Genomic DNA, 178,537 nt, shown 5'->3' with positions numbered 1-178,537 from the left:
GGTCCACGCCGTAGGCAACGGCGAGATAACGGAATCTGTTGCAGGACCCACAAACCGCATTCCCAACCGTGACGCGGCTCATGCCCACTCCCGGGAACTACTCCACTGACCTGGGGAAACGCTCGACGCTCGGATCAGGGCCGGAAACCCAGCGCGGAGCGGACGAGGTCGTCGTTACCGGTCGCGAGCCACCCGTCGGGCCGCACCAGCACGTCCTCGAAACCGATCCGCGTGTCCTTGCCCATCCGCAACGCGTACTCCAGGACCGGCCACGCCCCGTCCTCCTCGCCGTGCAGCATCACCGGAACCGGCAACGACCCCAGCGCCCGCAGGATCCGCACCGCCTCCGCCACCGCCGTCGCCGGGTCCGAGACCGTCGACTCCGCCAGCACCCGCACCGTCGACGGCGGGACCCCGTTCTGGCGCAGCGTCACCGCGTCACCCATCGTCCAGACCCCGAGCTCCACGCCGATCCCCACCGACGCCGCCGCCTTGCAGACGTCCACCCAGCCCTTCTCGTGGACGTTCACCGAACAGACGTCCGGCCGGCCGTGGTCGAGCCGGCCCCAGGCCAGGACCGCGTCGATCCGCTTGCGGGGGTCGGGCTGGATCCAGCGGCCCGTCGTCACCCCGATCTCCATGTTCGGGACCTCGTGGCGGATCAGGGCCACCGCATCGCCGACGTGCACCGGGTCGAGGGTCTCCTCGCCGTCCGGGTCACGCGGGTGCACGTGCACCGCGGTGAGGCCGAGGCGGGCCACCGCGCGGGCGTCGCGCGCGAGGTGACGGGCCTGGATGGGCAGCGCGGGGTGCGCGTCGGCCGGACGCGAGCCGTTGAGAACCGCCTGCAGCACCCTGGGACCCTCCCTCGTCAGCGCGAGCCTAGCGAGTGCCGGGCCGCCTGCGACTCGATCGAGCCGCGGCCCGACAGTCGATCACATCCCGGCGCCGCCGTCGCCGGGCCGCGCCGGGCGGAACCTGGACGTGACCGAACCGGTTCAGTCGCTGCGCCCGTTCGGCTCCGCGCCCTGCCGGCACGGGCACCCGCCCCGTTCCCGGCGCCACCGGGACCCGCCGCCGACGCCTGTCCTCCCGGACGGCCCGGCGCGCACCCCAGTGCTGCCCGGCGGCCGTCGGCGGACCGTGAGGTTGCGCGCGAGGAGCCGTCCGCAACCTGGCCGTTCTCCCGCGGCCGTCGACGGACCGTCAGGTTGCGCGCGAAGAGCCGTCCGCAACCTGGCCGCTCTCCCGCGGCCGTCGACGGACCGTCAGGTTGCGCGAAGAGCCGTCCGCAACCTGGCTGCTCTCCCGCGGCCGTCGACGGACCGTCAGGTTGCGCGCGAGGAGCCGGGCGCAACCTGACGGTCGTCAGCAGCGCTGCCGGCAGCAGTGGGGTTGCGTACGGTCAGTCGGTGGCGTCCGCCCGGGTGGCGACCTTCTCCGCCTCCTCCGGCCCCGAGGCCAGGAGAACGCCGAGACCGGCCTCGTCGAGGATCGGGACGCCGAGCTCCAGTGCCTTGTCGTACTTCGACCCGGGCGCGTCGCCGGCGACGAGGAAGGCGGTCTTCTTCGACACCGACCCCGCGGCCCGCCCACCGCGCGCGGCGATGGCCTCCTTCGCCTCGTCACGCGACCAGCCCGCCATCGACCCCGTGATGACGATCGACAGCCCTTCGAGCGTGCGCGGGATCGACTCGTCGACCTCGTCGACGGTGCGCACCCCGGCCGCCCGCCACTTGGCGACGACGTCGCGGTGCCAGTCGACGGTGAACCAGTCGCGCAGGGCGGCGGCGATGGTCGGGCCGACGCCCTCGCCCCCGGCGATGGGGGCCAGCGCCGCGGCGACGGCCTTGGCCTTGGCGCGGGCGGCGTCGCGGTCGGCCCTGGCGGCGGCGACGGCCGCGTCCTCCGCCGCGTCGGCCTCGGCCTCGGGAGCCACGTCGGCCTGGCCCTCGGGAGCCGAGTCGGCCTCCCCCTCCGGAGCCGCGTCGGCCTCGGCCGCCGGCGCCCCGGGGGCCGCGTCAGGGGCTGCGTCGGGTTCGTCGGCCGACCCGTCCGAGGTGATCTCGACGCCGGCCGCGGCCGTCGCCTCGGCGGCCCGGGCGGCGGCCTCCTCGATGGCCTCGAGCGACCCGAACTCGCGGGCAAGGGCCTGCGCGGCGGTCGGCCCGACGTGCCGGATCGACAGGCCCACCAGCACCCGCCACAGCGGCTGGTCCTTGGCCTTCTCCAGGTTCTCCAGCAGCTTGCGGCCGTTGGCGCTGAGTACACCTGCCTTGGTGCGGAAGAGGTCGACCTGCAGCAGGTCCTCCTCCGTCAGCGAGAAGACGTCGCCCTCGTCGACGACCACCCCCGCCTCGAGCAGCGCGGTCGCCGCCTTGTAGCCGAGCGCCTCGATGTCGAACGCGCCACGGCCCGCGATGTGGAACAGGCGCTCCCGCAGCTGGGCGGGGCAGGAGCGGGCGTTGGGGCACCGGATGTCGACGTCGCCGGCCTTCTGCCGGGCCAGTTCGGTGCCGCACTCGGGGCAGTGCGTGGGCATCACGAACTCGCGCTCGGTGCCGTCGCGGACGTCGATGATCGGGCCGAGGACCTCGGGGATGACGTCGCCGGCCTTGCGGATGACGACGCGGTCGCCGATGAGCACGCCCTTGCGGCGTACCTCGTCGGCGTTGTGCAACGTCGCGAGCGACACGGTGGAGCCCGCGACGGTGACCGGCTCCATGAACGCGAACGGGGTGACCCGCCCGGTGCGGCCGACGTTGACCTGGATGTCGAGGAGTTTCGTGGTGACCTCCTCGGGCGGGTACTTGAACGCGATCGCCCAGCGCGGCGCCCGCGACGTCGACCCGAGCCTGCGCTGCAGGGCCACCTCGTCGACCTTGACGACGACGCCGTCGATCTCGTGCTCGATGTCGTGACGGTGCTCGCCCCAGTACTCGACGTGGGCGATGACCTGGTCGATCCCCTGCACGATCGTCGTGCGCTCCGAGACCGGCAGCCCCCAGGCGCGCAACGCGTCGTAGGCGTGGGAGAGGCGGTCGGGGGCGAAGCCCTCACGCTTGCCGAGGCCGTGGCAGATCAGCCGCAGGTTGCGCGAGGCGGTGACCCGCGGGTCCTTCTGCCGCAACGACCCCGCCGCGGTGTTGCGCGGGTTGGCGAACGGCGGCTTGCCGGCCTCGACGAGGGAGGCGTTGAGCGCCTGGAAGTCCGCGAGCCGGAAGTACACCTCGCCGCGGACCTCGATCAGCTCCGGAACCGGGAACTCGGCCGTGCCGGTGAGCTGCTCGGGGACCTCGACGAGCGTGCGCATGTTGAGCGTGACGTCCTCGCCGGTGCGGCCGTCGCCGCGGGTGAGCGCGCGCACGAGCTTGCCGTTCTCGTACAACAGGTTCACCGCGAGCCCGTCGATCTTGAGCTCGCACAGGTAGTGGACGCCGTCGCCGACCTCGCGCCCGACCCGCTCGGCCCACGTGCGCAGGTCCTCGTCGCTGAACGCGTTGTCGAGGCTCTGCATGCGTTCGAGGTGGTCGTGCGCGGCGAACTCGGTGGCGAAGCGGCTGCCGACCTTCTGCGTCGGCGAGTCGGGCGTCACCAGGTCGGGGTGGCGCTCCTCCAGCGCCACCAGCTCACGCCACAGCTCGTCGAACTGGCCGTCGGACACCACCGGTGTGTCGAGCACGTAGTACCGGAACTGGTGGTCGGCGACCTCGGTGGCGAGTGCCGAGTGCCGCTCCCGGGCCGCGTCGGGCGCCGGCTCGGGAGCGGTACCGGCGGGGCTGTCGGTGCTCACGTCGGAGAGGTTAGTGGCGGGCACCGACAGTGGCGCGCATCAGAGCCGCCGGTCCGCGAGGCGATCCACCTGATCGGGGTCGGCGGCCCCGCAGCAGCAGGCGTCGCAGGACGTCGTCGAGCCGTCGACGGTCGGTGGCCGACGAGGCCGAGAGCAACCCGTGTGCGTCCGCCGTCGGTGCGGGTGACGCGCGCGGTCAGGCCAGCAGCTCGCGGACGGCGCCGATCAGCGTGACGACCGACCGCTCCGTGGCGGCGTGGCCCATCATGCCGATGCGCCAGGCCCGGCCCGCGAAGGCACCCAGCCCGCCGCCGACCTCGATGCCGTACTCGGCCAGCAGCCGCTTGCGCAGCGACCCCTCGTCGAGACCGCTGGGCAGGGTCGTCGCCGTGAGCTGCGGCAGCCGGTTCGCCTCGGGCGCGATCAGCCCGAAACCCAGCTCCGGCAGCGCCGACTGCAGCAGCCGGCCGATGCGCTCGTGGCGCGCCCACACCTGCTCGACACCCTCTTCGAGCAGCCGGCCCAGACCCGCGTTGAGCGAGTAGGCCAACGTCGAGGACGCGGTGTGGTGGTAGGTGGGCGGGCTCGCGAGGAAGTACTCGTGCAGCAGGCCCAGGTCGAGGTAGAACGACCGGACCGGGGTCTTGCGGGCCTTCATCCGGGCCACCGCCCGGGCGCCCAGCGTGACCGGCGCGAGGCCGGGAGGGGCGCCGAGGCACTTCTGCGACGCCGAGTACGAGGCGTCGACCTGCCAGGCGTCGATCTCCAGCTGGGTGCCGCCGAGCGCCGTCACGGCGTCGACCAGCAGCAACGTGTCGGTCTGCGCCAGCGCGGCGCCGATGGGGGCGATGTCGTTGCGCACACCCGTCGACGTCTCGGCCGCGACGACCGCGAGCACCGCGGCGTGGGGGTTGGCCTGCTGGGCGGCGATGAGGTCGGCCGGGTCGATCGGGGTGCCCCACGGCGCCTCGACCCGCACGACCTCGGCGCCACCGCGGCGCGCGACCTCGCAGAGCCGCTCCCCGAAGTAGCCGTTGACGCCGACGATGATCGTGTCGCCGACCTCGAGCAACGAGGCGAGGCACGCCTCCATGCCCGAGGAGCCGGTGCCGCTGACCGGCAGCGTCAGCTCGTTCGTCGTGCGGAAGACCTGCTGGAGCCGCTCGCGGATCTCGCGGATCACCGCCAGGTACTCGGGGTCGAGATGACCGAGCACGGGGCGGGTGAGGGCTTCCATGGCCTCCGGGTACGGCTCGGAGGGACCCGGGCCGAGCAGCAACCGATCTTCGTGCATGCGGCGGACGATACTCTCCGGCCCCCGGGGGCCGACCCCCGGAGCGTGGGATTCGCAGGGGGGTCCGCATGGTCGTGAGCTGCGACGACGGGATCATCGTGACCGGTGAGCACCACGAGCGGCTGGTCGAGGCACTCCCCGTCGGGGTCGACGGGCTGGAGGGCGCGCTGGCCGACTGCCGGTCGGTCACCCACCTCGGCACGACCGTCTCCGCGACCCGCGAGCTGGCCTTCGACCTGCGCACCGCGATCCGCCTCTACGAACGCGTCCCGCTCGGCGACGACGACGTGGAGCTCACCCTCGACGACGCCACCCTGCTCGCGTGGCTGCACCGCCGGGGCGGGGCCGTCGAGGTCCTGGCCCCGTGAGGCCGTCCGCTCCGGGTCCGCACGTCGTGCGGGAACGGCACTTTCCCGCAACCGGGCTGCGGGACAGTGCCGTTCCTGCAATGCACATGCGCGGGCCCCGGCGGCCTCAGCGCTCCTCGACGTCCTTGTCCCCCGTGGGGTCCAGGAAGGCAGCGCCCAGCTGGCGGCACAGGCCCAGGGCGGTGCGGGCCCAGTCGGGGGTGGTGCCGGCGAGGCCGCAGGTGGGCGTCGGGACGGCCAGCTCCGCGAGGCGGTGGCGGGCGAACCCGAGGCGGTCGGCGAGGTCGAAGGCACGCTTGGCGAGTGCGGGGACCTCGGGTGTCCGTGCGGGCGCGGTGGTGCCGACGAGCCCCAGCATGATCGGGATGCCTGCGTCCCACACCTCGCCGACGGCGTCGAGGGCGGCGGGGATCGCGGTGTCGCCGGAGATGGCGCGGCGGGTGCCGTCGATGCCGATGGCTGCTGCGCCGACGCTCGTCAACACCCGGAGGGGCGGCTCGTCGGCGCAGCAGTGCAGGACCACCGGCGACCCGATGGCTGCGAAGGCGTCGACGAATTCGCGCAGGACGTCGGCGGCGTCGATCTTGTCGACGGACCGCACCGTGCCGTAGCCCGACGCGGTCGGCAGCGCGCCGCGCAGCACGGCGGGCAGGGTGGGTTCGTCGAGCTGGACGACGACGCGCGCCCCGGACCGGGCGGCGACCTCGGCGACGTGGGCGCGCAGCCCTTCGAGCAGGCTCGCGGCGAACTCGCGGACGGCGCCGCGGTCGGTGAGCACCCGGTGCCCGGCGTGGGTCTCGACGGCGGCGACGAGCGACCAGGGGCCGGTGGCCTGCACCTTGACCCAGCCCGGCCGGATCGGGTCGCAGGCCTCGTCGAAGGCGTCGAGGTCGCCGCGCAGGAGGTCGACGGCGCGGCGGTGGTCGCGGCCGGGGCGCTGGGTGACGCGGTACCCGGTGGGGACGACCTCGACGGCGATGTCGACGAGCAGGCCCGCGGTGCGTCCGATCATGTCGGCGCCGACCCCGCGCGCCGGCAGCTCGGGCAGGTACGGCATGGCCCCGACCTCGCCGGCGACGATCGCGGCGGACTCCCGGACGTCGGTGCCGGGCATGGAGCCGACACCGGTCGCGATGCCGGGCGGCCAGTGCGGCAGGGCCTCGGGTGCGTCGTCCTCCTCCGGGGTGGTGACGACGATCCCGCCCCCGACCTGCGGCGGGGCCGGTGCGCCGGGGACGGTGTCGGCCAGCCCGGCGGCGGCGAGGGCGGCGGAGAGCGGGTCGGCGGGTGCGGGCGGCGCGACGCCGCCCAGCCCGGCCTTCGCCAGTGCCTCGGCGAGCGCGTCGGCGGCGGGGTCGCTCTCGGATGTCATGGGCGTCGGTCTACCAGAGGGGTCGTGAGTGGCGCCGGTCGCCATGGCGTCCGTCGCCGCTCACAGGAGCCTCACCAGCGACGCCGCCACGTGGTCGGCCAGCTCTTCGGCGGTCAGGTTTCCGGAGGGGTCGTACCAGCGCCGTAGGTAGGCCAGGGAGCCCATCGCCAGGTACGTCGCGATCCGGGCGTCGCCGGACCCGCGGCCGGTCTCCGCGGCGACCTCCGCGGCGAGGTCGCGGAAGACCGCGGCGTGCTCGCGGGACAGCTCACGGACGCGGGCGTCGAGGACGGGGTCGGGCAGGTGCATGAGGAACAGGGGGGCGAAGGACGGGTAGTCGCGCAGCTCGACCAGCGCCTGCGACACGAACAGCCGCCGCAGCCGGTCGACCGCGGGCCCGCCGGACGACGCGACCTCGCGGAGCCGGGCGACGACCTCGGCCGTCGCGTTCTGCACGGCAGCGAGGAACAGGTCCTCCTTGGACGGGTAGTAGTGGTAGAGGCTGGCGCCGCGCATGTCGAGCCGGGCGGCGATGTCCTCCAGGCTCGCCCGCTCGTAGCCGCGTTCGGCGAACACCTCGGCGGCGACGCGCTCCATGAGCCGCTGCCGCTCGGCACGTTTGCGGGCCACCCGCCCGACGGGAGCAGCGGCTGTCACACCGGTAGCCCCAGGCCGCGCGCGATCAGCATCCGCTGCACCTCCGACGTCCCCTCGCCCACGGTGAGGATTCTCGCGTCCTGGTGGTGGCGTGTCGACGCGGTCTCCTCCATGAAGCCGTAGCCGCCCGCGAGCTGGGTCGCGGTGTAGCCGGCGGTGTTGGCGAGCTCGGACGCGACGAGCTTGGCGATGGCGGCTTCCCGTTCGATCGGCAGCCCGCGGTCGTACTTCCAGGCGCCGTCGTAGGTGAGGACGGTGGAGGTGGCGACGGCGGCGGCGACGTCGGCGACCTGGAACGCGACGCCCTGGTGCCCGCCCAGCGGCCTGCCCATCGAGGTGCGCTCCCCCACGAACCGCATGCTGTCGACGAGGCAGCCGCGGGCGACGCCGATGCTCATCGCGGCGATCGGCAGCCGCGCCCACGTGAGGAAGCGCAGCGCCTCCCGGTAGCCGCGGCCCTGCTCGCCGAGCAGGGCGTCGGCGGGCAGCCGGACGTCGTCGAAGTACAGGGGGTGGGTGTCCGACGAGCGCCACCCCTGCTTGGCGTAGGCGGGCCCGACGGTGACGCCGGGGGCGTCGAGCGGGACGAGGAACGCGGAGACGGGTGGGCGGCCGGTGCCGGGGTCGTCGTCGGTGGCGGCGAAGAGGATCACGTACTTCGAGAACCGGGTGCCGGAGTTGGTGATGAACTGCTTGGCGCCGTTGACGACCCAGTCGTCGCCGACGCGGCGGGCGCGGGTGCCGATGTTGCCGGCGTCGGAGCCGCCGGAGGGTTCGGTGAGCCCGAACGACACGAAGGTCCGGCCCGCGGCGGCGCCGGGGACGATCTCCTTGAGCAGGTCGGTGCGGTCGGCGGCGAGGTGCACGAGCAGCGCGACGCTGATCGCCTGGACGTGGACGGTGACGGCGAGGGAGGAGTCGACGGTCGCGATCTCCTCGGCGGCGAGGCAGGCCGAGCGCAGGTCGGCGCCCGCGCCGCCGTACTCCTCGGGGGCGAGCAGCCCGAACGCGCCGAGCTCCCCCGCGGCCTCGACCAGTTCGGGTTCGAACCGCGCTTGCACGTGGCGCGCCGCGGCGCCCGGTTCGACGACGTCGGCGCAGAACCGGCGGACCGTCTGCTGCCACTCGCGGTGCTCGTCGTCGAACGCCCAGGGCACGTCGTAGATCGCGCCGGTCCTCAGTTCGTCGGTCACTCAGAAACCCTCCCCTGACAGCACGTGCACGACGGCACACGCCACGTCCGTCCCGACGATCCCGCCGAGGTTCTGTGCCAGCGCGGTCCGGGCGCCGTCGACCTGCCGGGCCCCGCCGCGCCCGGTGAGCTGGGTGTGCAGCTCGACCAGCTGTGCGACGCCCGTCGCCCCGATCGGGTGCCCGCGGGCGAGCAGCCCGCCGCTGGTGTTGACGGGGCGCGCCCCGCCGAGCCGCGTCGTCCCGCCCTCGACCAGCGACTCCTCCGAACCCGGCGCACACAGCTGCAGCTGCGCGTACAGCTCCAGCTCGCCGACGGCGGTGGCGTCGTGCAGCTCGACGAGGTCGAGGTCGTCGGGTCCGAGCGCGGCGCGGTCATAGGCGGCCGCGGCAGCACGTGACACAGCGGTCGGGAGGGCTGCGTCGTCGCCGCGTCCACTGGTCATCGCGGACGCGAGGATTCGCACCGGGCCGTCGTCGGAGCTGAGCACGACGGCCGCCGCCCCGTCGCCCATCGGCGCGCACATCCGCAGCCGCAGCGGCCCGACGATCGGGCGCGACGCCAGCACCTCGGCCGCGTCCAGCGGGGTCCGGTACTGCGCCAACGGGTTGAGCGCGCCGTGGGTGTGGTTCTTGGCCGCGATCTCGGCCAACAGCAACTCGTCGAGATCGGAACGGTCGGCGTAGTGGTCCATGAAGATCGTGCGGTCCGTGGGCGGCGACGGGTGCAGGGCGTGCATCTCCGCGAGGTCCATCGAGGCGTCGAAGGCGCGGAAGGCCTTCTCGCGGTCGGGGTGCACGAGCTTCTCGTAGCCGACGACGAGCACGCGCCGGTACAGCCCGGCGACGACCGACTGCCACGCCAGGTGCGCGGCCACCGCCCCGGACGCGCAGGCGTTCTCGGTGTTGACGATCGGCACGCCGCGAATCCCGGTGCCGCGCAGCACGACCTGCCCGCGCACGGACTCCTGGCCGGTCATCAGCCCGTCGACGGCGTTGCCGACGACGACGGCGTCGACGTCACCGGGTTCGAGGCCGGCGTCGTCGAGGGCGGCGGCGACGGCCTCCTCGACGAGGTCGCGCGGGCTGCGGTCGAGGTGACGCCCGAAGCGCGTCATCCCCGTCCCCTGGACGGACACGGTCATGCGCCGTGCACCCGCCGGTCGTGGCCCGCCCAGTGCGGCTCGCGCAGCACCTTGCGCTGCACCTTGCCGACGGGGCTCTTGGGCAGCGGCTCCGTCGTGATCTCGACGCGGCCGGGCTTCTTGTAGGAGCCGAGCCGGTCGCGCACCAGCGACACGATCTCCTCGGGTTCCAGCGACGAGCCCGCCGCCACGACGCACACCGCCATCGGCGTCTCGCCCCACTTCTCGTGCGGCACACCGAAGACGGCGACCTCGACGACGTCGGGATGGTCGTTGATCGCGCTCTCCAGCTCGGCCGGCCAGATGTTGAACCCGCCGGAGACGATCATGTCGTCGGCGCGGTCGAGGACGTAGAGGTAGCCGTTGGTGTCGAGGCGGCCGATGTCGCCGGTGCGGATCCAGCCGTCGACGAGCCGGGTGCGGGTGTGGACGTGGCCGGGGTCGTCCCAGAACTCGCGCATCTGGCCCTCGCACTGGGCGTAGATCTCGCCCTCGGCACCGAGCGGGAGGACGGTCTCGCCGTCGGCGTCGCGGATCTCGATGCGCACGAACGGGAGCACCCGCCCGGCGGCGCGCAGCGGCGTCGAGCCGGGGACGTCGGAGAACCACTCGGCCGGCGTCATCTCGGTGAGCGGGACGGCCTCGGTCTGGCCGAACACCTGGTGCATGACCTCGCCGAACACCCGGCGACCGGCCTGGGCGGTGGCGTCGGTGATCGGGGCGCCGCCGACGAGCACGCACTGCAGCTTCGACCAGTCCCGCGCGGTGGCCGACGGTTCCGCGGTGAGCATCTGCACCATCGACGGCGGCGCGAACATGTGCGTGACGGCGTGGCGCTCGGTCATGTCGAGCACCTTGAGCGCGTCGAAGGCGCCGAAGAGCAGGTTGGCCGACCCGTGCAGCCACGCGGGCAGGAACAGGTAGCCCGAGGCGTGCGAGATCGGCCCGGCGTGCCCGACGACGCTGTCGAGCTGCAGGAGCGGGAGCCGGCAGTACCAGTTGCGGCAGTTCACGAGCCAGTCGTGCTGGGTGTAGCCGACGCCCTTGGGCCGGCCCGTCGTGCCCGCGGAGTGCCGGATGACGTACCAGTCGTCGTCGCCCACGACGACGTGCGGGTCCTCGGCCGACTGCGACGCGAGCCGGTCCTCGTACGACGCGTCGCGCACGACGATGCTGCGCAGGCAGTCCACCGAGGTGTCGAGGCCCTTGACGCTGTCCGCGTACGCGGCGTCGGTGAGCAGCACGACGGCACCGGTCTGGCCGATCATGTGCGCGTGCGCCTCGGGTGAGTTGCGCGCGTAGAGCGGCACCCGGACGGCCCCGGCGATCGCGGCGCCGATGAAGAGGTCGGCCGCGCCGAGGTTGTTGTCCTCCAGCCCGGCGACCCGGTCGCCGGGCTGCACGCCCAGCGCGATCAGGGCGTTGGCCAGCCGGACCCCACGCTCCCAGGCCTGGCCGTAGGTGAGCGTGCGGTGCTCGTCGATCAGCGCGGTGCGGTCGCGGTGGAACGCGACGGACTGCCGCATCATGTCGGCCACGTACACGGTGGACCTCCTCGCCGACGCCGGTGTCGGATCGTTCGAGCATGGCGCCGGTCACGGAGAAGTTCAAGGCATCAGCAGAACTTCTGTCGACGGATCGTCCGCATACGATCGGCGCACCATCACCTGAGGAAGGGACGAACGCGGTGGCAAAGGGGTACTGGGTCGTCACGTACAAGTGGGTCACGGACCCGGAGGCGCTCGCGCGGTACGGCGCGAAGGCGACGCCGGTCGTCCTCGGAGCCGGTGGCCGCTTCGTGGCGCGTGGCGGCAAGGTCACCGCACGCGAGCACGGCGTGGCCGAGCGGACCGTCGTCGTCGAGTTCGACGACTACGACGTGGCCGTCGCGACCTACGCCGACGAGGAGTACCAGGCCGCCGTGCGGATCCTCGACGGCGTCGCCGAGCGCGACTTCCGGATCGTGGAGGGCCCGGAGTAGGCGGTCATTTCTTGCGGCAACGGGCGTCGAACAGGCAGTACAGGCCGAACACGGCGACGCCGGCCGCGAGCACCAGCAGCAGCGCCGGACCGTAGGGCTGGGCGGCGAGCGTCTTGACGCCGGCGTCGAGTCCCACGGGCTGGGCCGGGTCGTAGCGCACCGCCGCGCGGACGGTCAGGACACCCGCGGTCAGGTACGCGCATCCCAGCGCGACCCAGCCGACGTGCCCGGCCAGCACGCCGATGCGGCCCAGGCGCGGGCCGCAGCGCGACATGTCCAGGTCGCGGCGGAACCCGCCCCGCACCCCGCGCCACACCGCGAACCCGGCGAGCACCGCGATCCCGACCCCGGCCGCGCCGACCAGCCACTGCCCGCCGGGCCGGCCCAGCACCGCCGTCAGCACCGAACCCTGCGACGACCCGCCCGCGGCGATCTTCGCGGCCGACACGGCGAGCGTCGCGAAGATGCCGGCCTCGGCGAGGTCGATCGCGCTGCGCAGCACCCGGCGCTTCGTGGGCAGCCGGCGATGGCCGAACACCACCTCGGCGAGCGTCCACAGCACGAGCGCGGCGAGACCGGCGACCGCCAGCCACAACGCGACCCGACCGAAACCGGTCTCGGCGACCGTCGCCAGCGCCCCGGTCTTGTCGGCACGCTCGGCGTCGCCGAACGCGACCTGCGCGGCCAACGACGCGATGACCAGGTTCACACCCCCGTAGGCGACCAGCCCGATGCGCCCGAGGATGCGCATCGGCTTCGACTCCGCGAGGTCCTCCGCGACGTCGGCGGCGTCCTCCCGGGACGAGACCTCCTCTCCGGCTCCGACGCGTGGCACGCCGCGCAGCATGTCCCTTTCAGCCGGTTCTCGCCACTCGACCGGGTGACGCCCTGCGCTGCGCCCACGACGGGCGCCGGGTCGACGTGGGACCGCCCGCGACCGCGGCCCGGACCAGCCTGACGTCGAACGCGGCCGGCCGGGGTCAGCGGGCGGCGGCGATGGTGGCGCTGCCCAGGACGACGTCGCCGTCGGGGTCGGGGCGGTAGAACGCCACCGACTGCCCCGGGGCGACCCCGCGCAGCGCCTCCCCCAGCTCGACGCGCAGCCCGCCTGCGACGGTCGGCCACGCCGTCGCGGGGGCGAGCCCGCCGTGGGCGCGGACCTGCACGACACAGCCCGTGGGGCCCTCCGGTGCCGAGCCGCTGCCCCACACCGGGTCCTCCGCGTCGATCTCGCGGACGTCGAGCGCCTCGGCAGGCCCGACCGTGACCGTGGCGGTGACCGGTTCGATCCCCAGGACGTAGCGGGGGCGGCCGTCAGCGGCCGGCCGATCGACGCCGATGCCCTTGCGCTGCCCGACGGTGAACCCGTGCACGCCGTCGTGACCGCCCAGGACCTCACCGGTGGCGGCGTCGACGATCGGGCCGGGCCGCACGCCGATGCGCTCGGCGAGGAACGCGCGGGTGTCGCCGGAGGGGATGAAGCAGATGTCGTGGCTGTCCGGCTTGTCGGCGACTCGCAGCCCGCGCTCGGCGGCCTCGGCCCTGACCTGCGCCTTCGGGGTGTCACCGATGGGGAACATCGCGTGCGCGAGCTGGAACGGCGTGAGGACGGCGAGGACGTAGGACTGGTCCTTGCCGTCGTCGACGGCCCGGCGCAGGACGCCGTCACGCAGGCGGGCGTAGTGGCCGGTGCACACCGCGTCGAAGCCCAGCGCGAGGGCCTTGTCGAGCAGCGCCGCGAACTTGATGCGCTCGTTGCAGCGCACGCACGGATTGGGGGTACGGCCCTCGGCGTAGGCGGCGACGAAGTCGTCGACCACCCCCGCGGAGAACGGCGCGGCGAAGTCCCACACGTAGAACGGGATGTCGAGGACGTCGCAGGCGCGGCGGGCGTCGTCGCCGTCCTCGCGCGAGCAGCAGCCCCGCGAGCCCGCGCGCAGCGCATCGGGCGTCTCGGACAGGGCGAGGTGCACCCCGACGACGTCGTGCCCCGCCTCGACCGCACGCGCGGCCGCGACGGCGGAGTCGACGCCGCCGCTCATCGCCGCGAGGACCCTCATCGGGCCACTGCCGCTCGGTCCGAGGCCCCGGGACGGCGGTGCGCGGCGGCGTTCTGCCCGGCGCGCCGCGCCCGCTCGACGACCGGGCCGATCGCGGTGGCCACGGCGTCGACGTCGCGTGCGGTGGAGGTGTGGCCGAGCGAGAAGCGCAGGGAGCCGCGTGCGGTGGCCGCGTCGGCGCCCATGGCGAGCAGGACGTGGCTGGGCTGCGGGACACCGGCCGTGCAGGCGGAGCCGGTGGCGCACTCGATGCCCTGGGCGTCGAGCAGCATGATCAGGCTGTCGCCCTCGCAGCCGGGGAACGACAGGTGCGCGTTGCCGGGCAGGCGCGACGGGCCGCCGTCGATCTCGGCGGTGCCGGGGTCGCCGTTGAGCACGGCGTCGGGCACGGCGGCCGTGACGCGGGCGACCAGCTCGTCGCGCAGGGCGCCGATCGTCGCGGCGCGCCGGGCGGTGTCGGCGACCGCGATCTCGACGGCGGTGGCCAGCCCGATCACCGACGGGGTGTCGAGGGTGCCGGAGCGGACGTCGCGTTCCTGCCCACCGCCGTGCAGCAGCGGCGTCACGGCCACCTCGCGGCCCAGCAGCAGCACACCGGCGCCGTAGGGGCCGCCGAGCTTGTGGCCGGTGAGGGTGAGCGCGTCGGCACCGGACGCGGCGAAGTCGACGGGGAGCACCCCGACGGCCTGCACGGCGTCGGTGTGGAACGGCACGCCGAACTCGTGGGCGACGGCGGCCAGCTCGCTGATCGGGTTGACGGTGCCGACCTCGTTGTTGGCCCACATCACCGACACCAGCGCGGCCGACCCGGGGTCGCGCTCGAGCGCGGCGCGCAGCGTGTCGGGCCGGACCCGGCCGAACCGGTCGACCTCCAGCAGCTCGACCTCGGCGCCCTCGTGGGCGGCCAGCCATTCCGCGGAGTCGACGACGGCGTGGTGCTCCACCGCCGAGACCAGAACGCGGGTGCGGCGGGCGTCGGCGTCGTTGCGCGACCAGTACAGGCCCTTCACCGCGAGGTTGTCGCTCTCGGTGCCGCCCGTGGTCAGCACGACCTCCGACGGCCGGGCGCCGACGGCGGCCGCGATCGCCTCGCGTGCCTCCTCGACACGGCGACGGGCGCGGCGGCCCGAGGAGTGCAGCGCCGAGGCGTTGCCCGTCGAGGCCATGGCCTCGGCCATCGCCGCCACGGCGGCGGGGAGCATCGGCGTCGTCGCCGCGTGATCCAGGTACGCCGCGGCGGCGTGGGTGCCGGCGGTGCCGGTCCCGTTCGCGTCGGTCACGGAGGTCACGAGGTCCTGCCCGTCCCTGTCGGTCGTCAGGGAGTCCAGGGTAATCGCCGTCCGCGCCAGGGTCCCGCGGGGCGGGTCACCCGGCGATCGGGTCCGTCGCCGTCGGCGCGGGCGTGCCCCGCAGCGGCGCGGCCCCGGTGACGACGCGCCGGGCGCGGTCGGCGAGCACGCGGCGGTCCTCCCCCGGCCCCGGGTGCAGCAGCGGGTGCAGCGTCAGCACGCAGACCAGCCCGTCGAGGGCCAGGACGCGGCGCAGCGAGCCGGCAAGGGTCTCGTCGCCGACGAACGACGCCGCAGTGGTCGGCCTGCCGTCGGCGAGGCGCAGTTCGAGGGTGACCGGGCGGACGGCGGCGCCGGCGTCGATGGCAGCCTGGAACGGGGCGCGGCGGAACGGGCCCGCGGCCGAGCCGCACCACGTGGTGCCCTCGGGGAAGACACCGACGACGGCACCGGCGCGCAGGGCAGCAGTGGCCTCGCCGACGACCGCGGGCAGCGCGCGCAGCCCGGCCCGGTCGACGAACAGCGCCCCGGTGCGGGCGGCGATCCGCCCGACGACGGGCCAGTCACCGACCTCGCGCTTCGCGATCATCCGAACGGGCTGGACGGCGCCGAGCGCGACGACGTCGATCCACGACAGGTGGTTGGCGACGACGAGCGCACCACCGTCGTCGGCGAACGAGGTGCCGCCGTCGACCTGCAGCCGGATCCCGGCCGCGCGCAGGACGGCGCGGAAGATGGCGCGCATCGCGACGTCGGTGGCGCGGCGGCCGAACGGCGCGACCAGCGGCGCCGCGAGCACCGCCGTCGCGACGACGGTGAGCAGCGCGGCGGCGCGGCGGCCACGACGCAGCCGTGCGGGCCGGGCGGCGGCCGGTAGACAGTCCGGCCCGCACGGCGAGTACGGGGACCACGGGCCGCCGTCGCGCTCGGTGGCGCGCGGCACCCCGGGGTGGGTCGGGTGCTCGACGACGTGCGGCGGCACGACGGCCGGTGCGGCCGCAGCCGCGCCGACCGGGACCCGGGCCGCGGTGTCGTCCGGGCGTGCGGGCGCGCTCACGCGACGTCGCCCAGGAAGTAGCGCAGGTAGCGCTGGTCGAGGCGGCGCATGTCGAGCAGGACGAAGAAGTCGGCGCAGTCGAAGTCCGGGTCGTGAGCCGGGGGGCCACCGACCCAGGTGCCCAGCCGCAGGTAGCCGCGCAGCAGCGGCGGCATCGCGAGCTTCCCCGACCGCGAGACCGGGCCGGCGCGCCACGGGATGCGCGGCGCGACGCGGTAGGGGTCCGGTGCGAGGTGCTCGGCCTTGACCCGGTCCCAGACGCCTGCAGCGAGCGCACCACCGCCGCCGTCCGGGCCGCCGAGCGGAACGCTGGCGCACCCGGCGAGCCAGCGGTTGCCCGACAGCAGCATGTACCGGGCCAGGCCCGCCCACACCAGGCTGACGACGGCGCCGTTGCGGTGGCCGGGGTGCACGCAGGAGCGACCCGTCTCGACCAGTTCCGGGCGCAGCGCGTCGAGGGAGGTGAGGTCGAACTCGCCGTCGGCGTAGAGCGCGCCCGCCTCGCGGGCCCGGGCCGGCGGCAGCATCCGGTAGGTGCCGACGATGCGGCCCGTCGAGTCCTCGCGGACGACGAGGTGGTCGCAGAACTCGTCGAAGCGGTCGACGTCCAGACCGGCGACCGGGCTGTGCAGGGTGGCGCCCAGCTCACCCGCGAACACGTCGTGGCGCAGCCTCTGGGCCGCGCGCACCTCGTCGGCGTCGGTGGTCAGCAGCAGGGAGTAGCGGCCGGCCGGGGCCCCGGGGGTGGTGCCCAGCACCCGAGGTGAGATCGAGGAGGTCACGGGTGCATTGGTACGGCTCGTGTGCGAACGGACGATCCGTGCTGCGACGTCCGTCGCATGGCGGTCCGGTGAACTCCCCCGGCCCCGGCCCCGGCCCCGCCGCAACCCGGTTGCAGGAACCCCGGCCGGCGCCTGGCAGCACGACGCCCCCGGTCCGCGGGGACCGGGGGCGTCGTGGGCGAGGCGTCAGGACTTGCGCTTGACGATCTCCTCCTGCAGCTGCGGCGCGACCTTGAACAGGTCGCCCACGACGCCGAAGTCGGCGATCTCGAAGATCGGCGCCTCGGCGTCCTTGTTCACGGCGATGATCGTCTTCGACGTCTGCATGCCGGCGCGGTGCTGGATCGCGCCGGAGATGCCCAGAGCGATGTAGAGCTGCGGCGACACGGTCTTGCCGGTCTGCCCGACCTGGAACTGGTGTGGGTAGTAGCCGGAGTCGACCGCGGCGCGCGAGGCGCCGACGGCGGCGCCGAGCGAGTCGGCCAGCTTCTCGACGAGCTCGAAGTTCTCCGCCGAGCCGACACCGCGGCCGCCGGAGACGACGACGCTGGCCTCGGTGAGCTCCGGGCGGTCGCCGCCGGTGAGCGGCTCGCGCGCGGTGACCGTGGCCGAGCGGCCGGACGACGAGGGGACCTCGACCGACTCCTCGGCACCGGCGCCGTCGGCCTGCTCGATCTCGATCGAGCCCGGGCGCAGCGTGATGACCGGGTGGTCGGTGTTCGCCTTCGCCTCGGCGATGTAGGCACCACCGAACACGGAGTGGGTCACGCCGTCGGGCGAGACGCCGACCGCGTCACCGAGCAGCGCGGAGTCGGTGCGGACGGCGAGCCGGCCCGCGATCTCCTTGCCGTCGGCCGACACCGAGATCAGCACGGCCGCCGGGTTCGCGGACTCGACCAGGGAGGCGAGCACCGCGACCTGCGGGGTGAGGAAGTCGGTGGAGTCGGTCTCGGCGACGTAGATCTTCGCCGCGCCGTGGGCCTTGAGCCCGTCGGCCAGCTTGCCCGCGGTGCCGGCGGGGCCGACGACGACCGCCGACGGCTCGCCGATGCCGCGCGCGGCCGTCAGCAGTTCGTAGGTGCTCTTCTTGATCTCACCCTCGACGTGGTCGACGAGGACCAGGACCTCAGCCATGGGTTTCTCCTGTTCCTTCGCGGGGTCAGACGAGCTTCTGGGAGACCAGGTACGCGGCGATCTTCGCGCCGCCGTCGCCCTCGTCCTCGACCTTCTCGCCCGCGCTCTTCGGCGGCTTGGGCTGCGAGCTGGTGACGGTGGACAGCGCGTTGGCGAGCCCGACCTGCGAGGCGTCGATCCCGGCGTCGGCCAGCGACAGCGTCGAGACGGGCTTCTTCTTGGCCGCCATGATCCCCTTGAACGACGGGTAGCGCGGCTCGTTGATCTTCTCGTTGACGGAGACGAGCGCGGGCAGCTCGGCGGTCAGCTTGGTCACGCCGTCGTCGGTCTCGCGGGTGACGCTGACGCTGCCACCCTCGACGGTGACCTCACGGGCGTGGGTCAGCGCGGGCAGGCCGAGCAGGTCGGCGACCATGGCGGGGACGGCGCCGGAGCGGCCGTCGGAGGCCTCGTTGCCGGCGAGGACGAGGTCGTAGCCGCCCTCGACGGACTCGATCAGCTTGGCCAGCGCCTTGGACGTCTGCACCGCGCAGGAGCCGTGCAGGGCCTCGTCGGAGAGGTGCACGGCCTTGTCGGCGCCCATCGACAGCGCCTTGCGGATGGCGTCGGTGGCCCGGTCGGGGCCCATGGCCACGACGGTGACCTCGGACCCGTCGTTGGCCTCCTTGAGCTGGAGGGCGGCTTCGACGGCGCGCTCGTTGATCTCGTCGAGCACGGCGTCGGTGGCCTCACGGTCCAGGGTGCCGTCCGAGCCGTCGAGCTTGCGTTCGGAGTAGGTGTCGGGCACCTGCTTGATCAGCACGACGATGTTCATCGGACCTCTTCGACCTCCTGCCGGTGCGAGAGCCGTGCCCGAGTGGTGCACGACCCGTACGTCGGTCTCCGCCGCCCGGAGCGACTCACGGAGCGCGGCACGTGCAGCCGCGGTTCGAGGTCACGGACGGCGTTCCCGCGTCGGTTGCCGAGCAGCCGTTGCGCGGGGGGTGAACTCTCCGTGGCCATTGTTACCGGCGGGTTCTGGCCGGGCAAACGGTCGTGGGGTGAGAGTCCTCACCAATCAGTAAGACATTTGAGCTTTCACAGCGGTTAGACGGCCGTCACGATCCGCCTCCGACCCGGGCGCGGCGGGCCTGTCGACGGTAGAACTGAGACCTCGCCGGGGCCGTTCCGGCGGACCGACGCAGGCGGGGGTGCCACGTGCTGGTGACCGGCTTCGACGACCGCACCGGCTGCGGATACGTGCTCCGGACGGGCCCGCACACCGTCGACGACGGGTCGGGCGGCACTCCGGTGGAGGACCGCGGCGTCACCGTGCTCGCCACCCCGGAGCTCGCCGTCGCGCTGCGCGACGCGCTCGCCCACCACCCCGTCGCGATGCTGGGCTGGTCAGGGCCCGAGGTCCCGCTCACGTTGGCCGACGACGTGCTGCTCGGCTGGCTCACCCACACCGTGGGCGGGGTCGTCACGGTCGAGGGCGCGCCGACCGGCTGACCACTGGAGGATCCTCCTAACCGGGGTCGCCGCAGCCGGTGCGCTTCGTCGTTTCGACGGCTGGTCGCCACGTCGGCCCGGCCGTCATCGTGGGTCGCGTCACAGCCGACCGACGACCCCCTGCGAGGTGCCTCGTGCGCGCCCGTCCCCCCACATCCCCGGCCGCGTCGAAACGGCGTCATCCCGTCGACGAGGTACTGCCCCCGGCGAAGCTCGCCGTGTACGGCTTCCAGCACGTGCTCGCCTTCTACGCCGGCGCGGTCATCGTGCCGATCCTGCTGGCCGGGGCCATCGGGCTGAACGAGCGCGAGCTCATCCACCTCATCAACGCCGACCTGTTCACCTGCGGCATCGCCTCGATCATCCAGTCCGTCGGGTTCTGGAAGATCGGGGTCCGGCTGCCGCTGCTGCAGGGCGTCACGTTCACCGCGGTGTCGCCGATGATCGCGATCGGTCTCGCCGCGGGTGGTGGCACCGACGGCCTGCTCGTCATCTACGGCTCGGTGATCGTCGCCGGCCTGTTCACGTTCCTGATCGCCCCGGTGTTCGGGAAGCTGATCCGGTTCTTCCCGCCGGTCGTCACCGGGACCGTCATCACCATCATCGGGCTCGCGCTGCTGCCGGTGGCCGCGGCCGACGCCGTCGGCGGGGCCGCCGACCCGCATCCGGAGGACTGGCGCAACCTGGCGTTCGCGCTCGGCACGCTCGCGCTGATCGTCGTCATCCAGCGGGTGTTCCGCGGGTTCATGGCCACGGTCGCCGTCCTCGTCGGACTGGTCGCCGGCACCCTGGTCGCCTGGGCCACCGGGTTCGCCACGTTCTCCGCGGTCGCCGAGTCGTCCTGGTTCGGGGTCACGACGCCGTTCTTCTTCGGCATTCCCAAGTTCGGTGCCGCCGCGATCGTCTCGATGATCGTCGTCATGCTGATCACCGCCGTCGAGACCACCGGTGACGTGTTCGCGACCGGTGAGATCGTCGACAAGCGCGTCGGGCGCAACGACGTGACCCGCGCCCTGCGCGCCGACGGCCTCGCCACCACCCTGGGCGGCGTCCTCAACTCGTTCCCGTACACCTGCTTCGCCGAGAACGTCGGCCTCGTCCGGCTGACCCGGGTGAAGAGCCGCTACGTCGTCGCCGCCGCCGGCGTGATCATGATCCTGATCGGGCTGGTGCCCAAGGCGGGCGCGGTCGTCGCGGGCATCCCGCACCCCGTGCTCGGCGGTGCCGCGCTGGCCATGTTCGCCACCGTCGCGGTCGTCGGCTTCCAGACGCTCTCGCGCGTCGACTTCCACGACCACCGCAACGTCGTCATCGTCGCGTCCAGCGTCGGCCTGGCCATGTTCGTGACGGCCCAGCCCGACGTGGCGAAGGCCCTGCCCGGCTGGGCGCAGATCATCTTCGGCTCCGGCATCACGCTGGGCAGCATCACCGCGATCGTGCTCAACATCGTGTTCCACCACGTCGGACGCGGCCGCGGACCGGCCGTGGCGGGCACGCCGAGCGAAGGCTCGATCCGGCTCGAGCAGGTCAACCGGATGAGCCGCGAGGAGTTCGTCGCGACGTTCGGGCGGCTGTTCCAGGGCGAGACCGCCGTCGTCGGACACGCGTTCGACCGCAGGCCCTTCGCCGACACCGACGCCCTGCGCACGGCGTTCCAGGAGGCGCTGTTCGCCGCTCCGCGCGAGGAGCAGCGCGCGCTGATGGCCGAGTACCCCGACCTGGGCGGTCTCGACATCGACGAGGACTCCGAGCGCGACCAGTCCAGCGCCGGGCTGACCCGCCTCGCCGACGAGGACCAGGAGGAGTTCGAGTCACTCGCCGCCACCTACCGCGAGCGGTTCGGCATCCCGCTGATCGTCTGCGTCCGCGACGCGCACAACCGCGACCACATCCTTCGCGACGGTGCCCTGCGCCTGACCAACTCGCCGGCCCAGGAGCACGCGGCCGCGCTCATCGAGATCGCGAAGGTGGCCAACCACCGGTTCGCCGACCTCGTGGCCGACGCCAACCCCATCCACAGCGCGCGGACGTCCTGGACGAAGAGCGCGCGATGACGGTGCAGCGGTTCAACGAACTGCCCTCCGCGGAGGCCGAGCGCGTGCTGCTGGCGTGCTGCTCGGCCCCGCGCTGGGCCCGGGTCGTCGCCGCCCGCCGGCCGTTCCCATCGGTCGACGCACTGCAGGCCGCGGCTGCGGACGCGTTGCGCGACAGCGACCTCGACGACGCCCTGGCCGGCCACCCCCGCATCGGGGACCACGTCGCCTCCGGTGTCTCGGCGCGGGAGCAGGCCGCGGTGACGGCAGCCGGGGACGAGGTGCGCGACGCGCTGGCCGAGGGCAACCGGGCCTACGAGCGCCGGTTCGGACACGTGTACCTGGTGTGTGCGAGCGGGCGCAGCGCCGAGGACCTGCTCGCGACGCTGCAGTCCCGGCTGGCCAACGACCCCGCCACCGAGCGCAAGGTCGCCCTCGGGGAGCTGGCCGAGATCAACCGCCTGCGGCTGCGGGAGCTGGTGGCGTCGTGAGCCTGTCGACGCACGTCCTCGACGCGGCTACCGGCGCTCCGGCGGCCGGTCTCCCGGTCGTCTTCGAAGGCCTGGAGCGGGTGACGGATGCCGACGGCCGGGCCCGCTTCGACGACCCGCTCGTCCCGGGGACCCGGCGGCTGGTGTTCGGCACCGGTGCCTGGTTCGGCGACCGGCCCCACTTCCATCCCGAGGTCGTCGTGACCTTCACCGTCACCGACCCGGCGGCACACCTGCACGTGCCGCTCCTGTTGTCCCCCTTCGCCTACTCCACCTACCGCGGGAGCTGAGACCATGACGATCACGCTGGGCGCCAACCAGTACGGCAAGGCCGAGAACCGCGTCGTGCGCATCTACCGCGACACCGCCCGCCACGAGATCCGCGACGTCACCGTGTCGACGTCGCTGCGCGGCGACTTCGCCGCCGCCCACCTCGACGGCGACCAGGCCCGGGTGCTGCCGACCGACACCCAGAAGAACACCTGTTACGCCTACGCCAAGGAGAAGGGCCTGCGCGAGATCGAGCGCTACGGCCTGGACCTGGCCCGCCACTTCGTCGGCGACGTCGAGCCGGTGACCGGGGCCCGGGTCGCGGTGGACGAGCTGTTCTGGGACCGGGTGGAGGTCGGCGGGCGGGGCCACGACCACACCTGGGTACGGCGTGGCCCCGAGGTGCGCACCACCGTCGTCACCGTGGACGGGACGGGCGAGCAGGTCGTGTCCGGGCTGAAGGACCTCGTCCTGCTGAAGTCGACGGGTTCGGAGTTCGCGGGCTTCCTCACCGACGGGTACACGACGCTCGCCGAGACCCACGACCGGATCATGTCGACGTCGCTCGTCGCCACCTGGCGGTACACCGGCACCGACCTGGACTGGGACAAGGTGTGGGGCGACGTGCGCCGCATCCTGCTCGAGCAGTTCGCGCTCGTGCACTCCAAGGCCCTGCAGCAGACGTTGTGGGAGATGGGCCGCGCCGCCCTGGAGGCGCACCCCGAGATCGCGGAGATCAGCCTGTCGGCCCCCAACAAGCACCACTTCGTCGTTGACCTGTCCCCGTTCGGCCTGGACAACCCCAACGAGGTGTTCCTGGCGGCCGACCGCCCCTACGGCCTGATCGAGGCCACGGTCACGCGCTCCTGACCCGGCGTCGAGACCAACGCCAGTGCTGTTCGTCGTGCCCGGAACAGCATTGGCGTTGGTCTCGACGATCGCATCCGCGGTCTCGGCGATCGCAGTCGCAACGCTTCGGCGCCGATCCGCCGCCGGCGGGGCGGATGGCGTTCCAGAGTGGCCCGCGTGGTGCTCGACGAGCCGTTCCGCGCGAGTGCGGCCGTCGCCGCAGGAGCGGTGACGCGCGCGCAGCTGCGGGGCCCGCGATTCCTGCGGCTGTTCCCCGACGTGTTCGTCCGCGTCGGTGACCAGCCGCCCGACCTGCTGCTGCGCTCGCTGGGAGCGGCGCAGCTGGTGGCGGGTCGGGGGGTGCTCGGTGGCTGGTCCGCGGCCCGGCTGCTCGGGGCCGACGCCGCGCCGCGGGACGCCCCCGCCGAGGTCGTCGTGCAGCAGGAACAGCGCACGCACCCGGGGCTCCTGGTCCGTCGGGAGGTCGTGTCGGCCGAGACCCGGACCGTCCGGGGCTGCCGGGTGACGTCGCCACTGCGCACCGCCTACGACCTCGCACGGAGGCTCCCGTTGGTCGAGGCGGTCGTCGCTCTGGACGCCATCGGTCGGCTCCCGCACGCCGGCTTCGTGCCCGACGACCTGTTGCTGCGCAGGGAGTTCGGCGCCCGCGGCGTCCGACGCATCGAGCAGGTCGTCGAGCTCGCCGACCCGCGGGCCGAGTCGCCGATGGAGACCCGGACCCGGGTCATGCTCGCACTGGCGGGGCTCCCGCCACCCGAGGTGCAGTACGAGCTGCGCGACGCGGACGGCCGACTGATCGCCCGTTTCGACCTCGCCTACCCGCAGGCCCGGCTCGCGATCGAGTACGACGGGGCCGGCCACGACGAGTTCGGGCCGCGTGGACCTGGACAGCGCGGCCTCGGCTACGACGACCGCCACCGCGACCTGCGCACCGGCGCCCTCGGCTGGCGCACGATCCGCCTGACCGCAGCAGACCTGACCACCCGCCGCACCGAGACCCTCGCGGCCATCCGCGCCCACCTCCGCGCGCCGAGACCAACGTGAGTGCGGTTCTCGGCTCCGCCGACGACACAGGCGTTGGTCTCGGCGCACGACCAACAGTCGGCGAGTGCCACCCGAGGACGGGCTCGTCGTCGTGGTCAATCGGGACTGCCCGACGTGTCAACTCGTCTCGCCCGTGCTCGCCGCGCTGCCCGGGCTGGCCGTCTGGTCGCAGGACGATCCCGCGTTCCCCGCTGGGCTAGACGTCGGCGACGACCGCGACCTCGACGTCAGCGTCGGGCTCGACATCGAGACCGTCCCGACCCTGATCCGCTACGCCGGCGGCGTCGAGACCGGGCGGACCGTCGGCTGGTCGCGGGCGGCGTGGCGGGAGCTCACCGGTGTCGACGACCTGGGGGCCGACCTCCCCGAGCACCGCCCCGGCTGCGGCTCCCGCACCCTCGACCCCGACGTGGTCGACGACCTGCTGGTGCGTCGGCGCGGGCACCTCCTGACGTCGCGCCACGTCGAGGTCGCCGCACTGGAGGACGAGGCCGAGGCCATGTTCGACCGCGGCCTCACCGACGGGCTGCCCGTCGTCACCCCGACGCCGGTGCGGGTGCTGCGGATGCTCGCGGGCACCTCCCACGCCCCCGACGAGATCGTCGCGACGGTGCCGCCCAACCTCGTGCCGGTGACCGTCGAGAAGATCGCGGTCAACGCCGTCATGGCCGGGTGCAGGCCGGAGTACCTGCCCGTCGTCCTCGCCGCCGTCGCCGCCGCGTGCAGCGAGACGTTCAACGCCCACGGCGTGCTCGCGACCATGTGGAACGCCGGGCCCGCGATCCTCGTCAACGGCCCGGTCGCCGCCGAGATCGGGATGAACTCCAAGGGCAACGTCCTCGGCCAGGGCAACCGCGCCAACTCCACGATCGGCCGCGCCCTGCAGCTGGTGATCCGCAACGTCGGCGGCGGCGTGCCGGGCGGGGTCGACCGGGCCACGTTCGGCAACCCCGGCAAGATCGGGCTCTGCTTCGCCGAGGACGAGGCCGGGTCGCCGTGGGAGCCGCTGTCGGTGAGCCGCGGGTTCGCGCCCGGCACGTCGACGGTGACGGTCTTCGCCGCCGAAGGGCCCGTCGGCATCCTCGAGCAGCTCTCCCGGACACCCGAGTCGATCACCCGCTCGCTGGCGTCGACGCTGCGGGTGGTGGGCCAGCCCAAGACCGCGCTGTTCTTCGACGCCACCCTGCTGGTCGGGCCCGAGCACGCCCGCATCTACGCCGAGGCCGGCTGGGACCGGACGCGCGTGCTGGCCGCGCTCGACGAGGCCCTGCTGCTCGACCGCGCCGACATCGAACGCGGCGCGCACGGCATCGAGGACGGGATGCCGCCCGGCCCCGAACCGCGGCTGCCGAAGTTCCGGCCCGGCGGGCTGCTCCTCGCGCACGCCGGTGCGAACGCCGGCCAGATCTCGACGATCCTCGGCGGCTGGGTCGGCGGCCCCGCCGGCAGCTCCCCCACGACCCTGGAGGTGGACCCGTGGCGCTGAACGGCTCCGTGGTGTTCCTGGACCCGACCGACGAGACCCGCCCCGCGGCGCGCACCGCGATCGGCCGGCCCGCAGGCCTCGACGGCCTGCGCATCGGGCTGCTCGACATCAACAAGGCCCGCGGCAACGTGTTCCTCGACCGGGTCGAGCAGCTGCTCACCGGCCGGGGCCTGGCCGTGGCGCGCTACGCGAAGCCCACCTTCACCCGGCCCATGCCGCCCGACCTGCGCCGCGAGATCACCGCCCGGTGCGACGTCGTGATCGAGGCCCTCGCCGATTGAGGCTCGTGCACGTCGTGCAGTGTGCACGACTTCGTGACGCTCGAGTCCGCGGGCGTGGTGGCGGCGTTCGTGGCCTCGGTGGAGTTCGTCGTGGCCGCCCGGACCCAGGCCGCCGCCCTGGGCTACGCCGCGGTGCCCTCGGTGTTCGTCCCGCACCCGATCCAGGACCGCACCGACGCCGAGCTCCACGCCCTCGCGGACGGGGCGCTACCGGACATCCTCGCCGCGGTCACCGCGCCCTGACGCCGCCTCCACCCGGGCGGCGGTGCCGCCGACGGATACCCACCCGTCCGGCGGAGCCGCGCCACGGACGGAGCAGGATCGTTCGGGGGCGAGCGGTGAACGGGTGACACATCGCGGTGTACCGGTAACGATGCGCATACGTCCCACCGAACCTCACAGCAGGCATACGGCGCGACGGTGCGCCGGTGAGCGGAGGAGACCGGCCGTGCGCGACCGAACGGCGACCGATGACCGGGCCCGACGGCTCCTGCCTGCCGCGGTCGCGGTGTCCGCGTTGGCGGGGCTGGTGGTCGGGCAGTCGTTCGGCAACGCCCGCGCCCACCGTGACCGCGCCCCGCTCGACGCGATGCTCGACCGCGCGGGCCGGCTCGACCTCGGCACCGGCCGGATCGTCGACCCCGCCGGGCACCCCTGCGGGATCGTCGATCCCGACGGGACGGTGCGCGACCGCACCGGCCGCCGGCTCGGCGACTACGACGACGCCTCGGCGACCTTCCGCGACACCGCGGGCCGGGTGGTGGGCACGGTCGACGAGCAGACGGGCCGGCTGCGACCGCCGTGAGTGCGGTGGTGCGCCCCGGCGACGCGACGCCCCCGACCACCCGCCGCACGCCGACGATCGTCGCCCTCCGCGCCACCTCCGCTCAGCGGGCCTCCGGCGCGGTGAGGGCCCCGTCGACCACGAGGCGGGTCAGCTGGGCGCGGTTGCCGACGCCGAGCTTGGTGAACACCCGGCCCAGGTGGTATTCGACCGTCTTGGGGCTCAGGAACAGCATCTCCGCCGTCTCGCGGTTGGTGGCTCCTTCGGCGACGGCCAGGCACACCCGCAGCTCCTGGGCCGTCAGGGTCGTCGTCGCGGCGGGCGCCTCGCTCGGGACGCGCCCACCTGCCGCCCGCAGCTCCGCCCGCGCCCGCTCCGCCCACGGCCGGGCACCCATCCGCGTCAGCTCCTCGACCGCGGGCGCCAGGACGTCACGGGCCGTGCGCAGCCGCCGGGCGCGGCGCAGGTGCGATCCGTAGAGCAGGGCCGTCCGCGCCCGTTCGACGGGCAGGTCGCGCTGCTCGTCCATCGCCGTCGTGTAGAGTTCCGGCCACGCCGCGTCGCCGAGCAGCGCCCGGCAGCGGGCCGCGACCGAACGCGCCCACCGCGACCCCGTACGCGCCGCGACGTCCTCGAGCGCGGCGAGCGCCTCGCGGGCCTCACGACCCCGGCCGGCGCCGTGCAGCGCCTCGATCCGGTCGCCCTGCCACGGGACGCTGACCGGGGCCACGAGCCCCGCCGCGGCTGCGGCCGACGCCGCCTGCGCCAGGTGCTCGGCCGCGACGGCGGGCCGGCCGAGCCCCAGCTCGAGCAGCCCGAGGGCGTGCGACCGGTACAGCGCGACGCTGCGCTGGCCGCCCTCGTCGACGGCCTTCGCCGCGGCGGCGGCCAGGGCGGTCGCGGACACCTGGTCGCCCTCGAACGCCGCGGCGCGCAGGCGCAGCGCGTGGGCGAACCCCCGTAGCAGCCCGAAGCCGAACTGCTCGTCGAGGTCGATGGCCTCGTCCAGGTCGGCTTTCGCGCGCTGCAGCTCACCGGTGTGGAAGCAGACGTCGGCGCGGACCATGAGCGGATACGGCACCAGGGTCGGCGAGCCGGAACGGCGCAGGTCCGACACGTGGCTGTCGGCATCGGCCCGGCACTGTGCGAACCGTTCCATGAGCATCAACGTCTGGGTCCAGGTGTGCGGGTGCATCGGGAACCGGGATCGTGCGGCGACGCCGTGGACCTCGTGCGGGTAGCGGCGGATCGCCTCGTTGTCGCCGGAGAGGTCGCCCATCATCGCGAGCCCCCAGGTGTGCCGCTCGGCGAGCAGGTAGCCGATGACCGGGTCCGAGACCCGCAGGTGCGTGGCCCGTTCACTGATCTCGGCGGCCTCGGCGAGCCGCCCGAACGACCCCAGGACGGTCGAGAGCTGCGACGCGACGAGCGCGGCCAGCTCCGGTGCGACCCCGGCGAGCTCGTCCATGGTGTCGCGCATCATCGGCACCGCGGCCAGGCCACCCATGGTCCACATCGCCGCGGAGGCACGCAGGGCCAGGGCGCGCCGGCGCTCCTCCGTCGACATCCCGGTCGCGAGTACGTCGAGGACCAGCCGCTCGGCGTCGTGGCGGCGGCCGGCGATCAGGCAGACCTCGGCGGCGGCGACCCGGCGCCGGTCGCGGGCGGGTCCCTCCGGGGAGAGCTCGGCGGCGCGGGTGCGGGCAGCGGCGCCGGCGGCGGGTCCGCCGCGGCGCTCGGCCTCCTCGGCGGCGCGGTCGAGCGCGGCGGCGACCTCCTCGTCGGGGACGGCGACGGCGGCGGCCAGGTGCAGTGCGTGGCGCTGGGCGTCGCCGTCGGCACCGGCGTGGGCGAGTGCGCGGTGCACCCGGCGGCGGGTGGCGGGTTCGAGGCTGCCGTAGGCGGCCGCGCGGACCAGCGGGTGCGGGAACGCCGGACCCGACCCGCCGACGACGAGCAGCCCGGACCGTTCGGCGGGGGCGAGCCGGTCGGCGGTGAGCCCGAGGTCGGCCAGCGCGGCGGGCAGCAGTGACGCGCCCCCGGGACCGGCGGCGGCGACGGCAGCGAGGGCGAGCCGGGTGTCGGGCGGCAGCCCGGCGAGACGAGCCCCGAACAGCGCGGTTCCCCGTTCGCCCAGTGGCAGCGGGTCGGGCAGCGGCACCCGGCCCGCGAGCTGCGCCGCGGTCAGGGTGCGGGCCAGCTCGGACAGCACCAGGGGGTTGCCGTCGGTGGCGGCCCGCAGCGCGCCGGCGACCGCCCGCGGTACCTGCGGCCCGAGCAGTGCGCCGACCGCGTCGACCGACAACCCGGGCAGCACGCGGCTCGGCCACGGCCCGGCGACCCGGCGCCGCCGCACCGGGCGGGTGGTGACGACGACGGCGACGGAGTCGGCCCCGAGGCGCCGGAAGGCGAAGGCCAGGACGGTGCCGGAGAGGTCGTCGACCCAGTGGGCGTCGTCGACCAGTACGAGGACGGTGCCGTCCTCGGCGGCCCGCGCGATCAGCGAGAGCGTGGCTCCACCGAGGACGAGGACGTCTCCGGCGGGGCCGGTGCCACCGTCGAGGAGGCCGACGACGGCGTCGCGTTGCGCGCGCGGCAGGTCGGGGACGAGCCCGCGTAGGGGGCGCAGCAACGCGTAGAGCGCGGCGAGCGGCAGGTCGGACTCGCCCTGGACGCCGAGCACGCGCAGCACGGTCACGCCGGACCGCGCGGCTGCGGCGGCGACCTCGTCGCACAGGGCGGTCTTGCCGATCCCGGGTTCGCCGACGATCTCGAGCACCCCCGCGCGGCCGTTCGCGGCATCGGCGAGGAGGGCGTCCACTGTTTCGCGTTCCTCGGCCCGGCCGCGCACGCGGCCACATTAGTTCGGGGCCGATCCCCGTCGGAACCACCTCGAACCGAATTCGCCCAGGCCCGTACGGATCCGGCGGTCCGGCCGGATCCTGTTGTGCGGCAATCATCCTGACCGAAGGTCCTGAACCGGACATGTTCCCTGGTGCCTTACTCCGAATGCGCCGGTCCGCATTCGGCGGACCGGGGAAAACCCCGATACCGCGCGTCGGCGGGAATTCGTAGGTTCGGCGGCGTCCACGACGGAGGGGGTGCCGTGCGGATGCGGCGACGGGAGGGCAGCGCCGGGCGCCGGACCACGACGTCGGAGGGACGGCACCGGTCCGGGGCGCGTGCGTGCGGTGACGCGTCCCGGGCCGGGGAGCAGCGCGCGGTGCGTCGCGCGCTGCCGCGCGTCGGCGCGGCGTGGCCCGCGGCCCGGACCCGGGTGTCGGCGGCGCTGGTCGACCTCGCCTGGGGTGACGCCGCGTTCCTGGCCGCCGTCGCGGCGTGGCACCGGATCGACGCGGCGGTCACGGCGGCGCAGGCGGCCCGGCCGGGCCCGGTGGGGCCGCGCGATCTGGTGTTCGTCTCCGTCGACCCGGCCGACGCGGCGCTCGTCGTCGACGCCCTCGATCCCGGGGTGCTGGGTCCGCTGCTGGGCCGGGCCCCTGCCGGGACGGCCGCGCTGCTCGGTGGGTTGCGCGCGGCGCTGGGCACCGACCTCGGCCCCGACGGCGACGTGCTGCGCGAGTGGGGGGCCGACGGCCCGGTGTTCGTCGTGCCCCCGGGTGCGGCGCGGGCGGCGCACCGGCGGATCGCGGCGCGGGTGCTGACCGCCTGGCCCTCGGCCTGACCGAGCCCCGACCCGCCGGTCCAGCCGCACCCGCACCGCTGTTTCGCGGCCCGTCGAGGACCGTCGGGTTGCGCCGGCCCGGTCAGCGCGCCCGCAGCGCCAGGTAGACGTCCACGCGGTCGGTGAGCGTCGACAGGTCGCGGGCCGTGAGCTCCTCCACCCGCCCGATCCGGTACCGCACGGTGTTGACGTGCAGGTGCAGCCGCTCGGCGGTCCGGCTCCACGATCCGGAGCAGTCGAGGAACGCCTCCAGCGTCTCGACGAGCCCGGCGCCGGTCCGCCCGTCGTAGGCGAGGACGGGGTCGAGGACGCTCGCGGCGAACGCCTGCCGCACCTCGTCGGGGACGGCGGCGAGCAGCGCGACGTGGGAGGTCACGTCGGCCGCGGCGACGACGTGCAGCAGGCCGGGGCGCCCGTGGGCGAGGTCTCGGGCGTGGTGGGCCTCGCGAAGGGCCCCGGCGAGCGCCCCGGCGTCGGCGGGCCGGCTCGTCCCGACCACGAGCGGTGCGGGCAACCCCGGTTCGAGGCGGCGCAGGGCGACGTCGTCGACGGGTCCCGGGACGACGGCGACGGCGGAGCCGTCGAGCACACCGACGACGCCGGGGCCGGTGGCGTCGAGCAGGATCGCCCGGGCCGTCTCGGCGAGGTCCGGGCGTCCGGGGAACCCGGCGACGACGACCGTCGACGGCCCGGTGGCGCGCAGGCCCGCCTGACGCAGCCGCACCGCCGTCTCGGGATGGTCGCCTGCACCGCCGGCGAGGAGGGCGACGGCGTCGTCGGCGATCCCGGACGCGACCCGTTGGCCCTCGCCGCGGCGGGCCCGGTCGAGCGCGGCGATCGCGACCAGCTCGCCGACGGCGTCGGCGACCTCGGACTCCCACGCGTCGAAGCGCCCCTCGGCGGCGACGAACCACGACGTCACCCGTGGCCCGGAGCCGACGGCCAGCACCGAGCAGCCCTGCGCGACGGCGGGCAGCCGGGGGGCGGTGAGGAACGTCGTGACCAGGGCGTCGACGGCGGGGACCGGCGGTCCGGCGACGAGCTGCCCGCTCGCCGACAGCACCCGGCACCCGACACCGGTCGCCCCCGAGACCTGGGCGACGAGCTCGTCGAGGCCCGCTCCCCCGGCGACGGCGGACAGCAGCTCGCGCTGGCGGCCGAGGGTGTGGGCGAGCCGGTCGCCCCGCGCGGCGGTGACCGCGCCGACGACGACCTCGGTGAGCGTCCCGAACGACGTCTCCTCGGGTACCGCGAGCAGCGGGACGTCGTGGCGGCGACAGGCCTCGACGAGGTCGTCGGGGACGGTGTGGAACACCGCCTCCCCCGCCGCGAGTGCGGCCACCCCGGCGGCGGCGATCGTCGCGACGAACCGCTCGCTGTCGCGCGCCTCGTTGCGCCACACCAGCCCGCTGATGACGAGCTCGCCCCCGGACAGGTAGCGGCCGGGGTCGATGAGGTCGGTCGTGTAGACCCACCGCACGCCACGGTCGAGCGCGGCCGTGGACCCGTGCAGCAGCCGCAGATGCAGACCGGAGTGCGCGAGCAGGTCACGCAGGAGCATTGGAGGAACGTACAAGACCCGGGCGTGACGCGGGCCACCGATTCGTGGCGACGGCGACTTATCCGCAGGTCGGCGCCGCGCTGTACTCGTCGTCATGGACTTCCTGGCACCGAGCACGTGGGCAGAGGCGCTCGCGGCGAAGGCGGAGCGGCCCGACGCGCTGCCGATCGCCGGTGGCACCGACGTGATGGTGGAGATGAACTTCGACCACCGGCGTCCGGGCGCGCTGCTGGACCTGACGCGCGTCGCCCCGCTTCGCGAGTGGTCGTTCGACGACGGCCGGGTCCGGCTCGGCGCCGGCGTCACCTACGCGCGGATCATCACCGAGCTGGGGTCGACGCTGCCCGGCCTGGCGATGGCCTCGCGCACCGTCGGGTCGCCGCAGATCCGCAACCGCGGCACCGTCGGCGGCAACCTCGGGGCGGCCTCGCCCGCCGGTGACTCGCACCCGGCGCTGCTGGCCGCCGACGCCGTCGTCGAGGTCGAGTCGGCCGCCCGCGGGGTGCGCCACGTACCGGTCGCGGACTTCTACACCGGGGTGAAGCGCAACGCCCTCTCACCGGACGAGCTCATCTCAGCGGTGCTGATCGCGCCGCCCGCCGGACCCCAGCAGTTCTGCAAGATCGGCACCCGCAACGCGATGGTGATCGCGGTGTCCGCGTTCGGGTTCGCGCTGCACCCCGACCGCCGATCGGTGGGAACCGGCATCGGTTCGGCCGCCCCCACACCGCGCCGGGCCACCGACGCCGCCGCGTTCCTCGCCGGTGAGCTGGAGGCCGCCGGGCTGTGGGAGTCGCGCGCCGCGCTGCCCGAGGGGCTGGCCGTGGAGTTCGGCCGCAGGGTCCGCGACGCCGCCGCCCCGATCGACGACGTGCGCGGCACCGCCGCGTACCGCCTGCACACGCTCTCGGTGATGGCGCGCCGCGCCGCCACCTGGGCCTGGGACGAGCACCGGAGGGCCGCCTGATGCGGATCGAACTGACGGTCAACGGCGAACGCCACGAGGCCGACGACGTGTGGGAGGGCGAGAGCCTGCTCTACGCGCTGCGCGAGCGGCTCGGCCTGCCCGGGTCGAAGAACGCCTGTGAGCAGGGCGAATGCGGGTCCTGCACCGTCTACATGGACGGCGTACCGGTGTGCTCCTGCCTGGTCGCGGCGGGGCAGGCCCACGGGCGCGACGTCACGACGGTCGAGGGGCTCGCCGGCGACGACGGCCTCGACCCGGTGCAGCAGGCATTCGTCGAGTGCGGCGCGGTGCAGTGCGGGTTCTGCACGCCCGGCTTCCTCGTCTCGACCCACGACCTGCTGGCGCGCAACCCGGCCCCGAGCGACCCCGAGATCCGGGAGGCGCTCGCGGGGAACCTGTGCCGGTGCACCGGCTACGAGAAGATCCTCGACGCGGTGCGAGCAGCGGCGGCGGTGCAGTCGTGATCATCGAAGGTGCGCACGTCGTCACGGTCACCGGGGACGAGTTCCCTTCCGGGTACGTCGTGATCGAGAACAACCGGATCACCGCCGTCGGCCCCGGGCCCGCACCTGTCGACGGCGAGAAGATCGATGCCCGCGGCTGCCTGCTCACCCCCGGCTTCGTCAACACCCACAACCACCTCTACCAGTGGGTCACCCGCGGCCTGGCCGTCGACGCGACGCTGTTCGAGTGGCTCACCACGCTCTACCCGGTGTGGGCGGGCATCGACGAGCACGCCGTGCACACCGGCGCCACCGGCGCGCTGGCCCAGCTCGCGCTGACCGGCTGCACCACCGCCGCCGACCACCACTACGTCTTCCCCCGCGAGGGCGGCGACGTGCTCGGCGCCGAGATCCGCGCCGCCGCCGACGTCGGCCTGCGCTTCCACGCCACCCGCGGCTCGATGGACCTGGGCCGCAAGGACGGCGGCCTGCCGCCCGACCATGTCGTCGAGGACCGCGACGCGATCCTCACCGCGTCGGCGGAGGCCGTGCGCCGCTGGCACGACCCGTCGCCGGACGCGATGCTGCGGATCGCGCTCGCGCCGTGCTCGCCGTTCTCGGTGACCGGCGGCCTGATGCGGGAGTCCGCGTCGTTGGCCCGTGAGCTGGGCGTGCTCCTGCACACCCACCTCGCCGAGACCGTCGACGAGGAGGACTTCTGCCGCGAGCGGTTCGGCTGCTCGCCGCTGGAGTACGTCGAGAGCCTCGGCTGGACCGGTGAGGACGTCTGGTTCGCCCACGGCATCCACTTCGACGACGCCGAGGTCAAGAAGGTCGGCGCGACCGGGACCGGGGTGGCGCACTGCCCGTCGTCCAACGCGCGGCTCGGCGCCGGCATCTGCCGCACCCGCGACCTGCGCGACGCCGGTGCCCGCGTCGGCCTGGGTGTCGACGGCGCCGCGTCCAACGAGGCCGGGAGCCTGCTGGAGGAAGCGCGCCACGCGCTGCTGTTCGCCCGCGCGGTCGGCGGGCCCACCGCGTTGACCGTCCGGGACTCGTTGGAGCTGGCGACGATCGGCGGCGCGTCCGTCCTGGGCCGCGCGGGCGAGATCGGCTCGATCGAACCCGGCAAGCTCGCCGACCTCGCGCTCTGGCGCATCGACGGCCTCGGCCACGCCGACGTCGCCGACCCCGTTGCGGCCCTGGTGCTCGGCACCCCGCCGCCGCTGGAGCTGCTGCTCGTCGACGGTCGCGCGGTCGTCGAGCGCGACCGTGTCGTCACCGTCGACACCGCCGCTGTCGCGCGCGAGTGCGCCGCGGTCCACCGCACCCTGTTGGAGAAGGCGTCATGACCTCGACCGAGACCCGCAGCACGGGAAAGATCGGCGACAGCCCGCTGCGTCCCGACGGGACGCTCAAGGTCACCGGCGAGTTCGCCTACTCGTCCGACCTGTGGCACGAGGACATGTGCTGGGGTGTGACGCTGCGCAGCCCGTACCCGCACGCCCGCATCCACGGCATCGACGTCTCCGCCGCTCTCGCCACGCCCGGCGTGTACGCGGTGCTCACCCACGAGGACGTGCCCGGGCTGAACCGGGTCGGGCTGGAGCATCTCGACCAGCCCGCGCTCGCCGAGGACGTCGTCCGCTACCAGGGCGAACCCGTTGCGCTCGTCGCCGCCGACCACCCGGAGACGGCCCGGCGCGCGGCCGGGCGGATCGTCGTCGACTACGAGGAGCTGCCCGCGCTGACCGACCCGCGCCGGGCGCTGCACGACGACGTGCCGCAGGTACAGCCCGGCGGGAACCTGGTGCGCGAGCTGAAGATCCGCCGCGGCGACCCGGCCCCGACCGCGCCGGTCGTCGTCGCGCTCGACTTCGAGGTCGGCATGCAGGACCAGGCCTTCCTCGGCCCGGAGTCCGGCCTCGCCGTCCCCGACGGTGAGGGCGGCCTCGACCTCTACGTCGCCACGCAGTGGCTCCACGTCGACCAGCAGCAGGTCTGCCGCGTCCTCGACCTGACACCCGACCGCGCGCGGCTGCACCTCGCCGGCGTCGGCGGCGCGTTCGGCGGCCGCGAGGACCTCTCGATCCACGTCCACGCCTGCCTGCTCGCGATGCACACCGGCAAGCCGGTGAAGATGAGCTACGCCCGCGACGAGTCGTTCTTCGGCCACGTCCACCGGCACCCGGCGTGGCTGCGCTACGAGTTCGGCGCCTCCGAGGAGGGAAAGCTCGTCTACGCCAAGGCCGACATCCTGTTCGACGGCGGCGCCTACGCCTCGTCGACCACGGCGGTCGTCGGCAACGGCGGCACGCTGGGCCTGGGCCCGTACAACATCCCGTCGGTGACGGTCGACGCCCGCGGCGTCTACACCAACAACCCGCCCTGCGGGGCCATGCGCGGCTTCGGCTGTGTGCAGGCCGCGTTCGCCCACGAGGCGCTGATGGACGAGCTGGCCGACCGCGTCGGCGTCGACCGCGTCGAGATCCGGGCGCTCAACGGCATGCGCGAGGGCGACCTCAACATCACCGGCCAGCTGATCGACTCGGCCGCGCCCGTCGCCGAGCTGATCCGCACCGTGCGCGACCTGCCGCTGCCCCCGTCGCCCCCCGAGGACCGGGACATCCGCGACCTGCCCGGCGGCGCGTCGAACACCACCCACGGCGAGGGCGTCGTCCGCGGCATCGGCTACGCCGTCACCTACAAGAACGTCGGCTTCTCCGAGGGTTTCGACGACTACTCCACCGCCCGGGTGCGGCTGGAGGTCACCGCGGGCGAGCCGATCGTGACCGTGCAGACCGCAGCGGCCGAGGTCGGGCAGGGCCTGATCACCGTCGAGCAGCAGATCTGCCGCACCGAGCTGGGTGTGGACCGGGTCGTGGTGCACCCCAAGGACACCAGCGTCGGCTCCGGCGGCTCGACGTCGGCGTCACGCCAGACCTACGTGACCGGCGGTGCGGTCAAGGCCGCGTGCGAGGCGGTGCGGGCATCGGTGCTCGCGCTTGCCGTGGAGCGGCTCGGCGTGAGCGGTCTCCGGCTCGACGGCGACAAGATCGTCTCCGGGTCGGGCGAGGTGCTCGCCTCGCTGGCCGACGTCCTCGGTGACGACGCGGTCGAGGAGACCGTCGAGTGGCACCACCGGCCGACGTTCCCGGTCGACCCGGACACCGGGCAGGGCATCGCGCACGTCCAGTACGCGTTCTCCGCCCACCGCGCGGTCGTCGACGTCGACGTCGAGCTGGGCCTGGTCAAGGTCGTGGCGCTCGACACGGCGCAGGACGTCGGCAGGGCGATCAACCCCGACGCCGTCGTCGGCCAGATCCAGGGCGGCAGCGCCCAGGGCATGGGCCTGGCGCTGATGGAGGAGATCGTCGTGACCGACGGGAAGGTCCGCAACCCGTCGTTCACCGACTACCTGATCCCGACGATCCTCGACATGCCGCCGATGCAGGTGAAGGTCCTGGAGTACGCCGATCCGCACGCCCCCTACGGCGTCCGCGGCGTGGGCGAGCCCCCGACGATCTCGTCGGGCCCGGCGGTCGCGGCGGCGATCCGCGCCGCGACGGGCAGGGCCCTGCGCCGCGTCCCCGTCCGCCCGGAGCACATCACCCTGTGAGTGGCGACGGTCGCCGGCGCGACCGTCGCCAGCCACGCCCCCCACCTGCGAAGGAGAGTCGGAGTGCCACGCATGTTCCTCAACGGCACCGCGATGGCGGGCGGCGCCGACCATCACCTGGTCGGCGGTGCCCCGCTCGTCACCGCGACGACGACGGCGAAGCGCTACCGGTTCCACGCCGTCGGCGGTGCCTACCCGGCGCTGGAGGACGTCGGCCCCGACCAGGGCGCAGCCGTGCAGGGCGAGGTCTACGAGCTGTCCTACGAGCAGCTGCGCGAGGTACTGCTGCCCGGCGAACCGGAGGGGCTGGAGCTCGGCGTCATCGAGCTGGCCGACGGGAGCGGGTCGCTCGCGATGATCCTGCGGCGGCCGTGGGACGGCGCGCCGGAGCTGACCGACATCTCCGGCCTCGCGAGCTGGCGCGCCTACCGGGACCGGTCGTGATCGTCCTGCGTTCGCGGCGTGTGCTGCTCGACGGGGTGCTGCGGCCTGCCGCCGTGCTCGTCGACGGGCAGCGCATCGTGGACGTCCTTCCCCACTCCGCTCAGGTGGCCGCGCAGGAGGTCGCCCTCGCCGACGACGAGGTGCTGCTGCCCGGGCTCGTCGACACCCATGTGCACGTCAACGAGCCCGGTCGCACCGAGTGGGAGGGCTTCGCCTCCGCGACCCGCGCGGCCGCGGCCGGTGGGGTGACGACGATCGTCGACATGCCGCTGAACTCGTTGCCGCCCACGGTGTCCGTCCCCTACCTGGAGACCAAGCGCGCCGCAGCGGACGGGCAGTGCGTCGTCGACGTCGCGTTCTGGGGCGGCGCGGTCCCCGGCAACACCTCCGACCTGCGCCCGCTCCACGACGCCGGCGTCGTCGGGTTCAAGGCGTTCCTCGTCGACTCCGGGGTGCCCGAGTTCCCGCCGCTGCCCGACCCGCGACCCGCCCTGCGGGAGCTCGCCGGGTTCGACGGGCTGCTCATCGCCCACGCCGAGGACGGCACGCTCATCACGCAAGCGACGGGCCGGCGCTACGCCGACTTCGTCGCCTCCCGGCCCCGCGCCTCGGAGACCTCCGCGATCGCGTCGTTGTTGACGGCGGCGCGCGAGACCGGGGCGCGGGTGCACGTCGTCCACCTCTCCTCGGCCGACGCCCTGCCGCTGCTGGCGGCGGCGCGTGCCGACGGGGTGCGCGTCACCGTCGAGACCTGCCCGCACTACCTCGCGCTCACCGCCGAGGAGGTGCCCGACGGCGACACCCGGTTCAAGTGCTGCCCGCCGGTCCGGGAGGCCGGCAACCGTGACGCTCTGTGGCAGGGGCTCGTCGACGGCACGATCGACATGGTCGTGTCCGACCACTCCCCCTGCACCCCCGACCTGAAGCGTCTCGACTCCGGCGACTTCGGCGACGCCTGGGGCGGCATCGCGTCCCTGCAGATCGGGCTGCCCGTCGTGTGGACCGAGGCCCGGGACCGCGGGATCGACCTCGCCGACGTCGTGACCTGGATGTCGCGGCGCCCCGCGAATCTCGTCGGTCTGACACACAAGGGACGTATCGAACCCGGCGCCGACGCCGACCTCACGATCTTCGCCCCCGACGCGACCGTCGACGTCGGGCCCCTGCACCACCGCAACCCGATCACCCCCTACGCGGGCCGGACGCTGCACGGCGCCGTCCGCGCGACCTGGCTGCGCGGCAACGTGATCACCGACGGTGACGCGCCGCGCGGCCGGCTCCTGAGCAGAGAGGACGCCCGTGTCTGACTTCCGGCTCCTGCCCGACCTGGCCCGGCGCGACGTCGGCGGCGCCGTCGTCTCCGCCAACGACGAGGCCTTCGCGACGCGCGAGAACCTGATCACCCCCGGCCCCGCGGTCTTCGACCCGTCGACGTTCGGGCCCAAGGGCAAGGTCTACGACGGCTGGGAGACCCGGCGGCGCCGCGAGCCCGGCCACGACGAGGCACTGATCCGGCTGGGGGCGCCCGGTGTGGTGCGCGGGATCGTCGTCGACACCGCGTGGTTCACCGGCAACTACCCGCCCGAGGTGGCCGTCGACGGGCTCACCGGCGAGAACTGGGTGCCGCTCGTAGCGCGCTCGCCGATCAAGGGCGACACCGAGAACGTCTTCGACGTGGCCTGCGACGAGCGCATCACCCACGTGCGGCTGCGGATCTTCCCCGACGGCGGGGTGGCGCGGCTGCGGGTGCACGGCGTCGCGAAGCCCGACCCGGCGCTGCTCGCGGCCCTCGGCTCGGTGGACCTCGCCGCGATCGAGAACGGCGGTCGCGTGACGGCCTGCTCGAACCTCTTCTACAGCTCGCCGCAGAACCTGCTGCTGCCCGGACCGGCGCGGAGCATGGGCGAGGGCTGGGAGACGGCGCGGCGGCGCGACGACGGCAACGACTGGGTCGAGCTCGCCCTGGCCGGGCCGGCTGTCGTGCGGGTGGCGGAGCTCGACACGAGCTGGTTCCTGCACAACGCACCGGGCTCGGCGTCCCTGCAGGGCCGCCGGACGGACTCCGACGCGTGGGAACCGCTGCTGCCGCGGACGCCGTTGGAGCCCGACACCCGGCACCGGTTCGTGCTGCCCTCCGGGCGGCCGGTCTCGCAGGTCCGGATGGACGTCTTCCCCGACGGGGGCATGGCCCGGGTGCGGCTGCACGGCTCGTTCATGCAGGCATAGCTGCGCGCAGCGCCGGTCACACGAAGGCCGGTCACAGGAAGTAGGTGCCCCCGGGACGTCGACGCCCCGGGTGTCCACCGGCAGCTCCGCGACGATCACCGCGGCGATCGCGGCCTCGACGGCGACGCGCTCGTCGAGCATCCCGAGCTCCGTGGCGCGGACGATCAGCTCGCGCAGCAGCGGCGGGACCGTGAGCGCCCGGCAGTCGCCGTAGCCGCCGATGCCGGGCCGCAGGTAGAGGGTCCGCAGGGTGGTGGCGCGGGGCGGCCGGGGCGCGGCGTTGCCCCGGGGGGGACGGGCGCCGGTGATCACCCATGACGCATTCGCCGCGACACGGCGGCCGCTGTCGCAGAAACGTCGAGCTCGCCGAGTTGGTCGTGTTCGACCGGCCGGCCTTCGGCCGCAATCGGCACGTGTGGGCCGACCTCGCCGGCCGGCCCTCCCGGCCGTCGGGACACCCCAGGCGGCCACACCCCGCGCGCAACCTCACGGTCGCGCCCAGCGCGCCGGGCAGCAGTGAGGTTGCGCGCGGTTCACGCCGCACAGCCACACGGCGGGCCGGACGGCGCTCCACCCGCCGAGATGCACGCGGGATACGGTCGGGCGGTGACCGGCCTGCCGCTCACCGGCGAGCGCACCGTGCCGGACGTCGCGTGCGAGAACTACTGGTTCCGCCGCCACGAGGCCGTCTACCTGGCGCTGGCGCCGCGGTGCCAGGGCGTCGTCGTCGACGCGGGGTGCGGCGAGGGCTACGGCGCCGACCTCCTCGCGTCAACAGCCGACCGCGTGCTCGCCCTGGACTACGACGAGCCCGCGCTGCGCCACATCGTCGGCCGGTACCCGCGCGTCGCCCCGGCGCGCGCGAACCTCGTCGCGCTGCCCGTCGCGTCGGGCTCGGCGGACGTCGTCATCTCGTTGCAGGTGATCGAACACCTGTGGGAGCAGGAGCGGTTCGTCGCCGAGTGCGCCCGGGTGCTGCGGCCCGGCGGCGCGTTCCTGGTCTCGACGCCCAACCGGCTCACCTTCTCCCCCGGCCGCGACACCCCGCTCAACCCGTTCCACAGCCGCGAGTTCGCCCCGGCCGAGCTGGCAGACCTGCTGGGCGGCAACGGGTTCGACGAGGTCGAGATGCTGGGCCTGCACCACGGGCCACGCCTGCGCGAGCTCGATGCGACGCACGAGGGCTCGATCGCCGACGCCCAGGTCGCAGCGGCGGTCTCGGGCGTGGACATGTCCCCGGCGCTCGCCGCGGACGTCGCGTCGGTCCGCACCGACGACTTCACGCTGCACGGCGCCGCGCTCGACGACTGCCTGGACCTCGTGGCCGTGGCGCGGTGACCGAACCGGTCGGCACGTTCTGCCTGGTCCTGCACTCGCACCTGCCGTGGCTCGCCCACCACGGGCGCTGGCCCGTCGGCGAGGAGTGGCTCTACCAGTCGTGGGCGCACGCCTACCTCCCCGTCGTCGACGTGCTGGAGCGCCTCGCCGCCGAGGGCCGCCGCGACCTGCTGACGCTCGGGGTGACGCCGGTCCTCGCCGCCCAGCTCGACGACCCGCACTGCCTGCGCGGCATGCACGACTGGCTCGGTGGCTGGCTGCTGCGCGCCCACGGTGCCGCGCCCCGGCTGCCCGGGCTCGCCGCCCGCGAGCACCGGGCCGCCACCCGGGCACTGGCGACGTTCGAGCGACGATGGCGCCACGGCGGGTCCCCGGTCCTGCGCGGTCTCGCCGACAGCGGCGCCGTCGAGCTGCTCGGCGGACCGGCGACGCACCCGTTCGCACCGCTGCTCGACGATCTCGTGCGCGCCTTCGCCCTCGACGCCGGGCTCACCGACCACACCCGCCGGCTCGGGCGCAGGCCCGCCGGAATCTGGGCGCCCGAGTGCGGCTACGCCCCCGGCATGGAGTCGGGGTACGCCGCGGCGGGCGTCGAGCGGTTCCTCGTCGACGGCCCGGCGCTGCACGGCGACACCGCCCTGCTCCGCCCGGTCGGCGGCTCGGGGGTACTGGTCGCGGGCCGCGACCTCGACGTCACCTACCGGGTCTGGTCGCCGCGCGCGGGCTATCCGGGCCACCCCGACTACCGCGACTTCCACACGTTCGACCATGCGTCGGGCCTGAAACCGGCCCGCGTGACGGGCCGGCACGTCCCGCCGCACGAGAAGCGCCCCTACGACCCCGACCGGGCCGCGGCGGCGGTCCAGCGGGACGCGACCGACTTCGCCGGGGTGGTCCGGGAGCGGTTGACCACCGTCCGCGCACGGCTGGGCAGGCCCGGGCTGACGGTCGCCGCGTTCGACACCGAGCTGTTCGGCCACTGGTGGCACGAGGGTCCGGCCTGGCTCGAGGCGGTGCTGCGCGCGCTGCCGGACGCGGGTGTGCAGGTCACGACGCTGGCCGGGGCCGTCGACGCGGGGCTCGTCGGCGCGCCCGTGGAGCTGCCGGCGTCGTCGTGGGGGCTGGGCAAGGACTGGCACGTCTGGGACGGCGAGCCGGTGGCGGACCTGGTGTCGCGGGGCGCGGCGGTGCAGCAGGACCTGCTGACTCTGCGCCGGACCGCCGGGGCGGCGCGCGACCCGCTGCGCGACGCGATGGCCGAGCAGGCGCTGCTGGCGTTGTCGAGCGACTGGGCGTTCATGGTCAGCCACGACTCCGCCGCCGACTACGCCCGGGCGCGCGCCCACGGCCACGCCGACCGGGTCACGACGCTGGCGCGGCTGCTCGCCGCGGGCGACCGGCAGGCCGCGCGGGCCGCGGTGGCGGGCTGGGAGCCGGGCCCGTTCGGCCACGTCGACGCCCGCCGGATCGGCGCCCCCGGTGGCGGGGTCAGGGCCCGGTCAGCGTCGCGAGCAGCGTGACGGTGTCCGCGTCGAGGTGGCTGGCGTAGGACACGTCCTGGCTCACGCCGCCCTCCTGGTAGCCGCCCGTCACGCCGACGATCCGGGTGCCGCCGCGCAGCCACGGGCCGCCGCTGGTGCCGCCGGGCAGGTCCGCGCCGACGAGCCGCAGCTGGGTCGGGCCGAACCGGGTCGCGAACCCGGTCGGGGCGACCGGGTCGTCGGCGCCCTCGGGATAGCCGACGACCTGCACCAGCCCGCCGTCGCCGGAGTCGGCCGAGAGCGCGTAGCCGCCGGTCAGGTCCTCGATCGGGCCGGCGCCGTCCCGGCCGACGGTGAGGAACGCGACGTCGAGATCGGGGTCGGCGTCGTCGAGCCAGCGCTGGTCGACGGCGCTGTCGCGGACGGTCCAGACCCCGAAGGGCGCGATGCCGTCGTGGTAGCCGGGGACGAACACGATGTCGGTGCGGGCGGGCGTGCCGTCACCGTCGGCGACGCAGTGCGCGGCGGTCACCACCGTGTCCCCGGCGGGGGTGTCGACGACGGCGCCGCTGCAGAAGTGCCCGTCGGCGGCCGGGCCGGCGGGCCCGACGTCGTCGGCGTCGAAGATCGCCCCGACGGCGGGCCAGGCCACGCCGGTGGGGGCGGCGGTCCGGTGTGCGGGGGCGGCGGCCGGGGGCTGGGGCCCGGCCGCGGCCGGTGAACCCGAGGCCGTCCCGGCCGCCGCGGCGACGGCGAGGCACACGACGACGCCTGCCGTCACCGCCCCTGCCAGCCGTCCCCGCACGCCGCTCCCCCGTCGTCCACACCAGGATCCAGGCTCCGGGTGCGGCGCGCACGGGCAGGGCGCCTGTTCACAGCGCAGCCACAGCTAGGCCGCGAAGTCCTCGAGGACGTTGAACAACTCGATCGTGGACGGCGCCTGCATTCCCGGGGCCTGCGCGTCGGAGTGCGCGGCCTTGAACGAGTCGGACCGCATCCAGGCGCGGAAGTCGTCGACCGAGTCGAACTCCATCGTGGACACGTAGGCGTCACCCGCCTTGGCCGGGCGCAGCAGCAGGCTGCGGCGCAGGCCGGGCACGCCGTTCAGGGTGGCGCGCATGCTCGCCGTGAAGGTCTCCTCGAACGCCGCGGCCTGCTCCGCGGTGACCTCGATGCGGTTGTGAACGACGTACATGATGTGCCTCCAGAGGCGTCGGTGAGCGACGCCCCCATCTTACCGACACGGTGTCGGCAAGATGCCAGGGGCGTGCGTCACGGACATGCGTCTCCGGCGGTCCCGCGACGACCCCTACGGGGCCTGCAGCGGCGTCAGCTCCGGCACGTTCACGACGATCCCCTCCTGCGTGCTGCGCGAGATCACGACGACGGCCGGCTCGTCGGGGTCCGGGTTCTCCTCGCGGTGCGGCACGAACGGCGGGACGAAGATGTAGTCGCCGGGCCCGGTCCGGATGCGGACCTCACCGACCCCGTCGTGGAACACGAACGCGGGCCGGCCACTCACGACGTAGATCGAGGTCTCCGCCTCACCGTGGTGGTGGTTGCCGGAGCTCGTGGCCGGGGCGACGTGGGTCTCGCCCGTCCAGATCCGTTCGGAGCCGACGGTCTTGCCGCTGACCGCCTCCAGCCGTGTCATGCCGGCGGTCTGCGCGGTGTCACCGACCAGCTCGCCCGCGCGGACGTGGTGGATGTGCGCGCGGGAGGGCGGCGCGCTCGCCGACAGGTCGGGGTGGAAGGTCATCGCAGGCCACCCGGCGTCTCGACGTGGACGACCGCCGGCAGCTCCGGTCCCAGCCGCAGGCGCTCCAGGAACAGCACGACCGACGCCGCGGCGACCCGGTGCGTGCTGTCGTTGAGCGCGTCGTGGCGGCCACCGGCGACGGTGACGAGCTCGGCCGTCACGACGTCCGCGTACCAGTCGCGGGCCGCGGACACCGGGCTGACGGTGTCCGCCGCGCCGTGCACCCCGAGCACGGGGACGCCGACGCCGGCGGGGTCGGCGGCGTCGAACCACGACCGCGGGATCGCGCCGGCGATCGCGCCCCGGCGCAGCGCGGGGTCGGCGCCGAGCCGGGCCAGGTGCGTCGGGCACGCCGTCCGGGCGGCGAGCTCGTCCTCCCAACCGCCGGGGGCACTGCCCCCGGTCGTGGGCAGCCCGGCCAGGACGAGACCGGCCACGCCACGCAGCCCGGCCGCCACGAGACCCGCGGCGAACAGCGCACCGGTGTCGGACCCGGCGAGCACGACCGGCCCGGGCTCGGCCGGGAGCAGCGCCCGGATCTGGCCCTCGGTCCGGTCCGCGTCGGCCGTGGGGTCGGCGACGGCCCAGACGCGGTAGCCGTCGGCGCTGATCCGGCGGCCGAACCGCTCGTAGACCCCGGCGTGCTCGCCCCGGCCCGGGACGACGACGACCGTGCCGCGCGGGGTGCTGCCGGTGGGCTCGCGCCAGGACGCGACCACCGGGGCGGCATCGGGCGTGGACGTGCGGACGGTGCCGGGGACGGCACTGGTGACGGTCACGGGACCACCTTTCCGAGCGGGGCGGCCCCGCTCGTGGACGAGCTCGTCGACAACAGGGCGCGCAGCTGCGCGCGCTCCGCCCGGCCCATGCCACCGCCGTCGACGGTCGGGGCGGAACCGATGAGCAGGCGTGTGTAGGGATGGTGTGGGGTGCGGACGACCTGCTCCGTCGTGCCCGACTCGACGACGTCGCCGTGGTGCAGGACGGCCAGCCGGTCGGTGACCCCGGCGACCGATCCCAGGTCGTGGGAGATGTAGAGCAGCCCGATGCGGTGCTCGGAGCACAGCGACACCAGCAGGTCGAGGACCTGCACACGGGTCGCGGCGTCGAGCGCGCTGACCGGCTCGTCGCAGATCAGCAGCCGCGGGCGGGCGACCATCGCGCGGGCGATCGCGGCCCGCTGGCGCTGCCCGCCGGAGACCTCACCGGGCAGCCGGGACGCGAGCGCCGGGTCGAGCCCGACCAGGCGCAGCGCCTCGGCGACGAGGTCGGCGCGAGCGGCCCGGTCCGCGGACCCGGAACCCCGACCGGGACCGGGACCGAGCGACTGACCGACCGACGCCCCCACCGTCAGGTCCGGGTCGAGACTGCGCAGGGGGTCCTGGAACACGTACTGCACGACACCGGTGCGGCGGAACGCCCGCAACCGCCTGCCACGCAACGACGACACCTCGGTGCCGGCGACCCGCACGCTCCCCCGCGCGGCGCGGTGCAGGCCGAGAACGGTCCGGGCCAGGGTGCTCTTGCCCGATCCGGTCTCGCCGATCAGCCCGACGCTCTCACCCGCGGCCACGCGCAGGTCGACACCGTGCAGGATCTCGCGGCGCCCGCGACCGCGCCCGAGCGACACGACCAGCCCGCGGACGTCGAGCAGTGGGGCGTCCCGCACGGCCTCAGCCACGACGTGCCTCCTCCAGCCGGAACCGCTCGATGCCGTAACGCGTGTGCGCCTCGACCAGCGAGCGGGTGTAGGGGTGCGACGGGGCGGCGAGGACGTCGGTCGCCCGCCCGCGCTCGACGACCGCACCGTCGCGCATGACGATCACCTCGTCGCACACCTGCGCGACGACGGCGAGGTCGTGCGAGACGAGCAGCAGCGCGAGCCCGGTGCGCATCCGCAGATCGGCGAGCAGGTCGAGGACCTCGGCCTGCACGGTGACGTCGAGGGCGGTGGTGGCCTCGTCGGCGACGAGCAGGTCGGGTTCGGCGCTGATCGCGACGGCGATCAGCACCCGCTGCAGCATCCCGCCGGACAGCTCGAACGGGTACTGCCGGTACACCAGGCCCGGGTCGCGCAGGCCCATGTCGGCGAGCAGTTCCAGCGCCCGGTCGCGGGCGGCGCGCCTGCCGAGGCCGACCCGGACCCGCAGCACCTCCGCGAGCTGGGCGCCCACGGTGATCGAGGGGTTGAGGTAGGACGCCGGATCCTGGAACACCGCCCCGATGCGGGTGCCGCGGTACCCGCGCCAGCCGCGCTCGTCGAGACCGCGCAGCTCGGTGCCGTCGAACTCGACGGACGTGCCGTCGCCGTTGTGCAGGCCCGGCGGCAGGATGCCCAGGATCGAGCGGCAGGTCAGCGACTTGCCGCTGCCCGACTCCCCGACGATGCCGAGGGTCGCGCCGCGGTCGAGGGCGAGGTCCACACCGGACACGAGGGTCGTGTCCCCGGTGTGGACGGACAGCTCACGCACCCGCAGCAACATCGGCCACCACCTTCCGACGGAGGGGGCGCCGGGACGGGCCGTCCCGCAGCGCGTCGGCGAGCCCGTTGCACGCCCCGACCGTCGCGACGATCAGCGCCGCGGGGACGAACGGGCCGAAGGGGCGCTGGTAGAGGTACTGCAGGTCGGTGGCGAGCATCCCGCCCCACGTCGGTGTCGGCGGGGTGATGCCGATGCCCAGGAACGTCAGGGACGAGACGATCACCAGGCTCGCCCCCAGCAGGCTCGCGGTGCTCACCGCGACCGCCGGGACGATCTTGGGCCACACGTGCCGGCGCAGCACCGTCCACGACGACGCCCCGGCGAGCACCGCGGCTTCGACGTACTGCGCGGTGGCGACGGGCAGCGCCGCGGCGCGCGCGACCCGGTAGAAGCCGGGCGCGATCAGGATGCCCACGGCGAGCATCGCCTGCTGCAACCCGTTGCCCAGCAACGCGGTCATCGCGACGGCGAACACCAGGAAGGGCAGCGTCACGAACGTCTCCATGACCCGCAGCGACACCCACTCGACGACCCGTCCGAGGTGGACCGACAGCAGCGCGGGGACGACGCCGAGCACCAGCCCGACCGCGACCGCCTCGACGGCCGCGACCACTGAGAGCGTCGACCCGGTGAGCAGCCGGCTGAGCACGTCCCTGCCCAGGTTGTCGGTGCCCAGCCAGTGCTGGGCCGACGGCCCGGCGAGGATGGCGCGGGGGTCCTGCAGCAACGGGTCGTGCGGGGCGAGCAGCGGCCCGAACGCGGCGAGCAGCGCGATCACGGCCAGCACCCCGACCGGGACGGTGCCCGCGCGGACGCGGCCCATCAGGTCCGCCGCCTCGCGGCCGGGCGCAGCCGCAGCAGCAGCGCGTCGACGACCGTGTTCGCGACGAGCACCAGCACGATCGCGACGACGAGGGTGCCCTGCACGACGGGCACGTCCCCGCGCAGCGCGCCGTCGGCGGCGAAGCGGCCGAAGCCCGACATCCCGAAGATGGACTCGGTGACGACGGCCCCGCCGACGAGCATCGGGATCCGCAGGCCGAGCACGCTCAGTGCGGGGCCGGCGCCGTTGCGCAGCACGTGGACCAGCAGGATCCGGCGGGGGCTGAGCCCGCGGACGACGGCGCCCAGGACGTAGTTCTCCCGGTAGGCGCCGGCGAGTCCGGTCCGCAGCTGGCGGGCGATGTCGGCGACGGCGTCGAGGCTCAACGCGATGGCGGGCAGCGTGATCAGCGCGAGCCACATCCCGGGGTCCTGGGCGAAGGGCACGTACCCGGCCGACGGGACCAGCGGCAGCAGCACGCTGAACACCACGATCAACGCGACCGCGACGACGAACGGCGGCAGCGCCGAGACGACCGAGCAGAAGCCCGTGACAGCCCGGTCGAACAGGGTGCCGCGCCACACCGCGGCGCCGACACCGAGCAGCGTGCCGACGACGACGGCGATGACCAGGGCGAACCCGGCGACCGACAGGCTGACGGCGAGCCGGTCACCGATCTGCGACGACACGCTGACCCCGTTGAGCCACGAGCTGCCGAGCTCGCCACGCACGACGTGGGAGAGCCAGTCGACGTACTGCACGAGAACGGGGCGGTCGAGCCCCAGCTCGGCGCGGACACGCGCCACGTCGGCGGGGGTGGCGGAGTCCCCGAGCAGCAGCCCGGCGGGGCTGAGCCCGCTGACGGCGCCGAGCAGGAAGGTCAGGAACGTCGCGAACAGGAACACCGGGACCGTCAGTGCGACGGTGCGCAGCAGCCACCGGGCGACACCGCCGAGCGCACCGGTCCGGCGGGGCCGCGCCGGGCGGGCCACGGCGGCGGCCGTGTCCCACCCGGTGCCGGCGACGGACACGGTCACGTCCTGCCTCCGACGGTCACGCCCTCCCAGCGGTACTGCGACAGGAAGTGCGGCAGCGGCGAGACCTTCTTGTTGCGCACGACGACGCGCGGCTGGGTGCCGAGGGAGAAGCTCGGCGACATCTCGACGCCGGTGCGGACCGCGGCCTGCAGCACGCGCGGGTAGTCGGGCGAGTCGAGCGGGGTGCGGCGCACGGCGTCGAGAGCCGCGAGGAACTCCGGCGTCGAGACCTTGCTGGTGTTCATGAGGCCTTCGGGCCCGTAGACGACGGTGAGGTTCTGCACCGGCGACTCCCGGCCGACGGTGCCGTCGAGGGCGAACTGGGCTTTGCGCCCCAGGTAGACCTCCTGCTGCCAGGTCGAGGAGCCGGGCGGCACGACCTTGATCGTCGCGTTGACGCCGACGGCCTGCAGCTGCTGCTGCACCAGCTCGGCGGTGGACTGCGAGATCGAGTTGACGGTGACGGTCAGCGCGAGCTGCCCCGGTGCGTAGCCGGCGTCGGCGAGCAACTGCTTCGCCTTGGCCGGGTCGTAGGCGAAGGCGGTGTCCAGCGACGGGTCGAAGGCGACGTAGCCCTTCGGGAACGGCTGGTAGACGACGTCGCCGACACCGGCGTTGACGACGTCGATGATCTGCTTGCGGTCGACGGCGTACTTGAGGGCCTCGACGACGCGGCGGTCGGTGAGCGGGGCGAGGCCGCTGTGCACGTCGACCTGGTTGACCTGCAGCGAGTCGATGACGTCGACCTCCAGCCCGGCGGCCTTCGCCTGCGCGACCTGGTTACCGGGGATGTAGGAGACGTCGAGCGCGCCGGACTGGACGGCGGCGATGACGGTGGCGGCGTCGGTGGCCGGGGTCAGCTCCAACCGGTCGATCTTGATGTCGGCGGCGTTCCAGTAGCCGGGGTTCTTGACCAGCACGGCCTTCGACTCCGGCACGAAACTCTCGAACTCGAAGGGGCCCGCCCCGACGGGCGCGGTCGGGATGGCGGCGGCGTCCTTGGTGAACGCCGCCGGGCTCACGATCGCGCCGGTCTTGCCCGCCAACAGGTTCGGCACCTGGTAGTCGGGGGCGGCGAGCTGCAGCGTGACGTCGCGTTCACCGGCGACGGTGATGTCCTTGATCGTCGCGAGCTGGTCCTTGAGCAGCGAGTTCTGCTGGGTCTTGCCGCGGAGCAGGCTCTGCTTCACCGCGTCGGCGTTCAGCGGGGTGCCGTCGGTGAAGGTCAGGTTCGGCCGCAGCGTGAAGGTGACGGCGGTGCCGTCGGCGTTGTACTTCCACGACTCGGCCAGGCCCGGGACCGCCGTCGCCTTCTCGTCGAGCTGGGTGAGGGAGGCGTAGACGAGGCTGATCGTGTTGATGTCGTTGCCGGTGCTCGACGTGACGGGGTCCCACGACGTGGGCAGCGAGAAGCCCCACCGCAGGGTCGCGCCGGACGCGGAGCCGGCACCGGTGCCGCAGGCCGCGAGGGCGACGGCGGCGGCCGCGACGAGCGCGGCGACTCTGAGGAAGGTGCGGGGGCGGGCCATGGGGGTGGTCCTCCAGGGACTCAGGATTCGGGATCAGCTGTGGACCGGCACGCGCGCGGACTCGCGCGCGACCGTGTGGACATTGCGCGGGATCGGCAGGCCGAGGTTGCCGCGCAGGGTCGTCGCCTCGTACTCCGAGCGGACGACACCGCGGTCGCGCAGGATCGGCAGCACCTCGTCGGTGAACCGGGCGAGCTCGCTGGGCACGGTGATGTGCACGTTGAGCCCGTCGAGGCCGCGGCCGGTGAACCAGCGCTCGATCTCCGCGGCGACGGTGGTGGCCGACCCGACGAAGGGCTGCGGTGTCGACGACATGAACCGTTCGACGGTCTGGCGCAGGGTGAGCCGTTCCTCGCGGGCGACCTCCTTGATGTGCTCGGCCTGGGTGCGGAACGAGTCGGCGCCCAGGTCACCGAGGTCGGGGAAGGGTGCGTCGAGGTCGTAGCCGGAGAAGTCGTGCCAGCCGAAGGGCCTGCCGAACTGGGCGAGGTTCTTGGCGAAGTCCGCGCCGAGCCGGTTGGCCCGCTCGATCTCGTGGGCCTCCTCGTCGGTGTCGGCGACGACCGGGGTCACCCCGGGCATGATCAGGACATGCTCCGGGTCGCGGCCCTTCGCCGCCGCCCGCGCCTTGAGGTCGCGGTAGAAGGCCTGCGCCTGCTCCAGCGTCGGTGAGTGGGTGAAGATCCCCTCACCGATGCTCGCGCCCAGGTCCCGGCCTTCGTCGGAGTCCCCCGCCTGGAAGATCACCGGCTGTCCCTGCGGCGACCGGGAGATGTTGAGCGGACCGCGGACGGAGAAGTGCTCGCCCACGTGGTCGAGGCGGTGCTGGCGGGTCGGGTCGAGGAACACGCCGGTCGCGACGTCGCGCGGGAACGCGTCGTCCTCGTAGGAGTCCCACAGCCCCTGGCAGACGCGCACCGACTCGAGTGCCCGGCCGTAGCGGGAGGCGTAGTCGAAGTGCTCGTCGCGGCTGTAGTTCGCGGCCGTGCCGCCGTCACCGGTGGCCACCACGTTCCAGCCCGCGCGGCCACCGGAGATCAGGTCCAGTGAGGCGAGCCTGCGAGCCAGGTTGAACGGGGTGTTGTACGACGTCGTGAGCGTGCCGACGAGCCCGATGTGGGTGGTCGACACCGCGAGCGCCGACAGCAGCGTCAGCGGTTCGAGGCGGTTGAGGTAGTGCGGGGGCGAGTCGGGGGTGATGAACTGGCTGTCGACGATGAAGACCAGGTCGAACAGGGCGGCCTCGGCCTGCCGGGCCCGTTCGACGTACCAGCGGATGTCGATGCTGGCATCGCCCGGGATCTCGGGGTGGGTCCAGGTGTCGTGCTGGCCGGGACCACCGACGCCCATCAGGACGGCGCCGAGCTTCAACTGCCGGACCATGGGTGCGGCCTTTCTCGCGCAGGGGTCACCGCCCCGGGCGCGGCGGCGCACGGGCACGGTGCAACGGATGCTGGGAACGGGGACCGGCCCGGTCGGGGCACACGGGTGCCCGGACGGCACTCAGCCGACGGGAGCGGTCAGGCGGTGTGGCGACGACACGTCGCGGTGGACGTCCGGCCGAGATCGACGGCACGGCGTCGGGTGAGCAGCACGGGTCCGGCCGCGCACCCCGGGGTGCGCACGGATGCCGGACGGTCTGCCATGCCCTGATCGTGTCACGGCGGTCTCCGGATGGTCCAACTCGGAGTTCCGATCACATCCGATAGGCAACGTTGATCGGTGTGTGCTTCGCTCCCGGGCGTGGCCGCAACCCTGGACCTGACGCAGCTGCGCAGCCTCGTCGCCGTCGCGGACTGTGGCGGCTTCCATCGCGCGGCCAACGCGCTGCACGTCAGCCAGCCCACCGTGAGCCACCACATCCGCAGGCTGGAGGCCGTCGTCGGGCAGCAGCTGATGGTGCGCGAGGGCCGCACCTCCCGCCTCACACCCGCCGGCGAGCTGCTCCTCGGCGAGGCCCGCCGGATGCTCGCCATCAACGACGAGACGCTGCGTCGCCTCGGCGCCACCCACGACGCCGACGAGGTCGTCGTCGGCTCCACCGAGCACGCCGCCGACCAGCTCCTGCCCGAGCTGGCGTCGGCCCTGCAGGACTCGCTCGGGGTGAGCCGGGTCCGGTTCCGCCTCGACCGCGGCGCGGTCCTGCGCTCGGCGCTGGACAAGGGCGACGTCGATCTCGCGCTGCTGTTCGGCGTCCCCGACGACGACCGCTCCACCGGCTCGGGCCGGCTCGCGCTGCGCTGGTACTCCGCGCCGGGATGGGCCCCGCCCGCCGACGGCACCGACATCCCGCTCGTCGCGTTCGACGAGCCCTGCGCGATCCGCAGCCGCGCGCTCGACACCCTTGCCGCGCACCGGCTCCCGGCTGCCGTGGTGTGCGACGCCGCCTACCTCGGCGGGGTGCTCGCCGCCGCGCGGGCCGGGCTCGGCGTCGCCCTGCTCGCCACCGTCGGGCGCACCCCGGAAGGTCTGGTCGCCCGCGACGACCTGCCCGCCGTCGACCCGATCCCGCTCGCCGTCCGCTCCCGGCGCGGGCTGCGCCCCGACCTCGCCGCGGAGGCGGCCCGCTCGATCAGGCAGGTCCTCGACGTCGACGCCTGACGGGCCTGCGACCATGTCGCGGATGCGTGTACTGGTGCTGAGCTGGGAGTACCCGCCGGTCGTCGTCGGCGGCCTCGGGCGGCACGTGCACGCGCTGGTGCGGGAGCTGGCCGCGGCCGGGCACGAGGTCGTCGTCGTCGCACGGCAGGAGACCGGCACCGACGCCGCGACCCACCCCACCACCGACGGCCCCGATCCCGACGACCCGCGGGTGCGGGTGCTGCACGTCGCCGAGGACCCCGCCCACCTGAGGTTCTCCGACGACATGGTCGCCTGGGTGCTCGCCATGGGGCACGCCCTGCTGCGGGCGGCGCTGACCCGGCTGGGCGGCTGGCGCCCCGACGTCGTGCACGCCCACGACTGGCTCGTCGCCCACCCGGCGATCGCGCTGGCCGACACCCTCGACGTCCCCCTGGTCGCGACGATCCACGCCACCGAGGCGGGCCGCCACGCCGGCTGGCTGACGACGCCGCTGAGCAGGCAGGTGCATTCGATCGAGTGGTGGCTCGCCCGCCGTGCCGACGCCGTCGTCACCTGTTCCCGCGCGATGCGCACCGAGGTGGCCACCCTGTTCGACCTCGACCCGGACACGATCGCGGTGGTGCACAACGGGATCGCCCCCCGGCGGTGGAGCGTGCCGCCCGCTGCCACCGACGCCGCGCGCAGGCGCTGGGCCCCCGGCGACGTGCCCCTGCTCGCCTACTTCGGACGCCTGGAGTACGAGAAGGGCGTCCAGGACCTGATCACGGCCCTGCCCCGGATCCGGCGCGCCCACCCGGGCACGCGGCTCGTCGTCGCCGGCACCGGCACGCAGCGGGACATGCTCGTCGACGAGGCGCGGCGGCACCGGGTGCGCCGGTCGGTGCGCTTCGCGGGCCACCTGGCCGACGACGACCTCGCCGCCCTGCTCACCGCCGCCTCGGCCGTGGTGCTGCCCAGCCGCTACGAACCGTTCGGCATCGTCGCGCTGGAGGCCGCGGCCGCGGGCGCACCGCTCGTGGCGTCGACGGCGGGCGGGCTCGGCGAGGTCGTCGTCGACGGCGTGAGCGGGCTGTCGTTCGAGCCGGGCGACGTCGCGGCGCTCGCCGACGCCGTCCGGCGCGTGCTCGACGACCCGGCCGCGGCCGACGAGCGGGCCCGCGCGGCGCGCGCCCGGCTCGTCCCCGACTTCGGCTGGCCGGTCATCGCGGTGCGGACCGCGGAGATCTACGCCGCCGCCCCGGCGGGCGGCGCGATCGACGCCGGGCGGCCGAAGATCCCGACGGGCAACGTCCTCGGCGGGCGCACCCACACGGGCGGTCTCAGCCGCCGGTGAGCACCGCGAGCGCGGCGTCGGGGTACTCCTCGACGAGCTGCGCGACGGTGTCGAGCCGGTCCTCGGCGACGGCCTCGTTCACGGCCGCGGTGTATTCGTCGGCGAGCGCCTGCAGTCGCTCGTCGGTCCTGGTGGGCATGGTTGCGCTCCCCTCGTGGTGGTCGGTCCTTCGTTCCTGCAACGCACGCCGGGCGCCAGGTGTTAGCGGCGCCGTCGCAGGTCACACCACATTTCTCGGCGCGACGACCGCGCTCAGGTCCCGTCGGCGACGCGGCGGCGCACGGCCGCCTCCGTCTTGCGGGCGATGTCGGCGATCGCGGCGCGGTGCGCGGCGGCGGCCTCGTGGTCGTCGACCCGGTTGCGCACGACCCGCGCCGGGGCGCCCACGGCGATCGAGAACTCCGGGATGTCACCCCGGGCCACGGCGTGCGCCCCGAGGACGGCACCCCGGCCGATCCTGGTGCCGCGCAACACCGTCGACTTCACCCCGAGCCAGCAGTCGGGCCCGATCCGCACCGGCGCCTTGACGATGCCCTGGTCCTTGATCGGGACCGTCACGTCCTCGACGCGGTGGTCGAAGTCGGTGACGTAGACCCAGTCGGCGACGATCGTCGCGGCCCCGATCTCGACGTCGAGGTAGCAGTTGACCGTGTTGTCCTTGCCGAGGACGACCTTGTCGCCGATCCGCAGCGAGCCCTCGTGGCAGCGGATCGAGTTGCCGTCGCCGATGTGCACCCAGCGGCCGATCTCGAGACGCCCGTAGCCGGGCCGGGCGTGCAGCTCGACGCGGCGGCCCAGGAACACCATGCCGCGGAGCACGACGTGCGGGTTGGCCAGCCGCAACCGCAGCAGCCGCGCGTAGCGGACCAGGTACCAGGGAGTCCACGCCCGGTTCCGGACGACCCAGCGCAGCGACGCGAGCGTGAGGAAGCGGGCCTGCTCGTCGTCACGGCGGCGGGCCCAGCGGCTGCGGACCGGTGCCCCCCACATGCTCGTCATGCGCCGACGATAGGGCGTGTGCCCCGGCCCCGGCCGGGGTAGCCCGTGCCATGGTCGACAACAGATCCCGTACCGGCGACGCTCCCGGCGACGAGGGCCCGCACGGCTCCGTCGTCGACCCCGGCGCGCACTCCGGCGGCGACGACTCGGTGACGACCGTCCGCAGCGGTGGCGAGGGCGACGAGGGCACGTCGCAGGCCGCGGCGCGCGAGGTCGAGGCCGCCGACGAGAGCGAGCCGACCCGCTCCGAGTGACGGTGCGCGGTGACGCCCGGTCCGTCCGCGGCGCGTCAGGCGAGGCCGTTCTCGATCGCGTACCGCACCAGCGCGGCCCGGCCCGTGAGGCCGAGCTTGCGCACGATCCGCTGCAGGTGGTTCTCCACGGTCCGCGGCGACAGCACGAGCCGCACCGCGATCTGGCGCGCCGTGAGCCCGTCGACGACCAGCCGCACGATGTCGAGCTCGCGCTCGGTGAGCGACACGGGATCGGCGGCCGCGGTCCCGTAGGAGTCGAGCACCAGCTCGGCGACACCGGGCCCGAACACGGTCTCCCCCGCCGCGACGCGGGTGACGGCGTCGGCGAACTCGGTCCAGGCGGTGTCACGGCGCACGAACCCCGACGCCCCGGCCCGCAGCGCGGCGAGGACGGGGACGTGGTCGACGGACCCGCCGATCGCGAGCACGGTCAGCGACGGCACCGCGTCGAGCAGCACGTCGACGGGGTGCAGGCTCTCGGCCACGTCCGGGTCGGCACCCGCGAGGGCGAGGTCCAGCACCGCGACGTCGGCGGCACCGGCGAGGCCGAGGACCGCGGGGACGTCCTCGGCGCAGCCCCGCACGTCCAGGCCGGCCGCGCGCAGCCCGGTGGCGATCGGATCGGCGACGCCGGCCGCCGCGACGACCACGACCCGCGCCGACATCCCGCTCCTCCCGCGCCCCCACCCTGCCGTGGCCGCTGTGGCCGGGGCGCGCCCGGCGCATCGTCGCATCCCGCACCGCGGCGCCCGGCGCGTTCACCGGAGCCTCACCCGTCCGGACGCGAACGATCACCCGCGGCGGCGGGCGGCGGTCACGGTCAGTCGTCGAGCCCCTGTTCGATGGCGTAGCGGACGAGCTGTGCACGGTTGTGCAGCTGCAGCTTGCGCAACGTGTTCTGGACGTGGCTCTCCACGGTCCGGTGCGACACCCCGAGCCGCTCCCCGATCACCCGGGCCGTCAGGCCCTTGGCGACCAGCCGCAGCACATCGGTCTCGCGCTCGGTGAGCGCCGGCACCGCGGGATCGCCGGCGGCGGGGCGCGGGTCGTCGGCGAGGCGGCGGTACTCCCCCAGCACCAGCCCCGCGAGGCCCGGGGTGAACACGGGGAAGCCCTCCGCGGTGCGGTGCACCGCCTCCAGCAGCTCCTCCGCGCTCGCCGACTTCACCAGGTAGCCGGTCGCGCCCGCCTTCACCGCCTCCAGCACGTCGGCGTGCTCGCCCGACGCCGACAGCACCAGGATGTGCGACCCGGGCAGCGCCTCGACGATGCCCCGGATGGCGTCGACCCCCGACGTCGCGCCGAGGTTGAGGTCCATGAGCACGACCTGCGGGCGGACCGCGCGGGCGATGCGCACCGCCGCGTCGGCATCCGGGGCGGTCGCGACAACGTCGACACCGCGTTCCCCCAGGTCACGGGCCACACCCTCGCGCCAGATCGGGTGGTCGTCGACCACCATCACGGTCACGCTCACGCCGTCCCCCGCTCCGCCCGGTCGGGCGCCCCGCGCCCGCGGGACGCCGACGGCGTGCACGCACGCACACTCACGCCCTCGCCACCTCCCTGGGCACCCTGATGATCCACTCCGTACCCCGGTCCGCGGCCGTGTCGCAGACGATCGTGCCGCCCAGGTCCCGCACCCGCCCCCGCATCGACGCCGCGACCCCCAGCCTGCCCTCCGCCTCCGCCTCGGCGAGCCGGCCGTCGGGGATACCGGGCCCGTCGTCGCGGACGCTGATCTCCACCTCGTCGCCGAGATCCTCGACGAACACCCACGCCGGGGCGTCCGCGCCGACGTGCAGGGCCGTGTTCGCGAGCGCCGCCCCGACCACGCCCAGCAGGTCGTCGACGACACGGGCGGGCAGCTCGAGCGGGTGCGCGGGCGCCGAGACGCTGACCCGGGTCGACGCGAGCGTCCGCAGCGCGGCCGCCAGGTCACGCCGGCCACCGCTGTCGACAGCCGCGGTCCCGCTGGTGAGCAGGGTGCGCAGCACGACCTCCTGCTCCCCCGCCAACATCCCCAGCTCACCCGCCCCGCCGCCGAGCTCGCGACCGCGACGGCGGACGTGCGCCAGCACCTGCAGGACGCCGTCATGGATGCTGCGCGCCAACCGTTCCCGCTCGGTCGCGGCGGCCTGCTCGGCGACGGCGGCGCGGAGCCGCTCCGCGGAGCGGCGCACCACACCCGAGCAGAACCCGACGGTGAGACCGGCGAGGATCAGCAGCTGGACGTCGGCGAGGTCGACGAGCGTCAACGGGCCCGACACCAGCGTGATCGTGACCAGCGCCCCTGCGATCACGACGGCCCCGACCAGCCCACCGCGCAGCCCGAACGCGATGGCCAGCGCGAGCGCCGCCCCCGGCGTCCAGATCGACCCCATCACCGGGGTGTCACCCGCGAGCTGGGCGGGACTCTGCACGACCGGCGTCGTCAGCATCACCGCGGCGGTGACGACGAGATCGACCGCCGCCACGGCACCACGGCGGTCCGGGCCGTCGCGGCGCGGGAAGTAGGCGAACCCGGTCACGACCGTCCACACCACCATGACGGCGACGACCAGGCCCGCGGCCGCCGGATACGCGTACTCGCGCACCGACATCAGGACGAACACCGACGTACTGACGAGCGTGAGCACCCGGTAGACGAGCAGGCCCCGCCACAGCGGCTCGAGCGGGCGATCCATGGCGCCATCCTGCCGTGGGGCACCCCGATCGCCACACCGCAGTTCTACGCAGCGGGGCGCGTACCCGTGAGCAGCGCGTTGTAGAACCAGCCCCGCGGCACCACCCGCGACAGCACGTTCTCGTCGAGCCACGACAGCCGCTGCCACCCGTGGTAGGCGAACATCGCCCACCCCCAGCCCAGCCGCCCGGTGGGCACCGCCGCCTCGAACGTCCGCACGGGCCAGCCCAGCATCGCCGCGGTGAGCTCCTCCGTCACGACGCGCACACCCTCGGCCCCCGCCGCGACCGCGGTGCGCTCCAGGTCGGACGGGTCGAAGACGTGCTGGTCGACGAGGGCCTCCAGGGCCGCCGCCCGCGAGGACTCGTCGAGCTCGGCCTGCGGCCGCCGCCAGCCCTGCAGCCCCGGCAGCCGGGTCAGTGTCGTCGTCGCCTTCCACGTCAGCATGCCGAGGCGGCGCGCGTAGAAGTCACCGATCTTCGTCGGCTCCCCCGCGAACACGAACCGCCCACCCGGGCGCAGCACGCGCAGCACCTCCCGCAACGCCGTCTCGACGTCGGGGATGTGGTGCAGCACCGCGTGCCCGACGACGACGTCGAACGTCGCGTCGTCGTAGGGGATGCGCTCGGCGTCGGCGACCCGGCCGTCGACGTCCAGGCCCAGACCGGCGGCGTTGCGCAGCGCCGCGTCGACCATGCCGGGCGAGAGGTCGGTGACCGAGCCCGCCGTCGCGAGCCCGGCCTGCATGAGGTTGAGCAGGAAGAACCCGGTGCCGCAGCCCAGCTCCAGGGCCCGCCCGTAGGGCCAGTCTGCGTCGCCCGCGACATGGCGGAAGCGGCCCGCGGCGTAGTCGATGCAGCGCTCGTCGTAGGAGATCGACCACTTCTCGTCGTACGAGCCGGCTTCCCAGTCGTGGTAGAGCACGTTGGCGAGCTTCGGGTCGGTGCGCGCGGCCTCGACCTCCGCGGCCGTCGCGTGCGGGCGGGGCTGGGGATCCGTGCTCATGGGAACCGAGGGTAGAGACCCGCCGGTGGTGTCACCGGCCGTGGCCGGCAACGCCACTCACGGTGTCAGCGGCCGGTGAACGTGGCCTTGCCGGGGCCGTTCTCGATGAACGACTGCATGCCCGCGGTGCGGTCCTCGCTGGCGAACAGCGAGGCGAACAGCTCGGACTCGATGTCCAGCCCGGTGCGCAGGTCGGTGTCGAGACCACCGTCGATGGCCTTCTTCGCGGCCGCGTAGGCGAGGGCGGGGCCCTCGGCGAACTGCGCCGCGTACGCGACCGAGCGGGAGTACACCTCGTCGGCCGGGACGACCTCGTCGACCAGCCCGATCCGCAGCGCCTCCTCGGCGTCGACGAACCGGCCGGTGTAGATCAGATCCTTGGCGATCGACGGCCCGACCAGCCGCGCGAGCCGCTGCGTCCCGCCGCCGCCCGGGAAGATGCCGAGCAGGATCTCGGGGAAACCGAGCTTGGCGTTGTCGCCTGCGATGCGCCGGTCGGCGCCCAGGACCACCTCGAACCCGCCACCGAGGGCGTAGCCGGTGACGGCCGCGACCGTCGGCTTGGGGATCGTCGAGATCGCGCCCAGGCCGGCGGAGAGCCGGCGCGCGACGGGGGCCATGTCCGAGTAGGACATCGCCGCCATCTCCTTGACGTCGGCACCCGCGGCGAAGGTCTTCTCACCGCCGTAGACGACGACGGCACGCACGTCGTCGCGCGTCGCGGCCTCCGTCGAGACCTGGAGGAGCTCCTCCTGGACCTGCCTGTTCAGGGCATTCATCGGCGGCCGTGCCAGCCGGATCGTGCCCACACCGTTGTCGACCTCGAGGCTCACGAACTCCGTCACGCCCGGACCCTAACCCCGATCGGCGGCGACCGCGGCGGAGACACCGGCCACGTCGGCCGTCGGCGCAGCCGGTCAGCGCCGGTCGGTGCAGCCGGGTCAGCGCAGCCGGGTCGGTGCAGCCGCGTCAGCGCAGCCAGGCGGTGTAGCGGCCGCGGCGGCGCTGGACGGCCAGCGGCAGCCCGAACGTCTCGGACAGGCTCTCGTTGGTCAGGACGTCGTCGAGCAGCCCGGCGGCGACGACCTTCCCCTCGCGCAGCAGCAGGCCGTGGCTGTAGCCGCGGGGGATCTCCTCGACGTGATGGGTGACCAGGATCGAGGTGGGGGCGTCCGCGTCGGCGGCGAGGGTGGCGAGGCGGCCGACGAGGTCCTCGCGCCCGCCCAGGTCGAGCCCGGCGGCGGGCTCGTCCAGGAGCAGCAGCTCGGGGTCGGTCATCAACGCCCGCGCGATCAGCGTGCGCTTGCGCTCCCCCTCCGACAGGGTGCGCCACTCGCGGTCGGCGAGCCGGCCCATGCCGAGTGCGTCGAGCAGCTCCGCCGCCCGCTTCGTGTCGACGGCGTCGTAGGCCTCCCGCCAGCGCCCGAACACGCCGTAACCGGCGCTGACGACGATGTCGCGCAACAGCTCGTCGCCCGGGACCTGCAGGCCGAGGTTGGCCGAGGACAGCCCGATCCGGGTGCGCAGCTCGAAGACGTTGACACGCCCGAGCCGCTCGCCGAGGACGTGGACCACCCCGGAGGTCGGATGCATCTCCGCGGAGGCCAGGCGCAGCAACGTGGTCTTGCCCGCGCCGTTGGGGCCCAGCACGACCCAGCGCTCGTCGAGCTCGACGGTCCAGTCGACGTCCGAGACGAGGGTGGTCCCGTTGCGACGCACCGTCACCCGGTCCATCGCCACGACGACGTCGGTGAGGTCACGCCCTGGCTCACCACCCCGGTCGGGGGCGGTGACGGACGACTCAGCAGAAGATCCGGACCGGTCCACGCCCCTATCCTCTCCTGTCGTGCCGGTGTTCCCGTTGGGTGCCCATGTCGACGGCGACGCCGTGCGGTTCGCGGTCGCGTCGTCGGCCGCCGATGCCGTCGAGGTGTGCCTGGTCGACGGCCCGGACGACGCGTTGACCGAGCGCCGGGTGGAGCTGACCGAGCGCACCTTCGGCGTGTGGCACGGCTCGATCGCCGGGGTGCGGCCGGGCCAGCGCTACGGCTACCGGGTGCACGGCCCGTACCGGCCGTGGGAGGGCACCCGCTCGAACCCGGCGAAGATCCTGGTCGACCCCTACGCCCGCCAGATCACCGGCCGGGTCACCGACGTCCGCGCCGCCCGGGGCTGGGTCGACGACCCGATGACCGGCCCGGCGGACACCGTCGACTCCCTCGGCCACGTCCCGCTGTCCGTGGTGACGGCGACGCCCGACGGCCCGGCGCGACCGCGCCCCGACGTGCCGTGGGCCGAGACCGTCGTCACCGAGCTGCACGTCCGCGGGTTCACCAAGCTCCACCCGGAGGTGCCGGAGCCGCTGCGCGGCACCTACCTCGGGCTCGCACACCCGGCGGTGGTCGCGCACCTGGTCCGCATCGGCACGACGGCCGTCGAACTGCTCCCGGTCGCGTCGATCGCCGACGAACCGCCGCTGCTCGAACGCGGCGCGCCCAACTACTGGGGCTACTCGACGCTGGGCTTCCTGGCTCCCCACGCGGGCTATGCGAGCGTGCCGGGCGCGGAGGTCGCCGAGTTCGCGACGATGGTCGACGCGCTGCACGCCGCCGGCATCGAGGTCATCCTCGACATGGTCCCCAACCACACGTGCGAGGGCGGCGTCGGCGGCACCACGCTGTCCTATCGCGGGCTCGATGCGCGGGCGTACTACTCGTTGGGCGGCAACGGATACGACGCCGACATCACCGGTACCGGCAACACCCTCGACGCGGGCTCGCCGACGGTCATCAGGCTGGTGTGCGACGCGCTGCGGCACTGGGTGACCGCCTACGGCGTCGACGGCTTCCGCATCGACCTGGCGTCGGTGCTCGGGCGGCCCCGCTCGGGCGCGTTCGACCCGCACGCCTCGCTGCTCACCGCGATCGCCGTCGACCCGGTGCTGTCGACGACCAAGCTCATCGCCGAGCCGTGGGACGCCACCGGTGAGGGCTACCGCGTCGGCGGTTTCGGGGTGGCGTGGTCGGAGTGGAACGGCCGCTACCGCGACGCCGTCCGCGACTTCTGGCGCGGCCACGGCCGCATCGGCGAGCTCGCGTCCCGGCTCACGGGCAGCTCCGACATCTACGCGCTGTCGGGGCGCCGGCCCTGGGCGTCGGTCAACTTCGTCACCGCCCACGACGGCTTCACCCTGCGCGACCTCGTCTCCTACGAGCGCAAGCACAACGAGGCCAACGGGGAGCAGAACCGCGACGGCACCGACGACAACCGGTCGCAGAACTTCGGCGTCGAGGGCGAGACGTCGTCGCCGGTCGTCCTGGCACGCCGGCTGGCGACGGCCCGCGCGATGATCGCGACGACGCTGCTCTCCATCGGCACCCCGATGCTGGTGGGGGGCGACGAGCGCTGGCGCACCCAGGGCGGCAACAACAACGCGTACTGCCTCGACGACGCGACGTCGTGGGTGGACTGGACGCCGAGCGACCTGGCCGAGGACCTGACGGCGTTCACCGCCCGGGTCGCGGCGCTGCGCCGCGCCCATCCGGACCTGCGCCGCGACACCTGGCTCGCCGACGAGGAGGCCGTGTGGTGGCACCCGTCCGGACGGCCGATGACCGAGGGCGACTGGCACTCCCACGGCGCCCGCACGATCGGCGTCCACGTCGGGGAGAGCCTGTTGCTCCTGCACGCCGACGGTGGCGCGGCGGCGTGCACGCTGCCGCCGCAGGGCCCGTTCCGCACGGTGCTCGACTCCAGCCGCGCCACGGGCCGCCCGGTGTCGGACCGCCCGTTGCCCGGGGGCACGACGATCACCCTGCCGCCGCACTCGGTCCTGCTGCTGCGCTGCTGACCGCGGCCCCCCGACCCGCGTAGGCTGCCGCTCGTGCCTCGTTACGAGTTCCGCTGCCGGGAGTGCGACGCGACCTTCGAGGTCAACCGCCCGATGAGCGAGTCCGGTGCTCCCGCGGCCTGCCCGGGTGGGCACGCCGACACGGTCAAGCTGCTCAGCACCGTCGCCCTGGCGGGCGTCGGCGGTCGCGCCGGGTCCGCCCCGCGCCCCGCCCCCGCCGGTGGCGGCGGCGGCGGGTGCTGCGGAGGCGGCTGCTGCGGCTGAGACCGGTCCCGGGTGGTGATGGTCGCCGCGGCGACCATCACCACCGGCCGGGTCAGCCCGCCAGGACGACCTTGCCCAGCTCCGCCGACGACGCGAGCAGCGGGTGGTCCGGCAGGACGCGCACGGTGTAGCCGGTCAGGCCCGCGTGCGGCAGCGGGACGACCGCCTCGAAGCGGTCCAGCCCGTCGGCGGTCCCGACGTGCTTCATCACGGCGGTCATCGTCGAGTCGAGCTCGTCGGCCTCGTCGACCCGGCCCACGACGGCCTCGACGGTGACGTCCTCGGGGGTCAGCCCGGCGAGCGCGACGGCGGCGCGCACCGTCATGGGCGCGCCGACCACCGGGGTGTCGGGCAGCCCGGAGGCGTCGACACCCGCGATCTGGAGCCGCGGCCAGGCCGCGTTGAGCCGGGCCCGGTACTCCGCGAGCGCCTTGGCCCCGGCGAAGGAGTCGGCGCCGACCTCGCGCGCGGCGAGCGCGGCGGGGGCGTACCAGTCCTCGACGTACTCGCGGACCATCCGGCTGGCCTGCACCTGCGGGCGCAGTGTCGACAGGGTGTGGCGGACCAGCTCGACCCAGCGCTGCGGGACACCTTCGCTGCGGTCGTAGAACGTCGGCGCCACCTGCGTCGCGAGCAGCTCGTAGAGGGCGTTGGCCTCGAGGTCGTCGCGCTTGACCGGGTCCTCGATGCCGTCGGCGGTGGGGATGGCCCAGCCGTTGGAGCCGTCGTAGAGCTCGTCCCACCAGCCGTCGCGGATCGACAGGTTGAGCCCGCCGTTGAGCGCGGACTTCATGCCCGACGTGCCGCAGGCCTCCAAGGGACGCAACGGGTTGTTGAGCCAGACGTCGCAGCCCCAGTACAGGTAGCGGGCCATCGACATGTCGTAGTCGGGCAGGAAGACGATGCGGTGGCGCACGGCGGGGTCGTCGGCGAACCGGACGATCTGCTGGATGAGCGCCTTGCCGCCGTCGTCGGCGGGGTGGGACTTGCCGGCGACGATGAGCTGCACCGGGCGGTGCGGGTCGAGCAGCAGGTCGCGCAGCCGGTCGGGGTCGCGCAGCATCAGCGTGAGCCGCTTGTAGGTGGGGACGCGGCGGGCGAAGCCGACCGTCAGCACCTCGGGGTCGAAGACGTGGTCGACCCAGCCGAGCTCGGGCGCCGACGCCCCGCGCTCCAGCCACGCCGCACGCACCCGGCGGCGGACCTCCTCGACCAGCCGGGCGCGCAGCGTCGCCCGCAGGCCCCACAGGGTGGCGTCGCTGATGTCGTCGGTGCGGCCTGCCTCCCCGGTCGGGCCGGGCTCCCCGAGCAGGTCGGTGACCTCGCGGGCCTCCCAGGTGTGGCCGTGGACGCCGTTGGTGACCGAGCCGATCGGCACCTCGTCGGCGTCGAAGCCGCTCCAGATCGTGGAGAACATGCCGCGCGAGACGATGCCGTGCAGCTTGGAGACGCCGTTGGCGCGCTGGGCCAGCCGCAGCCCCATGTGCGCCATGTTGAACATGTCCGGGTCCTCCTCGGCGCCGAGTGCGAGGATCCGGTCGAGGGCCACACCGGGCAGGACGGCCTCGGAGAAGTGCCGGCGCACGAGGTCGACGGGGAACCGGTCGATGCCCGCGGGCACCGGCGTGTGGGTGGTGAAGACGGTGCCGGCGCGGACGGCGGCGACGGCCTCGTCGAAGCCGAGGCCGTCGACGTCGAGGAGCTCGCGGATGCGCTCCAGTCCGAGGTAGCCGGCGTGGCCCTCGTTGGTGTGGAAGATCGCCGGGGCGGGGTGGCCGGTCGTCGCGCAGAAGGCGCGGACCGCGCGGACCCCGCCGACGCCGATGAGCAGCTCCTGCTTGATGCGGTGGTCCTGGTCGCCGCCGTAGAGCCGGTCGGTGACGCCGCGCAGGTCGGGGTCGTTGGCCTCGATGTCGGAGTCGAGCAGCAGCAGCGGCACCCGCCCGACCGCGGCCTGCCAGATCCGCACCGACAGCGTGCGGCCCTCTGGCATCCCGACCTCGACGAGCACGGGCTCGCCGGCGTCGTCGGTGAGCAGCTGCAGCGGCAGGCCCTGCGGGTCGAGCACCGGGTAGTGCTCGAGCTGCCAGCCGTCGAGCGAGAGCGACTGCCGGAAGTAGCCCGACCGGTAGAGCAGCCCGACGCCGATCAGGGGCACGCCCAGGTCGGAAGCCGCCTTGAGGTGGTCGCCCGCGAGGACGCCGAGGCCACCCGAGTAGTTGGGCAGCACCTCGCTGACGCCGAACTCCATCGAGAAGTAGCCGACGGCGGCGGGCAGGTCCTGGCCGTCCTCGACGGCGAGCTGGTACCAGCGCGGCTCGGTGAGGTACGCGTCGAGCTCGTCGGCGAGCTCACGGACACTGACGACGGTCTCCGCGTCGGCGGCGAGCTCCGCGAGCCGGGTGGTGCTGATCTCGCCGAGCAGCCGCACGGGGTCGCGCCCGGCGCGCTCCCACGCGTCGTGGTCGAGCCGCGCGAACAGGTCCTGGGTCGGCGGGTGCCAGCTCCAGCGCAGGTTCGTCGCCAGTTTCTGCAACGGGGCGAGCTGTTCGGGCAACTGGGCACGGACGGTGAAGCGACGCAGGGCTCTCACGCGGACGCAGCGTACTGATGCCGGTCGTCGGCGCACGTCCACCCGCACGCGGGACGGCTCCGGCGCGCTCGATCGGGTGGGTTCGTCCGGCCGCCCGGTACCGCGGCCGGCGGGACCGGGCCGATCGGCCGACCGCTGGTCCCGGCGACCCGACCGGCGGGCGTCGGAAGCGTCGGTGAACGACACGCCGACGTCGATGAACTGCACGTTACGACCTGCGAATTCGTGAACCCCGTTACCACCGGGACTGGACGGGGTAGCTACTGTTGTGACACACGCGACGGGTGGTGACCGGGTGGGTGCGAACCGGTCCCCGGACCCCGCGATTTCGGGGAATCTCGGCCAGACCTGGGGGTGGGCACCGATGACCGGTCGTCTCGGTATCGACGACGTGAGCCCGGCGGTCGGTGACGGACGGCATCCGGCCAAAGCCGTTGTCGGCGAGGTGATCCCGGTGCGCGCCTCGGTGTGGCGCGAGGGGCACGACGCGGTGGCGGCCAACGTCGTCTGGAAGAAGCTCGGCTCCGACGGTGAGACCACGCACGTGCGCATGGTCCCCGACGGTGTCGGCAACGACCGGTTCGTCGGCACCGTGGTCGCCGACGAACCGGGGCTGTGGACGTTCCGCGTCGACGCCTGGTCCGACCCGTGGGCCACCTGGCGCCACGGCGTGCAGGCCAAGCTCGCCGCCGGGCAGGGCGCCGACGAGCTGTCCAACGACCTCGAGACCGGCGCCCGGCTGCTGCAGCGCGTGGGTCGTCGCCCCTCCGAGCGCGACCACCGCGACCTGCTGTTCGGGGCGGCCAACGCGCTGCGCGACCACGCCCTCCCCCTCGGCGCCCGCGTCGCGCCCGCGCTGTTCCCGGCCGTGCACACGATCATGACCGAGCGCCCGGTCCGCGAGCTGATCACCCGTGGCCGCGCCCAGCAGGTCTACGTCGACCGGCCCCGCGCCCTCTACGGCTCCTGGTACGAGTTCTTCCCGCGCTCCACCGGCGGTCGCGACGAGACCGGCCGGGCGGTGCACGGCTCGTTCGTCACCGCGGGCAAGGAGCTCGACCGCATCGCCACCATGGGCTTCGACGTCGTCTATCTTCCGCCCATTCACCCCGTCGGCACCGTGCACCGCAAGGGGCGCAACAACTCCGTCAACGCCGAGCCCGGCGACGTCGGCTCGCCGTGGGCGATCGGGTCGGCCGCGGGCGGGCACGACGCGATCGACCCCGAGCTGGGCACGTTCGACGACTTCGACGCCTTCGTCGCCCGTGCCGAGGACCTCGGCATGGAGATCGCGATCGACCTCGCCCTGCAGTGCGCGCCCGACCACCCGTGGGTCACCGAGCACCCGGAGTGGTTCACCGCCCGCCCCGACGGGACGATCGCCTACGCGGAGAACCCGCCGAAGAAGTACCAGGACATCTACCCGCTCAACTTCGACAACGACCCGGCCGGGCTCTACGCCGAGGTGCTGCGGGTGGTGCTGCTGTGGGTCGAGCACGGGGTGAAGATCTTCCGGGTCGACAACCCGCACACGAAGCCGCCGAACTTCTGGCACTGGCTGATCTGGCAGGTCAAGGCCCGCCACCCCGAGGTGCTGTTCCTCGCCGAGGCGTTCACCCGCCCCGCCCGGCTCTTCGGCCTGGCGCGGCTGGGCTTCACCCAGTCCTACACGTACTTCACGTGGCGCACGACGAAGGAGGACCTGACCGAGTTCGCGCTCATGCACGCCGAGCGCGCCGACGAGGCCCGGCCCAACCTGTTCGTCAACACCCCGGACATCCTCCACGAGTCGCTGCAGACCGGCGGCCCGGCGATGTTCGCCATCCGGGCCACGCTCGCGGCCACGATGGCGCCGACCTGGGGCATGTACGCAGGTTTCGAGCTCTACGAGGGCGAGCCCGTCAAGCCCGGCAGCGAGGAGTACAAGGACTCCGAGAAGTACGAGCTGCGGCCGCGCGACTTCCAGGCCGCGCTCAACCGGGGCGAGTCGCTGGAGCCCTACGTCACGCGGCTCAACGAGATCCGCCGCGCGCACCCGGCGCTGCAGCAGCTGCGCGACATCACCTTCCACGAGGTCGACAACGACGCGATCATCGCCTACTCCCGCACCGACCCGGCCTCGGGCGACACGGTCCTGGTGGTGTGCACACTCGACTCCCACGCCACCCGGATCGGGACGACCTCGCTCGACATGCCGGCGCTGGGCGCGGGCTGGGACGACAAGGTGACCGTCGTCGACGAGGTCACCGGCGACTCGTACGAGTGGGGCCAGTTCAACTACGTGCGGCTCGACCCGTGGGAGCACGTGGCTCACATCTTCCGGGTCGTCCGCGGCTGACCGGTACGCTCCGCCCGCATGATCGCGCCGATCGTGCGGGCACGAGTGGAGCCGTGGTGAGCGAGCGCACGATCGTCGTCGACGTCGAGACCGAACCGGGGGCGGGCAGGACACCCGAGGCCGAGGGCTGGCGCACGGCGGTCGCCACCGCGATCGACGACGCCGTCGGCGCGCGCGAGGTCGACGCCGACACCCGCTACCAGGTCGAGGTGTACTTCCGCCTCCCCGAACGCGGCGACGCCCCACCCGGGCACCTCAACGAGCTGGTGGCCACCACGATCGACGCCCTCGGCGCCGCCATCGGCTGGTGCCCGCGCCGGAGCCGCCCGCACGCCGACGACGCCCGCGTCGACCGCCTGATCGCCAGCAAGCGCACCGCCCGTGGCGGCGAGACCCCCGGCGCCCGGGTCCGGGTCACCGAGATGCCCCGCATCACCGGCCGACCCGCCTGACAGGGCCCGGACAGCGGTCCGGCCTGCGGAACCCGACACCTCGCGGTACCAATGAGGCGATGCCGCCGCCGACCGCCGCCGACCGGGAGGACGTCTCATGCCCACCGATCCCGGGACCTCCGACGTGACCGTCACCCCCGACCCGCCCGCCGAGGCCACCGCCGCCGCCGACGCCGAGCTCGACGAGACGTCGTCGGACGACTTCGAACACGCGCGCACGCTCGCGGTCGACCCCGACTGGTACAAGCGCGCGGTCTTCTACGAGGTGCTCGTCCGGGCCTTCTCCGACTCCAACCGCGACGGCACCGGTGACCTGCGCGGGCTGACCGGGAAGCTCGACTACATCCAGTGGCTCGGCGTCGACTGCCTGTGGCTGCCGCCGTTCTACGACTCGCCGCTGCGCGACGGCGGCTACGACATCCGCGAGTTCCGCACCGTCCTGCCCGAGTTCGGCACCGTCGACGACTTCGTGACCCTGCTCGACGAGGCCCACAAGCGCGGCATCCGCGTCATCACCGACCTCGTCATGAACCACACCTCCGACACCCACCCGTGGTTCGAGGAGTCGCGGCGCAACCCCGACGGCCCCTACGGGGACTTCTACATGTGGGAGGACGACGACGCGCGCTACCCGGAGGCGCGGATCATCTTCGTCGACACCGAGTCGTCGAACTGGACCTACGACCCGGTGCGCGGCCAGTTCTACTGGCACCGGTTCTTCTCCCACCAGCCCGACCTGAACTACGACAACCCGGCCGTGCAGGACGCGATGCTCGACGTCCTGCGGTTCTGGCTCGACCTGGGCATCGACGGCTTCCGCCTCGACGCCGTGCCCTACCTCTACGCCCGCGACGGCACGAACTGCGAGAACCTCCCCGAGACCCACCAGTTCCTCAAACGCGCCCGCAAGGTCATGGAGGACGAGTACCCGGGCCGGGTCATGCTCGCCGAGGCCAACCAGTGGCCGTCGGACGTCGTGGAGTACTTCGGCGACCCGGACGTCGGCGGCGACGAGTGCCACATGGCGTTCCACTTCCCGCTGATGCCGCGGATCTTCATGGCGGTCCGCCGGGAGAACCGCTTCCCCATCTCGGAGATCCTGGCGCAGACACCGCCGATCCCGTCGGGCGCGCAGTGGGGGATCTTCCTGCGCAACCACGACGAGCTGACGCTCGAGATGGTGTCCGACGAAGAGCGCGACTACATGTACTCCGAGTACGCCAAGGACCCGCGGATGAAGGCCAACATCGGCATCCGCCGCCGCCTGGCCCCGCTGCTGGAGAACGACCGCAACCAGCTGGAGCTGTTCACGGCGCTGCTGCTGTCACTGCCCGGCTCGCCCGTCCTGTACTACGGCGACGAGATCGGGATGGGCGACAACATCTGGCTCGGCGACCGCGACTCCGTCCGCAGCCCGATGCAGTGGACCCCCGACCGCAACGCCGGCTTCTCCACGGCCGACCCCGGCCGGCTGTACCTGCCGCCGATCATGGACCCGCTCTACGGCTTCCAGGCCGTCAACGTCGAGGCGCAGCTGAACTCGACGACGTCGCTGCTGCACTGGAACCGGCACATGATCGAGATCCGCAAGCGGCACAGCGCGTTCGGGCTCGGCGACTACCACGAGCTGGGCGGGTCGAACCCGTCCGTGCTCGCCTACGTCCGCACCCTGCGCGGCGGGGGCGGCGACGGGGCCGACGACGTGGTGCTGTGCGTGAACAACATGTCCCGGTTCCCCCAGCCCGTCGAGCTGGATCTGTCGACATGGCAGGGTTGTCGTCCCCACGAGCTGACCGGCGGAGTGCCGTTCCCGCGGATCGGCGAGCTTCCCTACCTGCTCACGCTCCCCGGACACGGCTTCTACTGGTTCTCGATCACCCCCGAGGAGGACCCGTCGTGATCCTGCCGTCCCCCGACCCGACGGCCGAGCTGACGGCGCTGCTGGCCGAGTGGATACCGCGGCAGCGGTGGTTCGGTGCGAAGGGCCGCGCGGTCGGCTCCGTCTCGGTGGTGGCGACGACGCCGCTGCCGGTCGACGACTCCGGCGGCGTGCTCGACGTCGACCACGTCGTCGTCGAGGTCACCTTCGCCGACGGCGGGCCCGCCGCGCACTTCCAGGTCCTGGCGGCGAGCCGCGCAGGCGGTGGCAACGAGTTCGAGCACGCCGCGATCGGCGTCGTCGGCGGCCGGCTCGTCTACGACGGCCTGTGGGACCCCGCGGTCTCGGGGTGGCTGCTGCGCGCGATCCGGGAGGGCCGCGCGGTCGGCGACCTGCGGTTCGTCCCCGAACCGGGGATCGAGATCCCGCCCGCCCCGCCCGGCCGGGTGCTGGGCGTCGAGCAGTCCAACACCTCCGTCGTGTTCGGCGAGAAGTCGATCCTGAAGCTGTTCCGCCGCGTCGCCGCCGGTGGCAACCCCGACCTGGAGCTGCACCGCGCCCTGCGCGCCGTCGGCGGCACGGAGGTCGCCACCCTGCAGGGCGCGGTCGAGGGCGTGCTCCACGGCAGGGGCGCCGTGCTCGGCATGCTGCAGGACTACGCGTCGAACTCCGCCGAGGGCTGGGCGATGGCGCTCGCGTCGGTGCGCGACCTGCTCGCCGAGGCCGACCTGCGCGCCGACGAGGTCGGCGGCGACTTCGCGGCCGAGGCCAACCGGCTGGGTCAGACCATCGCGGTCCTGCACTCCGACCTGGTCCGCGCACTGGGCACCGCCGAGCGCGACCCGGGTGAGATCGCCGCGGCGATGCGGGCGCGGCTCGCGGTCGCCGCCGCCGACGTCCCCGCCCTGCAACCGCACGTCGCGGCGATCCGGGCCGTCCACGACGACCTCGCGGCGCTGCCCGCTCCCCTGCCGGCGCAGCGCGTGCACGGCGACCTGCACCTGGGCCAGGTGCTGCGCACCCCGCTGGGCTGGCTCGTCATCGACTTCGAGGGCGAGCCCGCGACGCCCCTGGAGCTGCGAATGCGCCCCGACTCCCCGCTGCGCGACGTGGCGGGGATGCTGCGCTCGTTCGACTACGCCGCCAACCACCAACTGCTCGAGACCGACGAGCCCGAGCCCGACCAGCAGCGGGTGTGGCGGTCGGCCGAGTGGGCCGACCGCAACCGGTCGGCGTTCCTCGACGGGTACGCCGCGCGCACGGGGAGCGACCCGCGCACGCACGAGCTCGTCCTGCGGGCCTACGAGCTCGACAAGGCCGTCTACGAGGTCGTGTACGAGACCCGCAACCGGCCGACGTGGGCACCCATCCCGCTGCGCTCGATCGCGCGTCTCCTCGAGCCGTCCCGCCACTCGTCCGCCTCGCCGATCGATTCCGTTCAGTAACTGAACCAGACACACGTAACTCTCTCGGCGTCCCACTTGAGGAGATTTTCGCCGGAGGTGTAACACTGCGTGGGCTTTCGGCGCTGGGAGGCCCGGATGTCCGGGCGGAGCTCCCCACCGCCCGGCCGCCATGCAGTAGGAGGACGTGTGCACGCTGTTGCCGCCGAGGTCGCCGGCGCCGACGTCGCGGTGCCCCGTGCCCGCGAGCCGCACGCCCCCGTAGCGGCCGCCGCCACGTCGACGCGGAGCCACGGCGAGCTCGACAGCGCGCTGGCGGCGGCCTGCGAGGGCGACGAGGGCGGGTTCGTGACGCTCTACCGCGACCTGCAGCCGAGGCTGCTGCGCTACGCCACCGCGCTCGTCGGCAACGACGCCGAGGACGTCACGGCCGAGACGTGGTTGCAGATCGCCCGCGACCTGCCCCGCTTCTCCGGCGACGTAGACGGCTTCCGCGGCTGGGCGTCCTCGATCTGCCGCAACCGGGCCATGGACGCCGCCCGGTCCCGCTCACGCCGCCCGGTCACCGCGACCGACATCGACGTCCTCGCCGAGCACCCCGCCCCCGGCGACGCCGCCGGCTCCGCACTCGAGGCCATGTCGACGCGCGAGGCCATCGCGCTGATCAGCGAGCTGCCCCAGGACCAGGCCGAGGCCGTCCTGCTGCGCGCCGTCGTCGGCCTCGACGCCCCCTCGGTCGCGACCGTGCTCGGCAAGCGCCCCGGCGCCGTCCGCGTCGCCGCCCACCGCGGCCTGCGCAGGCTCGCCAGGATGCTCGACGAGGGGCAGGTGCCCCGTGCCTGACGGACCCGCCACCCTCACCGGCCGCCACGCCCTGCGCGCCTCCGGAACCCGGACGCTGCTGCCCGCCGACGTCGCCGACCTCCTCCTCGACGGCGACCCGGGCCCGCATCCGATCACCTCGATCCTCACCGCCGCCCGCAGGCCCGGCACCGCGCACGAGCTGCGCGGCGAGGCCGCGGCCCGGCAGGCGTTCGCCGACGCGCTGCCCCTCGCGACACCGGTGCCGCTGCCGGACGCCCGCGAACGCCGCGGGCGGCACCGCCGGATGCGTCTGCGCACCGTGGTGACGGCCAAGGTCGTCGGTGTCGCGGCGCTGACACTCACCGCGGGCGGTGTCGCCGTCGCCGCGACCGGCCCGTCCGGGGCACCCGCCGAGGAACGCCTGTCCGACGGCGCGGTCCCCAGCGCCGACGCGGAGCCGGGCGCCGACCGGACGGCCACCGGGCGGGCACCCGCTCCGGGGCACGCCACCGGGCCGGCGGGCCGGGCCGAGACCTGCGGGCCCGTCACCGGGGCCGCGATCGCCGACCTCTCCCGTGACTGCGCGGACCCCGGGGACACCGGCGCCGACGGACCTCCCGACGAGCAGCACGAGGGCCACGCGACGATGGCGTTCGGCGCCCCCCGCGGCGACGCGGCGCCCGACGGCCCGCCCCGGTCCGCGCCCGCCGCCGCGCTCCCGGCCCCGCCCCTGACGGCCCCGCCGCCCGCCGGCACACCGCCCGCCGCGCAGGACCCGACCGGGGGCACCGGCGGTGCCGGGGCGGGCGCGCCCGGCTCCGGGCAGCCCCCGACCGACACCGGTGGTCCCGGTACCCCGGGCTCGGGACCATCGGGTCCGGCGACACCGGGCTCCGGGGCGGCCGGTCCCGGGACGCCCGGTCCGGGGACGCCGGACTCCGGGACGTCCGGCTCCGGGACGTCCGGCTCCGGGGCGGCCGGCTCCGGGAGCCACGGCGCCGGCCACCACCGCGAGAACACACCACCGCGGCACGGCGAGGGCGCCGCGAACCTCCACGCCCCACCGGCGGGAGACACCCGCACCCCGGTCACGGGACGGGACGCGCCCCCCAGCCCCTGACCCCCACGACGCGCGGGTGGCACCGGCCCCCTTCCCGGTGGGACCACCCGTGCCGGTCGCCGACCTCCCCGGAGGACGGCGAGACGTGGCCGTACCGCAGACGCCCCCCGACTGCGGTACGGCCACCCGATCGGCGGCCCCGCCCCACGCAGCGCGGCCCAGCCGGGAGCACTACGGTTCACGGGTGGATCGCGAGGACACCAACACCCGGACGATCGGTTCCGAGACAACAGGTTCGCATGCGCCGGACCCCCGCACCGTCGACCGTCTGCTCGGCGGTGCCCACCACAACCCCCACGGCGTCCTCGGCGCGCACCCCGGCCGCGACGGCACCGTCGTCCGCACGCTACGCCCGCACGCCGACGCCGTGAGCGTCCTGCTCGGCGGCGACGCCGACCGCGCCCACCCGCTGACCAAGGTGCACGACGCCGGGCTGTTCTCCGGCGTCGTGCCCGGAACACCCGACGACTACCGGCTGTCGGTCACCTTCGGTGAGGACACCTACGTCGTCGACGAGCCGTACCGGTGGCTGCCCACGCTCGGCGAGGTCGACCTGCACCTGATCGCCGAGGGCCGCCACGAACGGCTGTGGGACGTCCTCGGCTCCCACGTCCGCAGCTACGACACCCCGGCCGGCACCGTCACCGGCACCAGCTTCGCGGTCTGGGCGCCCACCGCGCAGGGCGTGCGCGTCACCGGCGACTTCGACGGCTGGGCCGGCTGGGCCCACCCGATGCGGTCCCTGGGCAGCTCCGGAATCTGGGAGCTGTTCGTGCCGGACGTGGGCGTCGGCACCCGGTACAAGTTCCGCATCCTCGGCCAGGACGGCCGCTGGCGTGACAAGGCCGACCCCATGGCCTTCGCCACCGAGATCCCGCCCGCGACGGCGTCGGTCGTCACGGCCGCGACGCACGAGTGGTCCGACGGCGAATGGATGACCGCCCGCGCGGACCGGCGCGCACACGCCGAGCCGATGAGCGTCTACGAGATGCACCTCGGCTCCTGGCGCCCCGGGCTCGACTACCGCGGGATGGCGCACGAGCTCGTCGAGTACCTGGACGAGACGTCGTTCACCCACGTCGAGCTGCTCCCCGTCGCCGAGCACCCGTTCGGCGGGTCGTGGGGCTACCAGGTCACGTCCTACTACGCGCCGACCTCACGGTTCGGCTCGCCCGACGACTTCCGCTACTTCGTCGACACCCTCCACCAGGCCGGGTACGCCGTCATCGTCGACTGGGTCCCCGCCCACTTCCCGCGCGACGAGTGGGCGCTCGCCAAGTTCGACGGCGGCCCCCTCTACGAGCACGCCGACCCCCGCCGCGGCGAGCAGCCCGACTGGGGCACGCTCGTGTTCGACTTCGGGCGTCGCGAGGTCCGCAACTTCCTCGTCGCCAACGCGCTGTTCTGGTGCGAGGAGTTCCACATCGACGGGCTGCGCGTCGACGCCGTCGCCTCGATGCTCTACCTCGACTACTCGCGCGCCGACGGCCAGTGGCTGCCCAACATCCACGGCGGCCGGGAGAACCTCGACGCCGTCGCGTTCCTGCAGGAGATGAACGCGACCGTCTACCGCAACCACCCCGGCGTCGTCACCATCGCCGAGGAGTCGACGGCCTGGCCCGGCGTCACCCGGCCCACCCACCTCGGCGGGCTGGGCTTCGGGTTCAAGTGGAACATGGGCTGGATGCACGACACGCTCGACTACACCGCGCACGATCCCATCCACCGCAGCTTCCACCACAACCAGATGACGTTCTCCCTGATGTACGCCTTCAGCGAGAACTACGTCCTGCCCATCAGCCACGACGAGGTCGTGCACGGCAAGGGCTCGCTGTGGACGCGCATGCCCGGCGACGACTGGAACAAGGCCGCCGGTGTCCGCGCCCTGCTCGCGTTCATGTGGGCCCACCCCGGCAAGCAGCTGCTGTTCATGGGCGGCGAGTTCGGGCAGGTCCGTGAGTGGTCGGAGCAGCGTCCGCTCGACTGGGAGCTGCTCGAGGACCCGCTGCACGGCGGTATCCGCTCCCTGGTCGGCGACCTCAACCGCGCCTACCGTGCGCAGCCGTCGCTGTGGGCGCTCGACACCTCACCCGCCGGGTTCTCCTGGATCGACGCCAACGACGCCTCCGGCAACGTGCTGTCGTTCCTGCGCCACAGCGGCCGTGACTCCGACGACGGCACCCCGACGGTGCTGGCGTGCATCGCCAACTTCTCCGGCACCCCCAACGAGAACTACCGCGTCGGGCTGCCCTTCGCCGGGCGGTGGCGCGAGCTCGTCAACACCGACGCCGAGGTCTACGGCGGCTCCGGCGTCGGCAACCTGGGCGTCGTCGAGGCGGAGCGGAAGCGCTGGCACGGACGGCCCGCGTCCGCGGTCCTGCGGCTGCCCCCGTCAGGGGTGCTGTGGCTGGTGCCCGACAACACCGGTGGCCCCGTGCACCGCGGCGCCGCCGCCACGGTCGCGGCGGCCGACACGCCCCCGAGGCCGACGCCCGTCACCGAGCCGCCGGTCGTCCCGGTCCCCGAGGGTGCGGGTCACGCACCCGTGCCCGGTGCGCCGGGCGCCCCGGTGCACGACGCCGATCCCGACGAGGTCAGCGAGGCCCGCGACATCGAGGTGCCGCCCGCCCCGTCCGTCCCCTCGCCCCGGCCCGACGCGCCGGCCCGCACCGACGAGGCCAGCAGCAGCGACACCCAGTAGGACAGCAGGATCGCGGCGTAGAGCGAGCGGCCGACGGGCGACCACGCGTCCCCGTCGGCCCACAGCGCCCCCCACGACACCGGGATCACCGGCACCGCGAGCAGCACCGCCGCGACAGGTCGCGACCAGCGGAGCGGCCGCGTCATCGCCGGCAGCCGCCCGCCCAGGGAGACCAGCACGAGCACCCCCGGCCACAGCAGCAGCAGGTAGTTGTGCCAGGCGATCGGCGCCGCCAGCAGGCCCGCCGCCACCACGGCCCACGGTGCCGTCCCCGCCGGGTCGGCCGCGCCGGTCCGGGCGCGCCTGCCCAGCACCACCAGCGTCGCCACCAGGAGCAACCCGCCGGCGACGGTCCCGATCGTCGACGACGACCCGAACCGCACCGCCACCCCCGGCAGCGCCGCATTGTCGACGACGTCGGGTACCGCCGTCGTCAGCCCGATCCGCAGCCACTCGATTCCGCTCGACCAGCCGGCCGCGGCGACCCCGACCAGAGTGGCCACGGCGGCGCCGGCGATGCCCGCCGCGCCCGGCCGCCACCGGCCCTGCACGAAGGGCAGCAACAGGATCGGCGCCAACGACGGCTTGAACGCCACCGCGACCCCGTAGAGCACCGCGGCGAGCACCGGACGCCCGCGACGCTCCGCGATCCAGCCCGCCGCCAGCGCGACGAGCAGCAGCCCGTAGATCTGGCCCAGCAGCAACGTGCCGTGCAGCGGCGACGACAACAGCAGCGCCGTCAACGCCGCCGCGGTCCAGGCCTTCCCGATCCGCAGCTCCCGCGCCACCGCCCACACCGCGCCGACGATCAGCACCACCGTCAGCACCACCCACAGCCGGTACGCGGGCAACGCCTCCAGCAACGCGAACGGCGCCAGCAGCAGCGACAGCACCGGCGGGTTCAGGTTCGTCAGCTTGGCCGGCGTCCGGTAGATGTCGTCGCCGTGCAGCAGCGCGACGGCCGAGTGCCAGAACGTGTCGAAATCGGGGTGCAGCTCCCGCATGTCCGCCGACGGCACCATGCTCAGCAGCGCGGGCGGGTAGCGGACCGCCAGCGTCACCGCCACGCCGAGCGCCACGAGCACCAGCACCGCCGCGGCGATCCGGCCCGGGGTGAGCGGGCCCCGCACACGGGCGGCCACGACCTGGCCGCGGGGCTGGGAGTCCGACACGACCGTCGACGGTAGCGACGCCGGCCCGGCCGGTCGCGTCCGGGCCCACCGCGCGCCCGGTCCGGTGACGTCCGTCGCCACCCGGACCCGGGTCCGGGCGAGGGGCCCCGCCGGGCCCCCGGTGTCGATCCCGGCCCTCACCGGCGGCTCCCTCCGGTGGGATCCCGCACTCCGGCCCCACGACGGCCTCCCGACGATCACAATGAGACGGTGCTGCGGGCGCCACGAGCTACGACGACGGTCGCGCTCGTCCTGTCGCTCGTGATCGCCACGCTCGCCGCGGCCTGCGTCGGCCCGACCCCGCCGCCGACGGCCGACCCGTCGGCCCCGCCGTCGACCGCGGGCGTCGCCGCCACCGTCCCGCCCCCCGACCCGGCGCTGCCGGGCCGCAGCACCGACGAGGTCGCCCGGCTCACCGTCGACGCCCTGCAGTCCTACTGGCGCGCCGCCCTGCCCGCCGATCTCGGCCGGCCGTGGCGCGACGTCGCCACGATCGCGCCCGTCCACGTCGACGACCCCGCCGCGCCCGCGCCGCCCTGCGCCGCCAAGGCCGCCGACCTGCGCGGCAACGCCTTCTACTGCCCCGCCGCCGACGCCGTCGTCTGGGACGCCGACGAGCTCCTGCCGCAGCTGCGCGACCGCTTCGGCCCCGCCGGGGTCGTCGTGGTGCTCGCCCACGAGTTCGGGCACGCCGTCCAGACCCGCACCGGTGTCGACGAGGCCCAGCGCGCCGATCCCGCCGCGCACCCGACGATCCTGCTCGAGGCCATGTCGGACTGCTACGCCGGCGCGGTGATCCGCCACCTCGTCGACGCCACCGCCGCCGGTGGCCCCGTCGACCTACCGATGCGCGCCACCGAACGCGACGCCGCCCTCCGCGCGCTGGTGACCTTCCGCGACCCGCTCGGCACCCTCGCCGCCGACACCACCGCCCACGGCAACGCCTTCGACCGGCTCTCCGCCGTCGAGGACGGCTACGACACCGGCCCGGCGGCCTGCGCCGGGATGACCCTGGCCGACCGCGAGTTCACCCAGCGCAGGTTCGGCTCGGCCGCCGACCGCGCCCGCAACGGTGACCTGCCCCTCGACCGGCTCGTCCCCGCCGTCTCGGGCGACGCACGGACCTGGTTCGACGGCCTCGTCGCGGCCGGGGGCACAGCGGGCTGGAAGGCGCCCGACCCGCGGCCCGCACCGCCCTGCCCCGACGCCGGCCCGCAGGGTCCCGTCGCGTACTGCGCCGCCGACGGCGGCGTCGTCACCGACCTCGCCGCGCTGGGCGAGCTCCAGAAACGCTCGGGCGACTTCGCCGGCGCCACCCTGATCGTGTCCCGCTACGCGCTCGCGGCCCGCGCGGCCGCGGGCCGGTCCGCGACCGGATACGACGCCGGCCGGTCCGCCGTCTGCCTCGCGGGCGCGTGGACGGCCCGCCTCGTGGACCCCGCCGGCGGGTTCGGCCTCTCCCCCGGCGACCTCGACGAGGCCGTCGCCGTCCTCCTCGACGAGGACTGGGCCGAGACCGACGCCGTCGGCACCGTCGACCCCGCCGACAACGGCTTCGAACGCCTCGGCCACTACCGCCGCGGGTTCGACGGCGGCCCGGGAGCGTGCGGCCTCTGAGCCCCGCTCCCGGCCCTCACCGGGCGAGGATCAGAACAGGACCCGCGCCAGCGCCCGCCGCGCCGCGGAGACGCGCTCGTCGTCAGCCGGGTAGAGCTCGAAGAGACCGATGAGGTGCTCGCGCACCCGGTCACGGTCGGGCCCGAAGTTCGCACCCGCCGTCCGCACCAGCCGCGCGAACGCGGCCTCGACCTGGTCGGTGGCGATCTCCGCATCGGCCGCGGCGAGCTGGGCGTCGACGTCGTCGGGGGCGGCGTCGGCCTTCGCGATCGCCGTCGGGTCCGCGGCCTCGGCACGCGCCAGGAACCGCACCTGCCCGATCGCCGCCCGCGCCTGCTCGTTGCCCGGCTCCACGTCGAGGATCTGCTGGTAGGCGGCCTCGGCGGCGACGTAGTCGCCGGCCTCCAGCGCGTCCTCCGCCGCGGTGAACCGGGGGTCGTCCGGCCCCTCCTCGACGTCCTCGTCACCGGCCCCGGCCCCGGCCCGCTCCTCGGCCTCGCGGATACCGGGCATCCGGTCGCGGAGCGCCTCGAGCAACCCGTCGATCCACTGCGAGACCTGGGCCTCGGGCAGCGCACCGTTGAAGCCGTCGATCGGCTGCCCGCCGGCGAGCGCGATGACCATCGGGATCGACTGCACACCGAACGCCTGCGCGATGCGCGGGTTCGCATCCACGTCGACCTTCGCCAGGATCCATGCGCCCTTCGCCTTCGCGGCGAGCCGCTCCAGGACCGGGCTGAGCTGCTTGCAGGGCTGGCACCAGGTGGCCCACAGGTCGACGACCACCGGGACCTGCGTCGACCGGTCGAGCACCTCCGACTGGAACGTCGCCTCGGTGACGTCGACGACCCACGACCCGCCGCCACCGTCGGCGCCGGGCCCCGGGGCAGCGCCCGCGGGGGCACCGGAGGTCTGCGCACGAGAGGCCGCTTCGGAACGCGCCCTCAGCGCGGACAGGTCGACGGCACCAGCCATCGACGCCATCGACGCGGACTGCGCCATCTGACGAGGATCAGGACGTGACACGCCGCCCATCCTGGCACGACCCCGCAGCGGTCGGCGCGCCCGCCCCGGCCCCCGGACACGCGGCGGCCGGGCCGGACCCGGCGGCACCACCGGGAAGAGGGAGAGTCGGGCGCATCACTCCGGCGCGCCGTTCGTTGGAACCGGCGGAGGCGCGGCGCGCACACACGCCGGCACTCCGCGTGACCGACATACGAGCCGTCTGGGCGGCCGACGTGACCGGAGGACGCAGCATGAACGAGAAGAGGGCCGACAACGCGGTGGCCGACCGGCTGCTCAGCGAAGCCCGGAAGCGGACCGCCCAGCAGCACAAGGCCCCCACCGGCCGCGGCCGGATCGCCATGATCGTCGGCATCGTCGCGCTCGTCGTGAGCCCGATCTCGATCGCGGGCTGGGTGTTCGGCCTGGTCACGCTCGGTCTCGGGCTCACCGCCGTCCGCAGGCCCGAGCAGGCCAGGCTCGCCCGGATCGCCCTCGTACTGGGTGCGGCCGCGATCTTCGTCGCGACCTTCTTCTTCACCCTCAACATCTCGATGCGCTGATCCGCGACTGCCCGCCGCCCGCCGCGCCCGCGACGCCGCGGCCCGTCAGGCCTCGCCGAGCGCCTGGTCGATCCGCTCGACCTTCGCCGTCAGCTGATCGGTGAACCCGGGCCGGATGTCGGCCTTGAGCACGAGGCTCACCCGGCTCGACCGCGCCTGCACGGCCTCGACGGCCCGCTTCACGACGTCCATCGCCTCGTCCCAGGTCTCGGCCTCGATCGTGGTGAACATCGACGTCGTCTCGTGCGGCAGGCCGGACTCCCGCACGACCCGCACCGCCTCCGCCACCACGTCGGCCACGCTGTCGGAACCCCCGCCGGACGGCGCCACACTGAATGCCACGAGCATGACCGCAGCCTGCCGCACCGATCGTCGTCCCGCGAGAGCGGTGGACACGCCTCACACCGGCGGGGACGGCCCGCGCGCGGCCACGCCGCAGCTGATCACAGCCTCCGCCGGGCACGGCACTGCTAGCGTTCCTGGTCATGGTGTCGCGCGCTCCGCTCCCGTTCGACCCGATCGAGCGCGCGGCCGAGCTGTGGGAGGCGCGGATCGGGCCCTCGGGCACCATGGCGGCGGTCACGAGCGTCATGCGTGTGCAGCAGATCCTGCTCTCGGCCGTCGACGCGGCGCTGAAGCCCCACGGCCTCACCTTCGCCCGGTACGAGGCGCTCGTACTGCTCTCCTTCTCACGCAGGCGGAGCCTTCCGATGCGCGTCGTGGGCGAGCGGCTCCAGCTGCACCCCACGAGCGTCACCAACATCGTCGACCGCCTCCAGGCCGACGGCCTCGTCCGGCGCGTACCGCACCCGACCGACCGGCGCGCCACCCTCGTGGAGATCACCGAGGACGGCCTGAACCGGCTCGCCGACGCCACGAAGTCGGTCACCGACGACGACTTCGGCCTCCGCGGCCTCGACCCGCAGGAGAGCGCGCAGCTCACCACCCTGCTCGGCCAGGTACGCCGCGCCGTCGGCGACTTCGACTGATCCGCGTCCGCGGCCCGCGGCGGGACGCGGGCCGTCCCCGCGACGGTCACCTGCGGCCGACCCGCCCACCCCGACCGTCGCGTGAGCGACGACCCGGGCGCTCCCGGGGACCGCGGGCGTGCCCGTCGGCAGGGCCCGGCCAGGCCCGCATGGTGCGCGGACCCGCCCCGGCGCGCCGCCCCTTCCGCCGGACCCGGCCCGCGCCGTAACCGGCCACGAGCCCGCTGCCGACCGAGCTCGCGATCACGTACACCGAACACGCCGTCATCCCCACCGTGCCCCCGTTCCGCGACGGCGGGACCACGCCGCCGTCGACTGCTGTGGACTCAACGGAGTTGACGCTAGCCGCGGACCCCGACAAGATCGGCGCCATGGAGGTCGAGGAGATCGGCGGCACGCTGCGCGCCGAGCGCGTCGCGCGCGGCTGGTCGCTGTCCGACGCCGCTCGTGAGATCGGCGCGGTCGCGGCCCGCACGGGCCGGCGGGTGGCGTCCGCCGGCAGCCTGCGCACGCAGCTGTCCCGCTGGGAGAACGGCCGGGTCGCGGCCGACGCCGACTCCCTCGCCCTGCTCGCGGAGCTGTACGGCAGGCCGGATCTGCGGGCCGATCGGCAGTCGCCACCCGGCGGTCCGCCGCCCTCCCCCGCCGGCCGGCTGCGCGCGGCGGTCTCCCGGGCCGACGCGGTCGACGACGCGACGCTGCGCGTCCTGCAGGCGCAGCACGCGGTCAACGCCGAGCTCGACGCCACGCTCGGTGCGGCGGGGACGGAGCAGGCGGTGGCGGCTCAGATCGCACAGCTCGACTCGGCCTCCGTGCACACGGTCGACCCGCGGCGCCGGCGCGCGGTGGCCGGGCTCCTGGCCCAGGCGGCGCTGCTGGGCGGCTGGCAGGCGCTCGACCAGGACGAACCCGACGTGGGTTTCACCCGGCACCGCCTGGCCCTCGACGCCGCCCGGCTCGCCGGCGCACCAGCGCTGGCCGGCCAGGCCGTGGCCGGGTGTGCAGCGGCGCTGCTCGCCGTGGGGCTGCCCGCCGCGGCCGAGGCGATCCTGGCCGAGGCGCCGACGTCGGGGGCCGGCGGGGCGTGGGCCCGGATCGCCCGCGCGGAGATCCGGATGTCGCAGGGTGAGCGCGACGATGCGGCGCGCCTGTTCGACGACGCCGCGGCGCTCACACCGTCGGACGAGCCCGACGCCGACCGGCCCACCGCAGACGTGCCCGTCGACGGCGGCCGCACCGCGGGCGTGCACACCGGCGACGACACCGTCCACGACGAGACCATCGGGGAGGAGACCATCGACGAGGAGACGCCTGCGTCGTGGCGCCCCGGGATCGTTCCTCCCGGGCACGTGCCCCCGGTCGCGCGGCGCCGGGTGGCGGCACTCGCCCTCTACGACGACGCGGCGCTCGAGCGGCTCCGCGCCGGCGTCGACGAACCGGGGCTCCCGGTGCGCGAGCGCGCGCGCCTGCGCACCCGGCTCGTGCTGGCGCTGGTCGCGCGCGGGGTGCGCGCGGAGGCGGAGGAGCAGGCCCGTCCGGCTCGGGAGCTCGCGAGCACGATCGGCTCCCACCGCGAGCGACGGCTCCTCGACGAGATGCTCGGATGACCGGCGTGCACCGCGTGGTGCGCCGTCTCGGGGCCGGTCAGCGCCGACCGTCGGCGCCGAGCGCCTCGATCAACGCGTCGGCGGCCGCGTACGGGTCGAGCTCGCCCGATCCGACGCGAGCGGCGAGGGCCGGCAGCGCGGCCGCTCCCCCGACGTCGCCGAGGCGGTCCTGGAGCCTGCGCAGGGCGACGGCCTGGATCTCGGCCTCGGCACGCCTGGCGCGCCGGCGAGCGCCCTCACCGCTGCGGTCGAGCCAGTCGCGGTGGGAGTCGACGGCGGCGACGAGCTCGTCGATGCCGTCGCCGCGGGCGGCGACGGTCCGCACGATGGGCCGCGTCCAGCGTTCCTGCGCGTCGCCCCCGTCGGCGGCGTCGGTCCGCGCGCCGAGCGAGACCATGTACCGCAGGTCGCGCACGGTCTGGGCGACCCCGTCACGGTCCGCCTTGTTCACCACGAGGACGTCGGCGATCTCGAGGATTCCGGCCTTGGCGGCCTGGATGCTGTCGCCCATGCCGGGGGCCAGCAGCACGAGCGTGGTGTCGGCGAGCCCCACGACCTCGATCTCCGACTGCCCGACCCCGACGGTCTCGACGAGCACGACGTCGCATCCGGCCGCGTCGAGCACGCGCAGCGCCTGCGGCGTCGACCAGGCCAGACCGCCCAGCTTGCCGCGGGTCGCCATCGACCGGATGAACACGCCGTCGTCGGTGGCGTGCTCGCCCATGCGCACACGGTCGCCGAGCAGCGCCCCGCCGGAGAACGGGGAGGAGGGGTCGACGGCGAGCACCCCGACCCGGCGGTCCCGGGCGCGCAGCGCTCCGACCAGGGCCGACGTGGTCGTCGACTTCCCGACGCCGGGCGAGCCCGTGATCCCGACGATCTGGGCCCGGCCGGTGTGCGGCGCGAGCGCCTCGACGGCCTCGCGCAGCTGCGGGCCGTCGTTCTCGACCATCGAGATCAGCAGCGAGACCGCCCGCGCCTCGCCGCGCCGCGCGCGGGCGACGAGGTCGCGGGGGTCGTGTCGTGGGCTCAGCGGAACCGCCGGGTGCTGCCGGGAACGGCCGCGCGGGTCAGGACGTCGCGGGGACGCGGACGATCAGGGCGTCGCCCTGGCCGCCGCCACCGCAGAGCGCGGCAGCACCGACGCCGCCGCCCCGCCGACGCAGCTCGAGGGCGAGGTGGAGCGCGATGCGGGCACCGGACATGCCGATCGGGTGGCCGAGCGCGATGGCGCCTCCGTTGACGTTGACCTTGTCGTCGGAGATGCCGAGCTTGCGGGCCGACACGACACCGACGGCCGCGAAGGCCTCGTTGATCTCGACGAGGTCGAGGTCGGCGGGCTCGATGCCCTCCTTCGCGCAGGCCTTCGCGATGGCGTTGGCGGGCTGCTCGTGCAGGCTCGCGTCCGGGCCGGCGACGACGCCGTGGGCCCCGATCTCGGCGAGCCAGGTCAGGCCGAGCTCCTCCGCCTTGGCCTTGCTCATGACGACGACGGCGGCCGCTCCGTCGGAGATCTGCGAGGCCGAGCCCGCGGTGATGGTGCCGTCGGAGGAGAAGGCGGGCCGCAGCTTGGCCAGGCTCTCCACCGTGGTCTCGGCGCGGATGCCCTCGTCGGTGGAGAACACCACCGGGTCGCCCTTGCGCTGCGGGATCTCGACGGGCGCGATCTCCTCGGCGAAGACGCCGTCCATCGTGGCCTTGGCGGCGCGCTGGTGCGAGCGGGCGGCGAACTCGTCCTGCTCGGCGCGCGACAGCTCGTAGCGCGCGTTGTACTTCTCGGTGGACGCACCCATGGCGACCTGGTCGAACGCGCAGAACAGGCCGTCGTAGGACATGTGGTCCTGCATCGTGACGTCGCCGAACTTGAAGCCCTCGCGCGACTTGGCGAGCAGGTGCGGAGCCTGGGTCATCGACTCCTGGCCGCCCGCGACGACGATGTCGTACTCGCCGGCGCGGATGAGCTGGTCGGCGAGGGCGATGGCGTCGATGCCGGACAGACAGACCTTGTTGATCGTGAGGGCGGGCACGTCCATCGGGATGCCCGCGGCGACCGCGGCCTGGCGGGCCGGGATCTGGCCGGCGCCCGCGGTGAGGACCTGCCCCATGATCACGTAGTCGACCGTGTCGGGTGCGACACCTGCGCGCTCGAGCGCCGCCTTGATCGCGATGCCACCCAGCTGTGCGCCGGAGAAGCCCTTGAGGGAGCCGAGCAAGCGCCCCATCGGGGTGCGGGCACCGGCGACGATGACGGATCCGGACACGGAAGACCTCCAGCGACTGCGGCAGCGAAGCGATGGACGGATGACGGCGTTGTTCGGGCCGCCGGGCCGGCCGGGGACGCACTGCCGCTCCTGGTGCGGCCCCGTGTCCCGGCGTTGCGGCGCGGCTCGTGGGAGTCGCACCGAAGGCGGGAGCTCCCACGGACGATACCTTCGGATCGCCGCTTTCGAACCTGTCGGGGCGGATGAGGCGGTGAGAGCCCGAACACGCCGTCGCGCAGCTACATTGCCTGGTCATGACAGCAGACACGACCGGCATCGGCGCTCTCGTGACCTCGGTGGACCACGTCGGCATCGCCGTGGCCGATCTCGACGAGGCGATCGCCTGGTACCGGGACAACCTGGGCTTGGAGGCGGTGCACGTCGAGACGAACGAGGAGCAGGGGGTGCGCGAGGCCATGCTCTCCGCCCCTGGCGACTCCGGCGCGCAGATCCAGCTCCTGGCACCGCTGAACGAGCGGTCGACGATCGCGAAGTTCCTCGACCGCAACGGCCCCGGCCTGCAGCAGTTGGCCTACCGGGTGCGCGACATCGATGCGGCGGGGGCCGCGCTGCGGGCGAAGGGGCTGCGGCTGCTCTACGACGAGCCGCGCAACGGCACGGCGGGCTCGCGGGTGAACTTCGTGCACCCCAAGGACGCCGGTGGCGTGCTGGTCGAGCTGGTCGAACCGGCGGCGGACGCCCAGCACTGACCGATCGGGCCGGCGGCCCGGATGCGGCCGCGTGCCGCTCCGGGCACGGCCGGGCCTGCGGCGACGCGTCGCCGGCCGGCCGGGCGGCCGGGCAACCTCGGCCTCGGCCCGGTTCGGCCGGGGACGTGGTGTCGGCCACCTCGGCGGGGTCGACCAGGGCCGCAGCTGTTGTCGATTGGCATAGTTATCGCTACCTTCGGGATATCAAGCGGCAGCGGTTCGCGATGCCGGACACGACTCAGCTACCGGAGGCAGGCCGTGAAGGAGATTCTCGAGGCGGTTCTCGCCGAGCAGTACGAGGCGATCGGCTCGCTGCCGGTACCCGAGTACTACCGCGCCGTCACCGTCCACAAGGACGAGCAGACGATGTTCGAGGGCGTCGCGACCAGGGACAAGGACCCGCGCAAGAGCCTGCACATCGAGCAGGTCGCCACCCCGGAGCTGGGCCCGGGCGAGGCACTCGTCGCGGTCATGGCCAGCGCGATCAACTACAACACCGTCTGGACCTCGATCTTCGAGCCGGTGTCGACGTTCGGGTTCCTCGAGCGCTACGGCCGCATGTCGCCGCTGGCCTCGCGCCACGACCTGCCCTACCACGTGGTCGGGTCCGACCTGGCCGGCGTCGTCGTGCGTACCGGCCCCGGCGTCAACGCCTGGAAGCCGGGCGACCGCGTCGTCGCGCACTGCCTGTCGGTGGAGCTCGAGAGCCCCGACGGGCACAGCGACACGATGATGGACCCCGAGCAGCGCATCTGGGGGTTCGAGACCAACTTCGGCGGCCTCGCCGACCTCGCCCTGGTGAAGTCCAACCAGCTCATGCCGATGCCCGAGCACCTGAGCTGGGAGGAGGCGGCGAGCCCCGGGCTGGTCAACTCGACCGCCTACCGGCAGCTGGTGTCGCGCAACGGTGCCGACATGAAGCAGGGAGACACCGTCCTGATCTGGGGCGCGTCGGGCGGGCTGGGCTCGTACGCGACCCAGTTCGCCCTCAACGGCGGCGCCACCCCGGTGTGCGTGGTCTCCTCGCCGGAAAAGGCCGACATCTGCCGGAAGATGGGCGCCGAGCTGGTCATCGACCGCAACGCCGAGGGCTACAGGTTCTGGAAGGACGAACACACCCAGGACCAGAAGGAGTGGCGGCGCTTCGGCAAGAAGATCCGCGAGCTCACCGGTGGCGACGACCCCGACATCGTGTTCGAGCACCCCGGCCGCGAGACGTTCGGCGCGAGCGTCTACGTCGCCCGCAAGGGCGGCACGATCGTGACCTGCGCGTCCACGTCGGGCTACGAGCACCAGTACGACAACCGCTACCTGTGGATGAACCTCAAGCGGATCGTCGGCTCGCACTTCGCCAACTACCGCGAGGCGTGGGAGGCCAACCGCCTGGTCGCGAAGGGCCTCGTGCACCCCACCCTGTCGCGGGTCTACCCGCTCACCGAGACGGGGCAGGCGGCGCTCGACGTCCACCAGAACCGCCACCAGGGCAAGGTCGGTGTCCTGTGCCTGTCGCCCGAGGAGGGCCTCGGCGTGGTCGACCACGAGAAGCGCGCCCAGCACATCGACGCGATCAATCGGTTCCGCGGGGTCTGACACCCGGCTTCCGGCGCGACGAGCCACCCGACGGCCCGACGCCCGGTACGGTGACGCGCATGGTGGGTGCCCCCGACCCTCGACGTTCCCCGGCCGGTTTCCGCGTCGCACGTCGCGGATACGACCAGCAGGAGGTGGACACACATCTGCAGCGTGTCGACGCCGACCTGCGCATGGTCGTCGCCGACCGTGACGCGGCCGCGGCCGGCATCACCGAGATCACCCGTGAGCTCGACGTGGTGCGCTCGGAGAACGAGGCGCTGCGGTTGCAGGTGCGCAAGCTCTCCGCGCCGCCGCAGGACGTTCAGGGCATGAGCGAGCGGCTGCGGTCGATGCTGCGGCTGGCGCAGGAGGAGGTCGCGGAGATCCGCGCCCGCGCCGATGCCGAGGTCGCGCAGGCCCGCGCCGAGGCGGAACGCGACGCCGGGAGACTGCTCGCCGACGCCCGCGCGGAGGGGGCGCGGATCGTCGCCGAGGCCCGTGCGGCGGAGGCCGCCGTGGAGGCGCACCGCGTGGCGTCCGAGGACGACCTGGCCCGCCGCCGAGCGGTCGCGGAGGCCGAGATCCAGGAGGCGGACGACCAGGCCCGCGCCCACCGCGAGGCGCTGCTGGCCGAGTCGGAGCAGCGTCGCCGCGCGGTCGACGAGGACTTCACGATCGCGATGAACCAGCGCCGGTCCGAGGCGTTGGCGGCGTTGACGACCGAGCGGACCGCGGCACAGCGGGAGATCGCGCAGCGGCGCGCGGACTCGCAGGACGAGGCCGCGGCGACGGTGGCGCAGGCCCGTCAGCAGGCGCGGGAGATCGTCGCCGACGCCGAGGCGCACCTGATCGAGCTCACCGAGCTGCGGGGCCGGATCGCCGAGCAGCTCAGCGGGTCGCGGTCCCGGATCGACCAGCTGCTGGAGGTCATCTCGCCGCTGCACGGCGAGGCGGAGCTGCTCGACCGCAGGCCCCCGGGCCCTCTGCTCTGACCACGGACGGCCCTCCCGCGAGCGGCCCGGCCCCGTCGCGCGAGCGTGGCCGGGGACCGCTCAGCGGCGTCGGCCGGGACGCCTGCGGTCGCGGGCGTTCCAGCACGGCAGGTGCCAGTGCCTGCGCTCGCCGACCGAGCCGTACTCCCCTGCCGGCCAGGTCACGACGTGTGGCGTGCCCGATGGCAGGGTCTGGTCGCAGCCGGGGCAGCGGTAGTCCTTGACCGACGCGCCGCCGGGGATGTGGCGGACGTGCCAGTCGCCGTCGGAACCGCTCTCGGTGCGGCTCAGCGCGGCGGACCCGAGGGGCCGGTGCGGGGTGGCCCATTTGGAGGAGGCCGACGACGCGGCCCGGCGGGGGCGGTTCGCGCGCGGCACACCCCGAGGGTACGGGGCGTGCCGCGCGCGCCGATCAGCGTCCGGCGTAGTCGCGGAAGCCGTGCCCGGTCTTGCGGCCGAGCCGCCCGGCGGTGACGAGGTGCTCGAGCAGCGGCGCGGGGGCGAAGCCGCTCTGGCGGAACTCCAGGAACAGCGACTTCTCGATCGCGAGGGACACGTCGAGGCCGACGACGTCGAGCAGCTCGAACGGCCCCATCGGCAGGGCGCAGCCGGTCTTCATGGCGGCGTCGATGTCGTCGGCGGTGGCGTAGTGCGCCTCGAGCATCTTGACGGCGTCGTTGAGGTACGGGAACAGCAGGGCGTTGACGATGAACCCGGCCCGGTCGCCACAGGAGACGGGCACCTTGCCGAGCTTGTCGCAGAGCGCGACGGCGGTGGCGGAGACGTCGGGCGAGGTGGTGATCGTCGAGACGACCTCGACCAGCTTCATGACGGGCGCCGGGTTGAAGAAGTGCAGGCCGACGACGTCGGAGGGGCGCGAGGTGGCGGCGGCGCACTCGACGACGGGCAGCGACGAGGTGGTGGTCGCGAGGATGGTGCCGGGTTTGCAGATCTCGTCGAGGGCGCCGAACACGGCGCGCTTGACGTCGAGCTCCTCGGCGACGGCTTCGACGACGAGGTCGACGTCGGCCATGTCCTCCAGGCGGGTGGTCGCGGTGATGCGGCCCAGGGCGGCGTCGCGGTCGGCCTCGGACAGCTTGCCCCGCACGACGCCCTTGTCGAGCGACTTGCGGACGGCGGCGAGCGCCGCCTCGGACTTGGAGTCGCTGCGGCCGCGGACGACGACGTCGTAGCCGGCCTTGGCGAAGACCTCGACGATGCCGGTGGCCATCGTCCCGGTGCCGATGACGCCGACCCGGGCGATGTCGCGCAGGGTGACGTCGGCGGGGAGGTTGCCGGTGGGGGTGTCGGCGTCGGGGACGATCTTCGAGCTGTGCGGCTTGGCGTAGGTGTAGAAGCCGCGGCCGCTCTTGCGGCCCAGCAGGCCGGCGGTGATCATCTGCTTGAGGACGGGCGCGGGGGCGTGCATCAGGTTCCGCGACTCGTGGTACATCGTGTCGAGGATCTCGTAGGCCGTGTCGAGGCCGATGAGGTCGAGCAGGGCGAGCGGCCCCATCGGGTAGCCGCAGCCGTGGCGCATGGCGGCGTCGAGGTCCTCGCGGCTGGCGTAGCGGGACTCGTACATGCGCGCGGCGTGGTTGAGGTAGCCGAACAGCAGCGCGTTGGCGATGAACCCGGCGCGGTCGCCGATGACGACGGGAACCTTGTCCAGCGTCGCGGCGAAGGCGCGCAGGTCGTCGATGACGTCGGGCTCGGTGACGACGGAGCGGACGAGCTCGACGAGCTTCTGCACGGGCGCCGGGTTGAAGAAGTGCATCCCGACGACCTTGCCCGGGCGGCCGGTGCGCACGGCGAGCTCGGTGACGGACAGCGAGGAGGTGTTGGACGCGAGGATCGTGGACGGGCCGACGACCTTGTCGAGCTCGGCGAGGATGGACGCCTTGAGGTCGAGGTGCTCGGGGACGGCCTCGACGACGAGGTCGCAGTCGGCGAGGTCGGCCAGCGAGGTGGTGGTCCGGATCCGGCCGAGCAGCTCGTCGGCGTCGGTCCGGGTGAGCTTGCCGCGCTCGATGGCGCGCGTCGTCGACGTCTCGAGGTGGTTGCGGCCGCGGGCGACGGCGTCGTCGTCGGTCTCGGCCGCCACGACCTGCAACCCGTTGCGCGCGAAGACTTCCACGATGCCGGCGCCCATCGTGCCCAGCCCGACGACCCCGACCGTCCGGAACTCCCGTGTCACGCCAACGACCTCCTGAATCCGCGATGACTCACCTGTTCGGCAGCGATACTCCCACCCCGGGTGCTAGGGATACCACGCATGTCGTGCGGAACACCCTCACGATCAGCGGCCCAGGCGCAGCCGCGTCATCCTGACCAGGCCTTTCATCGCCGACGCGGGGCGCCGGAAACTGGTCAGCGGGACAGGGAGGGCGAAGCGCTGGCGGGCCACGGCCTGGGGGCGGGCGAACTCGCGCAGGCCGTCGTCGCCGTGGATGCGGCCGAACCCGGAGTCGCCGACGCCGCCGAACGGCAGCGCGGGGATGCCCGCGAAGGAGATGACGCCGTTGACCGCGACCATGCCGCAGCGCAGCCGGTCGGCGATCTCCTCGCCGCGGGCCTTCGAGAACACCGACGCGCCCAGTCCGTAGCCGGTGGCGTTGGCGCGGCGGACCGCGTCGTCGACGTCCGCGACACGGTTGACGACGAGCAGCGGCCCGAACGTCTCCTCGGTGACGGCGACGCTGTCCTCGGGGACGTCGGCGACGACGACCGGGTCGACGAACCCGTCGCGCACCGAGTCCGGCCCCCCGACGAGCGCCGTCCCGCCCGCGGCGATGGCGTCGCGGACGTGGCGTTCGACGACCGCGGTCTGCGCGGGCATCGTCATCGGCCCGAACGACTCGCCCGCCCGCAGGGCCCCGGCGCGCTTGGCGACCTCGGCGGTGAAGGCGTCGGCGACGTCGTCGAGGACGTAGATCCGCTCGACGCCGACGCAGGTCTGCCCGGCGTTGGACATCCCGCCCCAGACGGCGGCGTCGGCCGCGGCGACCAGGTCGGCGTCGGAGTCGACGATCATCGCGTCCTTGCCGCCGCACTCGATGAGCACGGGAACGAGGTGCTCGGCGCACGCGGCCATGACGCGCTTCCCGGTGGCCGTGGACCCGGTGAACGCGATCTTGCCGACGCCGTGCGCCCGGCACAGCGCCGCGCCCGTCTCGCCGAAACCGGTCACGACCTGCAGCAACGGCGCGTCCGGCACGGCCTCGGCGAGGGTGTCGGCCAGTGCACGGCCGACCCCGGGGGTGAGCTCGCTGGGCTTGAACACGACGGCGTTGCCGGCGGCGAGCGCGTAGGCGATCGAGCCCATCGGGGTGAAGACGGGGTAGTTCCAGGGCCCGATGACGCCGACGACGCCGACCGGCGGGTAGGACACCGTCGCCGCCTGGTTGGCGCCGAGCAGCCCGGGCTTCACCGACCGCTTGCCCAGGACGCGCTTGGCGTTGCGGGCCGCCCAGTCGAGGTGGTCGACGGCCAGGACCAGTTCGAGGCGGGCGTCGTCGAGGGGTTTGCCGGTCTCGGTGACGATGACGCCTGCGAGGTCGTCGATGCGCTTGGCCAGCAACGACCGCCAGGCGGCGAGCTTGGGCAGCCGGCCGTCGTAGCCGAGCCCGGCCCACCAGGTGGCCGCGTCGACGGCCCGGTCCACGGCGGCCTGCACGGCCGCGGCGTCGTGCACGGGATGGGTGCTCACGACCTCACCGGTGCGCGGGTCCAGTGACTCGAAGGTCCGCGCGGCGGCGTCGGTGGCGGTCATTACTTGAGAGTAACCAAGTCGGCGCCGGTCGCGCGGGCCGTTCCCGACCCGCGTCGACCGGCGCCCCGTCGACCGCGGCGGGTCAGAACGTGATCAGCGGCTTGATGATCCCGTCCTCCTTCGTCGTCATCATCTCGAAGGCGCGGGAGACCTCGTCGAAACCGAAGGTGTGGGTCGTCATCGGGGTCGGGTCGATGCGGCCCGACAGCATGAGCTGGAACATCCGGCCCATCCGCTCGCTGCCGCCCGGGCACAGGCCGGTGTGGATGGCCTTGTCGTTCATGCCGAGGCCGAAGGCGTCGAGCGGCAGCTGCAGCGGCGCCGGGTTCTCGCCGTGGTAGCCGATGTTCGACACCCGCCCGCCCGCCTTGGTGACCCGCAGGCACGCCTCGAAGGTCTGCGGGAAGCCGAACGCCTCGATCGCGGCGTCGACGCCCTCTCCCCCGGTGAGGTCCATGATCTGCTCGACGGGGTCGCCCTGGGAGAAGTCGACGATCTCGTCGGCACCGAAGCGTTTGGCCAACGCCTGGCGTTCGGGCCGGGACTCGACGGCGATGATCCGGCCGGCGCCCAGGGTGTTGGCGGCCATCGTCGCGCTGAGCCCGACGGGCCCCTGCGCGAAGACCGCGACGGTCTCACCGAAGTTGATGCGGGCGTGCTCGGCGCCCATGAAGCCGGTCGACAGCATGTCGCAGCTGTAGACGGCCTGCGCGTCGGTCAGCGCGTCCGGGATCGCGGTCAGGTTGGCCTGCGCCGCGGGGACGACGAAGTACTCGGCCATGTTGCCGTCCATCTGGACGGTGTACTTGTAGCCGCCGAGCGCCCCGCCGCACTGGCTGGTGAAGCCGCGCTGGCAGTAGGCGCAGCGGTAGCAGGGGGTGACGGCGTTGACGGCGACGCGCTGCCCCTCGGTCCAGCCGGTCACCGCCGAGCCCAGCTTGTGGATGACCCCGACGGACTCGTGGCCGAGGGTGCGGCCGTCGGGTACCGGGAGCGCCCCCTTCACGGTGTGGACGTCGGAGGTGCAGATCAGTGCCGCGGTGGTGCGGACGATCGCCTCCTCCGGCCCCGGTTCCGGGATCGGCTTCTCGACGACGGCGGTCGACCCGACCCGTTCGATGATCAGTGCGCGCATGGTGTCGGTCATGAGTTGAGCCCCTAACCCGCCCACGCCGCTGTGAGCGAGCATCCACCATCGTGCAGCCGGGGCGTGCCCGCGACGCTGCGCGCAGTGATTACCGGGGGCCGAGAAAAGCGCCGGGCCCGGGTCACCCGTCAGAACAGCGTCAGGGAGGGGTCCTCGACGCCGCGCAGCGCGTCGTAGTCGACGACGACGCAGCGGATGCCGCGGTCCTCGGCGAGGGTGCGGGCCTGCGGCTTGATCTGCTGCGCGGCGAACACCCCGGCGACGGGCGCGAGCAGCGGGTCGCGGTTCATCAGCTCCAGGTACCTGGTCAGCTGTTCGACGCCGTCGATCTCGCCGCGGCGCTTGACCTCGACGGCGACGCTGCCGCCCGCGGCGTCGCGCAGCAGCAGGTCGACGGGGCCGATGGCCGTCATGTACTCGCGGCGCACCAGGGTGTGGCCCTCGCCGAACACCTCGGGGTGGGCGGCGAGCAGCTCCTGCAGGTGGGCCTCGACGCCGTCCTTGACCAGGCCCGGGTCGACGCCGAGCTCGTGGCGGGTGTCGTGCAGGACCTCGTCGATGGTGATGACGAGGGACTCGTCGGCCTTGTTGCGGACGGTCCAGACGCCGGGCTGCTCCTCGAGCCAGCAGGGCGGGCTCATCCAGTTGAGCGGTTTGTAGGCGCGGTCGTCGGCGTGGATGGAGACCGACCCGTCGGCCTTGACCAGCAGGAGCCGGGGCGCCATGGGCAGGTGCGCCGTGAGCCGGCCGACGTAGTCCACCTGACAGCGGGCGATGACGAGACGCACCCGCCAGACCCTAGGACACGCTCAGCTCTCCCGGGTGACTGCCCAGGCCGCGATCTGGCTGCGCCCGGAGAACCCCAGCTTGGCGAGGATGTGCGCGACGTGGGTCTCGACGGTGCGCTCGGAGATGTGGGCGGTCTCGGCGATGGCTCGGTTGGTCATGCCGCGGGCGACGAGCTCGGCGATCTCGGCCTCGCGCGGGGAGAGGACACCGCCGTCGCGGGGGTTGTCGACGAGCTCGGCGGCCATGCGCCGCAACGGCTGCATCCCGAGCGTCGCGGCGGTGGCGGCGGCCCGGCGGGCGAGGGCGCGGGCCTCGTCGGAGTCACCCGGGCGGCCCCGGCGGCTCAGCACGACGGCGAGCCGGTATCGCCCGGACGCGGCGAAGGGGGCGAGGCCACGGGCGTCGTCGGCGTCGATGCCGGCGCGCAGGTGCCGGATCGCGACGTCGGTGCGGCCCAGTTCCCCCGCGGCGATCCCGAGGTACTGCTGCACCGAGCCGTGCGTGGCGGTGGCCCCGGCCCCGCCGACGACGAACAGGTCCGCGAAGGGGGTGAGGAAGCGGTAGGCCTCCTGCATGGGCGCGCTGTCGCCCAGATCGGCGGCGATCTGGACGCGCAACGCCTCGACGACCAGGCACATGAACCGCGGGATCCGCGGCGAGCCGGGCGGCGGCAGGTCGCGGTACCAGCGCAGTGCCTCGTCGCGTCGGTAGAGCGCGAGGTGCCAGCTCGCCATCGTCGTGCCCAGGACGGCGAAGACGGGTGACTGCCGACCTGCCTCGACCATGCCGGGGTCGAGCCTCGTCTCGTCGAGCCCGTCGTCGCCGACCATCTTGGCGACCTGCCACTCCACGGCCAGCGCGGTCATCGTCGCACCGGCGTGGCGGCCGTGTTCGGCCAGCTGCGCCGCCTCCTGGTTGAGCCGGCGCACCTCGTCGAACCGGCCGCGCCCGAAGGCGAACACGATCCGGCTGCGCAGCTGGTGCAGCCGCGCCAGCGGCTGCCGGGTGGCGGCGGCGACGGGGGCCAGCCGGTCCAGCTCCTGCTCGGCGTCGTCGAAGCGGCCCTGCTGGCACAGGGCGTCGAAGCGCCAGAGCCGGCCCCAGAGCGCGGCGTCGACCGGGTCGGGCGCGCCGTCGGCGGCGAGGTCGAGCAGCCGGGTGCCGAGCGCGTAGCGCTCGGCGTGCCCCTCGGGTCCGCTGCGGGCGAGCTGGCGGGCCCGCAGCGCCGCGACCAGCGACGCGGGGTCGCCGATGCGTTCGGCCATCGCGAGCGCCTCGCGGCTGCGGCCCTCGACCTCGTCGGGCCGGCCGAGGAACAGCAGGGTGTGGGCGAGCTGGGCCAGCAGCTGTGCGCGCAGGGGGCCGTCGTCGGGCCCGACGGCGGCCAGCGCGTCGTCGCACCAGCCGCGCTGGGCGATCAGCAGCTCGGCGTCGGAGATGCCCTGCACGACGAGCGCGGCCTCCGCGAGGACGGTCGCGTCCCCGATGTGGCGGGCCAGCTCCACCGCGGACGCGCAGGTGGCGACGGCATCGGACACGGCGTGGGCCCGCAGCTGCGCACGGGCGAGCTCGACTAGGTCACGGGCCCGCCGCGCCGGTGCGACGATCCCGCGTCCCGCCTCGAGGACGTGGGCGTGGCGGCGTGCCGACTCGGCGAAGGCCAGCCGGGTGCCCGCGAGCCGGGCGGCGCCACGGGCCAGGTCCAGGGCCTGCTCGGGGTCCTGGGCCGGGTCGCCCCCCGCGAGGGCGGCGAGGGCGTGGCGGGCCAGCTCGGGCAGGACGTCGGGGTCGTCGGCGCGCGGGGCCAACGCGACCGCGAGCCGACCGTGCAGCCGCGCCCGTTCCTGCGCGCCGAGCACATCCGACAGCGCCTCACGGACGATGTCGTGGGCGAAGCGCAGGGCGGTCCGGCCGGGTGGGCGGACGAGGACACCGTCGTCGAGCGCGGGTCGCAGGGCGTCCGCGACGGGGGCGCCGAGCACGGTGCGCAGCAGCGACTCGTCGATCTCGGCGCCGGCGACGGCAGCGACGTCGAGCACCGCCCGGCAGCCGGCGGGGAGCCGCGCGAGCCGCAGCCGGACGACGTCGCGCACCGCGGCGGGTACCGCGTCGTCGCGGAGTGCACCCGCGGCGAGCACCCGCCCCAGCTCGGCGACGAAGAACGGGTTGCCGCCGGACCGGGCGGCGACGTCGGCCACCACCTCGCGGGTGGGCGCGCCGCCGAGGACGTCGGCGAGGGCGTCGGCGATCTCGTCGTCGGCGAGGCCGTCGAGGTCGAGCCGCTCGGCGGTGGGCAGCGCCTCGATCCGGGCGACGTGCCCGGCACGTTCCGGGTCGGCGCCCAGCTCGCCCGGGCGCACCGTGGCGACGACGAGCAGCCGCGCCCCCGCCGCGTCCCGCGCCAGGTGCGCGAGCAGGGCGAGCGAGTCGGGATCGGCCCACTGCAGGTCGTCGAGGGCGATCAGCAGCCCGGTCGTCGCCGACGCCGCCGTGAGCGTGCGGGTGACGACGTCGAACAGGACGAAGCGCTCCCCCGCACCGGCGGCGGACCCGGCGGCGAGCAGCGCCGGCTCGGCGAGGTCGGTGGGGTCGACGGCGGCGAGCGCGTCGGGGGCCGTCGCGTGCAGCGCCCGCAGGACACCACGCCACGGCCAGTAGGCGGGTGCTCCGGCGTCGTCGCTGCACCGGCCCCACAGCACGGGGACGCCGCGGGCGCCGGCGAGCCGCGCCAGCTCGGTGACCAGCCGCGTCTTGCCGATGCCCGGTTCCCCGGCGACCAGCACCACCGACGGGTCGCCCGCCAGGGCGGCGTCGAGCCGGCGCGCGAGCCCACCGAGCTCGGTCGCCCGGCCGACGTACCGCGGCGCCACGGTGGAGACCGTAGCGGGATCGGTGTTTCCACCGATGGCTCCGAACGGGCGCAACGTCACGATCGACGCCATGACCAGCCGCATCGCTCTCCGCGCCGCCGCGATGTTCGACGGCGCCACCACCGTCACCGATCCGCTCGTCGTCGTCGAGGACGGCCGGATCGTCACCGTCGACGCCGGGGCGCGGGTCGCGCCGCCCGCCGACGCCGAGCTCGTCGACCTGCCGGGCGCCACCCTGCTGCCCGGGCTCGTCGACACCCACGTCCATCTGGGGTTCGACGCGGGCCTCGACCCGGTCGCGACGCTCGCCGCCCGCGACCCCGACGAGGTGCTCGACGCCATGGCCGTCGCGGCGGCCGCGCAGCTGCGGGCGGGCGTCACGACGGTCCGCGACCTCGGCGACCGCGACTACCTGACGCTCACCCTGCGCGAGCGCGGCGGGCTGTTGCCGACGATCGTCGCCGCCGGCCCGCCGATCACCTCGCCCGGCGGGCACTGTCACTTCCTCGGCGCGGCCACCAGCGGCGTCGACGGGGTGCGGGCCGCGGTGCGCGAGCACGCCGAGCGGGGCGTGGACGTCGTCAAGGTGATGGCGTCGGGTGGGCAGATGACGCCGGGCACGAACTGGGACGCGACGCAGTTCCCGACGCAGGTGCTGCGTGCCCTGGTCGACGAGGCGCACGCGCACGGGCTGCCGGTGACGGCGCACGCCCACGCGGTCGACGCGATCCGCGACGCCCTCGCCGCGGGGGCCGACGGGCTGGAGCACGCCACGTTCATCACCGCCGACGGCCCGCGGCTCGACGAGGACCTGCTCGCGGAGGTGGTGCGGCGGCGGATCGCGGTGGGCCTGACCGTCGGTCTGGAGCTGGTCCCCGGCATGGTGCCGCCGCCGGACATCCGCAAGCACCTGCCCGCGATCCTCGCCGTGGCCGCGGCGATCTGCGGGGCGGGGGCGCTCGTCGTCGCCGGGACGGACGCCGGGATCGGCCCGCCCAAGCCGCACGGGGTGCTGCCGCGGGGTCTGGTGCAGCTCACCGAGCTGGGCATGACACCGCTGCAGGCGTTGACGGCGGGGACGTCGGTAGCGGCGACGGTGTGCGGGCTCGGCGACCGCAAGGGCCGCATCGCCCCCGGCTACGACGCCGACCTGCTCGCGGTGGCCGGTGACCCGCTGACCTGCATCGACGCACTGCTCACCCCGGTCCACGTGATGGCGGGCGGCCGTCCGGTCCTCGCCGGTGCCCGCCGCGCGGACGTCGCCGGGTGACCCTGGCCGGGCGGACGTCGCCGGGCGGGCCCTGCCACCGTCGGGCGGTCGTTCCGAGATCTTCTGGAACGACCGTCCGGCCCGCTAGGGTTCGCCGGATGCCGGCTCCCCCGCATCTCGACCACGAGGCTCTGCTCCGCGCACAGGCCGACACCCTGGCCACGCCACGCCGCAGCTACGGAGCCGCGGCGAAGGTGCTCTTCCGGCTGCTCGACGTGCTGTACGGCAGGAAGCGCACGCTGTCGAAGTTCAAGGTGCTCGAACTCGTCGCGCGGGTGCCCTACCAGTCGTGGGAGCAGGTCGCCTACATCGCGATCACGCACGTCCACGTCCGCACCGGGATGGCCCGGCGCGTGTACGCGCGGGTCAAGGAGTCCCGCGAGCAGCAGGACAACGAGCAGTGGCACCTGCTCGTCATCCAGGAGCTGATCGGCCGGTCCGGGAAGCGGGAGAACGCGCTGCACTACTTCGTGGTGCCGCAGATGATCGCGCTCGTCTACTACCAGATCTCGTGGCTGCTGTTCGTGGTCCGGCCGGCGTGGTCGTACCGGCTCAACGCCGATTTCGAGGACCACGCCGAGCACGAGTACATGCACATGGTCGAGGAACACCCGGAATGGGAGACGACACCCTTCGAGTCGGACTTCGCGGCCGACTACGGCGAGTTCGACTCCGTGGCCGACCTGTTCCGCCAGATCGGCCACGACGAACGCGTCCACAAGATCGAGTCGGAGGAGGCGATGAGCGGGCCACGCTTCCGCTGACCCGCGACCCGCGCGGGACCCGCCACGTCCACCGCGCCTCAGCCGTTGTTCTCCAGCAGCGCGCGGCCGTGCGCCGCGAGCAGCTCCCGCAGCCGCGGCGGGTGCAGCCCCTCCACCTCACCGGCCAGTGCGACGAGCTGGCCGGCCGCGACCTCCACCGACTCGACCTCCAGCGTCACCTCGCGGCGCCCCTCACCGTCGGGCGGGCCCGCGGCCGCGACGGCGGCGATCGCCGCGTCGGTGTCGGTGACGTTCGGCAACGCCCGCAGCCCGCGGAGGGTGAGCCGGACGCGGACGGTCGCGCGCAGCATCGTCGCGGCGAACCGGGCCGCCGACTCCGCCCACCACCCGGGCAGGTCGAAACCCGCGGGCCGCTCGAACGGCTCCCCCGTCGCCTCCGCGGACCCGACCCGGGAGGCACGGTAGGTGCGGATCTCCCCGTCCACCCCCGCGACCAGGTACCAGACCCCCGCCTTCAGGACGAGCCCCAGCGGCTCGACCACCCGGTCCACCGAACCCGACCCGCGCCGGTACCCGATCCGCACCCGCCGCTGCGCCCAGACCGCCTGGGCGAGCGTCGCCAGGTGGAGCGGTTCGGCCGGTGTCCGGAACCAGCCGGGGGCGTCGAGGTGGACGCGTTCGGCGATGCGCCGGGCGTGTTCGCCGAGGTCGGCCGGCAACGTCGCCAGCATCTTCGACTGGGCCGCGACCAGCGCCGACCCCATCCCGAGCGCGGAGAGCAGCTGCGGCGCGGCCGTGGCCAGCATCGCGGCGGCCTCGTGCGCGGTGAGCCCGTCGAGGCGGGTCCGCCAGCCCTCGACGAGCCGGATCCCGCCGCCGTGCCCGCCCTCGGTCCACAGCGGGACCCCCGCCGCGACGAGGGCGGCGACGTCGCGGTAGATCGTGCGCTCGGAGACCTCCAGCTCCGCGGCGAGCTCCGCCGCCGTCGCCGACCTGCGTCGTTGCAGGACGAACAGCATGGCCATCAACCGGGACGCGCGCACCGGCCCATACTCGCGCCCGTGGAACAGCTCAGCACCCGGCAGGTCTACGCCAACAGCTGGATGACCGTCCGCGAGGACGAGATCCGCCGCCCCGACGGCACCGCCGGCGTCTACGGCGTCATCGACAAACCGACCTACGCGCTGGTCGTCCCCCGCGCCCACGACGGGCGGCTGCACCTGGTCGAGCAGTTCCGCTACCCCGTCGGTGCCCGGCGCTGGGAGTTCCCCGCGGGCACAGCCCCCGACCGGGCCACCCCGCATCCCGACGACCTCGCCGTCCAGGAGCTCGTCGAGGAGACCGGGCTCGTGGCCGGGCGGATGGAACTGCTCGGGACGATCGACGTCGCGCCCGGCATGTCGAGCCAGCGCGGGCACGTCTACCTGGCGACGGAACTGACCCAGGGCGAGGCGCAGCGCGAGGACAGCGAGGCCGACATGCGTGCCGGGTGGTTCACCCCGGCGCAGTTCGAGGCCATGATCGGCGAGGGCGTCGTCGCCGACGCCCAGACACTCGCCGCGTACGCACTGCTGATGTTGCGCGACAGGAACGGGGACGGACATGGACCTGCGTGAGACCGACGAGCAGCAGCTGCTGCGCGAGTCCGTGGCCGCGCTCGCGGGCCGCTTCGGCGGCGAGTACTTCCTCGCCAAGGCGAAGTCGGGTGAGAAGACCACCGAACTGTGGGCTGAGGCCGGCAAGGCCGGCTACCTGGGCGTCGCGGTCCCGCCAGAGTACGGCGGCGGCGGTGCCGGGATGGTCGAGCTGGCGATCGTCGCCGAGGAGATCGCCGCCGGTGGCTGCCCGCTGCTGCTGATCGTCGTGTCCCCCGCGATCGCCGCGACCGTGATCGCCACCTCCGGCACGGCCGAGCAGAAGGAGCGCTGGCTGCCCGGGTTCGCCGACGGCTCGCTGCGGATGTCGTTCGCGATCACCGAGCCCGACGCGGGCTCCAACTCCCACCGCATCACGACGACCGCGCGCCGCGACCCCGACGGCGGCTGGCGGCTCTCGGGGCACAAGTACTACATCTCGGGTGTCGACGAGACCGACGCGACGCTGGTCGTCGCGAAGCTGGAGGACCCACAGGGAGGCGGCACAGCGGCGGGCACGCTGCGCCCGGCCATGTTCGTCGTCCCCCGCGACACCCCCGGGGTCTCCTACCAGCCCATCGACATGGCGATCGTCAGCCCGGAGCGGCAGTTCACGCTGTTCTTCGACGACGCGCCCCTGCCCGCGGACGCGCTCGTCGGCGGCGAGGAGGCGGGCCTGTCCGCGCTGTTCGCGGGCCTGAACCCGGAGCGGATCACCGTCGCCGCCTACTCCAACGGCCTCGCCCGCTACGCCCTGGCCAAGGGTGTGGCCTACGCCCGCGACCGCGACGTGTGGGGCACGCCGATCGGTGCGCACCAGGCCATCGCGCACCCGCTCGCCGCCGCGCACATCGACGTCGAGCTCGCCCGGATGGCCACGACCCGCGCCGCGTTCCTCTACGACGCGGGCGACCGCGGCGCCGGCGACGCCGCCAACATCGCCAAGTACGCCGCCGCCGAGGCCGCGATCAAGGCCGTCGACGCGTCGGTGCAGGCCCACGGCGGCAACGGGATGTCGCTGGAGTACGGCGTCGGCGCGCTGATCGGCGCGGTGCGCGCGGCCCGGATCGCGCCCGTCAGCCGGGAGATGGTGCTCAACCACGTCGCCCAGCACGCGCTGGGGCTGCCCAGGTCCTACTAGGCGCGCAGGTCGGCGCGACGGACGGTGGCCCGAACGGCGAGCCCGCCGCGCGCAACCTCACGGTCGCGTTCCCGCGTCGGGACGACCGTGAGGTTGCGCCCGGTTCTCGGCGCGCAACCGCACGGTCGTCGCTCGCCCCCGGGAGAGCACCGAGGTTGCGGCCGGTCGTCGGTCGTCGGGCCGGTCAGCTCACGCGCAGTGGGACCGACTCCAGCCGGCGCATCCCCGGCACCGGCAGCCAGACCAGCTCACCCGGGTCGACGGCCAGCGCCAGGCCGGGGAAGCGCTCGACGAGCGCGCGCAGGGCCACCTCGCCCTCCTGCCGGGCCAGCGCCGCGCCCAGGCAGTAGTGCGGCCCGAACCCGAACCCGACGTGTCCCTCGCCGCGCTCGGTGGTGCGGCGGGCGACGTCGAGGCGGTCCGGGTCGGCGAACTCCCGCGGGTCGGAGTTGGCGGCCACCAGTGCGGGCTGGACGCCCTCCCCCGCCCGGATGGTCACGCCGCCCAGCTCGGTGTCGACGAGCGCGTACCGCGTCGACGCGAACTGCACCGGACCGATGCGGCGCATCAGCTCCGTGATCGCCCCCGGCCACAGCGCCGGGTCGGCGCGCAGCCGTGCGAGCTCGTCGGGCCGGGTCAGCAGCGCGACGACGGCGTTGGAGATCAGGTGCGCGGTGGTCTCCTGGCCCGCGACGACCAGCGAGAGCACCATCGTCACCAGCTCGCTGTCGGAGAGCCGGTCACCGTCCTCGTCCTGGGCGCGGACGAGGCCGGTGAGCAGGTCGTCGCCGGGGTCCGCGCGGCGGCGGGCGATCAGGTCCAGGACGTGGTCGACCATGTCGCGCAACGCCGCCGGGATGCGCTCGCGGTCCATCGTCGCGAGGTCCTTGCTCCATTCGTGCCAGGACGGGCGGTCCGCCTCCGGGATGCCGACGAGCTCGCAGATCACGGTGATCGGCAGCGGGTAGGCGAACTCCTCGACGAGGTCGACGGCTGCACCGTCGGCCCCCGACGTCGCGACCCGGTCGAGCAGCCCGGCGGTGATCTCCTCCACGCGCGGGCGCAGCGCGGCCACCCGTCGGACCGTGAACGCGCGCGAGACCAGCTTGCGGAGCCGGGTGTGGTGGGCGCCGTCGGCGCTGACGATGCTGTCGGCCAGGTAGTGCAGCAGGTCCCGTGGAATGCCGACCTGTTCCAACGCCGCGAGCTTGAGGTCGGCGGCACCGCTGCCCGGCACCGATCCGGGGTCGTTCGCGAACCGCGCCGAATCCCCCAGCACGGCACGGACCTCGTCGTAGCGCGTGACGACCCAGACCGGCGCCCCGCCGAAGAACGTGCCGCGCAGGGCGGGCGCCTCCTCCCGGATGCGCCCGTAGGCGGTGTACGGGTCGGTCACGAACTCCGCGGTCGTGAGATCGACGCTCATGGTTCCCCTCAACTGTTCGCAGCGGCCCGGGTCAGCGGACGCGCCGCCTCCATTCCTGGTCCATCTGTGCGGCGAGGTCCCGGAACATCTCGGCGACCTGCGGGGCGACGACCGCGACGCGCGACGCGGCGCCGGGCACCTCGATCGCCGCGGCGATGGTGTGGGCCATCAGCGCGGCGCGACGGTCACGGTCGACCGGGACGCCGGCCGCCGGCAGCGGGTCGACGAACAGGAACCCCGTCGCGACGGCCCGCAGGACGTACTCCTGCTCCTCGAGCGTGAGATCGGTGCGCAGGGCCCCCGCTGCGCGCAGCAGCCCGAACATCCGCCGGGCCGCGGCATCGCGCCGGGCACCCAGCTCCCCCATCGAGTCGGCCGCCTCGTGTGCGAGCCGGCCCAGCACCTCGGGGTCGCCGAGGTAGAGCGGCCGCACGACCGGGTCGTCGGCCAGGTCCCGGTACACCGACGCCGTCATCCGGCTGGGCAGCACCTCCGCCGGGTCGGCGGCCATCCGGTCGGCCATCCGGGACACGACGTGGTGGTGGCTGCGCAGCAGGACCGTGAGGAACAGCGCGTCCTTGGTACGGAAATGCAGGTAGACGGTGCCCTTGCCGATGCCGGCGTGGCGGGCGACGTCCTCGACCGTGACGCGTTGGTAGCCCCACCGCACCAACAGGTCGGCCGCGGCGTCCAGCACGCGCTCCAGCCTGGCGCCGGATGACGCGATGACTGGATTCGCGTTTTCGGTCATGCGGTCACGCTAGGCCTGGTTCGACGGGGCTGCAAGGCCTACCGTCGCAGGCATGGCGGACTACGAGTACCTGCTCGTCAAGCAGGACGGGGACACCGTCCGGATCACGATGAACCGGCCCGAGCGGCGCAACGCGCTGTCCGAGGCGCACCTGCGCGAGCTGCTGCGCGCCTTCACCGAGGCCGGGGAGTCCGACGCTACGGGCATCGTGCTCGGCGCCGAGGGCAAGGTCTTCTCCGCCGGCCACGACTTCGCCGACGTCGCCTCCCGCGACCTCTCCGGCGTCCGCGACCTGCTGCGTCTGTGCACACAGCTGATGCAGACGATCGAGGCGGTGCCGCAGGTCGTGATCGCCCGCGTCCACGCGCTGGCGACGGCCGCGGGCTGCCAGCTCGTCGCCACCTGCGACCTCGCCGTGGCCGCCGAGTCCGCGGGCTTCGCGCTGCCCGGCGGGAAGGGCGGCTGGTTCTGCCACACCCCCGCGGTCCCGGTCGCGCGCAACATCGGCCGCAAGCGGCTCATGGAGATGGCGCTCACCGGCGACGTCGTCGACGCCGCCACCGCCGCCGACTGGGGCCTGGTCAACTACGCGGTCCCCGACGACGAGCTCGACACCCGCGTCGACGACCTGCTCGCCCGGGCCACGCGCGGCAGCCGCTTCGGCAAGGCCGTCGGCAAGCAGACGCTCTACAGCCAGCTCGACCGCCCCGAGGGCGACGCCTACGGGATCGCCGTCGAGGTCATGGCGTCGATGTCGCAGTCGCCGGGAGCCAAGGAGGGCATGGCCGCGTTCCTGGACAAGCGCCACGCCGTCTGGTCCGACTGAACGCCCGCAACCTCACGGTCGGGTTTCCGCCCCGGGACGACCCGTGGGGTTGCGCGCCGGTGCTGTGGGCGTGACTCGGACGGCGGCTGTCCGCGGCCGCCGGGCACGCCAGGATGACGCCCGTGACCAGCGACGGGACCCTCGCCGACCTCATCGGCCCGCACGCCCGCCGCGAGCCCCACCGGGTCGCGCTGGTCCACGAGAAGCGGCGCTGGACCTACGGCGAGCTGGCCGCCACAGCCGGCGCGTTCGCGGGGCGGCTGCACGCCGCCGGGGCCACGGGCGGGCGCGTCGCGATGATGCTGCCCAACAGCCCGTCGACCGTCACGACCTACCTGGCGTGCTTCGCCGCCGGGGCCGTCGCCACACCGCTCAACTCGCGGTTCGCCCCGCCCGAGATCGAGCGCGCGCTGCGCCGGGCCCGGCCGTCGTGGCTGGTCGTGCACGAGTCCCGGCTGCCGCTGCTCGAGCGCGTCGACCCGGCCGTCCTCACCGGGATCGAGCGGGTCGTCGTCGACGGGACCGACCTCCCCGCGGGCAACGACCCCGCGCCGCCCGCCCCGGACCCCGACGCCCCCGCGGTCATGTTCTTCACCTCCGGCTCGACAGGGACACCGAAGGGCGTCGTGCACTCCCAGCGCTCGGCACTGGCGATGCTGACGAGCACGGCGCAGGCGATGGGCGACGTCGGACCGGACGACGTCACCCAGGTCTGCGAGCCGCAGGTGCACGTCAGCGGCTTCATCGGCACGCTGTCGACACTGCACGGCGGCGGCACCGTCGCCCTCTACGACGGCTTCGACCTCGACACCTACGTCGAAGGCCTGCTCACCCACCGGCCCACGCTGGTCTGCACCCACATCGACCTGCTCGCCCAGGTCGTACGCGACCCGCGGGCCACGGCCGCCCGGTTCGCCTCGCTACGCGGGGTGTACACCGGCGGCGACACCGTCCCCGCCGCACTGCAACGCGACTTCCTCACCGTCGCCGACCGCCCCATCGCCGTCGGCTACGGCATGACCGAGGCGATCTGGCTGACGATCCAGCGCACCCCCCGCACCGACCGCGACGGCTGCATCGGCGTACCCGTCGGCGGCGCGCAGCTACGGACCGACCCCGCAACCGGCGAGATCCTCGTCCGCGGCCCGATGCTCATGACCGGCTACTGGGACGACGAGCCCCTGACCGATGCCTCGCTGACCGACGGCTGGCTGCACACCGGCGACCTCGGCGAGGCCGACGCCGACGGCATCTGGTGGTTCCGGGGCCGGCTCAAGGACCTCGTCGTGCGGCGCACGTCGAAGATCACCCCGGGCGAGGTGGAGTCGGCGATCGACGAGCACCCGGACGTCGCGACCTCGGCCGTCGTGGCCGCACCGGACCCCGACGAGGGGCAGGTCCCCGTCGCGTTCGTGGTGCTGCGACCGGGCCGCACACTGTCCGCCGACGCCCTCACCACGTTCCTCACCGACCGCATCGCCGCCTACAAGCTCCCCGCCCGCATCCACTTCCGCGACGCACTCCCGCTCACCGCGAGCGGCAAGGTCGCCCACCACGACCTCCACGAACCCGCGTGAGCTGCTCCCGGACCGGGCACGGGCGGCCCCGGTCGCCTAGGGTCGCCCGCGATGCTGACCCGACGCCGACTGCTCGTGGCCCTCGGCGCCACCGGCGCCTCCCTGCTCGCAGGCGGAGCCGCCGGCTGCGGCCGATCCGACGCCCCGACACTGCAACGCATCCGTGAGTCGGGGGTCGCCCGCGTCGCGATCGCCGGTGAACAGCCCTACGGCTTCTCCGACGCGAGCGGCCGCGTCACCGGCGAGAGCCCCGAGGTGGCGCGGCTGGTGCTGCGCGCCGTGGGCGTCGACGGCATCGAGGCCGTGCAGGTGCCGTTCGACCGGTTGCTCGACATCCTCGTCGCCGGCCACGTCGACCTCGTCGCCGCGGGCATGACGATCAGCCCGGACCGCTGCGCCCGCGTCGCGTTCTCGCGGCCCGACTTCGTCGCCCAGCCCGCCTTCCTGGTGCGCCGCGGCAACCCCGGCCGGCTGCGCTCGTTCGCCGACGTCCGCGGCCGGGTGCGACTGGGCGTGCTCGGCGGGTCCGCCGAACAGGGCTGGGCGACGGCGTCCGGGGTACCCGCCGACGCCCTCACCGCGTTCGACGGCCAGAGCTCCCTCGTGCGTGCCGTCGCCGACGAACGCGTCGACGCCGCGGCACTCACCCGCATCTCGCTGCTCGACGAGGTGCGGCGCAACCCCGGCCTCCAGCTGGAGGTCACCCGGCCCTTCCCCGTGCGGGTCGGCGGCCGCGAGGTCGTGCCGGCCGGTGGGTTCGCGTTCCGCCGCGAGGACACCGACCTGGTCGCCGCGTTCGACGCCGCGCTGACCGCCGCGCACGCCTCCGGGGACTGGCTGCGGGTCGCGTCGCCGTTCGGGTTCGGCGCCGCGAACCTGCCGCCCGCGGACCTGACGACCGCGGCCCTCTGCGCAGGCACGGCCTGACGCGGCCCGCCCCGAGCTGCAGGAACGGCCTACCGATCCACCACCGCGTGCAGGAACGCCTTCGTCCGCTCGTGCTCCGGCGCGGTGAAGAGCTGCTCCGGCGCGGCGTCCTCGATGACGCGGCCGCCGTCGAACATCATCACGCGGTCGGAGAAGTCGCGGGCGAACCCCATCTCGTGGGTGACGCACAGGAACGTGATGTCGGTGCTGGAGCCGATGTCGCGCAACAGCTTCAGGACGCCGGCGACGAGCTCCGGGTCGAGGGCGGAGGTCACCTCGTCGAGCAGCAGGACGTCGGGGCGCATCGCCAGCGCACGGGCGATCGCGACGCGCTGCTGCTGCCCGCCGGAGAGCTGGGTCGGGTGGGAGTCCATCCGGTCGCCGAGGCCGACGAGGTCGAGCAGCTCCTGGGCCCGCGCCGTCGCCTCCTCCTTCGACAGCCCGAGGACGCGGGTCGGCGCCTCGATCAGGTTGCCGCGCACCGTCATGTTCGGGAACAGGTTGAACTGCTGGAACACCATGCCGATGCGTTTGCGGACGTCGCGGACGTGCTTCTCGTCGGCGGGGACGAGCTCGCCGCCCTTGGGCATGTGCGACAACGACGTCCCACCGACGGTGATGGTTCCGGCATCGCACTTCTCCAGCGTCATGAGCAGCCGCAGGATGGTGGTCTTGCCCGAGCCGGACGGGCCGATGAGGCAGACGTGCTCGCCGGGGGCGACGGTGAAGCTCAGCTCGGAGAGCACGACGTTGTCGCCGAAGCGCTTCTCGACACCGTCGAAGGCGATCATCGGCTCGGCGGTCATGGGCTCGGCGACCGTCTTATCGAGGGACGGCACTGCGGCGCTCCAATCTCCGGACGGCCAGCGACGCCGGGTAGCTCAGCAGCAGGAACAGCAGGCCCGCGAGGGTGTAGGCCTCGACGTAGCGGAACGACTGCCCGCCGACCTCACGGACCTGCCCCACGATGTCGAGGACGCCGATCCCGATGAGCAGCGGGGTCTCCTTGAACATCGAGATGACGTAGTTGCCCAGGGCGGGCAGCACCCGGGGGACCGCCTGCGGGAGGACGACTCCCGTCCACACCCGGGACCGGGGCAGGCTCAGCGCGGTGGCGGCCTCCCACTGCCCCCGGGGCACCGCCTCGATGCCCGCGCGGTAGACCTCGGAGGTGTACGTCGCGTAGTGCACGCCCAGCGCGAGCACGCCGACGGTCAGCGCCGGCAGCACGACGCCGAACGTGGGCAGCACGAAGAACAGGAAGTAGACCTGCACCAGCAGCGGCGTGCTGCGGATGAACTCCACGATCGCCCGCACGACGATCCGCACCGGCCGCGGCCCCCGCCCCAGGATCGCCAGCAGCAGCCCGAGGGCGAACGCGATGAGCGAGCCGAGGACCGTCGCGATCAGGGTGATGCGCAGGCCGTTGAGCAGCGCCGGGAGGATCTGCCCGGCGAAGCTCCAGTCCCAGACGTTCACGCGACACCCGCCCCGGTCGCCTGCCGGCGCGCCCGCGCCGAGGGTGTGCGCCCGACACGGGCGGCCGCGACGCGTTCGAGCGCCCGCATGACCGTCGTGATGACCAGCGACAGGATCAGGTACATCAGCAGCAGCAGCAGGAAGATCTCGAACGCCTGGGCGTTGTACCGCGGCACGAGGACCTGCTGGGCCTGCCGGGTGATCTCGTTGATCGAGACGAACGACAGCAGCGCCGTGCTCTTGAGCAGCTGGATGAACAGGTTGTTGAACGGGGGCAGCATCTCGACGACCGCCTGGGGCAGGACCACGCGGCGCATGCGCTGGCCCGGCGTCATGTTCAGTGCGATGGCGCCCTCGACCTGTGCGCGCGGTACCGACTGCACGGCGCCGCGCACGATCTCCGCGCCGTAGGCGCCGTGGTTGAGGCCGAGCACGAGGATGCCCGCCCAGATGGGCACGATCTGGAAGCCGACGAGCACGGGCAGCGCGAAGAAGATCCAGAACAGCTGCACGACCTCCGACGTGCCGCGCAGCCCCTCGACGTAGATGCGGGAGAGCACCCGCACCGTCTTCGACGACGACAGCAGCGCGAGTCCCGCGACGAACGACAGCACGATCGTCAGCGCGATGCCGCCGACGGTCGCGATGATCGTGAACGGCAGGCCCTGGGACAGGACCGACAGGAACGTTCCGAGGTTGTCCATGTGCGCTGCCCGGTCAGGCGGCGCAGAGCTTCTCGGTCGTCAGGTCCGCCGCCGGCAGGTTGGCCTGGGTGAACCCGAACGGCTGGGCGATCTGCACCCATTGGCCGTTGCTGTGCAGGGTCGCGAGCGCGCCGTTGAACGCCTCGACGAGCGGGGCGTCGGCCTTGCGGAAGACGAACCCACCGGCGGACACGACGGGCTGACCGTTCTGGACGGGGTCGAAGCTCGTGGTGACCTCGACGTCGGCCTGCGGGTTCTTGCTCGCCAGCCATTTCAGCGAGATGTCGGTGAGGGCGGCCGCCGCGACCCGGCCCGCGGTGACCGCCTGCAGCAGCGCGTTCTGGTCGGGGAAGGCCTGGACGTTGCTGTCGGGGACGCCCGCCTCCTTGGCGTAGCCCTGCTCGACGGCGGCGCTGAGCACGGCGAGCTGCAGGTTCTTCGACGCCACGTCCTGGAACGACGTGATGGCCTGCGGGTTGCCCTTCGGCACGAGGAACGCCGTCTTCGCGGAGTAGTCCGGGATCGAGAACGTGGCCTGCTGGCAGCGGGCGGAGGTGATGTTCATGCCCGCGCACACCATGTCGTACTGGTTGGCGTTGAGCGCGGGGATCAGCTGGCCGAACTCGACCTGCTCGGCCTCGACGTCGTTGATGCCGATCGCCTTGAGGACCGCGCGCGCGACCTCCGGGGCCTCACCGGTGACCTTGCCCGCGGTGTCGGTGAACCCGTAGGGCTCCTCCCCCGCGATCCCAATCTTGATCTTCCCGGCACTGCGCGCGTTGTCGAGAACGTTGCCGCCGGCGTTGGTGCTGGTGCACGCCGAGATCAATGCGGGGCCGCCGATGACCACGGCGCCTGCCACGGCACTGCGCCGGAAGAACTCGCGCCTGCTCCACGTCCTGCCGGTCATCGTTGACTCCCTGGGGCTCTCGCGTCGGTGGGTCTCGGACGCGCGGTGCCCTCGCCGGAGGGCACCGCCGCCGTCCCGAACCTAGGGGTTCGCGCAGGGCGGGACCTGACCCGGATCGAGGGTCGTTATCCGACCGCAATCGCCTTTCCGACCGGAACCGAACGTTCACCCGATCGGCGGCCATGGATCCGGGACGGGCGGGTACTTCCCGTTTGAGGTGCGTCCGCGCCCAGAACCGGCGCCGACGGGGTCGGATGCGCCATGATGCCGTCATGGTCGTGCGCATCGCCGGGCTCCCCGTCCTCGGACCGTCCGACGTCCTCGCCGGTGCCCGCGCCGTCGCCGGTTGGACCCAGGACGCCGTCGCCGTCGCCGGTGAGCTGCCGGAGCGTGCGGGGCGGCTGCTCGACGCTGCGGACGCTCTCGTCGGACGGATCGGTCGTATCGCCGACCGGGTCGACGGGCTGCTCGACCGTGTCGACGGCAGCGTCGGGTCGGTCGACTCGCTGCTGGCCGAGGTCGGCACGGTGGTCGCCCGGACGTCCACCGTGGTCACCACCGCGGAGAAGCTCGTCGCCACCGTCGGCGGGGTCGCCGCCGACGCGGAGACGATCGTCCGCACCGCCGGGGGTGTGGCGACGGAGGCCGCCACGGTCGTCGGCGCGGCTCAGGGCGTCGCGCTGCAGGCGGGCCAGGTCGTCGACGGCGCGGCGCTGGTCGCGCGCCGGGCCGACGAGGTCGTCGGAGCGGCCGGCTCGACCTCGGATGCCGCCACCGCACTGCTCGCGACGTGGGAGCCCGTGTCGCAACGGGCCGCACCACTGGCCCGCGCCTTCGTCGACGAGCTCTCCGAGGACGAGGTGCGCGCCGCGATCCAGCTCGTCGACCACCTGCCCGCGCTCACCGAGCACCTCGAGAACGACATCATGCCGATCCTGGCGACACTCGACCGGGTCGGACCCGACGTCCACGAGCTGCTCGACGTCCTCAAGGAGGTCCGGCAGGCGATCCTCGGGATCCCCGGGTTCACCTTCTTCCGCCGCCGCGGCGAGGAGAAGGCCGACGACGCCACGTGACCGGCGGCAGTCGCCGCAGCGGCTGCCGCCATACGGGTCACACGCCGTGGGCCTCGCGGACCAGGGTCACGATCGCGTCCATCATCTCGGTCAGGCGGAAGTCCTTCGGCGTGAAGACCGCCGCGACGCCCTTGTCGCGCAACACCTTCGCGTCGCCCTCCGGAATGATGCCGCCGACGACGACGGGAACGTCGTCGGCACCGGCGGCGCGCAGACCGTCGACGACCGCGGGCACGACCTCCAGGTGCGAGCCCGAGAGCACCGACAGCCCGACGACGTGCACGCCCTCCTGCACCGCGGCGGCCACGATCTCCGACGGCGTGAGCCGGATGCCCTGGTAGACGACCTCGAAGCCGACGTCGCGGGCCCGCACGGCGACCTGCTCGGCGCCGTTGGAGTGCCCGTCGAGCCCCGGTTTGCCGACGAGCATGCGCAGCCGCTCGCCGAGCTCCTCGCCGGCAGCCTTGACCCGGGCTCGGACCTCGCCGATCTCGGCGGCGGCCTCGCCGGAGGCGACGGCGGCGGAGACACCGGTGGGGGCGCGGAACTCGCCGAAGATGGCACGCAGGGCGCCCGACCACTCCCCGGTGGTGACGCCGGCCTTGGCACAGGCGATCGAGGCGTCCATGAGGTTGGCGTCGGTCTTCGCGGCGTCGCGCAGCGCGTCGAGGGCGGCCTCGACCTCGGCCTGGTCACGGTTCGCGCGCCACTGCGCGATCGCCTCGACGGCGGCCGCCTCCACGGCGGGGTCGACGGTCTCGATCGCGGCGGCGCCCTCGGCCTGCAGCGGGCTGGGTTCGGTGGTGTCGAACCTGTTGACGCCGACCACGACGTCCTCACCCGACTCGATGCGGCGGCGCCGTTCGGCCAGGGCGCTGACCAGCTCACCCTTCATGTAGCCGTTCTCCACGGCCGCGACGGCCCCACCCATCTCGGCGACGCGGTCGATCTCGGCCCGGGCGCCCTCGATCAGCTCGGACACCTTGGCCTCCACGACCCGGCTGCCGTCGAAGATGTCCTCGTACTCCAGCAGGTCGGTCTCGTAGGCCAGGACCTGCTGCATGCGCAGCGCCCACTGCTGGTCCCACGGCCGCGGCAGGCCCAGGGCCTCGTTCCACGCGGGGAGCTGGACGGCGCGGGCCCGGGCGTCGCGCGACAGTGTCACGGCGAGCATCTCCAGCACGATGCGCTGGACGTTGTTCTCCGGCTGGGCCTCGGTGAGCCCGAGCGAGTTGACCTGCACGCCGTAGCGGAGCCTGCGCTGCTTGGGGTTCTCGACACCGTAGCGCTCCAGCGTGATCTCGTCCCACAGCCGGCCGAGCGCGCGGAGCTTGCACATCTCCTCCACGAAGCGCAGCCCGGCGTTGACGAAGAACGAGATGCGCCCGACGACGTCACCGAACTTCTCCGCGGGGACCTGCCCGGAGTCACGCACGGCGTCGAGCACGGCGATGGCCGTCGACAGGGAGAACGCGAGCTCCTGCGCGGGGGTGGCCCCGGCCTCCTGCAGGTGGTAGCTGCAGATGTTGATCGGGTTCCACTTGGGGATGTTGGCGACGGACCAGGCGATCGTGTCGGCGATCAGCCGCATGCTCGGCGCCGGCGGGAAGACGTAGGTCCCCCGGGAGAGGTACTCCTTGACGATGTCGTTCTGCGTCGTCCCGGCGAGCGTGGCGCGGGGGGCCTCGTGCTCGTCGGCGACGGCGACGTAGAGCGCGAGCATCCACATCGCGGGGGCGTTGATGGTCATCGAGGTGTTGGCCTCGGCCATCGGGATGCCGTCGAACAGGGTGCGCATGTCGCCGATGTGGCTGACCGGCACACCGACCTTGCCGACCTCACCCCGGGCGAGCTCGTCGTCGGGGTCGTAGCCGGTCTGGGTCGGCAGGTCGAACGCGACGGACAGGCCCGTCTGGCCCTTCGCGAGGTTGCGGCGGTAGAGCGCGTTGGACTTCTCCGCCGACGAGTGTCCGGCGTACGTGCGAATCACCCACGGGCGATCGCGCTCGTGGTCGGTCGGGTACGGCACCGGACACCTCCGCCATCGACTGCGAACGCGGTTGGGATACCACGCAGCGTCTTCCGGAAACTACGCGAGCGGCGCGGCCCCGGGAAGCACCGACTCGCTCACACCCGGTGATACCGGGCGTCGAACGCGCAGAACACCCCGAACGCGGCCAGCCCGAGCGCGACGACCACCAGCAGCACCGGCCCGAACGGCTGGCCCGCCAACGTCTTCAGCGCCGAGTCGAGCCCGTTGGCCTGGTTCGGGTCGAACCGCACCGCCGCGACGACCACCAGGACCCCCACCAGCGCGATGACCGCACCCTTCGCGATCGTCCCGATCTGCCCGGTTCGCACCGCCACCTGCCGCGCGTGCGCGTCGAGCGGCAACGTCATGTCCTCGGTGAACGTCTTCTCCCAGCCGTGCTTGGCCGTCACCACCCCGACCACGACGATCACGACGCCGGCGAGGCCGACGATCCACTGCCCGCCCGGCCAGCCCAGCACACCCGCCGCGGCCTGCTGCCCCCCGCCGCCCGACGACCCGCCCAGTGCCGTGCGGACCGCCAGGACGGTCAGCGCCGCGAAGATCACCGCCTTCGCCCCGCTGGCGACCCGCGAGAAGATCTCCTCCTTGCGCGACGACCGGTAGGAGAACCCCGCGGCCGCCTCGCCTGCCCGCCACAGCGCGACCGCGGCGAACCCGATGGCCAGCACCCAGAGCAGGACGCGGCCCGCGCCGCCCTGCGCGAGCGTCTGGAACGCGCCCTGCTGGTCGGTGCGCTGCCCCTGGTCCCCGAACGCCACCTGCAGCGCCAGCCACGCGATCAACAGGTGCGTGACACCGTAGGCCAGGATTCCGACGCGGACGGCGACCTTGGCCGGCGTGCTGCGCGCAGCCTGCCGGACCGTTCCCGCGGCGTCCGACGCCGCGCTCGACACATCGGCCATTCCGGACCTCCTCAGAGCGGGCCCGCAACGTCGCACGATCGGGGGATCGGCGCGACCGGAACTACTCCGTCCGGTGCATCGACCGTCCCACGGACCGTCAGGGCCCCGCGTCCCGGCCCGCGCGACCGCCGCGGCCCGCCCGGCGACCTGCAGCGTCGCGAACGGTGGACGCGTGGTTGCGCACCGGCTCGCCGACGCCACGAGCGCGCCACACCGACGGGGGTCAGCCCTCGTCGTCGACGGTGACGCGCTCGATGTCCGCGCCCAGACCCTGCAGGTTCTCGACGAAGCGCGGGTAGCCGCGGTCGATGTGGTCGACGTCCCAGACCACGGTCTCGCCGTCGGCGCACAGCCCGGCGAGCACCAGCCCGGCGCCCGCGCGGATGTCGCTGGCCCAGACCGGTGCGCTGGACAGCTTCGGCACCCCGCGGACGACGGCATGGTGGCCGTCGGTGCGGGCGTCGGCACCGAGGCGCACCATCTCCTCGACGAACCGGAACCGGCCCTCGAAGACGTTCTCGGTGATCATCGACGTGCCGTCGGCCACCGCGGAGAGGGCGATCGCCATGGGCTGCAGGTCGGTGGCGAAGCCCGGGTAGGGCAGCGTCACGAAGTCGACGGCGCGGGCGCGGCCGTCCATCGTCACCGCGAAGCCGTCGGCGTGCGGGGCGATCTGCGCACCGGCCGAGCCCAGCTTGTCGAGGACGAGTTCGAGATGGTGCGGGTCGACACCGCGGACGTCGACGTGGCCGCCCGTCATCGCGGCCGCGAACGCCCAGGTGGCGCCCACGATCCGGTCGCCGATGACGCGGTGGTGGGCCGGGGTGAGGCTGGTGACCCCGTGGACCGTGAGCGTCGAGGAGCCCGCCCCGTCGATCTTCGCTCCCATCCGCTGCAGCATCGCGGCGAGGTCGACGATCTCGGGCTCGCGCGCGGCATTGTCGATGATCGTGGTGCCCTCGGCGAGCACCGCGGCCATCAGGATGTTCTCGGTGGCGCCGACACTGGGGAAGTCGAGCCAGATCTGGGCGCCGTGCAGCTCCTCGGCCTGGGCGACGACGCGGCCGTGCTCGATCTCGGTGGTCGCGCCCAGCTTGCGCAGCCCGCTCTGGTGCATGTCGAGCGGGCGCGAGCCGATGGCGTCGCCACCGGGCAGCGGGACGACCGCGCGCCGGCAGCGGGCCACCAGCGGGCCCAGCACGCACACCGAGGCCCGCAGCCTCGACACCGAGCGGTAGTCGGCCTGGGCGCCCGGATCGGCGGGGACGTCGATCGTGACGGTGGCACCGTCGACGGCGACCGTGCAGCCTAGGCTCCGCAGCACCTCGGCCATCAGCGGGACGTCGAGAATCTCCGGACAGTTCGTGAGAACCGTGGTGCCCTCGGCCAGCAGCGCCGCCGCCATGAGCTTGAGCACGCTGTTCTTGGCGCCGACGACGTCGACGGTCCCGTCGAGACGGGCGCCGCCGCGGACCGCGAAATGCTCTGCCACGGCCGACGACGCTAGCGGCTGCCCCACCGCGGCCCGGCCCCACCCCGGGGCATGTCGTCCCCGCCACAGCTGCGCCGGGCCGCGGGCGGCTACGGTCGGACCATGGCCGTGCACCTGACCAGGATCTACACCCGCACCGGTGACGACGGGACGACCGCGCTGGGCGACTTCAGCCGCGTCCGCAAGACCGATCCGCGGCTCGCGGCCTACGCCGACACCGACGAGGCGAACGCCGCGCTGGGCGTCGCCGTCACCGTGGGCGGGCTGGACGACCGGGTACTCGTGCCGCTGCGCCAGATCCAGAACGACCTGTTCGATGTCGGCGCCGACCTGTGCGCACCGATCGTGCCCGACCCGGAGTACCCGCCGCTGCGCGTCACCGACAGCTACGTCGACCGCCTCGAGGGCTGGTGCGACGAGTTCAACGAGGACCTGCCCAAGCTGGCGTCGTTCATCCTGCCGGGCGGCACCCCGGGTGCGGCGTACCTGCACGTCGCCCGGACCGTGACCCGGCGCGCGGAACGGTCGGTGTGGGCGCTGCTGGAGGCCGACGCCGACCGGACCAACCCCCTCACCGCGCGCTACCTCAACCGGCTGTCGGACCTGTTGTTCATCCTCGGGCGCGTCGCCAACCCGGGTGGGGACGTGCTGTGGCAGCCCGGCGGCCCGGAAGCGGCCGCAGAGCAGGCCTGAGCGGCCCTCAGGAGGCCTGGCGGTAGCCCGTCATGCGTCCGGGCGGGGCCGCCTCCAGCCACGCCAGGAAGCCTGTGAGGACGCCGGGGGCCATCGCCAGCTCCAGGTCCTCGCCGTGGGTCCGCAGCTTCAGCACCGACGTGGCGTGCGGGATCGCGTAGGTCTCGACCGCGCTGGGCGCACGCCGGTCGACGATCTGCAGGTCGGTGCGGTCCATCCGCAGCGTCGGGCCGAGCCGGACGCTGGTCAGCCGGTGCCAGGCGAACTCGTCGCCCTGGTAGCGGCCCACTCCGAAATGCCAGCCCGCGACGGCGTCACGGCCGTCGAACGACGCAGGGCGGCGGCGCAGACACAGGTCCACGCCGCCGCCCCGCATGAGTCGTACCCGCCGCACGGCGAACCAGCCGAGCAGCAGACAGGCACAGAGCAGGACGATCCCGAAGACGATCGCAACCGTTCCCACGCCCGTGCTGTCCGCTAGCCGCTACTGGACGCCGGCCGCCTTGAGCCGCGCCTCCGCGCGAGCCCTGGCCGCGGCCCCGGACTCCTCCGAGCCGTCGGCCCGGTCGAGCGCCGCCCGTGCGCGGTCCACGTCGATCTCCTCGGAGAGCTCCGCGAACTCCGCGAGGATCGAGACGTGGTCCGGCGTCACGGACAGGAACCCGCCGTGCACCGCCACCGTCAGCGACTGGCCGTCGGTGGTGTCGATGCGCACGACACCGGCCTCCTCCAGCTGAGCCAGCGTCGGCTCGTGGCCCGGCAGGATGCCGATCTCACCGACCGTGGTGCGGGCCAGCACGAACGTCGCCTGCCCCGTCCAGATCTTCCGCTCGACCGATACGAGGTCGACCGTCATCTCCGCCATGATGCCCTTTCCGGACCCGTCAGCCCTGCAGCTTCTTGCGGTTCTTCTCGAGGTCCTCGAGGCCACCGCAGAGGAAGAACGCCTGCTCGGGAACGTCGTCGAACTCGCCCTTGGCGATCTTGTCGAACGACTCGATCGTCTCCTTGAGCGGGACCGTCGAGCCCGGCTGGCCGGTGAACTGCTCGGCGACCAGCAGGTTCTGCGACAGGAAGCGCTCGATGCGACGCGCGCGACCGACGAGCTGCTTGTCCTCCTCGGAGAGCTCGTCGATACCGAGGATCGCGATGATGTCCTGCAGGTCCGCGTAGCGCTGCAGGATCCGCTTGACCTCGTTGGCGACGCGGAAGTGCTCGTCGCCGATGTACTGCGGGTCGAGGATCCGCGAGGTCGAGGTCAGCGGGTCGACCGCCGGGTAGATGCCCTTCTGCGAGATGGGGCGGGAGAGCTCCGTCGTCGCGTCCAGGTGGGCGAACGTGGTCGCCGGGGCGGGGTCGGTGTAGTCGTCCGCGGGGACGTAGATCGCCTGCATCGAGGTGATCGACCGGCCACGCGTCGAGGTGATCCGCTCCTGCAGCTCGCCCATCTCGTCGGCCAGGGTCGGCTGGTAACCGACGGCGCTCGGCATACGGCCGAGCAGCGTGGAGACCTCCGAACCGGCCTGGGTGAACCGGAAGATGTTGTCGATGAAGAGCAGCACGTCCTGGTTCTGCTCGTCACGGAAGTACTCGGCCATGGTCAGCGCCGAGAGCGCGACGCGCATACGCGTGCCGGGCGGCTCGTCCATCTGACCGAAGACCAGGGCGGTGTCGGCGATGACGCCCGACTCCGTCATCTCCGTGATCAGGTCGTTGCCCTCACGGGTGCGCTCACCGACACCGGCGAACACCGACGTACCACCGAAGTTCTTGGCGACACGGGTGATCATCTCCTGGATGAGCACCGTCTTGCCGACGCCGGCGCCGCCGAACAGGCCGATCTTGCCGCCCTGCACGTACGGGGTGAGCAGGTCGATGACCTTGATGCCGGTCTCCAGCATCTCGGTGCGACCCTCGAGCTGGTCGAACGCGGGCGCCTTGCGGTGGATGCCCCACAGGTCGCCGGTGATCTCGAGGTCGGGCTTGTCGAGGCACTCGCCGAGGGCGTTGAAGACGTGGCCCTTGACCTGGTCACCGACGGGGACCGAGATCGGGCGGCCCAGGTCGGAGACCTCCTGGCCGCGGACCAGGCCGTCGGTCGGCTGCATCGAGATCGTGCGGACCAGGTTGTCACCCAGGTGCTGGGCGATCTCGAGGGTCAGCGTCTTCGCCAGGTCACCGAACTCGACCTGCACGGTGAGCGCGTTGTAGAGCGGTGGTACCTGGTTGCGCGGGAACTCGACGTCGACGACCGGGCCCGTGACCCGGACGACCCGGCCTGTCCTGGCCTGGGTGGGCGTGTCGGCGGTGGCGGTCATCAGCTCTCACTTCCTGCGGTCACGAGAGCGTCGGCGCCACCGACGATCTCACTGATCTCCTGGGTGATCTGTGCCTGACGTGCCTGGTTGGCTTCCAGTGTCAGGGTACGGATGAGTTCGTTCGCGTTGTCGGTCGCGGCCTTCATGGCCCGCTGCCGGTTCGCCGACTCCGACGCCGCCGAGTCGAGCAGCGCGGCGAACAGCCGCGCTCCCACGTACTTCGGGATGAGAGCGTCGAAGAGCGCGTCCGCGTCGGGCTCGAACTCGTAGAGCGCCTTCGGACCCGACGACTGCTCGCGGACGTCCGCGGCGGTGACGCCGGTCGGTCCGCCGGTCGCGGTCTCGGAGGACGCGTCGAGCGGGGACTCCCCGCCGACGTACTCGACCTCCATGGGAGCCATCCGCCGCGCCTGCGGCGTCTGGCTGACCATGTTGCGGAACTGTGTGTAGACCAGGTGCAGCTCGTCGACGCCCTTGGCACCGGCGGAGGTCTCGCCGTCGCTGCCGACCATGAACGCCTCGACCAGCGTGCGGGCGACCTCGGCCGCGTGCACGTACTCCGGCTGCTCCGAGAAACCGGTCCAGGACTCCTGGACCGCCTGCTTGCGGAACCGGAAGAAGCTCACGCCCTTGCGGCCGATCACGTACAGCACCGGCTCCTTACCCTGCTCGCGCAGGAGCGAGCGGAGCTGCTCGGTCTCCTTCAGCACGTTGGCGTTGTAGCCGCCGCACTGGCCGCGGTCGCTGGTGACCACCAGGATCGCGGCCCGCTTGGCCTCCGGGCGCTCCACCAGCAGCGGGTGGTCCAGCGCCGCGTTCGACGCGAGCTCGCTGAGGACCGAGGTCATCAGCTCCGCGTACGGCCGCGACTGCTCGACCCGCGCACGGGCCTTCGCGATTCGTGACGTCGCGATGAGCTCCATCGCGCGCGTGATCTTCTTGATGGACTGCGTCGACCTGATCCGCCGCCGCAGCACACGGATCTGTGCCGCCATCGGTCCCTACCCGTCAGCTCTTAGCCGGTGCCGGCTTGTTGACCTTCACGGTCTCCTGCTCGACGTCGTCCTCGTCGAGTGCGTCCTCGTCCTTGGCCACGACCGAGGAGCCGTCGGCAGCGGTGAAGTCGCGCTTGAAGTCGTCGACGATGCCCTGCAGCCGCTCGACGTTGTCGTCGTTGAGCTTGCCGGTCTCGCGGATGTCGTCGAACGCGGCCTCGTGGTTGCGGTGCACGTGCGCGAGGAACTCGCTCTCGAACCGGCTCACGTCGCGGACGGGGACCGTGTCGAGCTGGCCCGAGGTGCCCAGCCAGATCGCGACGACCTCGTCCTCCACCGAGAACGGCGAGTACTGCGCCTGCTTGAGCAGCTCGACCAGTCGCTCACCACGGCCCAGCGCACGCGCCGAGGCGTCGTCGAGGTCGGAACCGAAGGCCGCGAAGGCCTCCAGCTCGCGGTACTGCGACAGGTCCAGACGCAGCGAGCCCGACACCGTCCGCATCGCGCGGACCTGCGCCGAACCACCGACCCGGGAGACCGAGATACCGACGTTGATCGCCGGCCGGACGCCCTGGTTGAACAGGTCGGACTCCAGGAAGACCTGGCCGTCGGTGATCGAGATGACGTTGGTCGGGATGTAGGCCGACACGTCGTTGGCCTTGGTCTCGATGATCGGCAGGCCGGTCATCGAACCCGAGCCCAGCTCGTCGGAGAGCTTGGCGCAGCGCTCGAGCAGACGCGAGTGCAAGTAGAAGACGTCGCCCGGGTAGGCCTCACGGCCCGGCGGGCGGCGCAGCAGCAGCGAGATCGCGCGGTAGGCCTCGGCCTGCTTCGACAGGTCGTCGAACACGATCAGGACGTGCTTGCCCTGGTACATCCAGTGCTGGCCCAGCGCCGAGCCGGTGTAGGGCGCGAGCCACTTGAAGCCGGCGGGGTCGGACGCGGGCGCGGCGACGATCGTCGTGTACTCCAGGGCGCCCGAGTCCTCCAGCGCCTGGCGGACACCGGCGATCGTGGAGCCCTTCTGGCCGATCGCGACGTAGATGCAGCGGACCTGCTTGCTCGGGTCGCCGCTCGCCCAGTTGTCCTTCTGGTTGATGATCGTGTCGACGCAGACCGCGGTCTTGCCGGTCTTGCGGTCGCCGATGATCAGCTGGCGCTGGCCGCGGCCGATCGGCGTCATGGCGTCGATCGCCTTGATGCCGGTCTGCAGCGGCTCCTTGACGGACTGCCGCTCGACCACCGTGGCGGCCTGCAGCTCGAGGACACGCTGCGTCTCCGCCTCGATGTCGCCGAGGCCGTCGATCGGGGCGCCCAGGGGGTCGATGACCCGGCCCAGGAACGCGTCGCCGACCGGCACCGAGAGGATGCTGTTGGTCCGGCGGACCGGCTGCCCCTCCTCGATCCCGGCGTAGTCGCCCAGGATGACCGCACCGATCTCGCGCTGGTCCAGGTTGAGCGCAACCCCACGGACGCCGCCCTCGAACTCGAGCAGCTCGTTGGTCATCGCCGAGGGCAGGCCCTCGACGTGGGCGATGCCGTCACCGGTGTCGGTGACGGTGCCCACCTCCTCGCGGGAGGTCTGGCTCTCCAGCGACGAGACGTAGCTGGAGATCGCACTCCGGATCTCCTCCGGGGAGATCGTCAGCTCTGCCATGGCTCTCGTCTTTCCTTCTGTCGGTCGCGCAGTGCGCGTCGCGTGGGGGTGTGTCGGCCGTTGCTCAGGTCGGCAGCCCGCGGCGTGCGGCGGCCAGCCGGCCGGCCACACTGCCGTCGATCAGCTCGCCGCCGACCTGGACGACGAGTCCGCCGAGGACCTCGGGGTCGTGCTCGACCTGCAGCGAGATCGGGCGGCCGTACAGCCGGCCCAGCGACTCGGTCAGGCGCTGCTCCTGCTGCTCGCTCAACGCGACGGCCGATCGCACGTGCGCGACGTAGCGGTCGCGACGGGCTGCCGCCAGCTCGGCGAGCCGGCCGGCGACGAGGTCGAGCGCGAGCGCCCGCGGCGACCGCACTGCCTGCTCCAGCAGGGTCGCGGTGACCGTGGAAGCCTTGCCGCGCAACAGTCCCGCCAACAGCGAGGCCCGCTTGTCGGCCGGCGTGGTGCGGTCGACGAGCAGCGCCGACAGCTGCGGCTCACGGTCCAGGACGCGACCGAAGCGGAACAGCTCGTCCTCGACCTCGTCGAGGCTGCCGTCCTTCTCCGCCACACCCAGCACCGCGCTGCGCGCCAGCGTCTCGAGCGCCTCGCCGAGGTCGACCGAGCTCGACCAGCGCGACGCCACCAGGTTGCTCACGAGGTCGAGCGCCGCGGCGCCGACCTTGCCGTCGAGCAGCCGCCGCGCCAGCTCCGTACGGGCCTCGGCGGGGACCGCCGGGTCCGCCAGGTGGCGGCGCAGCGCCGGCTCGGCCTGCAACAGGCGCTGGACGCCGAACAGGTCGTCGCCCAGCACCGCGAGATCGGCACCCGACGACGCGTCGACATGGGCGTCGAGCCTGCGGACCGCCTCGGCCAGCGCCTCACGGCTGGCCGACTGCATGGTCGACTCGGGCGTCGACTCGGCCATCAGGCTCCTCCTCCTGCGCCCGCGCGCTCCCCGGCCGGCTGCCCGGCGCGGTCGGTCACGAGACGGTCGATGTCGTCGAGGAAGTCGTCGATCGACGCGCGGCGCGCGCTCTCGTCGGAAAGCGACTCGACGACCAGCTTCTCGGCCAGTCCCATCGACTGCGCGCCCAGCTCGGCGCGCATCTGGCGCACGACCTGGTCACGCTGGGCGGCGAGCTGGTCGCCACCGCGGGCCTTGATGCGCTCGACCTCGGCCTTGGCCTGCTCCACCAGCTCCTCGTGGATGCGGGTGGCGTCGGCGCGGGCGTCGTCGCGGATGCGGGCCGCCTCCTGGCGGGCCTCCTCCACGGCGGAGTCGAGCTTGTCCTGGGCCTCGTTCAGCTTGCGCGTCGCCTCTTCGGCGTCGTCGACCTGCTGCTGGATGGTGTCCTGTCGGGCCTTGACCATCTTCGACAGGAGCGGCAGCACGAAGCGCCACAACACCAGCAGGACGATGACGAAGGCGACGAGCTGCGCGATGAAGTGCACCATCAGCGGACCCCCTCGGCGTCCTTGGCCTGGCCCTGCTCGAGCTCGGCGAGGAAGCTGTCGACGGTCGCGCGGTGACGCCCGTCGTCGATCTGACGGCCGAGCACGCGCGACGCGAGACCGCTCGACAGCCCGCCGATCTCCGCGCGCAGGGCGGTCGCGGTCTGCGCACGCTGGGCGGCCAGCTCGGCCTCACCCTGTGCCCGCAGCGCTGCGACTTCGCGGTCGGTCTCGGCACGCATGCCGTCGCGGATCTTCTGCGCGTCGGCCCGGGCCTCGTCGCGGATCGTGGTCGCCTCGGCGCGCGCCTCGGCGAGCGACTTCGAGTACCGCTCCTCGGCCTCGTGCAGCGTGCGCACGGCCTTGTCGCGCTCCTCGACCTGCTTGCGCACCATCTCGTCGCGCTCCCGCATCGCCGTGGTCAGCGGCGGGACGACGAACCGGTAGAAGAAGAACAGGACGAGGAGGAAGATCACGATCTCGACGACGATCGTGAAGTTGGGCAGCAGGAAGTTGGTGGTCTCGCCACCGTCCTGCGCCAGCACCTCGGTCGTCATGGCCGGATCACGCCAGGACGAAGACGAACAGCGCCATGAACGCCAGGTTGATGAAGTACATGCCCTCGACCAGACCGATGATCAGGAACATGGTCGTGTTGAGGCGACCGGCGGCCTCGGGCTGGCGGGCGACACCCTGGATGACCGAGGCGCCGGCGAGACCGTCACCGATCGCCGCGCCGATGGCGCCACCGGCGAGGGCGATGCCACCACCGATCATCGCGAGGCCGAGCGTGCTCGACCCGCCGCTGGCAGCTTCCTGGGCCAGGTAGGAAATGCTCATGACTGACTCTCCTCGTGCTCTCTCGTACCGCGCCGTCACGCGGCGCGAGTCGTGCGTCGGGGCAGGTTTTTTGTTGTGCTCGGTACGGGACGGACGCGCTAGTGCGCGTGCTCGTCGGCCTCGCTGCCGACGGCCTCCGTGAAGTAGATGAGGGTCAGCAGGGTGAAGATCAGCGCCTGGATGCCGCCGATGAACATGTCGAACAGCTTCCAGGCCGCCTCGGGCGCCCACAGGATGTAGGCCGGCATCAGGCCGATGACCGCGACCATGATCCCGCCGGCGAAGATGTTGCCGAAGAGCCGCAGCGCGAGCGAGAGCGGCCGGGAGAAGTACTGGGTGATGAACTCGATCGGGGCGAGGAACGCGTACGGCTTGGTGAAGTGGCCGAAGTAGTTCCCGGCGCCCTTCTTGCGGATGCCCGCCACGTTCACCCAGATGATCACGAGTAGCGCCATCGGGTAGACGAGGTTCACGTCGGACGTGGGCGGCGGGATCCAGTGCTCGGAGGGGAGCGTGGCCAGCCAGTTGCACGTCAGGATGAAGACGAAGAGCGTGATGCACAGGCCGACGACACCGCGCGGTGCCCGCAGGCCCATCCCGTCGCGGATCTGGCCCTGGATCCATGCCGTGAGCGCCTCGAAGGCGACCTGCAGGCCCGAGGGCCGGCCCTTCGTCGCGCGGCGGGCCATGTAATAGCCCAGACCACAGACGATCACCGCGGCGATGAGCGTGCCGATGATCGTGTCGAGGTTCACGGTCAGGCCGAAAAGCGACCCTGTCCAGTGCTCACCGGGCTTGATCTCGCCCTCGGCCGCGAGGACCTCAACGTTCATTTCTGTCGGATCTCCTTGATCAACGGCAGCATCGAACTCACCGTCGCCAGCAGCTGGAAGACCGCGAGCCCCCCGAACACGGCGATCCCGTAGGGACGCACCAGGAGCGCACAGCCGAACGCGACGACGGTGATGACGGCGAGGCGAAGCAGCACGCCGCCGGAGAACTTCGCCTTCGACGGCGCCCCGCTGCCGTGCGAGAAGCGCACGACCGACCCCATCGCGAAGGCGGAGTTGATGATTCCGAGCGCGATGCCCACGCACCCGAAGAGTGCGAACAGGCCGTAGCCCAGGGGCACGCACACCGCGACGACGACGATCGCGAGCGCGACGCCCGCGATGGCCGTGCGCCGGAACGTGGCCCGGCTGACAGGGGGCACATAGCCCGGTACCGCGGTCATCATGGGTGTCTCACCCCGTCTCGCTCAGTCACAGACTGCCCTCGTTTCGTCACTGAAACCTCTTGAACTGTCGATAGACGAGCCCTGCGGCCGCTGCCACTCCGAGGAACAGCCCCACGAACGCGAACACCGGGAACGTCCCGAAGGGCTGGTCGACCAGCCAACCCAGTCCGAAACCGGCCATCACGCAGAGCGCGATGGTCAAGCCCATCGACAGGAGATCGCCCAGTTCGGGACCCTGCGGGCCCTGCGGACTGCTGCTGTGCACCTGTGTCCTCGCCTCGACGCCGTCGTACCCTCCGCGAGCTTGTGGATACTTTCACAAGCTCGGATGGACCCATCCGGCGACCGGTCTCGAAACGGACGCTATCACAGGAAATTTCACCCGCCGCACCCCCCTGACCTGTGAGGACGGCGACCCCTGCGACGTGTAACGGCGACTCGCAGCCCAGGTCAGGGCCGCGTCGGCGAACCACGGCGAATGACGGCCAGCGCGCGGTCGCGGGGGACGAGCGTCGCGACCACCGCGACGACGATCCCCGCCCCCACGGCCCACAGCACGACCGTCGGGTCCTCGACCAACGCCAGCGCCACCGCACCGAAGGCCACGATCGCCGCCCACAGGTAGATCAGCAGCACCGCGCGCCGGTGGCTGTGACCGATCTCGAGCAGCCGGTGATGCAGGTGCATCTTGTCGGGTGAGAACGGACTCAGCCCCGCGCGCGTCCGCCGGACCACCGCCATGAGCAGGTCCAGCAGCGGGACGAACATCACGGCCGCGACCACGATCACGGGCGCGAACAACGCGACGATGTCGGTCCCGTCGGTCGTGACGCTGATCGGCAGCTTCCCCGAGGCCCCCGTCGTCGCCGCCGCGAGCAGCAGCCCGATCAGCATCGACCCCGAGTCGCCCATGAAGATCCGCGCCGGGTTGAAGTTGTGCGGCAGGAACCCCAGACACGCCCCCGCCAGCACCGCGGCCAGCAGCGCCGGCGAGTACGCCGACGGATCGTTGCCGTTCTGGTGCACCAGCCCGATCGCGAACACCCCGGTGGCCGCCGCCGCGATCATGCCGACACCCGCCGCCAGCCCATCGAGCCCGTCGACGAAGTTCATCGCGTTGACCAGCGCCACCGTCAACAGCACCGTCAACAGCACGCCCTGGCCCTGCCCCAGGATCAGCAGCGAGCCCGAGCTCTCCCCGCCCCCGCCCCACGGCACCCAGAACACCGCCCACTGGATGCCGAAGAGCACCAGCACCCCGGCCGCAGTGATCTGGCCTGCCAGCTTGGTGAGGGCGTCGAGCTCCCACCGGTCGTCGAGCACACCCACCGCGCACATCAGCGCGGCCGCGATGACCACGCCCAGGACGTCGTCGGAGTAGTCGAACGCCAGCCGCAACGCCGGCAGCTGCAAGGCCAGCCCGATGCCCGCCAGCACGCCGCCGAACATCGCGAGCCCACCCCACCGCGGCGTCGGCGTGGTGTGGACGTCACGGTTGCGCGGCCACGCCACCGCACCGGCCTTGAGCGCGAGGACGCGCACCAGGCCGGTGAGCAGGAACGTGACGACGGCGGCCGTCAGCCCCGCGAGCAGGTACTCGCGGATCGGCAGCCCGAGACCGACGGGCGCGAGGGCTGACGCTGCCGCGAGCGGCACGGACCGCGACCGTCAGCCGCGCGGGTAGGCCGGGACCCGTTCCACCAGCGCCGACACCGCGTCGGCGACCGCACTCACCTCCGCGTCACCCTCGGGGGTGCCCTGCGGCGCCTTGACCGCCCGCGCCAGCAGCGACGCGACCTCGGCCATGTCGGACTCGACCATGCCCTGCGTCGTCGACGACGGGGAGCCCACCCGGATGCCCGACGGCTTCATCGGCGGGGCCGGGTCGTACGGGATCGCGTTCTTGTTCAACGTGATCCGGGCCGCGTCGCACCGCGACTCCGCCTCGGCGCCGGTGACGCCGATGGGCCGCAGGTCGATCAGGGCGAGGTGGGTGTCGGTGCCGCCGGACACGGCGCGCATGCCCTCGGCCTCCAGCCCCTTCGCAAGAGCCTGCGCGTTGGCGATGACCTGCGTCGCGTACTGCTGGTACTGCGGCTGCGCCGCCTCGCGCATCGCGACGGCCTTCGCCGCCACCGCGTGCATCAGCGGGCCACCCTGGGAGAACGGGAAGACGGCCTTGTCGATGGCCTTCGCGTGCTCCTCGCGGCACAGCACCATGCCGCCGCGCGGGCCGCGCAGGACCTTGTGCGTCGTCGCGGTCACGACGTCGGCGAACGGCACCGGCGACGGGATCGCCTTGCCGGCCACCAGGCCGATGAAGTGCGCGGCGTCGACCATGAGCTTGGCGCCGACCTCGTCGGCGATCTCCCGGAAGGCCTTGAAGTCGATCAGCCGCGGGTACGCCGTCGCGCCACAGATGATCATCTTGGGCCGGTGCTCGCGGGCCAGGTCACGGACCTGGTCGTAGTCGATCAGCTCGGAGTCCTCGCGCACGGTGTAGGACACCGCGTTGAACCACTTGCCCGAGAAGTTGACCTTGCTGCCGTGCGTCAGGTGCCCGCCCTGCTTGAGGTCCATGGCCAGGACAGTGTCGCCGGGCTGGGTGAACGCCGCGTACGCGGCGAGGTTCGCGCTCGCACCCGAGTGGGGCTGCAGGTTGGCGTGCTCGGCGCCGAAGAGCTCCTTCGTCCGCGCGTTGCCGATCTCCTCGGCCACGTCGACGACCTGGCACCCGCCGTAGTACCGCCTGCCCGGGTAGCCCTCGGCGTACTTGTTCGACAGCGTCGAACCCAGCGCCGCCAGGACCGCGGGGCTGGTGAGGTTCTCGCTCGCGATCAGCTGCAGTCCGCCACGCAGCCGATCGAGCTCGTCCAGCACGACTCCCGCGATCTCGGGATCCTGCTGCTGCAGTGCGTCGAAATCGGGGCCCCAGAACGGTGTGCTCACGTCTGCCGAGGTTACCTGCGCCGTAGCTGATCACCTCAACGGGAGGGGCACACCACACAGAGCGATGCTCTCATCGCTTGTCGATGCTCTCGAACTACGGCAGAATGCGCCCCGTGTCCGCGCCCCGAACCGCCCGCGCCCGCGTCCGCGCCCAGCTCACCAGCGAGATCGCCGACGTCGCCCGCACCCACCTCGCCACCGACGGCGCCGCCGCCCTCTCGCTGCGCGCCGTCGCCCGCGAGCTCGGCATGGCCTCCTCCGCGGTCTACCGCTATTTCCCCAGCCGCGACGACCTGCTCACCACCCTGATCGTCGACGCCTACGACGCACTCGGCGAGGCCGCCGAACGCGCCGAGGCCGCCGTCGCACGCGCCGACCTCCGTGGCCGCCTGCACGCCGCCTGCGCCGCCGCCCGCGACTGGGCCCTCGCCCACCCCCACGAGTACGCCCTGCTCTACGGCTCCCCCGTCCCCGGCTACGCCGCCCCCGCGACCACCATCGCCCCCGCCGCACGCGTCGGCCTGCTGCTCACGGGCATCGTGAGCGACGGCCTCGCGACCGCGGCCCTGACCCCGGCGCCCGGCGGCGCCGACATGATCGCCCCCCAGGCCCTCGCCGACGTCGGCCTCACCGCCGACCCCGCCCGCGCCGCCCTCGTCGTCGCCGCCTGGTCGGGCCTGTTCGGCGCCATCGGGTTCGAACTGCACGGCCACACCCACAACATCGTCACCGACCACGCCGCCTGGTTCCGGGCGGTCGTCGACACCCACGCCGACGCCCTCGGCCTCCCCTGAGCTGCAGCGATCCGCGACACCGACGTTGCGCCCGACAATCCGCGCGCAACCTCACTGCTCCCGCGGGCCCGATTCGCGACAGAGGGGTTGCGCGTCGTCATCCCGGCCACGACCGCGCTAGCGTCCCGGCGTGACACGGGGTGAGCACGTACGACCGGCACGGGTCGACGACGTCGACGGCATCGCCCGGGTGACCGTCCGCTCCTGGCGGGAGACGTACTCCGGAATCCTCGCCGACCACCACTTCGGCGACGACGCCCTCGAACGCCGCCGCCGTCAGTGGACCCAGTTCTTCGCGACGGACCCGCTCCCTGCGCGACTCGTCGTGGCGACGGCGGACGGTCAGGTCGTCGGGTTCGCCTGCGCGGGCGACGCCACGGCGGCCGAGCAGGGCTTCCCCGCTGCTCGACCGCTGCACCTCTACGCGATCTACCTGCTCGCGGCGCACCACGGGGGCGGTCTCGGCCAGACCCTGCTCGACGAGGTCCTCGACGGCGATCCCGCCCAGCTCTGGGTGCTACGCGACAACGATCGCGCCATCGCCTTCTACGCGCGCAACGGTTTCGCCCCGGACGGCGTCGAGTTCACCGACCCGGACGATCCGGCGATGGTCGAGGTCCGGATGGTGCGCTGACGACCCGCGCGCAACCTCACTGCTCCCGCTGGGGCGAACCAGGACAGTGAGGTTGCGCCCGGCTGGTCGCGCGCAACCTGACTGCTCGCCGGCGCCCCCGGGACGACGGTCAGGTTGTGCGCGGATCGTGCCCGGGTCTTCACACCTGCGGACGGCTTCCGCGTTCGTCCACATCGCGCGCCGGCCGCGGCCACCATCGCGGCGTGCAGCAACCCTTTCGCGGGAGTACCGCCATCGCCGCCGGCCACATCACACCCGGCCGGCTGCGCAGCCGCGACTTCGTCCGGCTGGCACCCGACGTCTACGTCGCCGCCGGCACCGACCCCGACCTGACGACGCGGTCCGTCGCCGCCTACCGCCGCGTCGAGGACATCGGCGGAGTGCTCGGTGGCTGGTCGGCCGCAGCCCTGCTCGGTGCACCGGGCGCCCCTCCGGGTGCGGACGCGCAGATCGTCGTGCCCCGCTTCGTGAAGCCGACCCCCGGCGTGCGGGTCGGCCGCTGGCGCCTGCTGCCCGAGGAAGTCACCGTCGTCGACGGCTGCCGGGTCACGACGCCGCTGCGGACCGCATGGGACATCGCCCGCCGGGAGTGCCGGGCCGACTCCGTCGTCGCGATCGACTCGTTGGCCCGCAACAGCGGTCTCGCCCTCGATGCGTTGATGGACATGGCCTTCCGCCTTCGCAGGGCCCGGGGCGCCGCGCTCGTCCGGGCGGCGGCGACCCTCGCCGATGCGCGCGCCGAGTCGCCCATGGAGACCCGGATGCGGCTCGTCCTCACCGACGCCGGGCTACCTGCGCCCGTGCCGCAGTACGAGCTGGTCGTCGACGGGCGGCTCGTCGCCCGGTTCGACCTCGCCTATCCCGGCGCCCGGCTCGCGATCGAGTACGACGGCGCCGCCCACGACGACGTCCTCGACCGGCAGCGCGACGTGCGCACCGGTGCACTCGGCTGGCAGACGATCCGGCTGGTCTCGGCCGACATCTTCCGGACCCCGGACGAGACGGCGGCGGCGGTCCGCGCCGTCCTGCGACGACGCCTGCTGCTCCACGACCGTCCCTGACCCGCGCAACCTCAGCGCTCCCCGCGGCCGCCGGGACGACAGCGAGGTTGTGCTCGGCCGGGCGGGCGCAACCTCACTGTCGCGGATCAGCCGCGGCACGACCGTCAGGTTGCGCGCGGAAGGGGGTCAGGCGGTGGCGACCTCGCGGCCCAGGACCTCGGAGATCGCCGCCAGCGAGACGGCACCCTCGCGCAGGACGCGGGGGGCGTCCGCGGTGAGGTCGACGATCGTCGAGGCCACGTTCTCCCCCGACGACCCGCCGTCGAGCACCACCGCGACGTGCTCGCCCAGCTGGGCCTCGGCGTCGGCGGCGTCGGCGGCGGGCGCGGAGCCGGAGCGGTTGGCGCTGGACACCGCCATCGGGCCGACGTCGCGCAGCAGCTCCAGGGCGACGGGGTGCAGCGGCATCCGGAGCATGACGGTCCCGCGCGTCGTCCCCAGGTCCCAGGCCAGCGACGGGGCGTGCGGCAGGACGAGGGACAGCCCCCCGGGCCAGAACGCCTCGATCAGCTCGCGCGCGACGGTGGGGACGCCGATGACGAGGCCGTCGATCGTCGACCAGGAACCGACGAGCACGGGGACGGGCATGTCGGGTCCGCGCCCCTTGGCCGCCAGCAGCGACCGGACGGCGGTGGCGGAGAAGGCGTCGCAGCCGATGCCGTAGACGGTGTCCGTGGGCATCACGACGAGGCTTCCCGCCCGCACGGCGCGTGCCGCAGCGGCGAGGCCCTCGGCCCGGGCGTCCGGGTCGGCGCAGTCGTACGTGGTCACCGGCCGACTCTACGACCGGCCGCCGTCAGCCCCCGAGCGGGCCGTGCCGACTCAGCCCGCGAGCGGGCCGTGCCGACTCAGCCCCCGAGCGGGCTGCGGCGTGCGGTGACGAAGCGGGGGCGGCCTGTCCAGTCGAGGTGGTCGACGACGTCGGAGAAGACCTTGCGACGGGCGAACAGCGCGGGGACGGTCTCGCCGTGGGTGTCGTCGTGCTCGATGCCCAGCCACCCGCCGTGGCGCAGCAGCCCGGCTGCGGTGGTGATGACGGCGCGGATGATCTCGAGTCCGTCGGGGCCACCGAAGACGGCGCCCGGCGGGTCCCAGTCGGCCACCTCGGCGGGCACGGGCGTGCCGTCGGGGACGTAGGGCGGGTTGCAGACCACGAGGTCGACCTTGGCCTCGTGTTCGACGAGGAGGTCGTTCCAGCGCACGTCGGCGGCGTGCACGGTGACGGGGGTGCCGCCCGCGGCGGTGTGGGCGTCGGCGTTGCGCCGCGTCCAGACCAGCGCAGCGGGGTCGGCCTCCACGGCGTGGACGCGGGCGTCGGGACGGCAGGTGGCGATCGCGAGGGCGAGCGCGCCGGAACCGGTGCACAGGTCGACGACCAGCGGGGACGAGACGTCGGCGAGCCGCTTCAGAGCCCATTCGAGGAGGACCTCGGTCTCGGGGCGCGGGACGAACACGCCGGGGCCGACGGCGACCTCGGCCGGGCCGAGGACGGCGGTGCCGAGGATGTGCTGCAACGGTTCCCGGGTGGCGCGGCGGGCGACGAGCTGCTGGAGCGCCTCGACGAGGTCGGCGTCGACGAGCGGCACCGTGGGCAGCCGGCTGCGTTCGATGCCGACGACGTGGGCGGCGAGCCACTCGGCGTCGACGCGGGGGCTGGCGACGCCTGCCTCGGCGAGTGTCCGCTCGGCCTCCATGAGGGCGACCCGCAGCGGCAGCCGCTTCACGACCCGCCGTCCCCGATCGCGACGGCGTCGGCGCGGTCGGCCGCGACGAGCGCGGCGATCACGTCGCCCAGGTCGCCGTCGAGGACCGCGGACAGGTTGTGCGCCTTGTAGCCGACGCGGTGGTCGGCGATGCGGTTCTCGGGGAAGTTGTAGGTGCGGATGCGCTCGGAGCGGTCGACGGTGCGCACCTGCGACCGGCGGACGTCGGAGGCCTTGGCCGCGGCCTCCTCCTCGGCGAGGGCCTGCAGCCGCGACCGCAGGACCTCCATGGCGCGGGCCCGGTTCTGCAGCTGCGAACGCTCGTTCTGGCAGCTCACGACGATGCCGCTGGGCAGGTGCGTGATGCGGACGGCCGAGTCGGTGGTGTTGACGCTCTGCCCACCGTGCCCGGAGGACCGGAAGACGTCGACGCGCAGGTCGCCCTCGTCGATCTCGACGCCGCTGTCGTCGGCCCCCGTGTCGGGGAAGACGAGGACGCCGGCGGCGGAGGTGTGGATGCGGCCCTGCGACTCGGTGACGGGGACGCGCTGGACGCGGTGCACGCCGCCCTCGAACTTCAGGGCCGCCCACACACCGTCGGCGGACGGGACACGCGAGCGCACCGACAGCGTGACGTCCTTGTAGCCGCCGAGGTCGGAGACGGTGGCGTCGAGGATCTGGGTGGTCCAGCCGCGGCTCTCGGCGAAGCGGGTGTACATGCGGACGAGGTCGCCCGCGAACAGCGCGGACTCCTCGCCGCCCTCGCCCGACTTGACCTCGAGGAGGACGTCGTCGGCGTCGTGGGGGTCGCGCGGGACGAGCAGCTCGGAGAGGCGTTGTTCGAGCGCGGGGACGCGGGCGGCGAGCTCCGCGGCCTCCGACGCGAAGCCGGGGTCGTCGTCCGCGAGCTCGCGGGCAGCGGCGAGGTCGTCACGGGTGGCGGCGAGCTCCCTGGCGACGGCGACGGTCGGGCCGATCTCGGCGTAGCGGCGGCCCAGCCGGCGGGCCTTCGCGGCATCGGTGTGCACGGCGGGGTCGGCGAGCGTGAGCTCGAGCTCGGCGTACTCGCTCAGCAACGACTCGGCCGTCGGCGCCGTGGTCTCCTCGGTGCTCATCTCACCTCCTGTGCAGGGTCCGGACACACGGACGGCGCCCAACCACGAACCGTGGTGGGCGCCGTCGGTGGAGCTACTTGGCGTCGCGCGCCGGGCGCTTGCCGTAGCGCGCCTCGAAGCGGGCCACGCGGCCGCCGGCGTCGAGGATGCGCTGCTTGCCCGTGTAGAACGGGTGGCACTGCGAGCAGGTCTCGGCGTGGATCGAGCCGTTGGACTTGGTGCTGCGGGTGGTGAAGGTGTTGCCACACCCGCAGGTCACGGTCGTCTCGACGTACTCGGGGTGGATGCCCGACTTCATGGTTCGTTCCTCTCGTGGTGGCCGCCGGGTCCCCGTACGGGGTGAACCGGTGCCGGTAGCTCGACGGTCAATTGAACCACCAGGGGCCGCCGGGTGTTCCCGGCGGCCCCTGACGGTCGTGGGTCAGTCGCTGTCGTTGCCCGGTGTCGACTTGGCGACGGTCATCAGGAACTCGATGTTGGTGCGCGTCTTGCGCAGCCGGTCGAGGACCAGGTCGATGGCCTGCTGGTCGTCGAGCGCGGCCAGCACACGGCGGAGCTTGACGGTCACCGCGAACTCGTCGGGTGACATCAGCAGCTCCTCCTTGCGCGTGCCGGAGGCGTCGACGTCGATGGCCGGGAAGACCCGCTTGTCGGCGATCTTGCGGTCGAGCTTGAGCTCGGCGTTGCCGGTGCCCTTGAACTCCTCGAAGATCACCGTGTCCATCGTCGACCCGGTCTCGACCAGCGCCGTGGCGAAGATCGTGAGCGAGCCGCCGTCCTCGATGTTGCGCGCCGCACCCAGGAACCGCTTGGGCGGGTAGAGCGCGGTCGAGTCGACACCGCCGGACAGGATGCGGCCCGAGGCGGGCGCCGCCAGGTTGTAGGCGCGGCCGAGGCGGGTGATCGAGTCGAGCAGGACGACGACGTCGTGGCCCATCTCGACCAGGCGCTTCGCGCGCTCGATGGCGAGCTCCGCGACAGCGGTGTGGTCCGACGGCGGCCGGTCGAAGGTGGAGGCGATGACCTCGCCCTTCACCGACCGCTGCATGTCGGTGACCTCCTCGGGGCGCTCGTCGACGAGCACGACCATGAGGTGGACCTCGGGGTTGTTCGTGGTGATCGCGTTGGCGATCGACTGCAGCACCATCGTCTTGCCGGCCTTGGGCGGGCTGACGATGAGGGCGCGCTGCCCCTTGCCGACGGGCATCACCAGGTCGATGACGCGCGTGGTGAGCTTCGACGGCTCGGTCTCGAGACGCAGCCGCTCGTTGGGGTAGAGCGGGGTCAGCTTCGTGAACTCGGGACGCGCCTTCGCGGTCTCGGGGTCACGGCCGTTGACGGTGTCGACGCGCACCAGCGGGTTGAACTTCTGCCGCTGCTGCTCGCCGTCGCGGGGCTGGCGGACGGCGCCGGTGATCGCGTCGCCGCGGCGCAGGCCGTACTTGCGGACCATCGACAGCGACACGTAGACGTCGTTCGGGCCCGACAGGTAGCCGGTGGTCCGGACGAACGCGTAGTTGTCCAGGATGTCGACGATGCCGGCGACGGGCAGGAGCACGTCGTCGTCGCGCACCTCGGTGTCGACGGTGTTCTGGCCGCCGGCCCCGGTGCGGTCGCGACCACGGCGGCGGTCGCGGAAGCGGCGACCGCGGCGGCCGCGGCCGTCACCGTCGTCGTCGCCGTCGTCGTCGCGCAGGTCGCGGTTGTCCCGGTCGCGGTCGTTGCCGCGCTGGTCGTTGCCGCCACGGTCGCGCTGGTCGTTCCCGCGCTGGTCACCGCGCTGGTCGTTCCCGCGCTGGTCGTTCCCGCGCTGGTCGTTCCCGCGCTGGTCGTTGTTGCGGTCGTTGCCGCCGCGCTGGTTCCGGCCGCCACGGTCGCCACGACCGGACTCGCGGTCGTCGCCGGCGCGGTCGCCACGACCGTCGCGGTCGTTGCGCTCGCCGCGGTCGTTGTCGCGGCGGTCGCGGTCGCGGTTGCGTCCCTCGCCCTCGTCGCGCGTGCGGCGGGAGCCGCCGTCGGTCTCGGGGCGGGTGTCGGTGCGGGCCTCGGCCTCGGCGTCGACCTGGTCGCCACCACGACGCCGGGTCTGGCGCCGACGCCCGGTCGTCTCCGCGGGCGCGTCGGCGGCGGTGTCGGCCGCGGGGGCCGAGCCGTCGACCGGCGGCGTGTCGACGGGGGCGTCGGTCGTCGCGGCGTCGGCCGCCGGACTCTCCACAACCGCCGTGTCGGGAACAGCCGCGGCGTCGGGAACGGCCGGAGTGTCGGGAACGGCCGGAGTGTCGGGAACGGCCGGAGCCTGCCGGCCGGCGGGAGCCTCGGCCGGGGCCGTGGTCTCTGCCGCAGGGGCCTCGGCCGCCGCAGCCGCAGGGGCCTCGACAGCGGCAGGAGCCTCGACGGCCGGGGCCTCGGAAGCCCTCGCGCGGCTGCTCGGGGCACCGGCCGGGCGGGTCGCGGCGCGGCGACGCCCCCGGGCCGGCGCGGCAGGAGCCGCGTCGGCTGCAGTCGCGTCGGCGGCAGGTTCGCTGCTCACGGACGACGCGGAGCCGTTGCCCTGCGCGGTGTCGCCCAGCGACAGCTGGGAGGAGGTGCCGGCAGCGGGAGCCCCGCTCTGGCGCTCCTTGATGGCGGCGATCAGATCACCCTTCCGCATCCCGGCCGTGCCAGGGATGTTCAGCTCACCAGCGAGCTGGCGGAGTTCCGCCAGAACCATGCCGGACAGGCCCTTGCGCTTGGCGGGGGCGGCGGTGCTGACGAGATCGGTCTCGCTCACGAAGGTCCTTCCTGACCAGCCCGGGTCGTCCCGCCCGGACCAGCGGATTCACACGCTCGTCCGAACGGTCCGCCGGACGAGAATCGGAGACGGGGCCGCGTGGCCGGCTGCCGTCCCGACGACAAATGGGTGGCGATGGATGCGACGGTCGCGGGGAAGAGGCCCTTCGGTGCCGGTTCGCCCGCCAGTCCGCTCTGCGGGAGGGGTGGCGAGGGTGCCGGCTTCGAGAGGACCACGCGGATGACGCGTGTATCGCCGTGCGACGTCGAGGGTAGTCGGTCCGCCCTGGTCGGGGCAACCAACCCCCTGCTCGGCGCGCCGAACCGATCCGCCCGGGCGCGTCAGGCGATCTCGACCTGCGCCCCCTGGGTGTCGACGGGGAGCACCAGCGTGGTGAAGCCCGCAAGGTCGACGTCGTCGGGGATGCGCGCGTCGGAGGTCAGGGCCAGCACGGTGGGACCGGCGCCGGAGATCGTCGCGGGCACGCCACGGGCCCGCAGCGCGTCGACCAGGTCGGCCGACTCCGGGTAGGCGGGCCGCCGGTAGCCCTGGTGCAGCCGGTCCTCGGTGGCCGCGAGCAGCAGGTCGGGCTGTCGGGTGAACGCGAGCACCGACAGGGCTGTGCGGCTGCCGGTGAACGCGGCGTCGGCCAGCGGGACGCGCTCGGGGAGCAGGCCGCGCGTCATCTTCGTCGACGACTCGACCTGCGGGACGAGCGCGACGGGATGGATGTCGGGGTGGGTGTCCAGCCGCACCGCGTGGAACCGGTCGGCAGTGTTCCCAGCCGTCTCCCAGGCAACGACGAAGCCGCCCATGAGACTGGCCGCGGCGTTGTCGGCGTGACCCTCGATACCCGCGGTGACCTGCAGCAACGCCGACTGCTCCAGCTCCAGGTCGCGCCCGGCCAGCACCGCGGCCGCGACGGCCCCGGCGACGGCGGCCGAGGCCGAGCTGCCCAGCCCCCGCGAGTGCGGGATGGCGTTGCGGCAGCGCATCCGCAGCCCGGCGGGCGGCTCCTCGCCGAGCAGCGCCCACGTGGTGCGCATCGTCGAGACGACGAGGTGCGATTCGTCACAGGGGACCTGCCCGGCGCCCTCCCCCACGACCTCGACGCGCACGTCGTCGTGGCCGTCGACGGAGACCTCGATCTCGTCGTGGAGCGAGAGCGCGAGGCCGAGTGAGTCGAATCCCGGTCCGAGGTTGGCCGACGACGCCGGGACGCGGACCCGGACCTCGGTCGGGCGACCCATCAGGCCAGCTCGAGGGCGGCCGCGACGGCCGTCGGGTCGATGGGGACGATCTCCGGGTCGGGTGCGGTCAGCAGGGCCGTGTCGGGGTCCTTGAGCCCGTGGCCGGTGACGGTGCACACGACGAGCGACCCGCGGGGCAACGTCCCCTCGGCCGACGACTTCAGCAGGCCCGCGACGCTCGCCGCCGACGCCGGCTCCACGAACACGGCCTCGCGTGCCGAGAGCAGCCGGTAGGCGGCGAGGATCTCGTCGTCGGTGACGGCGGCGAACAGGCCGTTCGACTCGTCGCGCGCGGCCACCGCGGTCCCCCACGACGCCGGGGCGCCGATCCGGATGGCCGTCGCGATGGTCTCGGGGTTCTTCACCGGGGCGCCCGCGACCAGCGGCGCGGCGCCCGCCGCCTGGAACCCGAACATGCGCGGCAGCTCGGGGATCAGGCCGTCGGAGTGGTAGGCGCGGTAGCCCTTCCAGTACGCGCTGATGTTGCCCGCGTTGCCGACGGGCAGGCAGTGCACGTCGGGCGCGCGGCTGCCGAGGTCGTCGCAGATCTCGTAGGCGGCGCTGGCCTGGCCCGCGATCCGGGTCGGGTTGACGGAGTTGACCAGAGCGATCGACGGGTAGTCCGACGTGGTCTTGCGGGCCAGCTCCAGGCAGTCGTCGAAGTTGCCGTCGATCTGCAGGATGCGGGCGCCGTGCGCCACGGCCTGCGCGAGCTTGCCCAGCGCGATCTTGCCGCGCGGGACGAGGACGGCACAGGTCATCCCCGCTCGTGTCGCGTACGCGGCAGCGGAGGCCGACGTGTTGCCCGTCGACGCGCACAGCACGCTCTGCTTGCCCTCGGCGAGCGCGGCCGTGACCGCCATCGTCATGCCGCGGTCCTTGAACGAGCCGGTCGGGTTGGCGCCGTCGACCTTGAGGTGCACCTCGCAGCCGGTGAGCTCCGACAGCACCGGCGCGGGCAGCAGCGGGGTCCCGCCCTCCCCGAGGGTGACGATCGTCCAGTCGTCCTGCACCGGCATCCGGGTGCGGTAGGCCTCGATCACACCCGGCCAGCGCACCGCGCCCGTCCGTGACGGCGTTACGGCATTCATCCGGCGACCCCCAGGGCGCTCACCGAGCGGCCCAGATCCTCGACGCGCAGCACACTCTCGACGCCCCGGACGGCATCGAGGTCGCCGAGCGCCTCCACGGTCGATGCGAGCGCGGCGTCCGGCGCCGCGTGTGTGACGACGACGAGCCGCACGGCGCCGCTGCCGCCCGCCCCACCGTTGCGACCCCCGCCGTACTGGCGGACCGCCGCGATGCTGACGTCGTGCTCGGCGAACGCGCGCGCCACGGCGGCGAGCACCCCCGTCTGGTCGGCCACCTCGAGGCTGACGTGGTAGCGCGTGCAGACGGCCCCGATCGCGCGGACCGGCAGCCGTGCGTAGGTCGACTCCCGCGGTCCCCGGCCGCCGACGACGATGTTGCGCGCCGCCGCGACCAGGTCGCCCAGGACGGCGCTGGCCGTCGGGGCGCCGCCGGCGCCCTGGCCGTAGAACATGAGCTGGCCGGCCGCGTCGGCCTCGACGAACACCGCGTTGAACGCGCCGTCGACCGAGGCCAGCGGGTGCGCCTTGGGGATCATGGCCGGGTAGACGCGGGCCGAGACGGCCTCGCCGTCGCCGTCGCCGTCGCCCTCCAGGCGCTCGCAGATGGCCAGCAGCTTGATCGTGCAGTCGAGTCCGTCGGCCGCGGCGATGTCGGCGGCGCTGACGGCGCGGATGCCCTCGCAGTACACGTCGGCCGCGGTGACGCGGGTGTGGAACGCGAGCGAGGCGAGGATCGCGGCCTTCGACGCTGCGTCGTAGCCGTCGACGTCGGCGCTGGGGTCGGCCTCGGCGTACCCGAGCCGGGTGGCCTCCTCCAGCGCGTCGGCGTAGCCGGCGCCCGAGGACGCCATCGACGACAGGATGAAGTTCGTGGTGCCGTTGACGATGCCCGCGACGCGGGTGATCCGGTCGCCGACGAGCGACTCGCGCAGCGGCCGCAGCAGCGGGATCGCGCCGGCGACGGACGCCTCGTAGTAGAGGTCGGCACCGGAGGCGTCGGCGGCCTCGGCGAGCGCGGCACCGTCCTCGGCGAGCAGCGCCTTGTTGGCGGTGACGACGGACTTGCCCGCCTTCAGCGCCTCCAGCAGCAGCGTGCGCGCCGGTTCGATGCCGCCGATGACCTCGATGACGACGTCGACGTCGGGCCTGCCGACGAGCGTCGTCGCATCGGTGGTGACGAGCCCCTCGGGGAGCTCCGGATGGCGGTGCGGGCGGCGGACCGCCACGCCGACGAGCTCCACGGGCGCACCGATGCGCGCGGCGAGGTCGCCCGCCTGCTCGGTCAGCAGCCGCACGATCTCACCGCCGACGGTGCCGCAGCCGAGGAGTGCCACCCGGACGGGCGCGCCCGGACCCCTGTCGGTCATCGTTTCGCTTCTCCCCTTGCGCCTGTTCTCGTCACCCGGCCGACGGGGTCGTCGGCGCACACGGGCCTGCGCAGGCGTGTCCCACCTGCGGTGTCGCACCGGACCCGCTTCGTCGCGGGCCCGTCCCGCGCGGTCGCCCCCGGGGCGACCGCCAGATCATCCTCGTTCGCAGTCCGTCACGGTACGGCCCGTCGCCGGTGTCACTACGCACCCACCTCCAGCCGGAACTGGTCCTCGGTGGTCTCGCGGCGCAGCAGCAGCCGGGCGACGCCGTCGCGCACGGCGACGACGGCAGGGCGCGGCAGCCGGTTGTAGGAGCTGGCCATCGAGTAGCAGTAGGCGCCGGTCGCGGCGACGGCGAGCAGGTCGCCGGGGGCGAGGTCGGCGGGCAGCCAGCAGTCGCGGACGACGATGTCGCCGGACTCGCAGTGCTTGCCGACGACCCGGGACAGCGCCACGTCGACGGCCCCGTCGGCGCTGTCGGCCGCCGACGAGCGCGACACCAGCCGGCAGTCGTAGACGGCGTCGTAGAGGGCGGTGCGGATGTTGTCGCTCATCCCGCCGTCGACGGACACGTAGCGACGTGCGCCGCTGCCCAGCGGGACGTCCTTGAGCGTGCCGACCTCGTAGACCGTGACCGTGCCCGGTCCGGCGATGGCGCGGCCCGGCTCGACGGCCAGCTTCGGGACGTCGAGTCCCGCGCCGTGGCACTCGTTCTTGACGATGCCGCGCAGCTCCTCGGCGAGCTCGGTGACGTCGAGCGGGGTCTCGTCGGCGCGGTAGGCGATGCCGAACCCGCCACCGAGGTCGAGCGTCGTCAGGTCGCCGAGCGCGTCGGCCCCGTGCTCCTTGTGCAGCCCGGCGAGGAAGCGCACCACGCGGTGGGCGGCGACCTCGAAGCCCTCGGTGTCGAAGATCTGGCTGCCGATGTGGCTGTGCAGCCCGACCAGCGACAACCCGCGGGCCTCCAGCACGCGGCGCGCCGCCTCGGCCGCGACGCTGTCGGCGCCGCCGGAGATGGAGAACCCGAACTTCTGGTCCTCGTGCGCCGTCGCGATGAACTCGTGGGTGTGGGCCTCGACGCCGACGGTCACCCGGATCATCACCGGCACCACGAGGCCGCGCTCGCGGGCGACGGCGTCGAGCCGGGCGATCTCGTGGAACGAGTCGACGACGATCCGACCGACCCCCGCCTCCACCGCCTCGACGAGCTCCGCGACCGACTTGTTGTTGCCGTGCACCGCGATCCGCTCGGCCGGGAAGCCCGCGCGCAACGCGACGGCGAGCTCGCCGCCGCTGGCCACGTCGAGGCTCAGGCCCTCCTCGGCGACCCAGCGGGCCACCTCGGTGCACAGGAACGCCTTGGCCGCGTAGTGCACCGCGTCGGCGCCGAACGATGCTGCGAACTCGGCCGCCCGGGCGCGGAAGTCGGCCTCGTCGAGCACGAACAGCGGGGTGCCGTAGGTCTCGGCGAGCTCGCGCACGTCGACACCTGCGAGGGTGACGACGCCGTCGGCGCCGCGGGCGGCGTTGCGCGGCCACACCGCGGGCGCCAGCTCGTCGATGGCCGCCGCGTCACCGGGGCGCGGGCCGGCCGTCTCCGGCGGGGTCGTGACGCCCGCGTGCAGCGGGCCGGCGGGGTGCGCGTTCATCACATGCGCTCCGGCGCAGACACGCCCAGCAGCTCCAGGCCGTTGGCCAGCACCTGACGGGCGGCCTCGCACAGCGCCAGCCGGGCCCGGTGCAGCTCGGTGACCTCCTCGTCGCCCATCGGCAGCACCCGGCAGGCGTCGTAGAACTTGTGGTAAGCGCTGGCCAGGGACTCGAGGTAGCGGGCGACACGGTGCGGTTCGCGCAGCTCGGCCGCCGCCCGGACCACCTCGGGGAACTCGCCGAGCGTGCGGATCAGGTCCCCCTCGCGGGGGTGGTCGAGCAGGCCGAACTCCTCGCCCGGCGTGAGCCCGACGTCGGCGGCGTTGCGCGCCAGCGACGACAGCCGCGCGTGCGCGTACTGCACGTAGAACACCGGGTTGTCGTTGCTGCGCTTGACGAGCAGGTCGAGGTCGATGTCGAGCGACGAGTCGACCGAGCTGCGGATCAGCGAGTAGCGGGCCGCGTCGACGCCGACGGCCTCGACCAGGTCCTCCATCGTGACGACGGTGCCGGCGCGCTTGCTCATCCGGACGGGCTGCCCGTCCCTGACGAGGTTGACCAGCTGCCCGATCAGCACCTCGACGACCGCGGGGTCGTCGCCGAACGCGGCCGCCGCGGCCTTGAGCCGGGCCACGTAGCCGTGGTGGTCGGCGCCCAGCATGTAGATGCACAGGTCGAACCCACGGGCGCGCTTGTCGCGCAGGTAGGCGATGTCGCCGGCGATGTAGGCGGGCCGCCCGTCGCTCTTGATCACGACGCGGTCCTTGTCGTCGCCGTGGTCGGTCGAGCGCAGCCACCAGGCGCCGTCGGCCTCGTAGAGGCTGCCCGACTCCTTCAGCTGCGCGACCGCGGCCTCGACCGCTCCCGACTCGTGCAGCGACTGCTCGTGGAACCACACGTCGAAGTCCGTGCCGAACGCGTGCAGGTCGGCCTTGATCTCGTCGAACATGAAGCCGATGCCGACGCGGCGGAAGATCTCGTCCCGGTCGGGGGCGCCCAGCGCCGTGGGCTCGGCCGCCACCACACGCGCGGCGATGTCGCCGATGTAGGCGCCGCCGTAGCCGTTCTCCGGGGCGGGCTCCCCCTCGGCCGCCGCCACGAGCGAGGCGACGAACCTGTCGATCTGGGCGCCGGCGTCGTTGAAGTAGTACTCGCGGGTCACCTTCGCGCCGCGAGCCGAGAGCACCCGGCCCAGCGCGTCGCCCACCGCGGCCCACCGGGTGCCGCCCAGGTGCAGCGGACCGGTCGGGTTGGCCGAGACGAACTCCAGGTTCACGTTGCGGGCCGCGAGCTCGTCGCCGGTGCCGTAGGCCGGGCCCGCGGCGAGGACCTGACCGACCATGGCGCCCTGGGCGTCCGAGGCCAGCCGCAGGTTGATGAAGCCGGGGCCGGCGATCTCCGCGGAGGCCACCCCGTCGCGGGCCGCGAGGGCCTCGGCGAGCCACGTCGCCAGCTCACGTGGCGGCACACCGGCCTTCTTCGCGGTGCGCAGCGCCACGTTCGTGGCGTAGTCGCCGTGGTCGGGATTGCGGGGTCGCTCGACGCCCACGTCGTCGGGCAGGGCCGCCACGTCGAGGCCTCGATCGGTCAGCACTGCATGCGCGGTGGCCCGCACCAGGTCGGCGAGCACGTCGGGAGTCACCCGCACGAGTCTAGGAGGTGCTGCTCAGAGTGCTCTCAGGCGGCGCTTCTACACTGCGGCACCGCGCGGCGTGTGGCGCCCGCGACGGTGCCCGAGGTGGTCGGAAGAGGTCGGCGGATCGATGCCCAGCGGTAAGAGCAGCAAGGCGGTCAGGAACGCGCGCAAGACGTCCGTCGTCAACACGCGCTCCACCCCCTGGGGGACGATCGCGGCGGTCCTCGTCGTCGTCCTCTTCGCGGGCGGCATCTCGTGGTTCCTGGTGGCGAAGTCGAACGAGCCCTCGTTCACCCCCTCGGACCGCAACCAGGACCCGTCGTCGCAGATCGCGGGGGTCCAGACGATCAAGTACGCCGGTGGCCAGCACGTGCTGCCGACACAGCAGGTCGCCTACACCCACAGCCCGCCCTTCGGCGGCGCGCACGACGGGTACTGGGCCGCCTGCAACGGCATCGTCTACCCCAACCCGGTGCGCCAGGAGAACCTCGTCCACGGCCTCGAGCACGGCGCGGTCTGGATCGCCTACAACCCCGACCTCGTGAACGCCGACGGCGTCGCCAAGCTCGCGGCGAGGGTGCAGGGCCAGACCTACATCATGATGGCGCCCTACCCCGGCCTCGACCAGCCGATCTCGCTGCAGTCGTGGGGCCACCAGCTCAAGCTGTCCGACCCGGGCGACCCGCGGATCGACCAGTTCATCCAGGCGCTGCGGCTCAACCGCTACCAGTACCCCGAGGTCGGCGCCTCCTGCGCGGCCCTCGGCCCGGGCCAGTTCGACCAGGACAACCCCCCGCCGTTCGCCCCGACCCCGCCGACGTCCGACATCGACGACAAGACCGTCGTCGACGAGAACATCGGCAACCCGGCCGCGGCCAACACCGACGCCACCGGCGGCATGCCGGCCGGCGGCACGGGCACCGGCGGCACGGGCACCGGCACCGGCTCGGGTCAGTGACCTCGACGGACGTGACGCACCGCGACGGGCCCAGCGGGGCGGGGTCACCGCCCGGCCCGCCCCCGGCCGACACCGGCCCCGACGACGACGGTGGCGGTCGTGAGCCCCGCTGGGTGCGGCCCGTCCTCGTGGTCGGCGCCGTCCTCGCGCTGCTGCTCCTCGGCGGCGCCGGAGGTCTGCTCCTCGGCCTGCACAACGCCACGGGCGACCTGGTCGCCCCCGCGTCCGACTCCGTCGACGTCGGCTTCGCGCAGGACATGAGCACCCACCACCAGCAGGCCGTCGAGATGGCGACGTGGGAACGCGACCACACCACCGTGCCCGAGCTGCGCCAGCTCGCCTACGACATCGAGTCGACCCAGGAAGCCCAGATCGGGCGCATGCAGGGCTGGCTCGCCCTCTGGGGCGCACCCGCGCAGCACTCCGGCGACTACATGCAGTGGATGGTGGGCGCGCCGGCCCACACCCACGGCGCGGCCGTCGCGCAGAACGGGCTCCCCGCCATGCCCGGCATGGCCACCGCCGACGAGCTCCGCCGGCTGCGCGCCTCCACCGGCACCGACATGGACGTGCTGTTCCTGCAGCTCATGCTGCGCCACCACCAGGGCGGGGTCGGCATGCTGGAGTACGGCGCCCGGTACGCCCAGATTCCCGAGGTCCGCAACCTCGCCGCGCAGATGCTCAGCTCGCAGACCAGCGAGTCGCAGTACATGACGCAGCTGCTCGCCGAGCGCGGGGCCCAGCCGCTGCCGCTCCAGTAGGTGCGCTAGGGTTCTCGATGTACGGCCCCCGTAGCTCAGGGGATAGAGCACCGCCCTCCGGAGGCGGGAGCGTAGGTTCGAATCCTACCGGGGGCACAATCTGTGCCTACAGCCGAAACGGCCCCTCACCTGCTGGAACAGGGCGAGGGGCCGTTTCGCGTCGCGTCCGGTCGTCGGGGGCCCGCGGGCGCGCCCGCCGTGATCACCCGGCCACCTGGTAGGCCTGGGCCCGGTCGGCGGTGCACACCGCCGAGACGGCCAGCACGTGGGCGTGGACGTCCCAGTTGGTGGCCGAGCTCCCTTCGCCCGAGAAGCCCGTCGTCAGCCCGGACGCGTCCGCCTTCTCGCTGCTGATGGTGACACCGATGCTGCCCGGCTCGTCGACGTCGACGCCGGGCGGGACGATGCGCCCCGGCGACAGGTTCGCGTCCTCGAGCCACGGGTGGTCGGCGGGGCACTGGAAGTCGTCGAGGTGCACGGTCTGCAGCCCGTTGAGCTGGGCGCGGTAGGCCTGCACCGTCTCGTCCGCGGGGACGCCGGTGGCGGCGGACGCGGCGGGGGTCGCGGCGGACGCGGGCGCGGCGCCGAGCATCGCCCCGCCCACCGCGAGCGCTCCGACGGTCAGTACTGCTGCTGTGGTCCTGGCGAAGATCATCGTGGTCACCTTCCCTGATCGGCTCCCTCGACCTTCGTCCCGCGGGGCCGCCGCCGCCGTCGGTCCGTCGGCCCGCGCTGGGACGACAGCGCCGTCCCCCGATCGGTCGGCGCCGCGTCCTGCGCCCGTTCGCCACATCTCGTTGGACCGGTCGGCTCAATCGCTCGACCCGCAGTGCCGGCACGGCCACAGTGGAGCGTCGTCTGAGATCCACGACACGTTCGGGTGATGTACGTTGGCGGCCCCTTCGCCCCGAGATGGGTGGTTGCGATGTCCCGTGCCGGGTCCGCAGGTGGCCGCCGACGTGTCCGTTCAGCGGCGCTCGCCGTGTGCGTCGTCGCAGCGTCGGTGGTGGGTGTCGCGACGGCGGGACCGGCGGCCGCGTCGTCCGGGCGATCCGGTTCGGACACCCACCGCATCGCCTGGGGCCCCTGCGACCCACCGGATGCGGACCTGCAGTGCGGCACGCTCGCGGTCCCGCTGGACTGGGACCGGCCGCGCGGGAAGACCCTCGACCTGGCGGTGGTGCGCAGGGCCGCGTCCGACCCGGGGCGGCGGATCGGGTCGATGCTCGTCAACCCGGGCGGCCCGGGGCAGAGCGGCGTCGATCTCGTCCGCGGTGGCGGCGAGGACTTCGACCGGTGGGGCGGCGGCCGGTTCGACATCGTCGGCTGGGACCCGCGCGGGACCAACCGCAGCTCGCCGGTCGACTGTTTCACCAGCGACGCGGCCCGCGACCGGTTCTGGGGCGGCCGGACGATCCCGACGACCGCGGAGGAGTCCCGCGCCTACCAGCGCAAGGCCGTGGAGCTGGCGCGCCGCTGCGGGCAGGTCAGCGGTGACCTGCTCGACCACATCTCGACCGCCGACACCGTCCGCGACCTCGATGCCCTGCGCGCCGCCGTCGGCGACCGGAAGATCACCTACGTGGGGCTGTCGTACGGGACGGTGATCGGCCAGACCTACCTGGCGCTGTTCCCCGGTAACGTGCGGGCGATGCTGCTCGACGGGCTCGTCGACGCGGCGAAGTACACCACCGACGCCGAGACGCGCACCGCCAACGACGTCGCGTTCGCCGACACGGTGTTCGACCGGTTCGTGGCGCTCTGCCAGGAGGCGGGCAAGGCGCGCTGTGCGTTGGCCGGGAACGGCGAGTCCGTCCGTTCCCGTGTCGACCGGCTGTTCGCGCGGATCAAGAAGTCGCCGATCCCGGCGCCGCACGCCGATCCTCCGGGCGCCCTGCAGTACGGCGACCTGCTGACCGCGACGTTCAACCCGCTGCGACTGCCGTCGGAGTGGCCGCAGTTCGCGAAGGACCTGGAGGCGGCCGCCGGTGGGGACGGGTCGGCGCTGCTCACGAACGCGCGACCGATGACGACCCCGGCCGGGTTCGCGGGGGCGACGGTGTCATCGGCGATCTCCTGTGTCGACGGTCCTGCCTCGACGCCGTCGAGGGCCTGGCCCGCCGCGCTGGACCGCTTCACCGACTCCGGCAAGCTCTGGGGCCCGGTGCTGGGCTGGTGGCTGTGGGCGCCGTGCGCGTCGAACTGGCCGGGCCGGACCGACGACGCCTACCGCGGCCCGTGGGCCTTCACCGCGGAGGTGCCGATCCTGCTGATCAACAACACCTTCGACCCCGCGACCAGCTACCCCAACGCGCAGGCGACGGAGAAGCGGATCGGCAACTCGACGCTGCTGACCAACAACGGCTACGGCCACCCCACCTACCAGGACCCGAGCGTCTGCATCGACCGAGCCCGGACCCGGTACCTGGTGGACCTGGTGACCCCACCGAAAGGCACGGTCTGCCGACCTGACACCACGCCGTTCCCGACTCCGCCGTGACCCGTAGCCGCGGGCCAGGATCGAACTTCGATCCGCAGCTGCGGATCCGCTGGGTCGACGATGCGGATCCGGTCCGTCTTCGCAGGTGGGAGCACCCGTTCGTCCGGATGCGCGGCGGCGCGGGTTGGGGATAGCGTCGTCGACCAATCATGGGACACACCACGATCGACACCGCGGCCGTCGCCGAACGCGACCGCCTGGACTTCTGGCGGTCGACGGTGTGCGACCAGTTCGTGACCCTCGACGTCCGCCCCGCCGCGGGGACGGACGTGCACGGCCGCGTGACCGCCGTGTCGATGGCCGACACCCAGCTGCGCAAGATCGCGGCCGGGGCGCACCGCTTCGAGCGGACCACCCACCAGGCCCGCACCGCCGACGAGGACTACTTCCAGATCGCGCTCGCCCGCAAGGGCCGCACCCTCGTCGCGCAGGACGGCCGCGAGGCGGTCATCGGCCCCGGCGACTTCGTCCTCTACGACAGTGCCCGGCCGTTCCGGTTCGTCACCGCCGGCGACTTCGAGTACTCGGTGTGCCTGTTCCCGACGCGGCTGCTGCCGCTGACCCGCGCCGAGCTGGGCGCCGCGACGGCGATCCGGTTCGACGGTCGCTCCGGTCTCGGCGCGATGGTCCCGCCGCTGCTCGCGGCGCTGCACCGGCTCGACCCCGAGAGCCTGCCCGCGGCGAGTCGCACCGCGATCATGCAGTCCATCGGCGACGTGTACGTCGCGCTCGTCCGCAGCCGGGTGGACGCGGCGGCGTCGCCGAACGTCCACCTCATGCGGGCACAGGCCTGGATCGACGAACACCTCGCCGATCCCGGGCTGGCCCCGGCCGACGTCGCGGCGGCCTGCTCGATCTCGGTGAGCTACCTCCACAAGCTGTTCGGCGAGACCGGCACGAGCGTCGCCGCCTACGTCCGGGAGCGACGCCTGCAGGGCTGCTACGCCGATCTCGCGCGCTCCGGATGCGACCAGCTGACCGTCGGCGCGATCGGCGCCCGCTGGGGGCTGCCCGACTCGGCACACCTGTCCCGCGCGTTCCGGGCCCGGTTCGGGGTCTCCCCCAGCGTGCACCGGGCCCGGTCGGCGGGCTCGGGGGCCGGCTGACCCCCGGGGTCAGGCGATCTCCACCTCGACCAGGGTGTCGGAGAACGTCGGCGCGTTGCCGAGATCGGCGAACCTCGTCGAGTTGACCGCGGCGAGCGTCGACGTCGACTTGGAGTGCTTGCGCCAGCCACCGAGGCTGGACACCACGACGCCCGGCATGACCGCGTCGTCGAGCTTGGCCAGCACGGTGAACTCGCCGCGGTCGTTGAACACACGTACCGCGTCCTGGTCGGAGATCCCGCGCGCCGCGGCGTCGTCGGGATGCATGATCACGTTGGGTTCCTTCTGCGCCCGCCGGTGGAAGGCGTGGTTGGCGAAGCTGGAGTTCAGGTAGGCGTGGGCCTTGGGCGTCAACAGGTTCAACGGGTACCGCGCGGCCCGCTCGGGGTCGGTGTGGGCGGCCTCGCGCGGCGGGATGTAGTGCGGCAACGGGTCGACGGGCTGGCCGGGCTGGAACTCGTTGGAGCCCTGCCGGAACAGCGGGACGACGAAGTTGCCGCCCGCCGCGGCGGAGGCGGCGAGCTCGGTCTTGCCCGACGGGGTCCGGAAGGCGCCCTCGGCGTGCGGGGCGTACTCGTCGGGTGACGGGACGTTGAGCCGCTGCCAGCCCTTCTCCTTCAACGACCCCACGGTGATCCCGGCCATGTTCGGGTGGGACCAGTCGAACGCCTCGGCGATCATGTCGTCGTCGGTGCGGCGGAAGACGGGGTCGTCGAACCCCATGCGGGCGGCGAGGCGCCGGAACATCTCGGTGTTGGGGACGGCCTCGCCGAGCGGGGCGATGGCGCGCTCGTTGTAGGTCACGTAGAGGTGGCCCCACGAGAACATGATGTCGTCCTGCTCGAGCTGCGTCGTCGCGGGCAGGACGATGTCGGCGTAGTCGGCGGTGTCGGTCATGAACTGTTCGCTGACCACGGTGAACAGGTCCTCGCGCTGCAGGCCCGTGATCAGCTTGTCCTGGTCGGGGCACACGACGACCGGGTTGGAGTTGTAGACGAACAGGCCCTTGATCGGCGGGTCGAGCGCGAGGCCACCGGTGAGTGCGTCGCCGAGCAGGAACTGGTTCACGACGCGCGTGCCCGGGGCGAGCATCTCCGGGTGCATCATCGCGCCCCAGTTGACCGGGAACGCCCACAGCGGCAGCTGCAGGATGCCGCCGCCGGGGTTGCGCCAGGCGCCGACGAGCGCGGGCAGGCAGGCCAGGGTGCGCACGGTCTGTCCGCCACCGGCGTGGCGCTCGACCGCGACGCCGATCCGGATGACCGACGGCTGCGCGCCCGCGTACTCGCGCGCCAGCGTGCGGATGGTGTCGGCGGGGACGCCCGTCTCCGCCGACGCCCATTCCGGGGTGTACTGGGCGACCCGCTCGGCGAACTCGGGGTAGCCGACGGTGTACGCGTCGACGTAGGCCTGGTCGGTGAGGCCCTCGGCGATGATGACGTGGGCCATCGCGAGGGCGAGCGCGCCGTCGGTGCCGGGGCGCAGCGGGATGTGCTGGTCGGCGGCCGCGGCCGTGCGGGTGCGCACCGGGTCGATGACGACGACCTTCGCGCCGCGCTTGCGGGCCTCGGCGATGTAGGGCCACAGGTGCAGGTTGGTGGACATGACGTTGCAGGCCCAGATCAGGATGAACTTCGAGTGCACGAGACTCTCGGGGTCGACACCCGCGGTGTCGCCGATCGTCATGGCGTACGCGGTGCAGGAGCCCGAGTCGCAGTAGGTGCGTTCGGAGATCGTCGCGCCGAGCTTCGCGAAGAACGGGTCGCCGACGTTGAGGCCGTTGAGGATGCCCTGGGTCCCCAGGTAGCTGACGGGCATGATCGCCTCGGCGCCGTGCTCGTCGACGATCCCGCGGAAGCGGGTGGCGATCTCGTCGAGCGCGTCGTCCCAGCTGATCCGTTCGAAGCGGCCGCTGCCCTTGGGGCCGGTGCGGCGCAGCGGGAACAGGACGCGCCCGGGGTCGTAGACGCGGTCGAGGTAGTTGTTGACCTTCACACACAGCCCGCCCGCGGTGTACGGGTGCTCGGGGTCGCCGCGGACCTCGGTGGCGCGGCCCGCGTCGTCGACGGTCACGACCATCGCGCAGGTGTCCGGGCAGTCCTGCGGGCAGGCGGCCCGCACGGTCCGTGTCCCGATCGGCTCGTCACCGGTGTCCGTGCCGGGTGAGGCGGTGACCGTCATGGATGTCCCCCGTCGCGCGCGTGGTGGTGGTCGGGCGTCTCTGTGAGAGTGTCGCCACCGGCCGCCGCACGCTTGACGCGGGGAACACAGTCCTTGTCGGTGCGGGCAGAGTCGGCTTCGGGCGCGGCCACCGTCACGCCGTGACGGGGACACGTGATGATGGGATCGTCACCCCATGATCGGAGTTCCCGTGCGCCGGTTCCTCGCCCCCGCCGCGCTCCTCGCGGCGCTGGTCGTCGCCTTTCTCGCCGCGCTCACCGGCGTCGCCGCGGCCGAGCCGCCGCTGCGCGCCGCCGACCGGATCACCGACAACGCGAACGCGCTGGACGCGTCCGGGCGCGCCCGCGTCGGCGACTCGATCGCCCGGCTGCGCACCGACACCGGTTACGACCTCTTCGTCGTCTACGTCCGCTCGTTCGACGGCCGCAGCGGTCCCGACTGGGCACGCGCCACCGCGGTGCAGTCCCAGCTCGGCGATCGCGACGTGCTGCTCGCCGTCGCCACCCAGGACCGGGCCTACGGCTACGACGTGGCCGAGAACTTCCCGGAGTCCGACTCGACGATCCAGCGCATCGTCGCCGACCAGGTCGAGCCGCAGCTCGCCGCGGGCGACTGGGCGGGCGCGGCGACCGCGATGGCCGACGGGCTGCGCGCAGGCGGCAGCAGCGGCGTCGGGACGCTGCCGCTCGTCGTCGGCGGGGTCGTGATCGTCGGCGGCGGGGCGTGGCTGCTCACCCGGCGCCGCCGCGGCGCGGCGCACACGGGGAACGCCCCGGCGGCGGCGCCGACGCCCGACGTCCCCGCCGACCCATTCCCGGGTGAGGCCACCACCGATCTCGGCTACCGCTCCAGCCAGGCCCTGCTCGCCGTCGACGACGCGGTCCGCACCTCCGAGCTGGAGCTCGCCGCCGCGCGGGCCCACTTCGGCGACGAGCCCGTCGCCCCTTTCGCCGCCGCGCTCGACGCCGCCCGCACCGACATGCTCGCCGCCTTCGAGCTCCGCCAGCAGCTCGACGACGACATCCCCGAGGACGAGCCCACCCAGCGCCGCATGCACGCCGAGATCCTGCACCTGGCCACCAGCGCCGACCAGCGGCTCGACGCCCAGGTCGAGGCGTTCGACCGGCTCCGCGCACTCGAGGCCGACGCCCCCGGCTACATCGAGGGCGTCGCCGCCCGGCTGGAGGCCGCCGCGGCCCGCGTCGCGCCTGCCGAGGCTGCCTGGGCACAGCTGCGGGCACGCTGGGCCGCAACGGCTCTCGACCCCGTCGCCGGCAATCTCGACCAGGCCCGGGCGCTGCTCACCGACGCCCGCACCGAGATCGCCGAGGCCCGCTCGCGGCTCGCGACGCCCCCGCAGGCGGTGGTCGACGGGCGCGCCGCCGAGGACGCCGTCACCCAGGCGGAGACGCTGCTCGACGGCGTCGAACGTCGTGACCACGAGCTCACCGAGGTCGCTGGACAGGTCCCGGCGGTGCGTGCCGAGGTGGAGCAGGACCTCGCCGAGGCCACCGCGCTGCCCTCGGCCGACCAGGGCGTCGTCGCCCGGGCCCGGGCCGCGCTCGTCGCGTCCGCGCAGGCCGCCGCCGGCCCCACACCCGACCCGATCGCGGCGCTGCACCTGTTGCAGGAGGCCGACGAGGCGCTCGACCGCACCATCGCCGACGCCCGCGAGCGGCAGGACCGCGACCGGCGGACCGCCGCCGCCCGCGACCAGGCGCTGCTCACCGCGCGTTCCGCCGTCGCCGCCGCGGAGGACTTCGTGACGACGCGCCGCGGCGCCGTCGGCACCGAGGCCCGCACCCGGCTCGCCGAGGCGCAGCGGCACCTGGCGGCCGCGTCCGCGGGTGGCGACCCGGCCGTCGGGCTGCGCGAGGCCCAGCAGGCCGAGGTGATGGCCCGCCAGGCCCTCGACCTCGCCCGCTCCGACGTCTCACGCTGGTCCGGACCCTCAGGTGGCGGTGGCTCCGGCATGGGCGTGGACCTCGGCAGCCTCGTCCTGGGCGGCATCCTGTCGGGCGCCCTCGGCGGCGGCGGCCGGGGCGGCTACGGGGGCGGACGCGGCGGGGGCTTCGGTGGCGGCCGGTCCCCGGGGAGCTTCGGCGGCTCCTCGAGCCGCGGCCGCCGCGGCGGGGGCGGCCGCTTCTGACCACTCACCCGGGGGTCGTCGCCGGGGTCGGCGGCGGGCTGTCCCACGGGTGGGCGCGTCGCCCCGGGGTGCCGGTTCCCCGCGGACGGTCCGACGAGGGGCCGCGTCCCCGGCTACCGGCGCCGCCGGCCACGCTTACGGGCCCGCGCCGTGGCGGCGGGCGCCGAGGGAGCGGTCGTCGTGGACGGCCAGTGCGCCGGGCGGTCGAGCACGGCGGGCAGCAGCGTCGAGGCGTCGCCGCGGGCGCCGTGGACCTGGAAGCGGGTGAGGAACAGGCTCGTCGACAGGTCAGCGCCGGAGACGTCGGCACCGCGCAGGTCGGCGCCGATGAGCTCGGCGGCGCGCAGGTCGGCGCCCCGCAGGTCCGCCCCGATCAGCAGGGCGCCGCGCAGGTTCGCCCCACGCAGGTCGGCACCGCTCAGCCGGGCCCCGACGAGGTCGGCGCCCCGCCGGTCCGGTCCCGGTGAGCCGGCACGCACCAGCGTCCCGACGCCGAGCAGGACCTCGTCCACCCGTGCCCGGTGCGCGTCGACGTCCACAGCGGCGAGCGCCTCGGGGCCGAGGGCCGCCATCTGCTCGGTCTCGGCGAGCAGGGCGAGGGCGGCCTCGTGCAGGGGTGCGGCGACGGGCGTGGCCAGGGTCTCCGCGAGATACCAGCGCAGCTCGTGGATCGGGCGCAGCACCTCGAACGCGGCGAACATCGCCGTCGTCACGCCGGGGTCGGTGCGCCGGTCGCGGCCCCCGAAGGTCACCTGCACGACCTGCTGGCCGGCGCCGAAACAGTCGAAGACGGCGCAGCCGGCCCATCCCTCGTCGCGGAGGCGGTCGTGGATGCCGCAGCGGAAGTCGCCCTGCAGGTTCCGGCAGGCGGTGCCCGCCGGCTTGTCGACGGGGAAGTCCGACGACCGCGCGAACGCCGGTGCGACGCAGCACAGTCCGGCGCAGGCGCCGCAGTCGGCGCGCAAGGCTGCTCGGGGGTCGGGCACCGGTCCTCCGCGGTCGGGTCGACCGACGCTACCCGGGCCGACCGGTCAGGTCTCGAGCCGGCGCCGGGCCCACCGCACCGGCACCGCGCACCCGGCGACGAACGCCGACCCGAGGAACGTCGCGCACGCGACCATCACCGCGCCGACGGCCCACAGGCCCGAGGCGTCACCGGCCGCCGTCCACGCCCACGCGGCGGTGAACGCGACGGTCACCGTCGGCACCACGACCCACACCGGCAGCCGGGTGCCCGCGACGGCGGTGACGACCGTCAGTGACAGCACGCAGCCCGCGATCTGCCAGCCCGCGTAGGGGCCGGAGGTCGTGCCGGTGACCGGGTCGACCTGGTGGGTCGTGTCCCACGCCGCCCAGGCCCACCAGCAGGCAGCGCTCGCCACGGCCAGTGCGGCGGCCCCGGCGGCACGGGCCACGAGGCTCCGGTTCGAGATCATGGCCCGATCGTCGCCGAGGCCCCGGCGCCGACGCATCCGTACGACTACGCACCGCGCGGACATGGCTGCGTCACCCGCACGGTGTCCCCCGACGGGTGAACCGGCTGTGACCGACGCTACTCGCTGCGTCGAACATGTGATGCGGTTCACCGCAACTCGGCCGCTCGTCGCGCGTCGTCGGCGTCTCGGCGAGCACGTCCGAGTGCCGGACCCGGTCGACCGACACCCGCCCTACCGTCGATGCCGGATCACGAATCGGTCACGCAGGACGCGGAGACTCCCCACTCCGCCGGGTTCCCCCGACCCGGACGTCCGCCGACGAGTGATCAGGAAGGTTCGTCGTGGCACGGCATCGCTCCCCCGAGGGCCGCCCCACACAACCGGAGCTCCGCGCGGCACTCGACGCCGCCCGGACACGCTCCGGCCGTGCGGCAGGGCCCCGTCATGCACTCTCCGCCCCCGACGCGTCCGACGGCGCGGCAACCCGGTCCGCGACCGCGGCGACGACCGGTTCCGCAACGGAGGCGGGTTCCGTGTCCGTCGTCGACGCGGCCGACGACGACACCCCGGTCAGACCCGGATCGGTCGTCGCAGCGGCCGAGCGGTCGTCGCTCCCGCGCGTCCCCGCCGCCCTGGCTCCCGCCCGGCGCGGCGTCGGCGGGACGCAGCGCGTCCTGCGCCGCAAGGGTTCCGCCGCGACGACCGCACCCGCCGAGGCCCCCGGTAGCGACCGCGGCGAGCGGTCCGAACCGGATCGCGACCCGATGGTCGACACCGCCACCGACATCTGGTCGCCGGAGTTCTGGACCCCCGGCACGCACACCCCGGTGTTCGGGATCTCGACGGTGCGCGACCCGGAGGAGCTCGTCCCGGCCCAGCGCCGCGCGTCGGGCTCCCCGCTGTTCACCCCGGGCACCGGCGCCCTCGACGACCCCGGCCCGGCCCGCGATGCCGACGCCCCCGCCGGCCTCGCCGACGACACCGAGCGCGCGGGAAAGCGCGCCGACGACGCTGTGCGCCCGGGGAAGGTCGACGACCCCGACGTGCCCGTCGACCCCGACACCCCGGTCGGCGCCGACACCCCGGGCCGCCCTCGCGGCCTCGCGCGCGTCCCCACGACGGTGAAGCGGACCGCGGCCGTCGTCGTCGCCGCGGGCAGCGCGCTCGCGATCGTCGGGACGGTGGCAGCGCTGCCCCACGTCCCCGCAGGCACGAACGCCGCCCTGCAGCTCGACGAGACCGCCACGGCCGGCACCGGCACCCCCGACCCGTCCGTCCCCCCGCCCGCGCTCGACACCACCGCACTGGCCGCGGCGGTGCAGCAGGCGCAGCAGCACGCCGCGCAGATCGCCACCACCCAGCGGGCCGAGGCCGAGCGCAAGGCGGCCGAGGCCAAGGCCGCCGCCGACGCCAAGGCCGCCGCCGACGCGAAGGCCGCCGAGGCCAGGGCCGCCGCCGACCGGAAGGCCGCCGAGGCCAAGGCCGCCACCGCACGGACCACCACAGCCGGATCCGCGAACTGCGGGCTGGCCACCCGCGGGCTCGGCGGGATCAAACCATGGGTCGCCGACGCCGCCCGGTTCCTGGGCTGCCTGTTCGGCAAGCCGCAGATGCTGGGCGTCGGCAGCCGCGGCAACGCCTCCGACCACCCCAGCGGGCTCGCACTCGACTTCATGGTGTCCAAGTCGGTCGGCGACCGGCTCGCCGCGTGCGCGCTGCGCAACAAGGAGGCGCTCGGGATCACCTACGTCATCTGGCAGCAGCGCATCAACTACGGCAGCGGCTGGAAGGCGATGGAGGACCGCGGCGGCGCGACCGCCAACCACATGGACCACGTGCACCTGTCGTTCGCGAAGTCGGCGCCGGGCGGCAAGCCCGTCGCCTGCTGACCCGGGCCGCACAACGCGTCCGCTCCCCCGGCCGCCCCGGAACGACCGCACGCCGGTCGCACCGGGGCGGCCGTTCGGCGCGCAGAGATCACCGGCGGACCGTCGCCGTGTCGGAAATGTGACCGATCGACTAGCTTTCGACCGGATCACGACGATCGGCTCCCCGCGGACGAGGACACCTGTCCACCCGGCTCCCCACCGGGCGTCCGGTCGGTCATGTGGTCGGAAGGCAGGTCGTGTCCCGGCACCGCTCCCCAGGCGGCCGGCGCGCGCGACGTGACCTCGAGCCGGTGTACTCCGGCATGACGGTTGCGGCGCGCCGCGTACCGCCCCACCCACCGGCCCAGGCCGGCCCGGGCTCCGTCGCGGTGCTCGAGCGCCCCGCGCCACCCCGTCCGCGGCCGCACCCCGGGCCTGCCACGACGAGCACGCCGCCCCAACCGCAACCACCCCGGCCGCAACCGGTCCCCCGCGGCCGGCACACCGCACCCCGCCCGCTGCTGCCGGTGACGGACCTCGCGCCGCGCTTCGCACCACCGGTCGCCGCGACACCCCGGGCCCACACCACCCCCGCCCCTGCCCCTGCCCCGGCCCCGGCAGCGCGCCACGCACCCCGGCGGGCACCCCGGCCACCCGCACGGGGCGGCCGCGCGCAGGCCGTCGCGGCCGCCGCCGTCGCCGGCAGCACGCTGGCCGTCACGCTCCCGCTCATCGCCCTGATCGACAACGACGCCCCCGACGTCACCGCCTCGACCGCGACCCTGCAGCTCACCGCGGGCGACGCGGCGCAGCCCGTCGTCTCCCCGACGACGAGCCGGTTGCGCTCCTTCAGCCCGGTCGCCGTCACCTCCGAGAACGGGGCCGAGCCCACCTCCGCCGACGCGCAGTCACTGCTCAAGGCCGTCGGCATGGCCGAGATCGCGCAGAAGGCCGCCGCGGCGCAGGCACGCGCCGAGTGCGGGGTCGACCTGTCGGGGCTGGGCCGGGTCAAGCCGTGGGTGTCGTCCGCGGCGAAGTTCCTGTCCTGCCTCTACGACGAGCCCGACCTGATCGGCGTCGCCGGCCGCGGCCGCGTCTCCGACCATCCCCTGGGCCTCGCGCTCGACCTCATGACCCGCGGCGCCGAGGGCGACCGGATCGCCGAATGCGCGCTGCGCAACCGCGAGGCGCTCGGCATCAGCTACGTGATCTGGAAACAGCGCATCAACTACGGCTCGGGCTGGCAGCGGATGCCCAACCGCGGCAACGAGACCGAGAACCACTTCGACCACGTGCACATCTCGTTCGAGCGGTCCGCGGGCGCGGGTAACCCCGACGCGAGCACCTGCAGCTGACCGGTCAGGGCGTCGGGTCCTGGTCGGGCCCGCCGGGACTGATCCGGCGGCGCTTCATCTCGGCCTCGTGGACGTGGCGGCGTCCGTCCATCGTGGCCTCCCGCACCTCGCGTTCCAGGTCCTTCCAGGCACGGTAGTAGCCGTCGTCGAACTCCTCGATGACCTGGAACGTCCACCGCCCGGGGAGCACGTTGCGGCCGATCAACTCCCGCTGGATGCGGTCGGCCCAGTCGTCGTGACCGGTCGCGCGCAGGCCGTCGACGACGTCGTCGAGCATGCCGTCGGCGCCGCCGATGAGCTGGTGGGCGTCGTAGAGGGCACCGCGGGCCCGTTCGATCGTCTCCAGTGCCTCGGACAGCTTCCCGACGGCGGCGACGAGCTCGTCGGGGGCACCGGCGGGGCGGGCGTGGGCATCGTCCAGCGGTTCGGTCACGCGCCGCTCTACCCGGTCCGATCCCCGCGGAAACGCCGTCCGCCACGGGCGAACACCGTCGGCTCGCGGCGAACACGCCCCCCGGAAGGCCCGGTGAGGGGCGATGGTCGCCATCGCGACCACCACCACTCACGACCCCCGGGAGACCCCGTGCACCCCACCGACACCGTCGTCCACCGCTTCCCCCGCGCCGTCGACGACAGGCTCGGCGTCGACCACCGCGGCAGCGGGCGCGGCCCACTGCGCTCGGACCGGCCGACACCGCCGGTCCCGCTCCCGGTCCCCCCGCAGCCGGTGCGCCCACCGCAGCCGCTCGCCCCGGGCACCGCGGGCGCCGTGCTCCGCCACGCCGGCGCCGGCGCCACGGGCAACGGCCTCGACGACCGGCTCCTCGAGGAACGCATCGTCTTCCTGGGCAAGGAGGTCGACGACGCCATCGCCAACCGCATCACCGCCCAGCTGCTGCTGCTCGCCGCCGACGACCCGGACACCGACATCACGCTCTACGTCAACTCCCCCGGCGGCTCCGTGACCGCCGGCATGGCCATCTACGACACGATGCAGGTCATCAGCCCCGACGTCGCCACCTACGCGGTCGGGTTCGCCGCGTCGATGGGGCAGTTCCTCGTCACCGCCGGTGCCCCCGGGAAGCGGCACGCGCTGGCCCACTCCCGGATGCTGATGCACCAGCCGTCGGCCGGACTCGGTGGCACCCACTCCGACATCGCGATCCGCGCCGGCGCCTACGCCGACATGAAGCGCGAGATCGCGCGGCTCACCGCCCGCCACACCGGACGCGACGTCGACACCATCACCGCCGACGCCGACCGGGACCGCTGGTTCACCGCCGAGCAGGCCCGCGAGTACGGCCTCGTCGACGAGGTGATCGGCGAGGTCTGAGCCGACGGTCCGCGTCGCGACGTGCGGCTGCGCGCCCGAGCGGCGCACCCGATAGCGTCCTCACCGCGAAGCTTCTGCATCGATGGAGAGGAACCACCGGAATGCGCGTGGGCGTCCTGACCGGAGGCGGCGACTGCCCCGGACTCAACGCGGTGATCCGTGCGATCGTGCGCCGCGGCGTGCCCGAGTACGGGTACAGCTTCCTCGGGTTCCGCGACGGCTGGCGCGGACCGCTCGAAGCGCTGACCAAGCCGCTCGACATCCCGGCCGTGCGGGGGCTGCTCCCCCGCGGCGGCACGATCCTCGGCTCGTCGCGGACCAACCCGTTCGCGATCGACGACGGCGTCGCGAAGATCAAGAAGAACCTGCAGAACCTCGGCGTCGACGCGCTGATCGCGATCGGCGGCGAGGACACCCTCGGGGTCGCGACGAAGCTGCACGAGATGGGCGTCAACGTCGTCGGCGTGCCGAAGACGATCGACAACGACCTGTCGGGAACCGACTACACGTTCGGCTTCGACACCGCGGTCACGATCGCGACGGAAGCCATCGACCGGCTGCACACGACGGCCGAGTCGCACCACCGGACGCTGATCGTCGAGGTCATGGGCCGGCACGCCGGCTGGATCGCGCTGCACTCCGGGATGGCGGGCGGCGCCAACGCCATCCTCATCCCCGAGGTGCGGTTCGACATCGACAAGGTGTGCGAGTGGGTGGAGAGCCGCTTCCGACTCGACTACGCGCCGATCATCGTCGTCTCCGAGGGCGCGATGCCCAAGGACGGCGAGGAGGTGCTGCTCACCGGCGACAAGGACGCGTTCGGGCACGCCCGTCTCGGCGGCGTCGGCGCCTGGCTGGGCCGCGAGATCGAGGCACGCACCGGCAAGGAGGCCCGCACCACCGTCCTGGGCCACGTCCAGCGCGGCGGCACCCCGACGGCGCGTGACCGCTGGCTCGCGACCCGGTTCGGCCTGCACGCGATCGACGCGGTCGCCGCAGGCAAGTGGGGCCAGATGACGGCGCTGCGCGGCACCGACATCGTGACGGTGCCGCTGCAGGAGGCGACGAAGCAGCTCAAGCTCGTCGACCCCGCCCTCTACGCGGAGGCCGAGGTGTTCTTCGGCTGATCCGGTGGCGGGCGCGGCTCGATGTCGACGACGCCGTCGAGCCCGCACGCGACCAGCAGGTCGGTGAGCCGCTGCGGGGCGCCGACGAACCGCAGCCGGCCCCCGCACCGGCGGGCGTGCAGGACCAGCCGCAACAGGGCGTCGACCGCCTGCGCGTCCGGCGCGACCACCGCGCCGACGTCACACGTGACGTCGGCCCCCGTGCACAGCAGCGCGCGCACCCTGGCCACGGCGTGGTCGGGGCCGCCCGCGCCGAACACGACGGTCATCACGTCCATGTGACGACGGGGAGGCCCCGGACTCATCGGTCGGCCCCGGCACACGCCCGTCGGGGTGAGGGCCGCGACCTGCGCGTGGGGGCCGCCGCGCCACGAGTCGGTCGACTGCGTGCGCGACGGCCCCCACGTCCCCCTGCGACGGGTCCGGGATCAGCCGAGCCCGCCGACGAGGTCGAACACCGGCGGCAGCGCGGTGCCCAGTCCGAGGGTGGGGTCCGGCACGGGGACGGCCGGCGCGAAGTGCAGCACCTGCAGCGGCACCGCCCCGGCCGCCGGCCCCGCGGCGGGGAGTGTCTCGTCGGCGTGCGCCATGCCGGTGCCGGCGAGCGCGAGCGCCCCGGCTCCGACGGTGGCCGCCGCGATCCTGCGAACGAACATGTGGGTTCCTCTCCTGTGGGTGCCGACGGAAGGGCCCGTCAGCAGATCGAGTCGGTCGGCTTCGGGTTGGTGAGCCCGAACAGCGGCCGCAGCCCGAGGCCGACGAACGTCCCGCCGAGCGCGACGACACCCCAGATCCAGCCGTGCAGGCTCATGGAGGCGATGCCGCTGAAGTAGGCGCCGATGTTGCAGCCGCCGGCGAGGCGGGCGCCGTAGCCCATTGCGATGCCGCCGAGGACGGAGCCGAGCGCGAGCTTCCACGGCACGCGCTTGTGCAGGACGAACGCGCCGCCGAGCGCGGACGCGACGAGGGCGCCGACGATGACACCGAAGTCGAGGACGGAGATGCGGTCGGCGAACACCGAGCCCTGCAGCGCCTTCGCGTTGGCGGGAACCTGGAAGTACGCCCAGCTCGCGACGTCGACACCCAGCGAGGCGAGCACCTTGCCGCCCCACAGCCCGAACGCCGAGGTCACCCCCCACGCCCCACCGGAGACGAAGAGGACGCCCGCGTTGAGCACGGCGAGGACGATCGCGCCGACCCACATCGGCCACGACCCGCGCAGCACGCGCGCGATGCCACGGGCCGACGGCGGGCGCTCCACCGGCGGCGGGGTGCGGCGACGGGCGACGACGTAGGTGATCGCGACGATCGTCGCCATCACCAGCAGTGACAACGCCACGGCGCCCGGGAACCCGAACGTCTCCGCCAGCGAGATCGGGGTGCCGGCCGGGACCGTCACGGTCCAGAAGGTGAACGTCAGCGCCGCGAGGACCGAGCCGACGATGAAGCCGAACAACGTCAGCACGACGGCGGTCTGCCCGCTGCCGACGGCGAACAGCGTCCCCGACGCGCACGAGCCGCCGACCTGCATGCCGATCCCGAACAGGAACGCGCCCACCAGCAGTGGGATGCCGACGGCCGCGACCGACGGCTTCGGCGTCCCCGCCAGCGAGAACCCGCCCGCGAGCAGGACCGAGAACAGGATCGTCGCCGTCGCGAGCATCAGCATGTGCGCACGCACCGCCGCGCCCTGGCCGACGGCCGCGAGCTGGCGCCATCCCGAGGTGAACCCGAAGCGGGAGTGGAACAGCGTGAAGCCGAGCGCGAGGCCCAGTGCCGCGGTCCCGGCCATGACGGGCCCGGCGGTGCGGGCGACGGCCCACACCAGCGCGACGGCGAGCACCAGCCCGATCGCGATGACGACCCTCTTGGCGGGCGGGGCCGGCGGCGCGTCCGGGGTGAACGAGACCCGCTCGGCCTCGGAAACGAACCGCAGTGCGCCCACGACTGTTCGTCGTGGTGCGTCGCTGACTGTCATGGGGAGCTCCTGATCTCGGTGTTCACGTCCCGGCCAGCGGGCCGGTGACGGGCACGACGGTGCCGCCGGGGAACCACGCCGCGGGGTTGACGGCGCCGTGGCCCATGTCGGCCATGTCGCCGGGGCCCGACATCATCGGGACGTCGACGGGGGCGGCGCCGTAGAGGCGGGGCCGGTCGTCGGTGAGCGAGCGGGTCGCCGCGACCCAGGCCAGGTACCCGGATGCCGACGGCGCCGCCCCGGGGAACGTGGCCGCGAGCGTCGCCGCGTACTGCTGCGGCCCGGCGTCCTGCGGGCTGAACTCCAGCGGCAGCACCGACGACTGCGCCTGCGTCACCACCGACGGCGTGAGCAGCCACGGCGCGAGGAACGTCCCGCCCAGATAGGTGGGCTCCTCCCCGGCCAGCAACGTCGCGGTGCGCAGCGTGTCGGCCGCCTGCGCCCACCCGCCGACGACGACCAGCGCCACGTCGGCGCCCGGTCCGTCGACGAGCCGCACCTGGTGGCGGGCCGCCTCGTCGCGCACGACGCCCGCGGCCGCCTGCGAGCGGGGCGAGTCGTCGGACACCAGCCGGATCGCGGCGACGCCGTGCTCCCCGACGAAGTTCGTCATGGCGCGCAACGACACCGCGTCGCCCGCGGCGAGGACGTCCGACGGGCAGGCCGGCATCGGCGCCTCGGCGCCCGCGGCGGTGCGGGCGACGAACGTGCCCAGCAGCGCGCTCGCGCACTCGGGCCCGTCGGTCCCGGCGAGCGCGGTCGGCGCACCTGCCATGGTGCCGACGTCGACGGGCACGGACGCGTCGGCCGGGCCCGCGCGCAGCGTGAGCCGCTCCGTGCCCGCCGGGATGTCGACGACGGCCCAGCCGCCGGTCGCCCCGTCCCGCGTGGTGACGGTGACCGGGCCGGACCCGGCGTCGACGGTCAGTCCCGCCGGCCCGGCCGGCGCGCCGCCGTGATGACCCTTCTCCACCTGAGGCGTGGCGACGGTCGTGCCCTCGGCCGGGTAGCTCGAACCGCTGACCTGCACCAGGTTCGGACCCGGACGCATCGGCGCGACGAGCACGGCGAGCTGGGTGCCGCCGAGGTCGACGGCCCGCAGCAGCGGCTCGCCCGGGGTCACGCCCGGCGCGGGGATGGGCAGCGCGGCGAGGGCGGCGACCGCGGCGAGACCCGACGCCGTCGCCACCACGGCGAACCGCTGCAGCTCCACCGCACGCGCCCGCCCGCCCCGGGAGCCGGTGACCACCCACAGGACGGTGGCGACGGCCGGCAGCAGCACCCCGGCCAGCGCGACCAGCCCGTACGGCGTCGCGACGACGTCGTCCAGGGTCGCGGGCCCGGACACGACGAGTTGCAGCAGGCCGGCCAGGGTCGTCACGGCACCGGCCGCGATCGCGATGCGCCGCACCGGGAGCCGGGGCCGGGCGCGCCGGTCGGCCCGCCGCGTCCCCGTGGCGTCGGGGGCGACGGGAGCGGCGGGAGCGGCGGGGGCGGCGACCGGGCGACGGGCCGGGCGGCGGCGGGTCGCGGCGGCGAGATCGGCCCGCACGTCGGCCCGCGTGTCGGTACGGACGTGTGCACGGACATCGGCGCGGGACTCGGCGCGGCGCAACGTCGCCGTGCCGCTGCGGCGGGCGGTGCCGGTCGCCGTGGGTCCCCCGTCGACCGCGGGGTCCGCCACCCCGCGGCGGACGCCCACGACGACCGGCAGCTCTGTGGACCTGCGGGCGGCACGGGGTGCCCCCGCGCGGTCGGGCCGTGCGGGGACGCCTGCGCGGGAGGGCACGGCGGCGCGGTCGCGCGGCGCCCCGTGGCCGTCGTGGTCGCGGCGTACGCGGCCGGCGGGGGCCGCCGCGGACCTGGGGCCCGCCGCCGATGTGGGGCCCGCCGCCGGGCCGGTCGTCACACCGAGGATCGAAAGGCCCAGCAGGACCACCGCGCCGACGGCGTAGACCGCGTCGAGCGCGAACGCGCCTCCCGAGTGCGCGGACGCGAGGCCCACGGCGAGCAGGAGCGTCGTCGCCACCGTGGGCGCGACCACCCAGCGGGACGCGAGCAGCACCGGGACCGCCAGCGCGGTCAGCGCGGCCACGATCGTCCCGGTCATCGTGCTCGCCCCGATCAGATGGGTGACCTCGGCGCCGACGGCCACGACGACCGCCGCGGCCCAGGCGAGCACGGACAGCCGTCGCGCAGGCCTGTCGCGCGACACCGCGGCAGCGAGCCCGGCGCCCGCGGTGAACGCCGTCGCGACGAGCAGGACGAGCCGCAGCAGCACCGCCGCGGGCCCGTGGCCCGGGCCGAGCTGGGCCGCGACGCGCAGCGCGTCGGAGGCGTCGGCATGGGCCGATCCCGCCGTCGCGACCAGGAACACTGCCGTGGTGGAGAGGAGGGCCGCCACCCGGCGGCGGAGTTGCAGGGCCGCCGCCCGGCGGCGCCACCGGAAGAGGTGACGCCGCCGGACGGACCGGACGGTCGAGCTACTTGATGTCGTCATCAGCGGCGACGAAGAGCATCGAGTGCGGCTTGGCGTTCCCGAAGGCGCCGTGCGGCCAGCTCTTGCGGTTGAAGTTGATGCACGGCTGACCGGAGTTCTCGTCACGGAACCCCTCGTCGAGGGCGAGCGAACCGTCGTCGGCCTCGTCCACGATGCAGACGCGGTGGTCGCCGTCGAGACCGGTGCGGGCCACGAAGTAGTTCGCGGTCGCGACCCGGGTCGGCTGGTCGGTCTCGTGGTAGAAGCCGTCGGCACCGATCTCGAGGTTGTCCAGCGCACCCCAGTGCGGGCCGCTGGCCTTCGAGCCCGGGTTGATCGCGACGTGCCCCAGCACCGACGGGCAGTCCGCGCCCGCGCCGCCGTTCTCGATCTCGTCCTTCGTCTCGATCGAGCAGTCGAAGTCGTCGCCGGCCTCGACGAGCTGGGAGATGTCGAGGGTGAACACGCCACCCGCGGTACCCGGGTCGTCCTTGCCGAGCGCGCCCGGCTTACGGCCGATCACCGCGTGGTAGAGCTTGGTGTCGTCCGGGCTGGTCTGCAGCCAGCCGCCGTTGTCGCTGGGGCCGCCGTTGGTCACGGCCGGGTCGATCAGCTTCATCGCGGCGGTGTTGTCGAAGACCTCCTTCCACACCGGTTCGTCCGACGTGATGTCGGGGATGTAGAAGATCGCGCCACCCTGCATCGTCATTGCGAACGCACCCTTGTGGCCGGGCAGGTTCGTGACGGTGGTCTCCATGACCGCACGGTTCTCGTTGTGCAGCGGGTCGGTCGCGGAGGACCGCGGGCCCGTCGGCAGGTACGAGACCGCCTTGACCTTCGGGTGGTTCAGGTCGCTGATGTCCCAGGTGCGGACCGTCGGGCGACGCAGGTACGGCGACGGCGCCTTGACCGGGTCGAGGATGATCGTCCGCGGTTCGGCGTAGTCACTGGTGACCATCGCGTTCAGGTCCTCGCGGACCTGGATGCCGTGCGGGTTGGCGCAGCTCGGCTTGCCCAGCGACGGCATGTTGAGGCACTGCTTCGGGTCCTCGGCGGTCGTCGTCGCGGCCGGGGCCTCGACGAGGTTCTTGCCGTCCGGGCCGAAGCGCACCACGGCGCCCGGGGTGCCCGCGAAGCCGTTGCCGGTGCGGACCTCGCCGTTGGTGTACGTGCACGGACCGGGGACGACCGGGCCGCCCATGTAGGTGCCGTAGGCGGTGCCGTCGTTCAGCACCCAGTAGGCGTCGGGGACCGAGCCGCAGAGGGTCTGCGACGGCAGGCTGATGCCCGACAGACTCAGCGCCGGCAGCTTCGACACGTCGAAGACGTAGGTCGCCGCGCTGTAGAGGCCACCCGCGTAGATCTTGTCGCCCTTGCGCCACGAGTACTGCATGTGGTGCGGCTCGTTCTCGACCAGCGGGCCGACCGTCGCCGTGTTGACGACCTTGCCGTAGGTCGGCGAGCCCTGGGTGGCGTCGACGACCGCCATGAAGTCGGGGCCGGGCAGCGCGTTGCGCACCTTCTCGGTGGTGTTCGCGAGTGAGCCGGGGAGGTTCTTCACGTCCGGGACGACGGTGTCGGCGACGTTCTCGTCACCGGCCCAGACCACCAGGTACTCGGGTCGCTTGCCCTCGTCGGCGAGCGCCTCGCGGGTCGAGTCGACCGCATCGGTGTCGACGTGGTTCTCGACCCAGTAGTCCTTGCCGTCGGCACCGGTGAGGGTCGACCGCACAGCCTGGATGTCGGCGTAGGCGGTGTCCGACGTCGCGGGGACGGCCACGACGCCGCCGACGACCGCCACCGCGAGCGCGCCCAGCAACAGCTTGTGGCGCAATGACATGTTCCGCATCGTCAACGCCCCGGGATGATCTTCGTGGCGCCGACGACCGACTGCGCCAGCCCGGTGACCGGCAGCCCGGCCGGCGCGACGTCACTCGCCCGGTTCAGCAGGTCGCCGTCGCGGTACGCCTCGGCCGAGGGCGTGACGGGCGGCGCCGTCGGGGCGGGCGCCGGCTGGTCGGGGTCCAGGTCGGAGCTCTGTCCGGTACCGACGGGCAGGCCGCCCGGCAGGCCGCCCGGCAGCGGCAGCACGGGCGCCGCCAGGGCGGGCACCGCGGTCCCGATCGTGGCCGCGGCGGCGAGCAGGAGCCCGCCGATCGCGACGCGTGTCGTCCTGTGGAGTGGCACGGTTGTGCACCCTTTCGATGGTTGAGCGGGGAGCGGACCACCGGCGCACGTTCGCCCGGCGCGCCGGGGAGCGCGTCGGGGCGGGGTGTGGCCGATGGCGGGTCCGGCACGTGCGTGCGTCGGGTCGGACGGCACGCCAGGGGGATGGCCGGGGGGGGCGGCGACGAGGCCGGGCGTCCCGGGCCGTGGGCGCATCGAGGTGCGCGCCGCCTACGTCAGACGAGGGCGGTGCGCAGGGATCGTGGCGGCCGGACGGCCGGGCCGGGCGGGTTCAGACGGTCGCCGGACACAGCGCGCTGGCCTGCCGACGAAGGTCGACATGCCGCCGGTAGGCGGCGAAACGGGCCGGAACGTGCATGCCGGAAGGATTGCCGCCGACCCGTTCGGGCGTCAAACAGACCCGGCCGCGGCAACGGCGGTAGCGCATGCATCCGCGCTGGTCCCAGACCTGCACAATCGTCCGGACATTGTTCTGAGCTGCAGCGATGAAGATCGACTTGTCCGCTCCTGCACCATGGCGAATCCGGCCGGTGATCACCGGATCGTGTGACACGAGGCCGGGAACCGCGCCGCCGACCCTGCGTCGACCTGGGGCGGGGTGAGCCGCGCGCGCACTCCCCCGAGCCGGGCACCGGCTCTGCACCGCACGTGAGGATGACGGTGGGTGACGAATCGGCCGGCCGCCTGCGCCCGGGGAGCGACCGGACATTTACCGCGACGCCCCGATCCCCTCGCGCGCAACCTCATTGCTGTCTTTCCGGCCCCGCGACGACCATGAGGTTGCGCTCCACGACCCCCAGTTCCGGGCGCCCTGACGACGACAGTGACGTGGCGCCCGACGAACCGCCCGCCCGACGAACCGCCCGCCCGACCGGGCGCCCACCGGAGCGGCCGAACACCCGCGCGCAACCCCACTGCTCCCCCACCGCCCGTCGACGACAGTGAGGTTGCGCCAGACGAACCCACGGCAGCCGGCGCCCACCCGGGCGGCCACCGCGCCCCGGAGCGTCTGGACACCCGCGCGCAACCTCATTGCTGTCCGGGGCCCACCCGAACGACCATGGGTTGCGCGCGGAGGGGTAGGACGGATGGATGGACGACGTTCTCGGTGAGCTCGTGGCCCGCGAACCGCTGTTCCACCGGACCGAGTTCGGCACCACCCGCGCCGACCTGGAGGCGATGACCGCCCCGGACTACTGGGAGGTCGGAGCGTCGGGGCGGGTGCACGACCGGGCGTTCGTCGTGGACGTGCTGCTGCAGCGGTACGCGGCCGACGAGCCAGATCCGTGGTCGGCCGAGGGGTTCGCCTGCCGTCCGCTCGGCCCCGGCACCTACCTGCTGACCTACACGCTCACCCAGGGCACGCGGGTGACCCGGCGCGCGACCGTGTGGGAACGCACCGACGCCGGGTCGGGCTGGCGGGCGCTGTACCACCAGGGCACGGTCGTCACGGACTGACGAGGGCCTGCAGGTCGGCGGCGGTGCGGGTGCCGGGCTGCTCGCGCGCGGCGGCCATCTCCTCGGCGACGCGCAGCAGCATCGCGTTGACGGGCGTCGCGATCCCGTGCCGCTGCCCCAGGGCGACGATCTCCCCGTTGAGGTATCGCGCCTCGATGCTGCCGGTGCCGCGGCGCAGGCTCTGCCAGGACGAGCCGCCGCCGCGTTCGTGCCCGGCGACGTCGTGGGGCTGGACGAGGTCGGCGCGCCGGACGTCGTCCTCGTGCTCGCCGGCGACGGCGATCCCGGCGGCGGCGAGGCAACGTTCGCCCTCGTCGCGGGCGGCGGCGTGGAGCTCCAGGACGCCGGGGGTGCGGTTGCCGCAGGCGGCCTCGGCGGCGTTGCCCAGGTTGGACATGAGCTTGCGGTACTTCCAGCGCATCACGTCGGGCACCGAGTGGCTGCTGAACCCGGCGGCGGTGAGGTCGGCGGCGACGGTGCGGGTCAGGTCGGTCTCGCCGTCGGGGTAGCGGCCGAGGTCGAGGATGCCGGGGTACGGGCGCATGTAGGCGGCGACGCGGCCCGGGTCGAGGTGGGCGGCCATGAGCACGACGAGCATGGCGAGCACGTCGGGGAAGCGGGCGGCGGCCCAGCGTTCCCCGGCGACGCCGTTCTGCGCGCACAGAACGGTCGCGCCGGGGGCGAGGGCGTGGGCCTCGTCGAGGACGGGTCGGGCGTCCTGGAGCTTCGTGGCCATGACGAGGAGGTCGTCGTCGGTGAGGCGGGCGTCGGTGACGGACGCGGCGGCGGGTACGTGCAGGGTGCGGACGCGGTCGGGTTCGGCGAGGACGAGCCCGTCGCGGCGCAGGGCGTCGAGGTGGGCGCCGCGGGCGACGAGGACGACGTCACGGCCGGCCTCGAGAAGCCGCCCGCCGATGGTGCCGCCGATCGCGCCGGCGCCGACGACGACGTATCGCGGGCTCATCCGTGCAGGTACCACCAGGCGATGTCGGCGGTGCGGCGGCCTGTGTTGCGCCAGGTGTGGGGGCGGTCGGCGGGGAACTGTAGGGAGTCGCCGCGTTCGAGGCGGTAGACCTCGCCGGCGATGTCGACGGTGAGGCTGCCGTCGACGACGAGCACGAGCTCCTCACCGGACCGCACGGAGCGGGCGTCGCCGCTGCTGCCGCCGGGTTCGATGCGGGCCCAGACGGCGCCGGCGCGCAGGCGTTCGCTGGGGACGGCGATGGCGCCGGCGTCGACGCCCTCGGCGGAGGGGGCCCAGTCGGCGGGGGCGACGGGGCGGTCCGCGGCGCGCAGGTGCACGCCGACGGGTCCGGCCCATTCGGCGTCGTCGACGAAGAAGCCGATGGGCCTGCCGAGGGCGGCGGCGAGCTTGAGCAGGGTGGTGATGGTGGGGACCATGTCGCCGCGCTCGACCTTGTGGATGGCGGCGGCGGACACCTCGGAGCGGGCGGCGAGCTGTTGGAGGGACAGGCCGTGCAGTTGGCGGACCTCGCGGACCTTGGGCCCGATGGCGCCGACGATCGTCTCCCAGCCGGCGGCGCGGGGCGGTTCCCCGGTGACGTCGGTGTTCTCGGGGACGGCGGGGTCAGCGGCCTTCGACGCGGCCTTGGACGTGCCGTTCGACGTGGCCTTCGAGGCTGCGCGTCGTCGCGGTGTGGTGGCCATGGCGTCGTCGCCTGCTTCCTCGCGTCCCCCGAACCGGCAGCGCCGGTCCCAATCACCCGATCGTGTCGACCACGGTGGCACACCGGTCTGGACGCGTCCACCGAGCCGGACCGGGCGCCGGGTCGGGCCCGAGCCTCCCACCTGGGTGTCCGGTGTGGGCCGCGGGTTTGGTCACACCATGCCCTGTCTGGTCGCCGTGTACACGATCTCGGTCCGGCGGCGGACGTCGAGTTTCTCGCGCAGGTTGCGGACGTGGAACTTGACGGTGGCCTCGGAGATGAGCAGCCGCACGGCGATCTCGCGGTTGCTCATGCCGACGGCGAGCAGCTTGAGGACCTGGTTCTCACGCTCGGTGAGCATCTGGCCGCGGGGTCGGCCGCCGCCGTCCTCGTCGCGCAGCACGTCGACGACGACGGACGTGGTGCGCGAGTCGAACACGCTCTCGCCGCGCAGCAGCGACCGGACCGCGCGCACGATCTCGGACGTCTCGACGCCCTTGTGCAGGTAGCCGTGGACCCCGCTGCGCACGGTGCGGAGCATGACGTCGCGATCGCGGCAGTTGGTGAGGACGAGCACGCGGACGCCCCGCCGGCGCTGCAGGAGGGTGCGCGACCTCGACGCCGACGCGTTCGGCGCCACCGGCGCCGGCGCCGCTGCCGAGCTCGATGTCGATGATGACGAGGTCCGGGCGGCAGCGGTCGGCGATGAGCAGTGCGTCGCGGGCGGTGCCGGCCTCGCCGACGACGGCCAGGTCGGGTTCGGCGGCGAACAGCTGCCGGAGGCCGAAGCGGACGATCCCTTCCCCGTCGACGACGAGGATGCGCGCGGTGCGCTGCGCGACGGTGTCGTCGCGGTCGGTCCCACGTGCCGTCCCGGGCCTCGCGAGTACGGCGTCGACGGTCATCGGCGGTGCCTCCTCAGACATCTGGTCGGGGCGCCGTGACGTGCCCGACGCCCTGCTCCCCGCAAGGTAGCGAGGGCCACGTTGCGTGTTCGTTGCACTGACCACTAGGGGAGGTCGCCCCCTCGCTTGCCTGCGCCGATGCGGGTGGGCGATGATGCGTCGGGGGTCCGGCGTACCGCGCGGCACCACCACCGCGTACCGCCCGTCGACAATGCGGGAAGGGGGCACGTGCCGAGTCCGCGATCCGCGCACTGCGACGTCAACGATCCGGTGGCGCGTGCCCGTGCCCTGTCCGAGGTGTTCGACGACGTGATGGCCGCGGGTGGCCCGGCCTCGGCCAGGGGTGGCGACGGTCCGGCGCCCCGGCCGATCATCTCGGCGTCGTGGCAGCGGAGCCTGGCCGCGCACGTCGATCCGGAGAAGCCCAACCCGCCGCTGGTCTTCAGCTCCGACGACCTGCCGACGTTGCGCGCCGATCACCCGCTGAACTCGGTGATGCCGTTGCTGCGCAACACGCTGGTCAGCATCGCCGACGAGGCGATGCACGTGATGCTGGTGACCGACGCCGAGGGCCACATCCTGTGGCGCGACGGCGCGTCGCGGCTGCTCGTCGAGGCCGACCGGGTGGGTCTCTATCCGGGTACGCAGGTCAGCGAGGAGTCGATCGGCACGAACGCGATGGGCACGACGCTGGCCGTCGACGTGCCGGTCCAGATCCATTCGGCGGAGCACCTGGTGCGCGCCTTCCACGCGTGGACGTGCGTCGCGGCCCCGGTGCACGACCCCGACACGGGGGCGATCCTGGGCGCGATCGACATCAGCGGTCCGTTGCACACGGCGCATCCGGCGCTGGTCCAGCTGGTGGCGACGACGGCGACGCTCGCGGAGAACCAGCTGCGGGTGCGGGTCGCGATCGCCGACGAGCAGCTGCGGATGCGCAACATGCCGCACCTGGCGAGCCTGCGGGGCGCGCCGGGCGCGTTGGTGACGCCGACGGGCCGGATCATCGCGGGCGAGCCGTACGGGCGGTGGCCCGAGCGGGTCGCGATCACGGAGGGCTCCGACCGGGTGGTGCTGTCGGACGGCCGGGAGATGCAGGTCGAGCCGTTGGCGGAGGGGTTCCTGCTGCGGGCGACGACGGCGCCGACACGGCCGGCGCCGCGCACGGCGTTGTCGATGCGGTTCATGGGCGACGGGTCGCCGCGGCTGACCCGCGACGGTCGGCCGGTGCCGTTGACGTTGCGTCCGGCCGAGGTGTTGACGGTGCTGGCGCTCCACCCGGACGGGGTGTCGGGCGAGCGGCTGGCCCAGCTGCTCTACGGCGAGGACGGGAACCCGACGACGGTGCGCGGTGAGATCCGCCGGCTGCGGGCGCTGATCGGGTCCGATGTGTTGCGGACGCGCCCGTACCGGTTGGACGCGACGGTGGACAGCGACTTCGGCGCGGTGCGCGCGGCGCTGCAGGCGGGCCGGGTGGAGGCGGCGTTGGCGGCGTGCGGGGGCACGTTGTTGCCGCGGTCGGACGCTCCGGAGATCCGGGACCTGCGCGACGAGCTGGAGGCGGGGCTGCGCCGGGCGGTGCTCGACACCGACGACCCGGACCTGCTGCACACCTTCGCCGGTCATCCGCTGGGCCGCGACGACCTCGAGCTGCACGATCGGCTCGTCGCCCTGCTGCCGCCGGGCGACACGAGGCTCGCGGCGGTGGCGATGCGCCGGGCGCGGCTGTTGCGCGACTGAGCCGCGCGGGTCAGCTCGGCGGCAGCTCGGTGCGCCAGCGCTGGTTGTAGCGCTCCTTCTCGGCTTCCCGCTCGTCGGCCTTGTCGGCGTCGCGGGTGCCTGCGGCGGTGCCGAGCGGCCATCCGGCCTTGACCGCGCGGTGTTCGGCGGTCTCGTACATGTAGGCGACGGAGTAGAAGAAGCCGAGGATGAGCCCGGACAGGACGGCGAGTGCGCGCACCCAGACCGGTCCGGGGATGAAGACGAACAGCAGGATGGCGATGGGCGCGATCTGCACGCTGGTGCGTGCGAGGTGGCGCAGCTGCCAGGTGCGGGTGCTGACGTCGTGGAGCACCCAGTCCTTGTACTCGGCGGGCAGGCCGGCACCGAAGACGTAGAGGAGCCAGCGCAGGGGGCCCGGACGGCGCGATGTGCTCATTTCTCACCCCAATGATTGGTGTACAAAACAAGAGTACGCTGGCCGACGTGACCCAGGTACACGGGAGTGACCGAACCGACGGCGCCGTCTCCTCGGCGGCCGCCGAGGAACCTGTCGACCTGCTGAAGCTCGACCGGCAGGTCTGCTTCGCGCTGGCGGTCGCGGCACGCAACGTCATCGCGCTCTACCGCCCGGTGCTCGAGCCGATGGGCCTGACACACCCGCAGTACCTGGTCATGCTCGCACTGTGGGAACGCACACCGCTGTCGGTGAAGGAACTCGCCGGCCTGCTCGCGCTCGACCCGGGGACGCTGTCACCCTTGCTCAAACGACTGGAGGCGGCGGGGCTCGTCGTGCGCCGCCGCTCGGCCGAGGACGAACGTGTGCTGGCCGTCAGCCTCACCGAGGAAGGCGCCGCACTGCGCGCACAGGCCGAGCAGGTGCCTCCCGCGATCATCGCCCGGCTCGGCATGCCGCTGTCGACGCTGGAGTCCTTGCACACCTCGCTGACCTCGGTGATCGCCGCCGCACGCCCCTGACCGACGCCGTCGCGGCATGCCGGTCGACCGAGTCGGGGGTGACCCGTGACACCCTGCCCGCGTATCCAATAGTGTGCGCAGGTCTACTATGTGACGCGGCTGGACCGGACCGACAGGACGCCACGCGCGGGCCGCAGCCGTGATCGACACCCGGGCGTCGGGCGCCGGGCTTGCGTCAGAAAGGTGTGGTGTGCATGGACAGCGTTGCCGACATCGGTGGTGCCACCGGTTGGGGGAAGGTGGACCCTCCCACCCCGCAGGACAAGGACGCCGTGTTCCACGAGCCCTGGGAGGGCCGCGCGTTCGCGCTGACCCTGCTCACGATGGGCCGGGTGTCCGGGCAGAACCTCGACGCCTTCCGCTACGCCCTGGGCCGGCTCGACGCGAAGTCCTACTTCGACGACGACTACTACGGCCGTTGGCTCAACGCCTCCGAGCTGATGCTGGTGGAGTCCGGGATCATCGCCCCCGGCGCCGTCGACGCCCGCGCCCGCAAGAACGCGGGTGAGTCGGTCGAGGAGCCGGGCATCCCCGAGGAGAACAAGCCCGACTACGCGGCCACCGCCGCGGGCTCGCTCCGCCAGGTCGACGAGGCCCCGCGCTTCGCCGTCGGCGACACCGTCACCACGCTCACCGCCGTCGAGTCCGACGCCAACAAGCTGCCCCTCTACGTCCGCGGCCGCACCGGCGTCGTCGAGTCCATCCAGCCGGCGCACGTGTTCCCGGAGACCCACGCGCGCTTCCTGGGTGAGAAGCCGCAGCACGTGTACTCGGTGCGGTTCACCTCCACCGAGCTCTACGGCCCCGACGCCGAGAAGTTCGACCTCACCATCGAGATCTTCGACGACTACCTGCAGGAGAAGGCGTGAGCACCGCCCTGAACCCCGACGAGCACCTCGACGGCTCCGGCAACCGCATCAGCCCGGCGCTGCGCACCGAGGCCCTCGAGCAGCTCCTCACCGAGCGCGGCCTCGTCGACCCCACCGTGATGGACAAGTTCATCGCGACCTACGAGACCGCCGTCGGCCCCCTCAACGGGGCCAAGGTCGTCGCCAAGGCCTGGACCGACCCGGAGTACAAGGCCCGGCTGCTCGCCGAGGGCACCTCCGCCATCAAGGAGCTCGGCTTCGCCGGCCCGCAGGGCGAGCACATCGTCGTCGTCGAGAACACCGACAGCGTGCACAACGTCGTCGTCTGCACCCTCTGCTCCTGCTACCCGTGGCCGGTTCTCGGACTGCCCCCGGCCTGGTACAAGGACCCCGCCTACCGTGCCCGCGTCGTGCGCGAGCCCCGCAAGGTCCTCTCGGAGATGGGCTGCGAGCTCGGCGACGACGTCGAGATCATCGTGCGCGACTCCTCCGCCGAGGTCCGCTGGCTGGTCCTGCCGCAGCGGCCGGCCGGCACCGAGGACCTCTCCGAGGAGCAGCTCGTCGAGCTCGTCACCCGCGACGCCATGGTGGGCGTCGCACACATCAGCGCTCCCTGACACCGATCCCCCGACGCGAAAGCGGACAACGATGAGTGCGGCCCCGAACCTGATCGACCTGGACTCCGTCGAGACGTCGGCACCTCCACGCGCGAACGGCGAACTGGTGTTCGCCGAGCCGTGGGAGTCCCGCGCGTTCGGAATGGCGCTGACCCTGCACGACTCGGGCCTGTTCGCCTGGCCGCAGTTCCAGGCCGCTCTCATCGCCCGTATCGCCGCGTGGGAGAACCACCACCCCGAGGGTGAGTGCTTCTCGTACTACACGCAGTGGCTCGGCGCGCTCGAGGACGTCCTCGCCGGCGACGGCACCGTCTTCACCGACGAGATCGCGCAGCGGGCCGAGGAGCTGGCGGCCCGTCCCGCGGGTCACGACCACCGCGACGACGAGCACGGCCACGGGCACGGGCACGGCCACGGGCACTGACCGCCCGCCCCGGCATCGTCCACGAACGACGGCCGCATCCTTCGGGATGCGGCCGTCGTTCGTCACCGCACGTGATTCGGACCTCCTTTCCACCGGGTCTTTTCGACTGTCACCCCGTGCAATTCCCCGACGATTTCCGTGGCTGCCCCGATATCGCGACCCATCTCCTGAATCCGCAGGCCGGGACAGGTCACGGACCGATCCCGAGGGCCGATCGGAGTCGTGAGTCCGAGTAGAGTCCACACAGTGACGACGGGCCTGCGCATTCGCTTGCTCGGCCCCTTCACGGTCGAGGGACCCACTGCGGGTCCCGTCCCCACCGGGAAGGCGCGGAGGGCACTGGCCGTGCTCGCCGAACGTCGCGGCGAGTTCGTGTCGGTCGGCACCCTCGTCGACGCGCTGTGGGACAACGACGAGCCCCCGGAACGGGCCGACCGCAACATCGCCGCTCTCGTCAGCAGGCTCCGCAAGGCCATCGGCAAGGAACGCATCGACGGATCGGCCGCCGGGTACCGCCTCGTCGCCGACGACGTCGCCGTCGACCTCCACGAGGCCGTCGAGCTCGTCGAGACCGCGGAGTTCGAGCTGTCGCACGGCCGCAGCGCACTGGCCTCGACGAGCGCCGAGCACGCCGCCAAGCTCCTCGACGCCGACGTCCCCCTCGCGGGCGAGCACGACGGCCCCTGGGTCGACACCCTGCGCCGGTCGGTCAAGCGGCTGCTGCGCCGCGCCCGGATCTGCTGGAGCGCCGCCGCCATCGAGCTCGGCGCCTACGACGCCGCGGTCGAGATCGCGGCCACCGCGCTGCGCGACGACCCGTTCGACGAGGAGGCCTGCCGCACTGTCATGCTCGGCCACCAGCGGGCGGGCCGGTCGAGCGCCGCGCTCGTGGCCTACCGGACGCTGCGCATGGCCATGTCGGAGCACCTGGGCAGCGATCCCTCCCCCGCGACGCAGGCCCTGTTCCTGTCGGTGCTGCGCTCGGAGAGCCCCAACGCCGTCGACCACCCGTCGCGGCAGCCGCACGTCGGTGTGCCCGACCGGGTCGAACCCGTCGTCGGCCGCGACGCCGAGCTGGCGACGCTGCGCGAGCTGTGGGAGGGCGCCGCCGCGGGCAGGCCGGCGCTGACCGTCGTCACCGGCGAGGCCGGCATCGGCAAGAGCGCGCTGGTCACCGCGTTCGCGGCGGAGCCACGCCGCACCGGCGGGCTCGTGCTGCGGGTCGACTGCTTCGAGGCCGAGCGTTCGCTGTACCTGCAGCCGCTCGTCGAGGCGATCCGTACCGTCGTGCACCGGATGGCACCGGCGGACGTGCGCGAGCTGGCGGGCAGCCGGATCGGCACGCTCGCCGAGCTGGTCCCCGAGCTGATCGGGGTCGTCGGCGAGACGCCCTACACCCGCGCGGCGCCCGAGCTGGAACACCGGCGCAGCCTCGACGCGCTGGCCGGGTTCATCGTGCGGCTCTCGGCCCGCCAGCCGGTGCTGCTGATCATCGAGGACATGCAGTACGCCGGCACCCCGACCCTCGAGGCCCTGCACCTGCTGGCCGGGCACTGGGAGGGCAGCCGCGCGATGGTCGTGCTGACCGAGCGCACCTCCGAGGACCAGCCCGTCACCGACATCCTGCGCGACGTCGCGCAGCGCATCGACCTCGGCCCGCTCACCCGCGCCGACGTGGACGTGCTCGTGGAGCGGGCCGGCACCGGGCACGACCCCGACCAGCTGCTGTCGTGGACGGGTGGCTCCCCGCTGTTCCTCACCGAGCTGCTGCGCCAGCCGCCACCGTCGTCCTCACGCGGCGGGGTGCCGGTACCGCCGACGCTGCAGGACGCGGTGGCCGAACGCATCGAGCACGCGGGCGAGCCCGTGGCGCTGCTGCTCGCGCAGGGCGCCGTGCTGGGCATGGCCTTCTCCCTCGACGACGTGGCCGAGCTCAGCGGGCTCGACGTCGAGGACTGCGCGCGGCGGGCCGGCCGGGCGCTGCGCGCGGGGCTGATCGTCACCCAGGGCGAGAGCTTCCGGTTCAGCAACGACATCGTGCGGCAGGTCGCCTACGCGTCGATGCCCGAGCCGGTCCGCATCTCGCGGCACCGGCGGGCGGCGCGGATGCTGCGCAGCCGTCCCGAGGCCGCGGCGCGCCACCTCGCCGAGGCCCGCGACTGGTCCGGCGCCGTCACGGCGTGGCTCTCCGCGGCGCACGTCGCCAACCTCGGCTTCGCCCACATCGACGCCGAGCAGCTCATCTCCCAGGCCGTGGAGGCGGCGCGGACCGTCGGTCAGCCGGTGCCGCTGGCGGAGGCGTTGATGCGCCGCGGCCGGGCCCGCGGCGACCTCAGCCGCTACGACGACGCCCGCGCCGACCTCGACGAGGCGCTGGCCCTGGCCCGCGACGTGGGCGACTCCGAGCTGGAGGCCCGCGTCCTCGAACAGCTGGGCTGGACGGCGCTCTACGCCCGTGACGCGATGGCCGCGGTCGACCTCGCCGAGCAGGCCACCGACCTCGCCGAGAGCGCCGCCGCCGCCCCCGGGGCGCTCCCGAGCGCGACGCTGCTGCTGGGCCGGGTGCGGCACTGGGACGGGGACTACGAGGGTGCGGGCCAGGCCTACGAGCGTGTGCTGGGGTCCGACCCGGGCGACCCGACGACCGCCGTCGCCCTGGCCTACCGGGGGGCGCTGCTCCAGCACCTCGACCGCTTCACCGAGGCCAAGACCGTCCTCGCCCGCGCCGCCGCCCTCTGCCGCCGCACCGGCGAGTTCCGCCCCCTGCTCCAGACCCTCTTCTTCACCGCCCTCGCCC

General features: G+C 73.7%; 165 protein-coding genes, 1 tRNA gene and 1 pseudogene. 70 read left to right on the top strand and 97 right to left on the bottom strand.

What is annotated here, in order from left to right; genetic code table 11:
* Nucleotides 1-134: 134 nt before the first annotated feature.
* From AB7F12_RS09590 to AB7F12_RS09580, 3 genes are all read right to left on the bottom strand, one after another.
* Complete coding sequence (locus AB7F12_RS09590) at nucleotides 135-854, bottom strand: 3-keto-5-aminohexanoate cleavage protein (RefSeq protein ID WP_428500750.1); 720 nt, start codon at nucleotides 852-854, stop codon at nucleotides 135-137.
* 551 nt (nucleotides 855-1,405) lie between these two features.
* The gene (gene ligA / locus AB7F12_RS09585) at nucleotides 1,406-3,793 is read right to left on the bottom strand and encodes an NAD-dependent DNA ligase LigA (protein ID WP_428500749.1); all 2,388 of its coding nucleotides are present in this window, start codon (nucleotides 3,791-3,793) and stop codon (nucleotides 1,406-1,408) included.
* 196 nt (nucleotides 3,794-3,989) lie between these two features.
* Nucleotides 3,990-5,087: a pyridoxal-phosphate-dependent aminotransferase family protein gene (locus AB7F12_RS09580; RefSeq protein ID WP_428500748.1), complete on the bottom strand. Its 1,098-nt coding sequence runs from the start codon at nucleotides 5,085-5,087 to the stop codon at nucleotides 3,990-3,992.
* Nucleotides 5,088-5,155: 68 nt separating this feature from the next.
* On the opposite strand from AB7F12_RS09580, the gene AB7F12_RS09575 reads away from it, so the two are divergent.
* Nucleotides 5,156-5,455 (top strand): hypothetical protein, encoded by a 300-nt coding sequence (locus tag AB7F12_RS09575; protein ID WP_428500747.1) that lies wholly within the window; start codon nucleotides 5,156-5,158, stop codon nucleotides 5,453-5,455.
* 106 nt (nucleotides 5,456-5,561) lie between these two features.
* On the opposite strand, the gene AB7F12_RS09570 is transcribed toward AB7F12_RS09575, so the two are convergent.
* From AB7F12_RS09570 to AB7F12_RS09550, 5 genes are read right to left on the bottom strand one after another with little or no spacing between them, the layout of a single operon-like run.
* Nucleotides 5,562-6,827 (bottom strand): methionine synthase, encoded by a 1,266-nt coding sequence (locus tag AB7F12_RS09570; protein ID WP_428500746.1) that lies wholly within the window; start codon nucleotides 6,825-6,827, stop codon nucleotides 5,562-5,564.
* Between the two features lie 60 nt (nucleotides 6,828-6,887).
* Nucleotides 6,888-7,457: a TetR/AcrR family transcriptional regulator gene (locus tag AB7F12_RS09565; RefSeq protein ID WP_428500745.1), complete on the bottom strand. Its 570-nt coding sequence runs from the start codon at nucleotides 7,455-7,457 to the stop codon at nucleotides 6,888-6,890.
* Between the two features lie 23 nt (nucleotides 7,458-7,480).
* Nucleotides 7,481-8,677 (bottom strand): acyl-CoA dehydrogenase family protein, encoded by a 1,197-nt coding sequence (locus tag AB7F12_RS09560; protein ID WP_428500744.1) that lies wholly within the window; start codon nucleotides 8,675-8,677, stop codon nucleotides 7,481-7,483.
* On the bottom strand, nucleotides 8,678-9,820 hold the full coding sequence (locus tag AB7F12_RS09555; RefSeq protein WP_428500743.1) for a thiolase family protein: 1,143 nt from the start codon (nucleotides 9,818-9,820) through the stop codon (nucleotides 8,678-8,680). It lies immediately after the preceding gene.
* The gene (locus tag AB7F12_RS09550) at nucleotides 9,817-11,364 is read right to left on the bottom strand and encodes a class I adenylate-forming enzyme family protein (RefSeq protein ID WP_428500742.1); all 1,548 of its coding nucleotides are present in this window, start codon (nucleotides 11,362-11,364) and stop codon (nucleotides 9,817-9,819) included. The genes AB7F12_RS09555 and AB7F12_RS09550 overlap by 4 nt, the downstream gene beginning before the upstream one ends.
* A 143-nt stretch (nucleotides 11,365-11,507) precedes the next feature.
* Between AB7F12_RS09550 and AB7F12_RS09545 the strand changes: the two genes are divergently transcribed.
* Nucleotides 11,508-11,801 (top strand): DUF1330 domain-containing protein, encoded by a 294-nt coding sequence (locus tag AB7F12_RS09545; RefSeq protein ID WP_428500741.1) that lies wholly within the window; start codon nucleotides 11,508-11,510, stop codon nucleotides 11,799-11,801.
* A 4-nt stretch (nucleotides 11,802-11,805) separates the two neighbouring features.
* Here AB7F12_RS09545 and AB7F12_RS09540 read toward each other — a convergent pair whose 3' ends face one another.
* From AB7F12_RS09540 to AB7F12_RS09510, 7 genes are all read right to left on the bottom strand, one after another.
* On the bottom strand, nucleotides 11,806-12,636 hold the full coding sequence (locus AB7F12_RS09540; RefSeq protein ID WP_428500740.1) for a DUF1206 domain-containing protein: 831 nt from the start codon (nucleotides 12,634-12,636) through the stop codon (nucleotides 11,806-11,808).
* Nucleotides 12,637-12,781: 145 nt separating this feature from the next.
* Complete coding sequence (mnmA, locus tag AB7F12_RS09535; RefSeq protein ID WP_428500739.1) at nucleotides 12,782-13,861, bottom strand: tRNA 2-thiouridine(34) synthase MnmA; 1,080 nt, start codon at nucleotides 13,859-13,861, stop codon at nucleotides 12,782-12,784.
* On the bottom strand, nucleotides 13,858-15,063 hold the full coding sequence (locus tag AB7F12_RS09530; protein WP_428500753.1) for a cysteine desulfurase family protein: 1,206 nt from the start codon (nucleotides 15,061-15,063) through the stop codon (nucleotides 13,858-13,860). Before AB7F12_RS09530 ends, mnmA begins: the two co-directional genes overlap by 4 nt.
* A gap of 163 nt (nucleotides 15,064-15,226) precedes the next feature.
* The gene (locus AB7F12_RS09525; RefSeq protein ID WP_428500738.1) at nucleotides 15,227-16,207 is read right to left on the bottom strand and encodes a lysophospholipid acyltransferase family protein; all 981 of its coding nucleotides are present in this window, start codon (nucleotides 16,205-16,207) and stop codon (nucleotides 15,227-15,229) included.
* Nucleotides 16,204-16,989 (bottom strand): GNAT family N-acetyltransferase, encoded by a 786-nt coding sequence (locus AB7F12_RS09520; protein ID WP_428500737.1) that lies wholly within the window; start codon nucleotides 16,987-16,989, stop codon nucleotides 16,204-16,206. The genes AB7F12_RS09525 and AB7F12_RS09520 overlap by 4 nt, the downstream gene beginning before the upstream one ends.
* A 186-nt stretch (nucleotides 16,990-17,175) precedes the next feature.
* Nucleotides 17,176-18,123, bottom strand: a complete 948-nt coding sequence (locus AB7F12_RS09515) for an electron transfer flavoprotein subunit alpha/FixB family protein (RefSeq protein WP_428500736.1) — start codon at nucleotides 18,121-18,123, stop codon at nucleotides 17,176-17,178.
* A gap of 25 nt (nucleotides 18,124-18,148) precedes the next feature.
* On the bottom strand, nucleotides 18,149-18,937 hold the full coding sequence (locus AB7F12_RS09510; RefSeq protein ID WP_428500735.1) for an electron transfer flavoprotein subunit beta/FixA family protein: 789 nt from the start codon (nucleotides 18,935-18,937) through the stop codon (nucleotides 18,149-18,151).
* A gap of 383 nt (nucleotides 18,938-19,320) precedes the next feature.
* Here AB7F12_RS09510 and AB7F12_RS09505 point away from each other — a divergent pair, with 383 nt between their 5' ends.
* The 9 genes from AB7F12_RS09505 (at nucleotide 19,321) to AB7F12_RS09465 (ending at nucleotide 26,894) form a co-directional block, all read left to right on the top strand.
* Nucleotides 19,321-19,614 (top strand): hypothetical protein, encoded by a 294-nt coding sequence (locus AB7F12_RS09505; RefSeq protein ID WP_428500734.1) that lies wholly within the window; start codon nucleotides 19,321-19,323, stop codon nucleotides 19,612-19,614.
* Between the two features lie 134 nt (nucleotides 19,615-19,748).
* On the top strand, nucleotides 19,749-21,668 hold the full coding sequence (gene uraD, locus AB7F12_RS09500) for a 2-oxo-4-hydroxy-4-carboxy-5-ureidoimidazoline decarboxylase (protein WP_428500733.1): 1,920 nt from the start codon (nucleotides 19,749-19,751) through the stop codon (nucleotides 21,666-21,668).
* A complete protein-coding gene (gene uraD / locus AB7F12_RS09495) occupies nucleotides 21,665-22,138 on the top strand; it encodes a 2-oxo-4-hydroxy-4-carboxy-5-ureidoimidazoline decarboxylase (RefSeq protein WP_428500732.1) in 474 nt (157 codons plus the stop codon). The genes uraD (AB7F12_RS09500) and uraD (AB7F12_RS09495) overlap by 4 nt, the downstream gene beginning before the upstream one ends.
* Nucleotides 22,135-22,428, top strand: a complete 294-nt coding sequence (locus AB7F12_RS09490) for a hydroxyisourate hydrolase (RefSeq protein WP_428500731.1) — start codon at nucleotides 22,135-22,137, stop codon at nucleotides 22,426-22,428. Before uraD (AB7F12_RS09495) ends, AB7F12_RS09490 begins: the two co-directional genes overlap by 4 nt.
* 4 nt (nucleotides 22,429-22,432) lie before the next feature.
* Nucleotides 22,433-23,278, top strand: coding sequence for a factor-independent urate hydroxylase (gene pucL / locus AB7F12_RS09485; RefSeq protein WP_428500730.1), 846 nt, complete (start codon nucleotides 22,433-22,435; stop codon nucleotides 23,276-23,278).
* A gap of 156 nt (nucleotides 23,279-23,434) precedes the next feature.
* Nucleotides 23,435-24,322: an endonuclease domain-containing protein gene (locus AB7F12_RS09480; protein ID WP_428516467.1), complete on the top strand. Its 888-nt coding sequence runs from the start codon at nucleotides 23,435-23,437 to the stop codon at nucleotides 24,320-24,322.
* Nucleotides 24,323-24,386: 64 nt separating this feature from the next.
* Nucleotides 24,387-25,808 (top strand): thioredoxin family protein, encoded by a 1,422-nt coding sequence (locus AB7F12_RS09475; RefSeq protein ID WP_428517900.1) that lies wholly within the window; start codon nucleotides 24,387-24,389, stop codon nucleotides 25,806-25,808.
* 8 nt (nucleotides 25,809-25,816) lie between these two features.
* Entirely contained in the window at nucleotides 25,817-26,332 is a 516-nt protein-coding gene (locus AB7F12_RS09470) for a UGSC family (seleno)protein (protein WP_428496578.1), read from the top strand.
* 205 nt (nucleotides 26,333-26,537) lie between these two features.
* The gene (locus tag AB7F12_RS09465; RefSeq protein WP_428496569.1) at nucleotides 26,538-26,894 is read left to right on the top strand and encodes a hypothetical protein; all 357 of its coding nucleotides are present in this window, start codon (nucleotides 26,538-26,540) and stop codon (nucleotides 26,892-26,894) included.
* A gap of 82 nt (nucleotides 26,895-26,976) precedes the next feature.
* Here the strand turns inward: AB7F12_RS09465 and AB7F12_RS09460 are convergent, their stop codons facing one another.
* The gene (locus AB7F12_RS09460) at nucleotides 26,977-29,724 is read right to left on the bottom strand and encodes an AAA family ATPase (protein WP_428496568.1); all 2,748 of its coding nucleotides are present in this window, start codon (nucleotides 29,722-29,724) and stop codon (nucleotides 26,977-26,979) included.
* Between the two features lie 372 nt (nucleotides 29,725-30,096).
* Between AB7F12_RS09460 and AB7F12_RS09455 the strand changes: the two genes are divergently transcribed.
* Nucleotides 30,097-30,558: a hypothetical protein gene (locus AB7F12_RS09455; protein ID WP_428496567.1), complete on the top strand. Its 462-nt coding sequence runs from the start codon at nucleotides 30,097-30,099 to the stop codon at nucleotides 30,556-30,558.
* Between the two features lie 82 nt (nucleotides 30,559-30,640).
* On the opposite strand, the gene AB7F12_RS09450 is transcribed toward AB7F12_RS09455, so the two are convergent.
* Nucleotides 30,641-32,119 carry a PucR family transcriptional regulator gene (locus AB7F12_RS09450; protein ID WP_428496566.1) on the bottom strand — a complete coding sequence of 493 codons (1,479 nt, stop codon included), beginning with the start codon at nucleotides 32,117-32,119 and terminating at the stop codon, nucleotides 30,641-30,643.
* A 94-nt stretch (nucleotides 32,120-32,213) separates the two neighbouring features.
* Here AB7F12_RS09450 and AB7F12_RS09445 point away from each other — a divergent pair, with 94 nt between their 5' ends.
* From AB7F12_RS09445 to AB7F12_RS09405, 9 genes are all read left to right on the top strand, one after another.
* Entirely contained in the window at nucleotides 32,214-33,086 is an 873-nt protein-coding gene (locus tag AB7F12_RS09445; protein ID WP_428496565.1) for an FAD binding domain-containing protein, read from the top strand.
* The gene (locus AB7F12_RS09440; protein ID WP_428496564.1) at nucleotides 33,086-33,550 is read left to right on the top strand and encodes a (2Fe-2S)-binding protein; all 465 of its coding nucleotides are present in this window, start codon (nucleotides 33,086-33,088) and stop codon (nucleotides 33,548-33,550) included. The genes AB7F12_RS09445 and AB7F12_RS09440 overlap by 1 nt, the downstream gene beginning before the upstream one ends.
* Entirely contained in the window at nucleotides 33,547-34,881 is a 1,335-nt protein-coding gene (locus AB7F12_RS09435) for an 8-oxoguanine deaminase (RefSeq protein ID WP_428496563.1), read from the top strand. The genes AB7F12_RS09440 and AB7F12_RS09435 overlap by 4 nt, the downstream gene beginning before the upstream one ends.
* The gene (gene pucD / locus AB7F12_RS09430; protein WP_428496562.1) at nucleotides 34,878-37,148 is read left to right on the top strand and encodes a xanthine dehydrogenase subunit D; all 2,271 of its coding nucleotides are present in this window, start codon (nucleotides 34,878-34,880) and stop codon (nucleotides 37,146-37,148) included. The genes AB7F12_RS09435 and pucD overlap by 4 nt, the downstream gene beginning before the upstream one ends.
* Before the next feature lie 72 nt (nucleotides 37,149-37,220).
* Nucleotides 37,221-37,592, top strand: coding sequence for an allophanate hydrolase-related protein (locus AB7F12_RS09425; RefSeq protein ID WP_428496577.1), 372 nt, complete (start codon nucleotides 37,221-37,223; stop codon nucleotides 37,590-37,592).
* Nucleotides 37,592-38,899, top strand: coding sequence for an allantoinase AllB (gene allB, locus AB7F12_RS09420; RefSeq protein WP_428516477.1), 1,308 nt, complete (start codon nucleotides 37,592-37,594; stop codon nucleotides 38,897-38,899). Before AB7F12_RS09425 ends, allB begins: the two co-directional genes overlap by 1 nt.
* Complete coding sequence (alc, locus tag AB7F12_RS09415; RefSeq protein ID WP_428496561.1) at nucleotides 38,892-39,818, top strand: allantoicase; 927 nt, start codon at nucleotides 38,892-38,894, stop codon at nucleotides 39,816-39,818. Before allB ends, alc begins: the two co-directional genes overlap by 8 nt.
* A 582-nt stretch (nucleotides 39,819-40,400) precedes the next feature.
* Nucleotides 40,401-41,156, top strand: coding sequence for a methyltransferase domain-containing protein (locus AB7F12_RS09410; protein ID WP_428496560.1), 756 nt, complete (start codon nucleotides 40,401-40,403; stop codon nucleotides 41,154-41,156).
* Nucleotides 41,153-42,676 carry a 1,4-alpha-glucan branching protein domain-containing protein gene (locus AB7F12_RS09405; protein ID WP_428496559.1) on the top strand — a complete coding sequence of 508 codons (1,524 nt, stop codon included), beginning with the start codon at nucleotides 41,153-41,155 and terminating at the stop codon, nucleotides 42,674-42,676. The genes AB7F12_RS09410 and AB7F12_RS09405 overlap by 4 nt, the downstream gene beginning before the upstream one ends.
* Here the strand turns inward: AB7F12_RS09405 and AB7F12_RS09400 are convergent.
* The 10 genes from AB7F12_RS09400 to AB7F12_RS09355 all read right to left on the bottom strand — a co-directional run bounded on the left by AB7F12_RS09400 (nucleotide 42,645) and on the right by AB7F12_RS09355 (nucleotide 51,651).
* Nucleotides 42,645-43,442, bottom strand: a complete 798-nt coding sequence (locus tag AB7F12_RS09400) for a trypsin-like serine peptidase (protein WP_428496558.1) — start codon at nucleotides 43,440-43,442, stop codon at nucleotides 42,645-42,647. The two genes, AB7F12_RS09405 and AB7F12_RS09400, sit on opposite strands and share 32 nt — an antisense overlap.
* A gap of 84 nt (nucleotides 43,443-43,526) precedes the next feature.
* Entirely contained in the window at nucleotides 43,527-43,832 is a 306-nt protein-coding gene (locus tag AB7F12_RS09395; RefSeq protein ID WP_428496557.1) for an antibiotic biosynthesis monooxygenase family protein, read from the bottom strand.
* Between the two features lie 114 nt (nucleotides 43,833-43,946).
* Nucleotides 43,947-44,396, bottom strand: coding sequence for a cupin domain-containing protein (locus tag AB7F12_RS09390; RefSeq protein ID WP_428496556.1), 450 nt, complete (start codon nucleotides 44,394-44,396; stop codon nucleotides 43,947-43,949).
* Nucleotides 44,393-45,175 carry an alpha/beta hydrolase gene (locus tag AB7F12_RS09385; RefSeq protein WP_428496555.1) on the bottom strand — a complete coding sequence of 261 codons (783 nt, stop codon included), beginning with the start codon at nucleotides 45,173-45,175 and terminating at the stop codon, nucleotides 44,393-44,395. Before AB7F12_RS09385 ends, AB7F12_RS09390 begins: the two co-directional genes overlap by 4 nt.
* A complete protein-coding gene (locus AB7F12_RS09380) occupies nucleotides 45,172-46,077 on the bottom strand; it encodes an ABC transporter ATP-binding protein (protein ID WP_428496554.1) in 906 nt (301 codons plus the stop codon). Before AB7F12_RS09380 ends, AB7F12_RS09385 begins: the two co-directional genes overlap by 4 nt.
* Nucleotides 46,070-46,879: an ABC transporter ATP-binding protein gene (locus tag AB7F12_RS09375; protein WP_428496553.1), complete on the bottom strand. Its 810-nt coding sequence runs from the start codon at nucleotides 46,877-46,879 to the stop codon at nucleotides 46,070-46,072. Before AB7F12_RS09375 ends, AB7F12_RS09380 begins: the two co-directional genes overlap by 8 nt.
* Nucleotides 46,860-47,702 (bottom strand): ABC transporter permease, encoded by an 843-nt coding sequence (locus AB7F12_RS09370; RefSeq protein ID WP_428496552.1) that lies wholly within the window; start codon nucleotides 47,700-47,702, stop codon nucleotides 46,860-46,862. The genes AB7F12_RS09375 and AB7F12_RS09370 overlap by 20 nt, the downstream gene beginning before the upstream one ends.
* Entirely contained in the window at nucleotides 47,702-48,739 is a 1,038-nt protein-coding gene (locus tag AB7F12_RS09365) for an ABC transporter permease (RefSeq protein WP_428496551.1), read from the bottom strand. The genes AB7F12_RS09370 and AB7F12_RS09365 overlap by 1 nt, the downstream gene beginning before the upstream one ends.
* On the bottom strand, nucleotides 48,736-50,268 hold the full coding sequence (locus AB7F12_RS09360) for an ABC transporter substrate-binding protein (RefSeq protein WP_428496550.1): 1,533 nt from the start codon (nucleotides 50,266-50,268) through the stop codon (nucleotides 48,736-48,738). Before AB7F12_RS09360 ends, AB7F12_RS09365 begins: the two co-directional genes overlap by 4 nt.
* Before the next feature lie 33 nt (nucleotides 50,269-50,301).
* Complete coding sequence (locus AB7F12_RS09355) at nucleotides 50,302-51,651, bottom strand: LLM class flavin-dependent oxidoreductase (protein WP_428496549.1); 1,350 nt, start codon at nucleotides 51,649-51,651, stop codon at nucleotides 50,302-50,304.
* A 360-nt stretch (nucleotides 51,652-52,011) separates the two neighbouring features.
* Here AB7F12_RS09355 and AB7F12_RS09350 point away from each other — a divergent pair, with 360 nt between their 5' ends.
* Nucleotides 52,012-52,869 carry a LysR family transcriptional regulator gene (locus AB7F12_RS09350; protein ID WP_428496547.1) on the top strand — a complete coding sequence of 286 codons (858 nt, stop codon included), beginning with the start codon at nucleotides 52,012-52,014 and terminating at the stop codon, nucleotides 52,867-52,869.
* Between the two features lie 22 nt (nucleotides 52,870-52,891).
* Nucleotides 52,892-54,184: a glycosyltransferase family 4 protein gene (locus tag AB7F12_RS09345; protein ID WP_428496546.1), complete on the top strand. Its 1,293-nt coding sequence runs from the start codon at nucleotides 52,892-52,894 to the stop codon at nucleotides 54,182-54,184.
* On the opposite strand, the gene AB7F12_RS09340 is transcribed toward AB7F12_RS09345, so the two are convergent.
* On the bottom strand, nucleotides 54,171-54,323 hold the full coding sequence (locus AB7F12_RS09340; RefSeq protein WP_428496545.1) for a hypothetical protein: 153 nt from the start codon (nucleotides 54,321-54,323) through the stop codon (nucleotides 54,171-54,173). The genes AB7F12_RS09345 and AB7F12_RS09340 overlap by 14 nt on opposite strands.
* Before the next feature lie 113 nt (nucleotides 54,324-54,436).
* Entirely contained in the window at nucleotides 54,437-55,183 is a 747-nt protein-coding gene (locus AB7F12_RS09335) for an acyltransferase (RefSeq protein WP_428496544.1), read from the bottom strand.
* Between the two features lie 50 nt (nucleotides 55,184-55,233).
* On the opposite strand from AB7F12_RS09335, the gene AB7F12_RS09330 reads away from it, so the two are divergent.
* Nucleotides 55,234-55,437, top strand: a complete 204-nt coding sequence (locus AB7F12_RS09330; protein ID WP_428496543.1) for a hypothetical protein — start codon at nucleotides 55,234-55,236, stop codon at nucleotides 55,435-55,437.
* A gap of 35 nt (nucleotides 55,438-55,472) precedes the next feature.
* Here AB7F12_RS09330 and AB7F12_RS09325 read toward each other — a convergent pair whose 3' ends face one another.
* The 6 genes from AB7F12_RS09325 to AB7F12_RS09300 all read right to left on the bottom strand — a co-directional run bounded on the left by AB7F12_RS09325 (nucleotide 55,473) and on the right by AB7F12_RS09300 (nucleotide 60,859).
* Entirely contained in the window at nucleotides 55,473-56,102 is a 630-nt protein-coding gene (locus AB7F12_RS09325) for a LuxR C-terminal-related transcriptional regulator (protein WP_428496541.1), read from the bottom strand.
* Between the two features lie 155 nt (nucleotides 56,103-56,257).
* Complete coding sequence (locus AB7F12_RS09320; protein ID WP_428496575.1) at nucleotides 56,258-56,896, bottom strand: response regulator; 639 nt, start codon at nucleotides 56,894-56,896, stop codon at nucleotides 56,258-56,260.
* A gap of 85 nt (nucleotides 56,897-56,981) precedes the next feature.
* The gene (gene macS, locus AB7F12_RS09315) at nucleotides 56,982-58,121 is read right to left on the bottom strand and encodes a MacS family sensor histidine kinase (protein WP_428496540.1); all 1,140 of its coding nucleotides are present in this window, start codon (nucleotides 58,119-58,121) and stop codon (nucleotides 56,982-56,984) included.
* 44 nt (nucleotides 58,122-58,165) lie between these two features.
* Complete coding sequence (locus AB7F12_RS09310; protein ID WP_428496539.1) at nucleotides 58,166-59,125, bottom strand: class I SAM-dependent methyltransferase; 960 nt, start codon at nucleotides 59,123-59,125, stop codon at nucleotides 58,166-58,168.
* A 65-nt stretch (nucleotides 59,126-59,190) separates the two neighbouring features.
* A complete protein-coding gene (locus tag AB7F12_RS09305) occupies nucleotides 59,191-59,970 on the bottom strand; it encodes an enoyl-CoA hydratase/isomerase family protein (RefSeq protein ID WP_428496538.1) in 780 nt (259 codons plus the stop codon).
* Between the two features lie 124 nt (nucleotides 59,971-60,094).
* The gene (locus AB7F12_RS09300) at nucleotides 60,095-60,859 is read right to left on the bottom strand and encodes an ABC transporter ATP-binding protein (protein ID WP_428496574.1); all 765 of its coding nucleotides are present in this window, start codon (nucleotides 60,857-60,859) and stop codon (nucleotides 60,095-60,097) included.
* A gap of 112 nt (nucleotides 60,860-60,971) precedes the next feature.
* Here AB7F12_RS09300 and glgX point away from each other — a divergent pair, with 112 nt between their 5' ends.
* Complete coding sequence (glgX, locus tag AB7F12_RS09295; protein WP_428496537.1) at nucleotides 60,972-62,975, top strand: glycogen debranching protein GlgX; 2,004 nt, start codon at nucleotides 60,972-60,974, stop codon at nucleotides 62,973-62,975.
* A gap of 33 nt (nucleotides 62,976-63,008) precedes the next feature.
* Entirely contained in the window at nucleotides 63,009-63,239 is a 231-nt protein-coding gene (locus AB7F12_RS09290) for an FmdB family zinc ribbon protein (RefSeq protein ID WP_428496536.1), read from the top strand.
* A 52-nt stretch (nucleotides 63,240-63,291) separates the two neighbouring features.
* Here the strand turns inward: AB7F12_RS09290 and glgP are convergent, their stop codons facing one another.
* Entirely contained in the window at nucleotides 63,292-65,832 is a 2,541-nt protein-coding gene (gene glgP / locus AB7F12_RS09285; protein ID WP_428496534.1) for an alpha-glucan family phosphorylase, read from the bottom strand.
* A 364-nt stretch (nucleotides 65,833-66,196) separates the two neighbouring features.
* Here glgP and AB7F12_RS09280 point away from each other — a divergent pair, with 364 nt between their 5' ends.
* The 7 genes from AB7F12_RS09280 to glgB all read left to right on the top strand — a co-directional run bounded on the left by AB7F12_RS09280 (nucleotide 66,197) and on the right by glgB (nucleotide 76,529).
* On the top strand, nucleotides 66,197-68,170 hold the full coding sequence (locus tag AB7F12_RS09280) for an alpha-1,4-glucan--maltose-1-phosphate maltosyltransferase (protein WP_428496533.1): 1,974 nt from the start codon (nucleotides 66,197-66,199) through the stop codon (nucleotides 68,168-68,170).
* A 56-nt stretch (nucleotides 68,171-68,226) separates the two neighbouring features.
* Nucleotides 68,227-68,622 (top strand): hypothetical protein, encoded by a 396-nt coding sequence (locus tag AB7F12_RS09275; RefSeq protein ID WP_428496532.1) that lies wholly within the window; start codon nucleotides 68,227-68,229, stop codon nucleotides 68,620-68,622.
* A gap of 97 nt (nucleotides 68,623-68,719) precedes the next feature.
* Entirely contained in the window at nucleotides 68,720-70,522 is a 1,803-nt protein-coding gene (gene treS, locus AB7F12_RS09270) for a maltose alpha-D-glucosyltransferase (protein ID WP_428496531.1), read from the top strand.
* Nucleotides 70,519-71,946: a maltokinase N-terminal cap-like domain-containing protein gene (locus AB7F12_RS09265; RefSeq protein ID WP_428496530.1), complete on the top strand. Its 1,428-nt coding sequence runs from the start codon at nucleotides 70,519-70,521 to the stop codon at nucleotides 71,944-71,946. Before treS ends, AB7F12_RS09265 begins: the two co-directional genes overlap by 4 nt.
* Nucleotides 71,947-72,093: 147 nt before the next feature.
* Nucleotides 72,094-72,747: an RNA polymerase sigma factor gene (locus AB7F12_RS09260; RefSeq protein WP_428496529.1), complete on the top strand. Its 654-nt coding sequence runs from the start codon at nucleotides 72,094-72,096 to the stop codon at nucleotides 72,745-72,747.
* Nucleotides 72,740-73,828: a hypothetical protein gene (locus AB7F12_RS09255; protein ID WP_428496528.1), complete on the top strand. Its 1,089-nt coding sequence runs from the start codon at nucleotides 72,740-72,742 to the stop codon at nucleotides 73,826-73,828. Before AB7F12_RS09260 ends, AB7F12_RS09255 begins: the two co-directional genes overlap by 8 nt.
* Nucleotides 73,829-74,042: 214 nt before the next feature.
* Nucleotides 74,043-76,529 (top strand): 1,4-alpha-glucan branching protein GlgB, encoded by a 2,487-nt coding sequence (gene glgB, locus AB7F12_RS09250; protein WP_428496573.1) that lies wholly within the window; start codon nucleotides 74,043-74,045, stop codon nucleotides 76,527-76,529.
* Between the two features lie 236 nt (nucleotides 76,530-76,765).
* On the opposite strand, the pseudogene AB7F12_RS09245 reads toward glgB, so the two are convergent.
* Nucleotides 76,766-77,533 (bottom strand): annotated as a pseudogene (locus tag AB7F12_RS09245) (glycosyltransferase family 87 protein); the annotation flags it as partial.
* Nucleotides 77,534-77,911: 378 nt separating this feature from the next.
* On the opposite strand from AB7F12_RS09245, the gene AB7F12_RS09240 reads away from it, so the two are divergent.
* A complete protein-coding gene (locus AB7F12_RS09240; protein ID WP_428496527.1) occupies nucleotides 77,912-79,318 on the top strand; it encodes a neutral zinc metallopeptidase in 1,407 nt (468 codons plus the stop codon).
* A gap of 30 nt (nucleotides 79,319-79,348) precedes the next feature.
* Here the strand turns inward: AB7F12_RS09240 and AB7F12_RS09235 are convergent, their stop codons facing one another.
* Nucleotides 79,349-80,320, bottom strand: coding sequence for a tetratricopeptide repeat protein (locus AB7F12_RS09235; protein WP_428496526.1), 972 nt, complete (start codon nucleotides 80,318-80,320; stop codon nucleotides 79,349-79,351).
* A gap of 254 nt (nucleotides 80,321-80,574) precedes the next feature.
* Here AB7F12_RS09235 and AB7F12_RS09230 point away from each other — a divergent pair, with 254 nt between their 5' ends.
* Nucleotides 80,575-80,883 carry a hypothetical protein gene (locus AB7F12_RS09230; RefSeq protein WP_428496525.1) on the top strand — a complete coding sequence of 103 codons (309 nt, stop codon included), beginning with the start codon at nucleotides 80,575-80,577 and terminating at the stop codon, nucleotides 80,881-80,883.
* Between the two features lie 45 nt (nucleotides 80,884-80,928).
* Here the strand turns inward: AB7F12_RS09230 and AB7F12_RS09225 are convergent, their stop codons facing one another.
* Nucleotides 80,929-81,231 carry a thiamine-binding protein gene (locus AB7F12_RS09225; RefSeq protein ID WP_296149823.1) on the bottom strand — a complete coding sequence of 101 codons (303 nt, stop codon included), beginning with the start codon at nucleotides 81,229-81,231 and terminating at the stop codon, nucleotides 80,929-80,931.
* A gap of 137 nt (nucleotides 81,232-81,368) precedes the next feature.
* Between AB7F12_RS09225 and AB7F12_RS09220 the strand changes: the two genes are divergently transcribed.
* On the top strand, nucleotides 81,369-81,872 hold the full coding sequence (locus tag AB7F12_RS09220; protein WP_428496523.1) for a MarR family winged helix-turn-helix transcriptional regulator: 504 nt from the start codon (nucleotides 81,369-81,371) through the stop codon (nucleotides 81,870-81,872).
* 335 nt (nucleotides 81,873-82,207) lie between these two features.
* Nucleotides 82,208-83,479, top strand: coding sequence for a hypothetical protein (locus tag AB7F12_RS09215; protein WP_428496522.1), 1,272 nt, complete (start codon nucleotides 82,208-82,210; stop codon nucleotides 83,477-83,479).
* Nucleotides 83,480-83,516: 37 nt separating this feature from the next.
* Here the strand turns inward: AB7F12_RS09215 and meaB are convergent, their stop codons facing one another.
* Both meaB and AB7F12_RS09205 read right to left on the bottom strand, forming a co-directional pair.
* A complete protein-coding gene (meaB, locus tag AB7F12_RS09210; protein ID WP_428496572.1) occupies nucleotides 83,517-84,512 on the bottom strand; it encodes a methylmalonyl Co-A mutase-associated GTPase MeaB in 996 nt (331 codons plus the stop codon).
* Nucleotides 84,513-84,549: 37 nt separating this feature from the next.
* The gene (locus tag AB7F12_RS09205; protein ID WP_428496521.1) at nucleotides 84,550-85,740 is read right to left on the bottom strand and encodes an acetyl-CoA C-acetyltransferase; all 1,191 of its coding nucleotides are present in this window, start codon (nucleotides 85,738-85,740) and stop codon (nucleotides 84,550-84,552) included.
* Between the two features lie 254 nt (nucleotides 85,741-85,994).
* On the opposite strand from AB7F12_RS09205, the gene mce reads away from it, so the two are divergent.
* From mce to AB7F12_RS09190, 3 genes are all read left to right on the top strand, one after another.
* Nucleotides 85,995-86,450 carry a methylmalonyl-CoA epimerase gene (gene mce, locus AB7F12_RS09200; protein WP_428496520.1) on the top strand — a complete coding sequence of 152 codons (456 nt, stop codon included), beginning with the start codon at nucleotides 85,995-85,997 and terminating at the stop codon, nucleotides 86,448-86,450.
* Nucleotides 86,451-86,708: 258 nt separating this feature from the next.
* Entirely contained in the window at nucleotides 86,709-88,040 is a 1,332-nt protein-coding gene (gene ccrA / locus AB7F12_RS09195; RefSeq protein WP_428496519.1) for a crotonyl-CoA carboxylase/reductase, read from the top strand.
* 59 nt (nucleotides 88,041-88,099) lie between these two features.
* A complete protein-coding gene (locus AB7F12_RS09190) occupies nucleotides 88,100-89,014 on the top strand; it encodes a DivIVA domain-containing protein (protein ID WP_428517898.1) in 915 nt (304 codons plus the stop codon).
* A gap of 60 nt (nucleotides 89,015-89,074) precedes the next feature.
* Here AB7F12_RS09190 and AB7F12_RS09185 read toward each other — a convergent pair whose 3' ends face one another.
* From AB7F12_RS09185 to AB7F12_RS09160, 6 genes are all read right to left on the bottom strand, one after another.
* On the bottom strand, nucleotides 89,075-89,392 hold the full coding sequence (locus AB7F12_RS09185) for a hypothetical protein (RefSeq protein WP_428496517.1): 318 nt from the start codon (nucleotides 89,390-89,392) through the stop codon (nucleotides 89,075-89,077).
* A 34-nt stretch (nucleotides 89,393-89,426) separates the two neighbouring features.
* On the bottom strand, nucleotides 89,427-91,211 hold the full coding sequence (locus AB7F12_RS09180) for a 3-hydroxyacyl-CoA dehydrogenase family protein (RefSeq protein WP_428496516.1): 1,785 nt from the start codon (nucleotides 91,209-91,211) through the stop codon (nucleotides 89,427-89,429).
* 102 nt (nucleotides 91,212-91,313) lie between these two features.
* Complete coding sequence (locus AB7F12_RS09175) at nucleotides 91,314-92,786, bottom strand: aldehyde dehydrogenase family protein (protein ID WP_428496514.1); 1,473 nt, start codon at nucleotides 92,784-92,786, stop codon at nucleotides 91,314-91,316.
* An 82-nt stretch (nucleotides 92,787-92,868) separates the two neighbouring features.
* A complete protein-coding gene (locus tag AB7F12_RS09170; RefSeq protein WP_428496513.1) occupies nucleotides 92,869-93,933 on the bottom strand; it encodes an NAD(P)-dependent alcohol dehydrogenase in 1,065 nt (354 codons plus the stop codon).
* Nucleotides 93,934-94,061: 128 nt separating this feature from the next.
* Nucleotides 94,062-94,721 (bottom strand): endonuclease NucS, encoded by a 660-nt coding sequence (gene nucS / locus AB7F12_RS09165; protein WP_428496511.1) that lies wholly within the window; start codon nucleotides 94,719-94,721, stop codon nucleotides 94,062-94,064.
* Between the two features lie 21 nt (nucleotides 94,722-94,742).
* Nucleotides 94,743-97,592 carry an ATP-binding protein gene (locus tag AB7F12_RS09160; RefSeq protein ID WP_428516463.1) on the bottom strand — a complete coding sequence of 950 codons (2,850 nt, stop codon included), beginning with the start codon at nucleotides 97,590-97,592 and terminating at the stop codon, nucleotides 94,743-94,745.
* Between the two features lie 70 nt (nucleotides 97,593-97,662).
* Here AB7F12_RS09160 and AB7F12_RS09155 point away from each other — a divergent pair, with 70 nt between their 5' ends.
* Both AB7F12_RS09155 and AB7F12_RS09150 read left to right on the top strand, forming a co-directional pair.
* Entirely contained in the window at nucleotides 97,663-98,862 is a 1,200-nt protein-coding gene (locus tag AB7F12_RS09155; RefSeq protein ID WP_428496509.1) for an amidohydrolase family protein, read from the top strand.
* Between the two features lie 98 nt (nucleotides 98,863-98,960).
* Complete coding sequence (locus AB7F12_RS09150) at nucleotides 98,961-99,626, top strand: alternative oxidase (RefSeq protein WP_428496508.1); 666 nt, start codon at nucleotides 98,961-98,963, stop codon at nucleotides 99,624-99,626.
* Between the two features lie 38 nt (nucleotides 99,627-99,664).
* Here the strand turns inward: AB7F12_RS09150 and AB7F12_RS09145 are convergent, their stop codons facing one another.
* Nucleotides 99,665-100,630 (bottom strand): helix-turn-helix transcriptional regulator, encoded by a 966-nt coding sequence (locus AB7F12_RS09145; RefSeq protein WP_428496507.1) that lies wholly within the window; start codon nucleotides 100,628-100,630, stop codon nucleotides 99,665-99,667.
* Nucleotides 100,631-100,648: 18 nt separating this feature from the next.
* Between AB7F12_RS09145 and AB7F12_RS09140 the strand changes: the two genes are divergently transcribed.
* Nucleotides 100,649-101,203, top strand: a complete 555-nt coding sequence (locus tag AB7F12_RS09140) for an NUDIX domain-containing protein (protein ID WP_428496506.1) — start codon at nucleotides 100,649-100,651, stop codon at nucleotides 101,201-101,203.
* Nucleotides 101,190-102,362, top strand: a complete 1,173-nt coding sequence (locus AB7F12_RS09135; protein WP_428496505.1) for an acyl-CoA dehydrogenase family protein — start codon at nucleotides 101,190-101,192, stop codon at nucleotides 102,360-102,362. Before AB7F12_RS09140 ends, AB7F12_RS09135 begins: the two co-directional genes overlap by 14 nt.
* Nucleotides 102,363-102,546: 184 nt before the next feature.
* Here AB7F12_RS09135 and AB7F12_RS09130 read toward each other — a convergent pair whose 3' ends face one another.
* Together AB7F12_RS09130 and AB7F12_RS09125 are read right to left on the bottom strand one after the other, a co-directional pair.
* Complete coding sequence (locus AB7F12_RS09130; RefSeq protein ID WP_428496503.1) at nucleotides 102,547-103,788, bottom strand: cytochrome P450 family protein; 1,242 nt, start codon at nucleotides 103,786-103,788, stop codon at nucleotides 102,547-102,549.
* Between the two features lie 31 nt (nucleotides 103,789-103,819).
* Entirely contained in the window at nucleotides 103,820-104,539 is a 720-nt protein-coding gene (locus AB7F12_RS09125) for a TetR/AcrR family transcriptional regulator (RefSeq protein ID WP_428496502.1), read from the bottom strand.
* 52 nt (nucleotides 104,540-104,591) lie between these two features.
* On the opposite strand from AB7F12_RS09125, the gene AB7F12_RS09120 reads away from it, so the two are divergent.
* The 3 genes from AB7F12_RS09120 (at nucleotide 104,592) to AB7F12_RS09110 (ending at nucleotide 107,869) form a co-directional block, all read left to right on the top strand.
* Complete coding sequence (locus AB7F12_RS09120; RefSeq protein WP_428496501.1) at nucleotides 104,592-105,365, top strand: enoyl-CoA hydratase-related protein; 774 nt, start codon at nucleotides 104,592-104,594, stop codon at nucleotides 105,363-105,365.
* A gap of 122 nt (nucleotides 105,366-105,487) precedes the next feature.
* Nucleotides 105,488-106,942, top strand: coding sequence for a class I adenylate-forming enzyme family protein (locus tag AB7F12_RS09115; protein ID WP_428496500.1), 1,455 nt, complete (start codon nucleotides 105,488-105,490; stop codon nucleotides 106,940-106,942).
* Between the two features lie 51 nt (nucleotides 106,943-106,993).
* Nucleotides 106,994-107,869, top strand: coding sequence for a transporter substrate-binding domain-containing protein (locus AB7F12_RS09110; RefSeq protein ID WP_428496499.1), 876 nt, complete (start codon nucleotides 106,994-106,996; stop codon nucleotides 107,867-107,869).
* Nucleotides 107,870-107,898: 29 nt separating this feature from the next.
* Here the strand turns inward: AB7F12_RS09110 and ehuA are convergent, their stop codons facing one another.
* The 4 genes from ehuA to ehuB are packed head-to-tail and all read right to left on the bottom strand — an operon-like array spanning nucleotide 107,899 to nucleotide 110,962.
* Nucleotides 107,899-108,660 (bottom strand): ectoine/hydroxyectoine ABC transporter ATP-binding protein EhuA, encoded by a 762-nt coding sequence (gene ehuA / locus AB7F12_RS09105; RefSeq protein WP_428496571.1) that lies wholly within the window; start codon nucleotides 108,658-108,660, stop codon nucleotides 107,899-107,901.
* A 31-nt stretch (nucleotides 108,661-108,691) separates the two neighbouring features.
* On the bottom strand, nucleotides 108,692-109,348 hold the full coding sequence (ehuD, locus tag AB7F12_RS09100) for an ectoine/hydroxyectoine ABC transporter permease subunit EhuD (protein ID WP_428496498.1): 657 nt from the start codon (nucleotides 109,346-109,348) through the stop codon (nucleotides 108,692-108,694).
* Entirely contained in the window at nucleotides 109,345-110,052 is a 708-nt protein-coding gene (ehuC, locus tag AB7F12_RS09095) for an ectoine/hydroxyectoine ABC transporter permease subunit EhuC (RefSeq protein ID WP_428496497.1), read from the bottom strand. Before ehuC ends, ehuD begins: the two co-directional genes overlap by 4 nt.
* A 13-nt stretch (nucleotides 110,053-110,065) precedes the next feature.
* Nucleotides 110,066-110,962, bottom strand: a complete 897-nt coding sequence (gene ehuB, locus AB7F12_RS09090) for an ectoine/hydroxyectoine ABC transporter substrate-binding protein EhuB (RefSeq protein ID WP_428496495.1) — start codon at nucleotides 110,960-110,962, stop codon at nucleotides 110,066-110,068.
* Nucleotides 110,963-111,234: 272 nt separating this feature from the next.
* Here ehuB and AB7F12_RS09085 point away from each other — a divergent pair, with 272 nt between their 5' ends.
* Nucleotides 111,235-112,038: a hypothetical protein gene (locus tag AB7F12_RS09085; RefSeq protein WP_428496494.1), complete on the top strand. Its 804-nt coding sequence runs from the start codon at nucleotides 111,235-111,237 to the stop codon at nucleotides 112,036-112,038.
* 37 nt (nucleotides 112,039-112,075) lie between these two features.
* On the opposite strand, the gene AB7F12_RS09080 is transcribed toward AB7F12_RS09085, so the two are convergent.
* The 3 genes from AB7F12_RS09080 to murA all read right to left on the bottom strand — a co-directional run bounded on the left by AB7F12_RS09080 (nucleotide 112,076) and on the right by murA (nucleotide 116,485).
* Nucleotides 112,076-114,067, bottom strand: coding sequence for a protein meaA (locus tag AB7F12_RS09080; protein WP_428496493.1), 1,992 nt, complete (start codon nucleotides 114,065-114,067; stop codon nucleotides 112,076-112,078).
* Between the two features lie 98 nt (nucleotides 114,068-114,165).
* Nucleotides 114,166-114,993, bottom strand: coding sequence for a DUF1206 domain-containing protein (locus tag AB7F12_RS09075; RefSeq protein ID WP_428496492.1), 828 nt, complete (start codon nucleotides 114,991-114,993; stop codon nucleotides 114,166-114,168).
* A gap of 223 nt (nucleotides 114,994-115,216) precedes the next feature.
* On the bottom strand, nucleotides 115,217-116,485 hold the full coding sequence (murA, locus tag AB7F12_RS09070; protein ID WP_428496491.1) for a UDP-N-acetylglucosamine 1-carboxyvinyltransferase: 1,269 nt from the start codon (nucleotides 116,483-116,485) through the stop codon (nucleotides 115,217-115,219).
* Nucleotides 116,486-116,587: 102 nt separating this feature from the next.
* Here murA and AB7F12_RS09065 point away from each other — a divergent pair, with 102 nt between their 5' ends.
* Nucleotides 116,588-117,178, top strand: a complete 591-nt coding sequence (locus tag AB7F12_RS09065) for a cob(I)yrinic acid a,c-diamide adenosyltransferase (RefSeq protein ID WP_428496490.1) — start codon at nucleotides 116,588-116,590, stop codon at nucleotides 117,176-117,178.
* A gap of 7 nt (nucleotides 117,179-117,185) precedes the next feature.
* Here AB7F12_RS09065 and AB7F12_RS09060 read toward each other — a convergent pair whose 3' ends face one another.
* From AB7F12_RS09060 to glyA, 14 genes are all read right to left on the bottom strand, one after another.
* Nucleotides 117,186-117,641 carry a DUF2550 domain-containing protein gene (locus tag AB7F12_RS09060; protein ID WP_428496488.1) on the bottom strand — a complete coding sequence of 152 codons (456 nt, stop codon included), beginning with the start codon at nucleotides 117,639-117,641 and terminating at the stop codon, nucleotides 117,186-117,188.
* Between the two features lie 21 nt (nucleotides 117,642-117,662).
* On the bottom strand, nucleotides 117,663-118,043 hold the full coding sequence (locus AB7F12_RS09055; protein ID WP_428496486.1) for a F0F1 ATP synthase subunit epsilon: 381 nt from the start codon (nucleotides 118,041-118,043) through the stop codon (nucleotides 117,663-117,665).
* Between the two features lie 19 nt (nucleotides 118,044-118,062).
* Entirely contained in the window at nucleotides 118,063-119,496 is a 1,434-nt protein-coding gene (gene atpD, locus AB7F12_RS09050; protein ID WP_428496485.1) for a F0F1 ATP synthase subunit beta, read from the bottom strand.
* Nucleotides 119,496-120,491 (bottom strand): F0F1 ATP synthase subunit gamma, encoded by a 996-nt coding sequence (locus tag AB7F12_RS09045; protein WP_428496484.1) that lies wholly within the window; start codon nucleotides 120,489-120,491, stop codon nucleotides 119,496-119,498. The genes atpD and AB7F12_RS09045 overlap by 1 nt, the downstream gene beginning before the upstream one ends.
* Nucleotides 120,492-120,504: 13 nt before the next feature.
* The gene (gene atpA / locus AB7F12_RS09040) at nucleotides 120,505-122,148 is read right to left on the bottom strand and encodes a F0F1 ATP synthase subunit alpha (protein WP_428496483.1); all 1,644 of its coding nucleotides are present in this window, start codon (nucleotides 122,146-122,148) and stop codon (nucleotides 120,505-120,507) included.
* 64 nt (nucleotides 122,149-122,212) lie between these two features.
* Nucleotides 122,213-123,058 (bottom strand): F0F1 ATP synthase subunit delta, encoded by an 846-nt coding sequence (locus tag AB7F12_RS09035; RefSeq protein WP_428496482.1) that lies wholly within the window; start codon nucleotides 123,056-123,058, stop codon nucleotides 122,213-122,215.
* Complete coding sequence (gene atpF / locus AB7F12_RS09030; RefSeq protein WP_428496481.1) at nucleotides 123,058-123,588, bottom strand: F0F1 ATP synthase subunit B; 531 nt, start codon at nucleotides 123,586-123,588, stop codon at nucleotides 123,058-123,060. The genes AB7F12_RS09035 and atpF overlap by 1 nt, the downstream gene beginning before the upstream one ends.
* Nucleotides 123,588-124,142, bottom strand: a complete 555-nt coding sequence (locus tag AB7F12_RS09025; RefSeq protein WP_428496480.1) for a F0F1 ATP synthase subunit B — start codon at nucleotides 124,140-124,142, stop codon at nucleotides 123,588-123,590. Before AB7F12_RS09025 ends, atpF begins: the two co-directional genes overlap by 1 nt.
* A gap of 7 nt (nucleotides 124,143-124,149) precedes the next feature.
* On the bottom strand, nucleotides 124,150-124,425 hold the full coding sequence (gene atpE, locus AB7F12_RS09020; RefSeq protein ID WP_013673846.1) for an ATP synthase F0 subunit C: 276 nt from the start codon (nucleotides 124,423-124,425) through the stop codon (nucleotides 124,150-124,152).
* Between the two features lie 98 nt (nucleotides 124,426-124,523).
* Complete coding sequence (atpB, locus tag AB7F12_RS09015) at nucleotides 124,524-125,258, bottom strand: F0F1 ATP synthase subunit A (protein ID WP_428496478.1); 735 nt, start codon at nucleotides 125,256-125,258, stop codon at nucleotides 124,524-124,526.
* Entirely contained in the window at nucleotides 125,255-125,659 is a 405-nt protein-coding gene (locus tag AB7F12_RS09010) for a hypothetical protein (protein WP_428496477.1), read from the bottom strand. The genes atpB and AB7F12_RS09010 overlap by 4 nt, the downstream gene beginning before the upstream one ends.
* 49 nt (nucleotides 125,660-125,708) lie before the next feature.
* Nucleotides 125,709-125,927, bottom strand: coding sequence for an AtpZ/AtpI family protein (locus AB7F12_RS09005; RefSeq protein WP_428496476.1), 219 nt, complete (start codon nucleotides 125,925-125,927; stop codon nucleotides 125,709-125,711).
* Nucleotides 125,928-126,112: 185 nt separating this feature from the next.
* Nucleotides 126,113-127,318, bottom strand: a complete 1,206-nt coding sequence (locus AB7F12_RS09000; protein ID WP_428496475.1) for a glycosyltransferase family 4 protein — start codon at nucleotides 127,316-127,318, stop codon at nucleotides 126,113-126,115.
* Between the two features lie 12 nt (nucleotides 127,319-127,330).
* Complete coding sequence (gene glyA, locus AB7F12_RS08995; protein ID WP_428496474.1) at nucleotides 127,331-128,611, bottom strand: serine hydroxymethyltransferase; 1,281 nt, start codon at nucleotides 128,609-128,611, stop codon at nucleotides 127,331-127,333.
* A 113-nt stretch (nucleotides 128,612-128,724) separates the two neighbouring features.
* Here glyA and AB7F12_RS08990 point away from each other — a divergent pair, with 113 nt between their 5' ends.
* The 3 genes from AB7F12_RS08990 to AB7F12_RS08980 all read left to right on the top strand — a co-directional run bounded on the left by AB7F12_RS08990 (nucleotide 128,725) and on the right by AB7F12_RS08980 (nucleotide 131,100).
* Entirely contained in the window at nucleotides 128,725-129,405 is a 681-nt protein-coding gene (locus tag AB7F12_RS08990) for a TetR/AcrR family transcriptional regulator (RefSeq protein ID WP_428496473.1), read from the top strand.
* Between the two features lie 130 nt (nucleotides 129,406-129,535).
* Nucleotides 129,536-130,039, top strand: a complete 504-nt coding sequence (locus AB7F12_RS08985; RefSeq protein WP_428496472.1) for an N-acetyltransferase family protein — start codon at nucleotides 129,536-129,538, stop codon at nucleotides 130,037-130,039.
* A gap of 203 nt (nucleotides 130,040-130,242) precedes the next feature.
* Nucleotides 130,243-131,100: a DUF559 domain-containing protein gene (locus AB7F12_RS08980; RefSeq protein ID WP_428496471.1), complete on the top strand. Its 858-nt coding sequence runs from the start codon at nucleotides 130,243-130,245 to the stop codon at nucleotides 131,098-131,100.
* Between the two features lie 126 nt (nucleotides 131,101-131,226).
* Here the strand turns inward: AB7F12_RS08980 and AB7F12_RS08975 are convergent, their stop codons facing one another.
* From AB7F12_RS08975 to argS, 10 genes are all read right to left on the bottom strand, one after another.
* Nucleotides 131,227-131,871, bottom strand: a complete 645-nt coding sequence (locus AB7F12_RS08975) for an L-threonylcarbamoyladenylate synthase (protein WP_428496470.1) — start codon at nucleotides 131,869-131,871, stop codon at nucleotides 131,227-131,229.
* 77 nt (nucleotides 131,872-131,948) lie between these two features.
* Complete coding sequence (prmC, locus tag AB7F12_RS08970) at nucleotides 131,949-132,824, bottom strand: peptide chain release factor N(5)-glutamine methyltransferase (protein ID WP_428496469.1); 876 nt, start codon at nucleotides 132,822-132,824, stop codon at nucleotides 131,949-131,951.
* Nucleotides 132,821-133,918, bottom strand: a complete 1,098-nt coding sequence (prfA, locus tag AB7F12_RS08965; RefSeq protein ID WP_428496468.1) for a peptide chain release factor 1 — start codon at nucleotides 133,916-133,918, stop codon at nucleotides 132,821-132,823. Before prfA ends, prmC begins: the two co-directional genes overlap by 4 nt.
* 73 nt (nucleotides 133,919-133,991) lie before the next feature.
* Complete coding sequence (rpmE, locus tag AB7F12_RS08960) at nucleotides 133,992-134,216, bottom strand: 50S ribosomal protein L31 (RefSeq protein WP_428496467.1); 225 nt, start codon at nucleotides 134,214-134,216, stop codon at nucleotides 133,992-133,994.
* A 123-nt stretch (nucleotides 134,217-134,339) separates the two neighbouring features.
* Nucleotides 134,340-136,688: a transcription termination factor Rho gene (gene rho, locus AB7F12_RS08955; RefSeq protein WP_428516461.1), complete on the bottom strand. Its 2,349-nt coding sequence runs from the start codon at nucleotides 136,686-136,688 to the stop codon at nucleotides 134,340-134,342.
* Nucleotides 136,689-137,029: 341 nt separating this feature from the next.
* The gene (gene thrB / locus AB7F12_RS08950) at nucleotides 137,030-137,938 is read right to left on the bottom strand and encodes a homoserine kinase (RefSeq protein WP_428496465.1); all 909 of its coding nucleotides are present in this window, start codon (nucleotides 137,936-137,938) and stop codon (nucleotides 137,030-137,032) included.
* Nucleotides 137,938-139,029: a threonine synthase gene (gene thrC / locus AB7F12_RS08945; RefSeq protein WP_428496463.1), complete on the bottom strand. Its 1,092-nt coding sequence runs from the start codon at nucleotides 139,027-139,029 to the stop codon at nucleotides 137,938-137,940. Before thrC ends, thrB begins: the two co-directional genes overlap by 1 nt.
* Nucleotides 139,026-140,396: a homoserine dehydrogenase gene (locus tag AB7F12_RS08940; RefSeq protein WP_428496462.1), complete on the bottom strand. Its 1,371-nt coding sequence runs from the start codon at nucleotides 140,394-140,396 to the stop codon at nucleotides 139,026-139,028. The genes thrC and AB7F12_RS08940 overlap by 4 nt, the downstream gene beginning before the upstream one ends.
* 203 nt (nucleotides 140,397-140,599) lie before the next feature.
* Nucleotides 140,600-142,048, bottom strand: coding sequence for a diaminopimelate decarboxylase (lysA, locus tag AB7F12_RS08935; RefSeq protein WP_428496460.1), 1,449 nt, complete (start codon nucleotides 142,046-142,048; stop codon nucleotides 140,600-140,602).
* Nucleotides 142,048-143,691, bottom strand: coding sequence for an arginine--tRNA ligase (gene argS / locus AB7F12_RS08930; protein WP_428496459.1), 1,644 nt, complete (start codon nucleotides 143,689-143,691; stop codon nucleotides 142,048-142,050). The genes lysA and argS overlap by 1 nt, the downstream gene beginning before the upstream one ends.
* 121 nt (nucleotides 143,692-143,812) lie before the next feature.
* Between argS and AB7F12_RS08925 the strand changes: the two genes are divergently transcribed.
* The 3 genes from AB7F12_RS08925 to AB7F12_RS08915 all read left to right on the top strand — a co-directional run bounded on the left by AB7F12_RS08925 (nucleotide 143,813) and on the right by AB7F12_RS08915 (nucleotide 145,500).
* Nucleotides 143,813-144,643, top strand: a complete 831-nt coding sequence (locus tag AB7F12_RS08925) for a DUF3105 domain-containing protein (protein WP_428496458.1) — start codon at nucleotides 143,813-143,815, stop codon at nucleotides 144,641-144,643.
* Entirely contained in the window at nucleotides 144,640-145,404 is a 765-nt protein-coding gene (locus tag AB7F12_RS08920) for a DUF305 domain-containing protein (protein ID WP_428496457.1), read from the top strand. The genes AB7F12_RS08925 and AB7F12_RS08920 overlap by 4 nt, the downstream gene beginning before the upstream one ends.
* A 24-nt stretch (nucleotides 145,405-145,428) precedes the next feature.
* Nucleotides 145,429-145,500 (top strand) — tRNA-Arg (locus AB7F12_RS08915).
* Nucleotides 145,501-145,606: 106 nt separating this feature from the next.
* Here the strand turns inward: AB7F12_RS08915 and AB7F12_RS08910 are convergent.
* Nucleotides 145,607-146,059, bottom strand: coding sequence for a hypothetical protein (locus AB7F12_RS08910; protein ID WP_428496456.1), 453 nt, complete (start codon nucleotides 146,057-146,059; stop codon nucleotides 145,607-145,609).
* Between the two features lie 270 nt (nucleotides 146,060-146,329).
* Here AB7F12_RS08910 and AB7F12_RS08905 point away from each other — a divergent pair, with 270 nt between their 5' ends.
* Nucleotides 146,330-147,904: an alpha/beta hydrolase gene (locus tag AB7F12_RS08905; RefSeq protein WP_428496455.1), complete on the top strand. Its 1,575-nt coding sequence runs from the start codon at nucleotides 146,330-146,332 to the stop codon at nucleotides 147,902-147,904.
* 149 nt (nucleotides 147,905-148,053) lie between these two features.
* The gene (locus AB7F12_RS08900) at nucleotides 148,054-149,010 is read left to right on the top strand and encodes a helix-turn-helix domain-containing protein (RefSeq protein WP_428496454.1); all 957 of its coding nucleotides are present in this window, start codon (nucleotides 148,054-148,056) and stop codon (nucleotides 149,008-149,010) included.
* Nucleotides 149,011-149,019: 9 nt separating this feature from the next.
* Here the strand turns inward: AB7F12_RS08900 and AB7F12_RS08895 are convergent, their stop codons facing one another.
* The gene (locus tag AB7F12_RS08895; RefSeq protein WP_428496453.1) at nucleotides 149,020-151,191 is read right to left on the bottom strand and encodes a molybdopterin-containing oxidoreductase family protein; all 2,172 of its coding nucleotides are present in this window, start codon (nucleotides 151,189-151,191) and stop codon (nucleotides 149,020-149,022) included.
* A 175-nt stretch (nucleotides 151,192-151,366) separates the two neighbouring features.
* Here AB7F12_RS08895 and AB7F12_RS08890 point away from each other — a divergent pair, with 175 nt between their 5' ends.
* Nucleotides 151,367-153,340, top strand: a complete 1,974-nt coding sequence (locus AB7F12_RS08890) for a TPM domain-containing protein (protein ID WP_428516459.1) — start codon at nucleotides 151,367-151,369, stop codon at nucleotides 153,338-153,340.
* 113 nt (nucleotides 153,341-153,453) lie between these two features.
* On the opposite strand, the gene AB7F12_RS08885 is transcribed toward AB7F12_RS08890, so the two are convergent.
* Nucleotides 153,454-154,326, bottom strand: coding sequence for a pentapeptide repeat-containing protein (locus AB7F12_RS08885; RefSeq protein WP_428501988.1), 873 nt, complete (start codon nucleotides 154,324-154,326; stop codon nucleotides 153,454-153,456).
* Nucleotides 154,327-154,371: 45 nt separating this feature from the next.
* Nucleotides 154,372-154,776 carry a hypothetical protein gene (locus AB7F12_RS08880; RefSeq protein WP_428501989.1) on the bottom strand — a complete coding sequence of 135 codons (405 nt, stop codon included), beginning with the start codon at nucleotides 154,774-154,776 and terminating at the stop codon, nucleotides 154,372-154,374.
* Nucleotides 154,777-155,309: 533 nt separating this feature from the next.
* Between AB7F12_RS08880 and AB7F12_RS08875 the strand changes: the two genes are divergently transcribed.
* Nucleotides 155,310-156,665: a hypothetical protein gene (locus AB7F12_RS08875; protein WP_428501990.1), complete on the top strand. Its 1,356-nt coding sequence runs from the start codon at nucleotides 155,310-155,312 to the stop codon at nucleotides 156,663-156,665.
* 506 nt (nucleotides 156,666-157,171) lie between these two features.
* The gene (locus tag AB7F12_RS08870) at nucleotides 157,172-157,999 is read left to right on the top strand and encodes a hypothetical protein (protein WP_428501991.1); all 828 of its coding nucleotides are present in this window, start codon (nucleotides 157,172-157,174) and stop codon (nucleotides 157,997-157,999) included.
* Nucleotides 158,000-158,003: 4 nt separating this feature from the next.
* On the opposite strand, the gene AB7F12_RS08865 is transcribed toward AB7F12_RS08870, so the two are convergent.
* The gene (locus AB7F12_RS08865; RefSeq protein WP_428501992.1) at nucleotides 158,004-158,432 is read right to left on the bottom strand and encodes a hypothetical protein; all 429 of its coding nucleotides are present in this window, start codon (nucleotides 158,430-158,432) and stop codon (nucleotides 158,004-158,006) included.
* Between the two features lie 336 nt (nucleotides 158,433-158,768).
* On the opposite strand from AB7F12_RS08865, the gene AB7F12_RS08860 reads away from it, so the two are divergent.
* Together AB7F12_RS08860 and AB7F12_RS08855 are read left to right on the top strand one after the other, a co-directional pair.
* Complete coding sequence (locus AB7F12_RS08860; RefSeq protein ID WP_428501999.1) at nucleotides 158,769-159,332, top strand: ATP-dependent Clp protease proteolytic subunit; 564 nt, start codon at nucleotides 158,769-158,771, stop codon at nucleotides 159,330-159,332.
* Between the two features lie 101 nt (nucleotides 159,333-159,433).
* Nucleotides 159,434-160,459, top strand: coding sequence for a 6-phosphofructokinase (locus tag AB7F12_RS08855; RefSeq protein WP_428501993.1), 1,026 nt, complete (start codon nucleotides 159,434-159,436; stop codon nucleotides 160,457-160,459).
* Here AB7F12_RS08855 and AB7F12_RS08850 read toward each other — a convergent pair.
* The 7 genes from AB7F12_RS08850 to AB7F12_RS08820 all read right to left on the bottom strand — a co-directional run bounded on the left by AB7F12_RS08850 (nucleotide 160,429) and on the right by AB7F12_RS08820 (nucleotide 167,656).
* The gene (locus AB7F12_RS08850) at nucleotides 160,429-160,737 is read right to left on the bottom strand and encodes an STAS domain-containing protein (RefSeq protein WP_428501994.1); all 309 of its coding nucleotides are present in this window, start codon (nucleotides 160,735-160,737) and stop codon (nucleotides 160,429-160,431) included. The two genes, AB7F12_RS08855 and AB7F12_RS08850, sit on opposite strands and share 31 nt — an antisense overlap.
* Before the next feature lie 150 nt (nucleotides 160,738-160,887).
* Nucleotides 160,888-161,115, bottom strand: a complete 228-nt coding sequence (locus AB7F12_RS08845) for a hypothetical protein (protein WP_428501995.1) — start codon at nucleotides 161,113-161,115, stop codon at nucleotides 160,888-160,890.
* Between the two features lie 38 nt (nucleotides 161,116-161,153).
* Nucleotides 161,154-162,437, bottom strand: a complete 1,284-nt coding sequence (locus AB7F12_RS08840) for a YeeE/YedE family protein (RefSeq protein WP_428501996.1) — start codon at nucleotides 162,435-162,437, stop codon at nucleotides 161,154-161,156.
* A 22-nt stretch (nucleotides 162,438-162,459) separates the two neighbouring features.
* Complete coding sequence (locus AB7F12_RS08835; RefSeq protein ID WP_428501997.1) at nucleotides 162,460-164,937, bottom strand: hypothetical protein; 2,478 nt, start codon at nucleotides 164,935-164,937, stop codon at nucleotides 162,460-162,462.
* Nucleotides 164,921-166,756: a hypothetical protein gene (locus AB7F12_RS08830; protein ID WP_428516457.1), complete on the bottom strand. Its 1,836-nt coding sequence runs from the start codon at nucleotides 166,754-166,756 to the stop codon at nucleotides 164,921-164,923. The genes AB7F12_RS08835 and AB7F12_RS08830 overlap by 17 nt, the downstream gene beginning before the upstream one ends.
* Before the next feature lie 11 nt (nucleotides 166,757-166,767).
* Complete coding sequence (locus tag AB7F12_RS08825) at nucleotides 166,768-167,103, bottom strand: hypothetical protein (RefSeq protein WP_428502183.1); 336 nt, start codon at nucleotides 167,101-167,103, stop codon at nucleotides 166,768-166,770.
* Nucleotides 167,104-167,374: 271 nt separating this feature from the next.
* On the bottom strand, nucleotides 167,375-167,656 hold the full coding sequence (locus AB7F12_RS08820) for a hypothetical protein (protein ID WP_428502184.1): 282 nt from the start codon (nucleotides 167,654-167,656) through the stop codon (nucleotides 167,375-167,377).
* Between the two features lie 539 nt (nucleotides 167,657-168,195).
* On the opposite strand from AB7F12_RS08820, the gene AB7F12_RS08815 reads away from it, so the two are divergent.
* Nucleotides 168,196-168,561, top strand: coding sequence for a DUF4440 domain-containing protein (locus AB7F12_RS08815; protein WP_428502185.1), 366 nt, complete (start codon nucleotides 168,196-168,198; stop codon nucleotides 168,559-168,561).
* Here the strand turns inward: AB7F12_RS08815 and AB7F12_RS08810 are convergent.
* The 3 genes from AB7F12_RS08810 to AB7F12_RS08800 all read right to left on the bottom strand — a co-directional run bounded on the left by AB7F12_RS08810 (nucleotide 168,551) and on the right by AB7F12_RS08800 (nucleotide 170,769).
* Nucleotides 168,551-169,525 carry a ketopantoate reductase family protein gene (locus AB7F12_RS08810; protein ID WP_428502186.1) on the bottom strand — a complete coding sequence of 325 codons (975 nt, stop codon included), beginning with the start codon at nucleotides 169,523-169,525 and terminating at the stop codon, nucleotides 168,551-168,553. The two genes, AB7F12_RS08815 and AB7F12_RS08810, sit on opposite strands and share 11 nt — an antisense overlap.
* A complete protein-coding gene (locus AB7F12_RS08805; protein WP_428502187.1) occupies nucleotides 169,522-170,229 on the bottom strand; it encodes a helix-turn-helix domain-containing protein in 708 nt (235 codons plus the stop codon). Before AB7F12_RS08805 ends, AB7F12_RS08810 begins: the two co-directional genes overlap by 4 nt.
* Before the next feature lie 171 nt (nucleotides 170,230-170,400).
* The gene (locus AB7F12_RS08800; protein WP_428502188.1) at nucleotides 170,401-170,769 is read right to left on the bottom strand and encodes a response regulator transcription factor; all 369 of its coding nucleotides are present in this window, start codon (nucleotides 170,767-170,769) and stop codon (nucleotides 170,401-170,403) included.
* 64 nt (nucleotides 170,770-170,833) lie between these two features.
* Here AB7F12_RS08800 and AB7F12_RS08795 point away from each other — a divergent pair, with 64 nt between their 5' ends.
* Nucleotides 170,834-171,172, top strand: coding sequence for a hypothetical protein (locus tag AB7F12_RS08795; protein WP_428502189.1), 339 nt, complete (start codon nucleotides 170,834-170,836; stop codon nucleotides 171,170-171,172).
* A gap of 273 nt (nucleotides 171,173-171,445) precedes the next feature.
* On the top strand, nucleotides 171,446-172,873 hold the full coding sequence (locus tag AB7F12_RS08790; RefSeq protein WP_428502195.1) for a GAF domain-containing protein: 1,428 nt from the start codon (nucleotides 171,446-171,448) through the stop codon (nucleotides 172,871-172,873).
* Between the two features lie 10 nt (nucleotides 172,874-172,883).
* On the opposite strand, the gene AB7F12_RS08785 is transcribed toward AB7F12_RS08790, so the two are convergent.
* Entirely contained in the window at nucleotides 172,884-173,291 is a 408-nt protein-coding gene (locus tag AB7F12_RS08785; RefSeq protein ID WP_428502190.1) for a DUF5313 family protein, read from the bottom strand.
* A gap of 119 nt (nucleotides 173,292-173,410) precedes the next feature.
* On the opposite strand from AB7F12_RS08785, the gene AB7F12_RS08780 reads away from it, so the two are divergent.
* From AB7F12_RS08780 to AB7F12_RS08760, 5 genes are all read left to right on the top strand, one after another.
* Complete coding sequence (locus AB7F12_RS08780; RefSeq protein ID WP_428502197.1) at nucleotides 173,411-173,830, top strand: MarR family winged helix-turn-helix transcriptional regulator; 420 nt, start codon at nucleotides 173,411-173,413, stop codon at nucleotides 173,828-173,830.
* Between the two features lie 194 nt (nucleotides 173,831-174,024).
* A complete protein-coding gene (gene nthB / locus AB7F12_RS08775; RefSeq protein ID WP_428502191.1) occupies nucleotides 174,025-174,699 on the top strand; it encodes a nitrile hydratase subunit beta in 675 nt (224 codons plus the stop codon).
* Nucleotides 174,696-175,316 carry a nitrile hydratase subunit alpha gene (nthA, locus tag AB7F12_RS08770; RefSeq protein WP_428502192.1) on the top strand — a complete coding sequence of 207 codons (621 nt, stop codon included), beginning with the start codon at nucleotides 174,696-174,698 and terminating at the stop codon, nucleotides 175,314-175,316. The genes nthB and nthA overlap by 4 nt, the downstream gene beginning before the upstream one ends.
* A gap of 31 nt (nucleotides 175,317-175,347) precedes the next feature.
* Nucleotides 175,348-175,740, top strand: coding sequence for a nitrile hydratase accessory protein (locus AB7F12_RS08765; protein ID WP_428502193.1), 393 nt, complete (start codon nucleotides 175,348-175,350; stop codon nucleotides 175,738-175,740).
* 246 nt (nucleotides 175,741-175,986) lie between these two features.
* The coding region (locus AB7F12_RS08760) for an ATP-binding protein (RefSeq protein ID WP_428502194.1) at nucleotides 175,987-178,537 on the top strand (2,551 nt) is incomplete at its 3' end.

The organism is Pseudonocardia sp. (assembly GCF_050250275.1).
Lineage (GTDB): Bacteria > Actinomycetota > Actinomycetes > Mycobacteriales > Pseudonocardiaceae > Pseudonocardia.
Note: the sequence above shows the minus strand (reverse complement) of the source record. Positions and strands in the feature narration are given on the sequence as shown.

What these genes read in the sequence shown, in the direction of transcription:
- AB7F12_RS09580 (WP_428500748.1), bottom strand. Translation starts at nt 5,087, where the DNA reads ATGCACGAAGATCGGTTGCTGCTCGGCCCGGGTCCCTCCGAGCCGTAC.
- AB7F12_RS09575 (WP_428500747.1), top strand. Translation starts at nt 5,156, where the DNA reads ATGGTCGTGAGCTGCGACGACGGGATCATCGTGACCGGTGAGCACCAC.
- AB7F12_RS09570 (WP_428500746.1), bottom strand. Translation starts at nt 6,827, where the DNA reads ATGACATCCGAGAGCGACCCCGCCGCCGACGCGCTCGCCGAGGCACTG.
- AB7F12_RS09555 (WP_428500743.1), bottom strand. Translation starts at nt 9,820, where the DNA reads ATGACCGTGTCCGTCCAGGGGACGGGGATGACGCGCTTCGGGCGTCAC.
- mnmA (WP_428500739.1), bottom strand. Translation starts at nt 13,861, where the DNA reads ATGAGGGTCCTCGCGGCGATGAGCGGCGGCGTCGACTCCGCCGTCGCG.
- AB7F12_RS09530 (WP_428500753.1), bottom strand. Translation starts at nt 15,063, where the DNA reads ATGCTCCCCGCCGCCGTGGCGGCGATGGCCGAGGCCATGGCCTCGACG.
- AB7F12_RS09515 (WP_428500736.1), bottom strand. Translation starts at nt 18,123, where the DNA reads ATGGCTGAGGTCCTGGTCCTCGTCGACCACGTCGAGGGTGAGATCAAG.
- AB7F12_RS09510 (WP_428500735.1), bottom strand. Translation starts at nt 18,937, where the DNA reads ATGAACATCGTCGTGCTGATCAAGCAGGTGCCCGACACCTACTCCGAA.
- uraD (WP_428500732.1), top strand. Translation starts at nt 21,665, where the DNA reads ATGACGGTGCAGCGGTTCAACGAACTGCCCTCCGCGGAGGCCGAGCGC.
- pucL (WP_428500730.1), top strand. Translation starts at nt 22,433, where the DNA reads ATGACGATCACGCTGGGCGCCAACCAGTACGGCAAGGCCGAGAACCGC.
- AB7F12_RS09450 (WP_428496566.1), bottom strand. Translation starts at nt 32,119, where the DNA reads ATGCTCCTGCGTGACCTGCTCGCGCACTCCGGTCTGCATCTGCGGCTG.
- AB7F12_RS09445 (WP_428496565.1), top strand. Translation starts at nt 32,214, where the DNA reads ATGGACTTCCTGGCACCGAGCACGTGGGCAGAGGCGCTCGCGGCGAAG.
- AB7F12_RS09440 (WP_428496564.1), top strand. Translation starts at nt 33,086, where the DNA reads ATGCGGATCGAACTGACGGTCAACGGCGAACGCCACGAGGCCGACGAC.
- pucD (WP_428496562.1), top strand. Translation starts at nt 34,878, where the DNA reads ATGACCTCGACCGAGACCCGCAGCACGGGAAAGATCGGCGACAGCCCG.
- AB7F12_RS09425 (WP_428496577.1), top strand. Translation starts at nt 37,221, where the DNA reads ATGTTCCTCAACGGCACCGCGATGGCGGGCGGCGCCGACCATCACCTG.
- AB7F12_RS09410 (WP_428496560.1), top strand. Translation starts at nt 40,401, where the DNA reads ATGCACGCGGGATACGGTCGGGCGGTGACCGGCCTGCCGCTCACCGGC.
- AB7F12_RS09395 (WP_428496557.1), bottom strand. Translation starts at nt 43,832, where the DNA reads ATGTACGTCGTTCACAACCGCATCGAGGTCACCGCGGAGCAGGCCGCG.
- AB7F12_RS09390 (WP_428496556.1), bottom strand. Translation starts at nt 44,396, where the DNA reads ATGACCTTCCACCCCGACCTGTCGGCGAGCGCGCCGCCCTCCCGCGCG.
- AB7F12_RS09375 (WP_428496553.1), bottom strand. Translation starts at nt 46,879, where the DNA reads ATGTTGCTGCGGGTGCGTGAGCTGTCCGTCCACACCGGGGACACGACC.
- AB7F12_RS09370 (WP_428496552.1), bottom strand. Translation starts at nt 47,702, where the DNA reads ATGGGCCGCGTCCGCGCGGGCACCGTCCCGGTCGGGGTGCTGGCCGTG.
- AB7F12_RS09360 (WP_428496550.1), bottom strand. Translation starts at nt 50,268, where the DNA reads ATGGCCCGCCCCCGCACCTTCCTCAGAGTCGCCGCGCTCGTCGCGGCC.
- AB7F12_RS09355 (WP_428496549.1), bottom strand. Translation starts at nt 51,651, where the DNA reads ATGGTCCGGCAGTTGAAGCTCGGCGCCGTCCTGATGGGCGTCGGTGGT.
- AB7F12_RS09345 (WP_428496546.1), top strand. Translation starts at nt 52,892, where the DNA reads ATGCGTGTACTGGTGCTGAGCTGGGAGTACCCGCCGGTCGTCGTCGGC.
- AB7F12_RS09340 (WP_428496545.1), bottom strand. Translation starts at nt 54,323, where the DNA reads ATGCCCACCAGGACCGACGAGCGACTGCAGGCGCTCGCCGACGAATAC.
- AB7F12_RS09335 (WP_428496544.1), bottom strand. Translation starts at nt 55,183, where the DNA reads ATGACGAGCATGTGGGGGGCACCGGTCCGCAGCCGCTGGGCCCGCCGC.
- AB7F12_RS09330 (WP_428496543.1), top strand. Translation starts at nt 55,234, where the DNA reads ATGGTCGACAACAGATCCCGTACCGGCGACGCTCCCGGCGACGAGGGC.
- AB7F12_RS09325 (WP_428496541.1), bottom strand. Translation starts at nt 56,102, where the DNA reads ATGTCGGCGCGGGTCGTGGTCGTCGCGGCGGCCGGCGTCGCCGATCCG.
- AB7F12_RS09320 (WP_428496575.1), bottom strand. Translation starts at nt 56,896, where the DNA reads ATGGTGGTCGACGACCACCCGATCTGGCGCGAGGGTGTGGCCCGTGAC.
- macS (WP_428496540.1), bottom strand. Translation starts at nt 58,121, where the DNA reads ATGGATCGCCCGCTCGAGCCGCTGTGGCGGGGCCTGCTCGTCTACCGG.
- AB7F12_RS09310 (WP_428496539.1), bottom strand. Translation starts at nt 59,125, where the DNA reads ATGAGCACGGATCCCCAGCCCCGCCCGCACGCGACGGCCGCGGAGGTC.
- AB7F12_RS09300 (WP_428496574.1), bottom strand. Translation starts at nt 60,859, where the DNA reads ATGGACCGGGTGACGGTGCGTCGCAACGGGACCACCCTCGTCTCGGAC.
- AB7F12_RS09280 (WP_428496533.1), top strand. Translation starts at nt 66,197, where the DNA reads ATGACCGGTCGTCTCGGTATCGACGACGTGAGCCCGGCGGTCGGTGAC.
- treS (WP_428496531.1), top strand. Translation starts at nt 68,720, where the DNA reads ATGCCCACCGATCCCGGGACCTCCGACGTGACCGTCACCCCCGACCCG.
- AB7F12_RS09235 (WP_428496526.1), bottom strand. Translation starts at nt 80,320, where the DNA reads ATGGCGCAGTCCGCGTCGATGGCGTCGATGGCTGGTGCCGTCGACCTG.
- AB7F12_RS09230 (WP_428496525.1), top strand. Translation starts at nt 80,575, where the DNA reads ATGAACGAGAAGAGGGCCGACAACGCGGTGGCCGACCGGCTGCTCAGC.
- AB7F12_RS09225 (WP_296149823.1), bottom strand. Translation starts at nt 81,231, where the DNA reads ATGCTCGTGGCATTCAGTGTGGCGCCGTCCGGCGGGGGTTCCGACAGC.
- AB7F12_RS09220 (WP_428496523.1), top strand. Translation starts at nt 81,369, where the DNA reads ATGGTGTCGCGCGCTCCGCTCCCGTTCGACCCGATCGAGCGCGCGGCC.
- mce (WP_428496520.1), top strand. Translation starts at nt 85,995, where the DNA reads ATGACAGCAGACACGACCGGCATCGGCGCTCTCGTGACCTCGGTGGAC.
- AB7F12_RS09190 (WP_428517898.1), top strand. Translation starts at nt 88,100, where the DNA reads ATGGTGGGTGCCCCCGACCCTCGACGTTCCCCGGCCGGTTTCCGCGTC.
- AB7F12_RS09175 (WP_428496514.1), bottom strand. Translation starts at nt 92,786, where the DNA reads ATGACCGCCACCGACGCCGCCGCGCGGACCTTCGAGTCACTGGACCCG.
- AB7F12_RS09170 (WP_428496513.1), bottom strand. Translation starts at nt 93,933, where the DNA reads ATGACCGACACCATGCGCGCACTGATCATCGAACGGGTCGGGTCGACC.
- AB7F12_RS09155 (WP_428496509.1), top strand. Translation starts at nt 97,663, where the DNA reads ATGACCAGCCGCATCGCTCTCCGCGCCGCCGCGATGTTCGACGGCGCC.
- AB7F12_RS09150 (WP_428496508.1), top strand. Translation starts at nt 98,961, where the DNA reads ATGCCGGCTCCCCCGCATCTCGACCACGAGGCTCTGCTCCGCGCACAG.
- AB7F12_RS09135 (WP_428496505.1), top strand. Translation starts at nt 101,190, where the DNA reads ATGGACCTGCGTGAGACCGACGAGCAGCAGCTGCTGCGCGAGTCCGTG.
- AB7F12_RS09130 (WP_428496503.1), bottom strand. Translation starts at nt 103,788, where the DNA reads ATGAGCGTCGATCTCACGACCGCGGAGTTCGTGACCGACCCGTACACC.
- AB7F12_RS09125 (WP_428496502.1), bottom strand. Translation starts at nt 104,539, where the DNA reads ATGACCGAAAACGCGAATCCAGTCATCGCGTCATCCGGCGCCAGGCTG.
- AB7F12_RS09120 (WP_428496501.1), top strand. Translation starts at nt 104,592, where the DNA reads ATGGCGGACTACGAGTACCTGCTCGTCAAGCAGGACGGGGACACCGTC.
- AB7F12_RS09110 (WP_428496499.1), top strand. Translation starts at nt 106,994, where the DNA reads ATGCTGACCCGACGCCGACTGCTCGTGGCCCTCGGCGCCACCGGCGCC.
- ehuA (WP_428496571.1), bottom strand. Translation starts at nt 108,660, where the DNA reads ATGATCGCCTTCGACGGTGTCGAGAAGCGCTTCGGCGACAACGTCGTG.
- ehuC (WP_428496497.1), bottom strand. Translation starts at nt 110,052, where the DNA reads ATGGACAACCTCGGAACGTTCCTGTCGGTCCTGTCCCAGGGCCTGCCG.
- ehuB (WP_428496495.1), bottom strand. Translation starts at nt 110,962, where the DNA reads ATGACCGGCAGGACGTGGAGCAGGCGCGAGTTCTTCCGGCGCAGTGCC.
- AB7F12_RS09085 (WP_428496494.1), top strand. Translation starts at nt 111,235, where the DNA reads ATGGTCGTGCGCATCGCCGGGCTCCCCGTCCTCGGACCGTCCGACGTC.
- AB7F12_RS09075 (WP_428496492.1), bottom strand. Translation starts at nt 114,993, where the DNA reads ATGGCCGATGTGTCGAGCGCGGCGTCGGACGCCGCGGGAACGGTCCGG.
- AB7F12_RS09065 (WP_428496490.1), top strand. Translation starts at nt 116,588, where the DNA reads ATGGCCGTGCACCTGACCAGGATCTACACCCGCACCGGTGACGACGGG.
- AB7F12_RS09055 (WP_428496486.1), bottom strand. Translation starts at nt 118,043, where the DNA reads ATGGCGGAGATGACGGTCGACCTCGTATCGGTCGAGCGGAAGATCTGG.
- atpD (WP_428496485.1), bottom strand. Translation starts at nt 119,496, where the DNA reads ATGACCGCCACCGCCGACACGCCCACCCAGGCCAGGACAGGCCGGGTC.
- AB7F12_RS09045 (WP_428496484.1), bottom strand. Translation starts at nt 120,491, where the DNA reads ATGGCGGCACAGATCCGTGTGCTGCGGCGGCGGATCAGGTCGACGCAG.
- atpA (WP_428496483.1), bottom strand. Translation starts at nt 122,148, where the DNA reads ATGGCAGAGCTGACGATCTCCCCGGAGGAGATCCGGAGTGCGATCTCC.
- AB7F12_RS09035 (WP_428496482.1), bottom strand. Translation starts at nt 123,058, where the DNA reads ATGGCCGAGTCGACGCCCGAGTCGACCATGCAGTCGGCCAGCCGTGAG.
- atpF (WP_428496481.1), bottom strand. Translation starts at nt 123,588, where the DNA reads ATGGTGCACTTCATCGCGCAGCTCGTCGCCTTCGTCATCGTCCTGCTG.
- AB7F12_RS09025 (WP_428496480.1), bottom strand. Translation starts at nt 124,142, where the DNA reads ATGACGACCGAGGTGCTGGCGCAGGACGGTGGCGAGACCACCAACTTC.
- atpE (WP_013673846.1), bottom strand. Translation starts at nt 124,425, where the DNA reads ATGAGCATTTCCTACCTGGCCCAGGAAGCTGCCAGCGGCGGGTCGAGC.
- atpB (WP_428496478.1), bottom strand. Translation starts at nt 125,258, where the DNA reads ATGAACGTTGAGGTCCTCGCGGCCGAGGGCGAGATCAAGCCCGGTGAG.
- AB7F12_RS09010 (WP_428496477.1), bottom strand. Translation starts at nt 125,659, where the DNA reads ATGACCGCGGTACCGGGCTATGTGCCCCCTGTCAGCCGGGCCACGTTC.
- prfA (WP_428496468.1), bottom strand. Translation starts at nt 133,918, where the DNA reads ATGAGCACCGAGGAGACCACGGCGCCGACGGCCGAGTCGTTGCTGAGC.
- rpmE (WP_428496467.1), bottom strand. Translation starts at nt 134,216, where the DNA reads ATGAAGTCGGGCATCCACCCCGAGTACGTCGAGACGACCGTGACCTGC.
- thrB (WP_428496465.1), bottom strand. Translation starts at nt 137,938, where the DNA reads ATGGGTCGCCCGACCGAGGTCCGGGTCCGCGTCCCGGCGTCGTCGGCC.
- thrC (WP_428496463.1), bottom strand. Translation starts at nt 139,029, where the DNA reads ATGAATGCCGTAACGCCGTCACGGACGGGCGCGGTGCGCTGGCCGGGT.
- AB7F12_RS08940 (WP_428496462.1), bottom strand. Translation starts at nt 140,396, where the DNA reads ATGACCGACAGGGGTCCGGGCGCGCCCGTCCGGGTGGCACTCCTCGGC.
- lysA (WP_428496460.1), bottom strand. Translation starts at nt 142,048, where the DNA reads ATGAACGCGCACCCCGCCGGCCCGCTGCACGCGGGCGTCACGACCCCG.
- AB7F12_RS08925 (WP_428496458.1), top strand. Translation starts at nt 143,813, where the DNA reads ATGCCCAGCGGTAAGAGCAGCAAGGCGGTCAGGAACGCGCGCAAGACG.
- AB7F12_RS08910 (WP_428496456.1), bottom strand. Translation starts at nt 146,059, where the DNA reads ATGATCTTCGCCAGGACCACAGCAGCAGTACTGACCGTCGGAGCGCTC.
- AB7F12_RS08905 (WP_428496455.1), top strand. Translation starts at nt 146,330, where the DNA reads ATGTCCCGTGCCGGGTCCGCAGGTGGCCGCCGACGTGTCCGTTCAGCG.
- AB7F12_RS08900 (WP_428496454.1), top strand. Translation starts at nt 148,054, where the DNA reads ATGGGACACACCACGATCGACACCGCGGCCGTCGCCGAACGCGACCGC.
- AB7F12_RS08895 (WP_428496453.1), bottom strand. Translation starts at nt 151,191, where the DNA reads ATGACGGTCACCGCCTCACCCGGCACGGACACCGGTGACGAGCCGATC.
- AB7F12_RS08890 (WP_428516459.1), top strand. Translation starts at nt 151,367, where the DNA reads ATGATCGGAGTTCCCGTGCGCCGGTTCCTCGCCCCCGCCGCGCTCCTC.
- AB7F12_RS08880 (WP_428501989.1), bottom strand. Translation starts at nt 154,776, where the DNA reads ATGATCTCGAACCGGAGCCTCGTGGCCCGTGCCGCCGGGGCCGCCGCA.
- AB7F12_RS08855 (WP_428501993.1), top strand. Translation starts at nt 159,434, where the DNA reads ATGCGCGTGGGCGTCCTGACCGGAGGCGGCGACTGCCCCGGACTCAAC.
- AB7F12_RS08850 (WP_428501994.1), bottom strand. Translation starts at nt 160,737, where the DNA reads ATGGACGTGATGACCGTCGTGTTCGGCGCGGGCGGCCCCGACCACGCC.
- AB7F12_RS08845 (WP_428501995.1), bottom strand. Translation starts at nt 161,115, where the DNA reads ATGTTCGTTCGCAGGATCGCGGCGGCCACCGTCGGAGCCGGGGCGCTC.
- AB7F12_RS08840 (WP_428501996.1), bottom strand. Translation starts at nt 162,437, where the DNA reads ATGACAGTCAGCGACGCACCACGACGAACAGTCGTGGGCGCACTGCGG.
- AB7F12_RS08835 (WP_428501997.1), bottom strand. Translation starts at nt 164,937, where the DNA reads ATGACGACATCAAGTAGCTCGACCGTCCGGTCCGTCCGGCGGCGTCAC.
- AB7F12_RS08830 (WP_428516457.1), bottom strand. Translation starts at nt 166,756, where the DNA reads ATGTCATTGCGCCACAAGCTGTTGCTGGGCGCGCTCGCGGTGGCGGTC.
- AB7F12_RS08815 (WP_428502185.1), top strand. Translation starts at nt 168,196, where the DNA reads ATGGACGACGTTCTCGGTGAGCTCGTGGCCCGCGAACCGCTGTTCCAC.
- AB7F12_RS08810 (WP_428502186.1), bottom strand. Translation starts at nt 169,525, where the DNA reads ATGAGCCCGCGATACGTCGTCGTCGGCGCCGGCGCGATCGGCGGCACC.
- AB7F12_RS08805 (WP_428502187.1), bottom strand. Translation starts at nt 170,229, where the DNA reads ATGGCCACCACACCGCGACGACGCGCAGCCTCGAAGGCCACGTCGAAC.
- AB7F12_RS08800 (WP_428502188.1), bottom strand. Translation starts at nt 170,769, where the DNA reads ATGCTCCGCACCGTGCGCAGCGGGGTCCACGGCTACCTGCACAAGGGC.
- AB7F12_RS08790 (WP_428502195.1), top strand. Translation starts at nt 171,446, where the DNA reads ATGGCCGCGGGTGGCCCGGCCTCGGCCAGGGGTGGCGACGGTCCGGCG.
- AB7F12_RS08785 (WP_428502190.1), bottom strand. Translation starts at nt 173,291, where the DNA reads ATGAGCACATCGCGCCGTCCGGGCCCCCTGCGCTGGCTCCTCTACGTC.
- nthB (WP_428502191.1), top strand. Translation starts at nt 174,025, where the DNA reads ATGGACAGCGTTGCCGACATCGGTGGTGCCACCGGTTGGGGGAAGGTG.
- AB7F12_RS08765 (WP_428502193.1), top strand. Translation starts at nt 175,348, where the DNA reads ATGAGTGCGGCCCCGAACCTGATCGACCTGGACTCCGTCGAGACGTCG.